The sequence below is a fragment of the Burkholderia sp. AU30280 genome, assembly GCF_020420125.1.
Classification (GTDB): Bacteria; Pseudomonadota; Gammaproteobacteria; order Burkholderiales; family Burkholderiaceae; genus Burkholderia.
Genome location: NZ_JAIZRY010000002.1, coordinates 512,014 through 723,509 on the forward strand (window position 1 = coordinate 512,014; position 211,496 = coordinate 723,509).

General features: G+C 66.1%; 203 protein-coding genes, 11 tRNA genes, 1 other RNA gene, 2 pseudogenes and 1 riboswitch. Of the genes and pseudogenes, 126 read left to right on the top strand and 91 right to left on the bottom strand.

Translation table 11 applies throughout. The annotated features are described in order from the left end of the window. Nucleotides 1-67: 67 nt before the first annotated feature. Nucleotides 68-1,603, top strand: coding sequence for a methyl-accepting chemotaxis protein (locus tag LGN17_RS06405; RefSeq protein ID WP_226195590.1), 1,536 nt, complete (start codon nucleotides 68-70; stop codon nucleotides 1,601-1,603). 102 nt (nucleotides 1,604-1,705) lie between these two features. Here LGN17_RS06405 and LGN17_RS06410 read toward each other — a convergent pair whose 3' ends face one another. Then, nucleotides 1,706-2,866: an alkane 1-monooxygenase gene (locus tag LGN17_RS06410; RefSeq protein ID WP_226195591.1), complete on the bottom strand. Its 1,161-nt coding sequence runs from the start codon at nucleotides 2,864-2,866 to the stop codon at nucleotides 1,706-1,708. Nucleotides 2,867-3,339: 473 nt separating this feature from the next. Here LGN17_RS06410 and LGN17_RS06415 point away from each other — a divergent pair, with 473 nt between their 5' ends. The 5 genes from LGN17_RS06415 (at nucleotide 3,340) to LGN17_RS06435 (ending at nucleotide 6,692) form a co-directional block, all read left to right on the top strand. Further along, nucleotides 3,340-4,047 carry a GNAT family N-acetyltransferase gene (locus LGN17_RS06415; RefSeq protein WP_226195592.1) on the top strand — a complete coding sequence of 236 codons (708 nt, stop codon included), beginning with the start codon at nucleotides 3,340-3,342 and terminating at the stop codon, nucleotides 4,045-4,047. A gap of 167 nt (nucleotides 4,048-4,214) precedes the next feature. After that, nucleotides 4,215-4,988 carry a septum site-determining protein MinC gene (minC, locus tag LGN17_RS06420; protein WP_226195593.1) on the top strand — a complete coding sequence of 258 codons (774 nt, stop codon included), beginning with the start codon at nucleotides 4,215-4,217 and terminating at the stop codon, nucleotides 4,986-4,988. A 59-nt stretch (nucleotides 4,989-5,047) separates the two neighbouring features. After that, entirely contained in the window at nucleotides 5,048-5,863 is an 816-nt protein-coding gene (gene minD / locus LGN17_RS06425; RefSeq protein ID WP_042978309.1) for a septum site-determining protein MinD, read from the top strand. A 12-nt stretch (nucleotides 5,864-5,875) separates the two neighbouring features. Continuing rightward, nucleotides 5,876-6,130 (top strand): cell division topological specificity factor MinE, encoded by a 255-nt coding sequence (minE, locus tag LGN17_RS06430; RefSeq protein WP_006400798.1) that lies wholly within the window; start codon nucleotides 5,876-5,878, stop codon nucleotides 6,128-6,130. Between the two features lie 160 nt (nucleotides 6,131-6,290). After that, the gene (locus LGN17_RS06435) at nucleotides 6,291-6,692 is read left to right on the top strand and encodes a YXWGXW repeat-containing protein (RefSeq protein ID WP_226195594.1); all 402 of its coding nucleotides are present in this window, start codon (nucleotides 6,291-6,293) and stop codon (nucleotides 6,690-6,692) included. 116 nt (nucleotides 6,693-6,808) lie between these two features. On the opposite strand, the gene LGN17_RS06440 is transcribed toward LGN17_RS06435, so the two are convergent. Continuing rightward, a complete protein-coding gene (locus LGN17_RS06440; RefSeq protein WP_226195595.1) occupies nucleotides 6,809-8,359 on the bottom strand; it encodes a chloride channel protein in 1,551 nt (516 codons plus the stop codon). Nucleotides 8,360-8,529: 170 nt separating this feature from the next. On the opposite strand from LGN17_RS06440, the gene waaC reads away from it, so the two are divergent. Continuing rightward, entirely contained in the window at nucleotides 8,530-9,528 is a 999-nt protein-coding gene (gene waaC, locus LGN17_RS06445; protein WP_226195596.1) for a lipopolysaccharide heptosyltransferase I, read from the top strand. A 19-nt stretch (nucleotides 9,529-9,547) separates the two neighbouring features. Here waaC and LGN17_RS06450 read toward each other — a convergent pair whose 3' ends face one another. From LGN17_RS06450 to rph, 9 genes are all read right to left on the bottom strand, one after another. After that, the gene (locus LGN17_RS06450; protein ID WP_226195597.1) at nucleotides 9,548-9,727 is read right to left on the bottom strand and encodes a hypothetical protein; all 180 of its coding nucleotides are present in this window, start codon (nucleotides 9,725-9,727) and stop codon (nucleotides 9,548-9,550) included. Nucleotides 9,728-9,831: 104 nt separating this feature from the next. After that, nucleotides 9,832-11,142, bottom strand: coding sequence for an MFS transporter (locus LGN17_RS06455; RefSeq protein WP_226195598.1), 1,311 nt, complete (start codon nucleotides 11,140-11,142; stop codon nucleotides 9,832-9,834). Nucleotides 11,143-11,435: 293 nt separating this feature from the next. Further along, nucleotides 11,436-11,927 (bottom strand): energy transducer TonB, encoded by a 492-nt coding sequence (locus tag LGN17_RS06460; protein WP_226195599.1) that lies wholly within the window; start codon nucleotides 11,925-11,927, stop codon nucleotides 11,436-11,438. 297 nt (nucleotides 11,928-12,224) lie between these two features. Further along, nucleotides 12,225-12,518: a hypothetical protein gene (locus LGN17_RS06465; protein WP_175967038.1), complete on the bottom strand. Its 294-nt coding sequence runs from the start codon at nucleotides 12,516-12,518 to the stop codon at nucleotides 12,225-12,227. Nucleotides 12,519-12,751: 233 nt separating this feature from the next. Next, nucleotides 12,752-13,147: a hypothetical protein gene (locus LGN17_RS06470; RefSeq protein WP_226195600.1), complete on the bottom strand. Its 396-nt coding sequence runs from the start codon at nucleotides 13,145-13,147 to the stop codon at nucleotides 12,752-12,754. Nucleotides 13,148-13,287: 140 nt separating this feature from the next. After that, nucleotides 13,288-13,375 (bottom strand) — tRNA-Ser (locus LGN17_RS06475). A 44-nt stretch (nucleotides 13,376-13,419) separates the two neighbouring features. Then, nucleotides 13,420-14,634 (bottom strand): radical SAM family heme chaperone HemW, encoded by a 1,215-nt coding sequence (gene hemW, locus LGN17_RS06480; RefSeq protein ID WP_226195601.1) that lies wholly within the window; start codon nucleotides 14,632-14,634, stop codon nucleotides 13,420-13,422. A gap of 34 nt (nucleotides 14,635-14,668) precedes the next feature. After that, entirely contained in the window at nucleotides 14,669-15,295 is a 627-nt protein-coding gene (rdgB, locus tag LGN17_RS06485; protein ID WP_226195602.1) for an RdgB/HAM1 family non-canonical purine NTP pyrophosphatase, read from the bottom strand. A 1-nt stretch (nucleotide 15,296) separates the two neighbouring features. Next, complete coding sequence (gene rph, locus LGN17_RS06490; protein ID WP_226195603.1) at nucleotides 15,297-16,028, bottom strand: ribonuclease PH; 732 nt, start codon at nucleotides 16,026-16,028, stop codon at nucleotides 15,297-15,299. A gap of 172 nt (nucleotides 16,029-16,200) precedes the next feature. Between rph and LGN17_RS06495 the strand changes: the two genes are divergently transcribed. The 4 genes from LGN17_RS06495 (at nucleotide 16,201) to LGN17_RS06510 (ending at nucleotide 20,506) form a co-directional block, all read left to right on the top strand. Further along, a complete protein-coding gene (locus LGN17_RS06495) occupies nucleotides 16,201-17,124 on the top strand; it encodes a YicC/YloC family endoribonuclease (RefSeq protein WP_175951626.1) in 924 nt (307 codons plus the stop codon). A gap of 6 nt (nucleotides 17,125-17,130) precedes the next feature. Further along, nucleotides 17,131-17,814, top strand: coding sequence for a guanylate kinase (gene gmk, locus LGN17_RS06500; protein ID WP_089439459.1), 684 nt, complete (start codon nucleotides 17,131-17,133; stop codon nucleotides 17,812-17,814). Between the two features lie 58 nt (nucleotides 17,815-17,872). Then, the gene (rpoZ, locus tag LGN17_RS06505) at nucleotides 17,873-18,076 is read left to right on the top strand and encodes a DNA-directed RNA polymerase subunit omega (RefSeq protein WP_006025620.1); all 204 of its coding nucleotides are present in this window, start codon (nucleotides 17,873-17,875) and stop codon (nucleotides 18,074-18,076) included. A 63-nt stretch (nucleotides 18,077-18,139) separates the two neighbouring features. Then, on the top strand, nucleotides 18,140-20,506 hold the full coding sequence (locus tag LGN17_RS06510) for a RelA/SpoT family protein (protein ID WP_175951627.1): 2,367 nt from the start codon (nucleotides 18,140-18,142) through the stop codon (nucleotides 20,504-20,506). 199 nt (nucleotides 20,507-20,705) lie between these two features. Here the strand turns inward: LGN17_RS06510 and LGN17_RS06515 are convergent. The 3 genes from LGN17_RS06515 to LGN17_RS06525 all read right to left on the bottom strand — a co-directional run bounded on the left by LGN17_RS06515 (nucleotide 20,706) and on the right by LGN17_RS06525 (nucleotide 21,062). Continuing rightward, nucleotides 20,706-20,782: transfer RNA gene (locus tag LGN17_RS06515), tRNA-Arg, on the bottom strand. Between the two features lie 60 nt (nucleotides 20,783-20,842). Continuing rightward, nucleotides 20,843-20,919, bottom strand: a tRNA-Arg gene (locus tag LGN17_RS06520). 66 nt (nucleotides 20,920-20,985) lie between these two features. Beyond that, nucleotides 20,986-21,062, bottom strand: a tRNA-Arg gene (locus LGN17_RS06525). A gap of 129 nt (nucleotides 21,063-21,191) precedes the next feature. Between LGN17_RS06525 and greB the strand changes: the two genes are divergently transcribed. Further along, nucleotides 21,192-21,755 (top strand): transcription elongation factor GreB, encoded by a 564-nt coding sequence (gene greB, locus LGN17_RS06530; protein WP_226195604.1) that lies wholly within the window; start codon nucleotides 21,192-21,194, stop codon nucleotides 21,753-21,755. A gap of 83 nt (nucleotides 21,756-21,838) precedes the next feature. Here the strand turns inward: greB and LGN17_RS06535 are convergent, their stop codons facing one another. Both LGN17_RS06535 and LGN17_RS06540 read right to left on the bottom strand, forming a co-directional pair. Next, complete coding sequence (locus tag LGN17_RS06535) at nucleotides 21,839-22,984, bottom strand: porin (protein WP_226195605.1); 1,146 nt, start codon at nucleotides 22,982-22,984, stop codon at nucleotides 21,839-21,841. A 500-nt stretch (nucleotides 22,985-23,484) separates the two neighbouring features. Then, nucleotides 23,485-23,757, bottom strand: a complete 273-nt coding sequence (locus LGN17_RS06540) for a hypothetical protein (protein ID WP_226195606.1) — start codon at nucleotides 23,755-23,757, stop codon at nucleotides 23,485-23,487. Between the two features lie 392 nt (nucleotides 23,758-24,149). Between LGN17_RS06540 and LGN17_RS06545 the strand changes: the two genes are divergently transcribed. Both LGN17_RS06545 and LGN17_RS06550 read left to right on the top strand, forming a co-directional pair. Then, complete coding sequence (locus LGN17_RS06545; RefSeq protein WP_011351289.1) at nucleotides 24,150-24,353, top strand: cold-shock protein; 204 nt, start codon at nucleotides 24,150-24,152, stop codon at nucleotides 24,351-24,353. Nucleotides 24,354-24,494: 141 nt separating this feature from the next. Next, nucleotides 24,495-25,631, top strand: a complete 1,137-nt coding sequence (locus LGN17_RS06550; RefSeq protein ID WP_226195607.1) for an exonuclease domain-containing protein — start codon at nucleotides 24,495-24,497, stop codon at nucleotides 25,629-25,631. A 34-nt stretch (nucleotides 25,632-25,665) separates the two neighbouring features. Here the strand turns inward: LGN17_RS06550 and LGN17_RS06555 are convergent, their stop codons facing one another. Then, the gene (locus tag LGN17_RS06555) at nucleotides 25,666-26,259 is read right to left on the bottom strand and encodes a chorismate mutase (RefSeq protein ID WP_226195608.1); all 594 of its coding nucleotides are present in this window, start codon (nucleotides 26,257-26,259) and stop codon (nucleotides 25,666-25,668) included. A gap of 223 nt (nucleotides 26,260-26,482) precedes the next feature. After that, nucleotides 26,483-26,629: a hypothetical protein gene (locus LGN17_RS06560; protein WP_165765576.1), complete on the bottom strand. Its 147-nt coding sequence runs from the start codon at nucleotides 26,627-26,629 to the stop codon at nucleotides 26,483-26,485. Nucleotides 26,630-26,826: 197 nt separating this feature from the next. Here LGN17_RS06560 and LGN17_RS06565 point away from each other — a divergent pair, with 197 nt between their 5' ends. The 3 genes and pseudogenes from LGN17_RS06565 to LGN17_RS06575 form a co-directional block, all read left to right on the top strand. After that, nucleotides 26,827-27,216, top strand: a complete 390-nt coding sequence (locus LGN17_RS06565; RefSeq protein ID WP_226195609.1) for a DUF2946 domain-containing protein — start codon at nucleotides 26,827-26,829, stop codon at nucleotides 27,214-27,216. A gap of 124 nt (nucleotides 27,217-27,340) precedes the next feature. Next, nucleotides 27,341-29,692 (top strand): TonB-dependent receptor, encoded by a 2,352-nt coding sequence (locus tag LGN17_RS06570; protein WP_226195610.1) that lies wholly within the window; start codon nucleotides 27,341-27,343, stop codon nucleotides 29,690-29,692. Between the two features lie 99 nt (nucleotides 29,693-29,791). After that, nucleotides 29,792-30,143 (top strand): annotated as a pseudogene (locus LGN17_RS06575) (TlpA family protein disulfide reductase); the annotation flags it as partial. A 79-nt stretch (nucleotides 30,144-30,222) separates the two neighbouring features. Here LGN17_RS06575 and LGN17_RS06580 read toward each other — a convergent pair. The 5 genes from LGN17_RS06580 to pepN all read right to left on the bottom strand — a co-directional run bounded on the left by LGN17_RS06580 (nucleotide 30,223) and on the right by pepN (nucleotide 35,599). Beyond that, complete coding sequence (locus LGN17_RS06580) at nucleotides 30,223-30,477, bottom strand: GlsB/YeaQ/YmgE family stress response membrane protein (protein WP_114176412.1); 255 nt, start codon at nucleotides 30,475-30,477, stop codon at nucleotides 30,223-30,225. 262 nt (nucleotides 30,478-30,739) lie between these two features. Beyond that, the gene (locus LGN17_RS06585) at nucleotides 30,740-30,952 is read right to left on the bottom strand and encodes a hypothetical protein (protein ID WP_226195723.1); all 213 of its coding nucleotides are present in this window, start codon (nucleotides 30,950-30,952) and stop codon (nucleotides 30,740-30,742) included. Between the two features lie 377 nt (nucleotides 30,953-31,329). Further along, nucleotides 31,330-31,405 (bottom strand) — tRNA-Thr (locus LGN17_RS06590). A 207-nt stretch (nucleotides 31,406-31,612) separates the two neighbouring features. Continuing rightward, complete coding sequence (locus LGN17_RS06595) at nucleotides 31,613-32,626, bottom strand: class 1 fructose-bisphosphatase (RefSeq protein WP_089439471.1); 1,014 nt, start codon at nucleotides 32,624-32,626, stop codon at nucleotides 31,613-31,615. Between the two features lie 279 nt (nucleotides 32,627-32,905). Then, nucleotides 32,906-35,599 (bottom strand): aminopeptidase N, encoded by a 2,694-nt coding sequence (gene pepN, locus LGN17_RS06600; RefSeq protein WP_226195611.1) that lies wholly within the window; start codon nucleotides 35,597-35,599, stop codon nucleotides 32,906-32,908. A gap of 187 nt (nucleotides 35,600-35,786) precedes the next feature. Between pepN and LGN17_RS06605 the strand changes: the two genes are divergently transcribed. After that, the gene (locus LGN17_RS06605) at nucleotides 35,787-36,485 is read left to right on the top strand and encodes a DUF4136 domain-containing protein (RefSeq protein WP_226195612.1); all 699 of its coding nucleotides are present in this window, start codon (nucleotides 35,787-35,789) and stop codon (nucleotides 36,483-36,485) included. 54 nt (nucleotides 36,486-36,539) lie between these two features. Here LGN17_RS06605 and LGN17_RS06610 read toward each other — a convergent pair whose 3' ends face one another. The 8 genes from LGN17_RS06610 to LGN17_RS06645 all read right to left on the bottom strand — a co-directional run bounded on the left by LGN17_RS06610 (nucleotide 36,540) and on the right by LGN17_RS06645 (nucleotide 44,519). Next, on the bottom strand, nucleotides 36,540-37,112 hold the full coding sequence (locus LGN17_RS06610; protein WP_226195613.1) for a TMEM165/GDT1 family protein: 573 nt from the start codon (nucleotides 37,110-37,112) through the stop codon (nucleotides 36,540-36,542). A gap of 78 nt (nucleotides 37,113-37,190) precedes the next feature. Next, nucleotides 37,191-37,328: riboswitch (yybP-ykoY riboswitch) on the bottom strand. A 156-nt stretch (nucleotides 37,329-37,484) separates the two neighbouring features. Then, nucleotides 37,485-38,801: a guanine deaminase gene (gene guaD / locus LGN17_RS06615; RefSeq protein WP_226195614.1), complete on the bottom strand. Its 1,317-nt coding sequence runs from the start codon at nucleotides 38,799-38,801 to the stop codon at nucleotides 37,485-37,487. Then, nucleotides 38,798-39,145 carry a hypothetical protein gene (locus LGN17_RS06620; protein ID WP_226195615.1) on the bottom strand — a complete coding sequence of 116 codons (348 nt, stop codon included), beginning with the start codon at nucleotides 39,143-39,145 and terminating at the stop codon, nucleotides 38,798-38,800. The genes guaD and LGN17_RS06620 overlap by 4 nt, the downstream gene beginning before the upstream one ends. 27 nt (nucleotides 39,146-39,172) lie before the next feature. Then, a complete protein-coding gene (locus LGN17_RS06625) occupies nucleotides 39,173-40,198 on the bottom strand; it encodes an adenosine deaminase (RefSeq protein WP_226195616.1) in 1,026 nt (341 codons plus the stop codon). 18 nt (nucleotides 40,199-40,216) lie between these two features. Continuing rightward, nucleotides 40,217-41,227, bottom strand: a complete 1,011-nt coding sequence (xdhC, locus tag LGN17_RS06630) for a xanthine dehydrogenase accessory protein XdhC (protein WP_226195617.1) — start codon at nucleotides 41,225-41,227, stop codon at nucleotides 40,217-40,219. Nucleotides 41,228-41,802: 575 nt separating this feature from the next. Continuing rightward, the gene (locus LGN17_RS06635) at nucleotides 41,803-42,315 is read right to left on the bottom strand and encodes a disulfide bond formation protein B (protein ID WP_226195618.1); all 513 of its coding nucleotides are present in this window, start codon (nucleotides 42,313-42,315) and stop codon (nucleotides 41,803-41,805) included. Between the two features lie 139 nt (nucleotides 42,316-42,454). Then, nucleotides 42,455-43,831 (bottom strand): amidase, encoded by a 1,377-nt coding sequence (locus LGN17_RS06640; RefSeq protein WP_226195619.1) that lies wholly within the window; start codon nucleotides 43,829-43,831, stop codon nucleotides 42,455-42,457. A 7-nt stretch (nucleotides 43,832-43,838) separates the two neighbouring features. Then, on the bottom strand, nucleotides 43,839-44,519 hold the full coding sequence (locus LGN17_RS06645) for a GntR family transcriptional regulator (protein ID WP_226195620.1): 681 nt from the start codon (nucleotides 44,517-44,519) through the stop codon (nucleotides 43,839-43,841). Nucleotides 44,520-44,799: 280 nt separating this feature from the next. On the opposite strand from LGN17_RS06645, the gene LGN17_RS06650 reads away from it, so the two are divergent. Together LGN17_RS06650 and LGN17_RS06655 are read left to right on the top strand one after the other, a co-directional pair. Further along, nucleotides 44,800-45,990: a gamma-glutamyl-gamma-aminobutyrate hydrolase family protein gene (locus tag LGN17_RS06650; RefSeq protein WP_226195621.1), complete on the top strand. Its 1,191-nt coding sequence runs from the start codon at nucleotides 44,800-44,802 to the stop codon at nucleotides 45,988-45,990. Between the two features lie 115 nt (nucleotides 45,991-46,105). Next, entirely contained in the window at nucleotides 46,106-46,798 is a 693-nt protein-coding gene (locus LGN17_RS06655) for a DUF2968 domain-containing protein (protein ID WP_226195622.1), read from the top strand. A 74-nt stretch (nucleotides 46,799-46,872) separates the two neighbouring features. Here the strand turns inward: LGN17_RS06655 and LGN17_RS06660 are convergent, their stop codons facing one another. After that, a complete protein-coding gene (locus LGN17_RS06660) occupies nucleotides 46,873-47,160 on the bottom strand; it encodes a hypothetical protein (RefSeq protein ID WP_226195623.1) in 288 nt (95 codons plus the stop codon). 1,008 nt (nucleotides 47,161-48,168) lie between these two features. Between LGN17_RS06660 and LGN17_RS06665 the strand changes: the two genes are divergently transcribed. Beyond that, nucleotides 48,169-49,464, top strand: coding sequence for an MFS transporter (locus LGN17_RS06665; RefSeq protein WP_226195624.1), 1,296 nt, complete (start codon nucleotides 48,169-48,171; stop codon nucleotides 49,462-49,464). An 85-nt stretch (nucleotides 49,465-49,549) separates the two neighbouring features. Here LGN17_RS06665 and LGN17_RS06670 read toward each other — a convergent pair whose 3' ends face one another. Then, complete coding sequence (locus tag LGN17_RS06670; RefSeq protein WP_413227008.1) at nucleotides 49,550-51,391, bottom strand: tetratricopeptide repeat protein; 1,842 nt, start codon at nucleotides 51,389-51,391, stop codon at nucleotides 49,550-49,552. Between the two features lie 130 nt (nucleotides 51,392-51,521). On the opposite strand from LGN17_RS06670, the gene LGN17_RS06675 reads away from it, so the two are divergent. Further along, a complete protein-coding gene (locus LGN17_RS06675; RefSeq protein WP_226195626.1) occupies nucleotides 51,522-53,165 on the top strand; it encodes an FAD-dependent monooxygenase in 1,644 nt (547 codons plus the stop codon). An 8-nt stretch (nucleotides 53,166-53,173) separates the two neighbouring features. On the opposite strand, the gene LGN17_RS06680 is transcribed toward LGN17_RS06675, so the two are convergent. From LGN17_RS06680 to LGN17_RS06695, 4 genes are read right to left on the bottom strand one after another with little or no spacing between them, the layout of a single operon-like run. Continuing rightward, nucleotides 53,174-53,425 carry a formate dehydrogenase subunit delta gene (locus LGN17_RS06680; RefSeq protein WP_175967101.1) on the bottom strand — a complete coding sequence of 84 codons (252 nt, stop codon included), beginning with the start codon at nucleotides 53,423-53,425 and terminating at the stop codon, nucleotides 53,174-53,176. Nucleotides 53,426-53,432: 7 nt separating this feature from the next. After that, nucleotides 53,433-56,384: a formate dehydrogenase subunit alpha gene (gene fdhF / locus LGN17_RS06685; RefSeq protein WP_226195627.1), complete on the bottom strand. Its 2,952-nt coding sequence runs from the start codon at nucleotides 56,382-56,384 to the stop codon at nucleotides 53,433-53,435. 17 nt (nucleotides 56,385-56,401) lie between these two features. Further along, nucleotides 56,402-57,979, bottom strand: a complete 1,578-nt coding sequence (locus LGN17_RS06690; RefSeq protein ID WP_226195628.1) for a formate dehydrogenase beta subunit — start codon at nucleotides 57,977-57,979, stop codon at nucleotides 56,402-56,404. Beyond that, on the bottom strand, nucleotides 57,976-58,476 hold the full coding sequence (locus tag LGN17_RS06695; protein WP_226195629.1) for an NAD(P)H-dependent oxidoreductase subunit E: 501 nt from the start codon (nucleotides 58,474-58,476) through the stop codon (nucleotides 57,976-57,978). The genes LGN17_RS06690 and LGN17_RS06695 overlap by 4 nt, the downstream gene beginning before the upstream one ends. A gap of 131 nt (nucleotides 58,477-58,607) precedes the next feature. On the opposite strand from LGN17_RS06695, the gene LGN17_RS06700 reads away from it, so the two are divergent. From LGN17_RS06700 to LGN17_RS06710, 3 genes are all read left to right on the top strand, one after another. After that, a complete protein-coding gene (locus LGN17_RS06700; RefSeq protein ID WP_226195630.1) occupies nucleotides 58,608-59,714 on the top strand; it encodes a substrate-binding domain-containing protein in 1,107 nt (368 codons plus the stop codon). A 101-nt stretch (nucleotides 59,715-59,815) separates the two neighbouring features. Continuing rightward, the gene (locus LGN17_RS06705) at nucleotides 59,816-60,085 is read left to right on the top strand and encodes a hypothetical protein (protein ID WP_226195724.1); all 270 of its coding nucleotides are present in this window, start codon (nucleotides 59,816-59,818) and stop codon (nucleotides 60,083-60,085) included. A 376-nt stretch (nucleotides 60,086-60,461) separates the two neighbouring features. Further along, nucleotides 60,462-60,815: a DUF4148 domain-containing protein gene (locus LGN17_RS06710; protein WP_226195631.1), complete on the top strand. Its 354-nt coding sequence runs from the start codon at nucleotides 60,462-60,464 to the stop codon at nucleotides 60,813-60,815. 274 nt (nucleotides 60,816-61,089) lie between these two features. Here the strand turns inward: LGN17_RS06710 and ssrA are convergent. The 4 genes from ssrA to ompA all read right to left on the bottom strand — a co-directional run bounded on the left by ssrA (nucleotide 61,090) and on the right by ompA (nucleotide 63,728). After that, nucleotides 61,090-61,459: a transfer-messenger RNA gene (gene ssrA / locus LGN17_RS06715) on the bottom strand. Between the two features lie 17 nt (nucleotides 61,460-61,476). Then, nucleotides 61,477-62,193: a phosphoglycolate phosphatase gene (gph, locus tag LGN17_RS06720; protein ID WP_226195632.1), complete on the bottom strand. Its 717-nt coding sequence runs from the start codon at nucleotides 62,191-62,193 to the stop codon at nucleotides 61,477-61,479. Nucleotides 62,194-62,206: 13 nt separating this feature from the next. Next, nucleotides 62,207-62,905, bottom strand: coding sequence for a bifunctional 2-polyprenyl-6-hydroxyphenol methylase/3-demethylubiquinol 3-O-methyltransferase UbiG (ubiG, locus tag LGN17_RS06725; protein ID WP_226195633.1), 699 nt, complete (start codon nucleotides 62,903-62,905; stop codon nucleotides 62,207-62,209). A gap of 154 nt (nucleotides 62,906-63,059) precedes the next feature. After that, entirely contained in the window at nucleotides 63,060-63,728 is a 669-nt protein-coding gene (gene ompA / locus LGN17_RS06730) for an outer membrane protein OmpA (RefSeq protein ID WP_175951661.1), read from the bottom strand. 541 nt (nucleotides 63,729-64,269) lie between these two features. On the opposite strand from ompA, the gene gyrA reads away from it, so the two are divergent. The 16 genes from gyrA (at nucleotide 64,270) to cysM (ending at nucleotide 81,997) form a co-directional block, all read left to right on the top strand. After that, nucleotides 64,270-66,873 (top strand): DNA gyrase subunit A, encoded by a 2,604-nt coding sequence (gyrA, locus tag LGN17_RS06735; RefSeq protein WP_226195634.1) that lies wholly within the window; start codon nucleotides 64,270-64,272, stop codon nucleotides 66,871-66,873. An 83-nt stretch (nucleotides 66,874-66,956) separates the two neighbouring features. Continuing rightward, nucleotides 66,957-67,556 (top strand): DUF2059 domain-containing protein, encoded by a 600-nt coding sequence (locus tag LGN17_RS06740; protein ID WP_021157463.1) that lies wholly within the window; start codon nucleotides 66,957-66,959, stop codon nucleotides 67,554-67,556. A gap of 156 nt (nucleotides 67,557-67,712) precedes the next feature. Beyond that, a complete protein-coding gene (serC, locus tag LGN17_RS06745; protein WP_089460586.1) occupies nucleotides 67,713-68,795 on the top strand; it encodes a 3-phosphoserine/phosphohydroxythreonine transaminase in 1,083 nt (360 codons plus the stop codon). Nucleotides 68,796-68,828: 33 nt separating this feature from the next. Next, a complete protein-coding gene (pheA, locus tag LGN17_RS06750) occupies nucleotides 68,829-69,911 on the top strand; it encodes a prephenate dehydratase (protein WP_124669188.1) in 1,083 nt (360 codons plus the stop codon). Nucleotides 69,912-70,097: 186 nt separating this feature from the next. Next, nucleotides 70,098-71,024, top strand: a complete 927-nt coding sequence (locus LGN17_RS06755; RefSeq protein ID WP_226195635.1) for a prephenate dehydrogenase/arogenate dehydrogenase family protein — start codon at nucleotides 70,098-70,100, stop codon at nucleotides 71,022-71,024. A gap of 13 nt (nucleotides 71,025-71,037) precedes the next feature. Continuing rightward, nucleotides 71,038-72,342 (top strand): 3-phosphoshikimate 1-carboxyvinyltransferase, encoded by a 1,305-nt coding sequence (gene aroA, locus LGN17_RS06760; protein WP_226195636.1) that lies wholly within the window; start codon nucleotides 71,038-71,040, stop codon nucleotides 72,340-72,342. A 13-nt stretch (nucleotides 72,343-72,355) separates the two neighbouring features. After that, on the top strand, nucleotides 72,356-73,042 hold the full coding sequence (cmk, locus tag LGN17_RS06765; RefSeq protein WP_226195637.1) for a (d)CMP kinase: 687 nt from the start codon (nucleotides 72,356-72,358) through the stop codon (nucleotides 73,040-73,042). Nucleotides 73,043-73,184: 142 nt separating this feature from the next. After that, nucleotides 73,185-74,897, top strand: coding sequence for a 30S ribosomal protein S1 (gene rpsA / locus LGN17_RS06770; RefSeq protein ID WP_069257957.1), 1,713 nt, complete (start codon nucleotides 73,185-73,187; stop codon nucleotides 74,895-74,897). A gap of 22 nt (nucleotides 74,898-74,919) precedes the next feature. Beyond that, the gene (locus LGN17_RS06775; protein ID WP_006486894.1) at nucleotides 74,920-75,243 is read left to right on the top strand and encodes an integration host factor subunit beta; all 324 of its coding nucleotides are present in this window, start codon (nucleotides 74,920-74,922) and stop codon (nucleotides 75,241-75,243) included. 210 nt (nucleotides 75,244-75,453) lie between these two features. Then, nucleotides 75,454-75,747, top strand: a complete 294-nt coding sequence (locus LGN17_RS06780) for a lipopolysaccharide assembly protein LapA domain-containing protein (protein ID WP_021157458.1) — start codon at nucleotides 75,454-75,456, stop codon at nucleotides 75,745-75,747. Nucleotides 75,748-75,800: 53 nt separating this feature from the next. Beyond that, nucleotides 75,801-76,973 (top strand): lipopolysaccharide assembly protein LapB, encoded by a 1,173-nt coding sequence (lapB, locus tag LGN17_RS06785; protein WP_226195638.1) that lies wholly within the window; start codon nucleotides 75,801-75,803, stop codon nucleotides 76,971-76,973. 90 nt (nucleotides 76,974-77,063) lie between these two features. Further along, a complete protein-coding gene (locus LGN17_RS06790) occupies nucleotides 77,064-78,464 on the top strand; it encodes a UDP-glucose dehydrogenase family protein (RefSeq protein WP_226195639.1) in 1,401 nt (466 codons plus the stop codon). A 7-nt stretch (nucleotides 78,465-78,471) separates the two neighbouring features. Beyond that, nucleotides 78,472-79,422: a D-glycero-beta-D-manno-heptose-7-phosphate kinase gene (gene rfaE1 / locus LGN17_RS06795; RefSeq protein ID WP_226195640.1), complete on the top strand. Its 951-nt coding sequence runs from the start codon at nucleotides 78,472-78,474 to the stop codon at nucleotides 79,420-79,422. A 63-nt stretch (nucleotides 79,423-79,485) separates the two neighbouring features. Continuing rightward, nucleotides 79,486-80,478: an ADP-glyceromanno-heptose 6-epimerase gene (rfaD, locus tag LGN17_RS06800; RefSeq protein WP_011351340.1), complete on the top strand. Its 993-nt coding sequence runs from the start codon at nucleotides 79,486-79,488 to the stop codon at nucleotides 80,476-80,478. Between the two features lie 73 nt (nucleotides 80,479-80,551). Then, on the top strand, nucleotides 80,552-80,896 hold the full coding sequence (locus LGN17_RS06805) for a ComEA family DNA-binding protein (protein ID WP_226195641.1): 345 nt from the start codon (nucleotides 80,552-80,554) through the stop codon (nucleotides 80,894-80,896). A gap of 198 nt (nucleotides 80,897-81,094) precedes the next feature. After that, the gene (gene cysM / locus LGN17_RS06810) at nucleotides 81,095-81,997 is read left to right on the top strand and encodes a cysteine synthase CysM (RefSeq protein ID WP_175967143.1); all 903 of its coding nucleotides are present in this window, start codon (nucleotides 81,095-81,097) and stop codon (nucleotides 81,995-81,997) included. Between the two features lie 78 nt (nucleotides 81,998-82,075). On the opposite strand, the gene mltB is transcribed toward cysM, so the two are convergent. Further along, nucleotides 82,076-83,419: a lytic murein transglycosylase B gene (gene mltB / locus LGN17_RS06815; protein ID WP_226195642.1), complete on the bottom strand. Its 1,344-nt coding sequence runs from the start codon at nucleotides 83,417-83,419 to the stop codon at nucleotides 82,076-82,078. A 43-nt stretch (nucleotides 83,420-83,462) separates the two neighbouring features. Here mltB and LGN17_RS06820 point away from each other — a divergent pair, with 43 nt between their 5' ends. Further along, entirely contained in the window at nucleotides 83,463-84,386 is a 924-nt protein-coding gene (locus LGN17_RS06820; RefSeq protein ID WP_011351344.1) for a histone deacetylase family protein, read from the top strand. 30 nt (nucleotides 84,387-84,416) lie between these two features. Here the strand turns inward: LGN17_RS06820 and LGN17_RS06825 are convergent, their stop codons facing one another. Next, nucleotides 84,417-85,337, bottom strand: a complete 921-nt coding sequence (locus tag LGN17_RS06825) for an alpha/beta hydrolase (protein ID WP_226195643.1) — start codon at nucleotides 85,335-85,337, stop codon at nucleotides 84,417-84,419. A gap of 216 nt (nucleotides 85,338-85,553) precedes the next feature. Here LGN17_RS06825 and LGN17_RS06830 point away from each other — a divergent pair, with 216 nt between their 5' ends. The 6 genes from LGN17_RS06830 to LGN17_RS06855 all read left to right on the top strand — a co-directional run bounded on the left by LGN17_RS06830 (nucleotide 85,554) and on the right by LGN17_RS06855 (nucleotide 91,874). Next, the gene (locus LGN17_RS06830) at nucleotides 85,554-86,588 is read left to right on the top strand and encodes a methionine ABC transporter ATP-binding protein (protein ID WP_175951676.1); all 1,035 of its coding nucleotides are present in this window, start codon (nucleotides 85,554-85,556) and stop codon (nucleotides 86,586-86,588) included. Continuing rightward, a complete protein-coding gene (locus LGN17_RS06835) occupies nucleotides 86,578-87,231 on the top strand; it encodes a methionine ABC transporter permease (protein ID WP_006486982.1) in 654 nt (217 codons plus the stop codon). Before LGN17_RS06830 ends, LGN17_RS06835 begins: the two co-directional genes overlap by 11 nt. 29 nt (nucleotides 87,232-87,260) lie before the next feature. Next, nucleotides 87,261-88,055 carry a MetQ/NlpA family ABC transporter substrate-binding protein gene (locus tag LGN17_RS06840; RefSeq protein WP_175967147.1) on the top strand — a complete coding sequence of 265 codons (795 nt, stop codon included), beginning with the start codon at nucleotides 87,261-87,263 and terminating at the stop codon, nucleotides 88,053-88,055. A gap of 228 nt (nucleotides 88,056-88,283) precedes the next feature. Then, the gene (locus tag LGN17_RS06845; protein WP_175951678.1) at nucleotides 88,284-89,033 is read left to right on the top strand and encodes an electron transfer flavoprotein subunit beta/FixA family protein; all 750 of its coding nucleotides are present in this window, start codon (nucleotides 88,284-88,286) and stop codon (nucleotides 89,031-89,033) included. A 16-nt stretch (nucleotides 89,034-89,049) separates the two neighbouring features. Further along, complete coding sequence (locus tag LGN17_RS06850; protein WP_226195644.1) at nucleotides 89,050-89,985, top strand: electron transfer flavoprotein subunit alpha/FixB family protein; 936 nt, start codon at nucleotides 89,050-89,052, stop codon at nucleotides 89,983-89,985. 98 nt (nucleotides 89,986-90,083) lie between these two features. Then, nucleotides 90,084-91,874: an acyl-CoA dehydrogenase gene (locus tag LGN17_RS06855; RefSeq protein ID WP_226195645.1), complete on the top strand. Its 1,791-nt coding sequence runs from the start codon at nucleotides 90,084-90,086 to the stop codon at nucleotides 91,872-91,874. A gap of 92 nt (nucleotides 91,875-91,966) precedes the next feature. Here the strand turns inward: LGN17_RS06855 and LGN17_RS06860 are convergent, their stop codons facing one another. Then, entirely contained in the window at nucleotides 91,967-93,253 is a 1,287-nt protein-coding gene (locus LGN17_RS06860) for a D-amino acid dehydrogenase (protein ID WP_226195646.1), read from the bottom strand. 145 nt (nucleotides 93,254-93,398) lie between these two features. Here LGN17_RS06860 and LGN17_RS06865 point away from each other — a divergent pair, with 145 nt between their 5' ends. Beyond that, complete coding sequence (locus LGN17_RS06865; RefSeq protein ID WP_175951682.1) at nucleotides 93,399-93,887, top strand: Lrp/AsnC ligand binding domain-containing protein; 489 nt, start codon at nucleotides 93,399-93,401, stop codon at nucleotides 93,885-93,887. A gap of 90 nt (nucleotides 93,888-93,977) precedes the next feature. After that, the gene (locus LGN17_RS06870; RefSeq protein ID WP_226195647.1) at nucleotides 93,978-95,165 is read left to right on the top strand and encodes a PA0069 family radical SAM protein; all 1,188 of its coding nucleotides are present in this window, start codon (nucleotides 93,978-93,980) and stop codon (nucleotides 95,163-95,165) included. 49 nt (nucleotides 95,166-95,214) lie between these two features. Here LGN17_RS06870 and LGN17_RS06875 read toward each other — a convergent pair whose 3' ends face one another. After that, nucleotides 95,215-95,682, bottom strand: coding sequence for an NINE protein (locus tag LGN17_RS06875; RefSeq protein WP_069249241.1), 468 nt, complete (start codon nucleotides 95,680-95,682; stop codon nucleotides 95,215-95,217). Between the two features lie 109 nt (nucleotides 95,683-95,791). Further along, nucleotides 95,792-96,931 (bottom strand): PQQ-dependent sugar dehydrogenase, encoded by a 1,140-nt coding sequence (locus tag LGN17_RS06880; RefSeq protein WP_226195648.1) that lies wholly within the window; start codon nucleotides 96,929-96,931, stop codon nucleotides 95,792-95,794. A gap of 153 nt (nucleotides 96,932-97,084) precedes the next feature. On the opposite strand from LGN17_RS06880, the gene rpsP reads away from it, so the two are divergent. From rpsP to LGN17_RS06910, 6 genes are all read left to right on the top strand, one after another. Next, entirely contained in the window at nucleotides 97,085-97,339 is a 255-nt protein-coding gene (gene rpsP / locus LGN17_RS06885; RefSeq protein ID WP_006476550.1) for a 30S ribosomal protein S16, read from the top strand. A gap of 42 nt (nucleotides 97,340-97,381) precedes the next feature. Next, nucleotides 97,382-98,059 carry a ribosome maturation factor RimM gene (rimM, locus tag LGN17_RS06890; RefSeq protein WP_226195649.1) on the top strand — a complete coding sequence of 226 codons (678 nt, stop codon included), beginning with the start codon at nucleotides 97,382-97,384 and terminating at the stop codon, nucleotides 98,057-98,059. A 1-nt stretch (nucleotide 98,060) separates the two neighbouring features. Beyond that, nucleotides 98,061-98,855 carry a tRNA (guanosine(37)-N1)-methyltransferase TrmD gene (trmD, locus tag LGN17_RS06895; protein WP_175951686.1) on the top strand — a complete coding sequence of 265 codons (795 nt, stop codon included), beginning with the start codon at nucleotides 98,061-98,063 and terminating at the stop codon, nucleotides 98,853-98,855. A 133-nt stretch (nucleotides 98,856-98,988) separates the two neighbouring features. Continuing rightward, complete coding sequence (rplS, locus tag LGN17_RS06900) at nucleotides 98,989-99,381, top strand: 50S ribosomal protein L19 (RefSeq protein WP_006753174.1); 393 nt, start codon at nucleotides 98,989-98,991, stop codon at nucleotides 99,379-99,381. An 87-nt stretch (nucleotides 99,382-99,468) separates the two neighbouring features. Continuing rightward, nucleotides 99,469-100,155 (top strand): CoA pyrophosphatase, encoded by a 687-nt coding sequence (locus LGN17_RS06905; protein WP_226195650.1) that lies wholly within the window; start codon nucleotides 99,469-99,471, stop codon nucleotides 100,153-100,155. A 120-nt stretch (nucleotides 100,156-100,275) separates the two neighbouring features. After that, nucleotides 100,276-101,214 (top strand): CobD/CbiB family protein, encoded by a 939-nt coding sequence (locus tag LGN17_RS06910; protein ID WP_043181898.1) that lies wholly within the window; start codon nucleotides 100,276-100,278, stop codon nucleotides 101,212-101,214. Between the two features lie 64 nt (nucleotides 101,215-101,278). On the opposite strand, the gene LGN17_RS06915 is transcribed toward LGN17_RS06910, so the two are convergent. From LGN17_RS06915 to LGN17_RS06925, 3 genes are all read right to left on the bottom strand, one after another. Continuing rightward, nucleotides 101,279-101,596: a DUF2007 domain-containing protein gene (locus LGN17_RS06915; protein WP_226195651.1), complete on the bottom strand. Its 318-nt coding sequence runs from the start codon at nucleotides 101,594-101,596 to the stop codon at nucleotides 101,279-101,281. A gap of 64 nt (nucleotides 101,597-101,660) precedes the next feature. Further along, nucleotides 101,661-102,602 (bottom strand): ribosome small subunit-dependent GTPase A, encoded by a 942-nt coding sequence (rsgA, locus tag LGN17_RS06920; RefSeq protein WP_175951688.1) that lies wholly within the window; start codon nucleotides 102,600-102,602, stop codon nucleotides 101,661-101,663. Beyond that, complete coding sequence (locus tag LGN17_RS06925) at nucleotides 102,599-103,858, bottom strand: M48 family metallopeptidase (RefSeq protein WP_226195652.1); 1,260 nt, start codon at nucleotides 103,856-103,858, stop codon at nucleotides 102,599-102,601. The genes rsgA and LGN17_RS06925 overlap by 4 nt, the downstream gene beginning before the upstream one ends. A gap of 117 nt (nucleotides 103,859-103,975) precedes the next feature. On the opposite strand from LGN17_RS06925, the gene orn reads away from it, so the two are divergent. Then, entirely contained in the window at nucleotides 103,976-104,596 is a 621-nt protein-coding gene (gene orn, locus LGN17_RS06930; protein ID WP_226195653.1) for an oligoribonuclease, read from the top strand. A gap of 16 nt (nucleotides 104,597-104,612) precedes the next feature. Here orn and mog read toward each other — a convergent pair whose 3' ends face one another. Next, nucleotides 104,613-105,230: a molybdopterin adenylyltransferase gene (gene mog / locus LGN17_RS06935; protein WP_175951691.1), complete on the bottom strand. Its 618-nt coding sequence runs from the start codon at nucleotides 105,228-105,230 to the stop codon at nucleotides 104,613-104,615. After that, nucleotides 105,214-105,816, bottom strand: coding sequence for a ribosome biogenesis factor YjgA (gene yjgA, locus LGN17_RS06940; RefSeq protein WP_279613070.1), 603 nt, complete (start codon nucleotides 105,814-105,816; stop codon nucleotides 105,214-105,216). The genes mog and yjgA overlap by 17 nt, the downstream gene beginning before the upstream one ends. A gap of 127 nt (nucleotides 105,817-105,943) precedes the next feature. Between yjgA and pmbA the strand changes: the two genes are divergently transcribed. After that, the gene (gene pmbA / locus LGN17_RS06945; protein ID WP_011351368.1) at nucleotides 105,944-107,314 is read left to right on the top strand and encodes a metalloprotease PmbA; all 1,371 of its coding nucleotides are present in this window, start codon (nucleotides 105,944-105,946) and stop codon (nucleotides 107,312-107,314) included. An 83-nt stretch (nucleotides 107,315-107,397) separates the two neighbouring features. Here pmbA and LGN17_RS06950 read toward each other — a convergent pair whose 3' ends face one another. Both LGN17_RS06950 and LGN17_RS06955 read right to left on the bottom strand, forming a co-directional pair. Beyond that, nucleotides 107,398-107,898, bottom strand: coding sequence for a dihydrofolate reductase (locus LGN17_RS06950; protein WP_226195725.1), 501 nt, complete (start codon nucleotides 107,896-107,898; stop codon nucleotides 107,398-107,400). A gap of 272 nt (nucleotides 107,899-108,170) precedes the next feature. Next, nucleotides 108,171-108,392 carry a hypothetical protein gene (locus LGN17_RS06955; protein WP_413227009.1) on the bottom strand — a complete coding sequence of 74 codons (222 nt, stop codon included), beginning with the start codon at nucleotides 108,390-108,392 and terminating at the stop codon, nucleotides 108,171-108,173. A 610-nt stretch (nucleotides 108,393-109,002) separates the two neighbouring features. Here LGN17_RS06955 and LGN17_RS06960 point away from each other — a divergent pair. Further along, nucleotides 109,003-110,400: a sigma-54 dependent transcriptional regulator gene (locus LGN17_RS06960; RefSeq protein ID WP_226195654.1), complete on the top strand. Its 1,398-nt coding sequence runs from the start codon at nucleotides 109,003-109,005 to the stop codon at nucleotides 110,398-110,400. A 41-nt stretch (nucleotides 110,401-110,441) separates the two neighbouring features. Beyond that, complete coding sequence (locus LGN17_RS06965) at nucleotides 110,442-111,413, top strand: thymidylate synthase (RefSeq protein WP_226195655.1); 972 nt, start codon at nucleotides 110,442-110,444, stop codon at nucleotides 111,411-111,413. Between the two features lie 100 nt (nucleotides 111,414-111,513). Here the strand turns inward: LGN17_RS06965 and LGN17_RS06970 are convergent, their stop codons facing one another. Both LGN17_RS06970 and LGN17_RS06975 read right to left on the bottom strand, forming a co-directional pair. Further along, on the bottom strand, nucleotides 111,514-114,024 hold the full coding sequence (locus LGN17_RS06970) for a DUF6600 domain-containing protein (protein ID WP_226195726.1): 2,511 nt from the start codon (nucleotides 114,022-114,024) through the stop codon (nucleotides 111,514-111,516). A gap of 162 nt (nucleotides 114,025-114,186) precedes the next feature. Beyond that, nucleotides 114,187-114,894 carry an ArsR/SmtB family transcription factor gene (locus LGN17_RS06975; RefSeq protein ID WP_046545220.1) on the bottom strand — a complete coding sequence of 236 codons (708 nt, stop codon included), beginning with the start codon at nucleotides 114,892-114,894 and terminating at the stop codon, nucleotides 114,187-114,189. Nucleotides 114,895-115,086: 192 nt separating this feature from the next. On the opposite strand from LGN17_RS06975, the gene LGN17_RS06980 reads away from it, so the two are divergent. Continuing rightward, nucleotides 115,087-115,227 carry a hypothetical protein gene (locus tag LGN17_RS06980; protein ID WP_226195656.1) on the top strand — a complete coding sequence of 47 codons (141 nt, stop codon included), beginning with the start codon at nucleotides 115,087-115,089 and terminating at the stop codon, nucleotides 115,225-115,227. 130 nt (nucleotides 115,228-115,357) lie between these two features. Next, on the top strand, nucleotides 115,358-115,870 hold the full coding sequence (locus LGN17_RS06985; protein ID WP_039370920.1) for an acyl-CoA thioesterase: 513 nt from the start codon (nucleotides 115,358-115,360) through the stop codon (nucleotides 115,868-115,870). A 49-nt stretch (nucleotides 115,871-115,919) separates the two neighbouring features. On the opposite strand, the gene fumC is transcribed toward LGN17_RS06985, so the two are convergent. The 3 genes from fumC to LGN17_RS07000 all read right to left on the bottom strand — a co-directional run bounded on the left by fumC (nucleotide 115,920) and on the right by LGN17_RS07000 (nucleotide 119,212). Then, nucleotides 115,920-117,314, bottom strand: a complete 1,395-nt coding sequence (gene fumC, locus LGN17_RS06990) for a class II fumarate hydratase (protein WP_047850516.1) — start codon at nucleotides 117,312-117,314, stop codon at nucleotides 115,920-115,922. Between the two features lie 155 nt (nucleotides 117,315-117,469). Further along, a complete protein-coding gene (gene norM, locus LGN17_RS06995) occupies nucleotides 117,470-118,858 on the bottom strand; it encodes a multidrug efflux MATE transporter NorM (protein ID WP_226195657.1) in 1,389 nt (462 codons plus the stop codon). Nucleotides 118,859-118,993: 135 nt separating this feature from the next. Further along, complete coding sequence (locus LGN17_RS07000) at nucleotides 118,994-119,212, bottom strand: RNA-binding S4 domain-containing protein (RefSeq protein ID WP_006486208.1); 219 nt, start codon at nucleotides 119,210-119,212, stop codon at nucleotides 118,994-118,996. Nucleotides 119,213-119,482: 270 nt separating this feature from the next. On the opposite strand from LGN17_RS07000, the gene LGN17_RS07005 reads away from it, so the two are divergent. Further along, nucleotides 119,483-119,863 (top strand): hypothetical protein, encoded by a 381-nt coding sequence (locus tag LGN17_RS07005; protein ID WP_226195658.1) that lies wholly within the window; start codon nucleotides 119,483-119,485, stop codon nucleotides 119,861-119,863. 123 nt (nucleotides 119,864-119,986) lie between these two features. Here the strand turns inward: LGN17_RS07005 and LGN17_RS07010 are convergent, their stop codons facing one another. The 8 genes from LGN17_RS07010 to fdxA form a co-directional block, all read right to left on the bottom strand. Further along, nucleotides 119,987-120,769, bottom strand: coding sequence for a DUF4088 family protein (locus LGN17_RS07010; RefSeq protein ID WP_175951700.1), 783 nt, complete (start codon nucleotides 120,767-120,769; stop codon nucleotides 119,987-119,989). A 161-nt stretch (nucleotides 120,770-120,930) separates the two neighbouring features. Then, the gene (locus LGN17_RS07015; protein ID WP_104768634.1) at nucleotides 120,931-121,269 is read right to left on the bottom strand and encodes an AzlD domain-containing protein; all 339 of its coding nucleotides are present in this window, start codon (nucleotides 121,267-121,269) and stop codon (nucleotides 120,931-120,933) included. Further along, on the bottom strand, nucleotides 121,266-122,033 hold the full coding sequence (locus tag LGN17_RS07020; protein ID WP_226195659.1) for an AzlC family ABC transporter permease: 768 nt from the start codon (nucleotides 122,031-122,033) through the stop codon (nucleotides 121,266-121,268). Before LGN17_RS07020 ends, LGN17_RS07015 begins: the two co-directional genes overlap by 4 nt. Nucleotides 122,034-122,155: 122 nt before the next feature. Continuing rightward, complete coding sequence (locus LGN17_RS07025; RefSeq protein ID WP_226195660.1) at nucleotides 122,156-123,055, bottom strand: AraC family transcriptional regulator; 900 nt, start codon at nucleotides 123,053-123,055, stop codon at nucleotides 122,156-122,158. A gap of 62 nt (nucleotides 123,056-123,117) precedes the next feature. Further along, the gene (locus LGN17_RS07030) at nucleotides 123,118-123,603 is read right to left on the bottom strand and encodes a CreA family protein (protein WP_011351383.1); all 486 of its coding nucleotides are present in this window, start codon (nucleotides 123,601-123,603) and stop codon (nucleotides 123,118-123,120) included. A gap of 119 nt (nucleotides 123,604-123,722) precedes the next feature. After that, nucleotides 123,723-123,798, bottom strand: a tRNA-Asn gene (locus LGN17_RS07035). Between the two features lie 75 nt (nucleotides 123,799-123,873). After that, nucleotides 123,874-123,949: transfer RNA gene (locus LGN17_RS07040), tRNA-Asn, on the bottom strand. A gap of 102 nt (nucleotides 123,950-124,051) precedes the next feature. Continuing rightward, on the bottom strand, nucleotides 124,052-124,375 hold the full coding sequence (gene fdxA / locus LGN17_RS07045; protein WP_011351384.1) for a ferredoxin FdxA: 324 nt from the start codon (nucleotides 124,373-124,375) through the stop codon (nucleotides 124,052-124,054). 319 nt (nucleotides 124,376-124,694) lie between these two features. Here fdxA and pncB point away from each other — a divergent pair, with 319 nt between their 5' ends. From pncB to rmuC, 5 genes are all read left to right on the top strand, one after another. Beyond that, complete coding sequence (gene pncB, locus LGN17_RS07050) at nucleotides 124,695-125,894, top strand: nicotinate phosphoribosyltransferase (RefSeq protein ID WP_226195661.1); 1,200 nt, start codon at nucleotides 124,695-124,697, stop codon at nucleotides 125,892-125,894. Nucleotides 125,895-125,982: 88 nt separating this feature from the next. Next, a complete protein-coding gene (locus LGN17_RS07055; protein WP_226195662.1) occupies nucleotides 125,983-126,645 on the top strand; it encodes a LutC/YkgG family protein in 663 nt (220 codons plus the stop codon). 42 nt (nucleotides 126,646-126,687) lie between these two features. Beyond that, the gene (locus LGN17_RS07060; protein WP_226195663.1) at nucleotides 126,688-128,118 is read left to right on the top strand and encodes a sodium:proton antiporter; all 1,431 of its coding nucleotides are present in this window, start codon (nucleotides 126,688-126,690) and stop codon (nucleotides 128,116-128,118) included. An 81-nt stretch (nucleotides 128,119-128,199) separates the two neighbouring features. Further along, complete coding sequence (locus LGN17_RS07065) at nucleotides 128,200-129,189, top strand: 2-hydroxyacid dehydrogenase (RefSeq protein WP_226195664.1); 990 nt, start codon at nucleotides 128,200-128,202, stop codon at nucleotides 129,187-129,189. Then, complete coding sequence (rmuC, locus tag LGN17_RS07070; RefSeq protein WP_226195665.1) at nucleotides 129,186-130,664, top strand: DNA recombination protein RmuC; 1,479 nt, start codon at nucleotides 129,186-129,188, stop codon at nucleotides 130,662-130,664. The genes LGN17_RS07065 and rmuC overlap by 4 nt, the downstream gene beginning before the upstream one ends. 90 nt (nucleotides 130,665-130,754) lie before the next feature. On the opposite strand, the gene LGN17_RS07075 is transcribed toward rmuC, so the two are convergent. The 6 genes from LGN17_RS07075 to LGN17_RS07100 form a co-directional block, all read right to left on the bottom strand. Continuing rightward, entirely contained in the window at nucleotides 130,755-131,240 is a 486-nt protein-coding gene (locus tag LGN17_RS07075) for a GNAT family N-acetyltransferase (RefSeq protein WP_226195666.1), read from the bottom strand. Further along, on the bottom strand, nucleotides 131,237-131,512 hold the full coding sequence (locus LGN17_RS07080; RefSeq protein WP_006401288.1) for a hypothetical protein: 276 nt from the start codon (nucleotides 131,510-131,512) through the stop codon (nucleotides 131,237-131,239). Before LGN17_RS07080 ends, LGN17_RS07075 begins: the two co-directional genes overlap by 4 nt. Before the next feature lie 39 nt (nucleotides 131,513-131,551). Beyond that, nucleotides 131,552-132,850 carry a gephyrin-like molybdotransferase Glp gene (gene glp / locus LGN17_RS07085; RefSeq protein ID WP_226195667.1) on the bottom strand — a complete coding sequence of 433 codons (1,299 nt, stop codon included), beginning with the start codon at nucleotides 132,848-132,850 and terminating at the stop codon, nucleotides 131,552-131,554. Between the two features lie 112 nt (nucleotides 132,851-132,962). Beyond that, a complete protein-coding gene (gene mobA / locus LGN17_RS07090; RefSeq protein WP_226195668.1) occupies nucleotides 132,963-133,580 on the bottom strand; it encodes a molybdenum cofactor guanylyltransferase MobA in 618 nt (205 codons plus the stop codon). A gap of 28 nt (nucleotides 133,581-133,608) precedes the next feature. Next, nucleotides 133,609-134,721: a GTP 3',8-cyclase MoaA gene (gene moaA, locus LGN17_RS07095; RefSeq protein ID WP_226195669.1), complete on the bottom strand. Its 1,113-nt coding sequence runs from the start codon at nucleotides 134,719-134,721 to the stop codon at nucleotides 133,609-133,611. A gap of 131 nt (nucleotides 134,722-134,852) precedes the next feature. After that, on the bottom strand, nucleotides 134,853-137,990 hold the full coding sequence (locus LGN17_RS07100; protein ID WP_226195670.1) for an Rne/Rng family ribonuclease: 3,138 nt from the start codon (nucleotides 137,988-137,990) through the stop codon (nucleotides 134,853-134,855). 725 nt (nucleotides 137,991-138,715) lie between these two features. On the opposite strand from LGN17_RS07100, the gene LGN17_RS07105 reads away from it, so the two are divergent. From LGN17_RS07105 to LGN17_RS07120, 4 genes are read left to right on the top strand one after another with little or no spacing between them, the layout of a single operon-like run. Next, nucleotides 138,716-139,720 (top strand): RluA family pseudouridine synthase, encoded by a 1,005-nt coding sequence (locus LGN17_RS07105; RefSeq protein WP_175951832.1) that lies wholly within the window; start codon nucleotides 138,716-138,718, stop codon nucleotides 139,718-139,720. A 5-nt stretch (nucleotides 139,721-139,725) separates the two neighbouring features. Next, complete coding sequence (locus LGN17_RS07110) at nucleotides 139,726-140,385, top strand: HAD-IA family hydrolase (protein ID WP_069620561.1); 660 nt, start codon at nucleotides 139,726-139,728, stop codon at nucleotides 140,383-140,385. Then, nucleotides 140,382-140,783: a Rieske (2Fe-2S) protein gene (locus tag LGN17_RS07115; RefSeq protein ID WP_226195671.1), complete on the top strand. Its 402-nt coding sequence runs from the start codon at nucleotides 140,382-140,384 to the stop codon at nucleotides 140,781-140,783. The genes LGN17_RS07110 and LGN17_RS07115 overlap by 4 nt, the downstream gene beginning before the upstream one ends. A gap of 12 nt (nucleotides 140,784-140,795) precedes the next feature. Beyond that, nucleotides 140,796-141,788 (top strand): S49 family peptidase, encoded by a 993-nt coding sequence (locus tag LGN17_RS07120; RefSeq protein WP_226195672.1) that lies wholly within the window; start codon nucleotides 140,796-140,798, stop codon nucleotides 141,786-141,788. Nucleotides 141,789-141,845: 57 nt separating this feature from the next. Here the strand turns inward: LGN17_RS07120 and LGN17_RS07125 are convergent, their stop codons facing one another. Beyond that, on the bottom strand, nucleotides 141,846-142,568 hold the full coding sequence (locus tag LGN17_RS07125) for an SAM-dependent methyltransferase (RefSeq protein ID WP_175951714.1): 723 nt from the start codon (nucleotides 142,566-142,568) through the stop codon (nucleotides 141,846-141,848). Continuing rightward, on the bottom strand, nucleotides 142,565-143,197 hold the full coding sequence (locus LGN17_RS07130; RefSeq protein ID WP_226195673.1) for a Maf-like protein: 633 nt from the start codon (nucleotides 143,195-143,197) through the stop codon (nucleotides 142,565-142,567). Before LGN17_RS07130 ends, LGN17_RS07125 begins: the two co-directional genes overlap by 4 nt. Before the next feature lie 230 nt (nucleotides 143,198-143,427). Between LGN17_RS07130 and LGN17_RS07135 the strand changes: the two genes are divergently transcribed. The 22 genes from LGN17_RS07135 to nagZ all read left to right on the top strand — a co-directional run bounded on the left by LGN17_RS07135 (nucleotide 143,428) and on the right by nagZ (nucleotide 163,226). Beyond that, a complete protein-coding gene (locus tag LGN17_RS07135) occupies nucleotides 143,428-144,066 on the top strand; it encodes a YceD family protein (protein ID WP_226195674.1) in 639 nt (212 codons plus the stop codon). 98 nt (nucleotides 144,067-144,164) lie between these two features. Then, nucleotides 144,165-144,344, top strand: a complete 180-nt coding sequence (gene rpmF, locus LGN17_RS07140; protein WP_006051932.1) for a 50S ribosomal protein L32 — start codon at nucleotides 144,165-144,167, stop codon at nucleotides 144,342-144,344. A gap of 129 nt (nucleotides 144,345-144,473) precedes the next feature. Beyond that, nucleotides 144,474-145,580 carry a phosphate acyltransferase PlsX gene (plsX, locus tag LGN17_RS07145; protein WP_226195675.1) on the top strand — a complete coding sequence of 369 codons (1,107 nt, stop codon included), beginning with the start codon at nucleotides 144,474-144,476 and terminating at the stop codon, nucleotides 145,578-145,580. Further along, nucleotides 145,581-146,570, top strand: a complete 990-nt coding sequence (locus tag LGN17_RS07150; protein ID WP_226195676.1) for a beta-ketoacyl-ACP synthase III — start codon at nucleotides 145,581-145,583, stop codon at nucleotides 146,568-146,570. Between the two features lie 83 nt (nucleotides 146,571-146,653). After that, nucleotides 146,654-147,586, top strand: coding sequence for an ACP S-malonyltransferase (fabD, locus tag LGN17_RS07155; RefSeq protein ID WP_226195677.1), 933 nt, complete (start codon nucleotides 146,654-146,656; stop codon nucleotides 147,584-147,586). Between the two features lie 36 nt (nucleotides 147,587-147,622). Beyond that, entirely contained in the window at nucleotides 147,623-148,372 is a 750-nt protein-coding gene (gene fabG / locus LGN17_RS07160; RefSeq protein ID WP_006476504.1) for a 3-oxoacyl-ACP reductase FabG, read from the top strand. Nucleotides 148,373-148,516: 144 nt separating this feature from the next. Next, complete coding sequence (gene acpP / locus LGN17_RS07165) at nucleotides 148,517-148,756, top strand: acyl carrier protein (protein WP_004197638.1); 240 nt, start codon at nucleotides 148,517-148,519, stop codon at nucleotides 148,754-148,756. 167 nt (nucleotides 148,757-148,923) lie between these two features. After that, the gene (gene fabF / locus LGN17_RS07170; RefSeq protein WP_226195678.1) at nucleotides 148,924-150,156 is read left to right on the top strand and encodes a beta-ketoacyl-ACP synthase II; all 1,233 of its coding nucleotides are present in this window, start codon (nucleotides 148,924-148,926) and stop codon (nucleotides 150,154-150,156) included. A 12-nt stretch (nucleotides 150,157-150,168) separates the two neighbouring features. Beyond that, nucleotides 150,169-150,624 carry a hypothetical protein gene (locus LGN17_RS07175; RefSeq protein WP_226195679.1) on the top strand — a complete coding sequence of 152 codons (456 nt, stop codon included), beginning with the start codon at nucleotides 150,169-150,171 and terminating at the stop codon, nucleotides 150,622-150,624. A gap of 91 nt (nucleotides 150,625-150,715) precedes the next feature. Then, nucleotides 150,716-151,315 (top strand): RNA polymerase sigma factor RpoE, encoded by a 600-nt coding sequence (gene rpoE, locus LGN17_RS07180; protein ID WP_006490873.1) that lies wholly within the window; start codon nucleotides 150,716-150,718, stop codon nucleotides 151,313-151,315. Between the two features lie 86 nt (nucleotides 151,316-151,401). Next, complete coding sequence (locus LGN17_RS07185) at nucleotides 151,402-152,019, top strand: sigma-E factor negative regulatory protein (RefSeq protein ID WP_175951721.1); 618 nt, start codon at nucleotides 151,402-151,404, stop codon at nucleotides 152,017-152,019. A 5-nt stretch (nucleotides 152,020-152,024) separates the two neighbouring features. Next, nucleotides 152,025-153,077: a MucB/RseB C-terminal domain-containing protein gene (locus tag LGN17_RS07190; RefSeq protein ID WP_226195680.1), complete on the top strand. Its 1,053-nt coding sequence runs from the start codon at nucleotides 152,025-152,027 to the stop codon at nucleotides 153,075-153,077. A gap of 16 nt (nucleotides 153,078-153,093) precedes the next feature. After that, nucleotides 153,094-154,596 (top strand): DegQ family serine endoprotease, encoded by a 1,503-nt coding sequence (locus LGN17_RS07195; RefSeq protein WP_226195681.1) that lies wholly within the window; start codon nucleotides 153,094-153,096, stop codon nucleotides 154,594-154,596. A gap of 7 nt (nucleotides 154,597-154,603) precedes the next feature. Continuing rightward, nucleotides 154,604-154,846 (top strand): glutaredoxin family protein, encoded by a 243-nt coding sequence (locus LGN17_RS07200; RefSeq protein ID WP_226195682.1) that lies wholly within the window; start codon nucleotides 154,604-154,606, stop codon nucleotides 154,844-154,846. 194 nt (nucleotides 154,847-155,040) lie between these two features. Continuing rightward, entirely contained in the window at nucleotides 155,041-156,834 is a 1,794-nt protein-coding gene (gene lepA, locus LGN17_RS07205) for a translation elongation factor 4 (RefSeq protein ID WP_175967240.1), read from the top strand. Nucleotides 156,835-156,850: 16 nt separating this feature from the next. Then, entirely contained in the window at nucleotides 156,851-157,744 is an 894-nt protein-coding gene (gene lepB, locus LGN17_RS07210; protein ID WP_174392455.1) for a signal peptidase I, read from the top strand. A 153-nt stretch (nucleotides 157,745-157,897) separates the two neighbouring features. Next, nucleotides 157,898-159,124, top strand: a complete 1,227-nt coding sequence (gene rnc, locus LGN17_RS07215) for a ribonuclease III (RefSeq protein ID WP_226195683.1) — start codon at nucleotides 157,898-157,900, stop codon at nucleotides 159,122-159,124. 60 nt (nucleotides 159,125-159,184) lie between these two features. Continuing rightward, complete coding sequence (gene era, locus LGN17_RS07220) at nucleotides 159,185-160,084, top strand: GTPase Era (protein ID WP_069256156.1); 900 nt, start codon at nucleotides 159,185-159,187, stop codon at nucleotides 160,082-160,084. Further along, nucleotides 160,071-160,907, top strand: coding sequence for a DNA repair protein RecO (recO, locus tag LGN17_RS07225; RefSeq protein WP_011351416.1), 837 nt, complete (start codon nucleotides 160,071-160,073; stop codon nucleotides 160,905-160,907). The genes era and recO overlap by 14 nt, the downstream gene beginning before the upstream one ends. Continuing rightward, nucleotides 160,904-161,680 carry a pyridoxine 5'-phosphate synthase gene (pdxJ, locus tag LGN17_RS07230; protein WP_031400031.1) on the top strand — a complete coding sequence of 259 codons (777 nt, stop codon included), beginning with the start codon at nucleotides 160,904-160,906 and terminating at the stop codon, nucleotides 161,678-161,680. The genes recO and pdxJ overlap by 4 nt, the downstream gene beginning before the upstream one ends. Nucleotides 161,681-161,752: 72 nt before the next feature. Further along, a complete protein-coding gene (gene acpS / locus LGN17_RS07235; protein WP_175951728.1) occupies nucleotides 161,753-162,181 on the top strand; it encodes a holo-ACP synthase in 429 nt (142 codons plus the stop codon). 16 nt (nucleotides 162,182-162,197) lie between these two features. After that, a complete protein-coding gene (gene nagZ / locus LGN17_RS07240; protein ID WP_226195684.1) occupies nucleotides 162,198-163,226 on the top strand; it encodes a beta-N-acetylhexosaminidase in 1,029 nt (342 codons plus the stop codon). A gap of 189 nt (nucleotides 163,227-163,415) precedes the next feature. Here the strand turns inward: nagZ and LGN17_RS07245 are convergent, their stop codons facing one another. The 3 genes from LGN17_RS07245 to earP all read right to left on the bottom strand — a co-directional run bounded on the left by LGN17_RS07245 (nucleotide 163,416) and on the right by earP (nucleotide 166,946). Beyond that, complete coding sequence (locus LGN17_RS07245) at nucleotides 163,416-164,801, bottom strand: sigma-54-dependent transcriptional regulator (RefSeq protein WP_226195685.1); 1,386 nt, start codon at nucleotides 164,799-164,801, stop codon at nucleotides 163,416-163,418. Between the two features lie 268 nt (nucleotides 164,802-165,069). Beyond that, entirely contained in the window at nucleotides 165,070-165,627 is a 558-nt protein-coding gene (efp, locus tag LGN17_RS07250; RefSeq protein WP_011351421.1) for an elongation factor P, read from the bottom strand. Between the two features lie 128 nt (nucleotides 165,628-165,755). Then, nucleotides 165,756-166,946: an elongation factor P maturation arginine rhamnosyltransferase EarP gene (gene earP / locus LGN17_RS07255; RefSeq protein WP_226195686.1), complete on the bottom strand. Its 1,191-nt coding sequence runs from the start codon at nucleotides 166,944-166,946 to the stop codon at nucleotides 165,756-165,758. 76 nt (nucleotides 166,947-167,022) lie between these two features. On the opposite strand from earP, the gene uvrC reads away from it, so the two are divergent. The 12 genes and pseudogenes from uvrC (at nucleotide 167,023) to LGN17_RS07315 (ending at nucleotide 175,870) form a co-directional block, all read left to right on the top strand. Then, nucleotides 167,023-169,056, top strand: a complete 2,034-nt coding sequence (gene uvrC, locus LGN17_RS07260) for an excinuclease ABC subunit UvrC (RefSeq protein WP_226195687.1) — start codon at nucleotides 167,023-167,025, stop codon at nucleotides 169,054-169,056. 90 nt (nucleotides 169,057-169,146) lie between these two features. Next, entirely contained in the window at nucleotides 169,147-169,734 is a 588-nt protein-coding gene (gene pgsA, locus LGN17_RS07265) for a CDP-diacylglycerol--glycerol-3-phosphate 3-phosphatidyltransferase (RefSeq protein ID WP_034186518.1), read from the top strand. A gap of 135 nt (nucleotides 169,735-169,869) precedes the next feature. Further along, nucleotides 169,870-169,945 (top strand) — tRNA-Gly (locus LGN17_RS07270). A 53-nt stretch (nucleotides 169,946-169,998) separates the two neighbouring features. After that, nucleotides 169,999-170,074: transfer RNA gene (locus LGN17_RS07275), tRNA-Gly, on the top strand. Nucleotides 170,075-170,125: 51 nt separating this feature from the next. Beyond that, nucleotides 170,126-170,201, top strand: a tRNA-Gly gene (locus LGN17_RS07280). Nucleotides 170,202-170,301: 100 nt separating this feature from the next. Then, nucleotides 170,302-170,375 (top strand) — tRNA-Cys (locus LGN17_RS07285). A gap of 355 nt (nucleotides 170,376-170,730) precedes the next feature. Next, nucleotides 170,731-171,021: pseudogene (locus tag LGN17_RS07290) on the top strand (DNA adenine methylase); the annotation flags it as partial. 503 nt (nucleotides 171,022-171,524) lie between these two features. Next, the gene (locus LGN17_RS07295) at nucleotides 171,525-171,977 is read left to right on the top strand and encodes a TadE/TadG family type IV pilus assembly protein (protein ID WP_226195688.1); all 453 of its coding nucleotides are present in this window, start codon (nucleotides 171,525-171,527) and stop codon (nucleotides 171,975-171,977) included. A 21-nt stretch (nucleotides 171,978-171,998) separates the two neighbouring features. After that, nucleotides 171,999-172,448: a TadE/TadG family type IV pilus assembly protein gene (locus tag LGN17_RS07300; protein WP_226195689.1), complete on the top strand. Its 450-nt coding sequence runs from the start codon at nucleotides 171,999-172,001 to the stop codon at nucleotides 172,446-172,448. Between the two features lie 33 nt (nucleotides 172,449-172,481). After that, the gene (locus LGN17_RS07305) at nucleotides 172,482-173,789 is read left to right on the top strand and encodes a pilus assembly protein TadG-related protein (RefSeq protein WP_226195690.1); all 1,308 of its coding nucleotides are present in this window, start codon (nucleotides 172,482-172,484) and stop codon (nucleotides 173,787-173,789) included. Between the two features lie 630 nt (nucleotides 173,790-174,419). Beyond that, on the top strand, nucleotides 174,420-175,541 hold the full coding sequence (locus LGN17_RS07310) for a TadG family pilus assembly protein (RefSeq protein WP_226195691.1): 1,122 nt from the start codon (nucleotides 174,420-174,422) through the stop codon (nucleotides 175,539-175,541). A gap of 38 nt (nucleotides 175,542-175,579) precedes the next feature. Next, a complete protein-coding gene (locus LGN17_RS07315; protein ID WP_226195692.1) occupies nucleotides 175,580-175,870 on the top strand; it encodes a hypothetical protein in 291 nt (96 codons plus the stop codon). 42 nt (nucleotides 175,871-175,912) lie between these two features. Here the strand turns inward: LGN17_RS07315 and LGN17_RS07320 are convergent, their stop codons facing one another. The 3 genes from LGN17_RS07320 to LGN17_RS07330 all read right to left on the bottom strand — a co-directional run bounded on the left by LGN17_RS07320 (nucleotide 175,913) and on the right by LGN17_RS07330 (nucleotide 177,424). Beyond that, complete coding sequence (locus tag LGN17_RS07320; RefSeq protein WP_226195693.1) at nucleotides 175,913-176,095, bottom strand: undecaprenyl diphosphate synthase family protein; 183 nt, start codon at nucleotides 176,093-176,095, stop codon at nucleotides 175,913-175,915. 89 nt (nucleotides 176,096-176,184) lie between these two features. Next, complete coding sequence (locus tag LGN17_RS07325; protein WP_226195694.1) at nucleotides 176,185-176,733, bottom strand: GNAT family N-acetyltransferase; 549 nt, start codon at nucleotides 176,731-176,733, stop codon at nucleotides 176,185-176,187. Nucleotides 176,734-176,791: 58 nt separating this feature from the next. After that, nucleotides 176,792-177,424 (bottom strand): helix-turn-helix domain-containing protein, encoded by a 633-nt coding sequence (locus LGN17_RS07330; protein WP_226195695.1) that lies wholly within the window; start codon nucleotides 177,422-177,424, stop codon nucleotides 176,792-176,794. 148 nt (nucleotides 177,425-177,572) lie between these two features. On the opposite strand from LGN17_RS07330, the gene LGN17_RS07335 reads away from it, so the two are divergent. After that, a complete protein-coding gene (locus LGN17_RS07335; protein WP_175951834.1) occupies nucleotides 177,573-177,809 on the top strand; it encodes a ParD-like family protein in 237 nt (78 codons plus the stop codon). After that, a complete protein-coding gene (gene map, locus LGN17_RS07340) occupies nucleotides 177,809-178,615 on the top strand; it encodes a type I methionyl aminopeptidase (RefSeq protein ID WP_226195696.1) in 807 nt (268 codons plus the stop codon). The genes LGN17_RS07335 and map overlap by 1 nt, the downstream gene beginning before the upstream one ends. Before the next feature lie 154 nt (nucleotides 178,616-178,769). Here the strand turns inward: map and LGN17_RS07345 are convergent, their stop codons facing one another. Beyond that, nucleotides 178,770-179,273 (bottom strand): GAF domain-containing protein, encoded by a 504-nt coding sequence (locus LGN17_RS07345; protein WP_226195697.1) that lies wholly within the window; start codon nucleotides 179,271-179,273, stop codon nucleotides 178,770-178,772. 102 nt (nucleotides 179,274-179,375) lie between these two features. Continuing rightward, a complete protein-coding gene (locus tag LGN17_RS07350) occupies nucleotides 179,376-180,293 on the bottom strand; it encodes a LysR family transcriptional regulator (RefSeq protein ID WP_226195698.1) in 918 nt (305 codons plus the stop codon). Between the two features lie 109 nt (nucleotides 180,294-180,402). Here LGN17_RS07350 and LGN17_RS07355 point away from each other — a divergent pair, with 109 nt between their 5' ends. Further along, a complete protein-coding gene (locus LGN17_RS07355) occupies nucleotides 180,403-181,275 on the top strand; it encodes a pirin family protein (protein ID WP_226195699.1) in 873 nt (290 codons plus the stop codon). 125 nt (nucleotides 181,276-181,400) lie between these two features. Then, nucleotides 181,401-181,886 (top strand): GNAT family N-acetyltransferase, encoded by a 486-nt coding sequence (locus tag LGN17_RS07360; protein WP_226195700.1) that lies wholly within the window; start codon nucleotides 181,401-181,403, stop codon nucleotides 181,884-181,886. Between the two features lie 22 nt (nucleotides 181,887-181,908). On the opposite strand, the gene LGN17_RS07365 is transcribed toward LGN17_RS07360, so the two are convergent. Genes LGN17_RS07365 through LGN17_RS07375 form a run of 3 tightly spaced genes read right to left on the bottom strand, consistent with a single transcriptional unit; the run spans nucleotide 181,909 to nucleotide 183,883 of the window. Beyond that, nucleotides 181,909-182,778 carry a cytochrome c oxidase assembly protein gene (locus LGN17_RS07365; RefSeq protein WP_175951747.1) on the bottom strand — a complete coding sequence of 290 codons (870 nt, stop codon included), beginning with the start codon at nucleotides 182,776-182,778 and terminating at the stop codon, nucleotides 181,909-181,911. 10 nt (nucleotides 182,779-182,788) lie between these two features. Then, nucleotides 182,789-183,235 carry a copper chaperone PCu(A)C gene (locus LGN17_RS07370; protein ID WP_226195701.1) on the bottom strand — a complete coding sequence of 149 codons (447 nt, stop codon included), beginning with the start codon at nucleotides 183,233-183,235 and terminating at the stop codon, nucleotides 182,789-182,791. 12 nt (nucleotides 183,236-183,247) lie between these two features. After that, nucleotides 183,248-183,883, bottom strand: a complete 636-nt coding sequence (locus LGN17_RS07375) for an SCO family protein (RefSeq protein WP_226195702.1) — start codon at nucleotides 183,881-183,883, stop codon at nucleotides 183,248-183,250. A 281-nt stretch (nucleotides 183,884-184,164) separates the two neighbouring features. On the opposite strand from LGN17_RS07375, the gene otsB reads away from it, so the two are divergent. Then, nucleotides 184,165-184,917: a trehalose-phosphatase gene (gene otsB, locus LGN17_RS07380; protein ID WP_226195703.1), complete on the top strand. Its 753-nt coding sequence runs from the start codon at nucleotides 184,165-184,167 to the stop codon at nucleotides 184,915-184,917. Further along, nucleotides 184,914-186,293 (top strand): alpha,alpha-trehalose-phosphate synthase (UDP-forming), encoded by a 1,380-nt coding sequence (otsA, locus tag LGN17_RS07385; protein WP_226195704.1) that lies wholly within the window; start codon nucleotides 184,914-184,916, stop codon nucleotides 186,291-186,293. Before otsB ends, otsA begins: the two co-directional genes overlap by 4 nt. A 77-nt stretch (nucleotides 186,294-186,370) precedes the next feature. On the opposite strand, the gene LGN17_RS07390 is transcribed toward otsA, so the two are convergent. Then, nucleotides 186,371-188,203: an ABC transporter ATP-binding protein gene (locus LGN17_RS07390; protein ID WP_226195705.1), complete on the bottom strand. Its 1,833-nt coding sequence runs from the start codon at nucleotides 188,201-188,203 to the stop codon at nucleotides 186,371-186,373. Nucleotides 188,204-188,767: 564 nt separating this feature from the next. Here LGN17_RS07390 and LGN17_RS07395 point away from each other — a divergent pair. From LGN17_RS07395 to LGN17_RS07405, 3 genes are all read left to right on the top strand, one after another. After that, nucleotides 188,768-189,832 carry a glycosyltransferase family 4 protein gene (locus tag LGN17_RS07395; RefSeq protein ID WP_175951753.1) on the top strand — a complete coding sequence of 355 codons (1,065 nt, stop codon included), beginning with the start codon at nucleotides 188,768-188,770 and terminating at the stop codon, nucleotides 189,830-189,832. Between the two features lie 235 nt (nucleotides 189,833-190,067). After that, entirely contained in the window at nucleotides 190,068-190,874 is an 807-nt protein-coding gene (locus LGN17_RS07400; protein ID WP_226195706.1) for a hypothetical protein, read from the top strand. A 39-nt stretch (nucleotides 190,875-190,913) separates the two neighbouring features. Beyond that, nucleotides 190,914-191,378: a DUF2214 family protein gene (locus LGN17_RS07405; protein WP_226195707.1), complete on the top strand. Its 465-nt coding sequence runs from the start codon at nucleotides 190,914-190,916 to the stop codon at nucleotides 191,376-191,378. Nucleotides 191,379-191,550: 172 nt separating this feature from the next. Here the strand turns inward: LGN17_RS07405 and gudD are convergent, their stop codons facing one another. Then, complete coding sequence (gene gudD, locus LGN17_RS07410) at nucleotides 191,551-192,903, bottom strand: glucarate dehydratase (RefSeq protein WP_174989081.1); 1,353 nt, start codon at nucleotides 192,901-192,903, stop codon at nucleotides 191,551-191,553. Between the two features lie 358 nt (nucleotides 192,904-193,261). On the opposite strand from gudD, the gene LGN17_RS07415 reads away from it, so the two are divergent. Continuing rightward, nucleotides 193,262-194,023 carry a FadR/GntR family transcriptional regulator gene (locus LGN17_RS07415; RefSeq protein ID WP_031400057.1) on the top strand — a complete coding sequence of 254 codons (762 nt, stop codon included), beginning with the start codon at nucleotides 193,262-193,264 and terminating at the stop codon, nucleotides 194,021-194,023. Between the two features lie 137 nt (nucleotides 194,024-194,160). On the opposite strand, the gene LGN17_RS07420 is transcribed toward LGN17_RS07415, so the two are convergent. The 3 genes from LGN17_RS07420 to pdxY form a co-directional block, all read right to left on the bottom strand. Then, nucleotides 194,161-195,309 (bottom strand): branched-chain amino acid ABC transporter substrate-binding protein, encoded by a 1,149-nt coding sequence (locus tag LGN17_RS07420; RefSeq protein WP_226195708.1) that lies wholly within the window; start codon nucleotides 195,307-195,309, stop codon nucleotides 194,161-194,163. Between the two features lie 361 nt (nucleotides 195,310-195,670). After that, nucleotides 195,671-197,815: a phosphocholine-specific phospholipase C gene (locus LGN17_RS07425; RefSeq protein WP_226195709.1), complete on the bottom strand. Its 2,145-nt coding sequence runs from the start codon at nucleotides 197,813-197,815 to the stop codon at nucleotides 195,671-195,673. A 272-nt stretch (nucleotides 197,816-198,087) separates the two neighbouring features. After that, on the bottom strand, nucleotides 198,088-198,948 hold the full coding sequence (pdxY, locus tag LGN17_RS07430) for a pyridoxal kinase PdxY (protein ID WP_226195710.1): 861 nt from the start codon (nucleotides 198,946-198,948) through the stop codon (nucleotides 198,088-198,090). 173 nt (nucleotides 198,949-199,121) lie between these two features. Here pdxY and LGN17_RS07435 point away from each other — a divergent pair, with 173 nt between their 5' ends. Then, the gene (locus LGN17_RS07435; protein WP_226195711.1) at nucleotides 199,122-200,183 is read left to right on the top strand and encodes an alpha/beta fold hydrolase; all 1,062 of its coding nucleotides are present in this window, start codon (nucleotides 199,122-199,124) and stop codon (nucleotides 200,181-200,183) included. A 36-nt stretch (nucleotides 200,184-200,219) separates the two neighbouring features. On the opposite strand, the gene LGN17_RS07440 is transcribed toward LGN17_RS07435, so the two are convergent. Next, nucleotides 200,220-201,218 carry an LLM class flavin-dependent oxidoreductase gene (locus tag LGN17_RS07440; protein ID WP_069249246.1) on the bottom strand — a complete coding sequence of 333 codons (999 nt, stop codon included), beginning with the start codon at nucleotides 201,216-201,218 and terminating at the stop codon, nucleotides 200,220-200,222. Nucleotides 201,219-201,858: 640 nt separating this feature from the next. Between LGN17_RS07440 and hpnI the strand changes: the two genes are divergently transcribed. From hpnI to LGN17_RS07485, 9 genes are all read left to right on the top strand, one after another. Then, complete coding sequence (hpnI, locus tag LGN17_RS07445) at nucleotides 201,859-203,034, top strand: bacteriohopanetetrol glucosamine biosynthesis glycosyltransferase HpnI (RefSeq protein WP_226195712.1); 1,176 nt, start codon at nucleotides 201,859-201,861, stop codon at nucleotides 203,032-203,034. Nucleotides 203,035-203,170: 136 nt separating this feature from the next. Further along, nucleotides 203,171-204,613 (top strand): hopanoid biosynthesis associated radical SAM protein HpnJ, encoded by a 1,443-nt coding sequence (gene hpnJ / locus LGN17_RS07450; protein WP_306426965.1) that lies wholly within the window; start codon nucleotides 203,171-203,173, stop codon nucleotides 204,611-204,613. 3 nt (nucleotides 204,614-204,616) lie between these two features. Then, complete coding sequence (gene hpnK, locus LGN17_RS07455; protein WP_226195713.1) at nucleotides 204,617-205,501, top strand: hopanoid biosynthesis-associated protein HpnK; 885 nt, start codon at nucleotides 204,617-204,619, stop codon at nucleotides 205,499-205,501. Then, nucleotides 205,498-206,541, top strand: a complete 1,044-nt coding sequence (locus tag LGN17_RS07460) for a lysylphosphatidylglycerol synthase domain-containing protein (RefSeq protein ID WP_226195714.1) — start codon at nucleotides 205,498-205,500, stop codon at nucleotides 206,539-206,541. Before hpnK ends, LGN17_RS07460 begins: the two co-directional genes overlap by 4 nt. 87 nt (nucleotides 206,542-206,628) lie before the next feature. Then, complete coding sequence (locus LGN17_RS07465) at nucleotides 206,629-207,186, top strand: lipoprotein (RefSeq protein ID WP_043182057.1); 558 nt, start codon at nucleotides 206,629-206,631, stop codon at nucleotides 207,184-207,186. A gap of 276 nt (nucleotides 207,187-207,462) precedes the next feature. Next, nucleotides 207,463-208,152, top strand: a complete 690-nt coding sequence (locus LGN17_RS07470) for an ABC transporter permease (RefSeq protein ID WP_043182060.1) — start codon at nucleotides 207,463-207,465, stop codon at nucleotides 208,150-208,152. Continuing rightward, complete coding sequence (locus LGN17_RS07475; protein WP_043182061.1) at nucleotides 208,149-208,862, top strand: ABC transporter permease; 714 nt, start codon at nucleotides 208,149-208,151, stop codon at nucleotides 208,860-208,862. Before LGN17_RS07470 ends, LGN17_RS07475 begins: the two co-directional genes overlap by 4 nt. A 20-nt stretch (nucleotides 208,863-208,882) precedes the next feature. After that, nucleotides 208,883-209,683: an ABC transporter ATP-binding protein gene (locus LGN17_RS07480; protein ID WP_175951767.1), complete on the top strand. Its 801-nt coding sequence runs from the start codon at nucleotides 208,883-208,885 to the stop codon at nucleotides 209,681-209,683. Between the two features lie 22 nt (nucleotides 209,684-209,705). Continuing rightward, nucleotides 209,706-210,743 (top strand): GlxA family transcriptional regulator, encoded by a 1,038-nt coding sequence (locus tag LGN17_RS07485; RefSeq protein ID WP_175951768.1) that lies wholly within the window; start codon nucleotides 209,706-209,708, stop codon nucleotides 210,741-210,743. Nucleotides 210,744-211,496 lie beyond the last annotated feature (753 nt).

Genomic DNA, 211,496 nt, shown 5'->3' on the forward strand with positions numbered 1-211,496 from the left:
CCGTTAACACGGTGCGGCGGCCGGCGCTCGTGCCGAGCCGCATCGCTCCCCGTCGATTCAAGGTCCCATGAAGCTGAGCTACAAGATTCCCCTTGCATTCGCCGTCGCGCTGCTGCTGATGTTCTGTGGCGCGCTGTACGGTATCCATATTCTCAATCGGTCGATCGATACGTTCGCCGAAGACGTGCAGACGAACGTCGGCGACGAACGGCTCGTGTCGGCCACGCTCGTGCAGTTCAAGCTGCAAGTGCAGGAGTGGAAGGACACGTTGTTGCGCGGCAAGCAGCCCGACAAGCTCGACCAGTATTGGCAGGCGTTCCAGACGCGCGAGCGGACGGTCGATACGCTCGCCGCGCAACTCGTTCACCAGTTGCCTCCCGGCGAGAGCCGCTCGCTCGTCGAGCAGTTCATGCGCGCGCACACGGCGATGGGTGAAGGTTACCGGCGCGGCTTCGACGCGTTCAAGGCCGCAGGCTTCGAGCCGTCGGCCGGCGATGCCGCGGTGGCGGGCGTGGACCGCGAACCGGCGGCGCTGCTGGAGCGGGCCGCGAAGTCGATCGCCGACGAGAGCGCCGCTGTGTCGGCGCAGGCGAGCCGCGACGCGCAGCACGCCACCACCGCGAGCCTCGTGCTGATGCTGGTCGTGCTCGGCGTCGCGATGGTCGGCGCATTCCTGTTCAGCCGCGCGATCCTGCGTCCGCTCGACCGTGCGGTGGCGTGCGCGCAGGCCGTCGCCGAAGGCGACCTGACCCGTGACGTCGAAGCGGCCGGCCGCGATGAGATCGCCGATCTGCTACGCGCGTTGCAGACGATGCAGGCGAGCCTGTCGGGCGTCGTACTCGAAGTGCGTACGCACGCCGAAGCCGTCGCGACGGCGAGCGCACAGATCGCATCGGGCAATCATGACCTGTCGGCGCGTACCGAGGCACAGGCTGCGTCGCTCGAGGAGACAGCCGCCAGCATGACCGAACTCACGGGCATCGTCCGCCAGTCGGCCGAGCACGCGCAGCACGCGGCGCAGCTTGCGCGCGACGCGTCGAATATCGCGTCCGCGGGCGGCGGCGTGATGACGGATGCCGTCCACACGATGAACGGCATCGCCGACAGCGCGGCAAAGGTCGGCGAAATCATCGCGGTGATCGACGGCATCGCGTTCCAGACCAACATCCTCGCGCTGAACGCGGCGGTCGAGGCGGCGCGCGCGGGCGAACAGGGGCGTGGTTTCGCGGTCGTCGCGGCGGAAGTGCGTACGCTCGCGCAGCGGAGCGCCGCCGCCGCCAAGGAGATCAAGGGGCTCATCGAGCAGTCGACGAAGCGGGTCGACGAGGGCGCCGTGCTGATCGGCCGCGCGGGCGAATCGATTCACGAGATCGTTGGCGCGGTACAGCGCGTCACGACGATTGTCGGTGAGATCTCGTCGGCGTCGCAGGAGCAGAGCGGCGGCATCCAGCAGGTGAACGTCGCAGTCACGCAGATGGACGAAGCGACGCAGCGCAACGCGGCACTCGTCGAGCAGGCCACGGCCGCGACGCAGGCGCTGGCCGAGCAGGCGAGCGCGCTGCGGCATGCGGTGGCAGTGTTCAGGCTGCCGGAAATGGCGTGACGGCTGCGCCGCCGCGCCGGACTTCGACGGAGCCGGGGTGCGCCGCGCCGCCGGCTTTCAGCGGCGCGTCGGCGCCAGTCTCCACCGGCCCGTCCGCCGCGATCAGGCCGCGGCCGGATATTGCGCGAGCACCCGCGCGCGGATCGACGGCTTGATGTTCGATTGCGCCATGTTGCCGCCGTAGTGCGCGACGACGCGCGGATTCATCACGCGATACCAGAGCGGCGGCACATAGGCGAACAGGATCATCGTCGCGTAGCCGGCCGGCAGTTGCGGCGCATCGTCGAAGTGGCGCAGCGCCTGATACGAGCGCGTCGGATTCGCGTGATGGTCGGCGTGCCGCTGCAACTGGTACAGGAACAGGTTGGTGACGACGTGATTGCTGTTCCACGAATGCTGCGGCGTGCAGCGTTCGTAGCGGCCGCTCGGCAGCTTGCGGCGGCCGAGCCCGTAATGTTCGACGTAGTTCACGACTTCGAGCAGCGACGCGCCGTAGACGGCCTGGATCACGAGGAACGGAATCACGACCTTGCCGGCCATCGCGATCGCGATGGCCCACACGACGACGGTCATCGCCCAGGCGTGCAGCACCTCGTTGCGCCAGGTCCACGGCGAATGCCCGAGCCGTTCGAGGCGGGCTTTCTCCAGCCGCCACGCCGAGCGGATGCTGCCGGTCACGGTGCGCGGCAGGAATGCCCAGAACGATTCGCCGTAGCGCGCGCTTGCCGGATCCTCGGCCGTCGCGACGCGCACGTGGTGCCCGCGGTTGTGCTCGACGTAGAAGTGGCCGTATGCGACCGGCGCGAGCGTGATCTTCGCGAGCCAGCGCTCGAAGCGGTTGGTCTTGTGCCCGAGTTCGTGCGCGGTATTGATCGAGATGCCCGTCGCGGCGCCGAGCGACAGCGCGAAGCCGACGTAGTCGTACCATGCGAGCGCGTGCGTGCCGACGATCCACACGCACATGAAGAACGCGACGTACTCGACGAGGGTCGCGAGATAGACGATCAACCGGTAGTAGCGCTCCCGTTCGAGGTGCGGCACGACGTCCTCGGGCGGGTTGTCGCGATCGTCGCCGATCAGCGTGTCGAGGACCGGGATCACGCCGAACGCGAACAGCGGGCCGAACCACCAGAACACGTGCAGGCCCGTCGACAGCGCGAGCTGGGCGGCGAGGATCGGCAGCGTGATCGTCAGCGCGCCAAGCAGCCACAGGTAACGCTTGCCATCCGACCAGCCCGAAGCCGATCCGTCGGTGATTGCCATTGTCTCCCTCCTGTCGGCCGGCCCGCGGGCGGCCGCCTGTATGGTTGTTCGAATTCTCGTCGGTCCGCGACGCACGCGCGGTAGTGCCGGATCGTTGCCCGCTTCTGCCTGTTATACGACCCATGTGCACGCTTGCCAAACTCCGGCACTAGGCGCGCGGCTCCAAACGGAGGGGCGCGTGCGGCGCAGGCAGGGAAGGGCCCGCGCAAGCTGATTGAAACATGCCGGAATCGCCGGATCGACCCGCAGGGGCGGCCGGTTCGTCAGACGGATGGCGCGCCGTGACGCGTGCGGGTGTCGATGCCGCCGGTTCGCAACGAATGGTGCGACGCAATATGAGGAAGGCGGCAGGTTCCCGCGAGACATGTTTTCGGGTTGCCAATCTTACGGATCGTGACGACTTCCACGCTGAATTCCGGAGCGCCCGACGGGCAACTGCCTCATGTCGCAAGGCGACAGGCGCCACGCGTCGAATGAAGCCGCCGCAACCGCCTTTCGGCGGCAGGCATCGACATGGCGATGCTGCACCTGCACACCAGCTGGGCGCATGGCCGCGGGCGGTGCATGCTGCCTTTCGATTCGCGCCGCCATTTGAAAATAACGATTTGACTCATGCCCCGCTTTCGGTTGAAGCTAGTAGCTTGCTGTCCGAAGGGGGCTGTGCCTGCATGAGTTCGACCTTGACCGTTCGTCGTATCGTTGCCGACCAGGGCGGCGTGTATCGCGAACTCCGCGCCGCATCGCTGCGCGAGCCCTACGCGCCCGGCGAAGCGCCGGAAGCCGAATTGCTGAACGTCGAAACGGACGCAGCGTCGGCGATTGCCGCGCAGCGCGCCGTATCCGACGAGTCGACGACTTTCCTGCTGTATACCGAAGGCCATCCGGCCGGCATGATCGGCGCGTATTTCGACAATACGCCCGATCGGCGCGCGTTCGTCAGCGAGCTGTGGGTGGCGCACGCGGTGCGTCATCTGCGCGGCGGCGTGCTGCTGCTGGAGACGGCCACTGCGTGGCTCGCCGAGCGCGGCGCCCAGGACGTCTACGCCTGGATTGCCGATGCGAACCGCAACGCGATCCGCTTCTACGAGCGTGCGGGTTTCGGCAACACTGGCGAACACGCACCGATCGCGCGGATGCCCGGCGCGATGAAATCGCTGTACGTGTCGCAGATGAAGCGCTAACGTGACGTCGGAGCGCGGGTTGCGTGGCGCGTAAGGATCCGGTCGCCGCTTGTCTGCCCCCCTGCCGGTTGCGCGCCCGCCCGGGCCGCCGCTACCCGGTTTCCCAAAAATAATGGCCGCGCGCGTGGACGCCTGTAAAATACGCAAAAAATTTTTGCAGAGTGTCCATGTCGCTTAAAAAATCGCCATTCTTCGAGCTGCGCAGCGGATCGGTCGATACGTTGCTGTTCACCGTGAAGACGACCGATCTCGATGCGTTGCGTACCGAACTGGTCAAGCGCTTCGAAGCGACTCCCGAGTTTTTCGCCGACGATGTCGTCGTGATCGACGTCCGCCGCCTGGCTGACGGCGAACGCGTCGCGCTGGCGGACATCCGCCAGATGCTGAACGACGTGCGGATGCGCCCGGTGGGCGTGGTCGCGCTGGCAACGCAGGGCTGGGCTGGGGAAGCCGGCCTGCCGCTGCTCGAGGCGCGCGATCGCCGCGCGCCGGCCGCGAAGCATGCCGACGAAGCGGAACCGGCGCCGGCGCCCGTCGCCGAAGCTGCCGCCGCTCCGGCAGCCGAAGCGGCGCAGGAGCCCGCACCGACGCTGTTGCACTCGGGTGGCCAGACGCTCGTGATCGACCGGCCGTTGCGCTCGGGGCAGCAGATTTACGCGAAAGGAGACCTCGTGGTGCTCGCGCCGGTCAGTCACGGCGCGGAGATCATCGCGGAAGGCAATATCCACATCTACGCGCCGTTGCGCGGCCGCGCACTCGCGGGCGTGCACGGCAATCACGACGCGCGCATTTTCTGCACGTGTCTCGAGCCGGAACTGATTTCGATCGCGGGTATCTATCGAACAACCGAGAACCCGTTGCCCGCCGAAGTACTGGGCAAATCGGTGCAGATCCGGCTCGAAGAGGAAAAACTGATGATCGAACCGCTGCGGCTGACGTAATACACGTGGTGCGCTCCGGATCGATCGGCTCTCATTGACGAACACAGGGTATTGGGTAAATGGCAAAAATCATCGTGGTGACCTCGGGCAAGGGCGGCGTGGGCAAGACGACGACGAGCGCGAGCTTTGCGTCCGGTCTCGCGCTGCGCGGCCACAAGACGGCCGTCATCGACTTCGACGTCGGCCTGCGCAACCTCGATCTCATCATGGGCTGCGAGCGCCGCGTGGTGTACGACCTCGTGAACGTGATCCAGGGCGAAGCGAACCTGAACCAGGCGCTGATCAAGGACAAGAAGTGCGAGAACTTGTTCATCCTGCCGGCATCGCAGACGCGCGACAAGGATGCGCTGACCCGCGAAGGTGTCGAGAAGGTGCTGAACGACCTCGCCGCGATGGATTTCGAATACATCGTCTGCGATTCGCCGGCCGGTATCGAGGCAGGTGCGCTGCACGCGATGTACTTCGCGGATGAAGCGCTGATCGTCACGAACCCGGAAGTGTCGTCGGTGCGTGACTCGGATCGCATTCTCGGCATCCTGTCGTCGAAGACGAAGCGCGCGACCGAAGGCAAGGATCCGATCAAGGAGCACCTGCTGATCACGCGCTACAGCCCGAAGCGCGTCAGCGAAGGCGAGATGCTGTCGCTCGAGGACATCAGCGAGATCCTGCGCATCAAGCTGATCGGCGTGGTGCCCGAGTCGGAAGCCGTGCTGCATGCATCGAACCAGGGTCTGCCGGCCGTGCATATCGACGGCACCGACGTTGCGGAAGCGTACAAGGACGTCGTCGCGCGTTTCCTCGGCGAAGACAAGCCGCTGCGCTTCACCGATTACCAGAAGCCGGGCCTGCTGCAGCGCCTCTTCGGCAGCAAGTAACGGAGGCCGCCCATGTCCATCCTTTCGTTTCTCCTCGGCGAGAAGAAGAAGTCCGCATCGGTCGCGAAGGAGCGCCTGCAGCTCATCATCGCGCACGAGCGCGTCGGCGGCCGGCCGCCGGCCGATTACCTGCCGGCGCTGCAGAAGGAGCTGGTCGCGGTCATCTCGAAGTACGTTCAAATTTCGAACGATGACATCCGCGTGAGCCTCGAGCGCCAGGACGATCTCGAAGTCCTCGAAGTGAAGATCGAGATCCCGCAAGCCTGACCATTGCCCGTATCCCACCGCACGGCGGCACGCGCCGCCGTGCGCGTCTTACGCCCTGTTGCACTTTCGGGCATGCCGTAACACGGTGTCTGTCGGCCGTTACCGCGTCTCCCGCATTGAACGAATACGCTCGCGTAACTTGTTCAACCAGGAGGTTGTGATGGCTGTCTCTACTGCTCAACGTCGTATCGTTTCGCTCGCACTGATTGCTGCGAGCCTGTCAGCCGTCGTCGCGCCGCTTGCCGCGCATGCAGACGAGATCCTCGTCGGCGCGCCCATGATCGTGCCGCAGGGCCGCGTGGTCGTCGCCGAGCCGGTCGCCGTGCGCACCGAGGAAGTTGTCGTCGTCGCGCCGAATGCGCCGCCGCCGGTGCGCTACGAGGTCGTGCCGGCCTCGCGCGTGGGCTACGTGTGGGATCGTGGGCACTGGCACTGGGATCATGGCCGCTACGTGTGGATCGGCGGCCACTGGGAAGCCGAGCGCGTCGGCATGCAATGGGTGCCGGGCCATTGGGACCAGCGCGGTCCGAACTGGTTCTGGACCCGTGGCCACTGGGCCTGATGGAGGCGGGCGATGAAAAGAACCGCAATCGCCATCGCGCTTGTCGCGATCACGCTGGCCGGGTGCATCGTCGTGCCGGCGCGGCCCGTGTACTACCGGCCGGCACCCGTCGTGATCTACTGAGCGTCGCGCGGGCCGGGCTGTGCCGGGCCGTTCGTCCCGGCTGCGGCCGGCTCGTCGTCGTGCGGTGCCGGTGCATGCGCTGCGCCTTCGACCGGCGCGGCGGCGACCGGCGCTTCGCTGCCTTCGTCGCGCAGCGTGTCGAGCGGATCGGCGGGCGCTGCGGCCGCATCCTGCGGCTCGGTGACGCCGGTTGCCACCGTCGCGCTCGCCGCGGTTGCAGCGGCCGGTTCCGCGGCCGCGACGGGCGGCGCGAGATAGCGCAGGGCGAGTGTTTCGTAGAGCGGCGGCGCGAAGAAGCGCGAGACGCGGCTCGACACCAACGCGGTGGCCATCAGCGAAATCACGAGCGCGTGACCATTGATCATTTCCATCACGATCACGAACGACGTGATCGGCGACTGCGTGACGGCCGCCATGTAGCCGACCATCGCGAGCGCGATCAGCATCGGCAGGCTCATGTTGCTGAACACGACGTGCAACAGGTTGCCGAACCCGGCGCCGATCGACAGCGACGGCGCGAAGATCCCGCCCGGGATGCCCGGCAGGTACGACGCGACCATCGAGATCATCTTCAGGAACGGATAGAACACCGACAGATGCTGGCTGCCGTCGAGCAGGCCGCGGGCCTCGGCATAGCCGCTGCCGAAGGTCGTGCCGCCCGACACGAGGCCGACGACGGCGATCGCGAAGCCGCACAGCGCGGCGAACGTGATCGGCCGCTCGCGGTACAGGCCGAGCAGTTGCGCGGGCAGCCAGCGTCCCGTGTTGAGCAGCAGCCAGCAGAACAGACCACCTGCGATCCCCGTCACGATCGCGGTGACCAGCACGGCGAGCGCGAGCAGTTTCGGGAAATGGGGGCCGGCATCGATCGTGCCGAAATACGTGTAGTTGCCGTTCAGGCCGAGTGCGACGACGCCGGCGAGGATGATCGCGGTGATCAGCACGCCGCTGGCGCGCGCGGAGAAGCTGCGCGTCAGCTCCTCGATCGCGAACACGATCCCGGCGAGCGGCGTATTGAACGCGGCCGACAGCCCGGCCGCCGCGCCGGCGAGCACCAGTTGGCGTTCGATCTGCGCGTTCGAGCGCGGGTAGAAGCGTCGCAGGTTGAACATCAGCGCCGCGCCGACCTGCACGGTCGGCCCTTCTCGGCCGATCGTGAAGCCGCCCAGGATACCGAGGAACGAAACCAGCACCTTGCCGAACAGGATGCGCAGCGTCAGCAGCCGGGAGCCGAATGCGCTCGGGCGCGCATGCAGTGTCGCGATGACCTGCGGGATGCCGCTACCCTCGGCGCCGCGGAAGAAGCGGCGCGTGATCCATACCGATACCGCGGCGATGGCCGGCGTCAGCAGCAGCGGCAGCCACGCGGCGTGATCGCGCATCGTGCGGAAGGTTTCGTAGCCCCAGTCGATCAGTCGCGCATAGAGTACGGCCGTGAGGCCGACGACGATCGCGCCGAGCCAGAAAACGCCGTACTGGCGCCAGATCCTCATCGAACGACGGGTGAGGGCGGGAAACAGGGCGGGAAGGGCGGGGCGTGGCATCGACGCGGGCCGGTAGGCAAAGACCGGATTATAAAAAGAACCGGATGCGGACGGGGTGCGAGAATGTTCCCGAAAGGAGATGCATTTTGTTGCAAAAGTAATCTTCACGTAATGTTTGCGCATGTAACCATCGTTAGCATGCCAAATTGGCCGGTCTATCCCCACACATCGTGAAACGTATCCTCATCGTGAAAGTGACGTCGCTCGGCGACGTCGTCCAGACGCTGCCCGTCGTCGCGGATCTGCATCGCGCCTTCCCCGGCGTAACGGTCGACTGGGCGGTGGACGAATCGTGCGCGGAGGTCGTGCGCTGGCATCCGGGCGTCAGCCGCGTCCTTTGCGCGCCGCTGCGCCGCTTCAAGAAACTGCGCAATCGCGGCGACCTGAAGGCGATCACGGCGTCGATCAGCGCGCTGCGGGCGCACCGCTACGATGCGGTGATCGACCTGCACGGCGTCTACAAGAGCGCGATCATTTCGGCGCTCGCACGCGGCGCGCGCCGCGTCGGCTACCAGACGCAGGATCTCGGCGAAACGGGGGCACGCTTCGCGTATTCGCATCGCTTCGGCCCGCGGCCGGACTGCGACGCCTGGCACGGGATGCGCGTGAGCGCCGGCGAGGCGCTCGGCTATGTGCCCGAGGGCATCGCCACGTACGGCATCGTCCCGCCGCAGGACGTGAACCTGCCGGCGGCCGTGATCGAAGGCGCACCGTTCATGCTGCTGTTCCATGCAACGTCCAACCCCGACAAGAAATGGCCGGCCGACCGCTGGGCCGCGCTCGCTACCCAGATGATGACGCGCGGCGTACGCGTGCTGTTGCCGTGGGGATCGCCAGCCGAGCACGACGATGCGCAGGACATCGCCGCGCGCGCGCCGGGGGCGGTCGTGCTGCCCGCGATGACGGTGCGCGAGCTTGGCGCGGCGCTCGGCCGGGCTGCGCTCGTGGTGGGGGTCGATACGGGGTTCGTGCACATGGCGCACGCGCTGCAGCGGCCGACCGTGATGATTTTCGTCGCGACGTCGCGGCACCATTGCGGCATCGGTGGCGCGCCGAATGCACTGTCGATCGGCGAGCCGGGCGCGATGCCGTCCGTCGACGAAGCGCTGGATGCGATCGATGCGGTCGGTCCGGCCTACGGCGCGCTGCGCGCGCGGCTGACCGCCTGACGAGGCGAGGCGCGCCGGTTCAGGCGAGCAACGCCTCGATCGTGACGACGGCGGCAATCGCCGCCAGGTTCGCCAGTAGCGCCTCGAACACGAGGCCGCGCCACGTCTTCGGCCGGAAGCGCAGTGCGAGCAGTAGCGCACCACCCAGCGCGAGCGCGAGGATCAGGACGAGATCGGCATTGCCGAGGCGGATGTTCATGGCGGCGGCTCCTTCGGGGCGGAATCCCGGGGGCGCGCCGCGGCGCGCCCAGGATCGAGTATAGGCAGCGCCGGCCATCGCACAACCCGGGGCGCCCCGGAGTCTCAGACGAGCGATGCGTCGCGCGTTTCACGCATCAGCAGCACACCGATCAGGCTGATTGCCGCCGCAACCGATACATAACCGCCGACCCACGACAGCCCGCCGCGCGCTGCCAGCAGCTGCGCGATATACGGCGCGATCGAGGCACCCAGGATCCCGCCGAGGTTGTATGCGACGCCCGCGCCCGTATAGCGGACGTTGGTCGGGAACAGTTCCGGCAGCAGCGCGCCCATCGGCGCGAACGTCACGCCCATCAGGAACAGCTCGATCGTCAGGAACAGCGCGACGAGCGGCATCGAGCCGCTACCGAGCAGCGGCTCCATCGCAAAACCCGACAGCAGCGCGGCGATCGCGCCCACGACGAGCACCGGTTTGCGGCCGAAGCGGTCGGATGCCCACGCGGACAGCGGCGTCGCGAGTCCCATGAACACGACCGCGAAACACAGCAGGCCGAGGAAACTCTGGCGCGGAATATGCAGCGCCGACACGCCATACGACAGCGAGAACACCGTCGAGATGTAGAACAGTGTGTAGCAGACGACCATTGCAAGCGCACCGAGCAGCGTCGGCTGCCAGTGTTGCGTGATCAGTGTCGCGACCGGCACGCGCACGCGCTCGTTGCGATCGAGTGCGGCCTGGAACGCGGGCGTTTCGGTGATCTTGAGCCGCACGTACAGGCCGAGCGCGACGAGCACCGCACTGACCAGGAACGGGATGCGCCAGCCCCAACTGCGGAACTGCTCGTCCGACAGCGACAGCGCGAGCGCGAAGAACAGGCCGTTCGACATCAGGAAGCCGACCGACGGCCCGAGCTGCGGAAACATCCCGAACCAGCCGCGCTTGCCCTGTGGCGCGTGCTCGGTCGCGAGCAGCGCGGCGCCGCCCCATTCACCGCCGAGGCCGATCCCCTGGCCGAAGCGCAACACGCACAGCAGCACCGGCGCGAGCGTGCCGATCGTGTCGTAGCCGGGCACGAAGCCGATCGCGGTGGTGGACACGCCCATCACGAGCAGCGATGCGACGAGCGTCGATTTGCGGCCGATGCGGTCGCCGAAGTGCCCGAACAGGAACGACCCGATCGGGCGTGCGATGAACGCGATACCGAACGTCACGAACGCTGACAGCGCCTGTGCGGTCGCGGAGCCGTGCGGGAAGAACACGGGACCGATGACGAGCGCGGCGGCCGTTGCGTACACGTAGAAATCGTAGAACTCGATCGCGGTGCCGATGAAGCTCGCGAACACGATGCGCCGGTGGCTGACGGCGCCGGCCGAACCGGTTGCGTGTGCAACGGCCGGGGGGGATGCGGACATGGATGTCTCCGTTTTGTCGTTGGGGCGGTCGGCTGGGCGTGCGGTCGGGCAGGCGGACGCCTGCCGGGGGCAGCCGAGCGGATGATGCGGTGGCGGCGTGGACGCGCGCCGTGGCGCGGACGTCACCCGCCGGTCGACGATGGAGACGGGTACGTCGCCGCCGCCCGGTGCCGGCGTGGTCGGCTCGCATGCCGGGTGGGGCGCGCGAACGCGCGCGCGGCGTGGTGGTCGCGCGATTGCGGAAAATTATAGCCAGCGCCGCCGCGCACCGGCAATCGCGGTGCGGCGACCGGTCAGTCGATCGATTGCGCCTGCGCCGACGCGGTGCTTTGCAACTGGAAGTGACCGTCGTCGTTGAAGAGCCAGCCTTCCATCAATTCGAGCCGGCCGTTGCCGTCGAGCAGTCGCGACGGTGGTGGCGGCAGCGGCGCCGAGCGGCGCAGCGACGCGAGCGCGAGTGCTTCCGCTTCGCTGTCGCCATTGCTGCGATAGACGGACGCGTTGACGAGCCGGCCGCTGCCATCGACGGTGAAGGCCACGACGACGAGCGAGCGGAGCATGGCTTGCGGTGTGCCGTGCAGCATGCCGGCGGGATTGCGTTCGGCGACACGCTGCGCGACTTCGACGCGGTACTGATCGAGGCTGCCGCTGCGGGTGATCGACGGAATCGTCAGGACCGAGCGCAGCGACGGAGGCGGCGTGATCGTACACGCCGCGAGCATGGCGACGACGGCCAGCGCAACTGCTCGCAGCCGGTCGACGCACGGACGGGGAAGGGGGCGCATGGGAGGCTAGCCAGAAGTGACTATAAAAAAATGATAGGCGCACGGACGCGAGCCGATATCGGGAGAAACGCATAATGCGCGATGTCGGACGATGCGATCGCTGATGACGCGAAGGCGTGCGCTCGCGCATCGCGATGTGACGCGACATGCGACAGCGCGCTCGCGTGGCTGCCGTACGCGTGCGGCCCCGCGTGCGTGTTGCAAGGTTGAAAGAAAGGCGAGGAACGCGAGTGGCACGCAGGCACGTGACGACCGTCCGGCCACCCGCGCATGCTTCAGCGATGCGTGCCGCCCGGTTCAGAAGCCGTGCGTGACGAGCGACAGGATCGACAGGTCGGGATGCGTGCCGTCGATGATGCTCTTGCCGATGTGCACGGCTTCGTGGACGGCTTCATCGAGGCTCGCGAAGCTTTCCTCGCCGTCCGCGTGGAACGGCACCGCGTGACCGGGCAATGCGGGATTCGCGCCCGGATGGCACACGTAGCCGGTGTAGGTGTAGCGCGTGTCGCTACCGGGCACGACGGCCGGCATGACATGGACCTCGAAGCCTTCGTAATCGACGTGTTCCGCCGGTGTCGACAGTTCGGTCATGGCGATCTCCGTGTGCCGCACGCAGGGGTGGCGCGCGCGGCATCGAGTACGCGGCGGCGGTCGTGTCGCCGTGTTGATCGAATTCTAGGTGATCGAACGGCCGGCCGGGAGGCCTCCGGCGCGATGCGGCGCGACGACGGGCCCGCTGCCCGTGCCCGTGGCTCAGGTGCCGCTCGGGACCCGGCACGAACGCACGTGCCGTTTCGACGGACGGGTTCGCGCGCGGCGCTGCATCATTGCTTGCAGCGCGCGTCCTTGCGTTGCACGACGATGATCACCGGGTATTTCTGGCCGTGGTCGAGCTCCACACGCGCGACGACGGTCAGCATCGCCGGATCGGAATCGTCGTACACGCTGACCTGTTCGTTCCGGAGGTAGGTCACACCCGTGCAGTTCGACGTGCGTCCGTCGTCTCCGACCTTGCACTGGAGGTCGTTGTCCTTCAGGTAGTTGTAGGGCGACGGACTTGCAAGGTATTCGCTCAGGCCGCGCGGCGAGCCGCCGACGCCGGTCACGTATGCGATCGCGCACGACGCTTGCGTATCGCTGCCGGAGGCGGTGTCGGCTATCGCCTGCGTGCTGACGGCAACCAGCAGCGCGGCGAGCGACGAGACGATGAAGGGCTTCATGACGTGGTTTTCCCGTTTCGCGAATCGGAGCGCCGGATTGTAACGGCATCCGGCGCGACGCGTCGGAACGTTAGGGAAGGATGCGCGGGCCAACAAAAAACCCCGTCATTCGGTGAATGGACGGGGTTTGGCGAATTTCCTGGCGGAAGCGGTGAGATTCGAACTCACGGACAGTTTCCCGTCGCCGGTTTTCAAGACCGGTGCCTTAAACCGCTCGGCCACGCTTCCACACGAGGCGGCATTGTAACCGAAATGCCGCGAGGTTCATTCCTTCAATCGTCGCGCAGGAACAATTCCTGCAGGTCGTTGAGGAAACGCTGGCCGAGCGGTGTCGGTGCGATCTGCGCGAAATCGCGCGCGATCAGGCCGCGTCGTTCCGCTTCCTGCAGCGCCGGTTCGATCGTGCTCATCGGCAGGCCCGTGCGTTCGGCGAAGCTGTGCACGGGGAAGCCCTCGACGAGCCGCAGCGTGTTCAGCATGAACTCGAACGGCAGGTCGCGCGCGCCGACTTCACGTTCTTCCTGTACGGCCGTGCCGGCCATCGCCTGCTCGATGAAGGTTGCCGGGTGCTTGTAGCGTGCCTGCCGCAGGATCCGGTTCGGGAACGACAGCTTCGTGTGGGCGCCCGCACCGATCCCGAGATAGTCGCCGAAGCGCCAGTAGTTCAGGTTGTGCTTGCACTGATGATTCGGCCTGGCATACGCGGAAACTTCGTAGCGTCCGTAACCGGCCTCGGCCGTGCGCGCGTGAATCCATTCCTGCATGTCGGCCGACGCGTCGTCGTCGGGCACGACCGGCGGGAACTTCGCGAACAGCGTATTCGGCTCGAGCGTCAGGTGATACAGCGACAGATGCGGCGGCGCGTACGACAGTGCGGTCTCGACGTCGGTACGACATTCGTCGAGCGTCTGGTTCGGCAGCGCGAACATCAGGTCGAGGTTGAAGTTGTCGAAGTTCTTCGCGGTGATCTCGACGGCCGCGCGAGCCTGCGCGGTGTCGTGAATCCGGCCGAGCGCCTTCAGGTGCGTTTCGTTGAAGCTCTGGATGCCGACCGACAGGCGATTCACGCCGCTCGCGCGGAACTGCGCGAACTTCGCGGCCTCGAACGTGCCCGGATTCGCCTCGAGCGTGATCTCGGCATCGGCGTCGAGCGGCAGCAGCGCCCGCACGTCGGACAGCATCCGGTCGAGGCCGGCCGCCGACAGCAGGCTCGGCGTGCCGCCGCCGATGAATACCGTATGCACCTGCCGGCCCCACACGAGCGGCAGCGCCTGCTCGAGATCGGCGCGCAGCGCGTCGAGATATTCGGTTTCCGGAAACCGCTCACCCTTCCACTCGTGCGAATTGAAATCGCAGTACGGGCACTTGCGCACGCACCACGGGAAATGCACATACAGCGCGAGCGGCGGCAGCGACGTCAGCCGCACCTGGCCGGGCGACGTGAAGGTCGCGACGACGCGCGCGCCGGTTTCCGCGGCCTGGCTCATGCAACCTCCGTTGGCGAACGGGTATCGAGCGCGCTCATGCTTCCTCCGCGAGCCGCGCCAGCAGCGCCTTCAGCGCCAGCGCGCGATGGCTGTGCGTGTTCTTCACGGCCGGCTCGAGTTCGGCGGCCGTCGCGCCGAGCGACGGCAGGTAGAAATACGGGTCGTAGCCGAATCCGTGCTCGCCGCGCGGCGTATCGACGATCTTGCCCGCCCAGCGCCCTTCGGCGAACAGCGGTTCGGGGTCGTCCGCGTGGCGTACGAGCGCGAGCACGCAGCAATAGTATGCGCGTCGGTCGTCGACGCCGCGCAGCTGCTCGACGAGATACGCGTTGTTCGCCGCGTCGCCCTTGTCGCGGCCCGCGCGCTGCGCGTAGCGCGCCGAATAGACGCCCGGTGCGCCGCGCAGCACGCGCACGCACAGCCCCGAATCGTCGGCGATGGCCGGCATCCCGGTGAGCCGCGACGCGTGGCGCGCCTTCGTCAGCGCGTTCTCGATGAAGGTGCCGAACGGCTCTTCCGCTTCCGGCACGGCAAGGTCGCCCTGCGGGACGATCTCGATGCCGACCGTCGAGAACAGCGCGGTGAATTCGCGCAGCTTGCCGGCGTTGTTCGACGCGAGAACGATGCGCGACAGCGGCGCGATGGTGTGGTCGTCCGGCATGTCAGGCGCCCAGCACGTCTTTCTGCAGCTGCACGAGCTCGGCGATCCCGCCTTGCGCGAGGTCGAGCAGCGCGTTCATCTCGGCGCGCGAGAACGGCACGCCTTCGGCCGTGCCCTGAACTTCGACGAAACCGCCGGCGCCCGTCATCACGACGTTCATGTCGGTGTCGCACTGCGAATCTTCCGCGTAATCGAGGTCGAGCACGGGTGCGCCTTGGTACACGCCGACCGAGATCGCGGCGACGTGGTCGGTGATCGGCGAGCGCGTGAGCTTGCCGGCCGCGATCAGCGTCGACACGGCGTCGTGTGCGGCGACGAACGCGCCGGTGATGCTCGCCGTGCGCGTGCCGCCGTCGGCCTGGATCACGTCGCAGTCGATGTGGATCGTACGCGGGCCGAGCGCCTCGAGATCGAACACCGCGCGCAGCGCGCGGCCGATCAGGCGCTGAATTTCCTGCGTGCGGCCGGTCTGCTTGCCGCGGGCGGCTTCGCGGTCGCTGCGCGTGTGCGTCGCGCGCGGCAGCATCCCGTATTCGGCGGTCAGCCAGCCTTGCCCGCGGTCGCGCAGGAAGTCGGGGACGCGTTCGGAGACGCTCGCGGTGCAGAGCACCTTGGTGTCGCCGAATTCGACCAGCACCGAGCCTTCGGCATGTTTCGTGTAGTGGCGCGTAAGGGCGACCTTGCGCAGTGCGTCGGCGCGGCGGCCGCTCGGGCGGGAAACGGAGGACGTCATGTGGGAATCGCGGAACGAGAGGAAACCCCGATTTTAGCGCCGAACGGCGGGCGTGCCCGGCGGGGTGGTCCGCAAAAATGGGATAATGCGCGCTTCCCGCCCCGCGCTTTCCGATGCGCCGGGCGCCTCGACATATCCCGCCCGCGAGGGCACCCAGACGGCGAGAAGAACCATGATCTACAGCATGACGGGCTACGCGAGCGCGACGCGCGAACTCGCGACGGCCACCGGCAACGGCGGCACCAGCGTGTCGGTCGAACTGCGCACCGTGAACTCGCGCTTCCTCGACCTGAATTTCCGGATGCCGGACGACGTGCGCGCGTGCGAACCCGCGCTGCGCGAAATGCTGATGAACAAGCTGTCGCGCGGCAAGGTCGACATCCGCATCAACCTGCAGCGTGGTGAGCAGAGCATCGGCGCAGGCGCGCTGAACCAGTCCGCGCTCGGCCAGCTCGCCGAGCTCGAGCGCTCGGTGCTCGACACGTTCCCGGGCGTCGGCCGCCTGCGCGCGGGCGAGATCCTGCGCTGGCCCGGCGTGATCGCCGAGAGCGGCGTGTCGGCGGAAGCGATCCGCGACGCGGTGCTCGCGTGCGGCAAGGAAGCGATCGGCGAGCTCGTCGTCGTGCGCTCGCGCGAAGGCGCACAGCTGGCGACGATGCTGCTGACGAACGTCACCGAGATGGAAGCGATCGTCGCACGCATCACGCCGCTCGTGCCGGAGCTGATCGCGAAGCACCAGCAGAAGATCGTCGAACGACTGCAGGAGGCGCTCGGCATCGCGGCGCCCGAAGGCAGCTCGACGATCGTCACGCGCGAGGAAGCCGCGGAGCGCATTCGTCAGGAAGTGACGATGTACGGGATCCGGATCGACATCGCGGAAGAGCTGTCGCGGCTCACCGCGCACCTGAACGAAACGCGCCATGTGATCGAGAAGGGCGGCCGCGTCGGCAAGCGTCTCGACTTCATGATGCAGGAACTGAATCGCGAGGCGAACACGCTCGGCTCGAAGGCGGCGGCGAAGGAACTCGCCGACGCGTCGATGGCGCTCAAGCTGTTGATCGAGCAGATGCGCGAGCAAGTGCAAAACCTGGAGTAAAGCAACATGACGGAATCTACTCGCGACGCGCACGCGTCGCATTCGCTGCACGGCGGCGTCTATCCCGGCAACCTGTTCATGGTCGTCGCGCCGTCGGGTGCCGGCAAGTCGACGCTCGTGAATGCGCTGCTGTCGAAGGACAGCGACATCTGCCTGTCGATCTCGTACACGACGCGCAAGCCGCGCCCGGGCGAGCAGGACGGCCAGCATTATCACTTCACGACGGTCGAGGATTTCCGCGCGCGTCACGCGGCGCACGAATTCCTCGAGAGCGCGGAAGTGCACGGCAACTACTACGGCACGTCGCGCGTCTGGATCGAAGAGCAGATGAAGAACGGCCACGACGTGCTGCTCGAGATCGACTGGCAGGGCGCGCTGCAGGTGAAGAAGCAGTTCCGCAACGCGGTCGGCATCTTCATCCTGCCGCCGTCGCTCGACGCGCTCGAGGAGCGCCTGAAGAAGCGCGGCCAGGACGAACCGAACGTGATCACGCGCCGCCTGCTTGCCGCCGGCAGCGAGATCGCACACGCGTCCGAAGCGGAATACGTGGTGATCAACGAGAATTTCGAGCGTGCGCTCGCGGAACTCGAATGCATCGTCGCGGCCACGCGCCTGCGCTTTGCTTCGCAGTACGCGCGACACACGGAGCTGTTCATCGAGCTCGGCATCCATCTGCCCCACGCGGAATGACGCGGGGGACGAGGGACATAAGGTAGAATAAGCACTATATTCAGAAGGAATTACCAACATGGCTCGCATTACCGTCGAAGACTGCCTGAAGCAAATCCCGAACCGCTTCGAACTGGCGCTCGCCGCCACCTATCGCGCGCGGCAGCTCGCGCAAGGCCATACGCCGAAGATCGAAAGCCGCGACAAGCCGACCGTCGTCGCGCTGCGCGAAATCGCTGCCGGCCAGGTCGGTGTCGAGATGCTGAAGAAGGTGCCGGTGTAACGCGCATCCGGCCCGTTCCAGCCATGTAATCCACGCGCGCAACGACTCGACCTGGAGGCGAATATGAGCACCACCCCATCGTCCGCCTCCGCGGATTCGACCACCGAAGCCACGGCCCAGTCGCCTGCGCGCCAGTACATCGACGCGGTCCTCGAACAGTCCTTCCGGCATCTGTTCGGGCCGACCGCCACACCGGAGCAGCCTCGCAAGCACGGCGTCGTTTCGATCGCGAAACTGACCGCCGCGCTTGCCGAGTATCTTCCTCCGGAGGAAATCAAAGAGGTCAAGGCGGCGTTCCACTTCAGTGACGAAGCCCACCTCGGTCAATATCGCCAGAGCGGCGAACCCTATATCACCCATCCCGTCGCCGTCGCGGAAATCTGCGCCGGCTGGAAGCTCGACGCACAGGCCGTCATGGCAGCGCTCCTGCACGACGTGATGGAAGACCAGGGCGTGACCAAGAACGAGCTGGCCGAACGGTTCGGTCCGAAGGTCGCAGAGCTGGTCGACGGCCTGTCGAAGCTCGACAAGATGGAGTTCCGCAGCCGCGAGGAAGCGCAGGCGGAAAACTTCCGCAAGATGCTGCTCGCGATGGCGCGCGACGTGCGCGTCATTCTCGTCAAGCTGGCCGACCGGCTGCACAACATGCGCACGCTCGGCGCGGTGCCGATGGAAAAGCGCCGCCGCGTCGCGCGGGAAACGCTCGACATCTACGCGCCGATCGCGCACCGCCTCGGGTTGAACAACACGTATCGCGAACTGCAGGACATGAGCTTCGCGAACTTCAACCCGCATCGCTACGCGACGCTCGAGAAGGCCGTGAAGGCCGCGCGCGGCAACCGCCGCGAAGTGATCAGCAAGATCCTCGAGGCCGCGCAGCGTGCGATGGCCGATGCGAAGATCGACGCCGAGATCACCGGCCGTGAAAAGACCATCTACAGCGTCTACCGCAAGATGCGCGACAAGCAGCTGTCGTTCTCGCAGGTGCTCGACGTGTACGGCTTTCGCGTCGTCGTCGACAGCCCACTCGACTGCTACACGTGCATCGGTGCGCTGCACGCGCTGTACAAGCCCGTGCCCGGCAAGTTCAAGGACTACATCGCGATCCCGAAGATCAACGGCTATCAGTCGCTGCACACGACGCTCGTCGGCCCGTTCGGCGCGCCGATCGAGTTCCAGGTGCGCACGCGCAAGATGCACGAGATCGCCGAGGCGGGGGTCGCTGCGCACTGGCTGTACAAGAACGGCAGCGCGGATCTCAGCGACGTGCAGAAGCGCGCGCACCAGTGGCTGAAGTCGCTGCTCGACATCCAGAGCGAAGCCGGCGATTCGAGCGAATTCCTCGAGCACGTGAAGATCGACCTGTTCCCCGACGCGGTCTACGTGTTCACGCCGAAGTCGAAGATCATGGCGCTGCCGCGCGGCGCGACGGCGCTCGATTTCGCGTATTCGATCCACAGCGATCTCGGCAACCAGTGCGTTGCCGTGAAGATCAACAACGAACTGCTGCCGTTGCGCACCGAGCTGAAGAGCGGCGACATCGTCGAGGTGATCACGGCGCCGTATTCGAAGCCGAACCCCGCATGGCTTGGCTTCGTGCGTACCGGCAAGGCGCGCTCGGCGATCCGTCACTACCTGAAGACGATGCGCCTGAACGAATCGGTGCAGCTTGGCGAGCGGCTGGTCGACCAGAGCCTGAAGGGCTACGGTCTCGCGCTGGCCGATGTCGAGCCGGAAGTGTGGGAGAAGCTCGTGCAGTGGACGGGTAACAAGAGCCGTCAGGAAATCTTCGCGGACATCGGCCTCGGCCGCCGCGTGGCTGCGGTGATGGCCAAGCGCATCGAGGTGCTGATGAGCGGCCGCGACGCGGACGACGATCTGCCGAAGTCCGAGCGGCATCCGGCGCACCATGCACCGCCGGTCGTGATTACCGGCACCGAAGGGATGTCCGTGCAACTGTCGGCATGCTGCCGGCCGATTCCGGGCGACGCGATCATGGGTTACATCGGCATCGGCTTGGGGATGGCGATTCATACGACCGATTGCCGCGTGGCGCAGCGTATCCATCGCCGCGATCCGGGCCGCTGGATCGACGTCGAATGGGCGCCGCAGCCGGGCCGCCTGTTCGATGTCGCGGTGAAGGCGCTCGTGAAGAACACGAAGGGCATCTTTGCGCGCGTGGCGGCGGACATCACGTCGGCCGATGCGAATATCGTGCATATCGCGATGGACGAGGACCTGACGCACGAATCGACGGTGCTGCGCTTCGTGATCCAGGTCAGCGACCGCGTGCATCTCGCGAACGTGATGCGGCGCGTGCGAACCAATCCGGACGTGATGCGGATCATGCGCGAGCGCTCGACCGACGACGGCGCGCATGCGCGGCACGACGGCGGGATGCGCATCGAGCGCGAGCGGCAGGATTATTGACGCTTGGCCCGCGTGGGCGATCGATCGACGGCGGCCAATGGCCGCCGTATTCATTTGGGCTGCCGGAGAGGCGAACGCGTGGTGTGGTCGACGTTCTTCCGAAAAGGGGCGCCACGCAACCGTACGTTGCCGGGCCGTGAGCAAGGGAAGGGCAGGCGGAAAAGAAAAAGGGCTTTCCCGGAGGAAAGCCCTTTTAAGGTGGCGCGGCTGGCAGGATTCGAACCCACGACCCCTTGGTTCGTAGCCAAGTACTCTATCCAACTGAGCTACAGCCGCACGCAAAACGGTACTGCTTGACTGTCGGAACCTTCTGCGATGGGAAGGCCCCCAAAAAAGTGGCGCGGCTGGCAGGATTCGAACCCACGACCCCTTGGTTCGTAGCCAAGTACTCTATCCAACTGAGCTACAGCCGCACGCAAAACAAAACTTCTACTGCTTCGAACTGAAAGGGCCTTCGGTTCCGAAGGCCCTCGAAAAAGTGGCGCGGCTGGCAGGATTCGAACCCACGACCCCTTGGTTCGTAGCCAAGTACTCTATCCAACTGAGCTACAGCCGCACGCAGAAGCGAAATTATAGCAGGGTTGTATAAAAAGGGAAGCCTTATTCGCGAATTGTTCAGCACGGCCTTGCCGGGGCGCCCTTCGTGTACCCTTGGAGCATCAGTCATCCATGTTGAATCCGCATCATGAACAAGGCGTTTGTCAAAGAGTCGGACGGCGACGACGACGATCTCGACCAGGCCCAGCCAGCGATCCCGGCGGGTGCGAAGAACTACATCACGCCGGCTGGCCACAAGCGGCTGCGGGACGAGCTGCTGAACCTGATCGACGTCGAGCGTCCCGAGGTCGTGCGGCTCGTGTCCTGGGCTGCGTCGAACGGCGATCGGTCGGAGAACGGCGACTATATCTACGGCAAGCGGCGGCTTCGCGAGATCGATCGCCGCATCCGCTTCCTGACGAAGCGGCTCGATCTGGCCGAAGTGGTTGATGCAAGCCGGCAGGAGAACGTCGACCAGGTGTTTTTCGGCGCAACGGTCGATTACGAGACGCCGGACGGCGAGGATCACACGATCACGATCGTCGGGATCGACGAGGTCGATCTCGATCGCGGCTGCGTCAGCTGGATTTCGCCGGTCGCGCGCGCACTGATCAAGGCGAAGATCGGCGATACCGTCATGCTGATGACGCCGGCCGGCCCGCAACCGATCGAAGTGCTCGACGTCCGTTACCCGGCGCCGGGTAACGCCTGAGCGGCGCACGGCGCAGCCCGACAAAGAAAAAGCGCCCCGATGGGGCGCTTCGTCATCCGGCGTGTGGCCGATGTGCCGGTCGCTTAGAAGCGGTGGCGCATGCCGGCCGTGACCGCGATCTGCTTGTTGGTCGATGACGCGGCGCCCAGCCCGTTGATATTGGCGCCGAGGTCGAGGCCGTCGTTGTTGACCTTCTGGAACTCGCCCTGCAGGTAGACATCGGTGCGCTTCGACAGTGCATAGTCGGCTTGCAGGTTGAACTGGTGCCAGGTCGGCTTGTCGCCGGCCAGGCGGCCCTGCGTATACGTGTAGGAGCCGGCGAGCGACAGCGCCGGTGTCAGCGCGTAGCGTCCATTGAGTTCGTAGTTGCTGAAGCGCGCGGTTCCGCCGAGGCCCGTGATGCCGCCGGACACGCCGGACTGCCCCGCGCTGATTGCCCGGATGCCGGTCAGGCGCGTTTGCGTGAACACGAAGCCGACCGTGGCCGGGCCGAAACCGTAATTCAGGCCGGCGCCCCAGGTGCGCTGCACGCGCGATGCGAAGGTCCAGTCGCCGGTCACTGCGCCCGGATCGGTCGCAGCCTGCGCGAGCGCGTTCACGTCGCTGTTCAGCTGCAAGTAGGCCGCGGCGAAGTTGAAGCCCAGGTAGCTGTACGACACGCCGCCGCTATAGGCACGGTTGTTCGCGAAAGCGGTCGAGTTCGAGAAACCGTACAACGCACCGAACTTGAGGCCGCCGTAGTTCGCGCTCTGATACTTGACCGAGTTGTTGATCCGGAACGAGTTGTTCAGGTTGTCGTTGTCGAACGGGTGGGCGAACTGCGTGCCGCCGTACTGGGTGCCGGTCAGCGATAGCGGCCCGAGATAGTCGACGACGCTGTCGTACTGCCGGCCCAGCGTCAGCGACCCGTAGCTGTCGTTGGCGAGGCCGACAAATGCTTGCCGGCCGAATTCCCGGCCGTTCTGCTTCAGCGCGCCGTTATTGATGCCGAAACCATTTTCCAGTGTGAAGATCGCTTTCAGGCCGCCGCCGAGATCTTCGGTGCCGCGCAAGCCCCAGCGGCTGCCGTTGACCGAACCGCTTGTTTCCTGCCAGGCGCTATGGCCGCCCTGATTGTTCGTGTAGGTGATGCCTGCGTCGATCAAGCCATAGAGCGTCACGCTGCTTTGGGCGTGAGCTGCCGTAACGAATACCCCCGACAACGCGGTGACGATCAGCGTTTTTTTCATGGATCTGTCTCCAAACAGGATGATGTCGATCGAACCTGCTACGGACTGGCATGTTTTGCTTGATGTTGCGGCCGGTCCGGCAGAGCGGCGGTGCGCTTATCAAAAAGCCATCTGCAGTGTACGGAGTGCGTGGAGTCGGGGAGGGATGCGCTTTAAGCAATAATATATTTTGTAATCCGCAAAGATCGATAAGGCAGCGCAAACGATTGTCCATCAAGGGTTTGCGGCGGCGCAGCAAAGAAAAATGGCACTCAGGAGTGCGTAATGAGCGTTGCGCGATCGCGACAGGCAGTCAGCAGCAGACGGGGACGGTCGTAGTCCGATTATTGACACATCGGCAATAGAGGTTTGTGTGGAGCATGACTAATGAAAGGTTGTTCTCTCGCTATACTGCGATCTCTGCTTTCCGAAGCAGACTTTTTCGTTGACGGAAAAGATCTCCAAACCTTTGTCGGCGCGACTTCCCAGTCGCGCTTTTTTTTGTCCCGCCTGCCCGCGCGCTATTGCGCGAACGAGCGCCGCTTGCGCTTGGCCGCAGGCGCGGCCTCCTTGGCTTCGTTGGGGGGCGGCGTGTATGTCCAGTCTTCCATCACGTAGTGACGGGCATCGAGCGGCGATGAGAGCAGGTTCTGCCAGTGATCGCCGTGCCAGGTCGTATCGAATTCGGTGTCGCACGGCGCTTCGTGCGAGGACGCGGACTCGACCTGGGCGCGGGACTTGCGGCGTACGCGCCCGAGCCGGCTCGCGAAGCGCTTGATTCCGTCCAGCCACATGACCTTCTCCTTCCTTCCGACGTTAAGTGAGCATCGCAAGGTCCCACGATTTCCGCAACCGGAAAAAACCCGAGGATTTTACCGATCGGATTTGTCCCCGGTAGGAATTTCACGGTTGAAAATATCGGAACTATGATCCCGGTAATATTGACAGGTTTTTGATGCGAATCAATTAATAAAAAGCGATGGTGTACCGATTCCAATGGCATTAGCGCTTTTTTGATAAAACGATCGTCAAAAATTTCCTTGACGCACCCGGATTGTCCAATTTATAAAGTCAGCACACCGTCCTCGGGCGGCGTGCTGGTGCGGGTGCTGGCGCAATGTTTCGGGATTTCGGGAAACGGCTATAAAAATAGCTTTTTTGATCTAATCGAGTGGGGAACGAAGACATGGATACCGGTATCGTGAAATGGTTTAACGATGCTAAAGGTTTCGGCTTTATTACGTCGGACAATGGTGGTGAAGATTTGTTTGCACACTTTTCCGAAATCAAGATGGACGGCTTCAAGACGCTGAAGGAAAACCAGCGTGTTTCGTTCGACGTGAAAGTCGGGCCGAAAGGCAAGCAGGCAGCGAATATCCAGGCGGTCTGACGCGCCACGCATTGCCGATCACGTCCGGCCCCCGCATTGCGGGGGCTTTTTGTTTTCCGGGGACGGAACATTCCGGTTCGGGCTGGCCGCGAATGGGGATGCCGGTGCATACTCACGGAAGCATCGTTTCCCCGTCTTTTCATGTCTGATTCTCCCCGTCCGTCCGATCCCGCCAGCGAACAGCCGCTCGTTTTCGTCGACCTTGAAACCACTGGCGGCTCGCCCGCCGAACACCGCATCACCGAAGTCGGCGTGGTCGAAATCGGCCCGTTCGGCGTGTCGACATGGACGACGCTCGTCAATCCGGGGCAGCCGATTCCGCCGTTCATCCAGCAACTGACGGGTATTTCGGACGAGATGGTGCGCGGCGCACCGTCATTTGCGTCGCTGGCGCCGGCGTTGTTCGAGCGGCTCGACGGCAAGCTTTTCGTCGCGCACAACGCGAGCTTTGATCGTGGCTTCCTGCGGGCCGAATTCGAGCGCGCCGGCTTCGCGTTCAATCCCGATGTGCTGTGTACGGTGCGGCTGTCTCGAGCGCTGTTCCCGCGTGAATCGCGGCACGGGCTCGACGCGTTGATCGAACGTCACGGCCTCGTGCCGGCTGCCCGTCACCGGGCGCTGGCGGATGCCGACCTGCTGTGGCAGTTCTGGCGCCTGTTGCACGACATCGTGCCGCTCGAGCGGCTGCGCGACCAGATCACGCGCACGACGCGCCACTTCCGCCTGGGCGGCGACCTGACCGAAGCCTGGCTCGATACCGCGCCGGCCGGATGCGGTGCGTACGCACTGTTCGGGGCGGAGGACGTGCCGCTGTATGTTGGCCGCAGCGTGCGTGTGCGGCAACGGCTGCGTGCGTTGCTGACCGGTGAGCGCCGTTCGTCGAAGGAAATGCGGCTTGCGCAGCAGGTGCGGCGCGTCGAATGGCGCGAGACCGGCAACGAACTGGGGGCGATGCTCGCCGAAGCGCAATGGATCGCCCGGCTGCGGCCGTCGTACAACCGGCGCCCCGCGGCCGACGCCCGTGCCGGCGTTGCGCCCTGGCCGTTCGAAGGCGCCGTCGCGTTCGAGGCGAGCGGCGAGCGCCGCCTGTTTCATGTGATCGATGGCTGGCGCTATCTCGGCGCCGCGGAATCGCTCGACGCGGCCGCGCAGCTCGCAGCCGACGGGACGGACGGTGCGTTCGAACCCTTCACCCACCGCCTGCTGCAGACGCATCTCGCGCGCGGCCTGCAACTGATTCCGCTCGCCGCGCTTACGCCTGCGGGGCAGGCGGGTTGATCAGGCGCGGTCGTGTGACCCGCGCCCGCTGTCGTCAGCCGATCGCGCTTGCGCCGCCGGCCGCGCAGACGTGTGACAGCGCGGTGTCGAGTGCCTGCGTTTGCGTGGAGTCGTAGCGCGTGAGCGTCTTCCAGTTGGCGATACTGCGCGCGAGCCGCGCCTGGCAATCAGGCGCATCGCGCAGCGGTGCAACCTGCGCGAGCCCCGCGAGCATTTTCTGCGTCAGCCGGTCGAGCGCCGGGCGCGTGCTGGTCGCGAGATCGGGCGGCGTGCCTTCCGGCGGTCGCGTCGCGCGCCAGGTCGCGAACAGTGCGTTCTGCACGTCCTTGCTCGCGGCGATCTGATCCTCGAAGAACGTCCGTGCGAACGTGGGATCGACGCCGGCCTGTGCCGCGCGCCTCTCGACCGAGACGAGCAGTTCCGCTTCGCGCGGCCGGTCCTCGATTGCCTTGTGATTTGCCCATTTCCATCGAGCGACCGGTTCGGCGAGCGCGAGGCGTTGCGACGCGAGCGCGACGATGTTGGTGAGGGCGGTGTCGTCACCGTCTGCATTGGCGATGCGCGGGGACGAAAAGAGGGCGACGCCGAGCGCGGCGACAGCGAGGCTGGCACGAATGGCTTGCTTCATCGGAACGATCGGGAAACCCGGGCGGGCTGGAGGTGGAAAACCAGAAGAATAGACGAAGACAGTCGCGCGGCGTAGCGCAGCGACCGGAGAATCAGCAGGCGAGCTGATCCGGCACCGTCAGGCTGTTGCGGCCCGGGTGCGAGGCGAATTGCGCGCGATGCGCAGCGATGAACCGCACGATAGCGATGATCGACACGTAGCGGTTACAGAACCGAACAGGCGTTCACTTCGGCGAGTACAGCCTGTGCTGCTCGTCGAAGAATGCCCGCACGTGGTCAGGCAATTCGGCGAGGAATTCCACGCCGACGGGTTCCGGATCCGGGCTCATCACTTGCTCCGGCGGTGGCATGCGGGTTGGTCTTTCGTCCATGGTCATTTCTCCAGCAGGTTCGATGATTATCAACCTCGCGCTTGAATTTATGCCAGTGGCGAATCGTTAGATTTTGTCTCTGTTGTATTAACGGCACATGCGCTCCGACGCGCGCTGTGATGCCGACTATTGCATCGTGCGGAATCGGCAACAATCGGCCCGCTTGTTATACTTGCGCGCACTTTTTCTGGACCGCGATGAAACGAACGACGCGATGGATCGGCCTCGTATGGCTGGCGCTGGTACTGAACGTACTGTCGCCCGTCATCGGCTATGCGCGTCTTGCATCGAGCGGCGCCGGCGAGCTCACGCTCGAGTTGTGCAGTGCAGCGGGCGCCCGCCAGGTCGTGCTCGCACAGGCGGGCGGCGATCACGATGCGTCGTCGTTCGACCATGCCGGCGTGCCGCACTGCGTGTACTGTCCGGGCTTCGCGGCGAACGTGGCGCTCGGGTCGAGCCTGCCCGTGTTGCCGGGCTTCGTGCGGACGTTCGCCTATCGCGCGGCCGCGCCGGCCATTCCCGAATTTCCCCGCAAGGGCATCCGTTTCGCGCAGCCTCGCGCCCCGCCTGAAAACGCTCCGATCTGATTGATGTCGTCCGCGCGCCCCGGTGGCGCGCGTGCCGTCCGCGGCCGGGCCGCGTGCCGCGCCGTCCGTGCGCGGTGCGCGCTCGCGTCCGGCGGCGTCCGATCACGTTTTCAGGAATTCATTCATGTCCTCTCCCTTCGCCGCGCGGCCGTCGCGCGGCCGGCTCGCGCTCGCATGCGCGGCCGCATTCGCATGGTCTGCCGCTCATGCGGCCGCAACCGACGATGTGCACGGTGGCGCCGAGCGTGCCGCCGATGCCGCCGCTCCCGCTTCGGCTGTCGCACCCGTGCCGCCGGCGCCGGCGGCCGGCGATACGCTGACTGCCGTCAGCGTGACTGCGCAGCGGCAACCGGTCGATCCGGATACGCCGGCCGTCGTCACGTCGATCACGCGCGAGCAGATCGAATCGCACACCAACGTCACCACCGAGGACGCGCTGAAGTACGCGCCGAACCTGATGGTCCGCAAGCGCTATATCGGCGACCGCAACAGCGTGTTCGCGGGCCGCGACTTCAACGAACTGCAGAGCGCGCGCGGACTCGTCTATGCCGACGGCGTGCTGCTGTCGAACCTGCTCGGCTCGAGCTACGCGTACCCGCCGCGCTGGTCGCTGATTCCGCCCGACGATATCGCGCGTGTCGACGTGCTCTATGGCCCGTTTTCCGCGCTGTATCCGGGCAACTCGATCGGCTCGACCGTGCTGCTCACGACGCGTCGCCCGGAAAAGCTCGAGGTGTCGCTGTCGACGCAGTTCTTCACGCAGCGCTACCACGACGGCTACGGATTCGCGGACAGCTTCGGCGGCAATCACCAGACCGCGCGGATCGCGAACCGCGTTGGCCGGTTCTGGTTCGCGCTGTCGCTCGACCGGCTCGAAAACAACAGTCAGCCGATGCAGTATGCGAGCCCCAATTCGGCATACAACCCGAAGCTCGGCGTTGCCGTGCCCGTGACGGGCGCCGCGACCGACATCGGACCCAACGGCCAGCCGCGGACCATCGTCGGCGCGCAGACGATCGAGCGGACCGAGCAGCTCAACGAGACGGTCCGGATGGGCTATGCGTTTACCGACCACGTCGATGCGACGCTCACGCTCGGGCATTGGGAGAACCATTACCGACAGCACGGCGAAACCTTTCTGCGCGATGCGGCCGGCAATCCGGTCTACGGCGGCAACGTGTCGATCGGCGGCCAGAACATGACCGTCGCGCCGAACGCATTCGCGCCGCAGCGTGGCGACCAGGAGAACTGGCTGTACGCGCTCGGCCTGAACGGCCGGCTCGATTCCGGCTGGCGCCTGTCGGGCGTCGTGTCCGCGTACGACGTGTCGCGCGACGTGCAGCGTTCGGCGTCGACCGTGCAGGGCGGCGCAGGCACGTTGTTCCAGGGTGACGGCACCGGCTGGCGCACGCTTGACCTGAAGGCCGAGGCACCGGAAGTGAAGGGCCATACGTTCACGTTCGGCTATCACTACGACAACTACTTCCTGCGCAACATCACTTACAACACGGCCGACTGGCTGGCCGGGCCGACCACGTCGCTGTCGAGCGTCTATCGTGGCGACACGCGCACGCAGGCGCTGTTCGGACAGGACGCGTGGCGCTTCGCGCCGGGCTGGCTCGCGACGCTGGGGCTGCGCTACGAGCGCTGGGATGCGTACGGGGGCGCGCTCGGCAATGCAACGGGCACGCTCGGCTACGCGGACCGGAGCGCGAACGCGCTGTCGCCGAAAGTCGCGCTGCAATGGGATGCGACCGACGTCTGGCGCTTCCGGCTGTCGTTCGCGACCGGCACGCGTTTCCCGACGGTCGGCGAACTGTTCCAGGGCACGATCTCGAACAACGCGATCGTCAACAACAACCCGAACCTGCGGCCGGAAAAGGCGATCGACTGGGACTTCACGGCCGAACGCGACGTGGGCGTCGGCGTCGTGCGTGCCAGCGTGTTCCAGAGCGACCTGCGCGATTCGATCTACAGCCAGACGACGGTCTCGGGCGCGACGACGGTGACCAACATCTCGAACGTCGATCGTGTGCGTGTGCGCGGCGTCGAACTCGCGTTCAGCGGCGAGAACGTCGGGCTGCGCGGGCTCAATCTCGACGCGAACGTGTCGGCGAGCAACGCGCAGATTCTTGCCGACGCCGCGAATCCCGCGTATGTCGGCTCGCGCTTTCCGCGAATTCCGCGCATGCGTGCGAACCTGCTCGCGTCGTATCGCTTCGACGAACACTGGCTTGCGAGCGTTGGCGTGCGCTACTCGGGCCGCCAGTTCAACACGCTCGACAACAGCGACGTGAACCCGGATGTCTACGGTGGCACGAGTTCGTTCACGGTCGTCGACTTGAAGGCGCGCTACCGTTTCGACCGTCACTGGACCGCGTCGCTCGGCGTCGACAACCTGACGGATCGACGCTACTACGTGTTCCATCCGTATCCGGGTCGTACTTTCTATGGAGAACTGAAATGGTCGCTGTGAGATCGCTCGCGGCAGGCGGCGCGCTGTGGTTCGCGTTGCCGGGCATCGTGCTCGCGAGCGTGTCCGCGTAGGCCGGCGGCGGACTGTGGCCGCTGCGGGCGGCCGCTGGCGATCGGGATCTGGTCGCTCGATTGCGGATACTGTCGCGAGAACGCCGCATCCGGTTGCGTGGCAGTGTCGTCATCCGGACGTGCAACTCGCGACGGACGCGTACGACGACAACGGCGCGGCCCTCTCGCAGGCGCTCGCGCAGATGAAATCGCCGCCGCAGGTCGCGTAGTACGCGAACGCGGAGCCGATGCCCGAGCGTCTGCGCGCGGCGCTCGATGCAGGATGGAGAGGGGCAATGCCACGCACCGTGTGGATCGGGCGCGATGGCGCACGCGAAGCGCGCAGCGGATTGCTGACGGCAGACGTGCTCGACGGCTGGTTGCGGCGCGCGGAGCGCTGAACGAGCCGGCGGCGTGCGGCGAACGGGCCGCGCGCCGGCCTGATGCGAAAACGCGCCCGAAGGCGCGTGGAGAGAAGCGTCAGGCCGCTCGCTTGAATAGCCGGATCACGAACAGCAGGATCACCGCGCCGACGACCGCGACGATCACCGAACCGATGAAGCCGCTGCCGATGCTGATGCCGAGCAGCCCGGCGAGCCAGCCGCCAATCACCGCGCCAACGATCCCGACGATGATGTCGACGATCAGCCCGAAGCCGCCGCCCTTGACGAGCAAGCCGGCAAGCCAGCCGGCGATCGCGCCGATGATGAGCCACATAATCAAGCCATGAGCCATGGTTGTCCTCTCCTTGAGTTGTATCGAATGACCGGACGTCGGCTGTGTCGCCGCAAGCTGAATGAATGCGGCATCGCGACCCGCCGTGCCGCCCACGCAATGTACCGCGATAGACGGGTCGGAATCGTTAAGTAATGTTATGCACCCTTAACGGGATTTTCCAGAGAATTCGTCTGCGTACGGCGACGCTCGCGCACGGGCAATGCGTGACGAAATGAATCTGTAAGAACGGGGCGCCGGTGAAGGCGGTCGGCCATGCGCGTCATCGTTCGCGCGTCGATGACTGCATGCCCGCGTCGGGCAATCCGTCGCTTGCGTCTGCGATCGGCCGCGCGACGGTCGTGGCATCGCCGATCGCCTCGATCGACAGCAGGGCGAAGCGGGCGAGAAAGAGCGATGCATCGGCTTCACCGATTCGCGTCATCGTGCGGCCGGGGTCGGTGTCGAGCGTGTCGCGTTCGGTATCCGTCATCATGCGGTTTCTTGAGGGGCGGTTGATGCGTCCGAACTCGTACACGAAGATCGTGCATTGCACGACCGACAGCGCGTCGTCGCACATCTACAGCGCTCCGGCTGCGAATGCGTTCAATTCGCTGTCGCCGATCACGGCGACGAAGCGCGCCGCGCGCGATACGTCCAGTTGCCCGCTGAGTTCGGTCGCTCGAGACGCCAGGTGCGCATGATGTTCGGAGGGGGCTGATCGGTCTGTCTATTGTGAGCGGCGTGGTGCGGCGCGGGAGTCGGGGGATGCCCGCAAGCGGAGCGGACGCGGGCAGAAGGAGGGTGGCGCACGATTTGGCGCCCGGAATGAGAAAAGGGCTGACAAGCATTGCTTGTCAGCCCTTTATAACTTGGTGCCGGAGATAGGAGTCGAACCTACGACCTTCGCATTACGAATGCGCTGCTCTACCAACTGAGCTACACCGGCATCAGAGAAACGAAATTATAAGGTGAAATTTGAAATCTTGGCAATAGGTTTTGCGAATTTTTTTCAGCTTGCTGCTGCTGTTTCGCGAAACTCATCGACTCGGCAAACTTCCCGCTTCGTTTCACTGCGATGCGACCCGTTGGGGTCACATCGAGAGGCGCGATTGTACGTACGTCGCGCGACCCTGTCTAGTGCTGCAGTGCAAATTTATTGCTTTTCCTGATGGTAACCCGTCACACGCTCGACTTCGTTCTTCGAACCGAGGAACACGGGCACGCGCTGGTGCAGGCCCGTCGGCTGCACTTCCATGATGCGCTGCGTGCCGGTCGTCGCGGCACCGCCTGCCTGTTCGACGATGAACGACATCGGGTTCGCTTCGTACATCAGGCGCAGCTTGCCCGGACGATCGGGCGTGCGCTTGTCGGCCGGGTACATGAAGATGCCGCCGCGGTTCAGGATCCGGTGCACGTCGGCAACCATCGATGCGATCCAGCGCATGTTGAAGTTGTCGCCGCGCGGGCCGTCCTTGCCGGCGTTCAGTTCGTCGACGTAGCGCTTGACCGGGTCGTACCAGTGGCGCGCGTTCGATGCGTTGATCGCGTATTCACGCGTGTCGGCCGGAATCTGCATGTTGCTCTGCGTGAGCACCCACGAGCCGACTTCGCGGTCGAGCGTGAAGCAGTTCACGCCGTTGCCGGTCGTCAGCACGAACACCGTTTGCGGGCCGTACACGGCGTAGCCGGCCGCGACCTGCTGCGTGCCGGGCTGCAGGAACGATTCCTCGGTTGCCTGCTTGCCGTCCGGGCAGCGCAGCACCGAGAAGATCGTGCCGATCGACACGTTCACGTCGATGTTCGACGAGCCGTCGAGCGGATCGAACACGAGCAGGTATTCGCCGCGCGGGTAGTTCGCGGGGATCGGGAAGAACGTTTCCATTTCTTCCGATGCCATCGCGGCGAGGTTGCCGCCCCATTCGTTCGCGTCGAGCAGGATCTCGTTCGACAGGATGTCGAGCTTCTTCTGCACTTCGCCCTGGACGTTCTCGCTGCCGGCGGTGCCGAGCGCTTCGCCGAGCGCGCCCTTCGACACGTTGTAGCTGATCGCCTTGCACGCGCGTGCGACGACTTCGATCAGCAGGCGCAGGTCGGCGGGGAGGTTGTTGGTCTCACGTTGCTGTTCGATCAGGAACTTCGACAGCGTGGTGCGGCGGGCAATGGACATGACAGACTCCAGAAGGCCAAAGAATCCTTGAATGGCCGCAATTTTACCCGTCGCGCCTCGCGTACCGCCGGGTTTTTTCGTCCGGTTACACGGCCGGGCGGCCGGCCCGGCCCGGTTTCCGGAGGGGGAGACAGGCGGGACGCGCGTTGTCGCGGCGGCAGGCGGCGCGGTCAGACCCCGCGATTGCGAACGGGTCCGGCAGTAGTCACACGTAAAAAAAGCCGGTGCCGCGACGGGCGGCACCGGCTGTATCGCGCACGCGCGATGCGGGCGAGGGCGTTACGCGAGCGCCTTCTCGACGATCTCGCGCACGTCGCGCGATTTCGCACCGGCGGCGACCTGCTCGAGCGCTTCGCGCATCCGGTCGCGCAGTGCCGGCGTGAAGCGGCGCCACAGTTCGAGCGAGCGGGCGAGGCGCGCCGCGACCTGCGGGTTGATCGCGTCGAGCGCGAGCACCTGTTCGGCCCAGAACGCGTAACCCGAGCCGTCCGCCGCGTGGAATTGCGCGGGGTTGGCCGCGCAGAAGCTGAAGATCAGCGAGCGTGCGCGGTTCGGATTCTTCAGGTTGAACGCGGGGTGCGCGAGCAGCTTGCGGACCTTCGCGAGCGTCGGCTGCGCGGGCGTACCGCGTTGCGCGGCCTGCATCGCGAACCACTTGTCGATCACGAGCGCTTCCTTCTCGAAGCGGCGATAGAAATCGTCGAGCGCGTGCTCGGCCGGTTCGTTCGCGCCGGCGGCCGCGGCGGACAGCAGCGCGCCGAGCGCTGCCGCGCGATCGGTCATGTTGTTCGCCGCATCGTATTGCGCAGTCGCGAGGCGCACGGCATCGGCCGGATCCTCGAGTTCGGCGAGATACGCGAGCGCGAGGTTCTTCAGCGCGCGGCGGCCGGAGGCCTCCGGCGTCGGTTCGTAGGCGCCGGGCGTCTGGTGCTGCTCGATTGCGGCGAGCCAGTCGGCGCGCAGCGCGTTGGCGAGCTGGCGGCGCACGAACTGGCGCGCTCGATGCACGGCGGCCGGATCGGCCTCCGCCATCTGGTCGGCGAGGTAGGTTTCCGACGGCAGCGTCAGCGCGAGTTCGCGGAACGCCGGCGACAGCGTCGCGTCGGTCAGCACGCGGCGGAATGCGGCGACGAAGTTCTCGCCGAGCGTGAGCGGCTCGTTCGCGGCCGCACGCGCGGCGAGCGTCAGCAGCGCGCGCGTCGCGAGGCGCTGGCCGGCTTCCCAGCGGTTGAACGGATCGCTGTCGTGCGCGAGCAGGAAGGCGAGGTCGTCGTCGCTGTAGTCGTACTCGACGATCACCGGCGACGAGAAATTGCGCAGCAGCGACGGCAGCGGTTGCTCCGGTACGTCGACGAACGTGAAGGTCTGCTCGGTGTCGGTGAAGTCGAGCACGCGCGTCGTGCCTGCAGCGGCGGCTTCGCCGTCGAGACGCAGCGGCAGGTCGCGGCCGTCGCGACCGATCAGGCCGATCGCGAACGGAATCAAGAGCGGCCCTTGCTGCGTTTCGCGCGCGGCCGGCGAAGCGTCGCCGTAACCCTGCGCGAGCGTGACCGTATAGCGGCGCGCGGCCGCGTCGTACGCGGTGCGCACCGACACGCGCGGCGTGCCGGCCTGGCTGTACCAGCGCTCGAACTGCGCGAGATCGCGCCCGTTCGCGTCGGCCATCGCGTGACGGAAGTCGTCGCAGGTCACTGCGTGGCCGTCGTGGCGCTTGAAGTACAGGTCCATCCCCTTGCGGAAGCCGTCGCGGCCGAACAGCGTCTGGTACATCCGCACGACTTCCGAGCCTTTCTCGTAGACGGTCATCGTGTAGAAGTTGTTGATCTCGACGTAGCTCTCCGGGCGCACCGGGTGGGCCATCGGGCCCGCATCCTCGGCGAACTGCAACTGGCGCAGCACGCGCACGTCCTCGATGCGCTTGACCGCGCGGGCCGCCGACTCGATGTCGTCGCCCGCGGCCATGTCGGCCGAGAATTCCTGGTCGCGGAACACCGTCAGGCCTTCCTTCAGGCTCAGCTGGAACCAGTCGCGGCAGGTCACGCGGTTGCCGGTCCAGTTGTGGAAGTACTCGTGGCCGACCACCGATTCGATGTTCGCGAAGTCGGTGTCGGTTGCGGTCTCGGGGTTCGCCAGCACGTACTTCGTGTTGAAGATGTTGAGCCCCTTGTTCTCCATCGCGCCCATGTTGAAATCGCCGACCGCGACGATCATGAAGCGGTCGAGATCGAGCTCGAGGCCGAAGCGCTTCTCGTCCCAGCGGATCGAGTGGATCAGCGAGTCCATCGCATGACGTGTCTTGTCGAGGTCGGCCGGTTCGACCCACACCTGCAGCAGCTTTTCCTTGCCCGAGCCGGTCGTGATTTTCTCCTCGATCGCGACGAGCTTGCCCGCGACCAGCGCGAACAGGTAGCTCGGCTTGCGGAACGGGTCTTCCCACTTCGCGAAGTGGCGGCCGTCGGGCAGGTCGCCCGAATCGACGAGGTTGCCGTTCGACAGCAGCACCGGGTACGCGGCCCTGTCGGCGCGCAGCGTGACCGTGTACGACGCCATCACGTCCGGGCGGTCGAGGAAGTAGGTGATGCGGCGGAAACCCTCGGCTTCGCACTGCGTGAAGAAGTTGCCGCTCGACACATAGAGGCCGGACAGCGTCGTATTCTGGTCGGGCGCGCATGCGCTTTCGAGCGTCAGCTCGAAAGATTCGGGGACGTTCTCGACGGTCAGCCCGTGTTCGTGCGCGCGCACGGCGCCATGCGGCGCGCCGTCCACGTGTGCGCCGAGGAATTCAAGCGCTTCGCCCATCAGCTCCAGGTGCGGCGCGGGCGCGGCGTCCGGATTGCGGCGCACGCGCATCGTATTCCTGACGATCGTACGGGCCGGCGCGAGATCGAATTCGAGTGCGACGGAATCGATGAGGAAGGCCGGCGGCGTGTAGTCGGCGCGGCGGATCACGGTGGAAGAGGCGTTGTCGGACATGGTCGTCGAGATCGGTGGAGTGGGGGACGGGCCCGTGGCACGGGCCGGGCGAACCGGGCCATTGTACAAAGGCTGGCGGCCGCGTGCCGGGCGAACTTTTTACCGGTTCCGGGAGTCCGCGTATTATCGGCATCCCGTTACGGTTCGCGCGGTGCGACGAACGGGTGACGGATCGAAGAGGATCAACATGAAACGCCAATGGATTCAACGCGGTGCGGGCTGGACGGCGGTGCTGTGCATGGCGCTGCTGACCGGCTGCACCAGCTACGTGACGACCCAGGTCACGGCCTTCTCCGACTGGAGCGGCAGCGACGCGACACGCACCTATGCATTCACGCGCACCGATGCGCAGAAGAACAGCATCGAGCAGTCGACCTACGAGCCGATCGTCGCGAACGAACTGTCCACGTATGCGTTCCGGCAGGTGCCGCAGGCGCAGGCGCGGTACCTCGTCGGGCTGACCTATGCGGTCGGCAGCGATCTCGTGACGGTCCCGCAGCCGGTCTATTACGATCCGTGGTTTGCGCCCGGGCCGTACTGGCGGCGCGGGCCGTGGGGCCCGTGGGGGCCCTGGGGGCCGATGCCGGCCGGCTACGTCGCGCAGACGTACCAGGTGTTCGACTACACGCTCGGAATCCGCATCACCGAGCGCGCGACGGGCAAGGAGGTATACAACGTGTCCGCGCGTACGACCGGCGACAACGGCACGCTGCTGTACGCGATGCCGTTCCTTGCACGCAGCGCGCTCGCCGATTTCCCGCTGTCGAACGGCGCGGTCCGTTCGGTCCGGCTGCCGGTCGACAAGCGCGGCGGGCCGGCGGCGCCGGCCGCCAACGAGCGCGCGGTGCCGGTGGCGCCTGCTTCGGGCGCAGCCGCCGCGAAGTAACGCGGCTCCAGTCTCGGCGCGGCCGACCGGCCGCGCCTGCCATCGTCCGCCCCGTCAGACCCCGATGCCCAGCAGCGCCAGCGCGCCGAGCACGACGAACAGCACGGCCGCGATCCCGTGGACGAGCTTCGTCGGCAGACGGTGCGCGAAGCGGTCGCCCAGCAGGATCGCGGGCACGTTCGCGAGCATCATCCCGAACGTCGTGCCGGCCACGACACCGATGTAGTCCTGGAAGCGCGCGGCCAGCGCGACGGTCGCGATCTGCGTCTTGTCGCCCATTTCCGCGAGGAAGAATGCGACGAGGGTCGCACCGAATACGCCGAGCCGCGACCGGTTGGCATTGGCTTCGTCGGCATCGAGCTTGTCCGGCACGAGGATCCACAACCCCATCGCGATGAACGAGAATGCGAGCGCCCAGCGCATGATCGACGGTGTGACGAGCACGCCGAGCCATTCGCCGAGCGCGCCGGCGAAACCGTGGTTCACGAGCGTCGCGACGAGCACGCCAAGAATGATGGGGATCGGCTTGCGATAGCGCGCGGCCAGCACGAGGGAAAGCAGTTGGGTCTTGTCGCCGATTTCAGCGAGCGCGACGGCACCGGTGGAGATCAGGAAGGCTTGGGACACGTATGGGGTTCCACGGGCCGATGTTGTGCGTGCGAGCGACGATCCACGGCGCGCCGGGCCCTGATGCGGCGCACTGTGAACCATCGGTCTCGCCAGGCCTAGGTGGCTGCGCCCGCCATGGCCATACGGCCAAGTCTGTTGACGGACGCCTCCGTCACGATGCGCGCCGGGGGCGCGGGACATCGAGCGGAGCGGCTACTCCCCAATGAGGGGCGAATTCTAGCATGGCGCGTTGCGCGCGGGAAAGCGGTTGGCGGGCGCTGCGCCCGGGGTCGGGGCGGGATCGGCGTACGGCGATCCCCAGCGGTACGGCAGGCCCGGCGGGCGCGGTGGCGGATGCCCGCGCGTGCCGGGGCGAACCCCGGCAGGTCGTTACGCGGCGGGGCGGCGTGCCGCGCCGCGCTCGTGGACGAGCTTGCCGGCCGCATAGGTGCGGTACACCGCGCGGTCGTCGCCAAGCAGCGCAAAGGCGAACAGCAGCTCCTCGAGCGAATCCGCGCGTTTCGTACGGCGCGCGAGCAGCGGCGTGGCCTGCGGATCGAGCACGACGAAGTCGGCCTCGGTGCGCGGTGCGAGCGTGCCTACCGTCTCGGTGAGGTCGAGCGCCTGCGCGGCGCCGGCCGTCGCGAGCCAGAACATCCGCGTCGCGGTCAGGTGGTGGCCCGACAGCCGCGCGACCTTGTGCGCTTCGTTCATCGTCTGCAGCATCGAGAACGACGTGCCGCCGCCGACGTCGGTCGCGAGCGTGACGGGCACGTCGTATTCACCGGCCTTGTCGAAATCGAACAGCCCGCTGCCGAGGAAGAAATTCGACGTCGGGCAGTGTGCGACGACGGTGCGCGTCTCGGCCATCCGGCGGCGGTCCTTGTCGTCGAGGTGGATGCAGTGGCCGTACACCGCGCGCGGGCGCAGCAGCCCGTAGCGGTCGTAGATGTCGAGATAGCTGCGATGGCCGGGGAACAGCTCGGCCACCCATTTCACCTCGTCGACGTTCTCCGCGACATGGCTCTGCACGAACACGTCCGGATGGCGGCGCGCGAGTTCGCTGCACGCCTCGAGCTGCGCCTCGGTCGACGTCGGCGCGAAGCGCGGCGTGAGCGCGTACATCTGGCGACCCTTGCCGTGCCAGCGGCCGATCAGCTCGGCGCTGTCGTCATAACCCGATTGCGCGGTATCGCGCAGGAATTCGGGGCAGTTGCGGTCCATCAGCACCTTGCCCGCGATCATCCGCAGGTCGCGCGCGTCGCTGGCCGCGAACAGCGCATCGGCCGACTGCTTGTGCACCGTGCAGTAGACGAGTGCGCTCGTGGTGCCGCAGGCGAGCAGTTCGTCGACGAAGAAGTCGGCGACTTCGCGCGCATGCTCGGGATCGCCGAACTGGCGCTCGGTCGGGAACGTGTACTTGTCCAGCCACGGCAGCAGGCCCGGCGCCGGCGACGCGATCATGTCCGTCTGCGGATAGTGGATGTGCGTGTCGATGAAGCCGGGGACGATCAGCTTGTCGCGCAGGTCATGGACGATCGCGTCGCGCGCGAGCGTCGCCGCGAGCTGCGCGTACGGGCCGGCCGCGACGACCTTGCCGTCGTCGACGACCAGGAGGCCGTCGGTCTCGTAGTTCGCGGCCTGGCTCGATTGCGCCGGGTCGCCGTTGAAGGTCAGCAGCTGGGAACGAAAAGCGGTTTGCGTCATGACGAATGGTCCTGCATCAAGGTAAGGCGAACAGAAGAACACGAGCGACGTCGCACGAGGGCAACGCGGCGCACGGCGAGCGGGCGCGGCACGTTGCGTGCGGCACGACCGGATGCGAAAGCGCGGGCGAACGTGGCGGCCGAAGCCGCCAGCGAGTGGTCGCCGGCGGGCCTCGCAGTCGTTGCGCTCGCGACCGATGCGGTGGCGAGCGCAACGGCAAATCGCGACGGCAGGCACGCGCGCGCGACGACGAACGGCGCCGTCGCCGCCCGGGCATGCACGCGATCGTCCCGACACAAGGCCGGGGCGGTGGTCGCGAAGCGGATGCCGTTGCCGTGTTTCATCTGTCTAGCGTTCCTCGATGCCGGCCGTCACGCGGCCTGCCAGTACGCGTCGAGGCGCGCGAACAGCGCGTCGCGCTGCGCCGGTTCAATGAACGAGGCCTCGAAGCCGTTGCGGATCACCGCATGGACTTCGGCATCCGTGAGTTGCAGCCCTTCGGCCGTCGCGAAGTAGTTTTCGTTGACGTAGCCGCCGAAATAGGCCGGATCGTCGGAGTTGATCGTCACCGCGACGCCGCGATCGAGCAGCGCCTTCAGCGTGTGCTTCGCCATGTCGTCGAACACGCAAAGCTTCAGGTTCGACAGCGGGCACACGGTGAGCGCCGTGCGCGTCCTGGCGAGGCGCTCGACGAGTGCCGCGTCCTCGATGCTGCGCACGCCGTGGTCGATCCGGTCGACCTTCAGCACGTCGAGCGCTTCGTAGATGTACGCGGGCGGGCCTTCCTCGCCCGCGTGTGCGACGAGTTTCAGCCCGAGCGCGCGCGCTTTCTCGAACACGCGTGCGAACTTCGTCGGCGGATGGCCGAGCTCGGACGAATCGAGGCCCACGCCGATCAGGCGATGGCGATAGCGCTCGAACAGCGGCAGCGCGGATTCGAACGTCGCGAGCGCGTCCTCTTCGGACAGGTGGCGCAGGAAGCACAGAATCAGCTTGCTCGACAGCCCGCGTCGTTCGGCATCGGCGAGTGCGCGCTCGATGCCCGCGACCACCGTCTCGATCGGCACGCCACGCTCGGTGTGCGTCTGCGGATCGAAGAACAGCTCGGTGTGGACGACGTTGTCGGCGAGCGCGCGTTCGCAGTACGCGGCCGTCATGTCGTAGAAATCCTGCTCGGTCAGCAGCACGCTCGCGCCTGCGTAATAGATGTCGAGGAACGACTGCAGGTCGGTGAACGCGTACGCGGCGCGCAGCGCGTCGATCGAGTCGTACGCGAGCTTCACGCCGTTGCGCTGCGCGAGCGCAAAAATCAGTTCGGGCTCGAGCGAGCCTTCGATGTGGATGTGCAGCTCCGCTTTCGGTGCGCGGGCAATCTTGTCCTTGAATGTCGGGGTCATGGCGTCGTTCTTGGTCGGTCAATAGGTAGGGGAAGCCTGCGCGGACGCGTTCGCGTTTGCCTCGACGGCCTGCAGCAATTGCGCCGCCACCGAGATCGCGATCACTTCGGGCGCCTTGTCGATGATGCCTTCGACACCGATCGGGCAGCGCATCCGGGCGACCTGGGCCGGGTCGATGCCGATGGCTGCGAGGCGATGATCGAACTGCGCGCGTTTCGTGTGCGAGCCGGTCATCCCGAAGTACGCATAGTCGCCACGCCGCAGGATGCGCTCGGCCAGCACGAAATCGAGCGCGTGGTCGTGCGTCATCACGACGAAGTAGGACTGCGGCGGGGCCGCGTCGACCGCGTCGGCCGGGGCAGCGGCCGCTTCGATCGCGAGGTTGCCGATGCCGGCGAGCGCGTCGGCCGGCGGGAACACCGCATCGGGCCCGTCGATCCAGCGCACGTGGCACGGCAGCGTCGCCAGTACCTTCACGAGCGCGGTGCCGATGTGCCCGGCGCCGAACAGGACGACGGGGAACGCATACGGTGCGATCGTTTCGGTCATCAGCGACACGCCGCCGGTTTCCCACAGCAGGCAGTTGGCACGCGCGGCTTCCGATTCGGGCTCGCTCAACAGCGGCGCGCCCGGCGAGGGGCCGAATGATACGCTACGCACGGTCGCGGCGCCGGCCGCGACACGCTTCGCGAGCGACATGATCCAGCCGAGATCGCCCACATCGAGCCGCTCGAACGCGAGCACCACCGCGCCGCCGCAGCACTGGCCGAGGCTCGGGCCGAGTGCGAGCCGCTCGAGCCGGCGCGCGTGCGGCACGTGCGCGCCATCCTTCAGCAGATGCCGCGCGATCTCGATCGCCTTCCATTCCAGATGACCGCCGCCGATCGTATGGCGGGCCGTGTCGCGCGTGACGAGCATCTTGGTGCCGGCTTCGCGCGGTGCGGAGCCGTCGGTGTGCGCGACCGTCACGAGCACGGCCGCTTCGCCATGCGCGAGCAGTTGCTGCAGATCGCCGAGCCAGGCTTCCATCAGCACGCTCCGTTCGGGGCGACGCGGCAGGACACGCGGCGCGGGCTGGCGAGCGTGGCGGCAACGATGACGGACGGGAGCGAGGCGGGCCGGCCGCACGGCCGATGCGGTGCGGCGGCAGCGCGCCGACGGCGTTCGCGGATGGCACCGCCGGATGCGCGGACGCCATGAGGGTGACGGATGCGGATGGTTTGCGTTGTCATGATGAATCCAGTCGACATTGCGGATCGGGCGCGCGTTACGCAGGGAGAGTGAGACCGCCTGGCCTCGCGCACGTAGATCGCCATCCAGTCATGAAGATAGCACCGCAGGGCGACGGGAACATCGCGGGGCGGTGATCCGGGCTATCAGGAGGCGATCATGTCGATCATAGGCCCGCCGCGCGGGATCGGGGCGCCGATGCGTGCACATCGGGCTGAAACGCAGGCGTGGCGGGGCGGGGCGCGGAAGTCGCACGATGCGCGTTCGCCCGGAGATCCGGGCGGTGGCGGAGTAGGTGTTTACGCGTGACGGCCCGGATGTGGCCCGGGCGAGCAGGCGAGCGGGCCGCGTGCAGGCCGGTCGAAACCGGCCGGTCAGCCCACGAGCTTGCGGCGATGGCGCCAGAGGCTTGCGACGACCGCGATCAGGATCACGGCGAAGCCGATCAGCGACCAGCCGGGCAGCAGGATGCCGAAGATCGGCGGGTAGACGGTTTCGCACAGCCCGGCGACCTTGAACATGCCGGGGAACCAATGCGCGGGCGGCAGGCTGTCGACGATCGGCTGCAGCGTGTCGAAGCCGCAGCTGAAGCCCGGGTTCATCTGGATCGACAGGTGCCGGGCGGCCGTGCCGACGCCGCCGGCCGCCGCGATCGCGATCAGCAGCTCGAGCACCCAGACGCCGCGCCAGTTGCGGATCCCGGCGGCCAGGAACGCGAAGATCCCGATCGCGCAGAAGAAGTAGCGCTGGATGATGCACAGCGGGCACGGATCTTCGTTCTTCACGTACTGCAGGTAGAGCGCACCGGCCAGCAGGGCGATGCACACCCATCCGAGCAGCATCAGCAGGCGGCGTTCGCGGCGGAGTGCGAGCGTGTAGTCGTTCATGTCGGCGGGGTTCCTCGTGGGTCGGTCCGGAAAACAATCGCGAGATTTTAGCGCGAACGGTCTGGCACGAAACTGACAGTGCGCGTGCGGCAACCTGCTGCACCGCACTTCCTGTCCGCCGCCGGTCGGTTGGTTGCGGTCAGCGGATCGTGTTCAGCACGGCCTCGACCGCCTGACCGATCGAGAGCAGCGCGTCGTCGCGATGCGGTGCGGCCGCGAGCATCAGCCCGACCGGCGCCGCGTCGCGCGGATGGCAGGGCAGCGACAGCGCGCATGCATCGAGGAAGTTGAACGCGCTCGGGTTGCGCAGGATCAGTGCGTTGGTGCGCGTGAACGCGGCGTCGTCCGCTTCGAGTTCGGCGATGCGCGGCGGCACGACCGGCACCGTCGGCGCGACGAGTGCGTCGAAGCGCGACCAGACCGTGTGGGCGGCTTCGTCGAGCATCGCCGCGCGCGCGGCGAGCAGGTCGAGATAGTCGGCCGCGGTCGCGGGTTCGCCCTTCAGGATCCGCGTGAGCACGCGCGGGTCGTACTGGTCGCGGTGCTTGGCGAGCAGCGGGCGATGCCACGCGTAGGCCTCGATCGGTGAGAAGCCGAAGCGGTTGATGTCCGGCAGCCGGTCGAGCGCGGGAAAGCGTACTTCCGTGACGATCGCGCCGGCGGCTTCGAGATGCTTGAGCGCGGCGTCGAGTGCAGCCACGACGTCGGCATCGACGCCGTCTGTCACGTAGTTCGTCAGCACGCCGAGCCGCACGCCTTCGAGCGGCCGGGCGGCCGGAACGTGCGGTTCGAGGCCCGCGAGTATCCGGTCGACGAGCGCACAGCAGGCGACCGTCAGGCCGATCGGGCCGAACGAGTCGAGCGTCGTCGACAGCGGCACGCCGCCTTGCGTCGGGATCCGGCTCGCGGTCGGCTTGAAGCCCGTCAGCCCGCATAGCGCGGCCGGAATGCGAATCGAGCCGCCGGTGTCGGTGCCGAGCGCGATGGCGGCCATCCCGTCGGCGACGGACGCGGCCGCGCCGGACGACGAGCCGCCGGAAATCCGCGCGTCGCCCGGCACGTCGCGGTGGTACGGCGAGCGTGGATGGCCGAAGTGCGGATTCAGCCCGAGCCCGGAGAATGCGAATTCGCTCATGTTGGTGCGGCCGATCAGCACCGCGCCCGCGCGCTTGAGTCGCGCGACGGCGACTGCGTCTGTGCGGGCGGCCGGCGCGCCGTCGAGCACGCGCGAACCCGCGCGCGTCACCTGGCCCGCGACGTCGAACAGGTCCTTGACCGACACGGGAATGCCCGCGAGCGGCGACAGCACGGTGCCCGCGGCGCGCAGCCGGTCGTGCGCGTCGGCGGCCGCGCGCGCGTTATCGGCATCGACTTCGGTGAAGACGACCGCGCCCTGGCCCCACGGATCGGCGATCCGGTCGAGCGCGGTATCGACGAGCGCGCGGCTCGTGGTCCGGCCGGCGGCGAGGTCGGCGGCGAGCTGGGCGAGCGGGGGGAAGGGCGTGAACGTGGTCATGGGCGGCTCAGGGGCGAAGATGTTGAAGAAGCGTGGAGCGGAACGAATCGATATGGCTTTCGACGGCCGCGCGCGCGCCGGGAGCGTCACGTGCGGATAGCCGATCGAACAGTTCGCGATGTTCGTGCTGGACATCGGCGAGATGGTGAGGTTCGGACAGCGTGACGAACCAGAAGCGCAGCGAGCGCTCGTGCAGTGCGCGCAGGATGTCGGCGAGGACCGAATTGCGCGCGGCCGTGGCGATCGCCTGGTGGAACGCGCGGTCGAGTTCCATCATGCCTTCGACGTGGTGGGTGTCGACGCACGCCTGCCCAGCGTCGAGCAGCGCGGCCAGGTGCGCGAGATCGTCCGGGGTCGCATGGCGCACGGCGAGTTCCGCGCAGTGTGCTTCGTTGATGCGCCTCACGTCGATCACCGCGATGATGTCGTCGAGCGACAGCGGCTGCACCATCAGTCCCTTGCGGGGCATCACGGACAGCAGCCCTTCAAGCACGAGCCGGTGCACGGCCTGATGTACCGGCGTGCGGCCGATGCCGGTGCGGGCGACGAGGTCGGCTTCGTTGAGGGCGGCGCCGGGCTTCAGGCGCATCGTGATGATGTCGCGCTGGATCAGCGCGTACGCCCGGTCGGCGAGGCTGCCCGACGGTGCGGCTGGGCGCTTGCGGGTGACGTCGGTCAGGGCATTCATGCGGGGTGCGGCGCGGTGGCCGGACGGGGCACGATCATGGCGCAGGCAATCGGGAAGCGTGGACGATGTCTGGATATTATTGTGATATATCACTGGTGTCCAGTACCGGCCGTGATGCACTCGCGTTGCCGGCGCCCGGGCGGGGACGCTCAGTGACGCAGTTTGTCGCCGACTTGCAACAATATCGACAGGATGTTGCCGGTTTGCCGCTCGATCGTGCGCTGAAGCATAATGAATCCTCGTCTATCCATACGCGTGAGCGACGTACCAGACCATCGTCATGAGCGAAAACACGCCTTCCCCGGCCGGTCTGCCCGGCACCTCCTCCGTTTCTTCCGATTCTCCCCGTACCGATCCGGCGAAAGCGCCCGATGCGCCCGCAGCCCAGGCCGCCGCGCAGAACGTCGCTGCTGACGGCGCGTCATCGGTTACGGCTGCGTCCGGGCCGGGTGCGTCCGGTGCGACTGGCGCCGCCGTCGATGGCGCTGCTGCGGTCGCGCCGCCGAAGGCTGGAACGCCGCCACCCGGATTCGGCGCACAGCCCGATTTCGACACGCCGCGCCCACCGCCCGCGAACGCGCAGCATGCACCGCCGGCCTACCTGAAGCAGAGCGACACGCCGTGGTCGGTGTTCGGCCGGATCGTGGCCGCGCGCGCCCGTCGGCTGTTCGACCGCGCCGGCCAGCGCATCACGCAGCGCACGCTGCGCATCGGCGTGTCGGCGCGGATCTTCCATCCGGAACCGGGGGCGAAGGGGCTGCGGGGCAAGACGCTGCAGTATCTCGAGGAATCGATCGCGCACTGGGTGATGTCGCGAGACGTGCTCGTGTTCATGATTCCGACCGTCGGCCACCAGGGCATGATTCACCCGAGCAACATCCGTTTGCGCGACTACGCGAAGCATCTCGACGGCCTGTTGCTGCAGGGTGGCGCCGACGTATCGCCGCAAACCTACGCCGCGTCCGACGCGCGCCCGGAATGGCCGGGCGATCGCGTGCGCGACATGTACGAGCTCGAGCTGCTGCACGAGTTCGTCGAATCCGGCAAACCCGTCCTCGGCGTGTGCCGTGGCTGCCAGCTGATCAACGTCGCGTTCGGCGGCTCGCTGTACCAGGACATCGCCACCGATGTGCCGACCGCGAATGCGCACGTGAGCGAGCATTACGACCAGCATCGTCACGCGATCCGCTTCCCGGATTCGTCGACGCTCGCGAGCATGTTCCCAGGGCGCAGCGAAGCGATCGTCAACTCGATTCACCATCAGGCGATCCGCGATCTCGGCCGCGACCTGAACATCGAGGCCGTGTCGGCGGGCGACGGCATCATCGAAGGCATTCGTCATCGGCGTTCGCCGTTCGTCGTCGGCGTGCAGTGGCACCCCGAGTTCCATCGGGCCGGCGGTTCGGAACTGCTCGACTGCACCCCGTTACTCGATGCGTTCCTGCGCGCGGCGCGCGAAACCCGCCTGTAGCTAGCCGCATGCTTCGCGTCGTACGAGGGGCGGCCGCATTCCGATAAATTCGAGATGCGGCCGTTTCGTTTTGAACGATAATCGCGAGTTCCGATTCGTTCGCCGGAGTCTGACGTTGGCTTTCCGAAATTTTTCCCCTGCACGATGCGCCACGTGGATCGTTGCGCTGGTTGCCTGCACGCAAGCAGGCGCGGCCTGGTCCGCCGACGTGACCGCACCCGCCGCCGGCACGCGTCCGGCGGTCACGAGCCTGCGCGGCGATGCGGCGGCATCCAATGCGACTGGGACGGATGCGTCCGCGCAAGGCAACGTCGCCGAGCTGACGCAGATGCTGCACGACGGACGGATCGTCGAGATGCGCACGACGTACAACGGCAGCTACGGTGCGAGCCTGATGTTCGATCCGCGCGAGATGACGTACTACGTCGCGCTGTTCCAGGACAAGCACCTGTGGCGCGTGATCCGGTCGCAGGAAAAGAATCGCGCGGAGATGGTGTACGCGAACTTCGTTCAGCAGACCGTACGACTTGCCGATATCGAGATCCGCCGTACCGAGCTGGAGGCACAGAAGGCGTTTCTCGAGCGCGTGATTGCGCTGCAGGCGAATCGTGCGCAGCAGTTGCAGGCCGACCTGAGCGTTGCGCGCAGCCAGCAGGCTGAAGTCGCGCAGCGGCAGCGGTCGGCGCAGGAGCAGGCGCAGGCGCTGCAGGTCGAGAAACGGGCCGCGCAGATGCAACTGCGCGATCTCCAGGAGCAGGTGCGACAGCTCGAGAAGCAGACCGAGACGGGGCTGCCCGCGCAGAAGTAGCGATTCGTCGGACGGAGAGAGACGAGCAAAACCCGGCGAAGCGAGCTTCGCCGGGTTTTTTTATGGTGCGGCCGTCAGCGCGCGAACGCGCCCGGGGTATCGGTCAGGCGGCGGTGGGACAGTTGCGCCGTCCAGTCGAAACCGGTGGCGGGCGCGTGCGTTGCGCGGGCAGGCTGGGCGCGCAAGGCGCTTGCCATTGCGATCAGTGTGAGCGGATCGTCGAGCGTGTCGAGCGTTTCGCCAGTTGCACGCGGCGATGCGGCGAGCCGATCGCGTGTGCGGACGTCGACCGTGCTGCTCCGGATCGGCTGACGCGTGGCCAGCCGCGACACGGTTGGTGTTCGGACCGGCGCCGCCGCCATGCGCTTGCCGCTCGAACGAGGCGACGCGGAAGTGGCCGTCGGCGGCACGCGGGATGTTGCCTTCGGACGAGGCGATGCGGGACGACGCGTAACGTGGTGCGTGGCCGGCGGTGATTCGGCCGTTGTCGCGACAGGCGCGGCCATCTTGCGCTGCGGTGGCGCGCTCGGCGACGTATGCGGCTGAACCGCAGCGACCCGCACGGTACCCGACGATATCGCGTGATCCGGTACAGCACCGGCCGTGTGAATCGCGTATGCCGGCCCGGATCCCGCAATGGGTTCATGCGCGGCAATCAGCCAGCCGATGATGCCGAGCGCGCCGATACTCCAGCAGAATGCGTACTTCGCGCGCCGGTCGCGAAAGCCGCCGGCGATACGGCGGGAACACGGGGCCGCAGCGGCAGGCAGTGCAACCGGCGCCCCCGCATGAGTTGGTGCCGGCGCCACGATGGGCAGCGGCTGCCAGCGGCATGCGCGGTGCGGCCGGTTCACGTCGATGCAGGACGTCGACAGTGTCGCGAGGCAGTGCCTGCCGGGCCGCGCACCGGGTGCGCCGCGAAAGGTCCAGTCGTGGGCGAACGACGGTACGTTCTCGAGCGGAGCGACGCGAGGGCGGGCGAGCGCGCCTGTCACGGGGACGAGGGACGATGGGGTCATGAGGGCGGTGCGCTATGTGACACGGGCAACCGTGCCGATGCGGCGCGGAACCGTCGTTGCAAATCAAGACATTGTGGTCAGCCGGCGAAGGCCAGTCGATCGGATCAATCTGATTTTTGCATCCGTTTCGGGACGACTCGTACGAGGAGAGCGCCGCGACGGCAACGGCAGGGGAGACACAAGGCAAATGTCGGGTTGGCGTGGCATGATGCACGAACCATACCGGTGCGTGCGTCGTTGCGCGGTGCACCGCCGGTGGGCAGCGATGCCCGTGCGCGCCGGCCCGGCGCCGCGTGCGTCGTCGGATCCATACGGCGCGGATTCGCGCCATCCGAGCTGAGCGAGAAAAACATGACCACAGCTTCACACGCCGTCGCGCAGGAATCGAAATTTCGCACCGTATTCCGGGTCGTCAGCGGCAACTTCCTGGAAATGTACGATTTCATGGTCTACGGGTATTACGCGTCGGCCATCGCGAAAACCTACTTCCCGAGCGGCAACGCGTTCGCGTCGTTGATGCTGTCGCTGTCGGTGTTCGGCGCGGGCTTCCTGATGCGGCCGGTCGGCGCGATCGTGCTCGGCGCGTACATCGACCATCACGGCCGTCGCAAGGGGCTGATCCTGACGCTCGGGCTGATGGCGCTCGGCACGCTCACGGTGGCCGCGATACCCGGCTATGCGACGATCGGCGTGCTCGCGCCGGCACTCGTGCTGCTCGGCCGGCTGCTGCAGGGCTTCTCGGCGGGCGTCGAACTCGGCGGCGTGTCGGTCTATCTGTCGGAGATCGCGACGAAGGGCCACAAGGGGTTCTATACGTCGTGGCAGTCGGGCAGCCAGCAGGTGGCCGTCGTGTTCGCCGCGTTCGTCGGCGTGCTGCTGAACCGCGTGCTGCCGGCCGAAGAGATGACCGCGTGGGGCTGGCGCATCCCGTTCCTGATCGGCTGCCTGATCGTGCCGTTCCTGTTCCTGATCCGTCGTTCGCTGAAGGAGACCGACGAGTTCCTCGCGAAGCGTCATCGTCCGACGATGGGCGAGATCATGCGCTCGATGCTCGACAACTGGGGCGTCGTGGTGGCGGGCATGGGGATGGTGATCATGACGACGGTGTCGTTCTACATGATCACCGCCTATACACCGACGTTCGGCAAGGAAGTGCTGCACCTGTCGTCGCTCGACGCGCTCGTCGTGACCGTCTGCGTCGGGATTTCCAATCTCGTGTGGCTGCCGCTGTCCGGTGCGTTGTCCGACCGCATCGGTCGCCGTCCGGTGCTGATCGCGTTCACGGTACTGACGCTGTTGACGGCTTACCCGGCCGTGCTGTGGCTCGTCGGCGATCCGTCGTTCCTGCGGTTGCTCGCGGTCGAGCTGTGGCTGTCATTCCTTTATGCGTCGTATAACGGGGCGATGGTCGTCGCGCTGACCGAGGTCATGCCGGTCGACGTGCGCACGGCCGGTTTCTCGCTCGCATACAGCCTGGCGACGACGATCGGCGGCTTCACGCCCGCGATCTCGACGCTGCTGATTCATCAGACCGGGAACAAGGCGGCGCCGGGGCTGTGGCTGAGCGTTGCCGCGATTTGCGGCCTGATTGCGACACTCGTGCTGTATCGCACGTCCGAGGCGCGCAACCAGTACAAGGCGGCCTGACTGGCACCGGGCTAACGCGCGGCGCCGGCCGCACGCATTGCAATGAGAAAGGGAGCGCGGCGCGCTCCCTTTTTTTCGTCTGCGCTCAGGCTTCGCGCAGCATGCCGGCGATGGCCGCCGTGACGTCGAGCCATTGCCCCGGCGCGGGTTGGCGGGCGAGCCTGGCCTGCGGATACCACGGGCAGTCGTCGCCGGTAAACCAGCGCCAGTCGGGCGCGAACGGCAGCATCACCCACAGCGGCTTGCCGAGCGCGCCGGCGAGGTGCGCGACCGCCGTATCGATCGTGACGACGCCATCGAGCCGCTCGATCAGCGCGGCCGTGTCGGCAAAGTCGTTCAGCCGGCCGTCGAGCCGATGCACGCGCGGATGCGCGTCGACGCGCGCGCGTTCGTCATCGTCGAGTGCGGGCTGCAGCACGATCCAGTCGATGTCGGGCAGCGCGAGCAGCGGTGCGAGCGCGTCGAACGGCATCGAGCGGTTTTCCTGCGTCTGCCGGCGCCCCGACCACGCGAGGCCGAACTTGCGCTTCGACTGGCCGCCGAGCGAGCCACGAAAGCGCCGGCCGGCGCCGTCGGGCGCATCGAGGTAGCGCGAGCCTGCGACGATGTCCTCCTTCGTCTGAAGCCCGAGCAGGAACGGCAGGCTCATCAGCGTGCACGCGACATCCGCGGCAGGCGGTTTCGCGGCGCCCTGTGCGACGAGCGTCACGCGCCAGCGCGACGCGGCCGGCGCCAGCAGCGTAACGAGTTCCGGCTGGACTTCGAGCACGACGCGCGCGCAGCGTGCACGGGCAAGCGGCACGAAGCGGACGAACTGCAGCGTATCGCCGAAGCCCTGTTCCGCGCGGATCAGCAGCGTGCGCGATGCAATCGGCTCGCCTTGCCAGCGCGGCAGTGTGCCCAGCGGCGTCGCGCCCGGCGTGTCGTGGCGCGCTTCATAGGCGGGCAGGCCGCGCGCGAAGTCGCCGAGCGTCAGCAGCGTGACCGCGCGGTGCAGCCGTGCCAGCGTGAGATCGGGCGCGACGCGCAGCGCCTGGTCGAATGCGCGGAGCGCCATCTCGTGCGCACCGAGCGCGTGGTGTGCGTTGCCGAGGTTCAGCCACGCCAGGCTGAATGACGGATCGAGCCCGACGGCGCGCTCGTAGTAGGGCAGCGCATCGCGGTGGCGTGCCTGCGCGCTCAGTGCGTTCGCGAGCCCGAACAGCGCGAGCGGAAACGGCGGATGCAGCGCGAGCGCGGCTTCGAACGCGGTCGCCGCCTCGGCATGCCGGCCGACCGCATCGAACGTGTTGCCGAGATTGAAATGGGCGGCGACGAAACGCGGCTGCGCGGCAATCGCTGCCTGGAAGTGCGCGATCGCGTCGTCGGCGCGGCCCATCGCGTTCAGCGCCATCGCGAGGTTGTTGTGCGCTCCCGCATGCCCGGGCCGCAGCTCGAGCGCACGACGGAACGCGGCGAGCGCGTCGTCGTGGCGGCCGAGCGCGTTCAGCGCGTTGCCGAGATTGTTATGGATCGATGCATCGTCGGGCGTGAGCCGGAGCGCGCGGCCAAATGCATCGATCGCATCGTCGTGGCGCTGCAGCGCCGCATACGCGTTGCCGAGGTTGTAGTGCGCAAGCGGAAATTCGGGCGCGAGCGTCAGCGCGTTGCGAAAGCGGTCGACCGCTTCGTCGAGCCGGCCGAGTGCCTTCAGCGTGTTGCCGAGATTGAGCTGCAGCGCGGCATCGTTCGGCCGCAGCGCGACGGCGCGGCCGACGAGATCGGCCGCCTCGGCGTGCTGGCCCTGCTGGTGCCGCAGCACGCCGAACAGGTGCAGCGCGTCGGCGTCGGCGGGGTTGGAGGCGAGCGCGTTGCGATAGCCGTGCTCGGCCTCGGCGAGGCGGCCCGCGCGGTGTGCGGCATACGCCCGGTCGAATGCGGAATCCATAACGCGATAACTGACGGAAAGCGCGTATTTTCCCACACCGCGCGGCGCCGCCGCGCATCGGCCGTTCGGCATATGGCCCCGTCACGCGGAGCGGCGTAGACTTGCAGGGTCGCGTGTCATCGAGGTTCTCATGGCTGACACACTGCCCGATATCCCGCCCGTGCTGATCGTCGGCGCGGGGCCGACCGGCCTTGCCGCGGCGATGAGCCTCGCGCGGGCCCGCGTGCCGGTGCGCGTCATCGATCGGCTCGCTGCACCCGCGCCGCACTCGCGTGCGATCGGCATCCAGCCGCGCACACTCGAACTGCTGGAGCAGCATCGCGCGGTCGAACCGTTTCTCGCGCTCGGCCATCGTGCGCATGCGGCCGCGCTGCATGCCAACGGCCGCGTGATCGCGCGGCTCGATTTCGATCCGCTGCAAACGCGCTATCCGTACCTGCTGTTTCTCGACCAGACCGTCACCGAGCGCCTGCTCGCCGAGCACCTGGCCCGGCTCGGCGTGACGGTCGAGCGCGGCGCGACGCTGACCGCGTGCGAAGCGGGCGGCGCGTCGCTCGACGTGTCGATCCGCTGCGCCGACGGTCGCGACGAATCGTTCGCCCCGTCGTACCTGATTGCGGCCGACGGCGCACACAGCACGGTCAGGCATCTGCTCGGCCTGGGCTTCACCGGGCAAGCGTTCGAGCAGACCTTTTTGCTTGCCGATTTCGCGGCGATACCTGACTGGCCCGACGAAGAGATCCACCTGTTCACGACGCCCGAAGGCATCGCCGGCCTGTTTCCCATGGGAGGCGGCCGTTACCGGCTCGTGGCCGACCGGCCGCCCGGCAGCGACGCGTCGCCCGATGGGCCGACGCCGTCGCTGGCGGAATGCGACGCGATCGTGCGTGCTCGTGCCGGTGCATCGATCGCGCCGAGCGATCTCGCGTGGTCGTCCTATTTTCACCTGCATAGCCGGATGATCGACCGGCTGCGCGACGGCCGCGTTTTCTTCGCGGGCGACGCCGCGCACGTCCACAGCCCGGCGGGCGCGCAGGGCATGAACACCGGCATCCAGGAAGCATTCAATCTCGGCTGGAAGCTCGCGCGCGTGCTCGGCGCGGGCACGCCGGAGCGGCTGCTCGACACATATCACGCAGAGCGTCATCCGATCGAGCGCGACGTGTTGCGGCAGACCGGTTTCGTCACGCAGATCGTCGAAGCCGAGCGCGGCGCGATGAAATTGCTGCGCGATCATGTCGTGCCACTGCTGGCGTCGTTCGGGCCGATGCGTGACGTGGTGCGGCGCACGGTCAGCGAGCTCGGCGTGCAGTACCGGAAGAGTCCGCTCACGCTGGAGCGTGTGCTCGACGGCGGGCCGCGAGCAGGCGAGCGGGCACCCGACGCGCACGTGCGGGTGCTCGACGGGCCGCTCGGTCAGGCGCCCGGAACGGCGCGGCTATACGACCTGCACGATCCGGCGAGCTTCACGTTGCTGCTGCTGGAAGAGCCGGTCGATGCCGACACCGGCGCGGTGCCGCCGATGCCGGCCGATGCGCAGGCACTCGTGCAGGGGCTTGAACGCATCATGCCGGATGCGGTGCGCGTCTGGCGCGTCACCGATGCCGAAGGCGGCGATGCCGGGCTTGCGCAGGAATACGGCCGCTCGCGGCCGTCGTTTTACCTGCTGCGGCCGGATGGTTACGTCGCCGCGCGCGGGCGCACGGCGACCGACGCGAACGCACTGCTGCGCCACTGCGAAAGCTGGTTCGCGGGCATGTCGCGGTCCGCGTAGCGGTGCGGTCAGGCGCTCGCCGCGGCGGGTACGAGTGACGCGCGGTGCACGGCGATCGCGTCGCGCACGATCGGTGCCGCGCGCTGAGCGGCTTCGCATGACGGATCGTCGAGCGCCGCGAGAAGCGCGCGGCGCATCCGCGGCTCCCAGAAGCGCCGGATATGGTCGGCGATGCCGGCCAGCGCTTCGTCGCGGTCGGGCATCGATTCGAAGAATGCGCCGATCTGGTTGGCCATGTCGATCAGGTGTCCGATGTCCATCGCTTCCTCACTTGCCTGCCGTCACGCTGGCGGTCGCGGCTGCGCGGCGCTCGAGCAGGTCGAGCTGCTCAGCGTTGAAGCGCGCATACGCTTGCTGCCAGTCGGACGGCTGCGCGACGGGCAGCACCTGCACGGCCGTCACCTTGTACTCGGGGCAGTTCGTCGCCCAGTCCGAGCTGTCCGTCGTGATCACGTTCGCGCCCGATTCGGGGAAGTGGAACGTCGTGTACACGACACCCGGCTGCATGCGTTCGGTCACGAGCGCGCGCAGCACCGTCTGCCCCGCCCGCGATTCGATGCCCACCCAGTCGCCGCTGCGGATGCCGCGATCCTGGGCGTCGTGCGGATGAATCTCGAGGCGATCCTCTTCGTGCCACTGCACGTTCTCGGTGCGGCGGGTCTGCGCGCCGACGTTGTACTGCGACAGGATGCGGCCCGTCGTCAGGATCAGCGGATAGCGTTGCGTGACCTTCTCCGGCGACGCTATGAACTGCGTGATCACGAACTTGCCCTTGCCGCGCACGAATGCGTCGATATGCATCGTCGGCGTGCCTTCCGGCGCGTGCTCGTTGCACGGCCACTGAATACTGCCGAGCGTGTCGAGCTTCGCATACGACACACCCGAGAAGGTCGGCGTGAGCCGTGCGATCTCGTCCATGATTTCCGACGGATGCGCATAGTCCATCTCGTAGCCGAGCGCGCGCGACAGCATCAGCGTGACTTCCCAGTCCGCGTAGCCCGCGAGCGGCGGCATCACCTTGCGCACGCGCGAGATGCGGCGCTCCGCGTTCGTGAACGTACCGTCCTTTTCGAGGAACGACGAGCCGGGCAGCAGCACGTGCGCGTATTTCGCGGTCTCGTTCAGGAAGATGTCCTGCACGACGATGCATTCCATTGCCGACAGCGCGGCCGCGACGTGCTGCGTATTCGGGTCCGACTGGACGATGTCCTCGCCCTGGCAGTAAAGCCCCTTGAAGCTGCCGTCGAGGGCTGCATCGAACATGTTCGGAATGCGCAGCCCCGGTTCCGGTTGCAGCTTCGCCGACCACGCCGCTTCGAACTGCGTGCGCACGACCTCGTCGCTGATGTGCCGGTAGCCGGGCAACTCGTGCGGGAACGAGCCCATGTCGCACGAGCCCTGCACGTTGTTCTGGCCGCGCAGCGGATTGACGCCGACGCCTTCGCGGCCGATGTTGCCGGTCGCCATCGCGAGGTTGGCAATGCCCATCACCGTCGTCGAGCCCTGTGCGTGCTCGGTCACGCCCAGCCCGTAGTAGATCGCGGCATTACCGCCCGTCGCATAGAGGCGCGCGGCTTCGCGTACCAACTCGGCGGGCACGCCCGTCACGTCGGCGGTCGCCTCGGGCGAGTTGTCGGCACGCGAGACGAAGTCGCGCCATTGCTCGAACGCGCGCGTCTCGCAGCGCTCGGCGACGAACGCGTCGGCGACGAGCCCTTCGGTGACGATCACGTGCGCGAGCGCATTGACGATCGCGACGTTGGTGCCGGGGCGCAGCTGCAGGTGGTAGGTGGCCTTCACGTGCGGGCCGTCGACGACGTCGATGCGGCGCGGGTCGATCACGATCAGCTTTGCGCCTTCACGCACGCGCCGCTTCAGCCGCGAGCCGAACACCGGGTGGCCGTCGGTCGGGTTCGCGCCCATCACGACGATCACGTCGGCCTGGCCGACCGATGCGAACGTCTGCGTGCCGGCCGATTCCCCGAGCGTCGTCTTGAGGCCATAGCCCGTCGGCGAGTGGCACACGCGTGCGCAGGTGTCGACGTTGTTGTTGCCGAACGCGGCGCGCACCAGCTTCTGCACGAGGTAGGTTTCCTCGTTCGTGCAGCGCGACGACGTGATGCCGCCGATCGAGTCGCGGCCGTACTTCTGCTGCAGCTTGCGGAATTGCGTCGCCGCGTAGGCGAGGGCTTCGTCCCAGCTGACTTCGCGCCACGGGTCGGTGATCTTCTCGCGGATCATCGGCTTCGTGATGCGGTCCTTGTGCGTGGCATAGCCCCACGCGAAGCGTCCCTTCACGCACGCGTGGCCCTCGTTCGCGAGGCCGTTCTTGTGCGGCGTCATGCGCACGACCTGCGTGCCCTTCATCTCGGCCTTGAACGAGCAGCCGACGCCGCAGTATGCGCAGGTCGTGACGACCGAGTGTTCGGCCTGCCCGAGCTGCACGACGGATTTTTCCTGCAGCGTGGCGGTCGGGCAGGCGGCGACGCACGCGCCGCACGACACGCATTCCGACGCCATGAACGATTCGCTTTCGCCCGCGGCGACGCGCGATTCGAAGCCGCGTGCGGCGATCGTCAGCGCGAACGTGCCCTGCGTTTCCTCGCAGGCGCGTACACAGCGGTTGCAGACGATGCACTTCGACGGGTCGTACGTGAAGTACGGATTCGATTCGTCCTTTTTGTCGCGCAGGTGATTCGCGCCGTCGAAGCCGTAACGCACTTCGCGCAGCCCGACGACACCTGCCATGTCCTGCAGCTCGCAGTCACCGTTGGCGGGGCAGGTGAGGCAGTCAAGCGGATGGTCGGAGATGTACAGCTCCATCACGTTTCGACGCAGCGACTGCAGCCGGTCCGACTGCGTGCGCACCTTCATGCCCGCTTCGGCAGGTGTCGTGCACGACGCCGGATAACCGCGCCGGCCTTCGATCTCGACGAGGCACAGCCGGCACGAGCCGAACGGTTCGAGCGAATCGGTCGCGCAGAGCTTCGGGACGTTGACACCGGCTTCGATCGCAGCACGCATCACCGACGTGCCGGCCGGCACCGTGACCGGCTGGCCGTCGATTTCGAGCGTGACGTCGGTATCGGCATGCCGCTGGGGTGTGCCGTAGTCGGTATCGTCGAACGGGTCGCGGGTGCGCGCCTGTGCGGCGCTCTTGCACGCGCATTGGCCCGAGCCGCAGCCGCCTTGGCGGACGTTGTTCGTGTCGAGGGACATGCAGGGCTCCTTCTGGGTCAGGCCGCAGCCTTGACCGGACCCGGCGCGGCATTGTTGCCGGCAGCGAGCCCGAAATCTTCGGGGAAATGGTCGAGCGCGGACAGCACCGGGTAAGGTGTCATGCCGCCCATTGCGCACAGCGAACCGGCCAGCATCGTGTCGCACAGGTCGCGCAGCAGCGTGACCTGCCGCTCCGACGTGTCGCCGTGGCGGATGCGCGCGATCGTCTCGACGCCGCGCGTCGAACCGATTCGACACGGCGTGCACTTGCCGCACGATTCGATCGCGCAGAACTTCATCGCGTATTCGGCCAGCTCGGCGAGGTTCGATGTGTCGTCATGGAGCACGATGCCGCCGTGGCCGACCACCGCGCCGATCGCCGCATACGCTTCGTAGTCGAGCGGCACGTCCCACTGGTGGTCGGGCAGGTAGGTGCCGAGCGGGCCGCCCACCTGCGCGGCACGTGCGGGCCGGCCGCTGGCCGTGCCGCCGCCGAAGTCGAACAGCAGCTCGCGCAGCGTGACGCCGAACGCGAGCTCGACGAGGCCGCCGTAGCGGATGTTGCCTGCGAGCTGGAACGGCAGCGTGCCGCGCGAGCGGCCCATCCCGTAGTCGCGATAGAACGCCGCGCCGCGCGCGAAGATCACGGGCGCCGTTGCGAGCGTGATCACGTTGTTGATGACGGTCGGCTGCCCGTACAGGCCGGCGAGCGCGGGCAGCGGCGGTTTCGCACGCACGACGCCGCGCTTGCCTTCGAGCGATTCGAGCAGCGCCGTTTCCTCGCCGCATACGTACGAGCCCGCGCCTTTCGCGACGTGCAGCTCGAACGCATGCGCGGAGCCGAGCACGTGCTCGCCGAGCCAGCCGGCTTCGCGTGCGCGGACGATCGCGGCTTCGAGCGTGGCGATCGCGTGCGGATATTCGCTGCGCACGTAGATGTAGCCGACCGTCGCGCCGGTCGCGATACCCGCGATGATCATTCCTTCGATCAGGCAATACGGATCGCATTCCATGATCAGGCGGTCGGAGAAGGTGCCCGAATCGCCTTCGTCTGCATTGCAGACGATGTATTTCTGCGTGGCGCTTGCTTGCCGGACCGTGCGCCACTTGATACCGGCCGGGAACGCTGCACCACCGCGGCCGCGCAACCCTGATTCGATCAGCGTTTCGCACGCTGCGCCGCCGTCGAGCGCGAGCGCGTTTTTCAGGCCGGCGAGGCCTTCGTATTGCAGGTAGTCGTCGATCGACAGCGGGTCGGTCAGGCCGATGCGCGCGAACGTGAGGCGTTGCTGGCGCGCGAGATAGGGCAGTGCGTCGACGAGGCCGACGCCGCTCGGATGCGTGCCGCCTTCGAGCCAGTTTGCGTCGAACAGGGCCGGCACGTCGGGGGCCGACAGGTTCGCATAGCCGACGCGGCCGGCGGCCGTGCCGACCTCGACGAGCGGCTCGAGCCACAGCAGCCCGCGTGAACCGTTGCGGACCAGTTCGACGGCGACGCCGCGACGTTCGGCCTCCGCTGCAATGGCGGCGGCGAGCGCGTCGGCGCCGAGTGCCAGCGCGGACGAATCGCGCGGGACATAGATGCGGGTCGTCATGCGGCCTCCGGGGTGTGGGCGACCGCGTCGGCAAGCAGCGCGTCGAATTTCTCCGGCGTGACCTTGGCATGCAGCACGCCGTTGACCGTCAGCGACGGCGACTGCGCACACAGTCCGAGGCAATAAACCGATTCGAGCGCGACGTCACCCGGTGCATGCACATCGGCGGCATTGCCGTGCGCCGCGTCGAACCGGCAACCCGTGCGGACTTCCGCATGCGCGGCCAGCGCTTCGCAGCCCATGCTGCGGCACGCTTCGGCGCGGCACATCTGGATCGTCACGCGCGCGGGCGGCGCGGTGCGGAAGTGATGGTAGTAAGTCAGGACGCCGTGCACTTCCGCACGCGACAGGTTGAGTGCTCGGGCGAGCGGCGCGACGCAGCCTGGCGGCACGTAACCCGCGTCGTCCTGGATCGCGTGCAGGATCGCCACGAGCGACCGGCCGGCGCGTGCATGGCGCTCGACGAGCGCGTCGGGCGCTTGGGAATTCGGGGACATCAGTTGTGCTCCTCCAAAGTCTCATATGCGCTCGAGATTCATATAGTGCGCATCGCGACTTCGTTCTGATTGATTTTAAACAACGATAAGCGGAAGATTTGGCGGTCGCAATAGGAAATCGGAGTGCATAAATGATTCGAATCGAATGCGACGCGTATCTGACCGTACGCGACACGGAAGGCCGTGCGGCCGGCCTGTCGGATGTCGCGCCGTTGCTCGAACTCGTGGCCGACACGGGCAGCATTGCGAAGGCCGCGCAAGCGAAAGGCCTGTCCTACCGGCACGCGTGGGGCATGCTGCGCGCGCTGGAAGCGTGCATCGGCGGGGAACTGATCGAAACCGCGCGCGGCAAGGGTTCGACGCTGTCGGCGCTCGGGCAGGCGGTGGTAGATGCGCAGCGCCTCGCGCGCAGCCGGCTCGACGGGAACCTGCGCACGCTGGCGGCCGAAGTGGCGAGCGACCTGAACCGGCGGCTCGCGCAGCGCGACGGCGCCGTGCGTATCCACGCGTCGCACGGCTACGCGGTCGCGACGCTCGTATCCGCGCTCGTCGATGCGCAGGCGGCCGTCGACATCAAGTATCGCGAGAGCGTCGAGGCCGTGCAGGCGCTGGCCCGCGGCGAGTGCGACCTGGCCGGCTTCCATCTGCCGCGCGGCGCGTTTCGCGCGCAGTGCGCACAGATCTACCGGCCGTGGCTCGACGATACGCGTCATGTGCTGATCCACCTGACACGGCGTCAGCAGGGGCTGTTCGTTGCGCGCGGCAACCCGAAGCAGGTGCGCGGGCTCGCGGATCTCGCGCGCAGTGACATCCGCTTCGTCAACCGCCAGCCGGGGTCGGGTACGCGCATGCTGCTGGATCTTGCGCTGCGCGCGATCGGCATCGATCCCGAGCGCATCGACGGCTACGCGTCGGCCGAACTCACGCATTCAGCGATCGCGGCGTTCGTCGCCAGCGGGATGGCCGATCTCGGCTTCGGCGTCGAGCCGGCTGCACACCACTTCGGGCTCGATTTCATCCCGGTCGTCGACGAAGATTATTACTTCGCATGCGAACGCGCGCGGCTCGACGCGCGGCCGCTTGCCGGCGTACTGGCGCTGCTGCGCGATGCACGCTTCGTCGAGCGCGTCGCGCATCTCGACGGCTACGATCCGGCCGCGTGCGGAACGCTGACGAGCATTGCGACGGGTTTGGCCGGCGGCGACGGCGCGAGCGCGCCGGCGGGCAATTCCCGGTAACGCGGGCGCGATCGCGCCTCGGTGCAGCAGCGAGGGATTTGCGCTACGCTTGCCGCTTGACCAACGTTCCAACAAGCACGCCGTTCAAGCGTCATCCCGCCATGAAATTTTCCGTTCCCCTCGCCGCGGCAGCGTTGACCGCGGGGCTGCTGATCGCTGTTTCGCCGTTTGCGCTCGCGCAGAATTCCCCCGGTGTGCCCGGCGGCATCCTGAGCGAACAGTTTCGCCTGAACGAGCATCCGCAGATGCCGTTCGCGGCGTCAGCGCCGTCGCAGAAATACCAGAGCGGCAAGAAGTCGGCCTTGCGCCGCAAGGGCGACATGGGCGATCCGAACGGCTGCAACCTGAAGTGTCCGATGGATACTCAGTAACCCGGCTGGCGGGCGCGTCCGCACGATAGTCGTGCGGCACCGGTCCGACTGGCGTGCATTGGGCCCGCCCGCGCATCGGCCTGGCTCACCGGCTACTGCCGGAATCCCATGCGATCCCGATTCTGTCCGAGCCCCGCGAAGCGTTGCCGCTTCGCGGGGCTTTTGCTTTCCGTCGAATCTTCATGCGATTTGACGCCGGGCGATGCCCGCGCGCACATCGCCGACCTGACAGATGACTAGGGTTAACCCGTAAATCAGGAAGGATGTCTTCCAGAAACCTGCCTTATTCTTAAGCATCTGCCTACATAAACTTCGGGTTGTCAGCGATGAACAAGGTGTTCACCGCGAACACAGACAAATCTGGAGGTAGGTCATCATGAAGTCGCTCGTTCAAGCTGTTGTCGTTGCTGCCGCTCTCGTTGCCCCGGTCGTGTCGTTTGCACAGTCGGGCTCGACGATCACCCGCGCACAGGTTCGTGCCGAACTGGTCCAACTGCAGCAGGCGGGTTACAACTCCGCTCGCGGTGAAGATCCGCATTATCCGGAAGCGATCCAGGCTGCAACGGCGCGTGTTGCAGAGCAACAGCGCAGTGCGCTGGCGCAAGCGCAAGGCGCCGACGCCAGCGGGTACGGTGCACAGGCGCAGGGCGTATCGGCATCGGGTTCGCGCGCAATGGGCGTGCGTCCGGCCACCGCTGAGGAAATGAAGTCGTTGTATCGCGGCAGCTAAACCGCGCATCGCCCGGTGTGCGTGAATGCCGGGTGCGACGACGCGTCGCGCCCGGCACTGCAGCGCCCGGGCTGGCCGCTGCCTGGCGCGATCGACGATTGCGCGGGCGCGGCAGGACATCCGTCACCTCCTGTCGCCGGAAGCCCGGCGGCATTCCGCCCGGCCCACCCGTGGCTGGGCGCTTTTTCGGAAGGAGGAGGCGCATGCGTTTCGCCGGCCACAAAAAACCCCGCAGACTTGCGTCATGCGGGGTTCGTGCGGCGAGCGCGGAATATGGTGGAGGCGGCGGGAATCGAACCCGCGTCCAGAAGCGCTCCACGACTAGTTCTACATGTTTAGTTCAGTCATTTGATTTAACCGCAGCGACGCGGACGAACACGCTGCACTACGGCGATTCGCTAGGTTTTCGACCCTGGCGTCGCGACGCCGACAGGGCTTAACTGACGTAAATGACCTCTGGCGGTATTGCTACCGGTCTTGCGACACTAGCCCGTCAGTGAACTAGGCAGAGGACGGCGGCCCTTAGGCTGCCAGTGCGAACGTATCGTCGTTTGCAGTTACGATTTTCCCATTGATTAACGAGGTGACGGGTCCTCGACATGCCCTAGCCGCTTCACAACCCCTGTCGAAACCAGGTCGCCCCCGCGGATAAGATCGATCATTATAGCCCAACATCGCGCAGCAGTTCGCGCAGTTGCTGCGTTGTGTCGACGAGATGCTGCGCTTGCCAGTCGGCCGGCGCGGCGCCGTCGCCGCAATAGCCGTACGCAGCCGCGACCGTCGCCATGCCGGCGGCGCTGCCGGCTTGAATGTCGCGCAGATCGTCGCCGACGTAGACGATGCGCGCAGGCGCGAGCGTCAACTGGTCGGCCGCATGCAGCAGCGGGGCCGGGTGCGGCTTCGAATGCGGCGTTGTGTCGCCCCCGACGACGCAGGCGGCGCGCGGCGCGAGGCCCAGCAGCTCGACGAGCGGCGCCGTGAGCCGCATTGCCTTGTTCGTGACGATGCCCCAGCGCACGCCGCGCATGTCGAGTTCGTCGAGCACGTCGCCAATGCCGGGGAACAGCGTCGTATGCACGCACAGATCCGTCGCGTAGTTGGCCAGGAACTCGTCGCGCATCGCTTCATAACCGGGCGTGTGCGGATCGATACCGAACGCGCCGCCTAGCAGGCCACGCGCACCGGCCGAGGCCAGCGGCCGCAGCACGTCGAGCGGTGTTTCGGGCAGGTCGCGCACGCGTTGCATCTTGTTGACGGCAGCCGCGAGATCGGGGGCCGTGTCGGCGAGCGTGCCGTCCAGATCGAACAGCACGGCATCGCAGTGCAGCAGGCGCGGTTCGTCGAGTGCAGCCCGAGCGGTCGAGAGGGGAGTCGTCATGCCGGTTGGAAGGTCACGCGCCACGACGGCACGCGACGAGGTAGTTGATGTCGGTGTCGTTCGACAGCGCGAAGCGCTTGCCGATCGGGTGATACGTGATGCCCTTGATCTCCACGATGTGCAGATCCGTTGCCCGCACGAAGCCGGCCAGTTCCGACGGGCGGATGAAGCGCGCGTAGTCGTGCGTGCCCTTCGGCAGCATTTGCGCGATGTACTCCGCGCCGATCACGGCGAACAGGTAAGCCTTCAGGTTGCGATTCAGCGTCGAGAAGAACACCCAGCCGCCCGGCTTCACGAGCGTCGCACACGCGGCGACGACATCGCCGGGCGACGGCACGTGCTCGAGCATTTCCATGCACGTGACGACATCGTAGGTGCCCGGCTCTCGCGCGGCGATCGCCTCGGCGGCGATCGCCTCGTAATCGACCGAGATGCCGCTTTCGAGGCTGTGCAGGTCAGCGACGCCGAGTGCTTCGGTCGACAGGTCGATGCCTTTCACCTGTGCGCCGATTCCGGCCATCGATTCGGACAGGATGCCGCCGCCACAGCCGACGTCGAGCGCGCGCTTGCCGGCGAGGTGCGCATGCGCATCGATCCAGCCGAGCCGGACCGGGTTCAGGTCGTGCAGCGGCTTGAATTCGGCATTCGGATCCCACCACCGATGGGCGAGGTCGCTGAATTTCTGGAGTTCGTGCGGATCGGCGTTGGTCATGTCGGCAAACGGGCTACAGGAGGAGGGCGGTGCTGCGGTTCGTCAGCCCCGAGTATATAAGAAGCGGACGAGCGGCGAAGCGGCGAGCGCCTGGACGGGCATCAAAGAAAAAGCCCCGCCGGAGCGGGGCTTTGAAGCAGTCGAAAACCGCGGCTTAGTTTGCCGGAACGGTCGTCTTCTGGACTTCTTGCGTACCAACCACTTCGACTTCCACGCGGCGATCCGGTGCGAGGCAGGCGATGAGTTGCTTGCGGTTCTTCTGGTTGCAGCCAGTCGTAACCGGGTTGCGCTTGCCCTTGCCTTCCGTGTAGATCTTGTTGGCCGGCACACCCTTGCTGACCAGGTACGACTTCACGGCTTGCGCACGGCGCAGCGACAGACGGTCGTTGTACTTGTCCGAACCGATGCGGTCCGTGTAGCCCGTTGCGACGACCACTTCCGTGTTCATGCCTTCGATCTTCGCAGCCAGTTCGTCCAGCTTTTGCTTGCCCAGCGGCTTGAGCGTTGCCTTGTCGAAGTCGAACAGAGCGTCAGCTTGATACGTGATCTTCTGGCTCGAGATGACCGGAGCGACCGGAGCGACCGGCGGTTGCGGTGCTGTAGCGACCAGTGCGCCATCGCACTTCGCATTGGCGGTGGCCGGCGTCCAGAACGCATCGCGCCAGCAGAGCTCGTTCGTACCGTTCATCCACACCCATTCGCCCGTGCCGTTCACCCAGTTGTCATTGACGGCTTGACGCGACGCCGGCACCGACTGTGCCGAAGCGGATGCAGCCATAACTGCGGTAGCTGCAATGAACGCGAGCTTTGAAAGTTTATTCATATTTCTCCTCTCGAAATTGAGATTACCGCAGGTTTACTGCGAGCCTGTTGACGGTGACAAGTCATACATTGCTCGAAGTATAACATTGGTGCGGCACAAAAACGCGGCACCGCTCTGTGTAGACTTCGAGCAGCGTCTAACTTTCAGTGCGTTGGCATTTTGCCATATCGTTCCCTTCCTACGAAAAAAAATCCTCCCCACCCTAAGATCGCCCCAACGTTTGTGGTGCATGCGCAACACCGGCCTGCCGTAACTTTCAGAGATTGTCAAGAGTGTGGGGGCGGAATTGCGCCAGTGAATGCATTTGTTTACTCGTGTGCGAGAAACAAGTGCGAGGCGATCGTCGGTGGCGCCGAGTCGGGCGCAATTGAGGTGGGCAATTTCCGGCCGGTTCGCCGCGGCTGCGATTTTCGCTATTTATATATAGAGGGGGAGGCGAATTGGCGGCTGATGGGCGCATGTTAGAATCTCGCGTTGCGTTGCGCATGCAGCGCCCACGCGAAAGGCGTTCGCCGTCTTCGCTCCGAAACGATACGGATACATGGATCAATTCGCCAAAGAGACCCTGCCCACCTCCCTAGAGGAGGAAATGCGCCGTTCGTATCTCGATTACGCGATGAGCGTGATCGTCGGACGTGCCCTCCCGGATGTCCGCGATGGCCTGAAGCCCGTGCATCGGCGCGTGTTGTTCGCGATGCACGAACTGAACAACGACTGGAACCGCGCGTACAAGAAGTCGGCGCGTATCGTCGGTGACGTGATCGGTAAGTACCACCCTCACGGCGACACCGCGGTCTACGACACGATCGTACGGATGGCGCAGGACTTCTCGCTGCGCTACATGCTGATCGACGGGCAGGGCAACTTCGGCTCGATCGACGGCGACAATGCCGCGGCGATGCGTTACACCGAAATTCGCATGGCGAAGATCGGTCACGAGCTGCTCGCCGACATCGACAAGGAAACGGTCGATTTCGAGCCGAACTACGACGGCAACGAAACGCAGCCGTCGGTCCTGCCGTCGCGCATCCCGAACCTGCTGATCAACGGCTCGTCGGGTATTGCGGTCGGCATGGCGACCAACATCCCGCCGCACAACCTGAACGAAGTCGTCGACGCGTGCCAGCACCTGCTGGCCAACCCGGAAGCGACGATCGACGAGCTGATCGAGATCATCCCGGCGCCGGATTTCCCGACGGCCGGCATCATTTACGGCGTCGCCGGCGTGCGCGACGGCTACCGCACCGGGCGTGGCCGCGTCGTGATGCGTGCGGCCACGCACTTCGAGGAGATCGACCGCGGCCAGCGGATGGCGATCATCGTCGACGAGCTGCCGTACCAGGTGAACAAGCGTTCGCTGCTCGAGCGGATCGCCGAGCTTGTCAACGAGAAGAAGCTCGAAGGCATCTCCGACATCCGCGACGAGTCCGACAAGAGCGGCATGCGCGTCGTGATCGAGCTCAAGCGCGGTGAAGTGCCGGAAGTGGTGCTGAACAACCTGTACAAGGCGACGCAGCTCCAGGATACGTTCGGCATGAACATGGTCGCGCTCGTCGACGGTCAGCCGAAGCTGCTGAACCTGAAGGAAATCCTGCAGTGCTTCCTGTCGCATCGGCGCGAAGTGCTGACGCGCCGCACGATCTACGAACTGCGCAAGGCCCGCGAACGCGGCCACGTGCTCGAAGGTCTCGCGGTCGCGCTTGCGAACATCGACGAGTTCATCGCGATCATCAAGGCCGCGCCGACGCCGCCGATCGCGAAGGCGGAGTTGATGGCGAAGCCGTGGGATTCGTCGCTCGTGCGCGAGATGCTCACGCGCGCAGAGAGCGAGAACGCGGCGGCCGGCGGCCGCTCCGCGTACCGCCCGGAAGGTCTGAACCCGGCGTTCGGCATGCAGAGCGACGGCCTGTACCGCCTGTCCGACACGCAGGCCCAGGAAATCCTGCAGATGCGTCTGCAGCGCCTGACCGGCCTCGAGCAGGACAAGATCATCGGCGAGTACCGCGAAGTGATGGCACAGATCGCCGACCTGCTGGACATCCTCGCGCGCCCCGAGCGGATCACGACGATGATCGGCGAGGAGCTGACCACGGTGAAAGCCGAGTTCGGCGACGCGCGCCGCTCGAAGATCGAACTGAACGCGACCGAGCTGAACACCGAAGATCTGATCACGCCGCAGGACATGGTCGTCACGATGTCGCATGCGGGCTACGTGAAGTCGCAGCCGCTGTCCGAGTACCGCGCGCAGAAGCGCGGCGGTCGCGGCAAGCAGGCGACGCAGATGAAGGAAGACGACTGGATCGAGACGCTGTTCATCGCGAACACCCACGATTACATCCTGTGCTTCTCGAACCGCGGCCGCGTGTACTGGGTCAAGGTCTATGAAGTGCCGCAGGGCTCGCGCAACTCGCGCGGCCGCCCGATCGTCAACATGTTCCCGCTGCAGGATGGCGAGAAGATCAACGTCGTGCTGCCGGTCAAGGAGTTCTCGGCCGACAAGTTCATCTTCATGGCGACGTCGCTCGGCACCGTGAAGAAGACGCCGCTCGAAGCATTCAGCCGTCCGATGAAGAAGGGCATCATCGCGGTCGGCCTCGACGACGGCGACTTCCTGATCGGTGCGTCGATCACCGACGGCGCGCACGACGTGATGCTGTTCTCCGACGCCGGCAAGGCCGTGCGCTTCGACGAGAACGACGTGCGTCCGATGGGGCGCGAGGCGCGCGGTGTGCGCGGCATGCAGCTCGAGGACGGGCAGCAGGTCATCGCGATGCTGGTCGCGGGCAGCGAGGAGCAGACCGTGCTCACCGCGACCGAGAACGGCTACGGCAAGCGCACGCCGATCACCGAGTACACGCGCCACGGCCGTGGTACGAAGGGTATGATCGCGATCCAGACGTCCGAGCGCAACGGCAAGGTCGTGGCCGCGACGCTCGTCGACGCCGAGGATCAGATCATGCTGATTACGACGGCCGGCGTGTTGATTCGCACCCGCGTATCCGAGATTCGCGAGATGGGGCGTGCCACGCAAGGTGTTACACTCATCAGTCTCGATGAGGGTACCAAGCTCTCTGGCCTGCAGCAGATCGCGGAGGCCGAAGAGGGCGATGGCGAGGCCGACGAGGCGTCGGACGGCGAAGCCTGAAGAACGGATAAGACTCTGGCCGCCGCGGGCGTGAAGCGCCGCGGCCGGCGAGCAACCATTCATATTTCCAAAAGGGAGTGATGATGCAAAAGCAATTCAAGCAACTGGTCCTGCTGGCTGCACTGGTGCCGACGTTCGCGATGGCGCAAGCGCTGTCGAATTCCGCACCGGCACCCGCTGCGGCAGCTGCGCCGATCGACGCCGACAAGAAGGCAGCGATCAAGGATCTGCTCGACGCGATCGACGCGCCGAAGCTCGTGTCGGCAATCGGCAACAGCGCCGAAATGCAGGCCAAGCAACTCGTGCCGGCGATCCTGTCGGACGCGCTGTCGGAAAACAAGACGCTGAACGACAAGCAGAAGCAGGCTGCCGTTCCGACGCTGCAGAAGAACGCAGTGCCGAAGCTGGTTGACGGCGCAGGCAAGGTGTTCGGCACGCAGCAGTTCCAGAACGACGCGATGTCGGCTCAGTACGACGCATACGCGAAGTACTACAGCACGTCGGAGATCAAGGATCTGACGACGTTCTACAAGAGCCCGACGGGCCGCAAGTTCATCCAGGTTCAGGATCAGGTCGGTCGCGACGTGGTCAACGGCCTGATGCAGAAGTACATGCCGCAAGCTATCCAGGCAACGCGCACGCAGGCTGACAAGGAAGTCGCAGCAGTCAAGCCGGGCAAGTAAAGCCGTCCAGGCACGCCCCCCGGCCGTTCGGCCGGGTTTGGCGGGAGCCTGGCGACAGTGCGATAATGGCCGTTTGCGCGCGAGCGCAAGCGGCCATTTCTTTTCTGGCGCGTTCTGCCGGCGGCGAGCCGGTCGCGTCCCTCCGAGGTTTTCACGATGCGCGTCTTTAATTTCTCCGCCGGCCCCGCGGCGATGCCCGAGGAAGTGCTGCGGCAAGCTGCCGACGAAATGCTCGACTGGCACGGCAGCGGCATGAGCGTGATGGAGATGAGCCATCGCGGCAAGGAATTCATGTCGATCCACGAGGCCGCGCTGACCGACCTGCGCGACCTGCTCGGCGTGCCGGCCAGTCACCGGATCCTGTTCCTGCAGGGGGGCGGTATCGCGGAAAACGCGATCGTGCCGATGAACCTGCTCGGGTCGCGCAAGACGGCCGACTTCGTCGTCACGGGCTCGTGGTCGCAGAAGTCGTTCAGCGAAGCGAAGAAATACGGCACGCCGCATCTCGCCGCGACCGGCAAGACCGAAGACGGCTTCACGCGTGCGCCCGCGCGCGCCGAATGGCAGCTGTCGGACGATCCGGCGTACGTGCATCTGTGCACCAACGAGACGATCGACGGCGTCGAGACGTTCGAGATTCCCGATCTCGGTGACGTGCCGCTGGTCGCGGACGTCTCGTCGCACATCCTGTCGCGTCCGATGGACGTCGCGAAGTACGGCGTGCTGTTCGGCGGCGCGCAGAAGAACATCGGGATGGCCGGCGTGACGCTCGTGATCGTGCGCGAGGATCTGCTCGACCGCGCGCTGTCGATCTGCCCGTCCGCGTTCGAATGGAAGACCATCGCCGCGAACAACTCGCTGTACAACACGCCGCCCACCTACGCGATCTACATCGCGGGCCTGGTATTCCAGTGGCTGAAGCGGCAGGGTGGCCTCGAAGCGATCGAGGCCCGCAATATCGAAAAAGCGAAGCTGCTCTACGACACGATCGATGCGAGCAGCTTCTATCTGAACAAGGTCGAGCCGGCAGCGCGTTCGCGGATGAACGTGCCGTTTTTCCTGGCCGACGAAACGCGCAACGAAGACTTCCTTGCCGGCGCAAAGGCGCGCGGGCTGCTGCAGCTGAAGGGCCACAAGTCCGTCGGCGGCATGCGGGCGTCGATCTACAACGCGGTGCCGCTCGAGGGCGTGAAAGCGCTCGTCGAGTACATGAAGGACTTCGAGCAGCGCGGCGCCTGACGGCGGCGCTGTTCAAACAGCACGGCAAAACGCATGGACGACGAACTGAATTCCCGCCTGAAACCGCTGCGTGATCGCATCGATGCGATCGACGCGCAGCTGATCGCGCTCCTGAACCAGCGCGCCGCGGTGGCGCTGGAGGTGGGCGAGGTCAAGAAGCATTTCAACGCGCCGGTGTTTCGGCCGGAGCGCGAGCTGCAAGTGATCGCGCGGCTGCAGGACATGAGCGCGGGGCCGCTCGCGAGCGAGCACATCAGCGCCATCTGGCGCGAGATCATGGCCGCGAGCCGTGCACTCGAGCAGACGATCCACGTCGCGTTCCTCGGGCCGGTCGGCACGTACAGCGAGCAGGCGATGCTCGAGTACTTTGGCCAGTCGATCGAAGGGCTGCCGTGCCCGTCGATCGACGAGGTGTTCCGCTCGGTCGAGGCCGGCGCGTCCGCATTCGGCATTGCGCCGGTCGAGAACTCGACCGAAGGCGCCGTGTCTCGAACGCTCGACCTGCTGCTGCAGACACAACTGCTGATCAGCGGCGAGCTCGCGCTCCCGATCCATCACAACCTGCTGACGCAGAGCGGCACGCTCGACGGCGTGAAACGCGTCTGTGCGCATGCGCAGGCGCTCGCGCAATGCCAGCAGTGGCTCGCAGCGAATGCACCGCAGCTCGAGCGGCAGGCGGTAGCGAGCAACGCGGAGGCCGCGCGTCTCGCGGCGGCTGATCCAACCGTCGCGGCGATCGCGGGCGACCGCGCGGCCGCGCACTACGGCTTGCAGATCGCGTTCTCGCTGATCCAGGACGATCCGCACAACCGCACGCGCTTCGTGATCATCGGCAAGCAGCCGGCGGGGCAAAGCGGTCACGACCAGACGTCGCTGATCGTGTCGGTGAAGAACGAGCCGGGCGCCGTTTTCAAGCTGCTCGAGCCGCTCGCACGGCACGGCGTGTCGATGACGCGCTTCGAGTCGCGCCCGGCGCGCGTCGGCACATGGGAGTACTACTTCTACATCGACATCGAGGGGCATCGGGACGATGCGGCAGTTGCGGCCGCGCTCGCGGAACTCGGCCAGAAGGCCGCGTTCCTGAAGATACTCGGTTCGTATCCGCGCGCACGCTGATGCGCGGCGGCCCGTCGCTTGTTCACGCAGGCGTTGGGGCCCGGCGGGCAGGGCAGGCCGGTCGGCGCTGCCGAAGGCGGGTTCGGGCGGCATCCGGCGCAGGTTGTGCCGGATGCGGGCCTGTTGCCCGGAATCTGGAATTCCGCGTGGCGGGCGTCGTCCCGCGCGCGTAACTTGGCTCTTGTCGTGTCAGGCTTTGCATTCAACAAACTGGTCATCTTCGGCGTCGGCCTGATCGGCGGATCGCTGGCCCGCGCACTGCGCGAGCGCGCGCCGGGCGGCGCGGGCGAGGTTGTCGGCGTGGGTCGTTCACGTTCTTCGGTCGAGCGTGCGCTTGCGCTCGGCGTGATCGACCGAGCGGCGGCGCTCGACGACGACGTGCAATTACGTGACGCGCTCGCAGGCGCCGATCTCGTGCTGCTGGCGGCGCCCGTCGCGCAGACGGGGCCGTTGCTCGCGCGCATCGCGCCGTGGCTTGAAGCGGCGACGATCGTCACCGATGCGGGCAGCACCAAGTCCGATGTCGTCGCGGCCGCGCGCGAAGCGCTCGGTGCTCGGGTCGCGCAGTTCGTGCCGGGGCATCCGATCGCCGGTCGCGAGTCGAGCGGCGTCGAGGCCGCGTTGCCGGATCTGTACGTCGGCCGCAACGTCGTGCTGTGCCCGCTGCCGGAGAATGCAATCGAATCGGTCGCGCGGATCGACGCGATGTGGCGTGCGACCGGCGCTGACGTGCGCACGATGAGCACGGAGCAGCACGATCGTGTGTTTGCGTCGATCAGCCATCTGCCGCACGTGTTGTCGTTCGCGCTCGTCGAACAGATCCTCGGCGAGGCCGATGCGGAACTGAAGTTCTCGTACGCGGCGGGCGGCTTCCGCGATTTCACGCGCATCGCGGCGTCGAGCCCGGAGATGTGGCGCGACGTATGCGTCGCGAACCGCGCGGCGCTGCTCGACGAACTCGATGGCTATACGCGCGTGCTCGCGCGGCTGCGCGCGGCGATCGACGCCGGCGACGGCGCGGCGCTCGAAGCGGTGTTCACGCGCTCGCGCGCGGCGCGCAAGGCATGGCAGGAGCGCGGTGGTGCGCCCGCTGCCGAACCGGTCAAGAAATAACAGGACGATTCCCATGGACTATCTCGATCTCGGCCCGTACTCCAGCGCATCGGGCACCGTGCGCCTGCCCGGCTCGAAGAGCATTTCGAACCGCGTGCTGCTGCTCGCGGCGCTTGCCGAAGGCGAAACGACGATCACCAACCTGCTCGACTCCGACGACACGCGCGTGATGCTCGACGCACTCGGCAAGCTGGGGGTGAAGCTCGCGCGCGATGGCGACACCTGCGTCGTCACGGGCACGCGCGGCGCATTCACCGCGAAGACGGCCGACCTGTTCCTCGGCAACGCGGGTACGGCCGTGCGGCCGCTGACCGCCGCGCTCGCGGTGAACGGCGGCGACTATCGCGTGCACGGCGTGCCGCGCATGCACGAGCGGCCGATCGGCGATCTCGTCGACGGCCTGCGGCAGATCGGCGCGCAGATCGACTACGAGCTGAGCGAAGGCTACCCGCCGCTGCGGATCAAGCCCGCGAACATTTCCGTCGACGCGCCGATCCGCGTGCGCGGCGACGTGTCGAGCCAGTTCCTCACGGCGCTGCTGATGACGCTGCCGCTCGTGAAGGCGAAGGACGGCAGGATCGTCGTCGAGGTCGACGGCGAGCTGATCTCGAAGCCGTACATCGACATCACGATCCGGCTGATGGAGCGCTTCGGCGTGACCGTCGAGCGCGACGGCTGGCAGCGCTTCGTCGTGCCGGCCGGCGTCCGCTACCGCTCGCCGGGGCGGATCATGGTCGAGGGCGATGCGTCGTCCGCATCGTATTTCCTCGCGGCCGGCGCACTTGGCGGCGGCCCGCTGCGCGTCGAAGGCGTGGGGCGGGCGAGCATCCAGGGTGACGTCGGTTTCGCGAATGCGCTGATGCAGATGGGCGCGAACGTGACGATGGGCGACGACTGGATCGACGTGCGCGGTATCGGCCACGACCACGGCAAGCTCGAGCCGATCGACATGGACTTCAACCTGATCCCCGATGCGGCGATGACCATTGCGGTCGCGGCGTTGTTCGCGAACGGCACGAGCACGCTGCGCAACATCGCGAGCTGGCGCGTGAAGGAAACCGACCGCATCGCCGCGATGGCGACCGAGCTGCGCAAGGTCGGCGCGATCGTCGAGGAAGGCCCTGACTACCTCGTCGTCACGCCGCCGGAAAAGCTCACGCCGAACGCGGCGATCGACACGTACGACGATCACCGGATGGCGATGTGCTTCTCGCTCGTCAGCCTGGGCGGCGTGCCCGTGCGGATCAACGATCCGAAGTGCGTCGGCAAGACGTTCCCCGACTATTTCGACCGCTTCGCCGCGCTCGCCAAAGCCTGACCCATTTGTTCCGATGAAATCGACCCGACCCTTTCACCCGACTCCCGTCATCACGATCGACGGCCCGACTGCTTCCGGCAAGGGCACCGTCGCCGCGCTCGTCGCCGCGCACCTTGGCTTCCACCTGCTCGACAGCGGCGCGCTGTACCGGCTCGCCGCGCTCGCGAGCGTGCGCTACGGCATTGACGCGGAGGACATCGACGCGCTGGTGAAACTGATCGACGATCTCCACATCACGTTCCGCGAAGGCTGCGCGCAGCTCGACGGCGTCGATGTGTCGAACGACATCCGTGCTGAGGCGGTCGGCAACCGCGCATCGGCGATTGCCGTGCACGGGCCCGTGCGCACCGCGCTCGTCGCGCGCCAGCGCGCGTTCCGCAAGACGCCAGGCCTCGTCGCGGACGGGCGCGACATGGGCACCGTGATCTTCCCGGACGCCGTGCTGAAGGTGTTCCTGACGGCCAGCGCCGAGGCGCGCGCGACCAGGCGGCATAAGCAATTGATGCAAAAAGGTTTTTCTGCTAATATAGATGACTTGCTCCGGGATCTTCGTGACCGTGACGCGCGCGACAGCAATCGCGCGGCCGCACCGCTGAAGCCCGCGGCAGATGCCAAGCTGCTCGATACGTCGGCACTTTCGGTCGACGAAGCAGTCGACCAGGTGCTGCAGTGGTATCGGGCGCTCGGTCAGCCCGCCTGAGAAGGCGGGCAGCGGTAGGTGCCCCGCGTCGCAAGCGCGGAGCGTGTTTCGAACCCTTAACCCCGTGTGGTCTTCGATCTGGCCCTTTCAGCCTGCCATTCCGGCCGGCGTGGCACAGCGAGCCATGCACAATCAGATTTTTATGTCCGACCTGCAAACCTCCAACCCGAATACTGAATCTTTCGCGGCTCTGTTCGAAGAGTCGCTGACCCGCCAAGACATGCGCGCCGGCGAAGTGATTTCCGCCGAAGTCGTGCGCGTCGACCACAACTTCGTGGTCGTCAATGCAGGCCTGAAGTCCGAGGCTTACATTCCGATCGAGGAATTCCTGAACGATCAGGGCGAGGTTGAGGTGCAGTCGGGCGATTTCGTGTCCGTCGCGATCGACGCACTCGAAAACGGCTACGGCGACACGATCCTGTCGCGCGACAAGGCGAAGCGCCTTGCATCGTGGCTGTCGCTGGAAAAGGCTCTCGACAACAACGAACTCGTCACCGGCACGATCACCGGCAAGGTGAAGGGCGGCATGACCGTGATGGTCAACGGCATCCGCGCGTTCCTGCCGGGTTCGCTGGTCGACACGCGTCCGGTCAAGGACACGACCCCGTACGAAGGCAAGACGCTCGAGTTCCGCGTGATCAAGCTCGATCGCAAGCGTAACAACGTCGTGCTGTCGCGTCGTGCAGTGATCGAGGCCACGCAAGGCGAAGAGCGCGCGAAGCTGCTCGAGACGCTGAAGGAAGGCGCGATCGTCAACGGCGTGGTCAAGAACATCACCGACTACGGCGCGTTCGTCGACCTCGGCGGCATCGACGGCCTGCTGCACATCACCGACATCGCATGGCGTCGTGTGCGTCACCCGAGCGAAGTCCTGTCGGTTGGCCAGGAAGTCACCGCGAAGATCCTCAAGTTCGACCAAGAGAAGAACCGCGTCTCGCTGGGCATCAAGCAACTGGGCGACGATCCGTGGGAAGGCATCTCGCGCCGTTACCCGTCGGGCACGCGCCTGTTCGGCAAGGTCACGAACATCACCGACTACGGCGCATTCGTCGAAGTGGAATCGGGCATCGAAGGCCTCGTCCACGTGTCGGAAATGGACTGGACCAACAAGAACGTTGCGCCGTCGAAGGTTGTCCAGCTGGGCGACGAAGTCGAAGTCATGGTCCTCGAGATCGACGAAGACCGTCGTCGTATCAGCCTCGGCATGAAGCAGTGCAAGCCGAATCCGTGGGATGACTTCAGCCGCAACTTCAAGAAGGGCGACAAGATCACGGGCGCAATCAAGTCGATCACCGACTTCGGCGTGTTCATCGGTCTGCCGGGCGGCATCGACGGCCTGGTTCACCTGTCGGACCTGTCGTGGAGCGAAGCTGGCGAAGAAGCTGTTCGCAAGTACAAGAAGGGCGACGAAGTCGAAGCCATCGTGCTCGGTATCGACGTCGAGAAGGAACGTATTTCGCTCGGCATCAAGCAGCTCGAAGGCGACCCGTTCAGCAACTACGTTGCAATGAACGACAAGGGCTCGATCGTCGACGGCGTCGTGAAGACGGTCGATGCGAAGGGTGCGGTCGTTACGCTGACGGGCGACATCGAAGGCTACCTGCGCGCATCGGAAATCTCGCAGGATCGCGTCGAAGACGCACGCAACGTGCTGAAGGAAGGCGACAAGGTCAACGCGATGGTGATCAACATCGATCGCAAGTCGCGCGGCATCAACCTGTCGATCAAGGCGAAGGACTCGGCTGAACAACAGGAAGCGATCCGCGGCCTGCAGTCGGACTCGAGCGCTGCTGCGACCGGTACGACCAACCTCGGCGCGCTGCTGAAGGCGAAGCTCGACGGCCAGAACCAGTAAGCCTCACGAGGTCTGCTGAAGTATGACCAAATCCGAGTTGGTCGCGCAGCTGGCATCGCGATTTCCGCAACTTGTCCTCAAGGATGCGGATTTCGCGGTGAAAACGATGCTCGATGCAATGTCTGACGCCCTGGCGAAAGGGCATCGCATCGAAATTCGGGGTTTCGGCAGCTTTGGCCTCAACCGTCGCCCGGCGCGCGTCGGACGCAACCCGAAGTCAGGGGAGAAAGTGCAGGTGCCCGAGAAGTTCGTGCCGCACTTCAAGCCTGGCAAGGAATTGCGGGAACGCGTCGACGGCCGCGCCGGTGAACCGCTGAAGGCTGACGATCCGGACGACGAGCGTTGAGCGTCATCCGGTTTGCCCGGAACCCATCCGGCGAAGGCTGAAAAGAAAAGCGCCCCTTGCGGGCGCTTTTTTCATTTTCGGCGATCGCCGCGCAACGGGTGCGCGCAGGATCTGCGCAGGCGCGGAAACGCATCCTTTACAATACGGGTCGATTCGGTGCGGCGAAGGGGAGTCGCGCGCCGCGGCAAACCTCAACAAAGAGAGGGCTTCATGAAGTTTATCGTCTGGCTGATCCGGGTATTGGTGTTCGTACTGTTGCTGGTGCTTGCGCTGGCCAATACGCAAACCGCGACGCTGAATTTCGTTGCCGGCTATTCATGGCAAGCGCCGCTGATCCTGATCGGCCTCGCGTTCTTCGCCGTGGGGCTGCTGGCCGGCCTGCTGTCCGCGCTGCCTTCGATCTTCCGTCTGCGTCTCGAGAATGGGCGCCTGAAGCGCGATCTGCGTGCGGCACGCGAAACGCCGGCCGTCATCGACCAGCCGCCGATGCCGCCCGTCATTTAACACGGACGCCGCGCGATAATCGCGCGGTTTTCGTCTCTGCTTCGATATTTCGCATGGATCTGGATTTCTGGTGGTTGCTCGCGATTCCGGTGGCATTCGCGCTTGGTTGGGCGGCGTCACGCTATGACCTGAAGAATCTCCTGTCGGAGAGCGCCAACCTGCCGCGATCGTATTTTCGCGGCCTGAATTTTCTGTTGAACGAACAACCCGACAAGGCGATCGACGCGTTCATCGAGGTCGCCAAGCTCGATCCCGAGACGGTCGAACTGCACTTCGCGCTCGGTAACCTGTTCCGCCGCCGCGGCGAGACCGACCGCGCGATCCGGGTGCACCAGAACCTGCTGAGCCGCACGGACCTGCCGGTCAACGAGCGCGACCACGCGCTGTACGAGCTCGGCCAGGATTTCCTGAAAGCCGGCCTGCTCGATCGTGCGGAGGAGGCGTTTCACAAGCTCGCCGACGGTGATTACGCGCTCGGCGCGCAGCGGGCGCTGCTGACGATCTACGAGATCGAAAAGGACTGGAACAAGTCGATCGATACGGCGAAGCGCATCGAGTCGATGAGCGACAAGCCGCTCGGCGTCGAAATTGCACAGTTCCACTGCGAACTCGCGCAGGACGCGCTGCAGCGCAAGAACGCGGCAGCGGCAGCCGAACAGCTGCGCCTGGCGCTGACCGTGAACCCGCAGAACGTTCGCGCGACGGTCCTGTCCGGCGACGCGGCGCAAGCGGAGGGCAACCATGCGGCCGCGATCGAGCACTGGAAGCGCGTCGAAGCGCAGAATCCGGCCTATCTGCCGCTCGTCGCCGACAAGCTGATGAAGGCGTATGTCGCGCTCGGCAAGAACGCCGAAGGCGCCGAGCTGCTGATGGGGTATGTCGACCGCTATCCGTCGAACGACCTGCTCGACATCGCGTACCAGCACCTCGCGGGGTTGCGTGGCCAGGATGTGGCGCACGCGCTCGCGCGTACGCAGATGGAGAAGTCGCCGAACCTGTCGGGGATGCTGCATCTGCTCGATGCGCAAATCGCCGCAGCCGACGAGCCGCGTCGTAAGGAGCTTGAAATGATGCGTGCGCTGATCAAGCAGCGCACGAAGAATCTGCCACGGTATACGTGCCAGAATTGCGGTTTCCGGGCACGGCTTTTCTATTGGCAGTGCCCCGGATGCAGCGGTTGGGAAACCTATGCGCCGCGCCGCGTCGAACCTGCGATGCCGGGCTGATCCCGGCACGCGGAGCCAACACGCTGCGGTTGCCGCCGGGCTTGTCCCGGCGGCCAAGTTAGTCAATTACCGGGAAGTACCGGAACATCTATGAAAATCACCATCATCGGCACCGGCTACGTCGGTCTCGTCACGGGCGCCTGCCTCGCGGAGATCGGTCACGACGTATTCTGCCTCGACGTCGATCTGCGCAAGATCGACACCCTGAACAACGGCGGGATGCCGATTCACGAACCGGGGCTGCTGGACATTATCGCGCGCAACCGCGCGGCCGGGCGCCTGCGCTTCTCGACCGACATCGAGGCGAGCGTCGCGCACGGCGAGATCCAGTTCATCGCCGTCGGCACGCCGCCCGACGAGGACGGCTCGGCCGACCTGCAGTACGTGCTCGAAGCCGCGCGCAACATCGGCCGCCACATGACGGGCTTCAAGGTGATCGTCGACAAGTCGACGGTGCCGGTCGGCACCGCGCAGCGCGTGCGCGGCGTGGTCGACGAGGCGCTTGCCGCCCGCGGTCTGGCAGGCAGCGTCGCGCATCGCTTCTCGGTCGTGTCGAACCCGGAGTTCCTGAAGGAAGGCGCCGCGGTCGAAGACTTCATGCGTCCGGACCGGATCATCATCGGCGTCGACGACGACGAGACGGGCATGATCGCGCGCGAGAAGATGAAGAAGCTTTACGCGCCGTTCAACCGCAACCATGAGCGCACGATCTACATGGACGTGCGCTCGGCCGAATTCGCGAAATACGCGGCGAACGCGATGCTTGCCACGCGTATCTCGTTCATGAACGAGATGTCGAATCTCGCCGACAAGGTCGGCGCGGACATCGAGGCCGTGCGCCGCGGGATCGGCTCCGATCCGCGCATCGGCTATCACTTCCTGTACGCTGGCGTCGGCTACGGCGGCTCGTGCTTCCCGAAGGACGTCCAGGCGCTGATTCGCACCGCAGGCGAGAACGGCCAGCCGCTGCGCATCCTGGAAGCCGTCGAGGCGGCCAACCATGCGCAGAAGGACGTGCTGATCGGCAAGATCGAGCAGCGCTTCGGCGTTGACCTGACCGGCCGCGAGTTCGCAGTCTGGGGCCTGGCGTTCAAGCCGAACACCGACGACATGCGCGAGGCGCCGAGCCGCCGCCTGATCGCCGCGCTGCTCGAACGCGGCGCGACCGTGCGTGCGTACGATCCGGTCGCGGTCGACGAGGCACGGCGCGTGTTTGCACTCGATTTCGGCACCAACCCGGACGCGCTGGCGCGGCTGCATCTCGTCGAGACGCAGGACATCGCCGTGACGGGCGCGGACGCACTCGTGATCGTGACCGAGTGGAAGGAATTCCGGAGCCCCGACTTCACGCGTCTGAAGGCCGAATTGAAGGCGCCCGTGATCTTCGACGGGCGCAACCTTTATGAGCCGGATGCGATGGCCGAACTGGGCATCGACTACTACGCGATCGGCCGGCCGTATGTCGATCCCCAGTCGTCCACCCGTGGCTGACCCTACGATGAATACTCTCCGCGAAGTCGTTCCGGTGCCGCGCGAGCAGCTCGCGCGCTCGCGCGTGCTGGTCGTCGGCGACGTGATGCTCGACCGTTACTGGTTCGGCAACGTCGATCGCATTTCGCCTGAAGCACCGGTGCCGGTCGTGCATGTGCAGCGTCAGGAAGAGCGCCTTGGCGGTGCAGCGAACGTTGCGCGCAACGCCGTGACGCTCGGCGGACAGGCCGGGTTGCTGTGCGTCGTCGGTTGCGACGAACCCGGCGAGCGGATCGTCGAGCTGCTCGGCAGTAGCGGCGTGACGCCGCATCTCGAGCGCGACCCGGCGCTGCCGACCACGATCAAGCTGCGCGTGCTCGCGCGCCAGCAGCAACTGCTGCGCGTCGACTTCGAGGCCATGCCGACGCATGAGGTGTTGCTCGCGGGGCTCGCACGCTTCGATGCGCTGCTGCCGCAGCACGACGTCGTGCTGATGTCGGATTACGCGAAAGGCGGCCTGACGCACGTCACGACGATGATCGAGAAAGCGCGTGCGGCCGGCAAGTCCGTCCTCGTCGATCCGAAGGGCGACGACTGGGCACGCTATCGTGGTGCGTCGCTGATCACGCCGAATCGCGCGGAACTGCGTGAAGTGGTCGGGCAGTGGAAGTCGGAAGACGATCTGCGCGCGCGCGTTGCGAAGCTGCGCGCGGAGCTCGACATCGACGCGCTGCTGCTCACGCGCTCGGAAGAGGGCATGACGCTCTTTTCCTCCAACGGCGAACTGAACGCACCAGCGCTCGCGCGCGAGGTGTTCGACGTGTCGGGCGCGGGCGATACCGTGATCGCGACGGTTGCGACGATGCTCGGCGCAGGTGTGCCGCTGGTCGATGCCGTCGTGCTCGCGAATCGCGCGGCAGGCATCGTGGTCGGCAAGCTCGGCACGGCCACGGTGGACTACGACGAACTGTTTCACTGAGCGCATGCGGTGGCGCGACGAGCGCGCCGCACGCATGGCTCGCACTTTTCAGGCAGGACGATCATGACCCTCATCGTCACCGGCGCAGCCGGTTTTATCGGCGCGAACATCGTCAAGGCGCTCAACGAGCGCGGCGAGACGCGCATCATCGCGGTCGACAACCTGACGCGCGCGGACAAGTTCCGGAATCTCGTCGATTGCGAGATCGACGACTATCTGGACAAAACGGAATTCGTCGAACGCTTCGCACGCGGCGATTTCGGCAAGGTACGCGCGGTGTTCCACGAAGGCGCCTGTTCGGACACGATGGAAACCGACGGCCGCTACATGATGGACAACAACTTCCGCTACAGCCGCGCGGTGCTCGACACCTGCCTCGCGCAGGGCACGCAGTTCCTGTACGCGTCGTCGGCGGCGATCTACGGCGGCTCGACGCGGTTCGTCGAGGAGCGCGACGTCGAGGCGCCGCTGAATGTCTACGGCTATTCGAAGTTCCTGTTCGACCAGGTGATCCGTCGCGTGCTGCCGACCGCGAAGAGCCAGATCGCCGGCTTCCGCTATTTCAATGTGTACGGCCCGCGCGAAACGCACAAGGGGCGCATGGCGTCGGTCGCGTTCCACAACTTCAACCAGTTCCGTGCGGAAGGCAAGGTGAAGCTGTTCGGCGAGTACAACGGCTATGCACCGGGCGAGCAGACGCGCGACTTCGTGTCGGTCGAGGACGTGACGAAGGTGAATTTGTTCTTCTTCGATCATCCGGAGAAGTCGGGCATCTTCAACCTCGGCACGGGCCGTGCGCAGCCGTTCAACGATATCGCGTCGACGGTCGTGAATACGCTGCGCGCGCTCGACAACCAGCCGCCGCTGACGCTCGCACAGCAGGTCGAGCAAGGGCTGATCGAATACGTGCCGTTTCCCGATGCATTGCGCGGCAAGTACCAGTGCTTCACGCAGGCCGACCAGACGAAGCTGCGCGCGGCCGGTTACGACGCGCCGTTCCTGACCGTGCAGGAAGGCGTCGACCGCTACGTCCGTTGGCTATCCGGCCAGGTTTAAGCGGAAGCGTTGAATCGATAGACTGGGTCTCACGGTCGGCAGCCGCCGGCCGAATTCATCGGAGATCCAGCACATGATCAGGAAATGGTTGGCCGCAGCGGCAATGCTCGGCACGATCGCGTCGGCCTGGGCGGCCGTCGACGTCAACACCGCGAACGAGGATGCGCTCGTCGGCATCAAGGGCATCGGCCCGGCGCGGGCGAAAGCGATTCTCGACGAACGCGGCGCACGCGGTCCGTTCAGGAATGCCGAAGATCTCGCATCACGCGTGAAAGGCATGGGTGGCCATACCGTCGAGCGGCTTCAGCAGGAAGGGCTGACGATAGGCGCGGCCGGCACGAGTGCCGCGCAGCCGGCTGCGGGTAAGCCGCCTGCCGGCAAGCCTGCGGCTGCACCCGCCCGCACCGCACAGAAGTAACGCGCTACGCGCGATCGACAACGAGCTCCTTCAGCCGCCGTCGTTGCGACGGCTTCCCGCGGCATGCCGCGGGTTTTTTGCGTGGGCACGGCGTAGGGCGGCCACGCGTATTCCATCGTCGCAATGGGGTTGCCGGCGCGAGCAGCGGTGCTGGTTTACAATCGATCGATTGATCGGCCTCGTACTCACGGTATATCCATGGCTTACAAAACTATCGAAGACACGATCGGCAATACGCCGCTCGTCCAACTCGTCCGCTTGCCGGACGAGGAGATTCGCGCGCGCAACAACGTGGTGCTCGCGAAGCTCGAAGGCAACAATCCGGCCGGTTCCGTGAAAGATCGTCCGGCACTGTCGATGATCAGCAAGGCCGAGGCGCGCGGGCGCATCAAGCCGGGCGATACGCTGATCGAAGCGACGAGCGGCAATACGGGTATCGCACTCGCGATGGCCGCGGCGATCCGCGGCTACAAGATGGTGCTGATCATGCCGGAAGATCTGTCGGTCGAGCGCCGCCAGAGCATGGCCGCCTACGGTGCCGAAATCATTCTGACGCCGGTGAAGGGCGGGATGGAGCTGGCACGTGATCTCGCGGACCAGATGCAGCGCGAAGGCAAGGGCGTGATCCTCGACCAGTTCGCGAACCCCGACAATCCGATTGCGCACTACGAAGCGACGGGCCCGGAAATCTGGCGCGATACCGAAGGCCGCATCACGCATTTCGTGTCGGCCATGGGCACGACGGGCACGATCATGGGCACGTCGCACTATCTGAAGGAACAGAATCCGGCGATCGAGATCGTCGGTGCGCAGCCGGAAGACGGTTCGCGCATTCCGGGCATCCGCAAGTGGCCGGAGGCATACATGCCGACCATCTTCGATCGCAGCCGAGTCGACCGCGTCGAGAGCGTGAGCCAGGCCGCAGCGGAAACGATGGCGCGCCGGCTCGCGGCTGTTGAAGGCATCTTCGCGGGCATTTCGTCGGGCGGCGCATGTGAAGTCGCGATGCGCATCGCGCGTCAGGTCGAGAATGCGACGATCGTGTTCATCGTCTGCGATCGCGGCGACCGCTACCTGTCCACGGGCGTGTTTCCCGCCTGAACGCGGGCAGGCGCGCGTCGAGCGCGTGCGATAAAAAAGCGCCGCTTGTGCGGCGCTTTTTCGTTGGGCGGGCGATGCTTACTGCGATTGCGTTTCGGTGGCGCTCGGCTGAAGTGCGCCGCTTGCTTCCATCTGTGCCTTCACGGCCTCGCCAAGCTGGTACACGGTGAGCGCGTAGAAGAAGCTGCGGTTGTAGCGCGTCAGCACATAGAAATTCTTGAGACCGAGCATGTACTCGGTCGCGCGCCCCGGTGACGGCAGGTCGACCACCGTCACGGGCGTACCGGCTTCGGTGGTGATGTTGACCGCCGGCTCGTTCAGCGTCATGCCCGCGCGCAGCAGTTGCGACAGCGCCCAGTGCGGTTCAGGCTGGCCGTCGGCGGCGGCCTGGGCGATCCCCAGGCTGCCCGTATCGGGCGTGATCTGCCAGACCACCGGACGGTCGGTTTCCCAGCCGTGCTGCTTCAGGTAGTTCGCGACGCTGCCGATCGCATCGGCAGGGCTGCTTCGCAGGTCGACATGGCCCGTGCCGTCGAAGTCGACCGCATATTCGCGGATACTGCTCGGCAGGAACTGCGGGATCCCGATCGCGCCCGTATACGAGCCGAGCACGGTGGTCGGATCGAGTTGGTTATCGCGGGTCCAGACCAGGAAATCCTCGAGGTTCTTGCGGAACGTCGCCTGGCGGCTGTCGCGATTCGGCGTGTCCGGATAGTCGAACGTCAGCGTCGTCAGCGCGTCGAGCACGCGGAAATTGCCCATGTAGCGGCCGTAGATCGTCTCGACGCCGATGATGCCGACGATCACCTCGGGCGGCACGCCGAATTGCTCGGACGCGCGCTGCAGCGTTGCCTGGTTCGCCTTCCAGAATTTCACGCCCGCGTTGATGCGGATCGGCTCGATGAAGCGCGAGCGATAGACGCGCCAGTTCTTGACTGTCGGCGACGGGGCCGGCTTCACCAGCTTGACGGCCGTTGCCGAATAGCTGATGCGCGAGAACAGCGCATGCAGGCTCGCGGAGTCGAAGCCGTTGCGGCTCACCATCTCGTCGATGAACGCGTCGACCTTCGCGTTGTTCGCGTAGCGCTGCGGAACGATTTCCTCTTCGAAGGTCTGGCCTTGCGGCGTCGGCTGCTGCGGCTGGGCCTGTGCGACGAGCTTGCCCGCGGACTTCGCGGGCTGCGTCTGCGCGCTGGCAGGCGCGGTGCCGAGGGCCGCCACTACAGCGACCGCAACGAGCGGGACGCGAGCGCGGAACAGCGCGGAGAGAAGGGCGGCAGGCTTGCTGGAATTCATGTCGAAGCGGGCGGACAGGGCGATTGGGTTCGGCGCAGTATACCCGACGGATCCGGCGCGCCGGGGCGTGGGGGGCCCCCGTTGTGGTAAGTTAGCGGCGAATTCGCGGCAGACGATGGACATCATTGATGGAGACCTGCGGCGCACCGTGCGCCGTGGATGACAGCTTATGGCAACCGCTTTCTATACGCACCCCGACTGTATGCTGCACGAGATGGGGGAATGGCATCCGGAATGCCCGGCCCGCCTCTCGGCGATCCAGGATCAATTGATCGCGAGCCGCATCGACGACCTGATCGTGCACGAAACCGCACCGTTCGCGAGCGAGGTGGCGCTGGGCCGGGTGCATACGCAGGCGCACATCGACTACATCCGGAGCATGACGCCGGTGGACGGCTACGTCGAGATCGATCCCGATACGCTGATGAACCGCGATACGTGGCGCGCGGCGCTGCGCGCGGCTGGCGCCGCGATCGCGGCGACCGACGCGGTGATCGAAGGCCGCTATGCGAATGCGTTCTGCGGCGTGCGCCCACCCGGCCACCATGCGGAGCCCGCGCGCGCGATGGGTTTCTGCTTCTTCAACAACGTCGCGATTGCCGCGCGGCATGCGCTCGATGTACACGGTCTCGAGCGTGTGGCGATCATCGATTTCGACGTGCACCATGGCAACGGCACCGAAGCCGCGTTCGCGAACGACGAGCGCGTGCTGATGTGCAGCTTCTTCCAGCATCCGCTGTATCCGTTCTCGGGCGTCGATCACCAGGCCCCGAACATGGTCAACCTGCCGATGCCCGCGCGCAGCAACGGGATGGCGATCCGCGAAGCCGTCGACATGTTCTGGCTGCCGCGCCTCGATGCGTTCAAGCCGCAGATGCTGTTCGTGTCGGCGGGTTTCGACGCGCATCGCGAGGACGACATCGGCAACCTCGGCCTCGTCGAAGCCGACTTCGAATGGCTGACCGCGCAGATCGTCGACGTGGCGCGGCGGCATGCGCAGGGCCGCATCGTGAGCTGCCTCGAAGGCGGCTACAACCTGTCCGCGCTCGGGCGCAGCGTGGTCGCACACCTGCGCGTGCTGGCCGGCATCTGATGACCGACTGACCGGCCGGGCCGGGCGCGCTCAGCGCGCCGGCACGCGTGCGTGAATCCACGCGATCAACGCGTCGATCACGCGATCGCGTTCGAGATCGTTCATCGTTTCGTGAAAGCCGCCTTCATGTAGCGTCAGCGTGCGATCGGGCGAGCCGACGTGCGCGCCGAACGCCCGGCTGCCGTCGGGCTCGGTCAGCTTGTCCTCGGTACCGTGATAGACGAGCACCGGAACGCGGAGCCCAGCGCGGCCGCTTTCGATGCGTGCCATCGCGTCGAGAATCTCCGCACCGGTGCGCGCGGGTACCGCGCCGTGATGCACGAGCGGATCGGCGCGATTGGCCGCGACGACGGCCGGATCGCGCGACAGCAGCGCTGCATCGATCTTGATTGCGGGGAAGGTCGGCCATACGCGGCTGATGACGCGGCTCACCGCGAGCATCCAGCGCGGCACGTCGCGCCCCGGCGCTAGCGCCGGGCTCGACAGCACGAGGCCCGTCAGCGCGTGGTCACGTGCCGGCGCACGTTCGATTGCGTAAAGCGCCGCGATCGCGCCACCCATGCTGTGCCCCATCAGGAACAGCGGCGAATTGCCGCGCGCGGCTTCGGCGACCAGCGCGTCCGCGTCGTTCAGGTAGCCGTCGAAGCGCTCGACCCAGGCGCGCTTGCCGGGTGACTGGCCATGCCCGCGCAGGTCGATCGCGAGCACGTCGATGCCGGCTGCATTCAACCGGCCGGCGAGTGCGGCGTAGCGGCCCGCGTGTTCGGCAAGACCGTGCACGAGCGCGATCGTCGCGCGCGGCGGCGTGGTGCCGTCGCCGGCCGGCCAGCGGTACGACGCCAGTTCGAGCCCGTCCGCAGTACGCAGCCGGCCCATGGTCGGCGCGGGCGACGACGAAGGTGCCGGTCCGGCGGTGGCGGGTGCGGCAGCCGGCGAAGTGGTGGCGGTCATCTGGCGTGTCCCCTGTCGGTTGGTCGGTGTTCCGGATCATAGTCGCGGCACCGTCGCGGCGCGCCAACGGCGCTCCTCTAATTTCGTGTGGTTATGAAAAGATCGAAATCGATTATTAAGGGGAATGAGGGGTTTGCGGTAAAATCGCCGGCTATTCCAGATGCATCGGTGGCCGACTGGCGGGCCTGCTCGCCAGCCGGCCATCGTTTTGTTTACATGATCGAATTACGCAATCTTTCGCAGCGATTTCCCGGGCCGAGCGGCTGGGTCGAGGCGCTGCACAACGTCAACCTGACGATCCCGCAGGGCGAGGTGTTCGGCATCATCGGCCGAAGCGGCGCCGGCAAGAGCACGCTCGTGCGCACCATCAACCTGCTCACGCGGCCGACCGAAGGCAATGTCGTCGTCGGCGGGCGCGATCTCACGCTGCTGCCGGCTGGCGCGCTGCGCGAGGCGCGCCGCGAGATCGGCATGATCTTCCAGCACTTCAACCTGCTGTCGTCGCGCACGGTGTTCGACAACGTCGCACTGCCGCTGGAACTGGCCGGCGCAAGCCGTGCCGAGATCGAGGCCGCCGTGCTCCCGCTGCTCGACCTCGTCGGGCTGTCCGCGCAAAAGGATCGCTATCCGTCGCAGATCAGCGGCGGGCAGAAGCAGCGCGTCGGCATCGCACGCGCGCTCGCGAGCCAGCCCAAGGTGCTGCTGTCGGACGAAGCGACGTCCGCGCTCGATCCCGAGACCACGCGTTCGATCCTCGACCTGCTGAAGCGCATCAACCGCGAACTCGGCCTGACGATCGTGCTGATCACGCACCAGATGGAAGTGATCAAGCAGGTGTGCGATCGCGTCGCGGTGCTCGATGCGGGGCGTGTGGTCGAGGAAGGCCGCGTGATCGACGTGTTCCTGCAGCCGCATCACGAAGTGACGCGCGCGCTGATCGGCGACGTGATTGCTCAGGAACTGCCGCCCGCGCTGAAGGCGCGCGTGGCCGAGCGGCTGAAGACCGGCAGCGGGCATCTGCTGCGGCTTGCGTTCACCGGCTCGGGTGTCGACCAGCCGATCCTGTCGGAGACGATCCGCCGGTACGAACTCGATTTCAACATCCTGCACGGCCAGATCGACGAGATCCAGGGGCAGGCATTCGGTTCGCTCGCGGTGCTCGCGGGCGGCGAGCCGGGCAAGGTCGGGCAGGCGCTCGCGTTCCTGCGCGAGCAAGGTGTGGTGGTAGAGGAGCTTTCGTATGTTGAGTGAGATGTTCGATATGTTCGTGCAGTCGTTCTGGGAGACGCTGATCATGGTCGGCATCTCCGGGGCGGTCGGCGCGCTCGTCGGCCTGCCGCTCGGCGTGCTGCTTTACCTGACCGACCGCCAGGGCGTGCTGCAGAACCTCGCGGTGAATCGTGTGCTCGGCGGCATCGTGAATGCCGTCCGCTCGACGCCGTTCATCATCCTGCTGGTCGCGGTGATTCCGTTTACGCGGCTCGTCACGGGTTCGTCGATCGGCACGGCCGCGGCGGTCGTGCCGCTGACGCTCGCTGCCGCGCCGTTCATCGCGCGTCTCGTCGAGACGGCGTTGCGCGAAGTCGACCGCGGGCTGATCGAGGCTGCGCAGTCGATGGGCGCGACCACGTCGCAGATCGTCTTCAAGGTGCTGCTGCCCGAATCGCTGCCGGGCGTCGTCGCGGGCCTGACGATCACGTTCGTGTCGCTGGTCGGCTATTCGGCAATGGCGGGCGCGATCGGCGGCGGCGGCCTCGGCGATCTCGGGATCCGCTACGGCTACCAGCGCTATCTGCCCGAAGTGATGTGGACGGTGGTTGCGATCCTGATCGTGTTCGTGCAGATCGTGCAGTCGTTCGGCGACTGGCTCGTCCGTCGGCTGAGCCACAAGTAAAACAAGGTTGATTCGCTAGGGGACACTCGATGCAACGACGCTTCATGCTGAAATTCGCGGCGGCACTGGGCGCGGCCGCGCTGTTCGCGGGCGCGCACGCGCAGGCCGAAACCATCAAGGTGGGCGTGACGGGCGGGCCGCACGCGCAGATCATGGAGGCGGTGAAGAAGGTCGCGGCGAAGAGCGGCCTCGACATCCGCATCGTCGAATTCTCCGATTACGTGCAGCCGAACGCCGCGCTCGCGTCGGGCGACCTCGACGCGAACAGCTACCAGCACGATCCCTATCTGCAGGCGCAGGTGAAGGATCGCGGCTACAAGCTGATCAAGGTCGCGGATACCGTCACGTTTCCGATGGGCATCTATTCGAAGCGCGTGAAGTCGCTGGCCGAACTGAAGCCCGGCGCGCGCATCGCGATTCCGAACGATCCGACCAACGGCGGTCGTGCGCTCCTGTTGCTGCAAAAGCAGGGCCTGCTGAAGCTGCGCGCGGATGCGGGGCTGAAGGCGACGCCGCTCGATATCGTCGACAATCCGCGCAAGCTGAAGATCGTCGAACTTGATGCGGCGCAGATTCCGCGCTCGCTCGGTGACGTCGACGCAGCCGCGATCAATACCAACTACGCGATGGAAGCGGGGTTGAAACCGAAACAGGACGCGATCGCGATCGAGGGTCCGAACGGCCCGTACGCGAACATCCTCGCGATCCGCGAGGCGGACCGGAACAAGCCGTGGGTCGCGAAACTGGTCGCGGCCTATCATTCGGCCGATGTGAAGCAGTTCATCGAAGGCAAGTTCGGCGGTGCGGTTATTGCCGCCTGGTAACAGGCGAGGCACGGGGCGCCCGGCGAGATTAGAGTTGATGATCGAAAACCCGGGCTTTGCGTCCGGGTTTTTTCTCTTTTAAAATAGAACGACCGTTCGCTATCATTGGCGCGTCGCCAAGAAGCGGTATCCTCGACAGCCACGAAGGTTGGGTCCGCTTGGCCGCGCAGTCATGAGGCCTCGCTATAGAATGGCCTCTGGTCGTATTCGTAACTTTGGAGCGTGTGCATGAAAATCCTGGTGCCAGTGAAAAGAGTGGTCGATTACAACGTGAAGGTCCGCGTGAAGTCGGACAACACGGGCGTCGACATCGCGAACGTGAAGATGTCGATGAACCCGTTCGACGAAATCGCGGTTGAAGAAGCCGTGCGCCTGAAGGAAGCGGGCGTGGCGACCGAAGTGATCGCCGTGTCGGTGGGTGTCGCGCAAGCGCAGGAGACGTTGCGTACGGCGCTGGCGATCGGCGCGGATCGCGCGATCCTCGTCGAATCGACCGACAGCGTCGAGCCGCTGGGCGTCGCGAAGATCCTGAAAGCGCTGGTCGACAAGGAACAGCCGCAACTGGTGATCCTCGGCAAGCAGGCAATCGACGACGATTCGAACCAGACGGGCCAGATGCTGGCGGCGCTGGCAGGCCTCCCGCAAGCGACGTTCGCATCGAAGGTCACGGTGGCCGACGGCAAGGCAACGGTCGCACGCGAAGTCGACGGCGGCGCGGAAACGCTGTCGCTGACGCTGCCGGCGGTGATCACGACCGACCTGCGCCTGAACGAGCCGCGTTATGTGACGCTGCCGAACATCATGAAGGCGAAGAAGAAGCCGCTGGAAACCGTGAAGCCGGAAGACCTGGGCGTGGATGTGGCGCCGCGTCTGAAGACGCTGAAGGTGGTCGAGCCGCCGAAGCGCGCGGCCGGCGTGAAGGTGCCGGACGTGAAGACGCTGGTCGAGAAGCTGAAGACCGAAGCCAAGGTGCTGTAAGAGGGAGCGGAAAGAAATGACGATTCTGGTGATTGCAGAACACGACAACGCGTCGATCAAGGCCGCGACGCTGAACACGGTGGCGGCGGCAGCGAAGATTGGCGGCGACATTCACGTGCTGGTCGCGGGCCACAACGCGCAGGGTGCAGCCGACGCGGCAGCGAAGATCGCAGGCGTGTCGAAGGTACTCCTGGCCGACGCGCCGCAACTCGAAGCGGGCCTAGCGGAAAACGTCGAAGCGACCGCGCTGAACATCGCGAAGGATTACTCGCACATCCTCGCGCCGGCGACGGCCTACGGCAAGAACATCGCGCCGCGTATCGCCGCGAAGCTGGACGTCGCGCAGATCTCCGATATCACGGCTGTTGACAGTGCCGACACGTTCGAGCGCCCGATCTACGCGGGCAACGCGATCGCGACGGTGCAGTCGAGCGACCCGATCAAGGTCATCACGGTGCGTGCGACGGGTTTCGATCCGGTTGCTGCGGAAGGCGGCAGCGCGTCGGTCGAGAAGATCGAAGCGGCGGCAGATGCAGGCAAGTCGCAGTTCGTGAGCCGTGAGGTGACGAAGCTGGACCGTCCGGAACTCACGAGCGCAAGCATCATCGTGTCGGGCGGCCGCGGCCTGGGCAGCGGCGAGAACTACACGAAGGTGCTGGAGCCGCTGGCGGACAAGCTGAGCGCGGCACTGGGCGCTTCGCGCGCGGCAGTCGACGCCGGCTACGTGCCGAACGACTACCAGGTCGGCCAGACCGGCAAGATCGTCGCACCGCAGCTGTACATCGCGGTCGGCATCTCGGGTGCGATCCAGCATCTGGCCGGCATGAAGGATTCGAAGGTGATCGTGGCGATCAACAAGGATCCGGAAGCACCGATCTTCAGCGTGGCCGACTACGGCCTCGTCGGCGATCTGTTCACGCTCGTGCCGGAACTCGTGGCCGAGCTCGGCTAACGCAGTGTGACGCTTCGGCGGTAAGCACACGAGAAGAGGGGGCGCGACGAGCGCCCCTTTTTTTCGCCATCGACAGAAGAGAGAAGAGGGAGACACACATGAGCTATCACGCCCCCGTCAAGGACATGCTGTTCGTGCTGAAGGAACTGGCCGGCATCGACGCCGTTGCGCAGTTGCCTGGCTTCGAGGATGCCGGCTACGACACGGCGCAGGCCGTGCTCGACGAATCCGCGAAATTCTGCGGCGAGGTGCTGGCCCCGCTGAACGTCGAAGGCGACCGCAACCCGAGCAGCTGGAAGGACGGCGTCGTGACCGCGACGCCGGGCTTCGGCGACGCGTTCCGCCAGTTCGTCGAAGGCGGCTGGCAGGGGCTGCAGCATCCGGCCGAATACGACGGCCAGGGGCTGCCGAAGCTGATCGCGACGCCGTGCATCGAGATGCTGAACGCGTCGAACCTGTCGTTCGCGCTGTGCCCGCTGCTCACCGACGGCGCGATCGAGGCGCTGCTGACGGCCGGCACCGACGAGCAGAAGCAGCGCTACGTGCCGAAGCTGATCTCGGGCGAATGGACCGGCACGATGAACCTGACCGAGCCGCAGGCGGGCTCCGATCTGGCGCTGGTGCGCTCGCGCGCGGAGCCGCAGGGCGACGGCACGTACAAGGTGTTCGGCACGAAGATCTTCATCACGTGGGGCGAGCACGACATGGCGGAGAACATCGTCCACCTGGTGCTGGCGCGCACGCCGAACGCACCGGAGGGCGTGAAGGGCATCTCGCTGTTCATCGTGCCGAAGTTCCTGGTCAACGACGACGGCTCGCTGGGCGCGCGCAACGACGTACACTGCGTGTCGATCGAGCACAAGCTCGGGATCAAGGCGAGCCCGACGGCGGTGCTGCAATATGGCGACCATGGCGGCGCGATCGGCTACCTGGTCGGCGAGGAAAACCGCGGCCTCGAATACATGTTCATCATGATGAACGCGGCGCGCTTCGGGGTCGGGATGCAGGGGATCGGCGTGGCCGACCGTGCGTACCAGAAGGCGGCGGAATTCGCGAAGGAGCGCGTGCAGAGCCGCCCGGTGGACGGTTCGGCCAGGCAGTCGGTGACGATCATCCATCACCCGGACGTGCGCCGCATGCTCGGCACGATGCGTGCGCTGACCGAAGGCGCGCGGGCGCTGGCCTACGTGGCCGCCGCGCACAGCGACATTGCCCACCGCCATTCGGACGAGGCGACGCGTGCGCGTCATCAGGCAATCTACGAGTATCTGGTGCCGGTGGTGAAGGGCTGGAGCACGGAGATGGTGAACGACGTGGCGAGCCTGGGCGTGCAGGTGCACGGCGGGATGGGCTTCATCGAGGAGACGGGCGCGGCGCAGTATTACCGCGATGCACGTATCCTGGCGATCTACGAGGGCACGACGGCGATCCAGGCGAACGACCTGGTGGGCCGCAAGACGATGCGCGACGGCGGCGCGGTGGCGAAGGCGCTGATCGCGGAGATCGGCGAGACGGTGGCGGCGCTGGGCAAGCTGGACGGCGCGGCGGCCGCGTCGGTGAAGGCGCAACTGGAGAAGGGCGCGAAGGCGCTGTCGTCGGTGGTGGATTACGTGGTGGCGAACGTGAAGCAGGACCCGAACGCGGTGTTCGCGGGCAGCGTGCCGTACCTGAAGCTGGCGGGCGTGGTGCTGTGCGGGTGGCAGATGGGCCGCGCGCTGGTGGCCGCGCAGGCGAAGCGCGCGAGCGACCCGGCGTTCTTCGATGCGAAGATCGCGATCGCGCAGTGCTACGCGGAGCACGTGCTGGTGCAGGCCGGCGCGCTCGAAGCGTCGATCGTCGGCACGAAAGGCAACGAGGGCGTGCTCGCGTTGACGGAAGACCAGTTCTGATCGGCTGGCGATTCGATGAAATGAGAAAGGCGCCCCCGAGGCGCCTTTCTATTTGATGCCTGCCGGCCTGTATGGCCGCGGGCGTCGTCGGCTTATGCGTATGCCGGGCGCGTCGGGCCGGCCACGTCCTTCAGGTAACGATGCACCGACAGGTCGTCGGCCTGGATCGCGGGCATCTTGCCCGAGATCAGGTCCGCGAGCAGCTGGCCTGAGCCGCACGACATCGTCCAGCCGAGCGTGCCGTGGCCGGTGTTCAGGAACAGGTTCGACACCGGCGTGCGGCCGACGATCGGCGTGCCGTCCGGCGTCATCGGGCGCAGGCCCGTCCAGAACGTCGCCTTTGACGTGTCGCCGCCACCCGGGAACAGGTCGTTCACGCACATTTCGAGCGTTTCGCGGCGCGCGGCGCGCAGCTTCTTGTCGAAGCCGACGATTTCCGCCATGCCGCCGACGCGGATGCGCTGGTCGAAACGCGTGATTGCGATCTTGTAGGTCTCGTCGAGCACGGTCGACACGGGCGCGGCCGCTTCGTTGACGATCGGCGCGGTGATCGAATAGCCCTTCAGCGGATAGACGGGAATCTTCATCAGGTTCGAGATGAAGCGGGTCGAGTACGAGCCGAGCGCGACGACGTACGCGTCCGCGCGCACCGTCTCGCTGCCGCACTGCACGCCGGCGATCTTGCCGCCCGCGATCGCGAGCGCATCGATCGGCGTGTTGTAGCGGAATTTCACGCCGAGCGATTCCGCAAGCGCGGCAAGGCGCGTCGTGAACAGCTGGCAGTCGCCCGTTTCGTCACCCGGCAAGCGCAGGCCGCCCGTCAGCTTGTGCGAGACGGCGGCGAGTGCCGGTTCGGCTTTCTTCAGGTCGGCCGGCGACAGCAGTTCGAACGGCACGTTCGCTTCCTGCAGGACGGCGATGTCCTTCGCCGCGCCGTCGAGTTGCTGCTGCGTGCGGAACAACTGCAGCGTGCCGCCCGTGCGCCCTTCGTACCGGATGCCGGTATCGGCGCGCAGCGCCTGCAGGCAGTCGCGGCTGTATTCGGCGAGGCGGACCATGCGGCCCTTGTTGACTGCATAGCGCTCGGCCGTGCAGTTGCGCAGCATCTGGTACATCCACTGGAGCTGGAAGCGCGTGCCGTCGAGGCGGATTGCGAGCGGCGCATGCTTTTCGAACATCCACTTGACGGCCTTCAGCGGAACGCCGGGTGCGGCCCACGGCGCGGCATAGCCGGGGGAGATCTGGCCTGCGTTCGCGAAGCTCGTCTCGAGCGCCGGGCCTGCCTCCCGGTCGATCACCGTGACTTCATGACCGGCGCGCGCGAGGTAATACGCGCTTGCCACGCCCACCACACCGCTGCCCAGAATGACGACTCGCATAGCTGCTCCAGATGGAAGGGACCAGATCGAGGCCGGGCGCACAGGCGGCTCCGTGTAACCTCTAGCTGATCTAGTTTTTTGCGCTATGGTATTGTCGAATGTGTAGGTTTTGTTATCGTATTTTTCAGGTTTTCAGCAGAAACAAATGAGAACGCAACGTCAGCCCGTACGCTCGCTCGACAAGCTCGACCGGCGCATCCTGAAACTGCTCCAGAACGACGGCCGGATGGCGATGAAAGACCTCGCGGAACAGGTCGGACTGACCGTCACACCGTGTATCGAGCGCGTGCGGCGCATGGAGCGGGATGGCGTGATCACCGGCTATCACGCGCGCGTCGATCCTCACCAGCTCGATGCCGCGCTGCTGGTGTTCGTCGAGATCACGCTCGGCCACAAGGGCGGCAACATGTTCGAACAATTCCGCCGGGAAGTGATGAAGATCGACGAGGTGCTCGAATGCCACCTTGTGTCCGGCGATTTCGACTACCTGATCAAGGCGCGGATCGGCGAGATGGCCGACTACCGGAAGCTGCTCGGCGACATCCTGCTGCAGTTGCCCGGCGCCGTGCAGTCGAAAAGCTATGTCGTGATGGAAGAAATCAAGGAGACGCTGACGATCGCGGTGGGCGACTGACGCGCCTGCGGCAGGCCGTCGGGCCCTTTATCCCGCCCTTGGCATGCTGCGCCCAATACTGTATAAATGTACAGTATTGGGCGCAGGCGAATGGACGGGCACATGGACGATCGATCCGACAACGAATTTCCGGTAGCGCCGCCCGTGCCCCGCAAGGGGCGCGGTGCGGTCGACAACCTGCAGGGGCGATATGAAATCGCGCAGCGTGAAGCGGTCGACGACGGCTGGACACACGAGTCGGACGATGCCGATTTCCCCGCGCCTTTGCGCACGCAGGTCTTCGAGGAGCGTGCGAAGAGCATCCTGACGCACAACCAGTCGCCCGACATTCCGTTCAGCGTATCGCTCAATCCGTATCGCGGCTGCGAGCACGGTTGCATCTATTGCTTCGCGCGGCCGACGCACAGTTATCTCGGCCTGTCGCCGGGGCTCGATTTCGAAAGCCGCATCTATGCGAAGGTCAATGCGGCCGAACTGCTCGAGCGCGAGATTTCACGCAAGCGCTACGTGCCGGAACCGATCGCGCTCGGCGTCAATACCGATGCCTACCAGCCGGTCGAGCGCGACCTGCGCATCACGCGCAGCGTGATCCAGGTGATGCACGATCGCGGGTTGCCGTTCGCCGCGATCACGAAGTCGTCGCTGATCGAGCGCGATCTCGACCTGCTTGCGCCGATGGCCGAACGCGGGCAGGTGATGGCGGCGGTGACGATCACGACGCTCGACGCCGATCTCGCGCGCACGCTCGAGCCGCGCGCGGCAACACCGGCGCGACGGTTGCGTACGATTCGCGCACTGAGCGAAGCGGGCGTGCCGGTCGGCGTGAGCATTGCACCGATGATTCCGTTCGTCACCGAGCCCGATCTGGAGCGTGTGCTCGAGGCGTGCGCGGAAGCGGGCGCGACGCATGCGAGCTACATCATCCTGAGGCTGCCGTGGGAAGTCGCGCCGCTGTTCAAGAACTGGCTGGCCGCGCATTTTCCCGATCGCGCGGAGCGCGTGATGAACCGCGTGCGCGACATGCGCGGCGGGAAAGACTACGACTCGGATTTCTCGAAACGGATGAAGGGCGAGGGGATCTGGGCCGACCTGCTGCGGCAGCGCTTCCGCCAGGCCGTTAAGCGGCTCGGGCTGAACGAGTGCACGAACGGCATTCTCGATCTGTCGCAGTTTCGCGGTGCGCCGTCCGCCGCGGAGCCGGCGCCGCGCGTTGCTGTTCGTTCAGCCGCCAAGTGGTCGACGCAGTCGCGTGACGACACGCAATTGAACCTGTTCTGACCAGCGCGCTGAACCGGCGTGGGGCGCCGGTGCGTAGCGGCCGTTGCGCTTACTGCGAAATTTGCTTGGCCGCTTCGACCTGCGACTCGAAATACGTCTGGAACGACAGTGCGAGTGCGGTCATCAGCAGGAATGCACCGATCAGCAGCGAGAAGATCACCACGAAGATCACGGTCCAGCCCGACTTGCTGTGCTTGCCCGTCTCGGCGTTGAATTGCGCGTCCCATTTTTCGTCGGGACGCAGCCCGTAGACGAGCGCGGCGAGGAATGCTGCCAGCAACGAGATTGCGCCGGGTACCGCGAGCCACCAGCCGAGGCTGGCGCTGCGCTGGGTTGCGGCGAGCAGGAGGAAGCCCGGGATGCCGACGATCGTCGCGAGCAGGTGCGCCCAGCCGAACACGTCGCGGAAGCCATATAGATAGAAGCGGTGCGCGCCGAGCGATCCGAACAGGAACGCGAGGGCGGCGGTGAGCGTCTTGGAACGAAAGCGGCGGGACGGTGCGGTGCTGCTGGACATGGATGGCGGCGTATTGGCGTTGGCATGGGCGGCCGGCGGGCCGGCGCGGGCGCGCGGCCCGGCTCGCATTCTACGATGCCCGATCGGGCCCGGTCACCCCTGTCCTGCGTCAAGGTGCCGCATAGGTCACACGGTAGATCGCGCCTGCGTAGTCGTCGCTGACGAGCAGCGAGCCGTCCGGCAGCGGCAGCACGTCGGCCGGGCGTCCCCATACCGTGCCGTCGGGCCGCAGCCAGCCCGTGACGAACGGGGTCTGGCGCGCCTGGCTGCCATCCGCCGAGACGACGACGCGCATCACGCGATACCCGACCTTCGTGCTGCGATTCCACGAGCCGTGTTCGGCGATGAAGATGTTATTGCGATACGACGCCGGAAACATCGGCCCTGTATAAAAGCGCATGCCGAGTGCTGCGACGTGTGCGCCGAGTTTCAATACGGGCGGAACATAGCGGCGGCATACGTCGGCGCTGCCGAATTCGGGGTCGGGAGTATCGCCGCCGTGGCAGTACGGAAAGCCGAAGTCGAGGCCGGCGCGCGGCGCGCGGTTCAGCTTGTCGTCGGGCACGTCGTCACCCATCATGTCGCGCCCGTTGTCGGTAAACCAAAGCTCGCCCGAATCGGGGTGCCACGCAAAGCCGACCGTATTGCGTACGCCGCGGGCAACAACCTCGCTCCCGCTGCCGTCCGCCTTCATGCGCGCGATGATTGCATAGCGGCTGCGATCGGCAAGACACACGTTGCACGGTGCGCCGGTCGGCACATACAGTTTGCCGTCGGGGCCGAACGCGATGAATTTCCAGCCGTGATGGTGTTCCGTCGGCAGCGTGTCGGTGACGACGGCGGGTGCGGGCGGTGTGGCGAGCCGGTCGTCGATATGATCGAGACGCAGGATGCGCGATACGGCGGATATATAGAGTGCGCCGCCACGGTAGGCGACGCCGACGGGCATGTCGAGCCCGGACGCGATCACGTAGTGCGCGCTGATCTGTCCCTCGTGCAACACGAACGCATGCACGCGGCCTTCCCGTGTGCCGACATACAGGATGCCGCGCGGCGACCACGCCATTTCGCGGGCGGTCGGTACCGCGTCGGTCAGGACTTCGACGTGGAAGCCGGATGGCACGACGAGTTCGCCCACCGGCAACGGCGAGGCAAGCGTCGGTGCGGACGCGAGGCAGGCAAGACCGGCAAGCAGCGCCGCGAAACGGTGCTGCGCACGGCGCATCGAGGCGGCGCGTAGGGGCGGCATGACGGTGTGAAACGTCCCGGACACGACGATTGTATGCCCGGCGGGCAGGCCGCCTCCGGATTTTTTGCGCGTAAGTGTTTGTTGTACCTCCGGTTTCCGGCTATAATCGCATGTTTCAGTAGTTTCGAACCCGGTTTTCCCGAAGGACATCATATGGTTATCATCCGTCTGGCTCGTGGCGGCTCGAAGAAGCGCCCGTTCTACAACATCGTTGCTACCGATTCGCGCAACCGTCGTGACGGCCGCTTCATCGAGCGCGTCGGCTTCTACAACCCGGTCGCTACGAAGGGCGAATCGCTGCGTATCGCTCAGGATCGCCTGACGTACTGGCAAGGCGTTGGCGCGCAACTGTCGCCGACCGTCCAGCGTCTCGTGAAGGAAGCGCAAAAGGCGCAACCGGCTGCCTAACATGGCACGGTGTGCCGGTCGTGCCGGCTTTGAGGTGCATTAATGGCGGGTCACGATTCCGGTAATGCAAGGCGCGGGCGTGCGTCGTTTGGCGCATTCGTCCGCAAGCCGGTCGAGCGCGACGTTGTCGCGAACGCCGGTCAGGCCGCCGAACAGGGCGGTCTCGAAGTGGTGCAAGCCTGGCCCGACGATGCCGTCGAGGTCGGGGCGGTGGTCGACGCCTATGGCCTGAAGGGCTGGGTCAAGGTGGCGACGCACGCCGACGCCGGTCGCGGTGGCGATGCGCTGCTCAAGGCACGCCACTGGTGGCTGGAGCGTGGTGCAGAGCGGCTTTCCGTGCGCATCATGCAATCGAAGACGCACAGCGACACAGTCGTTGCGCAACTCGCGGGCGTCAGCGACCGCGATGCCGCGCTGGCTATGCGCGGCTTTCGCGTGTTCGTGCGCCGGGAAGATTTCCCGGCATTGGCCGCGGACGAATTCTATTGGGTCGACCTGATCGGTCTCGACGTCGTCAACGAGCAATCGGTGGCACTCGGGAAGGTGAGCGGGATGATCGATAATGGCGTGCATTCGATCATGCGTGTCGAGTATCCGGCGACCGGCAAAGACGGTCAGCCGACCACCGACGAGCGGTTGATTCCGTTCGTCGGCGTATACGTCAAAACGGTGGATCAGGCGGCGCGTCGCATCGTCGTCGACTGGGAAGCCGATTACTGAAATGAACCAGGTTACCGAGAGCGCGGTGCAGTTCGACGTCGTCACGCTCTTTCCCGAGATGTTCCGTGCACTGACCGACTGGGGGATCACCAGCCGGGCCGTCAAGCAAGGGCGCTTCGGGTTGCGCACCTGGAACCCGCGTGATTTCACGACGGACAACTACCGCACGGTCGACGATCGTCCGTACGGCGGCGGTCCGGGCATGGTGATGCTGGCCAGGCCGCTCGAAGCCGCAATCGGTGCCGCGAAAGCGGCGCAGGCTGAGCAGGGTATCGCGAGCACGCGAGTCGTGATGATGTCGCCGCAGGGCGCGCCGCTCACGCATGAGCGTGCGGTGCGGATGGCGCAGGAACCGGGTGTCGTCGTGCTGTGCGGCCGCTATGAAGCGATCGACCAGCGCCTGCTCGATCGTTGCGTCGACGAAGAAATCAGCCTCGGCGATTTCGTCCTGTCCGGCGGGGAATTACCGGCGATGGCGATGATGGATGCCGTCGTGCGGTTGCTGCCCGGTGTGCTGAACGACTCGCTGTCGGCCGTGCAGGATAGTTTCGCTGACGGCCTGCTCGATTGTCCGCACTACACGCGCCCCGAGGAATACGACGGCGTGCGCGTGCCGGACGTGCTGCTCGGCGGGCATCATGCCGAGATCGAGCGGTGGCGGCGCCAGGAAGCATTGAGGAATACGTTGCGGAAGCGGCCGGACCTGATCGTCCGGGCGCGCCGCGAAAAGTTGTTGAGCCGTGCCGACGAGGCGTGGCTTGCGAACCTCGCACGCGAAGCGAAGGACGCCTCCTGAGGCGGTGTCGCGAGCGGGAATTGGCGGTGCCGTGCATGCGTGCGCGGCGCCTGATGTGAATCCATCCTCTATCGGGGCCATGCCTGGAAGCAGGCAGGCGCAAACGCCGACACGATGGCAATAGGAGTCAGTGATGAACCTCATCGCAAAACTTGAGCAGGAAGAAATCGAGCGCGCGCTCGCCGGCAAGACGATCCCCGAATTCGCCCCGGGCGACACGGTGATCGTGAACGTGAACGTGGTTGAAGGTAACCGCAAGCGCGTTCAGGCTTACGAAGGCGTCGTGATCGCGATTCGCAACCGTGGCCTGAACTCGAACTTCATCGTCCGCAAGATCTCGTCGGGCGAAGGCGTCGAGCGTACGTTCCAGACGTACTCGCCGCTGCTGGCAAGCATCGTCGTGAAGCGCCGTGGTGATGTGCGTCGTGCGAAGCTGTACTACCTGCGCGAGCGTTCGGGCAAGTCGGCTCGTATCAAGGAAAAGCTGGTGTCGAAGGATCGCGCCGCAGCAGCTTCCCAAGAGTAAGAGCTGTAAGGAAAAAGCACCCAACCGGGTGCTTTTTTCATTCTGGCGCGAGAATATGCTCGATACGACACGAACCCGAGAGCCCCATTGAATCGCCGCCCCATCATCGATCCCGAAGTCCTGCCGGTCGAAGGCACCGGCGCCGGCCTGCCGGCCATCGATTCCCGCCTGATGACGCCGTCCGGCCTGCGCGACCGTTTCGCGCGCACGCTCGAATGGAGCGTCGAGCCCGGCGAAGCGAGGCTGCAGGAGGGCGTCGATCCACGCAGCGCGGCCGTCCTCGTGCCGCTCGTCGTCCGCGAGTCTGGCCTCACCATGCTGCTGACCCAGCGCGCGGACCACCTGAACGACCACGCCGGACAGATCAGCTTCCCCGGCGGTCGTCGCGAACCGTTCGATCACGATGCAACCGCAACCGCGTTGCGCGAGGCGAAGGAAGAGATCGGGCTGGCAGCCGAGCGGGTCGAGATCCTCGGCGCGCTGCCCGACTACCTGACCGGCACGGGTTTTTGCGTGACGCCGGTGGTGGGCCTCGTGCATCCGCCGTTCACCGTGCAGGCCGACACGTTCGAAGTCGCCGAGATTTTCGAGGTGCCGCTCGCGTTCCTGATGAATCCCGCGAACCATCAGATCCGTGTGTTCCGCTGGGAAGGCGGCGAGCGTCGTTTTTTTGCGATGCCCTATCCGAATGGCGAACCCGGCGGGCATTACTTCATCTGGGGCGCAACTGCCGGCATGTTGCGCAATCTGTACCGCTTCTTGGCCGCCGGCTAGGCGCATGCGGCGGCGGGCGCTCGCGGCTGGCGGCCGTGCGACCGCACCGGCAGCCATCCGGCGCTTACGCTGTGCTATCGTTATGCAAAAAATGACATAACTCCGAAGACGGCGCCACGCATGACTTTCTTTTCGGTTCTCCTCGCCCTCATCATCGAACAGGTCCGCGCGTTGTCGCCGAACAATCCGGTGTTCGCGCTGTTCCAGTTTCATGCGGAAACCGTCGCGCATGGTCTCGACGCTGGCAAGCAGAAGCACGGCATCCTCGCCTGGCTCGCGGTCGTGCTGCCGTGGGTGCTGATCGTCGCGCTGATCTATTTCCTGCTGTACAAGGTGAGCTTCGTGCTCGCATTCATCTGGAACGTCGTTGTCGTGTATTTCACGCTCGGCTTCCGTCAGTTCAGCCATTACTTCACCGATATCCACCTCGCGCTCAATAACGACGACGTGCCGCGTGCGCGAGAAATCCTGCACGAGTGGACAGGCATCGACACGGTCGACATGCCGGTCGGCGAAATCGTCCGCCATACGCTGATTCATGCCGTTGTCGCATCGCATCGCCACGTGTTCGGCGTGTTCTTCTGGTACGTGCTGCCGATCGGCCCGGCCGGTGCCGTGCTGTACCGGATTTCCGAATACCTCGCGCGCAGCTGGTCGACGCCGGGCGACGACCGCACGGCGGCCTTCTCGACGTTCGCGCAGCGCGCGTTCTTCGTGATCGACTGGATTCCCGCGCGATTGACCGCGCTCGGCTTCGCGATCGTCGGCAATTTCGAGGATGCGATCTATGCGTGGCGCAACCATACGCGCCAGTGGCCCGATCCGAACGATGGCGTCCTGCTGGCAGCCGGCAGCGGAGCGCTCGGCGCCCGCCTCGCGGGGCCGCTCGCGGAACCGTCGAGCCTCGATGCGCTGGCAGTCGGCGACAGCGGTCCGTTGACGGTCGGTGACGATTGCACGCCGCGGACGCTGCAATCCGCGGTTGGCCTCGTCTGGCGTGCGGTGATCCTGTGGATGATTCTGCTGCTGATGCTGACGCTTGCCGTCTGGGTGTCGTGACGGGGCAGTGCGATACTCGATGAAAGGCAAAAGGCCGGCTGGATGCCGGCCTTTTTGCTGTGGGTCAGTCGTCTAGCGGGTCGCGCACGGCGCCGCATTGCCAGCACGCGGTGAACTGGGCTTCGAGCGTCTCGCCGCACAGCCGGCAGCGCCACGGCGCGGCGCCGGCCGACGGGCCGTGCGATGCGGCATCGAGGAGCCGGCGCGCGAGTGCGTCGTCGCGTTCGTCGTCGAGCCACAGTTCGGGCGTGCAGGCGTCGGCGGGCAGGCCGCCGAGCGCGCCTGTCGCGTAGCAGTTATGCAGTTCGCAACCGATGCCGGCCACCCGAAGTACGTTGGCCCAATGCTGCGCCGTCGCGAGATCGGGTGCCTTGAAACGCATCGCGGCTCCTGTCGGTGAAAGCCGGCGCATGGCGCCGGCTGGCCGCCGCGCGCGTGCCGCGCGATCAGCGGACGATCTGGCTCGCCTCGTGCACGAGCTGCGCGTACAGCGCATGCCGCGACGTCGCGATACGGCCGTCTGCGACAGCTTCCAGAATCGCGCAGCCGGGTTCGTGCAGATGATGGCAATTATAGAAACGGCAGTCGGCGAGCAGCGGCCGGAACTCCGGGAAGGCGCGCTCGAGACGGCCTTCCGTCAGGTGGTAGAGGCCGAATTCCTGGAAGCCAGGCGAATCGATCAACGCGCCGCCGCCGTCCAATGGATAGAGGCGCGTGAACGTCGTCGTATGACGGCCGCTGTTGAGCGCGGCCGAAATCTCGCGCGTGGCGGCTTCGGCATCGGGAACGAGCAGGTTCACGAGCGTCGACTTGCCCATCCCGGACTGGCCGAGCAGGATCGTCGAATGCCCGGCAAGGTGCGGCATCAGTTGCGCGCGCGCGTCGTCGGGCGAGCCCTTCACCGACAACTCGAGCACGTCGTAGCCAAGGGCGCGATAGGGCGCGAGGCGCTCGCGCGCGACCGGCAGCGCGGCTTCGACGTCGATCTTGTTCAGCACGACGAGCGGCTTCAGCTCGTTCGCCTCGGCGGCGATCAGCGCTCGGCCGAGCAAGTCCTCGCTGAAGTAGGGCTCGGTCGCGAGCACGATCAGCAACTGGTCGAGGTTGGCCGCGAACAGCTTCGACTTGAACTGGTCGGAACGGTACAGCAGGTTGCGCCGCTCGCCGATCTCCACGATGACGCCCTGGTCGGCGGACGCGAGTTCGTACGCGACTCGGTCGCCAACCGCGATATCGCTCTTCTTCCCGCGCGGGAAGCATTGCAGCATCGGGCCGCCATCGTCGGGCGCGACGATGTAGTGGCGCCCGTGCGCCGCGATCACGCGGCCTTCGGCACGTTGCGCGCCCGACGCGCGCGGGGCCGGCTTGCGGGAGGTCGGCCGGCTCATGCGTGCTGCATCAGGCGGTCGATCCGCTGCGACGCAGGCGGATGCGAGTAGTAGAAGGCCGTGTAGACGGGGTCGGGTGTCAGCGTCGACGCGTTGTCCTCATAGAGCTTCACGAGTGCGCTGACGAGATCCTGCGCGTCGGTCTGGCTGGCCGCGAATGCGTCGGCCTCGAATTCGTGCTTGCGCGACGTGAGGCTGCCGAACGGCGTCGCGAAGAACAGGAACACGGGAATCGCGAGGAAGAACAGCACGAGTGCGGCACCCGCGTTGCTCGTGTCGAGCGACGGCGTGACGCCGAGCCCCGTGTAGAACCACGTGCGTTGCGCGAGCCAGCCGAGCAGCGCGAGCAGCACGAGGCTCAGCACGAACGAGACGAGCATCCGCTTCATCACGTGGCGGCGCTTGAAGTGGCCGAGTTCGTGCGCGAGCACGGCCTCGATTTCCTGGCCGGACAGGCGCGCGAGCAGCGTGTCGAAGAACACGATCCGCTTCGACGCGCCGAAGCCCGTGAAGTACGCGTTGCCGTGCGCGGAGCGGCGGCTGCCGTCCATCACGAACAGCCCCTTCGCCGCAAAGCCGCAGCGCTTCATCAGCGACTCGATGCGCGCGCGCAGCGCGTCGTCCTTCAGCGGCTCGAACTTGTTGAAGATCGGTGCGATGAAGGTCGGGTAGATCAGCAGAACGAGCATCTGGAACGCGACCCAGACGATCCAGGTCCACAGCCACCACAGGCTGCCGGCCTGGTTCATCAGCCACAGCACGACGAACAGCAGCGGCAGGCCGAGCGCGGCGCCGAGCAGCGAGTTTTTCAGCATGTCGGTGAAAAACAGCCGCTTCGTCATCCGGTTGAAGCCGAAACGCTGTTCGATCCCGAACTGGCGGTAATACTCGAACGGGACGTCGATGACGCTCGTGATCACGAGCACCGCCGCGACGAGCGCGACCTGCTGCCCGTAGCCGCGGCCGAGCCAGCCGGTGAGCAGCGTGTCGAGCGCGCCGACGCCGCCGAGCAGCGTGAGGCCGACCAGCACGGCCGCGCTGACGACGATCTCGAGCATCGTCAGCCGAGTGCGCTCAACCGTATAGTCGGCCGCGCGCTGGTGGGCGGTCAGCGGAATGGTTGCGCTGAATTGCGCGGGGACGACGTTGCGGTGCGCCGCGACGAAGCGGATCTGCCGCGATGCGAGCCACAGCTTGGTGACGACCATCGCGAGCACGGCGAGCGCGAACAGCAGGGTGAACGAAAAGGGTGACATCGAAGGCGCCAAAGGGTTCTATGCGAGAATTATATGTTCTTGCGGACCGGCCCCGCTGATGCGATGCCGTCCGCCCGGCCGGCGCCGCGCGCCGCCCGCCATTTTCCAGGATGACTCATGACCGATACCGCCGCTTCCACCAGCCAGCCCGCGCTCGTGCGCAACGAGTTGAACCTCGTCTGGCTCGACATGGAGATGACGGGCCTCGACCCGGATAACGACCGCATCATCGAGATCGCGGTCGTCGTGACCAATTCCACGCTCGACATCGCCGTCGAAGGCCCCGTGTTCGCGATCCACCAGAGCGACGAAACGCTCGCAAAGATGGACGACTGGAACAAGTCGACGCACGGCCGTTCGGGCCTGATCGACCGTGTGCGCGCGTCGACCGTGACCGAAGCGGAAGCCGCCGAGCAGCTGCAGGCGTTCCTCGCGCAGTACGTGTCGCCCGGCAAGTCGCCGATGTGCGGCAACTCGATCTGCCAGGACCGCCGCTTCATGGCGCGCTGGATGCCCGAATTCGAGCGGTTCTTCCACTACCGCAACCTCGATGTCAGCACGCTCAAGGAGCTGTGCCGACGCTGGCAACCCGCGATCTACAAGGGTTTCCAGAAGCGGGCGATGCATACGGCGCTCGCGGACATCCACGAGTCGATCGACGAGCTGAAGTACTACCGCGAGCATTTCCTGATTCCGGCCACGTCTGCTTCGGCAGGCGAGTCCGCGCCGACCGCCTGAGCGGGCCGGCACACGCTTAGCGCGGGGCGCGCTGAGCGCTTTTCGGGCGGAACGCCGCGACCACCGCGGCGTCGGTCTCGATGTACGGACCGCCGATCAGGTCGATGCAGTAGGGCACCGCGGCGAAGATGCCCGGCACGGTCGACTTGCCGTCGGCATCGCGCAGCCCTTCGAGCGTTTCCCGTATCGACTTCGGCTGGCCTGGCAGGTTGATGATCAGCGCCGCATGGTCGGCCGTCTCGCGGATCACCGCGACCTGCCGCGACAGGATCGCGGTCGGCACGAAATTCAGGCTGATCTGCCGCATCTGTTCGCCGAATCCCGGCATCTCCTTCGTTGCGACGGCCAGCGTGGCCTCGGGCGTCACGTCGCGGCGCGCGGGGCCCGTGCCACCCGTCGTCAGCACGAGGTCACACCCCGCGACGTCGACGAGCTCGGCGAGCGTGGCGGAGATCGTGGGCGCATCGTCCTGGATCAGGCGCGTTTCGGCGCGCCACGGCGACACCAGCACGCCGGCGAGCCACTCCTGCAGCGCCGGAATGCCCTTGTCTTCGTAGACGCCCGTGCTCGCGCGGTCGCTGATCGACACGAGGCCGACGACGAGTTCGTCCGGATGGTTAGGCTTCGTCGTCATGGTCGTCTCCGGCGTCGTCCGCCGCCTCGTCGTCCGCATTGGACGTGCCGCCAGCAGTCTTGATCCACTGGAACAGCTCGCGGAAATAGCGCGGCGGCTTGCCTTGCTGCGCTTCCTTGCGTGCGTTGCGGATCAGCGTGCGGCCTTCCTGGATATCGGCTTCCGGATGCTGGCGCAGGAATTCGGTCAGCGCGTCGTCGCTGGCGAGCAACTGTTCGCGCGTGCGTTCGATCCAGTGCAGGCGGGCCGTTGCGGCCTTGTTCACGCCGCGCTGCGCGTCGAGTGCGGTGCGCAGCGCGGCCGTTTCGTCGTCGGTCAGCGAGCGCATCACGCGGCCGACGTACTGGAGCTGGCGGCGCTTGCCTTCGTGATCGGTGATCCGGCGTGCCTCGCGAACGGCGTCCGCGAGACTTTCGGGCATCGGCATGCGCTTGAGGGCGTCTTTCGGCAGATCGACGAGCGCCTGGCCGAGCACCTGCAACTCGTGCATCTCGCGCTTCAACTGGGATTTGCTGGGGCGATCGTAGCCATTGTCGTCGTCTTCGACGGCATGCTCGATCGGCTGGATTCGGGTTTTGCGTGTCATGGGCGGCATTGTATCGCGCCGCGGACACCCCAAGCTTGTCGGTGTCCGGCCCCGGACCTTGCTATGATCGCGGGATACGCAATATTTTGAACATGCGGGCGCCCGCCCGCCACCGGATATCAAGACGATGGCAGCCAATCTCGACGTACAAGCGCGCTATTTCCCGCACACGCAGGACCAGCTCAAAGAAATCGCCTCGGACATCCTTCGCCATGCGAAGGCGCTCGGCGCGACGGACGCCGCGACCGAAATCTCCGAGGGCGACGGCCTGTCGGTGTCGGTGCGCCGCGGCGAAGTCGAAACGATCGAACACAACCGCGACAAGATGGTCGGCGTGACCGTGTTCATCGGCAAGAAGCGCGGCAACGCGAGCACGTCGGATTTCTCGCCGGGCGCGATCAAGGATACCGTCGCCGCCGCGTACAACATCGCGCGCTTCACGGCCGAGGACGAGGCGGCCGGCCTGGCCGAGGCCGAACTGCTCGAAACCGACCCGCGTGACCTCGATCTGTACCATCCGTGGGCGCTGACGGCCGACGAGGCCGTCGAACTCGCCCGCCGCGCGGAAGACGCCGCATTCGCGGTCAGCCCGCAGATCCGCAATTCGGAAGGCGCGAGCGTGTCGGCCCAGCATTCGCAGTTCGTGCTGGCCACTTCGCGCGGCTTCCTGTCCGGCTACCCGTACTCGCGCCACTACATCGCATGCGCGCCGATCGCGGGCAGCGGCCGTCACATGCAGCGTGACGACTGGTATTCGTCGAAGCGCAGCGCGATCGATCTCGCGGCACCCGAAGCGGTGGGCCGTTACGCGGCCGAGCGTGCACTTGCACGGATGGGCGCGCGCCGCCTCGACACCCGCAAGGTGCCCGTGCTGTTCGAGGCGCCGCTCGCGGCCGGCCTGCTCGGCGCATTCGTGCAGGCGGTAAGCGGCGGCGCGCTGTACCGCAAGACGTCGTTCCTCGTCGACAGCCTCGGCAAGCCGGTGTTCGCACCGCACATCCAGGTCGTCGAGGATCCGCACGTGCCGCGGGCGATGGGTAGCGCGCCGTTCGACGAGGAAGGCGTGCGCACGCGTGCGCGCAGCGTCGTCAAGGATGGTGTGGTCGAAGGCTACTTCCTGTCGACCTATTCGGCACGCAAGCTCGGCACCCAGACCACCGGCAACGCGGGCGGCTCGCACAACCTCGCGCTGCGCAGTTCGAACACGCAGGCGGGCGACGATTTCGACGCGATGCTGAAGAAGCTCGGCACGGGCCTGTTGCTGACTGAGCTGATGGGGCAGGGCGTGAACTACGTGACGGGTGACTATTCGCGCGGTGCGGCGGGCTTCTGGGTCGAGAACGGCGTGATCCAATATCCGGTCGAGGAAATCACCGTCGCGAGCACGCTGCAGGAAATGTTCCGGCATATCGTCGCGATCGGCGCCGATTCGATCGTGCGCGGCACGAAGGAAACGGGCTCGGTGCTGATCGAGCAGATGACGATCGCCGGGCAGTAAGCGGCGCGCGGCTTCGGCCGCCATCAAACGAAAAAGCCCGACCGGTATGAGCCGGTCGGGCTTTTTTCATTATGCGTGACGCGTCAGCCGCGCTTGCGCTCGTAGACGACGAACGCATAGCCGAACGTATTCGGCGCGGCCGCCTGATGCGCATCGCGCGACACTTCCTGCCACTGCGCGGCGTCGGGCGCCGGGAACGAGGCGTCACCGTCGAAGTCGGCATCGATCTCGGTGACGACCAGCTTGTCGGCGAGTGCGAGACCTTCCGTGTAGAGCTGCGCGCCGCCAATCAGGAACACCTCGGGCACGCCGTCGCGCGCGGCAAGCGCCAGCGCATCGACGAGCGACGTGACCGTGTCGCAGCCGTCGAAGCGACGCGTCGCGTCGCGCGTGACGACGATATTGCGGCGGCCCGGCAGCGGCCGGCCGATCGACTCGTGGGTCTTGCGGCCCATCACGATCGGTGCGCCCATCGTCGTGCGCTTGAAGAAGGCGAGATCCTCGGGAAGTTTCCAGGGCAACTGGTTGTCGCGGCCGATGATGCCATTGCGGGCACGCGCGACGATCAGGGTCAACGTCGTCATGAAGGTCGGGGAAAGGAAAACCGGAATGGCGCCGATTTTACCGGAACGGCGACGCGCGCCGGTTCCGGGTGCGCGCATCCATTTTCTGCGCTGCGCGCCGCGACGCTCGAGGCAATGCGTCGCGGCGACGGAATGAATAAAAAGCGTGCCCGCCGGGGGACGGAGCACAAAACCGTTCCGTGTTGCGAGATCGTCGATGCCGGCCTCCGATCGATGCTGTCCGGCCCGCTCAAATCTATACGTGATCCTTATCAAATGAATCGACTCGTGCATCACTGATGCGTACTGCCTTGCGCGGCGCCTTCCATCGCGTGCTGCGCGTCGCCCGGCTGCGGTACCGGTACTGGAAGCGGCATCGGCAATTGAGGCGGCGGAATCTCGTCCCACAGCGTCACCGAAGTCCTGCCGGCCGGCAGCAGTTGCGGTGACGACACGGTCACGATACCGAACCCGTTGCCGTGCTGCATGCTCGGCGCGTTTGCTGCAAGCAGCATGGCGCGATCCGGATTCGCGCTTTCGTCTGCGCGTACGAGCGTGGGCGGGCCGACTGCGACGGCCGCAATGGCCATCGACACGAAAGAAAGTAAAAGATGTTTTCGCATGGTCGCTGTCTCCGACGGTTTCCATATTCAGCGAAATGCATGCCATCGCGCCGCGACCGTTGTCGAGGCTGCGATTCGTGCTCGAGCGTTGCGAATTGTGTTGGAAAACGGCCGAAAATGTTTCAGGCCTGAAACGAGGGGGCTTGGGAATTCTGCGGATTCAATCCATACGCAGCAAGGATGAAAATCGTCGCAAGTGTTGATGACAGAGCGTATCGCTGCGCACGTGCTATGTGCAGACGATTGACGCGCATCGACCTCCTGAGCGATACGGCCGCGTCGCTCGCCGCGCTGAAATCGGATTGTCGTATTCAGTGCCTATAACTAAGCTGTCTTGATCAAAATAACTGGACGCAAGATAAGCGCCATCATGCGAGGCGATGTGATCGCCTCGTATCGGCATGGCGAATCGAGCCGCCTTCGGCTGACCCGATTCGATCCTTTTCGCCCGTGACCTGGCGGGCACGGCAATCGTTAGACGGTTGATGAACGGGGTGAGCATATGGGAGCCGATCAGCGGCACGTGATCTACTATTCGCGCGAACCGAACGACGCGTTGCGTGGCCATTTCGACGAATGCGGTTGGCGTGTCGATCTCGCGGAGACCGTGCGAGACGTACGACGTGTCGTGCAGCATGGCGTCGCAACGGCCGGGCTGCTCGATTTTTCGCCGGGCTTCAAGCCCTCCGACCTGCGCGAACTCGAATCCTGCCTGAGCATTCAGCACATCGGCTGGATCGCGGCGACGCGCCGCGGCCAGTTGCAGGACGCTACGCTGCGCCATCTCATTCGCGACTACTGTTTCGACTACGTGACGATGCCGTACGAGACGTCGCGGATCGTCGAGACCGTCGGTCATGCGCACGGGATGATCGCGCTGACCGAACCCGTTGCGCCGCCCGTCGGCGCCGGACGCAGCGAAGGCGAAATGGTCGGGACCTGCGATGCGATGCTGGGGCTCTTCAGGACGATACGCCGCGTCGCGGCAACCGACGCGCCGGTGTTCATCTCCGGCGAATCGGGTACGGGCAAGGAACTGACGGCGGTCGCGATTCACGAACGTTCGTCGCGCGCGCAGGCGCCGTTCATCGCGATCAATTGCGGCGCGATCCCGTCGACATTGCTGCAGGCCGAACTGTTCGGCTATGAGCGCGGTGCGTTCACCGGCGCGAACCAGCGCAAGATCGGCCGCGTCGAGGCCGCCAACGGCGGCACGCTGTTTCTCGACGAGATCGGCGACTTGCCGCTCGAAAGCCAGGCAAGCCTGCTGCGCTTCCTGCAGGAAGGCAAGATCGAGCGGCTGGGTGCCCATGTGTCGGTGCCGGTCGACGTCCGCGTGATCTGCGCGACTCACGTCGACATGGAAGCGGCGCTGCGCGAAGGGCGGTTCCGCGAGGACCTGTTCCATCGCCTGTGCGTGCTGAAGATCGAGGAGCCGCCGCTGCGCGCGCGCGGCAAGGACATCGAGGTGCTCGCGCGCCACATGCTCGAGCGTTTCAAGGGCGATGCGCATCGTCGCCTGCGCGGCTTTTCCCCCGATGCGGTCGCGTCGCTGTACGGCTATTCGTGGCCGGGCAACGTGCGCGAGCTGATCAATCGCGTGCGCCGCGCAATCGTCATGTCGGAGGGCCGGATGATTACCGCGGCCGATCTCGAGCTGAACGACTTCGCGACGCTCGCACCCGTGTCGCTGCTGGAGGCGCGCGAGGCGGCCGAACGGCAGGCGATCGAGCAGGCGCTGTTGCGCCATCGCGGCCGATTCGCGGATGCCGCGCGCGAACTCGGCGTGTCGCGCGTCACGCTCTACCGGCTGATGTGCGCACACGGCATGCGCGATCGCGGCGACACGCTGGCAGGGTTTTCGGCGCCGTTGCCGGAGCTTCCGCATCACGCTTGCTAAAATTGGCGGGTACGGCCGCCCTCGCGGCCGAAGGAACCCGCATGAAACAGTACCTCGATCTCGTTCGTACCATTCTCGATACCGGCACCTGGCAGGAGAACCGCACGGGGATCCGCACCATCAGCATGCCCGGCGCGATGCTGCGCTTCGACCTGCAGCAAGGCTTCCCGGCCGTGACGACCAAGAAGCTCGCGTTCAAGTCCGCGATCGGCGAACTGGTCGGCTTCCTGCGCGCGTCGCGCAGCGCGGCCGATTTCCGCGCGCTCGGCTGCAAGGTGTGGGACGCGAATGCGAACGAGAACGCGCAATGGCTCGCGAACCCGTATCGCCAGGGCGTCGACGATCTCGGCGACGTGTACGGCGTGCAATGGCGCCAGTGGCCGGGCTACAAGGTGCTCGACGGGGGGGCCGACGCGCAGATCGCCGACGCGACTCGCCGCGGCTTCCGGATCGTCACGCGTTTCGACGAGGACGGTGCGCCGAAGGTGCTGCTGTACAAGGCGATCGACCAGTTGCGCCAGTGCCTGGACACGATCATGGAGAACCCGGCCGACCGTCGCATCCTGTTTCACGCGTGGAATCCGGCCGTGCTCGACCAGATCGCACTGCCCGCGTGCCATCTGCTGTACCAGTTCCTGCCGAATGCGACGAAGCGCGAAATCTCGCTGTGCCTGTACATCCGCAGCAACGACGTCGGCCTCGGCACGCCGTTCAACCTGACGGAAGGGGCTGCGCTGCTGTCGCTCGTCGGCCGGCTGACGGGCTACACGCCCCGTTGGTTCACGTACTTCATCGGCGACGCGCACATCTACGAGAATCAGCTCGACATGCTGCAGCGCCAGCTCACGCGCGAGCCGTATGACAGCCCGCGGCTCGAGATTGCCGAGCGGGTGCCGGAATACGCGAAGACGGGCGTCTACGCGCCCGAGTGGCTGGAGCAGATCGAGCCGTCCGATTTCTCGCTCGTCGGTTATCGCCACCATGAACCACTGACCGCGCCGATGGCGGTCTGATCGCGCGACCCGGGCCGCGCGGATGCATCGATCCGCGCCCCGCGGAAAAAGGCCCGACCGGTATCAGCCGGTCGGGCCTTTTGTTTCACGTTTGCGGCACTTACTGGTGATGCCGCTCTTCGTGACCGCCTTGCGGCGGGCTGCTCGGGTGGGGTGCCTCGACGTGCGGCGCCGGTTGCGGCCGCGGTTCCACGTGCGGTGCGGGCATCGACGGGCGCGGTTCCATGCGTGGTGCCGGTTGTGGCCGCGGATCCATGCGCGGCATGTCATGCATGGCGGGCGCCGGCGGGCGGTATTCGTTCACACGTGGCGGCGCGACTTCGCGATGCGGCGCCGGTTGCGCGAATTCGGGGCGAGGTTGCGGCGCAGGTGCCGTCCGTTCCTGTTGCGGTTGCCCATGCTGGGCCGGCGTCGGGAAATCGGGGCGCGGATGCGGCTGCGGAATCTGCGCGGTATTGTCCAGCCGCGGTTGCGGCAGCGCGCGCGGTGCTGCGTTCCGGTCACCGGGCTGCGCGCCCAGCGGAGTCGGCACGCCTTCCGGATGCGGCACCGCTGCGCTGCGCACGGGCGGTAGCGCATTCTGTCCCGCCGCGTGGAGTGCGGTCGGCGGAGCAGGGCGCTGACGTTCGATCGGCGTGTGCGGCTGCATCCACGCGGGCGACGGTGCCTCGGCTGCGTGTGCGTTGCCGATGCCCGCCGGACCGTTGTTCGCTACCGGCGGATGCGGGACGCCGTTGCCGGGCCCGACTGCCTGATGCGGCATCGGGTTGCCGGGGGCCTGCGGCATGCCGCCGGTGACGAAACGCGGTGCGTTGGGGGTTTCGCCGTTCGCCGGCCGCGTGACATTCGGCATGCCCGGCATCGGTGCTCCCGGCCGCCCGGCCTGCACGGCGGCCGGCTGGCCTTCGCGAGGCGCGCGAGCCGGTTGCACGACGGGGCCGTGCGGATTCACGAGCTGCACGTTGTGCATCGCCCATGCGCCGCCGCCCGGCTTGCCCGGAACGCGGATCGGGCGAGCCGTATAGTCGGCCGGCACGTTCGTCTTCACGACGGGGGCGCCGGCACCCGGTACGCGCCCGCCTTGCTGCGCGAGGTGGGCTGCGGCCTGGTCGCGATACGCGGCCGGGACGGCGGGATTGCGCGTCGCGACGTACGGGTGCTGGGCAATCGCCGCAGGCGGACGGTAGCTCGCATTGCGCAGCCCGCCAGTGAAGCTCTGGCGCACCGGCGCGATGCCCGGCGTCCCCGGCGTGACGTGCGCGTTGCGCCATTGCTGCGGATCGACGTGCTGCGAGAAGTGCGCGACCGGCTGACCGTGCACGAACGCGGAGGCCGGTACGGCCGTGATCGCGTGCGGTGCGCGGAAGTTCACATATGTCTTGTTGATGTTGGTGATGTTCGTCACGTTCACGGTCTTGTTCACGTTGACGTTGTTCACCACGATGTTGCGGTTCACGCGGTCGTAGTAGTGCGGGCTCCAGCCGCCCCAGCCCGGATGCCACGGTTCGCCCGGGCCGAGCGCGAACCACGCGCAGCCGGCCGCGGCGACGCCGCCCACCGTGAGCGCGACGCTCCAGTCGGGGCCGCCGCCACCGCCCACGAACGCGACGAGCGCCGGCGCATAGACCGGCGGCTGGTTGACGACCAGCGGGCCCGGTACCCATGCCCAGCTGTCGTCCACGTATGCCCAGCGGCCGTAGTGATACGGCGCGAAACCCCAGGGCGCGTCGTCGACCCACGTCCAGCCCCACGGCGCCTGCCAGATCCAGTGGCCGTCGTGGTATGGCGCCCAGTCTGCCGGCGTGTCGTTCGGCACCCATACCTGGCCGTAATTCGGGGTTTCGCGCCACGTGCCGTTCGCGTCGAGATCCTGGTAGCCGGGAATGTCGCGGGACACATAGCGGGCCGACACCGAACGCTCTTCGGCTGCGTCCCGGCTGGCGGCCCACTGGTCGAGCGGATCGGGGCCCGGGGCGGCGGATTGCTGCGCGACCTGCAGGTCGGTGCCCGTGAACGTGACCTGCTGCCCGGGCGACAGCGGGTACTGGCCATTGCTGCCGTAGACGGTTGCACTGCCGCTGCGCACCGTAACCGTCGTGCTCGCACCGTTTGGCGCGACGTCGACGCGATAGTCGCCGGGGCCCGTGATGCCGAGCGCGAGATTGGGCGTGTCGATTTCGTACGATCCGCCGGCCGGCAGATCGCGCACGTGCGTCGACACGGTGCCGAGCCCCACTTTCAGCTGGGTCGTCGTGTCGTCGAGGTTCAGCACGGACAAACTCGTCGACTCGCCGAGCCGTACCGCGGTCGAGCCGATGTGCAGTTCCGAGCGCGCCCCGGCATCGTTCCAGAGCTGGTCGCCGGTCGTCAGCGGCCGGTTCACGGCGGCATACGACCACGTATCGGTGCCGGCCGGCTCGGTCGTCACGGCGCCCGACAGGTAATTGAGCCGCGCGACACGGCTGGGCGGATCGCCGCCCGGTTGCCGTGCGGCGGCCGCATAGGGCGGGGCGCCGGCCGATTGCGCGAATGCGGGGGGCAGCGCCGCAAGCGCGACGAACGCGAGCAGCGTGCAGCGGGCGGTTCGCTTGAGCGTGAACAGGGTGGCCATGGTGAGCGTCTTCGTCATTATCGCGGCGCGTCGATTCGTGCCGCTGGGTTCACAATATCCGCTCGGCCTGTTTCAATGCTCGGTGTTTTGTAAGGCGAATGGCACACGATGTAACAAAACCTGTCGATCGTGCGCCGTTGTCGCGCAGATGCAATGCTGGCGTCAAGCGGACGTAAGCCATCCGTCGAAAACCTGCTGTCCGGGCACGGTGACGCGCAGCACGCGAGGCCGTGCCGCGCGTTCGATCCAGCCGTGCGCGCAGAAGCTCTCGAGCAGCGCTGCGCCGAGTGCGCCGCCGAGATGCGAGCGCCGCTCGCTCCAGTCGAGACAGCCGCACGCGAAGCGGCGCCGGCGCGTGCGCTGCTGCGCGACGTCGATGCCCCATTGCGCGAGCGCCTGGGTGCCGAGTTCGGTGGTCTCGATCGCATCACCGTCGGCCAGCAGCCAGCCGCGCGCGGTGAGCCCGTCGAAGATGCGCACCGCGAGTTCGCCGGCCATGTGGTCGTAGCAGGTGCGCGCATAGCGCAGTTCGGCCGGGACCGTGCGGGACGGCGCCGGAACCGGGCGATGCGGTGCAGCCGCGCGGGCGACGTTCGCGAGCGCCTCGAGCGACGCCGCGATGTCGGCCGATGCGATCCGGTAGTAGCGATGCCGGCCGCGCACGTCGAGCGCGAGCAGGCCGCCTTCGGTCAAGCGCGCGAGGTGGGCGCTTGCAGCGGACGGCGACAGCCCCGCGATCATCGTCAGTTCGCCTGCCGGTCGCGCGCTGCCGTCCATCAGCACCCACAGCATCGCGGCGCGCCCGGGGTCGGCGATCAGTGAGCCAATGCGGCTCAGGCCCGGAAAGTGGTGGTCGTCTTGGTCGGTCATCGTCGTGTCTCGTCAGGCGGGATGATCTTCAGTGTAGTGGGCGCGCGCATTCGATGTTTCGCTTCTGGCTGAAATGTCGAATGCCGTGGCGCGGGCGCCGTCGATGCGAACCGGGCTGCGGCCGCTCGCGGCGCGCGCGTAGAATGGCCGAAAGCGGCAGCAGCGGGCTGCCGCACGTGACACGATGCAACGATGAAGACGATTTTCTGTTTGCTGGCGGTCGCACTCGTCTGCGCGGCCTGTGCGCAGGGCGGTGCGGGTGCGGTCGGCGAGCGCGGCGGCAGCATCGAGATGTACGGAACGATCGACCAGGGCATCACGGTGCGCCGCTGACCGGTGCCGGCCGTGCGCGCGCCGGGCACCGCCCCGGCAGCCGCGCCGCACGGGGCGCCCCGCGACGCGTTACCGCAGTGCAACGTATAATGGCCCGATTACAGCGCCCCTGCCGCCTGGAGCCAACAAGATGTCCCAACCGTCCCCCGTACCGGCCGCCCTCGACCGCACCGAAACCGTATTTCGCTTCCTCGCCGAGCCGTCGTCGGTGAACTTCGGCGGCAAGGTGCATGGCGGCGCGCTGATGAAGTGGATCGACGAGGTCGCCTATGCATGTGCGGCCGTCTGGTCGAGCCGCTATTGCGTGACGGTCAGCGTCGGCAACATCCGTTTCCAGCGGCCGATCATGGTCGGCAATCTGGTCGAGCTGAAGGCGCGCGTCGTGGCGACGGGCCGCACCAGCATGCACATCCACGTGTCCGTGCATGCCGGCGATCCGAAGGGCGGCATGCTGCGCCAGACAACCGATTGCCTCGTCGTGTTCGTCGCAGTCGACGAGAACGGCAACCCGGTGCCGGTGCCGCCGTTCGTGCCCGAGACCGACGAGCAGAAGGTGCTCGCGAAATATGCGGCCGACGTGCGGGCCGCGCTCGACAAGATCGTCGAGATGAAACCGGAAGAGGTCGCGAAAGGCGCGGTCTGATCGCCGCGGGCGCCGCGCATCGCAGCGCGCCGCGCCCGTCGTCCTGCCGTTACTGCGACCCGATCATCTGCTCGGGACGTACCCACGCATCGAATTCCGCCTCGGTCAGGTAGCCGAGCGCGAGCGCGGCCGCCTTCAGCGTCGTGCCTTCCTTGTGCGCCTTCTTCGCGATCTGCGCCGACTTGTCGTAGCCGATGTGCGGATTAAGCGCCGTCACGAGCATCAGCGATTCGTTCAGCAGCAGGTCGATCCGCGAACGGTTCGGCTCGATGCCCACCGCGCAGTGGTCGTTGAAGCTCTGTGCGCCGTCGGCGAGCAGCCGCACCGACTGCAGCACGTTGTGCGCGATCATCGGCCGGAACACGTTCAGCTCGAAATTGCCGCTCGCGCCGCCGACGTTGACCGCGACGTCGTTGCCGAACACCTGGCAGCACAGCATCGTCACGGCTTCGGACTGCGTCGGGTTCACCTTGCCCGGCATGATCGAGCTGCCCGGCTCGTTTTCAGGGATCGACAGCTCGCCGAGCCCGCAGCGCGGCCCGCTCGCGAGCCAGCGTACGTCGTTCGCGATCTTCATAAGGCCGGCCGCGACCGTCTTCAGCGCGCCGTGCGCGAACACCAGCGCGTCGGCGGCGGCCATCACCTCGAACTTGCTCGGCGCCGTCACGAACGGCAGCTTCGCGAGCCTGCCGATTTCATCGGCGACGCGCACGGCGAACTCCGGATGCGCGTTCAGTCCCGTGCCGACCGCGGTGCCGCCGAGCGCGAGTTCGTACAGGTGCGGCAGCGCCGATTCGACGTGACGGATGCCCTGGTCGAGCTGCGCAACGTAGCCGGAAAACTCCTGGCCGAGCGTGAGCGGCGTCGCGTCCTGCAGGTGCGTGCGGCCGATCTTCACGATGTCGGCGAACGCCTTCGACTTCGCGTCGAGCGTCGTGCGCAGCGTGCGCAGCGCCGGCAGCAGGTGGTTGACGATCGCGTACGCGGCCGCGACGTGCATGGCGGTCGGGAACACGTCGTTCGACGACTGGCCGCGGTTCACGTCGTCGTTCGGATGAACCTTGCGCGCTTCGCCGCGCTCGCCGCCCATCAGTTCGCTCGCGCGGTTCGCGATCACCTCGTTGAGGTTCATGTTGGTCTGCGTGCCGGAGCCCGTCTGCCAGACCGCGAGCGGGAATTCACGCGGATGCTTGCCGGCGATGATTTCGTCGGCCGCGTCGATGATCGCGCGCGCCTTGTCGTCGGCCAGCACGCCGAGCGACTGGTTCACGGCCGCTGCGGCGCGCTTGACGATCGCGAGCGCGTGGATCAGCTCGGGCGACTGCTTCTCGGTCGAGATCCGGAAATTCTGCAGCGAGCGCTCGGTTTGCGCGCCCCAGAGCCGGTCGGCCGGCACGGCGATCTCGCCAAACGTATCGCGTTCCATCCGAACTGCTTCGTTCATGATCCACTCCTCCAGGAAAGGGGAAAGGCCACGCGTCGTCGCGCGGCATCAGATGTAATCAGACGTATCGTGAGGCAGTCGCGCCGCTCGCGCGGCATCTTGGGGTCTTCAGCCGACTAGCATAGCGCCGGCCCGGATTTCGCGTCTTGTCGCGCTCAGCGCGATGACGTCACGAGTGACGCGCTCTTCAGATGGAAGCGCCATGCCATCAGCACGGCCACGCTTGCGAGGCCTGCCGCGAGGCCCCACCAGAGGCCGCGGGCGCCGAGGCCCGCGTGGAAAGCGAACCAGTAGCCGGTCGGAAAGCCGATGCCCCAGTAGCCGAGAGTCGCCGCGAGCATCGGGACGCGCGTGTCCTTCAGGCCGCGCAGCGCACCCGACCCGACAGTTTGCGCGCCGTCGACGATCTGGAACACCGCGGCGATGCCGAGCAGCGACGCGGCGAGCGACACGGTGGCCGCGTTGGCCGGATCGTCGAGGTTCAGGTACAGGCCGACGATCGCATGCGGCGCGACGACCAGCACGATGCCCGACAGCGTCATGAACGCGACACCGAGGCCGAGTGCGACGAAGCCCGCATGCCGCGCCGCGACGGGTGCCCCGGCGCCGACCCAGTAACCGACCCGCACGTTGGCGGCCTGGCCGATCGCGAGCGGCACCATGAACGCCACCGACGCGACGTTCAGCGCAATCTGGTGGGCGGCCAATGACGTCGCGCCGAGTACGCCGATCGTCAGGCCGGTCGCGAGGAACAGCGTCGACTCGACCCCGTACGTGATCGCGACGGGCCAGCCGATGCCGATCAGTTCGCCCATCATCGGCAGCTTCGGGCGCGCGGCGGTGACGAAATGACGGAAGCGTTGCCGGCCGTGCAGCAGCCAGATCAGTGCGAGCGCGGTGAGCCAGATCGTGATCGTCGTCGCGACCGCCGAGCCGAGGAAGCCGAGGCGCGGCAGCCCGAACGCGCCGTGGATCAGCCCGTAGTTCAGTACGCCGTTGACGCCAACGCCGCCGATCGACACCCACAGCAGCCGGCGCGCCGCGCCGATCGCCGGCAGGAAGGCGCGCATCAGCCCGACGCCGATCAGGCTGCCGAGCGCGGCGAAGCGCAGGATGCCCGTGTATTCGCCGACGTGATGGGCGAGCAAGGGCGGCTCGTGGAACATCAGCAGGATCGGTTCGGACAGCGACAGCGCGATGATGGCCGGAATCGCGAGCAGCACGGACAGCGCGAAGCCGGTCCAGTAGATGTGCGGTACGCGCTCGTCGGCCTTGGCGCCGCGCGCATGCGCGACGCTGACGCTGACCGACGACAGCACGCCTTGCAGCACGGTCACGATGACGAAGAAGAAGTTCGCGCCGAGCCCGCCCGCCGCGAGCGAATCGGGGCCGAGCGAGCCGAGCAGCACGGTGTCGGTGACGCTCATCGCCATCTGCGAGAGCTGCGCGATCGCGAGCGGCGCAGCGAGGCGCGCGGTATCGGCGGCGTGACTGGACAGGGAAGGCGGCGCGGCAGCCGTCCGCGTAAGACCGGAATGCGACATGGAATGGGCGCTCGCGCGGGTGCAGGCCCGCGCTATATGTATTTATTTTGAGAGAGAGCTAGCTTACGGCTTTATTCGAACCGTGTCGAACGCGCGCGCCGATGGCCATGTCGCAGGCAGGGGGAACCGTCGGCCCTAGGCTTCGCGCACGGCAATGCGCGTGTCGCCGAGCAGGACGACCTGGCCCGCGCGGATCTTGCAGGTCTTGCGCAGTTCGACCGCGCCGTCGACTTTCACCGCGCCGGACGCGACGATCAGCTTCGCGGTGCCGCCGCTGTCCGCGAGGCCGGTGATCTTGAGAAGGTTATGCAGCTCGACGTATTCGCCGGTCAGCGTGAAATCCAGGTTGGGCATGACGAAGAGGGGGCGCAATGCGCGGGAGGAGTCGCCCCGCATCATACGGCACCGCGGGCCGGTGCGCGAGCGCGGGCGGCTGCCGCGCGCAGTTGTCAGGGAGTGTGAGCCATTCGTCAGCAAATGAAACGGTGGGTAACAGTCTGAGAGATTCGAGAACCGGCCGCGCGGGCCGCGGGTCTTTTGTCGTACCTGCTGCGTATTGCGGCGGGGGATGCAACGGGTCGCATCGCTGCGGTCCGGGCTCACGACTTCCTGAGGAGAATTGCCATGTCCAAGATTCGTACGATGCTGATCGGTGCCGCGCTGACGGCGTTCGCCACTTCGGCCGCATTGGCCCAGACGGGCGCGGCGGTGCAGGGCGCAGCCGGTGCCGGCGTACAGGCGCAGACGCCGGCTGCGGGCGCCGGTGCCGGCATGCAGGGTAGTGCGGGCGCGAACGCACCGGGCAATGCGGTCGGCGCGGCGGCCGATGGCGCGAAGGATACGGCGTCGTCGGCCGTCCACTCGGCCAAGAAGCACACGAAGCACGCTGCGAAGTCGGCCAAGAGCCATGTCGGCTCGGCCAAGGCGAAGGCTGGTGAAGCGACCGAAGGCGGCGCATCGGTCGGCGCGGAGGGCGGTGCGTCGGCCCAGGGCGCCACGCAGTAAGCGGTGCCCGGCGCCGTGCGACGTTCGTCCTGGACGGTGCGTCGCGACGGCGGCCATCCGACGGCCCGGTTCGCGTTGCGCGAGTCGGGCCGCTTTCATGTGTTGATGCGATCGGGCGCGGCGTTACGGCCGCCGTTGGCTTTGTCCTTGTCCCTGACCCTGCGCCGGCCGCGCGGCGGCCGGGGTGAATACGCTGCGCAGCCACGCGGCGAGGCGGGCGAAGACGTCGTAAGGCTCCTCGACGAAGATCTCCGGTTTCAGCAGCCGCAGGTATTCCATGATCTGCTGCGCCTCCTGTTTCTGGAACGAGCCGTGCGCGAGCCCGAGCCGCAGCAGTCCGCGCAGCTCGCCGAGCTTGTCGCGCGCGGTGCTGCCGACGCTCATCTCGCACGCGAGCTTGGCCTCGTAGACCCGTTGTCGCAGCGATTCCGCGAGTCGCCATGCAGGCGTCTGCATCAGTTCCTCGAGCGCCTGGATGTCTTGCGCCGCACCCTTGATCTGCGATGCGAGCGGATCGATCAGCGACGGGTCGCCCTGCGCTTCGGCGACGATCGCCTTCGCCCAGTCGCGGCAAGCCTTCGCGAGTTCGTCGGGGGTCCATTCGGAGCGTGACGCGAAGCCGAATCCGAATTCGCCGGCCTGCCGCATCAGGATCGCGACGACGTCCGGAAATTCCTTGTCGAGCGTGCGTTTGGCCCACGCGTACTGACCGCCCTGCAGCATCCGCTGCACCGCGTGCTCGGTCAGCGGCACCATGTTGTCGAGCAGTTTGGCGCGCAGGAAATCCTCGAACGACGGCGTCGCGAACTGCGGGTCGAGTTTCAGCGACACGCGCACGAACGCGTCGTAGTCCTTGCGCAGGGACTCGAGCGTGTCGTCCTTGAGGGAAAGGGTGATCTGGCCCATGAATCGTCTCGATGGCGGCCCGCGCAAGCCGGCGGCCGGCGCGGCGCACCGGGACGGGCGCAGCGTCGACTGACCGGTGCGCGCCGAGGCCGGTGGCGGGTCTTCATCTCCTATATCGGCGTGCCGTACGGAAACTTGAGCGCGCGTGACCGAGCGTGTACTCAGGCGGGTAGCCAGTGGGGCAGCACGACCCCTTGCCAGAAAAAGAACACCGCGAGCCCTGCCGCGATCGTCACGAGCGGGCGGCGGGTGGCTGCCGACACGAGCACGGCAGCGAGCGCGCCGACGAGCTGTGGATTGCGCCAGGTCAGCTCGGCCGTGCCGCCGTGCGGCGAGACGGTCATCGGCACGATGATCGCGGTCAGCACGGTGACGGGCACGAAGCCGAGCGCGGTCCGCACGAGCGGCGGGAAGGTCAGCCGCTCGCCGAACAGAAACAGCGTCGAGCGGATCGCGTAGGTGATGACGGCCATCCCGAGAATCAGCAGCGCGTAGCTCACGATGCAGCCTCCGTGCGCGAGCCGGCGCGCGTGCGTTCGTGCAGCAGCGTGAGTGCGACGCCGATCGCGACGCCGGCGGCGACCGCACCGAGCAGCCCGAGCTTGTACGGCCAGCCCTGCCAGAAGTACGCGAGCGTGCCGGCCGTCACGGCCGCCGCAAAATAGCGCAGCGTGCCGAGTTGCGGGACGACGATCGCGATGAAGGTCGCCGCCATCGCGAAATCGAGACCGAGCGACTGCAGACCTGGAAATGCCGCGCCGAAGCCGATCCCCGCGAGTGTCCAGACCTGCCAGTTCAGGTACATCGCGAGCCCCGAGCCGAAGAAGTAGTGGGGGCCGATCGCGCCCGGCGGGAAATGCCGGTAGTGCGCATAGGCGACCGCGAACACCTCGTCGGTCATCAGTGCGCCGAGCGTCGCACGCCAGCGCAGCGGCAGGTGTGCGACATAGGGCGCGAGCGTCGCGCTGTACAGCAGGTGACGCAGGTTCACGATCAGCGTGGTCGCGAGCACGACGGCGAAGCTCGCGCTGCCCGCGATCAGGCCGAGCGCGATGAACTGCGCGGAGCCCGCGAATACGGCGAGCGACATCAGCGCGCCATGCCATGCGGCGAGCGGGCCGCCGCCAACGAGCGTGCCGAAAATCACGCCGAACGGGGCGGCGCCGATCATCATCGGGATCGTGTCGCGCGCGCCGTCGAGCCATTCGTTCAATGGGCGGCGGGCAGGTGATACGGGTGTCGGGTTCAAAGGGGGCTCCTCCATCAACGGGAGGATAGCGGCCAGGGGGTGTGCTGGCTTGTATGTTCTTGCGCTCGGGGGATCGGGGCGGTGCTTGGCCGCCTGCCGGCGCCGACGGTATCGCGGGGCCGACCGGACGCTGCGCGTCAGCTCGCCTGCCAGCGCCCGGGCGGCACGCCGAACATGCGTTTGAAATGCCGCGTGAAGTGGCTTTGGTCGACGAAGCCGCTGGCCGCCGCGACGTCGGCGACGGGCACGCCCGCGCGCAGCGGCGCCAGCGCGCGCTGCAAGCGCAACTGGTTGCGCCAGGCATGCGGCGGCATGCCGGTCGTGCGGGTGAACAGGCGCGCCGCGTGGAACGGTGACAGGCCCGCAGCCTGTGCGACTTCGTCGAGCGTCACCGTGCACATGAGATCGGCGGCGAGCCGCTCGCGCATCGCGTCGACGCGCGGTTCGTCTGCCGCCAACGGCGCTGGTCGCGGCAGTGCGTCGGCATGGCGCACGATCAGCGTCGACAACGCGTCGAGCATCGCCGTTTCGGCGGCGAGCGGATCGTAGATGCGCGGTGCGCCGCCCGCCGGATCGTCAGCCGGCTGCCCGTGCGCCTGCGAGGGCAGTGCGCGCTCGCTGCCGGCCTCCATCATCCGGTGCGCCAGCGTGAGCCTGGTCGCAAGATCGGCGTCGCGAATCACGCCGGGCGCAAACCACGGCGCGTCCTGCGGGCGGCCGGCGATCGCACTGGTGAGTTCGCGGATGAATTCGACCGGCATGTAGCTGACGCGATAGCACCAGCCCTCGTCGGCCGCGCGCGAACCCGTATGCACTTCGCCGGGATTGATCACGGGTACGGAGCCGGTTTCGGCGACATAGCCGCTGCCGCGATAGGTAAAGCGTTCCGCGCCTTCGAGGATCACGGGGATCGTGTACGCGTCGTGCCAGTGGGGGGCGAACGTGTGTTCGCGATAGGTGGCCGTGAGGAGATCCGCATCCGGCAGCAGCGGCGTGCGCCAGTAGTGTGCGGAGTCGGGAAGGCGGGTGGCGGACATGATCGGGCGCGGAAGCGGTCGAATCGACAGTGTATCGTTCGCGCGCCCGGCAGGCGCGGGCTTTACTTGACCGGAATCGTCGTGCCGGCCGGCATCGGTACCGCGGTGACGGCGTTCTTCGGGCTGCCACTGACGATGCGGTCGCTGTAGGTCAGGTAGACGATCGTGTTGCGCTTGGCGTCGACCACGCGCACGACGTGCAGGGTCTTGAAGATGAACGACATGCGCTCGCTGAACACGTCGGTCTGCTGCTTGAGCGGTTCCTTGAAGCTGATCGGGCCGACCTGGCGGCATGCGATCGACGCTTCGCTCGGATCCTCGGCGACGCCGAGCGTGCCCTTGATCCCGCCGGTGCGGGCGCGCGACACGTAGCAGGTCACGCCGTTCACGACCGGATCGTCATACGCTTCGACGACCACGCGATCGGAGCCCGTGACGCGAAAATGGGTGTTGACGCTGCCGACCTCCTCTGCGTGCGCGAGCGGCGCCGCGGCGAACGCGGAAAGCAGGAGGGCGAAGGGGGCCGAGCGGAGGAGGCGGTGCTTCATCGATGGAACCGGATGCGAATGCGGGACAGAGACTCTAGCATGCGCGCGACCGGGCGACGAAAGTCGAAAGGCGGGCCGGAAAAACAAAAGGCCCGTCGATTGACGGGCCTTTCGCTATTTGGCTCCCCGACCTGGGCTCGAACCAGGGACCTACGGATTAACAGTCCGGCGCTCTACCGACTGAGCTATCGGGGAATAAATCGGTACATCTGCATGCTTGTTTGTCTACCAGCAAAAAGCCCGTCCACTTTCAACGGGCCTATGCGTTTTTGGCTCCCCGACCTGGGCTCGAACCAGGGACCTACGGATTAACAGTCCGGCGCTCTACCGACTGAGCTATCGGGGAACAAACAACAACAGCAGAGAAACGAGATTATATGGAGCGTTGATCAGGTCGTCAATACTTTTGAGCCACGGCGCACAAATTTTTTTTGCGGCCGCTGCGCGATCAGCGCTCGAGCAGGTGCAGCTTGTCCTGCACGTCCTTCCACTCGTCTGCGTCGGCCGGTGCCGGCTTGGTCTTCGTGATCGACGGCCAGTCCTTCGCCAGCTCGGCGTTCAGCGCGGTGAACTGCTGCTGGTCGCCCGGAACGTCTTCTTCGGCATAGATCGCATTGGTCGGGCACTCGGCGACGCACACGGCGCAGTCGATGCACTCGTCCGGATCGATGGCGAGAAAGTTGGGACCTTCACGGAAGCAATCCACCGGGCACACATCCACGCAATCCGTGTATTTGCACTTGATGCAGCCTTCGGTCACAACGTGAGTCATTAAAACGCTCCTGCTTGGCGGTATATATGGGGTGGCGTATGCGCCAAAACCGGCATTGTAACTGAAGCGCAAAACCCGCATGGCGTGGTCGGCTATCCGGCTTATATCGTTTCGTGATTAGTTTATAGAGGCGTCCGGTGGCTCGCCGAAGGGGCGCACCAACGGGGCGCCTGTCCCGTACGCCGGTAGGGCGGGGTGACCGGCGCCGGGCGGCAGGCGGTTTCACGATGGTCGGGCCCGCATTCGGGTAACATGGCCGACAGACCGGGCGGCGCGGGGTGCGCCGAGGCCCTGTCACGATATTGGCGGTGCCGTAACCATGATCATCACTTCGCTGCTCGACACGGATCTCTACAAGTTCACGATGATGCAGGTCGTCCTGCATCACTTTCCCGCTGCAAGCGTCGAATACCGTTTCCGGTGCCGCACGCCCGGCGTCGATCTCGTGCCGTACATCGACGAGATCCGCGACGAGGTGCGCGGCCTGTGCGCGCTGCGTTTTTCCGACGTCGAACTCGACTACCTGCGGCGGATGCGCTTCATCAAGAGCGATTTCGTCGATTTCCTCGCGCTGTTCCACCTGAACGAGAAGTACATCTCGATCACGCCGTCGCCGAAGGGCAACGGTGAAATCGACATCGAGATCACGGGGCCGTGGCTGCACACGATCCTGTTCGAGATCCCGGTGCTTGCGATCGTCAACGAAGTGTATTTCCGCAACACGCAACGCGAGCCCGACTATCGAGAAGGCCGCGAGCGGCTGCGCGAGAAAATCAAGCTGCTCGGCGCGAAGCCCGAATTCGCCGACTGCAAGATCGCCGACTACGGCACGCGTCGGCGCTTCTCGAAGGTCTGGCACGAGGAAGTCGCGCTCACGCTGCGCGACGGCCTCGGCCCGCAGTTCGCGGGCACGAGCAACGTGCTTTATGCGATGAAGCACGGCATCACACCGCTCGGCACGATGGCGCACGAGTATCTGCAGGCCTGCCAGGCGCTCGGCCCGCGGCTGCGCGATTCGCAGATCTACGGCTTCGAGATGTGGGCGAAGGAATATCGCGGCGACCTCGGGATCGCGCTGTCGGACGTCTACGGGATGGATGCATTCCTGAACGACTTCGACATGTACTTCTGCAAGCTGTTCGACGGCGCGCGCCACGATTCGGGCGATCCGTTCGAATGGGGCGAGCGGATGCTGCGCCATTACGAGTCGAACCGCTGCGACCCGCGTACCAAGGTGCTCGTGTTCTCGGATGCGCTCGACATCCCGAAGGTCATGCAGCTGTACGAACGGTTCCGTGGCCGCTGCAAGCTCGCGTTCGGCGTGGGCACGAACCTCACCAACGATCTCGGCTACGTGCCGCTGCAGATCGTGATCAAGATGGTCCGCTGCAACGGCCAGCCGGTCGCGAAGCTGTCGGATTCGCCGGGCAAGAGCATGTGCGACGACAAGGCGTATCTCGCGTACCTGCGCCAGGTGTTCGGCATCGCGCAGCCGCTCGAGGAAGACGCGTCGAAGTAGGCGTCGGCCGAACGGCCAAAACCGCGTTGCGGCGAGGTCGGCCGGTATAATCCGACGGTATCGCCCGCCAACGTCACGAGGACCGTTCATGGACACTTCCGCTGCCCGTCGTCAGATCCTCGCGCGCATTCGCGCGGCACAGGGGCGTGCGGCCGAACCCGATTCGGCCGAGCGCGACGGCGTTGCCGACTATCTCGCCCGTCATCCGGAGGGCCCGCGCCCGCCGGCGCCGGCCGATCTCGTCGCTGCATTCGTCGACGAAGCGGCACGCCTGTCGACGACGGTCGACGAAGTCGCGACGCTTGCCGAGGTACCGGCCGCCGCGGCTCGCTACCTTTCCATTCACGGCCTGCCGACGCAGGCCGTCGCGTGGCGCACGCTGGCCGATTTCGACTGGGCGGGCGCAGGCCTGTCGGTCGAATGCCGCAAGCCGCGCGACGGCGATCTGGTCGGCGTCACCGGCTGCTTTTGCGCGACCGCCGAAACGGGCTCGCTGGTGCTGCTGTCCGGCCCCGACACCTATGCGTCGGCCGGCCTGCTGCCGGAAACGCATATCGCAATCGTTCCCGCGTCGCGGATCGTCGCCGGTCATGAAGACGCATTTGCGCTGATCCGCTCGGAGCGTGGCGAATTGCCGCGCGCGGTCAATTTCGTGTCGGGCCCGTCGCGCACGGGCGATATCGAGCAGACCATCGTACTGGGCGCGCACGGCCCGTACCGCGTTCACGTGATCGTTGTACGGGGCGCGTGACGCGCCGCTGCATTCACTACCACTCGAACAAGGAAGTTCCGCATGAAACGACATGCCGCCTGGGCGGGCATGGCGTCGGGGATCGCGCTTGGCGCCGTTCCCGCGCTTGCATCGGCCGCAACGCTCGACGGTGCCACGCTGTCTGCACTCTGGGGTATCCCGTTCGCCGGGATCCTGCTGTCCATCGCACTGTTCCCGCTCGTCGCCCCCGTGTTCTGGCATCACCACTTCGGCAAGATTGCGGCCGGATGGGCGGTCGTGTTCCTGATCCCGTTCGCGTTCGCGTTCGGCGCGGGCACCGCGTTCGGCACGCTCGTGCATGCGCTGCTCGAGGAATACATCCCGTTCATCGTGCTGCTCACCGCGCTCTATACGGTCGCGGGCGGCATCTGCGTGAACGGCAACCTGCACGGCACGCCGAAGCTGAATACCGCGATCCTCGCGCTCGGCACGCTGCTCGCGAGCGTGATGGGTACGACGGGCGCCGCGATGCTGCTGATCCGGCCACTGCTGCGCGCCAACGACAACCGCAAGCATGTCGTGCATGTCGTGATCTTCTTCATCTTCCTCGTCGCGAACGCGGGCGGCTCGCTGTCGCCGCTCGGCGATCCGCCGCTGTTCCTCGGTTTCCTGAATGGCGTGAGCTTCTTCTGGACGACCACGCATCTCGCACTGCCGATGCTGTTCATCTGCGTTGTGCTGCTGGCGCTGTTCTTCGCGCTCGATACGTACTTCTACCGCAAGGGCGGCGAGGAGCGGCCGGCCGTGCTCGATCCGACGCCGGATAGCGACAGGCTGTCGATCGACGGCAAGATCAATTTCGTGCTGCTCGCAGCCGTGATCGGCCTGGTGCTGATGAGCGGCGTGTGGAAGCCGGGCATCACGTTCGACGTGTGGGGCACGCATGTCGCGCTGCAGAATCTCGTGCGCGATGTCGCGCTCGTGGTCGTAACGCTCGCGTCGCTCGCGCTGACGCCGCGCTCCGCGCGCGAGGGCAACGCGTTCAACTGGGCGCCGATCGAGGAAGTCGCGAAGCTGTTCGCGGGGATCTTCGTGACGATCGCGCCAGTGATTGTGATCCTGCGCGCCGGGGCCGACGGCGCATTCGCGCAGATCGTCCATCTCGTCACGGGGCCGGACGGCAAGCCGATCGACGCGATGTACTTCTGGGCGACCGGCATCCTGTCGTCGTTCCTCGACAACGCGCCGACCTATCTCGTGTTCTTCAACCTCGCGGGTGGCGATGCGCAGTCGCTGATGACGACCGGCGCGTCGACGCTCGCCGCGATTTCCGCGGGCGCGGTGTTCATGGGCGCGAACAGCTATATCGGCAACGCGCCGAACTTCATGGTGAAGGCGATCGCCGAATCGCGCGGCGTGAAGATGCCGAGCTTCTTTGCGTATCTCGGCTGGGCGCTGGTCGTGCTGATACCGGTATTCCTGCTGACGTCGTGGATCTTCTTCACGGCGTAAGCTGACGATTTTCAACCTAGGGCGGGCGGTCCCGGCGGCGCACGGCGCGCTGCGATCCGTCCGCAGCATGCGGAGATGGCGATGCAGAAGATCCTGGTCGCGCGTCCGATCTTTCCGGACGTGATCGAGCGCCTCAAGCAGTATTTCGACGTCGACTGGAACAACGGCGACGCACTCGCACCCGATGCGCTCGCCGCGCGTCTGGCCGACAAGGACGGTGCGCTGACGGCTGGCGATCCGGTCGGCGCGGCCGAACTCGCGGCGGCGCCGCGCCTGCGCGTCGTGTCGAACATGGCGGTCGGCTACAACAATTTCGACATGGCCGCGTTCAACGCGGCGAACGTGCTCGGCACCAACACCCCCGACGTGCTGAACGAGTCGACTGCCGATTTCGGTTGGGCGCTGATGATGGCCGCAGCACGCCGGATTGCCGAATCCGAGCACTGGCTGCGGGCCGGCCATTGGCAGAAGTGGGCGTACGACGGTTTCCTCGGCACTGACATTTACGGCTCGACGCTCGGCGTCATCGGGATGGGGCGCATCGGCCAGGCGCTCGCGCGCCGTGCGCGCGGCTTCGGCATGCAGGTGACCTATCACAACCGGTCGCGGGTCGCGCCCGAGATCGAGGCCGAGCTGAATGCCGAATACGTGTCGAAGGATGCGCTGCTTGCCCGTGCCGATCACGTCGTGCTCGTGCTGCCGTATACGAAGGAGAACCACCACACGATCGGCGCGGCCGAGCTCGCGAAGATGAAGCCCACCGCGACGCTGACCAACATCGCGCGCGGCGGGATCGTCGACGACGCGGCGCTGGCCGTCGCGCTGCGCGACGGGACGATCGCCGCGGCCGGCCTCGATGTGTACGAAGGCGAGCCGACGGTCCATCCGGCGCTGCTCGAGGTGCCGAACGTCGTGCTGACGCCGCATATCGCGAGCGCGACCGAAAAAACGCGCCGCGCGATGGCGAACCTCGCCGCCGACAACCTGATCGCCGCGCTGGGCGAAGGGCCGCGCGCCGGGCAGCCGCTGAATCCGATCAACCCTGACGTGATCGGGAAGCCGCGCGTATGACGATGACGTTGTTGCTTGCGGCGGTCGTCGTGCTGGCCGTCGCGCTTGCGGTGGCGATCGTCGCGCTCGTGCGTGGTGGTGGCCGCCACGACGATGCGGCGGTACTGGGCGACCAGATCGAGGACGCCGCGCATGCGCAGGCGCGCGCGGTCGAGCGGCTCGAACGCGAACTGCGTGGCGAGATCGTCGAGAACGCGCGCGGCTCGCGCACCGAGCTGGCCGGCAGCTTCGCACAGCTTCAGCAGACGCTCGCCGCGCAACTGACGAGCGTGGCGACCGTGCAGAACAACCAGATCGAAGGTTTTGCGCAGCAGCTCGGCAAGCTTGTCGCCGGCAATGCGCAGCAATTCGACGCGATGCGCGAGAGCGTGCAGCGGCAGGCGCAGCAGGCGCGCGAGGAGCAGACGGGCGCACTCAGGCTGTTCGGCGACACGTTGAACCGGCAGCTCACGCAACTGACCGAAGCGAACGACCGCCGGATCGGCGAGGTGCGCGCGACGCTCGAACAGCGGCTGAAGGAAATCGAGACGAACAACGCGGCGAAGCTCGAGGAGATGCGCCGCACAGTCGACGAGAAGCTGCACGCGACACTCGAGCAGCGGCTCGGTGAGTCGTTCAAGCTCGTGTCGGACCGGCTCGAGCAGGTGCATCGCGGGCTCGGCGAGATGCAGACGCTCGCGGCGGGCGTTGGCGACCTGAAGAAGGTGCTGACCAACGTGAAGACGCGCGGCACCTGGGGGGAAGTGCAGCTCGAGGCGCTGCTCGAGCAGATGCTGACGCCCGAGCAGTACGCGAAGAACGTCGCGACGGTGCCGAAGAGCAGCGAGCGCGTCGAGTTCGCGATCCGGCTGCCGGGGCGCGATGCCGGCACGCGCGACGCGCCGCCCGTGTGGCTGCCGATCGACGCGAAATTCCCGCGCGAGGACTACGAGCGGTTGATCGACGCGCAGGAGCGCGCCGATGCGGTGGCGGTCGACGAGGCGGCCCGCGCGCTCGAAGCACGCGTGCGGCTGGAGGCGCGCACGATCGCCGAGAAGTACGTCTCGCCGCCGCACACGACCGATTTCGCGCTGCTGTTCCTGCCGACCGAAGGGCTCTATGCGGAGATCCTGCGTCGCCCGGGGCTGACCGACCTGCTGCAGCGCGACTATCGCGTGACGGTCGCCGGCCCGACGACGCTCACCGCATTGCTGAACAGCCTGCAGATGGGGTTCCGCACGCTCGCGATCGAGCAGCGCTCGAGCGAGGTGTGGCAGGTGCTCGGCGCTGTGAAGACGGAGTTCGGCAAGTTCGGCGACGTGCTCGCGCGCACGAAGGCGCAGCTCGAAACGGTCACGCGCTCGATCGAGTCCGCCGAGCAGCGTACGCGCGTGATGAGCCGCAAGCTGAAGCAGGTCGAGGCGCTGCCGGGCGACACGGCGGCCGGGCTGCTCGGCGCGGAAGGGGCCGACGGCGCCGATGCGGACGACGCGTGACGCACCTGGCCGACATTGGCCGGAAAGCAAAAACGGGCGCTGCGGCGCCCGTTTTCTTTTGAATCACGTGCCGGCGCGGCCGGCCCGCGATCAATGCCCGGCGAGCGTGCCCAGTGCGTCGCCCGTGACGCGAACGATGCGCCAGTCGGGCAGCACGGTTGCGCCCATCTTTTCGTAGAAATCGATCGCCGGTTGGTTCCAGTCGAGGACCGACCATTCGAAGCGCCCGCAACGTCGCTCGACGGCCAGTGCCGCGAGGTGACGCAGCATCGCGGTGCCGAGGCCCGTGCCGCGCTGCGACGGCTGTACGTACAGATCCTCGAGATAGAGGCCGCGACGGCCGAGGAATGTCGAATAATTGTGGAAGAACAGCGCATACGCGACGATCGCGCCGTCATGTTCGGCCACCCGTGCCTCGGCGGCAGGCTGCGTGCTGAACAGCGCGTCGGCGAGATCGGCTTCGGTCGCAACGAACAGGTGCGTGAGCTTCTCGAACTCCGCCAGTTCGCGCATCAGCGCGAGGATCGCGCCGACATCGCGTGCCTGCGCGGCGCGGATCAGCGGTGTGCCGCTCACGCTTCCTCCGGCGGATCGGACAGCACGATCTCGATGCCGCCGAAGCGCGATGCGACCCAGTTGTACGCGTGGCATGCGATCCACAGCAGCACGAAGCCGAGGATGGCGTTCAGCAGCAGCGCGCTCAGGATCGTGCTCAGTTCGACCATCCCGTAGCGGACGTACGCGACGAGGATGCCGAGCAGCACGATCGGCACGCTGAACGTCAGGTAGACGAGGATCAGCGCCTTGGCGGTCTGCCCCGCGGCGATCGACGAAATTTGTTTCTTCATGTGCGGATTGCCCCCGTAGAGATATACCGATAGTGGAATTCAGATCAGGCCGTCGAGCGGCAGGATGTCGACCGGGGTGCCCGCGTCGACTGCCGCGGTATCGTGGCCCAGGACGATGAAACAGTTGGCGGCCGAGAGGCCGCTCAGTGACGCGGAACTCTGCGAGCCGGCCGGTGCGACGTGCCAGCGGCCGTCGGCGGCGCGCGTGGCGATGCCGCGCAGGTAGTCGGTGCGGCCGGGGCGCGACTTCAGCGCATGCGTGCTGAGCGCCGTGTACATCGCCGGCGGCGGAGTCTGCGCACCGGCCAGCGTCAGCAGCGCGGGGCGCACGATCGCGTAGAACGTCACGGCAGACGCGACCGGGTTGCCGGGCAGCCCGAAAAACAGCGTATGACCGGCACCGTTGGCCGCGCGCGTGAGCGTGCCGCACGCGAGCGGCCGCCCGGGACGCAGCGCGAGACTCGCGAACGTCACGTCGCCGAGCCGGGCCATGACGTCGCGCGTGAAGTCGGCTTCGCCGACCGATACGCCACCGGACGTGATCACCGCGTCGGCCTGCGCGGCGACCGCGCCGCGCAACGCGGCTTCGAGCGCGGCCGGGTCGTCGCGGACGATCCCGAGATCGACCGCATCGACATGCAGCCTTTCGAGCATCGCGATCAGCATCCCGCGATTGCTGTCGTACAGTGCGCCGGGGCCGAGCGGCTCGCCGGGCTCGCGCAGTTCGTCGCCGGTGGAGAACACGGCGACGCGCACGCGCCGGCGCACCGAAACCTCGGTGATGCCGAACGACGCGAGCAGGCCGAGATCGGACGGCCGCAGGATGCGGCCCGCGGCAAGCGCGCACGCGCCGCGCGCGAGATCCTCGCCGGCCTTGCGGCAGTTCGCGCCGCGTGCGATGTCGTGCGCGGCGAAGCGAATCGTGTCGCCGTCGACGCGCACGCGTTCCTGCGGAATCACCGTATCGCAGCCGGCCGGCATCGGCGCGCCCGTCATGATGCGCACGCATGATCCGGCGGCGATGGCGCCGCCGAACGGATGGCCGGCGAGCGCGGTGCCGGCGACCGTCAGCGTGAGCTCCGCCTGCTGCGATGCGTGCATCCCGGCGCTGCCGTCGAACGCATAGCCGTCCATCGCCGAGTTGTCGTACGCGGGAATGTCGAACGGCGCGTTCACGTCGGCCGCGAGCACGCGATCGAGTGCATCGCGCAGCGTCACCGTGTCACACGCGTCGACGGGCACCGCGAAGCGGCACGCGAGCGCCTGCGCGTCGGCGAGCGACAGCGGAGCATCGGAATCGGGTGCGGTTCGGGGGGCGGGCGAGGATTGCGTGATCATCAGTCGGACTGCGCCGCAAGGCGTATCGGGTTCGTGGCCGGTGGCGCGAGGAGGGTGCCTGGGCGCGGGTGTCGCGTGCGGCGGGCGCCGGGCGGGAACCGTACGAGCGCCGTCAGCGGCGGGCCAGCGCGGCGAGTTCCTGCCAGGAGTTGGCATTGTAAAACGCACGCTCGTCGTGGAACTCGACTTCGACCGTCTTGTGGCGTGCGTACCACGCACGCACCTTGCGGTCGCCGGCGGCGAGCCGGGCGGCGAGATCGTCGGCCAGCGACGTGCGCAGCAACGCGAACGTCGGCTGCGGCGAGCGTGCCTGTCGTGCGTCGACGGTCACCGCCATGGCGATGTCGGCCTGCTGCGCGTCGAGCGCTGCCTGCAACCGTGCGACGAGGTCGGCCGGCAGATAGGGTGTATCGCACGGCGAGCACGCGACGAGCGGCGCGCGTGCCGCCCGCATGCCGGCGAGCAGGCCCGCGAGCGGGCCGGGGAAGTCGGGCGTTTCGTCCGCGACGATGCGCGCGTCGAACGGCGCACCGAGTTCGGCATAGCGATCGGCATGGCGATTCGCGCTGATCAGCGTCTCGTCGACCTGCGGCGAGAGCCGGCGCAGCACGTGCAGCGCGAGCGGTGTGCCGTCGAGCAACTGCAGGCCCTTGTCGACGCCATCCATGCGTGTGGCGCGCCCGCCTGCGAGCAGCAGGCCGGCAATCGAGGGAGACGCGGAAGCAGGCATGGTAAGAGGGCGGGAAGGGCAGTGAGCATCAGCCGCCGATATACGACATCTCGACCCGCTTGCCGGCGCCGTCGGGCACGGCGTCGGCAGCCGCGCTACCGCGCAGTTGCGAATAACGGTCGGTGCGGGCCTGCCAGATGCGGGCGATCGCGGTCGCGATCTCGGCGTCGCTCGCGCCACCGCGCACGAGCGCGCGCAGGTCGTGGCCCGTCGACGCGAACAGGCACAGGTACAGCTTGCCTTCGGTGGACAGCCGCGCGCGCGTGCAGTCGCCACAGAAGGCCTGCGTGACGCTCGAAATCACGCCGATCTCGCCGCTGCCGTCCGCATAGCCCCAGCGCTGCGCGGTCTCTGCCGCCGTGTGCGGATCGAGCGGCACGAGCGGGAAGTGTTCGGCGATCCGTGCGATGACGTCCGCCGATGGCAGCACCTCGGTCATGTTCCAGCCGTTCGACGTGCCGACGTCCATGTATTCGATGAAGCGCAGGATCACGCCGGTCCCGCGGAAACGCTCGGCCATCGGCAGAATCTCGCTGTCGTTGGTGCCGCGCTTCACGACCATGTTGACCTTGACCGGCGCGAGGCCCACGGCCTGGGCCGCAAAGATGCCGTCGAGCACGTCGGCGCTCGCGAACTCGGCATCGTTCATGCGCTTGAACAACGTATCGTCGAGCGCGTCGAGGCTGACTGTCACGCGTGTGAGCCCGGCGTCCTTCAGCGCGCGCGCCTTGCGTGCGAGCAGCGAACCGTTGGTCGTGAGCGTCAGGTCGAGCGGGCGCCCGTCATGCGTGGTCAGGCGTGCGAGGCGCTCGATCAGGAATTCGAGATTCTTGCGCAGCAGCGGCTCGCCGCCCGTGATGCGGATCTTCTCGACGCCGTGTGCGACAAAGAGTCGCGCCACGCGTTCGATTTCCTCGAGCGTGAGCAGCGCGCTGTGCGGCAGGAACGGGTAGTCCTTGTCGAAGACGGCGCGCGGCATGCAGTACACGCAGCGGAAGTTGCAGCGATCCGTCACCGAAATGCGCAGGTCGCGCAGCGGCCTGGCGAACGTGTCGGCCAGCGTGCCGTCCGGGGCATGCGCGACACCGGAGACGTCCGGCATCCCGCTGACGTCGGCGAGAGGAATGATGCGTCGGGACATGTTGAAAGAAGTGCGGACCAGGCCTCTATTTTAGCCGCAAGCGGCCGCCGGGGCCGGTGGGCGGAAACCCGCAGCGCGGACGTGAAAAAGCCCGCCGGAGGCGGGCTTTTCCTGGTCGGACGATGCGTCGATCAGTGATGCGTCGTTTCGACCTGCTGCATCGGGGCCGGATCGACCGGCGGCAGCACCTTGCGTTCGCGCGGCACGCGAGCCGGACGCGGGAGGCGCGACGCGGCTTCCTGCGCAGCGGCGAACTTGTCGGCGTCCGTGTTCACCCAGACGAGACCGGCCTGCTCCAGCACGGTATCCAGGCTCGCCGAAGCGGGCGCGGCTGCCGGTTGGGCGGGAGCCGGTGCCGGTGCTGCGACGGCCTCGACCGGCGCTGCTTCGACATGGGCAGGCTCGGCAGCCGCCGGAGCGGCTTCGGTCGTCACGACCGGTGCAGCTTGCTCGACGGGTGCCGGCTGCGGCGCCTCGACGGCGACAGGCGCTGCCGGTACTTCGAACGCGTCGGTCGGCGAAACCGCGACCGGCGCCGGACCCGCTTCCGTCGCGACGGCCGGTGCGATCGGTGCCGGTTCTGCTGCCTGGGCGACTACCGGTGCTTCGGCCGGCGCTGCTTCGACGTGTACCGGTGCCGGCTGCGGCTCGACAGCGGCCGGTGTTGCCGGTTCGGCATGGTGCTCGACCACTGCCTCGGCGACGACGGCGCTTGCCGCGGCGGCTGCCACGGCGACTGCCGGTGCGGCCGTGTGGGCCGGTTCGGCAGCAGCCGTTGCTTCCGGCGTCACTGCGTGCACCGTCACTTCGCCTTCTGCGCCTTGCTCGGTGTGGTCGACGACTGCGCCGTCTTCCTCGCGCTCGCGACGACCGCCGCGGCGGCCGCGACGGCGACGGCGACGTTCCTCGCCATCACGCGCGCCGGCTTCCGCGTCAGCTGCCAGCTCGGCGCCGGGCAGGGCTTCTGCGAGAGCCTTGTCGGCTTCCGGTTCCGGATGGGTTTCGCCACGGGTGACGGTTTCCAGCGTTGCTGCATGCTGGGTCGGCTTGCGGCGCTCGCCGCGCTCGCGACGTTCGCCGCGTTCCTGGCGCTCACCACGACCGGCTGCTTCGACGCCTTCCGGCTGCTCGGCACGTTCGCGCGGTTCGCGGTTCTCACGCGGTTCGCGCGGCTCACGGCTTTCACGCGGCTCGCGGCCTTCGCGCGGACCACGGCCCTCGCGACCTTCACGCGGTTCACGACCCTCGCGCGGCTCGCGGCCCTCACGCGGCTCACGGCCTTCGCGCGGCTCACGTGCTTCACGCGGCTCGCGTGCTTCCTTGCCTTCGCGTTCCTGGCGTTGCGGCTGGCCACGCCCGGCTGCGGCCTGGTCGCGGCCGCCTTGCGCCTGCTGGGCGCCGCCACGACGATTGCGGTTGCGATCGCCGCCGCGTTCGCCGCGCTGCTCGGACTTCTCGGTGCGTTCGCCGCGAGCCGGACGGGCTGCCTGCTCCTTCGCCGGTGCCGGAGCAACCGGTGCGGGTGCGGGCGCCGGCGACACGCCGAACAGGCCTTTCAGCCAGCCGATGAAGCCGCCGCTTGCCGGCGCGACAGGTGCGGGCGCCGCAACGGGTTCGACCGGGCGCTGCGGTGCCGGGCTCGGGGCCGGACGCTCGGGCGTGATGCCCTTAACCGCGGCTTCCTGCTTCGGCTTCACTTCCGCCGCGCGCTTGCTGTAGCCGGTTTCCGACTCGAGTTCGCGGGCTGCTTCCTCGGCCATCTTCCAGGACGCGCGCGGATCGTCGAGACGTGCGTCGTCGTGGCGCAGGCGCTCGAGCTTGTAGTGCGGCGTATCGAGGTGCTTGTTCGGGATCAGCACGATACCGACCTTGAAGCGCGACTCGATCTTGTTGATTTCCTGACGCTTTTCGTTGAGCAGGAAGGCGGTCACCTCGACCGGCACCTGGCAGTGGATCGCCGCGGTGTTTTCCTTCATTGCCTCTTCCTGAATGATCCGCAGGACCTGCAGCGCGGACGATTCGGTATCGCGGATGTGGCCGGTGCCGTTACAACGCGGGCAGGTCACGTGGCTGCCTTCCGACAGGGCCGGACGCAGGCGCTGGCGCGACAGTTCCATCAGGCCGAAACGGGAGATCTTGCCCATCTGGACGCGCGCGCGGTCATGCTTGAGCGCGTCTTTCAGGCGCTGCTCGACTTCGCGCTGGCTCTTCGCCGATTCCATGTCGATGAAATCGATCACGATCAGGCCGCCGAGGTCGCGCAGGCGGAGCTGGCGGGCGACTTCGTCGGCCGCTTCGAGGTTCGTGCGGGTGGCCGTTTCCTCGATGTCCGCGCCCTTGGTCGCGCGTGCCGAGTTCACGTCGATCGCGACGAGTGCTTCGGTGTGGTCGATCACGATCGCGCCGCCGGACGGCAGCGGCACCGTGCGCGAGTACGCGGTCTCGATCTGGTGCTCGATCTGGAAGCGGGAGAACAGCGGCACGTCGTCGTGGTAGCGCTTCACCTTCGCGACGTTGTCCGGCATCACGATGTCCATGAATGCGCGGGCCTGATCGTGAATTTCGTTCGTGTCGATCAGGATTTCGCCGATATCGGGCTGGAAATAGTCCCGGATCGCGCGGATCACGAGGCTCGATTCCAGGTAGATCAGCATCGGCTGGCCGGCGTTGCCGCTTTGCGACGCCGCTTCGATCGCGCGCCACAGTTGCAGCAGGTAGTTCAGGTCCCACTGCAGTTCCTCGGCGCTGCGGCCGATGCCCGCGGTACGGGCGATCATGCTCATGCCGTCCGGGATCTGCAGTTGAGCCATCGTTTCGCGCAGTTCCTGACGCTCGTCACCTTCGATCCGGCGCGACACGCCGCCGCCGCGAGGGTTGTTCGGCATCAGCACCAGGTAGCGGCCGGCGAGCGAAATGAACGTGGTGAGGGCTGCGCCCTTGTTGCCGCGCTCTTCCTTCTCGACCTGGACGATCAGTTCCTGACCTTCGCGCAGGGCGTCCTGAATGCGCGCGGAGCGCATGTCGATGCCTTCCTTGAAGTACTGGCGGGCGACTTCCTTGAACGGCAGGAAGCCGTGGCGGTCTTCGCCGTAGTTGACGAAGCACGCTTCGAGCGACGGCTCGATACGGGTGATGACACCTTTGTAGATATTGCCTTTGCGCTGTTCGCGCCCGGCTGTCTCGATGTCGATGTCGATGAGCTTCTGCCCATCTACGATGGCGACGCGCAGCTCCTCTTGCTGCGTCGCATTGAACAGCATGCGTTTCATGAACGACTCCAGGCGGCTCTACTGGCGGCGCCTCGCGGTTGTCAGTCGCGAGGGCGGGAACGACGGCAGGCCGCGCCTTGTTGTGTTGTCACAAGCACGCTGGAGCGGGAACGATGGCGGGGAGAATTGCCTGAAGAGGCGCTTGGGCCCGAAAGACGGGGCCGGCGGCCATAGGGCACCTGCGAACACGGCTTCAAAGCACGGCGTCCACACACCGCACGCTGTCAAAGCGCGCTAAGCCTGAGGCCGGGCACTGCCGCGGGGCGCGTCGTCATGCGTCGCGCGTGCCAACGGGCGGCAGATGCTGCGGCTTGGGCCGCAGCGGGGAGTATCGAATCCAGCCCGACTTTCCCGCCTGGGGTGTACTTCCCTGGTTTGACGTCGCCAGGCCCCGCACGCTTCGCGGAGCCAAATCGGGCGCAACGCCGTAATTTTCGCAACCGGCAGCCTGCCCGGACGCACTTCGCGCCGTCGGGCTGCCAATCAAATTCTTTTCAACCAACTTTCCGTTACCGCGGCGCCTTGCCGACCGAATCCGCCTGTGGGCGCGATCCTTGCCGACGGGCGGCGCCGTGCGTGCAACTTGCTGCTTCTCTTTGATTAGGGGCGAGCAGCAGACCCCCGGCGCAAGTAAAATAGCGGTTTGCGCTTGCGCCTTGCCCGGTTGGTCCGGGCCGGCCGGTGAGGCCGCCCGCAACGTCTGGCTGGGCAAAATTATATTCAGTATGAACGAGTTAGGCAAAATATCCCAGAATTCGGTCGCAAGCGGCCAGGTATCGATGCTCGAGATCGACGAAAGCTCGGTCGGTCAGCGTATCGACAACTTCCTGTTGCGCGTCTGTAAAGGCGTGCCGAAAAGCCATATTTACAGGATCCTGCGCAGCGGCGAAGTGCGCGTGAATAAGGGCCGGGTCGATGCGCAGTACCGGCTCGCGTTCGGCGACATCGTCCGCGTGCCGCCCATACGCGTGGCCGCAGCCGATCTCGCGCGCGCCGAAGCCACCATCGTGCCGCCCGCGCACTTCGACGTGCTGTTCGAGGACGACGCGATGCTCGTCATCAACAAGCCGGCCGGGGTCGCCGTTCACGGCGGCAGCGGCGTCGCGTTCGGCGTGATCGAGCAGATGCGCCAGGCGCGCCCGCGCGCGAAATTCCTCGAACTCGTGCACCGGCTGGACCGCGAGACGTCCGGGATCCTGATGCTCGCGAAGAAGCGCACGGCGCTGGTGGGCCTGCACGAACAGATTCGCGAGAACAAGATGGACAAGCGCTACTTCGCATGCGTCCACGGTGAATGGCAGTCCGACTGGGGGCGTCGCCGCGCGGTGAAGGCGCCGCTGTTCAAGTATTCGACCCCGGAAGGAGAGCGGCGCGTGCGTGTGCAGGACGACGGGCTGCCGTCGCATACGGTGTTCAACCTCGTCGACCTTTGGCCCGAGTACGCCCTTCTCGAAGCGGAACTCAAAACGGGTCGGACCCATCAGATCCGTGTGCACCTCGCGCATCTCGGCCTGCCGATCGCCGGCGACGCCAAGTATGGCGATTTCGCACTGAACAAGGCGCTGGCGCGCGCGAATGCGCAGCCGTCGTTGAAACGGATGTTCCTGCATGCGTACCGGCTGCGGCTCGCTCACCCGCTGACCGGTGAGGCACTGCAGTTCGATGCGCCGCTGCCGGACGAATGCCGGCGCTTCCTCGATCAACTCAGCGCATTGCGCGATACCGCCTGAACCGCATGGCTCGACAGCAATTTGACCTGATCGTCTTCGACTGGGACGGCACGCTGATGGATTCGACTGCGCACATCGCGCACAGCATCCAGGCGGCATGCCGCGATCTCGGCCTGCCCACGCCGTCCGACGAGGCGTCGCGCTACGTGATCGGCCTCGGCCTGCGCGATGCGCTGCAGATTACGGCTCCGACCCTCGATCCGTCCGACTATGCGCGGCTCGCCGAGCGCTACCGCTACCACTATCTGCTCGACGACCAGCGCATCGAGTTGTTCGCCGGCGTGCGGGAACTGCTCGCCGAGCTGCGCGACACGGGCTACCTGCTTGCCGTTGCAACCGGCAAGGGGCGAGTCGGGCTGAACCGCGTACTCGACCAGTCGAAGCTGACGAGCCTGTTCGATGCGACGCGCTGCGCCGACGAGACCTTCTCGAAACCCCATCCGGCGATGTTGCATGAGCTGTCCCGGGAATTGGGGCAGGACCTGTCGCGCACCGTGATGATCGGCGACACGACGCACGACCTGCAGATGGCCGCGAGTGCCGGGGCGGCCGGCGTCGGCGTCGCGTACGGCGCGCACACGGCCGACGCACTGGCTGCGCTCGCGCCGCGCTTCGTCGCGCCGGACGTCGGCGCGTTGGCCGCATGGCTGCGGGAGCACGCATGAGCGCGGCGCCGGACGCCGTGCGCGTGTGCGCATCGGATGCCCTGGCCGACGGCGGCGCCGGCGTGCGCGTCGACGCGACGCTGCGCGGCGAGCAGGCCGTGGTGTTCTTCGTGCGCTACGAGGGCCAGGCATACGGTTACCTGAATCGCTGCGCGCATGTGCCGATGGAACTCGACTGGGAAGAAGGGCAGTTCTTCGAATCGTCGGGCCTCTATCTGATGTGCGCGACGCACGGCGCGATCTACGAGCCGAATACCGGCAAGTGCGTCGGCGGCCCGTGCCGTGGCGGCCGCCTGCGGCCGGTGGAGGTCAACGAGCGCGACACGTCCGACGGGCGTGCGGTATTCTGGGTGCCCGACGCTGACCTGCGTCCCGCCATTCCCGCCACGACCGACTAACGACAACACTGCATGGCCGACCAACCGAATTCCCCGGATTCCTCCTCCCGTCCCGACAGCCGTGAACCGAACTGGGAGCGTGCGGCGCTCGAGCGGATCGCGCTCGCGGCCGTCAAGGAGCAGCGCGCGGCGCGGCGCTGGAAGATCTTCTTCCGCTTCGCGTTCCTCGCCGTGTTCGTGCTGTTCGCGTTCGCGTTGATCGATTTCTCGAGCGATTCGAAGTTCTCGGCGAGCGGGCGGCATACGGCGCTCGTGACGATCGACGGCGAGATCGCGGCCGGCGTCAACGCAAACGCCGACGACATCAACACGGCGCTCGATGCGGCGTTCGACGACGACGGCACGGCCGGTGTCGTGCTGCGGATCAACAGCCCGGGCGGCAGCCCGGTGCAGGCCGGGATGGTCTACGACGAGATTCGCCGGCTGCGCGCGAAGTATCCGGACAAGCCACTGTACGTCGTCGTGACCGACATGTGCGCATCGGGGGGCTATTACATCGCGTCTGCGGCCGACAAGATCTTCGTCGACAAGGCGAGCATCGTCGGATCGATCGGCGTGCTGATGGACGGGTTTGGCTTTACTGGGCTGATGGGCAAGCTCGGCGTCGAGCGGCGTCTGCATACGTCGGGCGAAAACAAGGGCTTCTACGACCCGTTCTCGCCGGAAACGCCGAAGATGGACGCGCATGCGCAGGCATTGCTCGACCAGGTGCACGCGCAGTTCATCAAGGCCGTGAAGGATGGCCGCGGCAAGCGGCTGCACGAGACGCCCGACATGTTCTCGGGCCTGTTCTGGACCGGCGAGAAGAGCGTCGAGCTCGGGCTGGCAGACGGCTACGGCACGACCGACACGGTCGCGCGCGACGTGCTGAAGGCGCCTGATCTCGTCGACTATACGGTGAAGGAAAGCCTGACGAACCGCGTCGCGCGCAAGTTTGGCGCGGCCGTCGGCGGCGCCGCGATGAAGGCGCTGACGGCCGGCGGCGCAGCGGTCAGCTTGCGCTGACCAGAATCGGGCGGGCCGCGATGGCCCGCCGTTCACCCGGCGGATCGCCGGTTGCGTTCAGTTCGCCAACAGCAGGAAGATCGCAGGGCGCTTGTGCAGATTCGGCGCAGGCGCCTTTTTCCAGTCCGCTACGGTACGGCTCGCGATCGTCTCGGTCGCGAGGGTCAGGTCGGCCGCGACGCAGATCTGCGTCGACGGTGCGCAGGTCGCGACCAGCGTGTCGAGCATCGCGTGATTCCGGTATGGCGTTTCGATGAAGATCTGCGTCTGGCGCGCCTTGCGTGACAGTTGCTCGAGTTCGCGCAGGCGTTTGGCGCGCGCGGCCGCGTCGACCGGCAGGTAGCCGTTGAACGCGAAGCTCTGGCCGTTCAGGCCCGATGCCATCAGTGCAAGCAGGATCGAACTCGGCCCGACGAGCGGCACGACCTTCACGCCGCGCTCGTGCGCGCGGCGCACCAACAATGCACCGGGGTCGGCGACGGCCGGGCAGCCGGCTTCCGACACGAGGCCGGCGTCTGCGCCGGCGAGCACGGGCGCGAGAAGCCGGTCGATTTCGCCGGCCGGCGTATTGACGTTCAACTCGCGGATCTCGATTTCCTGGATCGGGCGCGTCGTGCCGATCTTCTTCAGAAACGCGCGCGTCGTCTTCGCGTTCTCGCCGATGTAATAGCCGAGCGTGCCGGCGCGCGCCTGTACGGCCGCGGGCAAGACCGCCGCGAGCATCGATTCGTCGCCCTCGCCGAGCGTGTTCGGGACGAGGTAAAGCGTGCCGGCGGTCATGCGCGGTCTCCACGGGCGGTTGCGAACAACGGATATTCGGCGGCGCGCAGCATGCGCGTGAGCGCGATCAGCGGCAGGCCGACGAGCGCGGTCGGGTCGTTCGAGTCGATCGCGTCGAGCAGTGCGATGCCGAGCCCTTCGGACTTTGCGCTGCCGGCGACGTCGTACGGCGTTTCCGCGCGCAGATACGCGTCGAGTTCGGCCTCGGGCAGCGAGCGAAAGCGCACGCGCGTGACGATGTCCTCGACCTGCGTTTCGCCCGTCCGGCTGTCGTACAGGCAGAGCGCGCTGTGGAATTCGACTTCGCGGCCCTGCATCGACACGAGTTGCGCAAGCGCGCGCTCATGGGTGCCGGGCTTGCCGATCTGGAGGCCGTCGAAGGTCGCGACCTGGTCCGACCCGATCACGAGCACGCCGTCCGGCGCGTCGATCGTCGCGGCGACGGCGCGCGCCTTTGCCCCGGCGAGCCGCAGGGCGGTCGCGGCCGGCGTTTCGCCGTCGCGCGGGGTTTCGTCGAGGTCGGGCGACACGACGTCGAAGGGGATGCCGAGGCGCTCGAGGAGCGCGCGGCGGTAGCGTGAACTGGAGGCAAGAATCAGCCGCGGTGGGCGGCAAACGGTATCCGGCATGGTCGGTTGGATCGGTGAGTCGTCGGGTGTTGCGCAGCGTTGTGCGGACGCAAGCTTAAGTGATTGACTGAAAAAGGTAAAACAGGTATGCTTTCCCGCTTTTCGTCGGCAGGCTTCCGTTGTGGTGGCGCCTGCCGGGTCTTCGGAAGTAAAGTACGTCATCCGCGGATGAGCCGTACGCGAGCGGTGCCAAGCCGGATCCGCAAGTCAGCCTGTAGGCAGGAGCGCACATGAACACTTCTTCTTCTGGCAAACCTGCCGCGGCGCTTGATCCGCATGCTGTCGACCTGTTCGAGTTCGCCCGCAGCGGGCGGCAGGCTGCAGGTGCGGTGCGCCTCTCGCAACTGCCGCGCATGTTAAACGAAGTGCCTGCGGACGCGCCAGATCGCGACACGGTCTTCACATGGCAGGCGGAGGGGTTCACCCAGAAGGAGTTGCAGGACGACGGCACCGACGGGCAGCAGCCGTATTTGCGCCTTGCGGTGCACGGCCATGCGTGGCTCACGTGCCAGCGCTGCATGACCCCGTACGACCAGACGTTCGACGTCGACATGACGTACCGGGTGGTCGCGACCGAAGAAGAGGCTGAAGAATTTCCGCTCGACGACGATGAAGCCGATGTGATCGTGGGCTCACGCCAGTTCGATCTCGTCGACTTGATCGAAGAGGAGTTGCTGCTTTCGTTGCCGCTCGTGCCCAAGCACGAGGTTTGCCCGGCAGTTCACGAAAGCCTCGTGTCGGGTGCGAGCGGTCCCGTGGAAGAGGCGGACGAAGAGTCCGGCGAAGCCGGGGACGAAGGCAAACGGCCGAATCCGTTCGCAGCGCTGGAAGCGCTGAAGAAGGACGGTGACGGCACCAAGAAACACTAAGCAGTTGTGGCGCGGGAAGGCGTAAAGGCTTTGGGCCAGGGTAGTTAAGCGCCGGATCGGGCTGTGTTAGAATCCGGAAAATTATTTAGGAGTTAGTCATGGCAGTCCAGCAAAACAAGAAGTCGCCGTCGAAGCGCGGCATGCATCGTTCGCACGATTTCCTGACGGCAGCGCCGCTGGCAGTCGAGCCGAGCACGGGTGAAGTGCACCTGCGTCACCACGTCAGCCCGAACGGCTACTACCGCGGCAAGAAAGTCGTCAAGACGAAGAACGACTAAGCGTCAAGTCACGCGTTGCGCGCTACGCTTGCCGTTCGCGTGACAACTGGTTCGCTTGACACTTTCCTGGCTCAACAAAAAGGCGGCATTCAACTGCCGCTTTTTTGTGCCTGAAATTCGTCGCATTCCATGACCGTAAAGCTCACAATCGATTGCATGGGAGGCGACCACGGCCCGTCCGTGACCGTTCCCGCGGCAGTCAAGTTCGTCCGCGCGCATCCCGATGCGCACCTGATGCTCGTCGGCATCGAAAGCGCGATCCGCGCTCAGCTGAAAAAGCTGAAAGCCCTCGACGATCCCGCGCTGACCATCGTTCCCGCCACCGAAGTCGTGGCGATGGACGACCCTGTCGAAGTGGCGCTGCGCAAGAAGAAGGATTCTTCGATGCGCGTCGCACTCAATCACGTCAAGGAAGGCGCCGCGCAGGCCTGCATCTCCGCCGGTAATACCGGCGCGCTGATGGCCGTTTCCCGTTACGTACTCAAGACGCTGCCCGGCATCGAGCGGCCCGCGATCGCGTTCGCGCTGCCGAACCCGACCGGCTACACGATGATGCTGGACCTCGGCGCGAACGTCGACTGCGAACCGCAGCACCTGCTGCAGTTCGCGGAAATGGGGCACGCGCTCGTGGCCGCGCTCGAAGGCAAGGAGCGTCCGACGATCGGCCTGCTGAACATCGGTGAAGAGGTGATCAAGGGCAACGAAACGATCAAGCGCGCGGGAGAACTGCTGCGCGCCAGCACGCTCAATTTCCGCGGCAACGTCGAAGGCAACGACATCTACAAGGGCACGGTCGACGTGATCGTGTGCGACGGCTTCGTCGGCAATGTCGCGCTGAAGACGTCCGAGGGGCTTGCGCAGATGCTGTCCGACATCATCCGCGAGGAGTTCGGCCGTTCGCTGATGTCGAAGCTGATGGCGCTGCTCGCGCTGCCTGTCCTGATGCGTTTCAAGAAGCGCGTCGACCACCGCCAGTACAACGGCGCGGCGCTGCTGGGGCTGAAAAGCCTCGTGATCAAGAGCCACGGTTCGGCCGATGCCTACGCGTTTGAGTGGGCGATCAAACGCGGGTATGATGCCGTCAAAAACGGCGTGCTGGAGCGCCTCGCGCGCGCGATGGCGGATAATTCAGTATCGCTCGGCGAAGGCGAACACGACACGGGCGGCGCGGGCCATGCAAACCCCGCCGCAGGCCATCACACCGAACCTTCCGCTGCGCAATCCTCTAAAGCATAAATGGCCCAATCGACTCTCTATTCCCGCGTGCTCGGCACGGGCAGCTACCTGCCGCCTGACCGCGTCACGAACCAGCAGTTGGCCGATCGCCTTGCGAAGGAAGGCATCGAGACGAGCGATGAATGGGTCGTTGCGCGCACGGGTATCCATGCGCGCCATTTCGCCGCACCGGACGTCACGACCAGCGACCTCGCGCTCGAGGCATCGCGTCGCGCGATCGAAGCCGCCGGCATCGATCCGCAGTCGATCGACCTGATCATCGTCGCGACTTCGACCCCCGATTTCGTGTTCCCGAGCACCGCGTGTCTGCTGCAGAACAAGCTCGGCATCAAGAACGGCGGCGCGGCATTCGACGTGCAGGCCGTGTGTTCGGGTTTCGCGTATGCGATGGCGACGGCTGACAGCTTCATCCGCAGCGGCCAGCACCGCACGGCGCTGGTCGTCGGTGCGGAGACGTTCTCGCGCATTCTCGACTTCAAGGACCGCACGACCTGCGTGCTGTTCGGCGACGGCGCGGGCGCGGTGATCCTGTCCGCGTCGGAGGAGCCGGGCGTGCTCGGCAGCGCGCTGCACGCGGACGGCAGCTATTCGCACATCCTCTGCACGCCGGGCAACGTCAACCGCGGCGTGATCGAAGGCAGCGCGTTCCTGTACATGGACGGGCAGGCCGTGTTCAAGCTCGCGGTCAACGTGCTCGAGAAGGTCGCGATCGAGGCGCTCGCGAAGGCGAATCTCGCGCCCGAGCAGATCGACTGGCTGATTCCGCACCAGGCCAACATCCGCATCATGACCAGCACCTGCCGCAAGCTCGGCCTGCCGCAGGAGCGCATGGTCGTGACGGTCGACCAGCACGGCAACACGTCGGCCGCATCGATCCCGCTGGCGCTCGACACCGCGGTGCGCGACGGTCGCATCCAGCGCGGCCAGCACGTGCTGATCGAAGGCGTCGGCGGCGGCTTCACCTGGGGCGCGTCGGTCTTCCGCTACTGATCCGCGGCGCGCGACTGCTGCGCGCGGATCCCATCGGCGCGCCATTCGTGCGCGCCGTCCGAATCGATTCAATTGGGGACGATATGAAATTTGCATTCGTATTTCCGGGGCAGGGCTCGCAGGCAGTCGGCATGCTCAACGCATTCGCCGATCTGGCCGTCGTGCGAGACACATTCCAGGAAGCGTCCGATGCACTCAATCAGGATCTCGGCAAGCTGATCGCCGAAGGCCCGGCCGAAGAACTGAACCTCACCACCAACACGCAGCCCGTGATGCTGACCGCGGCCTATGCGTGCTATCGCGCGTGGCAGCAGGCAGGCGGCCCGGCGCCGGCGATCGTCGCCGGCCACAGCCTCGGTGAATACACGGCGCTCGTCGCTGCGGGCGCGCTCGCGTTCAAGGACGCCGTGCCGCTCGTGCGCTTCCGCGCGCAGGCGATGCAGACGGCCGTGCCGGTCGGCCAGGGCGGCATGGCCGCGATTTTGGGCCTCGATGACGACACGGTGCGCGCGGTTTGCGCCGAAGCCGCGGAAGCGGGCGTCGTCGAAGCGGTGAACTTCAATGCACCCGCACAGGTCGTTATCGCAGGCAACAAGGCCGCGGTCGAAAAGGCCTGCGAGATCGCGAAGGCGAAGGGCGCGAAGCGCGCACTGCCGCTGCCGGTGTCGGCGCCGTTCCATTCGTCGCTGCTCAAGCCGGCGTCGGACCAGCTGCGCGACTATCTCGCGAACGTCGACGTCAAGGCGCCGCAGATTCCGGTCGTCAACAACATCGACGTCGCCGTGGTCAGCGATCCGGCTGCGATCAAGGATGCGCTGGTGCGCCAGGCCGCGGGCCCGGTGCGCTGGGTCGAGTGCGTGCGGCACATCGCCGGCACGGGTGTCACGCATGTGATCGAGTGCGGTCCGGGCAAGGTGCTCGCGGGCCTGACGAAGCGCATCGACGGCAACCTGACGGGCGCGTCGGTATTCGATCCGGCTTCGCTCGACGAAGCGCTCAAGCTGGTGACCGCCTGACGCGGCGCCATTTCTCAAGAGACGGATATTCGATTCATGGACAAGACTCTCGATAAACAGGTTGCGATCGTCACCGGCGCGTCGCGCGGCATCGGCCGTTCGATCGCGCTCGAACTCGCGCGCCTGGGCGCGACGGTGATCGGCACGGCGACGAGCGAGTCGGGCGCCGCTGCGATCACGGCCGCATTCGCGGAAGCGGGCGTCACGGGCCGCGGTGCGGTGCTGAACGTCAACGACGCGGCAGCCGCCGAGGCGCTGATCGACGCGACCGTGAAGGAATTCGGCGCGCTGAACGTGCTCGTCAACAACGCGGGCATCACGCAGGACCAGCTCGCGATGCGGATGAAGGACGAGGACTGGGACGCGGTGATCGACACCAACCTGAAGTCGGTGTTCCGCCTGTCGCGCGCGGTGCTGCGCCCGATGATGAAGGCACGTGGCGGCCGCATCATCAACATCACGTCGGTGGTCGGCTCGGCCGGCAACCCGGGTCAGGTCAACTACGCGGCTGCGAAGGCCGGCGTGGCGGGCATGACGCGTGCGCTCGCGCGTGAAATCGGCAGCCGCGGCATCACCGTGAACTGCGTGGCGCCGGGCTTCATCGACACCGACATGACGAAGACGCTGCCGGAAGAGCAGCAGGCCGCGCTCAAGACCCAGATTCCGCTCGGCCGCCTCGGCAGCCCGGAAGACATCGCCCATGCCGTCGCGTTCCTCGCATCGCCGCAAGCCGGTTACATTACCGGTACGACGCTGCACGTGAACGGCGGCATGTACATGTCGTAACGATTTTCGTTTACCATCCGCGCCGTATCCCGTTTTTCAGGCGGATCGGCGCTTGATCGACCATCAAGCCAACGCGCGTTTTCGCGTCAGCAAACCTGATAAAATGCGCGCACTTGTAAATCTGAACTTTCCCTCGGAGGGGTAATGGACAACATCGAACAACGTGTCAAGAAGATCGTCGCTGAACAACTGGGCGTCGCGGAAGCCGAGATCAAGAACGAAGCTTCGTTCGTGAACGATCTGGGTGCCGACTCGCTCGACACGGTCGAACTGGTGATGGCTCTGGAAGACGAGTTCGGCATGGAAATCCCGGACGAAGAAGCAGAGAAGATCACGACCGTTCAGCAAGCGATCGACTACGCTCGCGCAAACGTCAAGGCGTAACGAGCGCCTTTCGCGCTTGTCCGCCACGTCGCCGCGTTCTTCGCGATTGACGCGCCATCCTGCCGGCTTCGCGCCGGACGGACTAACAGCCACAGGGCTCGCAGGGCTGGTTCCTGTGGCCACTGTGGCTTTTGTTTTTGTCATCCAATAATGGAAAAGAGGTTACCGTGAGCCGCCGTCGTGTTGTTGTTACAGGCCTGGGGCTGATTTCGCCTGTTGGCAATAATGTTGCCGACGGCTGGGCCAATCTCGTCGCCGGCAAGTCCGGTATTGCCACCGTCACGAAGTTCGATCCGTCGAACCTTGCCGTCCACTTCGCTGGCGAAGTGAAGGGTTTCGTCGCCGAGGAGTACATCCCGGCGAAGGAAGCCCGGAACATGGATACGTTCATCCATTACGGTATCGCCGCCGGCATCCAGGCCGTCAAGGACAGCGGGCTGGAAGTGACCGAAGCCAATGCGGAACGCATCGGCGTGCTGGTCGGTTCTGGCATCGGCGGCCTGCCGATGATCGAAGATACGCACCAGACCTACGTCGATCGCGGCGCGCGCCGGATTTCGCCGTTCTTCGTGCCGGGCTCGATCATCAACATGATCTCGGGTCACCTGAGCATCATGTTCGGCCTGAAGGGACCGAACCTCGCGGCCGTGACGGCCTGTACGACCGGCCTGCACAGCATCGGCCTCGCCGCGCGCCTGATCCAGGCCGGCGACGCCGACGTGATGGTCGCGGGTGGCGCTGAATCGACGGTGTCGCCGCTCGGCATCGGCGGTTTCGCGGCAGCGCGTGCGCTGTCGACCCGCAACGACGATCCGGCCAGCGCATCCCGTCCGTGGGACAAGGACCGCGACGGCTTCGTGCTGGGCGAGGGTGCCGGCGTGATGGTGCTCGAGGAGTACGAAGCGGCGAAGGCACGCGGTGCGAAGATCTACGCGGAAGTCTCGGGCTTCGGCATGACGGGTGACGCGTACCACATGACCGCGCCGAACATGGACGGCCCGCGCCGCTGCATGGTCGCGGCACTGCGCGACGCCGGCGTGAACCCGGACGAGGTCCAGTACCTGAACGCGCACGGCACGTCGACGCCGCTGGGCGACAAGAACGAGTCCGACGCGGTGAAGGCGGCCTTCGGCGAGCATGCGTACAAGATCGTCGTGAACTCGACGAAGTCGATGACGGGCCACCTGCTGGGCGGCGCGGGCGGCCTCGAATCGGTGTTCACGGTGCTGGCGCTGCACAACAACGTGTCGCCGCCGACCATCAACATCTTCAACCAGGACCCGGAGTGCGATCTCGATTACTGCGCGAATACCGCGCGTGACATGAAGATCGACGTCGCCGTGAAGAACAACTTCGGCTTCGGCGGTACCAACGGCACGCTGGTGTTCAAGCGCGTCTGACGCCGCAATCGCTTGACGAGTCCATTCGATGCTCCGGCCGGGCGTCCGCAGCGCTTTGCGTTGCGGGCCTCGGCCGTGTTGTATCTCGTGCTGGCCGTGTTTGTCGCGTCAGCTACCGCGTCGGCCTACCTGTTCTGGGCGCCGCGCGCGGGCGCTGCCGCCGGCGCAGGCGTGTCGGCCATGACGGCCGCGCTGCTGGCCGTGTGCGCTGCGCGGGCTTGTGCCCGCCGGCTGCCGGCCGAGTTGCAGATCGACGCATTCGGGGAAGTCGCGGCGTTTGGCCGCACCGGGCGCCTGCTGGCCCGCGGCCGCGTGACGGGTCATGCGCACTGGAGCAGCCTGTTGCTGGTGCTGTCGGTCGGGCAGGGTGCCCGGCGGGCCCGGCCGCTGCTGATTCCGGCCGATGCGCTCGACGCCGCATCGTTCAGCGCGCTTTCCGTGCTGGCGAGAACGGCGGGGCGGGCGTGACGGCGGCGCGGTTACCGACCGTAACCAGCGGCCGGCGCGGGAACGCTACAATATCGCTCCGCGTTGCATCCCTAGTTAACGGATTTGTCAGGTGAGTGAAAAAGAAATCGATCAGGCTCTGGTCGAGCGCGTACAGAAGGGCGACAAGGCAGCGTTCGAACTCCTGGTCTCCAAATACCACCGCAAGATCATTCGGCTGATCTCGCGCCTCGTGCGGGATCCCGCCGAGGTCGAGGATGTGGCCCAGGACGCGTTCATCAAGGCGTATCGTGCGCTGCCGCAATTCCGCGGCGAATCGGCGTTCTATACGTGGTTGTACCGAATTGCCGTCAACACGGCGAAGAACTACCTTGCGACGCAAGGCCGCCGGGCGCCGACCTCGACCGAGGCCGACGCGGAGGAAGCGGAAACTTTCTCCGACGCAGACCAACTAAGGGATATCAACACGCCTGAGTCGATGTTGATGAGCAAGCAGATTGCCGAGACGGTCAACGCTGCAATGGCTCTGCTGCCCGAAGAACTGCGTCAGGCAATTACGCTGCGCGAGATCGAGGGCCTGAGCTACGAAGAGATCGCGGAAATGATGGGCTGTCCGATCGGGACGGTCCGGTCGCGGATCTTCCGTGCACGCGAGGCAATCGCTGCCAAATTGCGTCCGCTGCTCGATACGCCCGAAGGCAAGCGCTGGTAAGCGCGACAGGCGGAGCGACGCGGGTCGGGGTCTAGTTACGGATAGAGTCGTGAAGTCACGACGGGGTGTGCAAGATGGGGAGCATCATGGGGTCGGTCAATACGCAGTCGCAAGCGTGCTCGCGCGGCGAGCGCCTTTCCGCGCTGGTCGACGGCGAAATGTTCGATGGCCCGGACAACGGGCAGTTTCTGGCTGAGCTCAACCGCGCGGATCGCGCTGCGTGGGCCCATTACCACCTGATCGGCGATGCGCTGCGCTCGGACGAGCTCGCGCTGTCGCCTGCGCTGAGCGTCGCGTTCACCGCACGCATGTCGGCTGCGCTCGAAAGCGAGCCGCACCTGCTTGCGCCGGCGGCCGCACCCGTCGCACGCAAGCTGCTGTCGCTGCGCCGGCGTGTCGTGCCCGCGTTCGCGATCGCTGCTGCGGCGGCCACGCTGACGTGGATCGTCGTCCCCCAAATGCAGACGGCCGGTGCCCCGGGCGCCGTCCAGGTCGCGTCGGCCGGTGCGCCGCAAGGCGGCAACCTGCAGCGCGTGACGGTTGCGCAGGCATCGGCCCAGCCGGGCCTGCAGGACGTGAATATCATCCGCGATGCCAGCCTCGACCAATACCTCGAAGCGCACCAGCAATTCGCGCAGCAGCCCGTCGTCACGGGTTCGATGCCGCTGATCCGCGCTGCCGTGACCACCACGCCAGGCCAATAAACCCGATGCGGACATTGCAGTTGAATCACGCCATCTCCGGATGGAAGCGGCTGCCGGCCCTCCTGCTCTGTGCAGCCGCCCTGTTGTCCGTTCAATCCCTTCCTGCCAGCGCCCAGCAACCGGACGATCCCGTCGCGACCCGCAAGGGTGCCGCCGACTGGCTCGACCGCGTCCAGCAAGCGGCGCAGCAGCAGAGCTACGAAGGCACGTTCGTCTATCAGCGCGGTGGGTATGTGCAGTCATCGCGCATCGCGCACGTTGCGTCCCGCGACGGCGAGTTCGAGCGCATCGAGACGCTCGACGGCAAGCCGCGCAAGCTGCTGCGCCATAACGACGAGCTGTACACGTTCGTGCCCGAGCGCAAGCTGTGCGTCGTCGAGCGCCGTCAGACGCGCGACTCGTTCCCCGCGCTGCTCGGCGCGAGCGGTGAGCACGTGATGTCCGTCTACGACGCGAAGTCGCTCGGCAAGGATCGCGTGGCGGGGATCGACGCGCAGGTCGTCGAGCTCGTGCCGAAGGATGCGTACCGCTTCACGTACAAGCTGTGGGCCGACGCGCGCACGGGGCTGCTGCTGCGCTCGCAGACGCTCGATGCGAACGATCACGTGCTCGAGCAGATCGCGTTCTCGCAACTGCAGACGGGCGGCGCCAGCGGCGACAGGGCCGCGATCGCGGCCGGCATGCGCAACCTGAACGGCTGGACGATCGTACGCCCGCCGGTCGCGACGGTCGACATGGAAGCGCAGGGCTGGCAACTCGCACCGAGCGTGGCCGGTTTCCAGAAGATTCGTGAAGTGCGCCGGCCGATGGCTGCGCGTGACGCGGGTGAGCCGCCGATCCCGGTCGATCAGGCCGTCTTCACCGACGGTCTCGCGACGATCTCGGTTTTCATCGAGCCGGCCGAAAAGAATATGCGCAAGGAAGGCGCGGGCAGCACCGGTGCAACGAACGTTCTCGTGAAGCGCCGCGGCGACTACTGGATCACCGTGCTCGGCGAAGTGCCGCCGGCTACGTTGCAGCAGTTCGCGTCTGCCATAGAATACAAGGCTTCCAAGTAACGCTACGGCTTCCGACATGATTAAATTCACGCTGCGCAAATGGCTCGCGGCGGCGGCGCTGTCTGCCTGCCTGCCGCTCGTGCCGCATACCGCATTCGCGGTGACGGCTCCCGCTGCCAGCCTGCCCGACTTCGCCGATCTGGTCGAAAAAGTCGGGCCGGCTGTCGTGAACATCCGGACCACCGCCAACGTGCCGACGAGCAGCGGCCCGCGCGGGATGCTCCCGCCGGGCTTCGACAACGGCGACATGTCGGAATTCTTCCGGCGCTTCTTCGGCATTCCGCTGCCGCAGGCGCCCGGCAACGGTAGCGGCAATGGCGGCGGCAATCCGAAGAACGCGCCGACGCCGGACAATCCGCCCGATACCGAACAGAATCGCGGTGTCGGCTCGGGCTTCATTGTGTCTGCCGACGGTTACGTAATGACCAATGCGCACGTCGTCGACGATGCGGACACCATCTACGTGACGCTGACCGACAAGCGCGAATTCAAGGCGAAGCTGATCGGTGTCGACGATCGTACCGACGTCGCGGTCGTCAAGATCCAGGCGTCGAACCTGCCGGTCGTCGCGATCGGCGATTCGACCAAGGTGCGCGTCGGCGAGTGGGTCGTCGCGATCGGTTCGCCGTTCGGCCTCGACAACACGGTGACCGCCGGCATCGTCAGCTCGAAGAGCCGCAATACGGGCGACTACCTGCCTTTCATCCAGACGGACGTCGCCGTGAACCCAGGCAACTCGGGCGGCCCGCTGATCAACATGCAGGGCGAGGTGATCGGGATCAACTCGCAGATCTACAGCCGTACCGGCGGTTTCATGGGCATCTCGTTCGCGATTCCGATCGACGAGGCGATGCGCGTGGCCGACCAGCTGAAGGCGACGGGCAAGGTCACGCGCGGCCGGATCGCGGTGGCGATCGGCGAGGTGACGAAGGACGTCGCCGACTCGATCGGGTTGCCGAAGGCCGAGGGCGCGCTCGTCAGCAGCGTCGAGCCGGGCGGCCCGGCCGACAAGGCCGGCATCCAGCCGGGCGACATCATCCTGAAGTTCAATGGCCGTTCGGTCGATACGGCGTCGGACCTGCCGCGCATGGTCGGCGACACGAAGCCCGGCACGAAGGCGACCGTCAGCGTATGGCGCAAGGGTCAGGCACGCGATCTGCCGATCACGATCGCGGAGACGCCGGCTGAAACGACGGCAAAGGCCGAGCAGCGCAAGAACGCGCCGCAGAAGCCGCGCCAGGCCAATTCGCTCGGTCTGACGGTCAGTGACCTGACGGCGGAGCAGATGAAGACGCTGAAGCTGAAGAACGGCGTGCAGGTCGACGGCGTCGACGGCCCGGCCGCCCGGGCGGGCCTGCAGCGCGGTGACATCGTGCTGCGCGTCGGCGACACCGACATCACGAACGCGAAGCAGTTCGCCGACGTGACCGCGCAGCTCGATCCGCAGAAGGCGGTCGCGGTGCTCGTTCGACGCGGCGACAACACGCAATTCGTGCCCGTGCGGCCGCGCCAGAAGTAACGCGCCGATGCTCACGCTCTACGGTCGCGGCTGGTGCCACCTGTGCGACGACATGCGCGCCGCGCTGGCGCCGGTGGCGGCCGAATTCGGTGTCGAGGTCGATTACATCGACATCGATACCGATGCGACACTCGTCGCCCGCTACGACGAGGACGTGCCCGTGCTGCTGCTGGACGGGGCGGAGGTATGCCGCCACCGGTTCGACGACGCGCGGGTGCGCGACGTGCTGACGGCCCGGCGCCGAGCCTGACCTGCCGCTGGCGGGCATCGTTTCGTACGGGACTTGGCCCGGCGGGCGCCCCCGGCGGGACACCGCGCGGCGCGGCGTTGGAAATACCGCCCGGCTGAAGGCCTTTTCGGCTAAAATAAGCTGTTTTTTCACCGACTTACACAAGGCGTGCTCCGCAGTCGTCGAGCGCGCCTTTTTCGCTTGATCGGCACTGAATGGATCATATTCGCAATTTCTCGATCATCGCGCACATCGACCATGGCAAGTCGACGCTCGCGGATCGCATCATCCAGGTATGCGGCGGCCTCGCCGACCGTGAAATGGAAGCGCAGGTGCTCGATTCGATGGATATCGAGCGCGAGCGCGGCATCACGATCAAGGCGCAGACAGCCGCGCTGTCCTATCGCGCGCGCGACGGCAAGGTCTACAACCTGAACCTGATCGACACGCCGGGGCACGTCGACTTCTCGTACGAGGTCAGCCGTTCGCTGTCCGCGTGCGAAGGCGCGCTGCTGGTCGTCGATGCGAGCCAGGGCGTCGAGGCGCAGACGGTCGCAAACTGCTATACGGCGATCGAGCTCGGCGTCGAGGTCGTTCCCGTGCTGAACAAGATCGACCTGCCGGCCGCGAACCCCGAGAACGCGATCGAGGAGATCGAGGACGTGATCGGCATCGATGCGACCGACGCAACCCGTTGCAGCGCGAAGACGGGCCTCGGCGTCGAGGACGTGCTCGAAGCGCTGATCGCAAAGGTGCCGCCGCCGAAGGGCGACCCAGCCGCGCCGCTGCAGGCGCTCATCATCGATTCGTGGTTCGACAACTACGTCGGCGTCGTGATGCTGGTGCGCATCGTCAACGGCACGCTGCGCCCGAAGGACAAGATCAAGATGATGGCGACCGGCGCGCAGTATCCGGTCGAACACGTCGGCGTGTTCACGCCGAAGTCGCGCAATCTCGATTCGCTGTCGGCGGGGCAGGTGGGCTTCATCATCGCGGGCATCAAGGAACTGACGGCCGCGAAGGTCGGCGATACCGTCACGCACGTGACCAAGGCCGCCACCGAGCCGCTGCCGGGCTTCAAGGAAGTGAAGCCGCAGGTGTTCGCGGGGCTGTATCCGGTCGAGGCGAACCAGTACGACGCGCTGCGCGAATCGCTCGAGAAGCTGAAGCTGAACGACGCATCGCTGCAGTACGAGCCGGAAGTGTCGCAGGCGCTCGGGTTCGGTTTCCGCTGCGGCTTTCTCGGGCTGCTGCACATGGAAATCGTGCAGGAGCGGCTCGAACGCGAGTTCGACATGGATCTCATCACGACCGCACCGACGGTCGTCTACGAGGTCGTGCAGAGCGACGGATCGACGATCATGGTCGAGAACCCGGCGAAGATGCCGGAGCCGGGCCGCATCGCCGAAGTCCGCGAGCCGATCGTCACCGTGAACCTGTACATGCCGCAGGATTACGTGGGCTCGGTGATCACGCTGTGCGAGCAGAAGCGCGGCTCGCAGATCAACATGCAGTATCACGGCCGCCAGGTGCAGCTCACGTACGAGATCCCGATGGCCGAGATCGTGCTCGACTTCTTCGATCGCCTGAAGTCGGTGTCGCGCGGCTATGCGTCGATGGACTACGAGTTCAAGGAATACCGTTCGTCGGACGTCGTGAAGGTCGACATGCTGATCAACGGCGACAAGGTCGATGCGCTGTCGATCATCGTGCACCGTTCGCAGTCGCAATATCGCGGCCGCGAAGTTGCGGCGAAGATGCGCGAGATCATCCCGCGCCAGATGTACGACGTGGCGATCCAGGCCGCGATCGGCGCGCATATCGTTGCGCGTGAGAACATCAAGGCGCTGCGCAAGAACGTGCTCGCGAAGTGCTACGGCGGCGACATCACGCGAAAGAAGAAACTGCTCGAGAAGCAGAAGGAAGGCAAGAAGCGGATGAAGCAGGTGGGTTCGGTCGAGATCCCGCAGGAAGCGTTCCTTGCGATCTTGCGCGTCGAAGACAAATAACAGGACTGATCCTTTTATGAATTTTGCGCTGATTCTTTTTGTGCTCGTCATCTTGACGGGCGTAGCGTGGGTGCTGGACAAACTGGTGTTCCTGCCGCGGCGACGCAAGGCGGCCGACTCGGCGATCGAGGAGTTCGATCGCCAGCAGTCGCGCATCGACAAGCGTTTCGCGGACGAAAACGCGGTGCAGACGCGTTCGAAGCTGCGCGACGAGAAGCTGCGCCAGCCGTGGTGGCTCGAGTACACGGCGAGCTTCTTCCCGGTGATCCTGGCGGTGTTCGTCGTGCGTTCGTTCGTCGTCGAGCCGTTCAAGATTCCGTCCGGCTCGATGGTGCCGACGCTGCTCGTTGGCGATTTCATCCTCGTCAACAAGTTCGAGTACGGGCTGCGCCTGCCGGTCACGAACACGAAGATCACGCAGGGCAGCCCGCTGTCGCGCGGCGACGTCGTCGTGTTCCGCTATCCGAAGGACGAGTCGGTCGACTACATCAAGCGCGTGATCGGCCTGCCGGGCGATACCGTCGCGTACCAGGACAAGCAGCTCACGATCAACGGTCAGCCGGTGCCCGAAACGCCGCTGCCCGATTTCTTCGACGACGAGCGCCAGAATTACGCGAAGCAGTTCGAGGAAACGATCGGCAACAAGAAGAACGCGATCCTCAACAACCCGGCCGTGCCGCCGTTCGTGATGGGCGCATACGACTATCCGTTTCGCGACAACTGCACGTACAACAGCCGCGGCGTGATCTGCAAGGTGCCGCCCGGCCACTACTTCATGATGGGCGACAACCGCGACAACAGTGCGGACAGCCGCTACTGGGGTTTCGTGCCGGACCAGAACATCGTCGGCCGCGCGTTTTTCATCTGGATGAACTTCAGCGACCTGAAGCGCATCGGTTCCTTCAACTGATCGCATTCGAATCACTCGCAATACGCGACGCACGGGCCGCGTCGCGTATTGCCGAACTACTTTAAGAACCGGCGGTAACACCGCCTCGTCACGCCTTTTCGTGTCCGGCCGTGCCGTTTCGGCCCGACCGGCGCCCGCGTTATACTCCTGCACATGCCCTCATCCCAGTTGGAAAGCCGGCTGCGCTACGAATTTCGCAATGCGGAATTGTTGCGCCAGGCTTTGACCCATCGTAGTCACAGTGCCACGCACAACGAACGGCTCGAGTTTCTCGGCGATTCCGTTCTGAATTGCGCGGTGGCTGCCCTTTTGTTCCAGCGTTTCAGCAAGCTGGACGAAGGCGATCTGTCGCGCGTACGCGCCAACCTCGTCAAACAGCAGTCGCTGTACGAAATTGCTCAGGCCCTGAATATCTCGGACGGGCTGCGGCTTGGCGAGGGCGAGCTGCGCAGCGGCGGGTTCCGCCGCCCGTCGATCCTCGCGGACGCGTTCGAAGCCATCATCGGGGCCGTGTTCCTAGATGGCGGCTTCGAAGCCGCCCAAGGGGTCATCAAGCGCCTCTATATCCCGATTCTCGACCACATCGATCCGCGCACGCTCGGCAAGGACGCGAAGACGCTGCTGCAGGAGTACCTGCAGGGGCACAAGATCGCGCTGCCGACCTACACGGTGGTCGCGACGCATGGTGCGGCGCACAATCAGCAATTCGAAGTCGAATGCACGGTGCCGAAGCTCGACGTGAAGGTGTCGGGCTCCGGTGCGAGCCGGCGCGCGGCCGAGCAGGCCGCCGCGAAGAAGGCACTCGATGAGGTGATGGCGGCCGCACCGATGCTGGCCGCCAAGCCGAAGCGCTCGAAAAACGCGCGCGGGTCGAAGCATGTCGAACCGGAAATCGTGCCGGGCGTGAAGGGCGTGCAGGAGGCGCTCGACCTGCGCTCGCCGGAGCGGAAGGAACGTGCGGCAGCGCGCGAGGCGAGGGCGGCCGGTGCGGCGCCCGCGGCAAGCGCTGCGGCCGGTTCCGAGCCGGCTGCGGCGCCGATGGCCGCGATTCGCGCGGCGCATGTCGATGCGGCCGCGGAGAAGGGCGAACGGACGGCAAAGCCGGCGGCCGACAAGGTAGTCGACAAACCGGCCGAGCGAGCCGACAAGACCGCTGAGAAGCCCGCCGAAGCCGTGCCCGCTGCGCGCGCAGCCGACAAGCCGGCGGGGCAGGCAGCCGATCCGGCAGCGTCGTCCGCCGACAAGTCGTCCGCCGGTACCGACCCCGCTTCGCGTGCGGCCGCGCGCGCGCGCGACGCCGCGGCACCGGATTCCGAGACGCCGCCGGGCGGCGCGAGCCTTGCCGCCGCGCAGGCGCGCGTGGCCGATGCCGACCACTGAATTGCCCATCGATCGTGCCGCGCGCCGCGCGGCCGTTTCCGAACCTGTCTCCCAAACGATATGAACACTCCCGCTCCTACCGGTTTCCGTTGCGGCATGATCGCGATCGTGGGCCGCCCGAACGTCGGCAAGTCGACGTTGATGAACGCACTCGTCGGCCAGAAGATCAGCATCACGTCGCGCAAGGCGCAGACGACCCGCCACCGCATCACCGGCATCAATACGTTCGACGACGCGCAATTCGTGTTCGTCGACACGCCGGGATTCCAGACCCGTCACAGCACCGCGCTGAACCGCTCGCTGAACCGCGCGGTCACGTCGACGCTCACGTCGGTCGACGTGATCCTGTTCGTGATCGAGGCCGGCCGCTTCGGGCCCGACGACCAGAAGGTGCTCGACCTGATTCCGCCCGGCATGCCGACGCTGCTGATCGCGAACAAGATCGACCGCGTGACCGACAAGGCGACGCTGTTTCCGTTCATGCAGCAGATGAGCACGCTGCGCGAATTCACCGAGCTCGTGCCGCTGTCGGCACAGCGCCCGGAAGACATCAAGCGCCTGCTGGACACGATCAAGCCGTACCTGCCGGAAGGCGAGCCGATCTACGGCGAGGACGAGCTGACCGACCGCAGCTCGCGTTTCCTCGCAGCCGAAATCCTGCGCGAGAAAGTGTTCCGCTGGACCGGTGACGAACTGCCTTACACGAGCACCGTGCTGATCGACAAGTTCGAAGAGGAAGGGCGCCTGAAGCGTATCTTCGCGACGATCCTCGTCGAGCGCGATTCGCACAAGGCGATGGTGATCGGCAAGAAGGGCGAGAAGCTCAAGCAGATCAGCACCGAGGCGCGGATGGACATGGAGAAGCTGTTCGACGGCCCCGTGTACCTCGAGACCTTCGTGAAGGTGAAGAGCGGCTGGGCCGACAACGAGGCGGGGCTGCGCGCCTATGGGTACGAATGACGCGCTGACGTCGACTGAAGACGCGGTGACGGCCGGCGCGAACGACGCGCCGCTGCCGGCGCCGCCTGAACCGCCGCGCAAGGCGCGGCGCGCGACGTCTCGCACGTCCGATTTCCGTGTCGCCGAGCAGCCGGCGTACGTGCTGCACAGTTACCCGTATCGGGAAACGAGCCTGATCATCGACGTGCTGACGCGTGATCATGGCCGGCTCGCGCTCGTCGCGAAGGGCGCGAAGCGCCCGCACTCCGCGCTGCGCGGCGTACTGCAGACCTTCCAGCCGCTGCTGCTGTCCTGGTCCGGCAAATCCGAAGTGCGCACGCTGACGGGCGCCGAGTGGGTCGGCGGGATGCTGCCGCTCGGCGGCGACGGTTTGCTGTGCGGTTTCTACGCGAACGAACTGCTCGTGAAATTCTGCGCGCGCGAAGATCCTCAGCCGCCGCTCTTCAATCATTACGTGCTGACTCTCACGCGCCTCGCGCACGGCGAGCCCGCGGTGCAGGTGCTGCGCTCGTTCGAGCGCGTGCTGCTGCGCGAGACCGGTTACGCGATGGCGCTGAACCGCACGGTCGCGCGCCGCGCGGTCGAGCCCGACCGTCGTTACGTGTTCGATCCCGAGCGCGGCGTGCGCAATGCGGACGATGAAGTCCCATCGCACTGGCCGGTCATTTCCGGGCAGACGTTGCTCGATATGGAGCAGGACGATTACCATCGAGCCCAGACAGTTGCGCAAAGCAAGACGCTGATGCGCTTCCTGCTGAACACTTATCTCGGCGGTACGCCGCTTGCCACGCGTCAGATCCTGATCGACCTGCAGAACCTATGAGCTTCTTCCTGACAACGCCCACCGCCATCGACCTCGGCGTGAACATCGACCACGTCGCGACGCTGCGCAATGCGCGCGGCACGACCTATCCCGATCCGATCCGCGCGGCGCTCGCCGCAGAAGAAGCGGGTGCGGATGCGATCACGTTGCACCTGCGCGAGGATCGCCGCCACATCGTCGATGCGGATGTGCGCAAGCTGCGCCCGCTGCTGAAGACGCGCATGAACCTCGAATGCGCGGTGACGGCCGAGATGCTCGATATCGCATGCGAAGTGCGCCCGCACGACGCGTGCCTCGTACCCGAGAAGCGCGAGGAACTGACGACCGAAGGCGGTCTCGATGTCGCCGGCCACTTCGAGGCCGTACGTGCGGCATGCAAGCAGCTTGCCGACGTGGGGGTGCGTGTATCGCTGTTCATCGACCCGGACGAGACGCAGATCCGTGCCGCGCACGAAGCGGGCGCGCCGGTGATCGAGCTGCATACGGGACGTTACGCCGAAGCGCACGACGAAGCCGAACAGCAGCGCGAATACGAGCGCATCGTCGCGGGCGTTCAGGCCGGCGCGCAACTCGGTCTGAAGGTCAATGCCGGTCACGGGCTGCACTACACGAACGTGCAGCAGATTGCCGCGATCGACGGCATCGTCGAACTGAACATCGGCCACGCGATCGTCGCGCACGCGATTTTCGCGGGCTGGGACAACGCGGTGCGCGAAATGAAGGCGATCATGGTCGCCGCACGCGTTGCCGCGCTGCATGGCGGCGCGCGCTGAAGATGAAGTGCCGCCGCGCGTCGCGCGTCATGCCTGACCCGGCCCGGCCGGTTCGTACCGGCGCGTACTGACATGGCGATCTACGGCATCGGTACCGATATCGCCCAGGTGAGCCGCATCGCGGCCGTGCTCGAACGCACGGGCGGCCGGTTTGCCGAGAAGGTGCTGGGCCCCGACGAGCTGCGCGTGTTCCATGCGCGCCGTGCCCGCTCCGAGGCGCGCGGCATCGCGTTCCTCGCGACGCGCTTTTCCGCGAAGGAAGCGTTCTCGAAGGCGATTGGGCTCGGCATGCACTGGCCGATGACATGGCGTGCGCTGCAGACCCTGAACCACCCGAGCGGCGAGCCGTACGTGATCGCGTCGGGCGAGCTGGCCGACTGGCTTGCCGCCCGTGGCATCACGGCGCGCGTGACGGTCAGCGACGAACGCGACTACGCGGTGTCGTTCGTGGTCGCCGAGACGGACGCCGCGCCTGCACCTGTTTCCCGAACCTCCTCCTGACGGAATTCCCGATTCGATGAAAACGACTCCCGGCCCGGTCATGCTCGACGTCGTCGGCACGGCCCTGTCGCGCGACGATGCGCGGCGTCTCGCGCATCCGAATACCGGCGGCGTGATCCTGTTCGCGCGGCACTTCCAGAATCGTGCGCAACTGACCGCGCTGACCGATTCGATTCGCGCGGTGCGCGAAGACATCCTGATCGCCGTCGATCACGAAGGCGGCCGCGTGCAGCGTTTTCGCACCGACGGCTTCACGGTGCTGCCGGCGATGCGCCGCCTCGGCGAGCTGTGGGATCGCGACGTGCTGCTCGCGACGCAGGTCGCCACGGCCGTCGGCTACATCCTGGCCGCCGAGCTGCGTGCATGCGGAATCGACATGAGCTTCACGCCCGTGCTCGACCTCGACTACGGGCACTCGAAAGTGATCGGCGACCGCGCGTTCCATCGCGATCCGCGCGTCGTCACGCTGCTCGCGAAGAGCCTGAACCACGGGCTGTCGCTCGCCGGGATGGCGAACTGCGGCAAGCATTTCCCGGGGCACGGCTTCGCGGAGGCCGACTCGCACGTCGCGCTGCCGACCGACGACCGGACGCTCGACGCGATTCTCAAGGAGGACGTCGCACCGTACGACTGGCTCGGCCTGTCGCTGTCCGCGGTGATTCCCGCGCACGTGATCTACACGCAGGTCGACAAGCGGCCGGCCGGGTTCTCGCGCGTGTGGCTGCAGGACATCCTGCGCGGGCGGCTCGGCTTCACCGGTGCGATCTTCAGCGACGACCTGTCGATGGAAGCCGCGCGCGAAGGCGGCACGCTCACGCAGGCGGCCGACGCCGCGCTCGCGGCCGGTTGCGACATGGTGCTCGTCTGCAACCAGCCGGACGCGGCTGAGGTCGTGCTGAACGGGCTGAAAGCACGGGCAACGGACGCGTCGGTGCGACGCATCAAGCGGATGCGCGCGCGTGGCAAGGCGCTCAAGTGGGAGAAGCTGATCGCGCAGCCCGAGTATCTGCACGCGCAGGCGCTGTTGAGCAGCGCGCTGGCCTGAGCGGGGCGGAGGCGGTTCGGTCTGCGCCGTTCCGGTCACGGAAACAACGAGCCGCGCAATCGCGCGGCTTTTTTATGGATTGCTGCCGGTACGAACCGAGCAGCCTCAGGAATCAAGCAGGTTGGCGAAGCGAGTCTGGATGCAACTAACGGTCAACGCCTGCCAGTGCCTTCAAGCATCGCCGCCTGCTCAGTTCACCTTCATCCGCTGCAGCTTGTTGTACAGCGTCTTCGGGCTGATGCCGAGCAGCGTTGCTGCTCGGTGGCGCGTGCCGCCGACTGCGTCGAGCGTCGCGCGGATCAGCAGATCCTCGACGTCGGACAGCGGCGTGCCGACCTTGATCTGCACGCTGCTGCCGTTCAGTGCGGCGCCGGCCGAGAAGCTCGGCTCGCCTGCGCGCAGCGTCTCGATGAAATCGCCCGACGCGTCGTACGCAAAGCGCACGCGCTCCTGCAGTTCGCGCACGTTGCCCGGCCATTCGTAGGACAGGCACTCGCGCACGAAACCAGGCGCCGCGCGCTTGTCGGTCGTGCTGCGGCCGGTTGCGCGCGCGTCGCGGTTCAGTTCGTCGATCAGTGCATCCGCGATCGCGAGTGCGTCGCCGTCGCGCTCGCGCAGCGGCGGCATCGTGATCGACGCCGCATCGAGGCGCAACCAGAGATCCTCGCGCAGCGTGCCGTTCGCGACCGCTTCGCGCGCCGGGCGCCGCGTGGTCGCGATCAGCCGGAAATCGCTCGTGATCGAGCTCGTGCCGCCGATCCGCATGAAGTTCTGCGAATCAAGCGCATGCAGCAGCGCTTCCTGCAGCACGAGCGGCAGCGCGGTGATTTCGTCGAGGAACAGCGTGCCGCCGCCGGCCTGCTCGAACAGACCCGATTCGCGGCGCTCGGCACCGTCGAACGCGCCGCGCTCATGGCCGAACAGTATGCTGTCGAGCGATGCGCCATGCCGGCCGGCCTGTGCGATCGTCCGGCAGTCGAATGACACGAACGGCCCCTTGCGGCGCCGGCTCAGGTCGTGCAGCGTGCGCGCGGCCAGCTTCTTGCCGGTACCGGCTTCGCCCGCGAACAGGACGGCCGTTTCGGTGCGCGCGTTGTGTTCGATCATGTCGTACACGTGCTGCATCGCGTCGCTGCGGCCGACCAGCGCGCCGAAGCGGCCGAGATGGCGCAGCGAGGCGCGCAACGACTGCACTTCGTCGATCAGTTCGTACGGGCGCGGAATCCGCGCGAGCAGGCTGCGCAGGCGCGGAATGTTGATCGGCTTCAGCAGGTAGTCCCAGATACCGTGACGCAGGCCCTCGATGGCGCTTTCGACCGTCGCATTGCCGGTCAGCACGATGACGGGCAGCGAGCCGTTCGGCTGTTGCTGCGGCAGGTGCTGGAGCAGGTCGAACCCGCTGCCGTCCGGCAGGTTCAGGTCGACGAGAACGACATCGGGAATCGAGCGGCCGAGCGCCGTGCGCGCTTCGGCGAGCGACGTGGCCGTGTCGACCGAGAAGCCGTCCGCGGCGAGCAGCGCGGTGAGGCCGGACAGACTGTTGGGATCGTCTTCGACAATCAGGGCGTGTGGCATGGTGGACGCGAGTCGAGTCAAGAGAGGCGGGCTGTCGGCCAACGGGGCCGCAGCCGCATGTCAGATTAAAAACTGATTTTATGCCCCGCTGAACGCGTAACGAGCATTATTTCTCCGGCGCTATAAAACAGTTACCGATGATACAAATTGAATATCTTTACCGGTGGATTTTGTGCTTTACATCAGCCTGACTTCCGTCCGGTTGTTGGCGCCGGACAAACAAAAAGCGCCCCGAAGGGCGCTTTGTTCGATGCGGTATCGCTCGCGATTACGCGCGGCTGCGGTATTCGTTCGTACGCGTATCGATTTCGATCTTGTCGCCGGTGTTGCAGAACAGCGGCACTTGCAGTTCGAAGCCCGTTGCGAGCTTGGCGTTCTTCAGCACCTTGCCCGACGACGTGTCGCCCTTGACGGCCGGCTCCGTGTAGGTGATCTCGCGAACGAGGACCGTCGGCAGTTCGACCGAGATTGCCTTTTCGTTGTAGAACACGACTTCGCAAGCCATGCCGTCTTCGAGGTAGTTCAGCGCTTCGCCCATCATTTCCGCTTCGACTTCAAACTGGTTGTAGTCGGCGTCCATGAACACGTACATCGGATCGGCGAAGTACGAGTACGTCACTTCCTTGCGGTCGAGCACGACGACGTCGAACTTGTCATCAGCCTTGTAGACCGCTTCCTGGCCTGCGTTCGTCAGCAGGTTCTTCATCTTCATCTTGACGACGGCGGAGTTACGGCCCGACTTGTTGTATTCGGCCTTGGCGATGACCCATGCGTCGCTGCCGATCTGCACGACGTTGCCTACGCGGAGTTCCTGTGCGGTTTTCATAAAAAAACTGTCCTGATCAAATCAAATAAATAGGTGCCTGAGCGTTGCGCAACGGGTGAGGCGCCAAGCTTACTTTTCCGGTGGACGCCAAAAGCGAGCGCTTGCCTGGTCAGCCGTCGGATAACCGCTTATTTTAACTGAGATTTTGCGTATTCCGCCAGCTTTCCGGCGAGATCGCCGACGGCCGCGAGCGCATCGGCCCAGCGGGCCGCGTTGGCGTCCAGTGCGGCGCGGTGCTGCCAGAAATCGGCCCAGTCGGGCGTGCCGACGCCGTTCCATGCATGCCAGAATCGCTCGAGCGCCGCGCGCGGCGCGTCGGCGAGGCCGGCCGACAGGTGTGCGAGCGCGGCGTCGAGCTTCGGCAGGTGCACGTCGTCGGCCTGCGGGTAGATGTGCCACACGAACGGCTTGCGTGCCCACTGTGCGCGGACGAACGAATCCTCGCCGCGCACGAAATTGATGTCGGCCACCCACAGCAACGGATCGTAGTCGGCCTGGGGGACGAACGCGAGCCCGTGAGCCGCCAGGTTACCGCTGCGCGCATGCGCGCCCGCGCCGAATGACTCGACCCCGAAAAAACGGGCGACGGCCGGCGACACGCGGCCGGCCGGCACGAGTGCGACGACCGGCGACGGGCCGTCGCGCCACTGCGCGAGCAGTGCATCGACGGCCGGATTCTCGTACGCGAACAGGCTGACGACCGTCGTGCCGGCGGCCGGCGGCGCGCCGCCGGTCGCGCGTTGCCACCAGGCGTCGCGTGCCGCCGCGTCGGTTTCGAAGGCCGTGCGGCGCGCATCGAGGTCGTGCTCCTTCAGGACGCCGCCGGTGCCTGCCGACAGGCCGGGGAAGAAAAACGTCTTCAGCAGCGGATAGCGCGGATGCGGCGATGGCCGCAGATGGAAATCGGCGACCCAGTCCTCGGCGCTCAGGTATTCGAGGTTGATCCACACGGGGCGACGCGCCCGGCGCGCCATCGCCGCGAGATACGCGCCGGGCAGCTCGCACGCGAATGCTTCGATCACGACGTCGGCGATCTCCAGCGCGTCGCCGGCTTCCGCATGCCAGTGCTCGATCACGATCGCATCGACCGTCTGTCGCCCCGCGTCGGGATCGACCCCGGGCAGCAGGCGCGCGAAGGTGCGCAGGTCGTCGACGAACAGGCGAACCTGCCAGCCGTGCTCGTGCGCGAGCTGGCGCGCGACGCGCCAGCAGACGCCGATGTCGCCGAAATTGTCGATTACCGTACAGAAGAGGTCGCAGGCGATCGGTTCGCCCGGCGCGAGCGGCGCGGCGGGCAGGGGGGCGGTGGTGCGGGGCATCGAAGCGGGCCGGTGAATGCTCTAAACTGGCGATTCTAATAGACCCGTTCCGCGTTACAAGGCGCCCGGATCACGCATGACATCCCCTGAAGCTTCCGATACCCCGTTCGAACCGAAGAAGATCCTTGCGCAGTTGCCGCACATGCCAGGCGTCTATCGCTATTACGACACGGCGGGTGCCGTGCTCTATGTCGGTAAGGCGCGCGACCTGAAGAAGCGCGTATCGAGCTATTTCACGAAGACGCAGCTGTCGCCGCGCATCGCGATGATGGTCACGCGCATCGCGCGTATCGAGACGACCGTCACGCGCTCGGAAGCCGAGGCGCTGCTGCTCGAGAACAACCTGATCAAGGCGCTCGCGCCGCGCTACAACATCCTGTTTCGCGACGACAAGTCGTATCCGTACCTGAAGCTCACCGCACACCGCTTTCCGCGGATGGCCTACTATCGCGGCTCGGTCGACAAGCAGAACCAGTATTTCGGGCCGTTCCCGAGCGCCTGGGCCGTGCGCGAGAGCATCCAGATCCTGCAGCGCGTGTTCCAGTTGCGCACTTGCGAGGATTCGGTCTTCAACAACCGCACGCGGCCGTGCCTGCTGCACCAGATCGGGCGCTGCACGGCGCCGTGCGTCGGGGCGATCTCCGACGAAGATTACGCGATCGACGTATCGAACGCCGCGCGTTTCCTGCTCGGCCGGCAGTCCGAAGTGATGAAGGAGCTCGAGCAGAAGATGCACGCGTTCGCGGCCGAACTGAAATTCGAGCAGGCGGCGGCCGTGCGCAACCAGATGAGCTCGCTCGCGACGGTGCTGCACCAGCAGGCGATCGAGGTCGGCAGCGACAGCGACGTCGACATCCTGGCCGTCGTCGCACAGGGCGGGCGCGTGTGCGTGAACCTCGCGATGGTGCGCGGCGGCCGGCATCTCGGCGACAAGGCGTATTTCCCGACGCACGTCGAAAGCGCGCTGACGCTCGCCGAGGGCGGTCTCGGCGACGAGTCCGAGCTGGCGGAGGCGGCCGATGCGGCCGCCGACGCCATGCCCGACCTGCCCGCGGAAGAAACCGGCCGCGCGCGCAGCGATGTGGCGGCGTCGGTCGAGGCCGAGGTGCTCGACGCGTTCATCGCGCAGCACTACCTCGGCAATCGCGTGCCGCCGGTGCTGGTCGTGAGCCATGCGCCCGCGAGCCGCGACCTGCTCGAGCTGCTGTCCGAGCAGGCCGGCCACAAGGTGTCGCTGGTGCGGCAGCCGCAGGGGCAGCGGCGTGCGTGGTTGTCGATGGCGGAACAGAATGCGCAGATCGCGCTCATGCGGTTGCTGTCCGAGCAGGGCTCGCAGCAGGCGCGCACGCGTGCGCTCGCGGAGACGCTCAGCTACGAATGCGACGATCTCGCGACGCTGCGGATCGAATGCTTCGACATCAGCCATACGATGGGCGAGGCGACGCAGGCGTCGTGCGTGGTCTACCACCATCACAAGATGCAGTCGGGCGAATACCGCCGTTACAACATCACCGGGATCACGCCGGGCGACGACTACGCGGCGATGCGGCAGGTGCTCACGCGCCGCTACGAGAAGATGGTCGAGCAGGCCGCGCAGGCGGCTGCCGCCGACGATGCGGCCGGCATCGACGGCGAGTCGACGCGCCAGGCCGAGGCGTCGAGCCTGCTGCCGAACATCGTGCTGATCGACGGCGGCAAGGGTCAGGTCGAAATCGCGCGCCAGGTATTCACCGAACTCGGCCTCGACACGTCGATGCTGGTCGGCGTCGCGAAAGGCGAGGGGCGCAAGGTCGGCCTCGAGACGCTTGTGTTCGCGGACGGACGCACGCCGCTCGAGCTCGGCAAGGAGAGCGCCGCGCTGATGCTCGTCGCGCAGATCCGCGACGAGGCGCACCGCTTCGCGATCACCGGCATGCGTGCAAAGCGGGCGAAGGCGCGCCAGACGTCGCGGCTCGAGGAACTCGAGGGCGTCGGCGCGAAGCGCCGGCAGCGGCTGCTTGCGCGATTCGGCGGGTTGCGCGGCGTGGTTGCCGCGAGCGTCGAGGAACTCGCGAGCGTCGAGGGCATCTCGCACGCGCTCGCCGAGCAGATCTACAAGCAGCTTCACTGACGCGGCCGTGCGGCCGGCTGCCTTGCCAGCGTTCTTGTGGCAGGCCGGTCGACACGGCACAATTGCGAATCCTTTACTGTCCCGCATGCCATGCCGTTCAATTTCCCGATTTTCCTGACGTGGGTACGGATCGTGCTGATTCCGCTCGTCGTCGGCGTGTTCTATCTGCCGGACACGGTGATGGGCGGCGCGCACCGCAATCTCGCGGCGGCGGCGATCTTCATCCTCGCGGCGCTGACCGACTGGTTCGACGGCTATCTCGCCCGCAAGTGGAACCAGACGTCGTCGTTCGGCGCATTTCTCGACCCGGTGGCGGACAAGCTGATGGTGACGGCCGCGCTGCTGATCCTCGTGCAGATTTCGCGGGTCGACGCGGCGATCGCACTCGTGATCGTCGGCCGCGAGATCGCGATTTCGGCGCTGCGCGAGTGGATGGCGCAGATCGGCGCGTCGAAGAGCGTCGCGGTGAACCAGCTCGGCAAGTTCAAGACCGCATGCCAGATGGTGGCGATTCCGATGCTGCTGTTCTATGGGCCGCTGCCGCTCGGCGTCGTGACGATCGACACGCGCGTGTGGGGCGAATGGCTGATGTATCTCGCCGCGGTGCTGACGATCTGGTCGATGCTGTACTACATGAAGCTTGCGTGGCCGCAAATCCGGGAGCGCGGCGGCGCGTGATGCGTCCGGTCGAGCAGGTTTTTGTAAAAAGGGCTGGAAAAGCCCTTGACACACGAATGTGCCTTCGACATAATCTCGCTTCTCCGCTGCACGACGAAGTAAGTGTGTGACGGGGAAGCAGTAGCGTAGTGATACGCGGGAGTAGCTCAGTTGGTAGAGCGCAACCTTGCCAAGGTTGAGGTCGCGAGTTCGAGACTCGTCTCCCGCTCCAGATTTTTTCTGGCAGCGTGTTGTACGGCAAAGCGCTGCAGATGCAGGACACATGCGGGAGTAGCTCAGTTGGTAGAGCGCAACCTTGCCAAGGTTGAGGTCGCGAGTTCGAGACTCGTCTCCCGCTCCAGATTTTTCTGGCAGCGTGTTGTACGGCGAAGCGCTGCAGATGCAGGACAATGCGGGAGTAGCTCAGTTGGTAGAGCGCAACCTTGCCAAGGTTGAGGTCGCGAGTTCGAGACTCGTCTCCCGCTCCAAGTAATGGGGAAGCCACGCTTCCCTTTTTATTTGATGGACTTTCGGTCCTCGAATAAAAAATCTGTCGCTTGCCTCACGGCATCCGGACAGTCCGCTTTTGGCGCGATAGCAAAGCGGTTATGCAGCGGCCTGCAAAGCCGTTTAGGCCGGTTCGACTCCGGCTCGCGCCTCCAAGTAAGAAGAGAAAAAGCCCTGAGAAATCAGGGCTTTTTCTTTTTCCAGCTCCGCTTCATCCTTGTAAGAGAGCCGCCGAGCGTGGTACGAAGTCGCCTCTAACCGCTCAAGAAACACGCGTAACCACACCGAAGTCGGCGATTTGGCCGTATAGGCGGGTTCGCGTCAGTACACGGCGACCAAGCGATTACGCCCCGCTGGAACGTGGGAATACATCATCCGACGTTTGAAGCTCCCCCCAAGCCAGTTTCCCCGACGTTCCGATCCGAAGAAGAGGGCGACGCGTATGTCGCTCGTCTCGAGCAACTGCTCGATGCCTGCATCGTGCCGGCGGATGTAGTCGAACAGCGGGAGATGATTTCAACGACGCTGGATGCAATTCGTGAGTATCCGCGTCATGTCATCGCGCGTTTCCCGGCACGTGACCGCTACGTCGAGGTATTCGTGGGCGGGGCCCGGTTGTACTGCCTTCGACCGCCAGCAAAGGTCGAGGTGGTCAACGATGTCAGTGGCGAATTGATCAATCTGTATCGTCGTGTCGTGGAGCACCACCCGGAGGCGTTCGTGCGCCAGCTCAAATGGGCGCTGACGAGCCGGCAGGTGTTCGAGTGGCTAATGCAGGCGATCCCGGAAACACTCGCCGATCCAAATTGCGGGCTTGTTCTAAAGACGAAGGAGTCGGACGGTGATCGTTCCGATCATCCGATATTCATATGCTCGCCGCATCAAAGCGTGCTTGCGTGTAAGGGCACTAACGTTTCGGCGTTGAAACATCCCCCCGGCTGGATGCAGATTTTTCCCTGGCTGCGTCGCGATGCGTCCAGGGTGTTCGGTCAGCCGGCCGAGCGCGCGAATCCTGTCAAATAGCTTTCGCGTTATCTCGGCCCAGCCACTGGCTTGCTTGTGGAGATTCGCGGTCTCTTTCAGTCAGCGGTCTCCACGCATCAGCGCTTCCGGAAAATGCGTTTCAGACCTGAAACAAGGCGGCGCTGAGGACTGGTTCGCACGTCGCTTAGGCGTTGCGTTTCCTTAAGCGACGCGCATTGGCACGAATCTGGCATGGAACCGGTCGGCCTGGTTGTAGCTCGATAGCGTGAATGTGATCCAAGAATCCACGCATCACCTTCAAACGTCAAACGGGGACCGTCATGCGAAAAAGAATACAGCGGGGAGTTGTGACGGTTGAATTTTCTCTTTTGCTCCCGGTTCTGTTGCTGATCCTTCTTGGAATTGCACAGTTCTCGTGGATGATTTCAAATTTCATTATCGTAACGTACGCGACATCGGTCGGTGCGCATCAACTTGCCTCTGAACGCGGATTTTCGACGCCGTATTCCGATACGGTTTCCAGCATTACAAATGCGCTCGGCCCAATTCGTACCGGAATTAATATTTCAACTTCCGTGAACGGATCACCTTGTACATCGGATTCTACCTGCCAAGCTGCATTAGGGACAATGGCCAATGCGCTGGCGGCCGGCTCAACAGTGACAGTAACAATTGCCGAGACATTCAGTCCGTTGTATTCCGGATCCTGGGGTTCATTGGCTAATATCATGCCGAAAAACATTACGTCGACGATGATTGAGGTGATTCAGTAATTTCGCGAAGGGGCTAACACTATGAAATCTCAAGAGGGATCTGCGGCCATCGAAATGGCGGTGACGATGCCGGTCATCCTTTTGGTTCTATTGGGTATTGCACAATTCGGATGGCTCCTTGTCAATTATATAGCGGTTGGTAACGCTGCTTCATCCGCGGCGCGAACGTTCGCTTCGCAAAGAGGCACGACCACGCCGTACACCACAACATTGGCGCAAGCAAAGGCGGCGGCTTCATTCCTTAACCAGAACAGCATTACGATTTCCACATCCGTCAATAGCATTGCATGTACCGACGACGCGGGTTGTGCAGCTGATCTTGCCCCGGCCTCGAGCGCGGCAGTCAACGTGCCCGTCGCAGTCAGCGTGAATTATTCGGGTTTCAATCCTGTTGTCTCCGCAAATTATCTCAACTTGAAATCGATGATGCCGTCACTGTTAGCTGCGACTGTTACCGCGCGTGTGCAATGACGATAGATCAAAAAAGGAAAAAAGGGGAGCGGCATGAATACTTCAAAACCACGTGGCAGGACAATTCGTCATCAGCGCGGCGCAGTCGCCATCGTCGTTGCTGCATCTTTGATCGCTATTCTGGGCTTTGCCGCAATTTGCGTCGATGTCGGGTATTTGATCTACGCGCAACGGCGCTTGCAGGCGGCCACAGACGCGGCGGCACTCGCAGGTGCGACAGATCTCTGGAGTCAGTCGTGGAATACGGCGTATAGCGACGCAGTCGCTTATTCGGCAGGCCAGGCCAACCAACTTCCAGGGGGAGCGACCGTCAGCTCAACGTCCGTAACCGGGCTGACTTTGACAAGTATTCAGCTTCCCTACAAGCAGGCGGTATCCGGCTATAACGGCATTCAAGTGATGCAAAAGGCGAGCGTTCCAACGTTCTTTGCGCGCGTGTTCGGTATCAAGGCGACGACTGTCTCCGCGACGTCGACTGCAGCCGCCGGTGGTGCGGGTGGACCGGCTCAGTACAACGTGATGATCATCCTCGATACGACTGCGTCGATGAACACCAACGACGACAATTGCAAGAACTCGAAGGGCGTGGTGCAAACACGTCTCGCATGCGCGAAAGCCGCCGCGTTGCAGCTTCTTACGACGCTCACGAATGCTGGAGATAACGTGGGGTTGATGGCGTTTCCTCCCATGTCCTCCAACTACTCGTTCTCGTGCAGTAGTAGCGCGCCCAGCATCGCGGGAAGCTATTCTGCGGCAGCAAGTTCCGGTTACCAATACAGCAAACTGGGAACGGGATTCCTGGGTAGCAGTGGCAGTGCCAATACAAGCTCGGGATTGATCCAGGCACTCGGTGGTGGCTCATGCAGCGGACTCGTTGCCCAGGGCGGACTGGGGACTTACTATGCGCAGGCCATATCCGCGGCACAGCAGTCGTTGCAGTCTCTGTCCTCGACACAGCACCCGCCCGGTCAAAACGTCATCATTTTATTGAGCGACGGCGATGCGTCGTCAAGCCAAACACAACTTGGTACGACATATAAGTCGAGCTATGGATCGGAGTGCCAGGCGGCGATAAACACTGCAAGCACCGCGAAGGGAGCGGGAACGCTTATATACACCGTGGCATATATCGGCGGTGGCAGTGCATCGTCTACCTGTAGTGATGGAAGCGACCCCTTGTCGCCGTGCGCAACGATGCAATCAATCGCCACCGGCCCGGCTTACTTTTATTCCGATACCTGTACTAATTCAAATGGAGGCACCGCTAACCTCAGCTCAATTTTCGGGACTATTTCTTATAGTCTGACGAAGCCGCGTCTAATACCCGTGTCCGCCACGTGATTATTTTATTTGGGATTGTCGGAGGTGTGAGGTGGATGATGATCTATCTGAATCTCGCGGGCAGGTTGAACCTCTTGCGCTTACAAAATCTTGTGTTCATTGCGATAGCCTGTTGAGGGGCGGTTCAATTCGTTGTCGAATTTGTGGTTCCGAAGACCCTTTTGGCGACAAGATGGCGCGGAAGAGAGTGTCGCTGTTTCATGGCCTGGTAGCGGTGAGTATTTTCTCGATGCTTTTCTTGGTGGTTTATGAAATTCTACCCCTTGTTGATCTATATATTCATCTTCGCAACTGAGCTTGCGAGGTGTAAACCAACGGTGGTGCCTTGGGTTGTGGTGAAGATCTTGTCGGTTACGCGCTGGGAATATTTAAAACACTTAACTGCGGATTGAGTGTTTGGGGGAATTGCGCCATTCATATAAGAAACTAAAGAACCCTCGTTTGGGCCGTGTACTGTGAAGCCAGTGCGGCCTTCTTTTCCCCTTCGAGTTGACTTGGCTTGGGGCATTTCTTGAAAAAGGCCGAGATGTTGACTATACATCGATAATTTGGCGAATATTGGTTGCAACCGTGCTTCGTGGGTATAAGGTCTTTAATGTCATTTATTCGTTGGGTTGCCTGGATTGTTGAATGAATCGCTCGATACGTTGTCTCCGGCGCGATCGTGAACAATGGGAGCTGCAATTTATGCGACGTGTCCCATGCTGGGCCAGCAACACACTTGATCTCAACCAGAACCCGGTGTCGAGCGAGCGAGAGTGCGGATCGGTTGCGCTCTTCTTCGTGCTGTTCTTGATTCCGCTACTGATGTTCGGTGCGTTGGCCATCGACGTTGCGTGGGTTGCGGTTGTCAGCAATCAGTTGCAGAACGCGGCCGATGCGGCTGCGCTAGCGGGCGCCAGATCCTTGGCGTCCGGTGGGGCGTCACTGAACTGGTCGCAAGCGGCCACGGCGGCGAACCAGGCAGTGGCGCTCAACACGGCAGCAGGCGTTCAGCTATCGACCGGCACGGTTACGGCCGGCTATTGGAATCTGACGCGAACACCCTATGGAATGCAGGCCACCACGATTACACCTGGCACGTACGATGTGCCCGCTGTACAGGTCACGATATCGCGGAAGGCCAATGTGAACGGCGGCAATATTCCGCTCTTGCTGGGAGGCCTGCTGGGGATCTCGAGCACGCCAGGGAGTGCGACCGCGGTTGCTGTCGTAACTTCGCCAGGGACGATTGGTGCAGGAGGGGCGTTTCCGATCGCGCTGGATCAGTGCATCTTTGACCAATACTGGAATTCGGCGACCAACGAGCCGATCTATTACCCGCTGACGAACATTCCGTACGAACTCGTCATCACGAACGGGCAAGTGTACGGCTCGTCTTGCACTGCTGGTACGTGGACATCATTTCTCGTCAATGCGAGCGACGTGCCAACACTCGCGGGCCTGATGCAGACGGGTAATCCAACCCAGCTCAGCATCGGAAATAGCGTCTACCTTGCTCCTGGCGCGAAGACGGCTTTATACAGCTCGGTGCCGGTAGGTGCGACTGTGCTAATGCCTGTCGTCACAAACAGTTCGAGTTCGTCCTATGTACCGATCGTCGCGTTTGCTCCGTTTGCAATCGATGCGTCCGTCGGGGGAAGTGGCAAGTACATCATGGGGCATTTTGTGACCGGATACAGAATATCCGCGACGGTGAGCGGCGCTGGGCCGAATTACGGTGCTTATGGGGCCCCAAAGCTCGCGTTTTGAAAGCGGCGGCGCGGAAGTCTGACGTTTCGATTCAACGCTTGAACGATATCGACAATGTTGCAGCGGTGATCTTGCAAACTTCAAAGAAAACGGGAGTGGACATGTACCGCTACTGTGCGATTGAAAAAGAATTGGGGCATGTCCGAAGCGCGATTTCCACACTTGACAGCAAGCGAGGGGAGTTCCCGCGTGGGACGATCATCGGTGACCCCGTGTATTGGCTCGCGAGACTGCAATCGATACGTGGCATGGCCGAGCGCTACAACTTCCCGAGGCTCAGAGATCAAGCTGACGAACTGCTTGATCAGATCTTGACGCTGCAGCATTAAGCTTACTTGGCAGGGGATAAAAATAGCCCACTAAATGCGGGCTCAATCGAGGCGGCCGCTGTACGCGACCGCGATGTTGACGTCGAGCCCCTGGACCTGCGCTGCGCTTTGTACGGCATCGTCGAAGCGGGCCGCGACGGCCGAAGGGAGTTTCGTCGGGTCGCCGATCACGCGCAGCCGCCAGCGGCCGCTACGGGCCAGTTCATCGAACACCTCGACGATCACGGTCGACAGGCCGACCCGTTCCTCTGCGTTGCACGGAAATGACGATTGCTCGCGCTATCGGCGCCAGCGGTCGAACGCGGCGATGCCGCTCAACCATCCACCGGCTGCGCCGGCGTTTCGAGCGTCAACTGATAGAACGCCGCGTCGAGCCACCGGCCGAATTTGAATCCCGCCTGCGTGATCGTGCCCGAGTGCACGAATCCGAGCTTCGTATGCAGTGCGATGCTTCCTACATTGGTCGCATCGATGCAGCCGACCACCACGTGCACCTGCGCTTCGCGCGCGCGCCGGACCACTTCGCGCAGCAGCACCTCGCCAAGCCCGCGGCCGCGCTGGTCGCGATGCACGTACACGCTGTGTTCGACCGTGTACTTGAAGGCCGGAAACGCGCGGAACGTACCCCAGCTCGCAAAGCCGAGCAGCGTGCCGGACGCGTCGACCGCGCCGATGACCGGGAAGCCGCCCGAGCGCTTCGCCGCGAACCACGCGACCATCGCTTCCGGCGGACGCGGCTTGTAGTCGTACAGCGCGGTCGAGGTCGCGATCGCGTCGTTCAGGATCTCGAGGATGGCCGGCGCATGCTCGGCCTCGCTGCAATCGATCAGGCGCACGTCGTCGCGCTGTTTCGGGGAATTCATACGGGCTCCTGTAGGCGGTAAGTAGGGCGCGCGCACGGCGGCTGCGATGACGCGCTCGTCAGAGGTTCCGCACGCCGCCGGCGGCAGACGCATCGCAGATCGCGACGACATAGCGCGCGGCATGCGACGACGGATTGCTGAAAATCAGCGGCTGGTCGAGCCGCATGGCCAGGCAGTCGCCTTCGTGAAGTTCGTGAAGCGCGTCGCCGAACGTGACGTCGACGCGGCCGCTGATGATCCACACCTGCTGATGCAGCGCGCTTTCGCGTCCGCCGCTGTCGTACGCGACGCGTGCACCGGGCGGGAAATCCACTTCGACGAGCTGGATCGGCGACGGCCAGCCGGCCGGGGACAGGTTGCGGCGCACATAGCCGGACGCCGGATCTCGCCATTCGGCCTGCTGCGCGCGGCGTGCCAGCGGCTGCGCGGGCGTGTCGTGCTGGTCGCCGCTGAACAGCCCGGCCAGCGATACGCCGAGCCCGGCCGCGAGCTTGTCGAGCACGACAGCCGTCGGGCTGGCCGATGCGCGTTCGATGAGCGAAATCATCGAACGGCTGACGCCGGAGCGCGCGGCCAGCGCATCGAGCGTGTAGCCTCGTACGGTGCGCAGGTCGCGGACGCGCCGCCCGATGCGTTCGTTGATGCCGGTGTCGTCGGTAACGGCGGTGACGGCGGTGACGGCTTCTTTCATGGTGGATTCATTTTCCAGTAAATTGGAATTTGATGTCAACGACACTGACGGCGGCCGGCCAGCGGCTCGACGGGATCTGAATGGCTTGCCCGGCAGTCGCGCGCAGCTTAATATACGAACTGACTACGTTTCGTTTAATTGGGGATATATGGGCATCATCAAGATTTCCGAGCACATGCACGAGCGGCTGCGCTCGACCAGCACGGCGCTGAGCCGCTCGATCAATGCGCAGGCCGAACACTGGCTGCGCGTCGGGATGCTGGCGGAACTCAATCCGGCGCTGTCCTACGGGGACATCTGCCGGATGCTGATCGAGGCCGAAGCACGGGGCGGTGAGACGGGGCTGGCGGAACCGGTCGAGCACGGCATCGAGCAGGTGGCGTAATGGCGAAGCGAGAAATCCCGATCCGCGGCGCCGCGGAAATCGCCAAGTCGCGCGAGGCCGCGAAGCTCGCATCGCAGGTGCTGACGATGATTACCGAGCACGTGAAGCCGGGCGTCTCCACCGACGACCTCGATGCACGCTGCCGCGAATACATCGTCGACGTGCTCGGCGCGATTCCCGCGAACATCGGCTACCACGGTTATCCGAAGACGCTGTGCACGTCGGTCAACCACGTGGTGTGTCACGGCATTCCGACGTCGCGGCCGCTGCGCGACGGCGACATCGTGAACCTCGACATCGCGGTGATCAAGGACGGCTGGTTCGGCGATACGAGCCGCATGTATTTCGTCGGCGAACCGAACGAGCTCGCGCGGCGCCTCGTCGCGACGACCTATGAGGCGATGCACGCGGGCATTCGCGCGGTGCGTCCGGGCGCCACGCTCGGCGATGTCGGCTACGCGATCCAGCAGGTCGCGCATCGCGAAGGATTCAGCGTGGTTCGCGAGTATTGCGGGCACGGCATCGGCGATGTCTATCACGACGAGCCGCAGGTGCTTCACTACGGCCGCCCGGGCACCGGCGTGCCGCTGCGGCCGGGGATGATCTTCACGATTGAGCCGATGCTCAACGCGGGCAAGCGCGACACGCGCATGCTGGCGGACGGCTGGACGGTCGTCACGAAGGACCATTCGCTGTCGGCGCAATGGGAGCACATGGTCGTGGTGACCGAAACGGGCTTCGAGGTGCTGACCGAGGACGCGAAGCCGCAGGCGTTCCCGGCGCTGTCCGGCACGCACGCCGCCTGATATCGGCCGTGCACCGCGAAGGGTGGTGCGGCGGCACGGTGAAACGGGCCCGTTTTGCGGGGCCCGTTTCGTTTGCGTTCTCGGTCGTGAGACGCGATTCACATGCGAACGCGGCGACCGGTTGCTCGATGGATGAACCTGGCCTGGCTGCCGTTTAACCGCGCGCCTTCTGCCATGCGTGTTCGACGAACACGCGGCACAGCGCTTCCATCCCCTGGCGATCTTCTTCGTCGAAGCGCGCGGCGACCGGGCTGTCGACGTCCCACACGCCGATCAGCGTGCCGTCGGCGGCCACCAGCGGCACGACGATTTCCGATTCCGATGCCGCGTCGCACGCGATATGGCCGGGGAAGTCATGCACGTCGCGCACGACCTGCGTCTCCCGCGTCTGAGCGGCCGTGCCGCATACACCCTTGCCGAGCGCGATCCGCACGCAGGCGGGCTTGCCCTGGAACGGCCCGACCACGAGTTCCGTCCCGTCGAAGAAGTAGAAGCCGGCCCAGTTGAGACGGTCGAGCGAGTGGTAGACCAGCGCGGCGAAGTTGGCCGCGTTCGCGGTCAGGTCGCGTTCGGACTCGACGAGCGCGCGTGCCTGCTCGACGAGCGTCGCGTATTGATCGGCCTTGGAGGCGTGGGGGGCGTCGGACAGCGTGAACATGGCGGGAAAGCGATCAGGGTTGTGGAATGCGCGATGCGCGTACCGCAGTCTACGGCACGCGCGCGCGGTTTGCAGCGCAACGTCGCACGTGACGCTGTGTGTTCAATCGGGTTCGAGTTCGGCAAACCGTTCCGCCAGAAAATCCAGCAGTGCGCGCACCGCGGGCAGCAACCCCCGGCGCGACGCGAACACGGCATGCACGATCTCGCGGCGCGGCGCCCAGTCGGGCAGCACGGTCACCAGCTCGCCGCGTGCGACCGCCTCGCGCACCATCATCGTCGGCAACTGCACGATGCCGACGCCCGCGGCGGCGGCCGCGCGCAGCGCGAGCATGCCGCCCGTGACGAAGCGCGGCTGGTGATGAATTTCCGCGTAAGCGCCGTCGGGCCCGCGCAGCCGCCACACGTGCGTCGACTGCGGGGCGCCGTGATCGAGGCTGGGCAACTGCGCGAGATCGGCGGGAACGGCCGGTGCGCCATGCTCGCGCAGCAGCGCGGGGCTTGCGACGAGGCACTGGCCGCGCTCGGCCAGCACACGCAGCGCGAGATCGCTGTCTTCGAGCGGCGGCGGGCGTACGCGGATCGCGACGTCGATTCCTTCGCCGACCACGTCGACGCGACGGTTGGTCGCTTCCAGATGAATCTCGACGCGCGGGCACGCGACCATGAACGCGGCGATCATCGTGCCGACCAGCGAATCGAGCAGCACGATCGGGCAACTGACGCGCACGATGCCACGTGGCTCCTCGTGCAGCAGCGCGATCGCCTCGTCGGCAGCATCGGCCTCGACGAGCATCGCGCGGCAGTGCGCGTAATAGGTCTGGCCGACGTCGGTAACCGTGAAGCGGCGCGTCGAGCGCTGGATCAGCCGCATCCCGAGCCGCGCCTCGAGCAGCGCGATGCGGCGGCTCAGCTTCGATTTCGGCATGTCGAGCGCACGCCCGGCCGGTGCGAAGCCCCCGTGTTCGACGACCTGCACGAAGTAATAGAGATCGTTCAGATCCCGCGCTTTATCGTTCATGAAATGGAACGCTGAGTGCGATTTTGGCAGTCTACCGGATCGATCGTTCCACCACTATATTTCTACCCAGGATGCGAAACACGTGTTTCGCCGCAATTCGGAGAGGGCAATGAAGAAGATCCAGGGTGTGTACAGTGCGCCGCGCGGCCATTGGGTCGGCGACGGTTTCCCGGTGCGTTCGATGTTCAGCTACCAGTCTCACGGTGCGCACCTGAGCCCGTTCCTGCTGCTCGATTACGCCGGCCCGACCACGTTCGAGCCGGGTTCGGCCTCGGCGCCGCGCGGTGTCGGCCAGCATCCGCACCGCGGGTTCGAAACGGTGACGATCGTCTATGACGGCGAGGTCGCGCACCGCGACTCGACCGGCGCGGGCGGCGTGATCGGCCCGGGCGACGTGCAATGGATGACGGCCGCGAGCGGGATCCTGCATGAGGAATTCCACTCGGAAGGGTTCACGCAGCGGGGCGGCCCGCTCGAGATGGTGCAGCTGTGGGTGAACCTGCCCGCTGCGGACAAGATGGGTGCGCCCGGCTACCAGACGCTGCTGAACGCCGACATCCCCGTGGTCGAACTGCCGGACGGCGCGGGGCGGGCGCGGATCATCGCGGGTGAACTCGACGGGCGGCGCGGCCCGGCTCGCACGCATACGCCGATCGACGTGTGGGACGTGCGGCTCGTGGCCGGCGGCCATGCGCGGTTCCCGGTCGCCGAAGGGCGCACGCTCGCGGTGGTCGTGCTGGGCGGTACCGTGCAGGTGAACGGCGAGACGGTCGCCCGCGAAGCGCAGTTCGTGCAACTTGGCCGCGACGGCAGCGATGTCGAGATCGAAGCGAACGGCGACGCGAAGCTGCTGATCCTGAGCGGCGAACCGATCGACGAACCCGTCGTCGGTTACGGGCCGTTCGTGATGAACTCGCAAGCGGAGATCCGTACCGCGATCGAGGACTTCAACAGCGGCCGCTTCGGCCGGATGCCGGCATGACGGACAGGCCCCGCGCAATGCGGGGCTTTTTTTGCGAGCGGACAGCGGGTCGCGCAGCGCGTGCGCTTCGAGGCATAATCGGCGATTGCCGTGCGCCGGCCGGCGCGCCCGAATCAGGACCGACCATGAACGCATCCGCTGCATCCCCGAGCGCCGCCGATCTCGACTGGCGCTGGAAATCCTTCGACGCGCTGACGGCGCGCGAAGTCTATGCGATCCTCGAAGCACGCAGCGCGGTGTTCGTCGTCGAGCAGAACTGCGTGTATCGCGACATCGACGACGCGGACCAGGCCGCATGGCACCTGGCCGCCTTCGATCTGGCCGGTCGCCTGGCCGGCTATCTTCGTGTGCTGCTGCCCGATGCGCAGAATGCCGACGTCCGCATCGGCCGTGTGCTGACGACCGCCGCGTTCCGCGGCGCGGGCCTCGGCAACGGCCTGCTGTCGCGCGCGCTCGAGCATATCCGCGCGCAGTGGCCGGGTACGCCGGTGAGCCTGCATGCGCAGGCCCACTTGCAGCGTTTTTACGGGGCATTCGGCTTCGCGCCGAGTTCGGACGTGCACGACGAGGACGGCATCCCGCACGTGTGGATGAGCCGCGCACGCGCGTAATGCGCGCCGCGCAGCGCAGCGGTCAATGCGCTGCGTGCGCCGCCGACGGCCGGTCCGCGCGCTGCGCGGCCCGTTCTTCGACCAGGCGGCCGCGCGCGGACAGCCGCAGCCAGTGCCGCAGCGCGATCAACGCACCGATCACGCTCATCATCGAGCCGGGAATCCACAGCAGCAGGCCACCGATCTGCTGATCGCGCAGCGGGCTCAGCCACGTGAACGCACGGCCGCAGATCGAATAGATCGGATACAGCTCGTGCGGCGTGAAGAAGATCAGCGCGCCGAGCGCGATCTGCGGCGGGATCGCCGCGACGACGATCAGGATCCGGCGGCCCGGCGACAACCGCGCGGGCGGCGCGGGACGCGGATCGACGACGAGCCACCAGAACAGCAGCCCGTCGATCACCATGCTCCAGTTCATCACGCGATAGAGACGCCAGTCGAGCATCGCGATGAAGTGGATCGGCGACAGCAACCAGAAATAGATCAGCCCGACGAACAGCACGACCGCGACGACGGGATGGAATACCACGTCGAGCGTCGCGCGCACGGGCGCCCACGCAAGCGCGGGGCGCACGAAACGCTGCCGCCAGCGGAACGGGATGCCCGCTCGAATTGCCGCGCCCGGATAGGACAGCGCAATGAAGAACGGCCCGAGGTGGTGCAGTACCAGATGCTGCGCGCGATGCAGGAAGAACTCGTGCTCGAAGAAATAGTCGAGCCGCGTATGCAGCGCGACGTAGAGCGCCGTCAGCCCGAACCAGAACGAAAACTGCCGCAGCGGCGACACCTTCGCCTTCTTCACGCCGCGCGCGAACAGCACGGCGGCGGTCAGCACCGCGATCACCACGGTGGGCGACGGTTCCCACGGATCGAGCCAGTACAGGAGGTTCATCGCGCGGGCATCACTTCGCCTGGGCCGGTGACTTCACGGCGAACGGCGCATCGACCGTTTCGCCGTCGGAGAACTTCAGGCGCAGGTGCACGGTGTCGCCCGGCTTGATCGCGTGCTTCGGCTCCTCGAGCATCACGTGGTAGCCGCCCGGCGCGATGTCGACCTTGCCGCGCGCGGGGATCGTCAGCTTGTCGACCATTTCCATCTTCTGCGTCGAGCCGTTCGAGACGGTCTGGTGCAGCATCGCCATCCCGTAGTCGGGGCTGTCGACGTCGACGAGATCGACCGGTTTGTTGCTCGTGTTGACGAGCGTCACATAGCCGCCGGCGGGCAGCTTGTTCGGCAGCCAGCGCACCCATGCGTTCTGCGCGGTGATCGCGCCGGCGGCATACGCGTGGGCGCCCGCGCCCAGCGCGGCGAGGAGGGCGAGCGTCTTGAGGGTCGTTTTCGTTTTCATGTTTGGATGAATTCAGGTCGTGGAGGCGGTGTCGATGATCCGGCGCACATCGGCGGCGATGGCGTCGGGCGAGTCGTGGTCGGTCGCAAGCAGGCGGGCGCGGCCGCTCGCGTCGAAGATGTAGACGGCCGAGCTGTGCGTGACTTCGTAGCCGCCGTCCGGATCGCGCTTTTCCATCTGGTACGCGACGCGATAGCGCTTCGCGAGCGATTCGATCTGGCGGTCGGTGCCGGTCAGGCCGCGCGCGTGCGCGGGGTCGAATGCGGCGACATACGATTGCATGGCCTGCGGCGTGTCGCGCGCGGGGTCGACCGTGACGAACAGGATGCGCACGTTGTTTGCCTGCGGGCCGAGCTTCGCCAGCACTTCCATCAGCCGCGCCATCGTTTCGGGGCAGACATCGGGGCAGTGCGTGTAGCCGAAGTAGACAAGTGCGACCCGGCCGTGGAACGCATCGGCGTCAATGGGGTGACCGTCGCCGCCCGTCAGCGTGAACGACAGGTCGGGCAGGTGGCCGGTGACGTTGGTCAGGTTCCAGCGCGGCTCGTCGTGCGTGCACGCGGCGAGCGCCACGGCGGCGGCGAGGGCCGCGGCCGTGCGGATGAGGCGGGAGAAGCGCCGGTGCGGCGCAGTGCGGGCAGACGACATCCTGGGGCTCGATCGGACGGAATGGTGGCCGCCGGCGGCGCCATGCGTCGCGCGGCAGGCGGTTGCGACTGTAGCGCAATTCGCGCGCCCGCGTCCTTTCGAAACCCGTACGCGGCGACCGAGCGGGGCAATATGTCGCAGTTGACGCGGGCGGCGGCGCGATGCTCGCGATGTACCGGTTTCGCCCATCTCGATACGCAGGCGCGGTAAGATGCGCACAATTCCATTCGCGCAGCGGCCGCCCGGGGCGTTTGCCGGCCGACCCTCACACTATCGAATCGATGCAATCCGTTCCGGCTTCCCTGTCCCTCACCGATACCGCGTTCTTCTTCGACTTCGACGGCACGCTCGTCGAACTGGCGCCCACGCCCGACAGCATTCATGTTCCGCCGTCGCTGCCGACGCTGCTCGACGAACTGCAGCGCCGCTCGCACGGCGCGGTTGCGATCGTGTCCGGGCGCGGTATCGACAACATCGACACGTTCCTGAAGATGCCCGGCATGCCGATCGCCGGCCTGCACGGCGCGGAGCGCCGCGATGCGAACGGCGACACGCAGCGCATCGGCTTCAACGACGAACGTCTGCTGCGCATCGAGCGCGAGCTGGCGGCCGTCGTCGACCGTCATCCGGGCATGCTGCTCGAAATCAAGGGCGCGGCCGTCGCGCTGCACTACCGCAACGCGCCCGAGCGCGAGGCGGCTGCGCGCGCAGCCACCGAGCGCCTCGTCGCAGACTATGCCGACGCATATGTGCTGCAACCCGGCAAGATGGTGTTCGAGATCAAGCCGAAAGGCGTCGACAAGGGGCGCGCGCTCGCCGCGTTCCTCGACGAGCCGCCGTTTGCCGGCCGCGTGCCGGTGTTCGCGGGCGACGACCTGACCGACGAGAAGGGCTTCGCGGTGGTCAACGCGCGCGGCGGCCTGTCGATCAAGGTCGGTGCGGGTGAGACGTCCGCCCGCATGCGGCTCGATTCGGTCGACGCGCTGCATGACCAGATCGCGCGCTGGCTCGGTGCGGGGCAGCCGGACGCATGAGTCGCCTCATCATTGTTTCAAACCGCGTTGCGCCGATTTCGGAAGGCGAACCGGCGGCGGGCGGTCTCGCGATCGGCGTCTACGATGCGCTGAAGGAGACCGGCGGCATGTGGTTCGGATGGAGCGGCGAGGTCGTCGCGTCCGGCGCGCCGCAGATCCGCGTCGAGGAGCACGGGCCGGTCACGTTCGCGACCATCGGCCTGTCGCGGCGCGACTACGACCAGTATTACCGCGGCTTCTCGAACGCGACGCTGTGGCCCGCGTTTCACTACCGGGCCGACCTGATCCAGTACGACCGTCACGAGTTCGAAGGCTATGGCCGCGTGAACGTGTGGCTTGCCCAGCAGCTCGTGCCGCTGCTCCAGGACGACGATGTGATCTGGGTGCACGACTATCACCTGATCCCGTTCGCGCGCGCCCTGCGCGCGGCCGGCGTGAAGAACCGCATCGGCTTCTTCCTGCACATCCCGTTCCCGGCCGCGCAGGTGCTGGTCAACGTGCCGCCGCATCGCGATCTCGTCGAGTCGCTGTGCGCATTCGACCTGCTCGGTTTCCAGACCGAGCCCGACCTGCGCGCGTTCTGCGACTACGTTGAGTCGGAAGCAGACGGCGTGATCGAGCGCGATGGCCGCCTGGCGACGGTACGCGCATTCGGCAGGACGCTGCGCGCGGCCGCCTATCCGATCGGCGTGCATCCCGACGAGATCGCGTCGCTCGCGCAGGCCGGCGAGCACGGCAAAGCGGTGCGCACGCTCGCGACCTCGCTGCGTGGTCGCAAGCTGATCATGAGCGTCGACCGGCTCGATTACTCGAAAGGGCTCGTCGAGCGCTTCCGCGCGTTCGAGAAGCTGCTCGAACACGAGCCGTCGCATCGCAATCGCGTGTCGTTCCTGCAGATTGCGCCGTCGACCCGCGCGGAGCTGCGCGCGTACCAGGACATCCGCCTGCAGCTTGAGGGGGAGTCGGGGCGCATCAACGGACGCTTCGCCGAGCTCGACTGGGCGCCGATCCTCTATATCCATCGCCAGTACGACCGCCAGCTGCTCGCTGCGCTGTACCGGCTCGCGCGGGTCGGCTATGTGACGCCGCTGCGCGACGGGATGAACCTCGTCGCGAAGGAATACGTGTCCGCGCAGAATCCGGAGGATCCGGGCGTGCTCGTGCTGTCGCGCTTCGCGGGCGCCGCACGCGAGTTGACGGGGGCGCTGATCGTCAATCCGATCGATATCGACGGGATGGCCGATGCGTTGTCGCAGGCGTTGACGATGCCGCTCGCCGAGCGGCGCGCGCGTTATACGGACATGATCGCGCAGCTTCGCGAGAACAACGTGTCGGTGTGGCGCGACAACTTCCTGCGCGATCTGCAGCGCGCGTAACCGGCGATTCGTCGAGCAATGAAAAAGCCGCAGTGCGAGGCGCACTGCGGCTTTTTTGTCGGCTGCGGGCCGGTACGTCAGGCCACGCGTTCGCCGGTCGGCGTGCTGCCGTCGGGAGCCGGGTGATGACGGCCGTGCTGTTTCGCGAGCAGGTCGCGGTACAGGCCCGGGCGGTTGCGCAGCACGTCGGGTGTGCCGTCGTCGATCACCTTGCCGTTGTTCATCACGATGATCCGGTCGAAGTTGCGCAGCGTCGACAGGCGGTGCGCGATCGCGATCACCGTGCGGCCGACCATCAGGCGGTCGAGCGCGCTCTGGATCGCTTCCTCGGATGCGCTGTCGAGCGCGGACGTCGCTTCGTCGAGCAGCAGGATCGGCGCATCTTTCAGGATCGCACGCGCGATCGCGATGCGCTGGCGCTGACCGCCCGACAGCTTGACGCCGCGGTCGCCGACGATCGTGTCATAGCCTTCCGGCATCGCTTCGATGAACTCCGCGCAGCGCGCGTCGCGCGCGGCGGCGAGCACTTCGTCGCGGGTCGCTTCGGGGCGGCCGTACGCGATGTTGTCGTAGATCGTCCGGTGCAGCAGCGAGATGTCCTGCGGCACGAGCGCGATCGCGTGGCGCAGGCTGTCCTGCGTGATCGTCTTCACGTCCTGGCCGTCGACCAGCACGGCGCCGTCCTGCGTGTCGTAGAAGCGCTGCAGCAGCGCGAGCACGGTCGACTTGCCGGCGCCCGACTTGCCGATCAGGCCGACGCGCTGGCCCGGCTCGATATGGAGGTCAAAGTGGTCGAGGATCGCGCGGCGGTGCGGATACGCGAACGTCACGCGCTCGAAGTCGACGCGGCCACCCTTGGCCGACAGCGGCTGCGCGTCGGAGCGGTCCGGCATCCCGTGCGGCTCGAGCAGCGTCTTGACCGCTTCGGACAGGCGCGCGATGTGCTGCGTGACGTCGACGAGTGCGACCGCGAGATCGCGCGTGCCGTGCAGGATCGTGAAGCCGAGCGAGCTGACCAGCACGATGTCGCCCGACGTCGCGCGGCCCTGGTCCCACAGCCACAGCGCCCAGCCGAGCAGGCCGGCGGACAGCATCGCGGTGATCACGGCGTGCAGCAGGCGCAGCTTCTCGAGATAGAGCAGGCTCTGCTGGCGCGCATCCATCTCGGCCTTGACCGTCGCGCCGAAGCGTTTCTGTTCACGCAGCGTCATCCCGAACGCACGCACGAGCCCCATGTTGCCGATCACGTCGACGAGCTCGCCGTCGACCGCCGCCGCCTTCGCCGCGAACGCGTGGTGGCGCGCGGAGCCGCGACCGGCCAGCTTGAACAGCACGACGGAGAGCACCGCGGAGCAGCCGAGCAGGCCGGCCGCCATCATCGGATTGACGACGATGATCATCAGGATCGCGCCCATCACCGCGATGCACGGCGGCAGTACGTTCCACGCCATCGTGTTCTCCGACGTGTAGACGGCGTTCGACGTGGCCGTGATGCGGCTCGCGAGCGTGCCGGGCTGCTTTTCGGCGTAGTAGGTGGGCGAATGGCCGATCAGGTACTGGAACAGGTCGCGCCGCAGGTCGCCGGTGACCGCGACGAACGTGTGCGCGGCGAACCAGCCGCCGACGCGCCACAGCAGGTTGTCGGCGGCGATCAGCCCGACGAGCAGCGCGAAGGCGCTCCACAGCGGGCCGGGGTGATGTCGCCCGGTCGCCAGCACGTCGATCAGGTGCTTGATCGCGTATTGCGAGCCGAGCGCGCAGCCGACGGCGGCCAGCACGCTGCAGAGCACGACCAGGTGGGCGACGGGGTGAAGGCGAATGTAGCGGAACAGGAACGCGATCGGCCGGTGCGCGTAGCTCGACAGCTTCGCGTTGTGGGCGTTGCGCTGGGCAGGGGTGAGAGATTCCAAAATATGCGTGCGGTGATTCGGTGATTGAGCGTGGCGGCTGGATCGCAGGCCGGCGTTCGCCCGGACTGAATAATCCGGCATTGTAAACAAGGCCGCGTGTCGCGCTGCGCGAATCTTGCCTTGGCCGGGGGCTCGCGATCGATTTTGAGATAAAATCCGGCATCCCGTCCTGCCTCATGTGCCGGAATCACGCTGCCGGCAGTCACGGGGGCAAGGAATGCCAAAAGGGCCTTCCACTCTAGAACGGACACCCAAGTCCGCGGGTTGCAAAGTGTTGCACCTTTGTAACAAAGTAAAGTGTTTGAAATGTTGTGCGCCGTATCGGGATTAACCCTAGATAATCGGCTCCGGGTTCGATTCCAGGTTTTTTTACGAACCCCTGTCAACGGGTCTTCGTTTCAAACGTTCTATGCCTGTCGCGTCGCCGACGCTCCTTGAGCAGCGCGGGTTTGACGCCCCCGGCAGGCTGATTCGTCCGATCTTTGGACGACATGCATCCAGCCCGGACCGCCGGCAGGTTGCCGACCCATACCTGGTTTTTAGCCGATTTTTTAGGAGTTACGCATGCGAATCGCCCAAATCGCTCCGTTGCACGAAGCGGTGCCCCCGAAACTGTACGGTGGTACCGAGCGAGTGGTGTCCTACCTCACCGAAGCACTTGTCGAGATGGGGCATGACGTCACGCTCTTCGCGAGCGGCGATTCGCAAACCTCCGCGAAGCTCGAAGCCTGCTGGCCGCAGGCGCTGCGCCTCGACCCGACGATCCGCGACGTGATGGCTCCGCACATGCTGCTCCTCGAGCAGGTGCGCCGCCGCGCGGAAGAGTTCGATGTCCTGCACTGCCACATCGACTACTACCCGTTCTCGCTGTTCTCGCGCCAGCCGGTCCCGCACCTGACGACGATGCACGGCCGTCTCGACCTGCCGGAACTGCAGCCGATCTTCAACGCATTCAGCGACGTGCCGGTCGTGTCGATTTCCGACAACCAGCGCATCCCGCTGCCGCAGGCGAACTGGCTGTCGACCGTCTATCACGGCCTGCCGGAAAACCTGCTGACGCCGATCCCGAACGTGAAGCCGAGCTACCTCGCGTTCCTGGGCCGCATCTCGCCGGAGAAGCGCGTCGACACGGCGATCCGCATCGCCGAGCAGGCCGGCCTGCCGATCAAGATCGCCGCGAAGCTCGACAAGGCTGACCGCGCGTACTACGAAGAGAAGATCAAGCCGCTGTTCGCGCTGCCGCACGTCGAGTACATCGGCGAAATCAGCGAGTCCGAAAAGACTGAATTCCTCGGCAACGCGCACGCGCTGCTGTTCCCGATCGACTGGCCGGAGCCCTTCGGCCTCGTGATGATCGAGGCGATGGCTTGCGGTACGCCGGTGATCGCGTTCAAGCGCGGCTCGGTGCCGGAAGTGATCGACAACGGTGTGTCGGGCTTCGTCGTCGAAGACGAGCTGTCGGCTGTTGCCGCACTCAAGCGCCTCGATGCGCTGCCGCGCGAGCAGGTCCGCGCCGCGTTCGAAGCCCGCTTCTCGTCGAAGGTGATGGCGCAGAACTACGTGAAGGGCTACGAGGAACTGCTGCGCCAGAAGCGTCGCACGGTGCTTCGCGAAGTCAACGCAAGCTGATTGCGGGCTGCCGCCGCGCTGCGGCGCGGCTTGCCTTCGACGCCCCGCCCGGGTTCCCGGCGGGGCGTTGTCACATCCGCGGCGCGGATCTGTTGTATTCTCGCCGCGCCCGACGCCGCGAACGGCCCCCGAAGCGACTCGCCATGGCATCCGGCCGTCTGTCCAGACGGTAATGTCCCTATAATGGCCGTGCCGTGAAATCCGGCCCCGCACGAATATCCAGAGGAGAGCAGTCTTGGCGAGAACGAAATCCACGCGCGCAGCGCCGGCCCCCGGCGCCGGTGTGATCTTCGCGTTGCGTGCGATCGGTCTCGTGCTGCTCGCGCGCTGGCTGTTCTCGATGTCCCAGATGGGTTATCGCTCGTCGCTGTCGGCGATGGTGTCGTCGCCCTGGGCATTCGTCTATCTTCTGCTGATTTTCCTGCTGCTCGCGCTGCCGGGCGCCGTCGCGCGCGCCGAACGGCCGTTTCATCCGCTGCCGCAGTGGCTGCGCCAGGCGCTGCGCGTCTTCGCGCTGATCGGTTTCCTGTTCGCGATCTGGTCGATCGGCATGTTCGTCTGGGTGGACGGCTGGCGCCTCGCGCTGCATGCGGTGACGGCGACCAACGGCTGGCTCGTTGCCGCGCCGGCGCTTTATGCCGCGATCGTCTGGATCTGTCGCCCGCGGCCGCTGTGGCGGACCAACGTGGCCGCCCGCCGCTTCGCGGTCGGTCGTTATGCGATTTCGCTCGACGTGCTGACGCGCACCGCGATCGTGTGGATGGAAAGCCGCAAGGTTGGCCAGTACGATGCGCGCGAACTGTCGGTGCGCTGGCCCGGCCAGGCGGCCCCTGCGGCAGGCGAGGGGGCATCGGACGCGCAGCCGGCAGTCGTGCCGTCGCGCCGCGGCAGCCTCTTCAACCGACCGAAGGTCGAACTGCTGTGGGATTCGCCGGCGGCCGTCGGCCATAACCGGCAGATCGTCATGCGCGCGCCGCTCGCGACCGAAGGCGACCGCGTCGCGGTGCTCGCGCTCGACGCCGCGCTCAAACAGATCGTCTGACAAGTCCCGCGCATCGCATGCGGGCGACAAGGAGGCGCGATGATCGTCCGCTGGTTGCTGGCTGCCATTCACCTGAGCGCGTTCGGCGTCGCGTTTGCCGCGATCGCGGGGCGTAACCGCGCGTTGCGCCGGCTTATTGCATCGGCGCAGGCGGCCGACTTGCCCGGTGTATTCAAGGCCGATGCCGCGTGGGGGCTGTCAGCGCTCGTGCTGATCGTGACGGGCCTGGTGCGCGCGTTCGGCGGTTTCGAGAAAGGCTCCGCGTACTACCTGCACGAACCGTTTTTTCACCTGAAGATGACCGCGCTCGTGCTGATCCTGCTGCTCGAGGTCGTGCCGATGCTCGGGCTGATCCGGTGGCGCGTCGCCGCGCGGCGGCAGCAGATGCCCGATCTCGGCCGTGCGCGCACCTATGTGCGGATCGGCCATTGGCAGGCGGTGCTGGTGATGGTCATCGTGTTCGCCGCGTCGGGGATGTCGCGGGGGATTGGGTTGGCCGGGTAGGTGCGACCCAGGCGAGGCCGGGCAGGCCAGCCATCGCTGCCAGCACCTTCATCCCGATCCCGTTCGACCCACGCAGCGTTTTCCGACCGAGACCCGTCATCGGCCCGGCTTCGGGCCGCATCGCTCGGTTCCGGCTCGCCCGGGCGATCCTGCCGCCCGGTCCGTCCCGTGCTCAGCGCACGAGGCAGGGGCGCTTGTTGTTGAAGGTCCACCCCGGAATCAGGTACTGCATCGCCGCCGCGTCGTCGCGGGCACCGAGCCCGTGCTGCTTGTACAGTTCGTGCGCGACCGCGACGGCATCCATGTCGATATCGATGCCGAGCCCCGGCCGCTTCGGCACCTCGACCAGCCCGTTCTCGATCTTCAGCGGTTCGCGCGTCAGCCGCTCGCCGTCCTGCCAGATCCAGTGCGTGTCGATCGCGGTGACCTGACCCGGCGCGGCGGCCGCGACGTGCGTGAACATCGCGAGCGACACGTCGAAGTGGTTGTTCGAATGCGAGCCCCACGTGAGGCCCCAGTCGCGGCACATCTGCGCGACGCGCACCGAACCCTGCATCGTCCAGAAGTGCGGATCGGCGAGCGGGATGTCGACGGCCTGCAACTGCACCGCGTGACCCATTTGCCGCCAGTCGGTCGCAATCATGTTGGTGGCCGTCGGCAGCCCCGTCGCGCGGCGGAATTCGGCCATCACCTCGCGGCCCGAGTAGCCGTTCTCCGCGCCGCACGGATCTTCCGCGTAGGCGAGCACGTGATGCTGGTCGCGGCACAGCCGCACGGCCTCGTCGAGCGACCACGCGCCGTTCGGGTCGAGCGTCACGCGTGCGTCGGGGAAGCGCTCGGCGAGCGCCGTCACGGCCTCGATCTCGCTCGCGCCTTCGAATACGCCGCCCTTCAGCTTGAAGTCGTTGAAGCCGTAGCGCGCATGCGCGGCCTCGGCGAGCCGCACGACGGCCTCGGGCGTCAGCGCGGCTTCGTCGCGCACACGCGTCCAGTCGTCGGTCGCGCCGCTGCCGTCGCGGTAGGCGAGCGCGGTCTTCGTGCGGTCGCCGACATAGAACAGGTAGCCGAGCATTTCGACACGCTCGCGTTGCTGGCCTTCGCCGAGCAGCGCGGCGACCGGCACGCCGAGATGCTGGCCGAGCAGGTCGAGCAGCGCGGCTTCGAGCGCGGTGACCGCGTGGATCGTCGTGCGCAGGTCGAAGGTCTGCAGCCCGCGGCCGCTCGCATCGCGGTCGGCGAAGGTGCGCCGCACGTCGTTGAGCACGGCGTGGTAATTGCCGACCGGCTGGCCGACGACGAGCGCGCGCGCATCGTCGAGCGTGCGGCGGATGCTTTCGCCGCCCGGTACTTCACCGACGCCGGTCCGGCCCGCGCTGTCCTTCAGGATCACGAGGTTGCGGGTGAAGAACGGGCCGTGTGCGCCGCTCAGGTTGAGCAGCATGCTGTCGTGACCGGCGACCGGAATCGCTTGCAGGTCGACGATGCGCGGCGTGTCGTGGGAGGGCGAGGCAGTGACGGCGTTCATGGGCGGCGATGGCGAAAGGGTGGGCAATGCCGTGCGGCAAAAGCTTTGCCGCGCGCGGCGGGAGGTGCGATCATTCGACAACCGACATGCGCGGCGCGCAAGCCCCGCAGGTCGACGCAACCCGGAACGGGGTAGGAGCGGCAACCGATCCAGCGGAGCGCAGAACGCGAGCGCCGGCTGATCGTAAGGCATGGGACCAGGCGGCGCTGGAATGCACGCTTGAGTCGACAGGAGATCCGTGTTTCGATCATCAGTCGTCGGATGACTTGTGACGAAGTATAATGAATCATCGGCTTTCGCTCAAACCCCGCGTAAACCCTCGGCTCACATCAAGATCATTCAAAAAGGAACCGGCCTCATGTCCGTGCCTACGCTTCCCGCCGCGCCGCGCCGTCGCGCACGCAGCCTCGCACAAGATGTCGTCGACGCGCTGACCGCGCAGATCGAAAACGGCACGCTGCGTCCCGGCGACAAGCTGCCGACCGAAACCGAAGTCATGGCGGCGCAGGGCGTGAGCCGGACGGTCGTGCGCGAGGCGATCTCGCGGATGCAGGCGAGCGGCCTCGTCGAGACGCGCCACGGCATCGGCAGCTTCGTGCTGGAGCCGTCGCGCCGCCAGACGCTCGGCATCGACCCGGCGACGATCACGACGCTGCGCGACGTGCTCGCGGTGCTGGAACTGCGCATCAGCCTCGAGAGCGAATGTGCGAGCCTTGCCGCGCAGCGCGCGAACGATACCGACCTGGCCGCGCTGCGGCGCGCGCTCGACGCGATCGCAACGGGGGCGGGCGGCGGCCGCGACACCGCACAGCTCGACTTTCAGTTCCACCTGCAGATCGCGCAGTCCACCGGCAACCGCTATTTCGTCGACATCATGACGCAGCTCGGCACGTCGATCATCCCGCGCACGCGCGTGAATTCGGCCCGCTTTGCGGGCGACGATCTCGAGCGCTACGTCGGCCGGCTGAACCACGAGCACGAGGACATCTACGAGGCGATCGCGCGCCACGATCCGGAGGCCGCACGCGCCGCGATGCGCACCCACCTCACCAACAGCCGCGAACGGCTGCGCCGCGCGCACGAGGCGGCCGAGGCCGAGCGCGACACGCAGGCCGGCTGACGCGCCGGGCGGCGCGGCCGACGTGGCCGCTTGCCCGCTCGAATCGCCTCAACGTCAGTCGTCATACGAGATTGATGTCCCTTCCTCGATCGCCGGGGCCGGGCGGCGTTTCCGCCACCGGCCGCCGGCACCGCCGATCAGCCTCCCTTCGTCGTGATCGTCTTCCACGCGCCGCTCTTCACCTGGTACAGCGTCGACATCCCGCTCTTCAGCGAGCCGTCGTTCGCGAACGAGATGCGGCCGGTGACGCCTTCGAAGTCGATCTTCTTCAGCGCCGGACGATAGACCTTCGGGTCGGTCGAGCCGGCCGCCTGCATGGCCTTGATCGCTGCCCACGCCGCGTCGTAGCCGAACTGCGCGTATGACAGCACGTCGACGCCGAAGCGCTTCTTGAAGCGTTGTTCGAAATCCTTTCCTTGCGGCAGCTCGTCGAGGGGCCGGCCGTATTCCCACGCCATCGCGCCTTCGGCGGCCGGGCCCGCGATCTTGATGAACTCGTTGTCCTTCACGCCGCCGCCGCCGACGAACTGCGCGTTCAGCCCGAGCTGACGCATCTGCTTGATGAAGTTCGCGGCGAGTGAGTCGAGGCCGCCGAAGAAGATCAGGTCGGGGTTCTTGGCCTTCAGGCTCGTGATCTGCGCGCGGAAGTCGACCGCCTGGTTGCTGGTGAATTCGCGGCCGACGATGTTCCCGCCAGCGGCCTTCACGGCCTTCTCGAACTCGTCGGCCTCGCCCTGGCCGAACGCGGTGCGGTCGTCGATGATCGCGATGCGCTTCGCCTTCGTCACGTCGACCGCGTACTTGCCCGCGTTGCCGGCGTTCTGGCCGTCGGTCGCGATCACCATGAACATGTTCGCGAGCCCGCGCGCGGTGAGCGTCGGGTTGGTGGCGGCCGGATCGATCACCGGGATGCCGGCCTTGTCGTAGACGACCGACGCCGGAATCGTCGTCCCCGAGTTGAAGTGGCCGACCACGACCGACACGTTCTGGTCGACGAGCGCCTGCGCGGCCTGCACGCCGATGCGCGGGTCGGCCTGGTCGTCCTGCACGACGAGGTCGAAGTGTGCGGGCTTGCCGGCGATCTGCACCTTCTGCGCGGCGGCATCGTCGAGCGCAAGCTGCACGCCGTTTTGCAGGTCCTTGCCGTAACCGGCGTTCACGCCCGTGAGCGGCGCGGCGAACCCGACTTTCACGTCGGTCGTATCGGCGGCCTGGGCGGCCTGTTGCGAGAGGAGGGCAAGCGCGGATGCAATCGACACCGACAGCACGGAATGACGGAATTTCATGTTGTTCCTCTTGTTCGACACCTGCGAGTGAGTACCGCATGCGCTCGGGCGGGCCGGACGCGTGCGACGGGCGGGCGGTTCGACCGCTTCTCGGAATCGGGCGGGGAGGTCGGCATCGTGATCCTCGGAAGATTCTCCCGTCAGGCTTTGTGAGGCGCCCCGACTGCCTCGATATATAGGTCGCCGATATGCCCGGGTCTTGGCAATTTGCCGCGCATTCGGTGAGGATTTGCGCATAGCTTCCGCGCGTGCGGCGGCGGCCGGTATCGGGAGTTTCCCGTCGCGAACGGAGTGGGTGGAGAGGGGGGAGGAGCAGGGAGGCGGCGCGGCCCGCCGGGGCCGCGCCGCGCACCGGACGCCGTCAGTCGGACAGGGCGTCCGATGCGGCTTCGGCATCGTCGTGCGATGCGTGCGTGCGGATCAGCGGATCGCTGGTGCTCGGACGGCCCGTCTCGACGTGGCCCGCGAAGCGGCGCAGGAAGCCGAGCAGCCGGCCGTCGCTGACGGTCAGGTCGTACCAGCCGTGGCTGCCGCGCAGATCCCAGTAGTCGTCGATCTGCTGGCCCGGCGCGAGGTCGAACGTGCGCGCGCGGCCGTGGCCGTACGCGTTCGTGACCTTGAGCCGCACGGCCTGGTGGCCGCGGTTCATCAGGCGCAGCGTGATGTTGCCGTTCGCGACGTCGTAGCCGTAGATCACCTCGGGGTTCACGTTCGCGCTGCCGACACCGGTCGCGAACGGGCCGCGGAAATGGCAGTAGAAGCCGTTCGGGCCGTACACGTCGAGGTCGTACAGGCCCAGCGACGCGGCGGCGCTCCACGTGTCGTCGATCCGCTTGCCGGCTTCGACCGTATACGTCCACGGGCCGTCGAGGCGGTTGCGCGACTGCACCTGGAACGCGGCGCCTGCCCGGCCCGTGTTCGCGAAGGTCAGCCGGAACAGGCCGTTCACCGATTCGACGCGGCCGTGCGCGAACAACTCGTACGGCAGCGCGCGCGCCGGACGCAGCCCGGCCTCCTGTTTCGGCAGCTTCTGCAGCACCGGCGGCACCGGGATGTAGTCGGGGTGGCGCAGGCGGTCGGGCGGCGCGTAGCCGCTCGTGTCCGGCAGCGTCGGCCAGCCGGCGTCGGCGGTCGCGAAATCGAACGCGGCGGTCAGGTCGCCGCACACCGCGCGACGCCACGGCGAGATGTTGCCGGCCTTGACCGGATACTGCGCACCGAAGCGCGCTTCGATGAATTGCAGCAGCGACGTGTGATCGAAGGTCTGCGAGCAGACCCAGCCGCCCTTCGTCCATGGCGACACGACGAGCATCGGCACGCGTGGCCCGAGCCCGTACGGGCCGGCCATGTGCGATGCATCGCCGGGGAATACCTCGTTGGTCGTCGCGACCGTCGACAGTCCGTTGTCGCGCGACTGCGGCGCGAACGGCGGCTGCACGTGGTCGAAGAAGCCGTCGTTTTCGTCGTACGTGATGAAGAGCGCGGTCTTGCTCCATACCTCCGGATTCGACACGAGCGCCTTCAGCACCTGCTCGATGTACCACGCGCCGTAGTTCGCCGGCCAGTTCGGATGCTCGGAATATGCTTCCGGCGCGCAGATCCACGACACCTGCGGCAGCGTGCCGTTCTTCACGTCCTGCTGCAGCACGTCGAACAGCGTGCCGCCCGCACTGATGTTGGTGCCGGTGCGCGCCTTGTCGTACAGCGGCGTGCCGGGCAGCACGTTGCGATACTGGTTGAAGTAGAGCAGCGAGTTGTCGCCGTAGTTGCCGATGTACGGGTTCTGCGTCCAGCCCCACGACCCGGCGGCGTTCAGGCCGGTGCCGATGTCCTGGTAGATCTTCCACGAGACGCCGGCGTTCTCCAGCACTTCCGGATAGGTCGTCCAGCCGTAGCCCGCTTCCTCGTTGCCGAGCACCGGGCCGCCGCCCGTGCCGTCGTTGCCGACGTAGCCCGTCCACATGTAGTAGCGGTTCGGATCGGTCGAGCTCGGGATCGCGCAGTGGTACGCGTCGCAGATCGTGAACGCGTCGGCAAGCTGGTAGTGGAACGGGATGTCGTCGCGCTTCAGGTACGCCATCGTCGTGGTGCCCTTGTTCGGCACCCACTGGTCGTAGCGGCCCTTGTTCCAGGCGGCGTGCATGTCCTGCCAGCCGTGCGGCAGGTCCTGCAGGAACTGCAGGCCGAGCTTGTCCGCGCCCGGATGGAACGGCAGCAGCTCGGCCGGGCCGACCGGCTGGTGGAACACCGACTTGCCGTTCGCGAGGCGCAGCGGGCGCGGGTCACCAAAGCCGCGGACACCGCGCATCGTGCCGAAGTAGTGGTCGAACGAGCGGTTCTCCTGCATCAGGATCACGATGTGTTCGATATCGCGGATGGTGCCCGTGCGGCGGTTCGCGGGAATCGCAAGCGCATCGCGAATCACGGGCGGAAACAGGTTCAGCGCGGCGGCGCCGGCGGTGCCGGCAGCGACGCGCAGGAAGTCACGACGGTTCGATCGGGTCATGGTCGTTATCGTGCGTTAAAGGGGGAGCCGATTGGCGGGACCAGCTGGAAGGGCGCGCCTGGGTCGCAGGATGCGGCTGCGTCGGGTCGTGCCGCCGCGAGCATAGCGAGGAATCGGTGTCATTCATGTGAAGTCCGGAAACGTTTGCATCCGCATCGAAGCGATCTCGAGGCAGCGTCGGGACACCTGTCGCCGGCGGTCGTGGTGCGGCGGGGGACGCTGGAAAGCGGCGCGGGATGTGCGCCGATGAAGCGGAGGGCGACGCCCGCGTGTCAGGCGTCCGTGACCCACGCCCCGAACCATTCGCTCGGGCGCGCGATTTCGTCCTGCGCGGCGACCAGTTCGAGCTCGTAGCGGCGCGCATCGTAGGTGGCCTTCACGACCGCATGCACGGCCGCGAGCGTATGCTCGAACGCGGCGCGCACGGAGTCGCCGCGCAGCCGGCATGCGACGAAGATCGCGCTGGTCAGGTCGCCGACGCCGACCGGGTGGCGTGGAAACGCGTACAGCGGGCGCTGGCCGATCCATGCTTCCGTTTCGGTGACGGCGAGCATGTTGAAACGATCGGCCGGGCTGTTGCGGTCGTGCAGGTGCTTGACGAGGATGATCTGCGGGCCGCGGCGGATCAGCGCGCGGCAGGCGTCGACGGCTTCGGCGACGGTTTCGATGCGCCGCCCGGCGAGCTTCTGCAGTTCGCTGTGGTTCGGCGACATGCCGTCCGCGAGCGCCGGCATCTCCTGGACGATGAATTCCTCGACGCCGGGCTCGGGCCGGATGCCGCCCGTCTGGCCCATCGCCGGATCGCAGAAGTACCACGCGCTCGGGTTCATCGCCTTCACCGTGCGGACGATCTCGACGGCCGCACGCGCCTGCGGCGGCGAGCCGAGGAAGCCGGACAGCACGGCGTCGCAGCGCTTGAGTGCGCCAATGGCGGCGATGCCGTCGACGAGCTGCTCCATCTTCGCGGCATCGATCGCACTGCCGGCCCAGTGACCGTACTGCATGTGATTCGACAACTGGACGGTATTGAGCGGCCAGACGTTGACGCCGAGGCGCTGCATCGGGAACACGGCCGCACTGTTGCCGGCATGGCCGTAGATGACGTGCGACTGAATGCTGAGGACGTTTTTCATGGGAATCGCCTGCACGCGTTTCAGGGTCACGTCACACGATACCCGAGTTCGTCGCGCGCGCGGAAGTCGCGCGGCCCCGGAGTGTTGCGCGCCGTCGTCAGCGTGACCGCGTAGAATCGCTGGGCGCGAGGCGGCCTGGCTGCCCGCGAGCGTCTCCAATCACCGTGATCGCCATGCTTTCGATTCGCAAGATGTTGTTTGCCGCGCGCGCCGCCGTGCTCGGCATGGGTGTCGCCGCCGCGTGCGCCATGCCTGCCATGGCGGCCGCCGCATCGCCCGCCGGCAACGACGGGCCCGTGTATGGACCGCGCCTGGAAGGGTTCACCTATCCGGCGCCCGTGCATCTGTACACGTTCGTATCGCAGCGCGAAACCCTCGAGATGGCCTATCTCGACGTGCAGCCGGCACACCCGAACGGCCGCACCGTCGTGCTGCTGCACGGGAAGAACTTCTGCGCGGCGACCTGGGAGGACACGATCGGCGTGCTGAGCCGTGCCGGCTATCGCGTGATCGCGCCGGACCAGATCGGCTTCTGCAAGTCGTCGAAGCCCGATCGCTACCAGTACAGCTTCCAGCAACTGGCGCGCAACACGCACGCGCTGCTCGAATCGGTGGGGGTGAAGTCGGCGACGATCGTCGGCCACTCGACGGGCGGGATGCTCGCGATGCGCTACGCGCTGATGTATCCGAAGGCGACCGACCAGCTCGTGCTCGTGAACCCGATCGGCCTAGAGGACTGGAAGGCGCTCGGCGTGCCGCCGCTGCCGGTCGACTACTGGTATGCGCGCGAACTGAAGACCACGGCCGACGGCATCCGCCGCTACGAGCAGGGCACGTACTACGCGGGCAAGTGGTCGCCGTCGTACGAGCGCTGGGTGCAGATGCTGGCCGGGATGTACCGTGGCGCGGGTCGCGACGCGGTCGCGTGGAACTCCGCGCTGATCTACGACATGATCCTCACGCAGCCGGTGGTCTATGAGCTTGGCGCGATCCGCGTGCCGACGCTGCTGATGATCGGCGACAAGGACACGACCGCGATTGGCAAGGACGTCTCGCCGCCTGACGTGCATGCGAAGCTTGGCCACTACCCGGAACTGGCGAAGCGCACGCAGGCCGCGATCCCCGGCGCGCAGCTCGTCGAGTTTCCGGCGCTCGGGCACGCGCCGCAGATCCAGGACCCGGACGCGTTCCACAAGGCGCTGCTCGACGGGCTCGAGGCCGTGCACCCGCAGTGATGCGGGGCCGGCCGCAGGCGGCCCGGGCGCGCACCGTCAGCGCGTTTCGCTCGCGAGTTCGTCGCGGATCTGCGCGGTCAATTCGAACGAGCGCAGCCGCGCCGCGTGATCGTAGATCTGTGCGGTGACGATCAGTTCGTCGGCCCCCGTCTGCGCGATGCGGTCGCGCAGCTTGTCGCGCACCGTGTCGCGCGAGCCGACCGCCGCGAACGACAGCGAATGCGCGACGGTCGCGAGTTCCAGCTCGTTGGCCTCGAGCACGTCGACCGGCGGCGGCAGCTTGCCCGGTGTGCCGCGCCGCAGATTGATGAACTGCTGCTGCAGCGACGTGAACAGGCGCCGCGCCTCGTCGTCGGTATCGGCGACGAACACGTTGACGCCGACCATCGCATGCGGCTTCGGCCATGCGGCCGACGGCCGGTACTGCGCACGATAGATCTCGAGCGCGCGCATCAGGTAATCCGGCGCGAAGTGCGACGCGAACGCGAACGGCAGCCCGAGCATCGCGGCGAGCTGGGCGCTGAACAGGCTCGAGCCGAGCAGCCACACGGGCACGTCGAGCCCTGCGCCGGGCACTGCGCGCACGCGCTGGCCGGGCACGGGCTCCGCGAAGTAGCGCTGCAGCTCGGCGACATCATCCGGAAACGAGTCGGCGCTGCCGATCAGGTCGCGGCGCAGCGCGCGCGACGTGGTCTGGTCGGTGCCGGGCGCGCGGCCGAGGCCGAGATCGATGCGCCCCGGATACAGCGACGCGAGCGTGCCGAACTGCTCGGCAATCACGAGCGGCGCGTGATTCGGCAGCATGATGCCACCCGACCCGACCCGGATCGTCTGCGTGGCGCCCGCGACGTGGCCGATCACGACGGCCGTTGCCGCGCTCGCGATGCCGGGCATGTTGTGATGCTCGGCGAGCCAGTAGCGCCGGTAACCCCAACGTTCCGCATGCTGCGCGAGATCGACGGTGTTGCGGAATGCTTGGGAGGCGTCGGCGCCGGCCGGAATGGGGGCGAGGTCGAGTACGGAAAACGGAGTCATCGGTTGGCCTTCGGACGGAGGGAGCGGGGTGATGCACTTACGCAACAAATGCCGAGGATTTTGCCAAAGGGCACCGGAACGTGCTGGGGGCGGCCCGATACCCATGCGCCTTTCAGGGATGCAGGGTTGAATTCGGCGATCGTTGCAAAAATCAATCTAATTGCCGATTAATTACCATTCTTTACGGCGATTGGATGTGAATCCGCATCGACATACAAATTTGCACGAAACGTTTGATTTTCAAGACTGCAATACGCCTGCAAACCGCTTACGCTAACGTGAACGCGGGAGTGCCCAAATGGTTCGCCGACTGCGCAGCTTTGCCGGAATTGCACCAGTCCGTTGCTCGTAGTGCCGAGCGCGGGGTGCCGCAGGCTGCTAAAATCCGGCGCCTACCCATGTTGTGCCGAAGGTAGCCATACGAGTCTTCCCGTATCCCGTCCGGGTGTCGCGCGGAGATGCCCCACGCGAAGCCGGGCATGGCCACACCCGAACGATGGGTCGAGCCTCCCTCATACACAGACGCTGCTGGAACAAGGAGTCGGGTCGTGCCCGCGTTCGTCGTTGTCGGAATACCGAATCACGCTCAATCATGCTCAGGCGTGCTCCATGGCGTTCAGATCGCCGGGAGGCGTCGCGCATGACGGCAACCGCGACGATGCTCGACTGGCTCCTGATCGTCTTCACGCTGGCCGCGGCCGGCTATGCGCTCGTCGCGGCGTTCGCGCCGCGGCCGCGTACGCCGCGCACGGCCGTGCGCGACGGTTTCGAGCCGGTCAGCGTGCTCAAGCCGCTGTGCGGCGCGGAGCCGCACCTGTACGAAAACCTCGCGACGTTCTGCGAGCAGCGCCATCCGCGTTATGAAGTGCTGTTCGGCGTCGCGTCGGCGGCCGATCCGGCCATTGCCGTGGTCGAACGGCTGCGCGCCGATTATCCCGAGTGCGACATCACGCTCGTGGTCGACGCGCGCGTGCACGGCAAGAACCTGAAGGTCGCCAACCTGATCAACCTCGCCGAGCGCGCGAAGTACGGCCGCATCGTGATCGCGGACAGCGACATCGCGGTGAGGCCCGACTATCTCGAGCGCGTGACGGCGCCGCTCGCCGACGTGTCGGTGGGGGTCGTCACGTGCCTGTACCATGCGCGCAGCGTCGGCGGGTTCTGGACGCGGATCGGCGCGCAGTTCGTCGACGCCTGGTTCGCGCCGTCGGTCCGGATCACGCACCTCGGCCGCTCGAGCCGCTTCGGCTTCGGCGCGACGCTCGCGCTGACGCGCGACACGCTCGACCGGATCGGCGGCTTTCCCGTGCTGAAGGACGAACTGGCCGACGATTTTTGGCTGGCCGAGCTGCCGCGCCGCCTCGGGCGACGCACCGTGCTGTCGGAGGTCGAGGTCGCGACCGACGTGATCGAACCGTCGTTCGGGCCGCTGTGGCACCGCGAAACGCGCTGGCTGCGCACGATCCGTTCGCTGAACCCGGCCGGCTTCACGTTCCTGTTCATTACGTTTACCGTGCCGTGGCTCGCGATCGGCGCGGCGCTCGCGCTGCGCCTCGACGGAACCTTCGCCGGCTCGCTGGCGGGCTGGGCGGCCGTGGTGGGCGCGTTCGGGCGGCTCGTGCTGCACGCGCGCGGCGAGGACGGCTGGCTCGCGTTCTGGCGCGACCTGCCGCTCGTCGCGGTGCGCGACACGCTGCTCGCGCTCGAATGGCTCGCGGCCGCGTTCGGCACGCACGTGGTGTGGCGCGGCGCGCGGATGACGGTCGTCGGCGGCGAACGCGCGACGGCGGCAGTGGAAGCAGTGGACGGCCGCTAGGGCCGCTCCAACCGAACCCGGCCCGAGGGCCGAGACGCGCTGCGCGGCGAGGCCGCGCGGCGCGACATGACAGAGAGGCGGGCGCCGGTACGGCGGCCCGCGGTTTTTTGACTGAATCGTTGTGACGAATCGAACTATGCAGGCTACCGGAGCATTCATGAAAACGCTGTTCTTGCAGGCCCCTTCGTATGACGGCTTCGACGGCGGAGCCGGCTCGCGCTATCAGGCGAAGCGCGAAATCCGTTCCTTCTGGTACCCGACGTGGCTTGCCCAGCCGGCCGCGCTCGTGCCGGGCAGCCGCGTCGTCGACGCACCGGCCGACGGCCTGTCGGTCGAGGAAACGCTGAAGATCGCGAACGACTACGACCTCGTGATCATCCACACGAGCACGCCGTCGTTCCCGACCGACGCGATGTTCGCGCAGGATCTCAAGAAGATGAAGCCGTCGATGCTGGTCGGCATGGTGGGCGCGAAGGTGATGGTCGATCCGCACAACTCGCTCACGGCGAGCGAGGCAATCGACTTCGTGTGCCGCGAGGAATTCGACTACACCTGCAAGGAAATCGCCGAAGGCAAGCCGTTCCCCGAGATCAAGGGCTTGAGCTGGCGCGCGAAGGACGGCTCGATCGAGCACAACGAAGCGCGTCCGATCCTCGAGAACATGGACGAACTGCCGTTCGTCGCGCCCGTCTACAAGCGCGACCTGAAGATCGACAACTACTTCATCGGCTACCTCAACTATCCGTACGTATCGATCTACACGGGCCGCGGCTGCAAGTCGCGCTGCACGTTCTGCCTGTGGCCGCAGACGGTCAGCGGCCATCGCTATCGCACGCGTTCGGTCGAGAACGTGCTCGCGGAAGCGAAGTGGATCCGCGACAACATGCCGGAAGTGAAGGAACTGATGTTCGACGACGACACCTTCACCGACGACCTGCCGCGCGCTGAGGCCATCGCCATCGGCCTGGGCAAGCTCGGCATGACGTGGTCGTGCAACGCGAAGGCGAACGTGCCGTACAAGACGCTCAAGGTCATGAAGGAAAACGGCCTGCGCCTGCTGCTGGTCGGCTTCGAATCCGGCGACGACCAGATCCTCGTGAACATCAAGAAGGGCGTGCGCACCGATTTCGCGCGCCGCTTCAGCGCGGACTGCAAGAAGCTCGGCATCAAGATCCACGGCACCTTCATCCTCGGCCTGCCGGGCGAGACGCAGGAGACCATCAAGAAGACGATCGAGTACGCGAAGGAAATCAATCCGCACACGATCCAGGTGTCGCTCGCCGCGCCGTATCCGGGCACGACGCTCTACAAGCAGGCCGTGGAAAACGGCTGGATGGAAGAGAACAAGACCATCAATCTGGTGAGCAAGGAAGGCGTGCAGCTCGCGGCGATCGGCTATGCGCACCTGTCGCGCGACGAGATCTATCACCATCTCGAGCAGTTCTATCGCCAGTTCTACTTCCGTCCGTCGAAGATCTGGGAGATCGTCCGCGAGATGCTGACGAGCTGGGACATGATGAAGCGCCGCCTGCGCGAAGGCGTCGAGTTCTTCCGCTTCCTGCGCGCACACGAGGCCTGATTCGTGGCGACGCAGCGGGCGGCGCGGGCGCTGATCTTCACCGCGGACGACTTCGGGCTGCACCCGCGCGTCAACGCGGCGGTCGAGCGCGCGCACCGCGACGGCGTGCTGAACGCCGCGAGCCTGATGGTCGGCGCGCCCGCGGCGGTCGATGCAATCGAACGCGCGCGGCGGCTGCCGTCGCTCGCGGTCGGCCTGCATCTCGTCCTCGCGGACGGGCCGGCCACGCTGCCCGCGCATGAGATTCCCGCGCTCGTCGGCCCCGACGGGCGCTTCGGCGATGCGATGGCGAAGGACGGCTGCCGCTTTTTCTTCCTGCCGCACGTGCGGGCGCAGCTGCGCCGCGAGATTCGCGCGCAGTTCGACGCGTTCGCGGCGAGCGGCCTGCCGCTCGATCACGTGAACGCGCACAAGCATTTCCACCTGCATCCGACCGTGCTGTCGATGATCATCGAGATCGGCCGCGACTACGGGCTGCGCGCGGTGCGGCTGCCGTACGAGACGAGCGCACCCGCGCTGCTCAAGCCGTGGATCGCGCTCGTGCGCGCGCGGCTCGACCGCGCGGGGCTCGCGCACAACGACTACGTGGTCGGGATCGAGCATACGGGCGCGATGGACGAGGCCGTGCTGCTCGACGCGCTGGCCAAGCTGCCGCCGGGCGTCGGCGAGATCTACTGCCATCCGGCCGAAGCCGGCGACGGCCCGATCACGCCGACGATGGCCGGCTACCGTCCGGTGGACGAACTCGACGCGCTGCTGTCGCCGCGCGTCGCCGCCGCGCTGAAGGCCGCAGGCGTCGCGACCGGCGGCTTTGCCGACGTGTTCGGTCAGCCCGCGGCACGGCGCGGCGCACGAGCGTCGCGTGCACCGGGGGCGCAGCCGTCATGACCAAGTGGATCAAATGGCTCGGCTGGCCGCTCGGTATCGGCATCCTGCTCGCGCTGGGGCTGCACGAAGGTATCGGCGACGTGTCGCAGATGCTCGCGCGCGCCGGTTACGCGCTGCTGTGGCTCGTGCCGTTCCATGCGCTGCCGCTGCTGCTCGATGCATATGCGTGGCACTTGCTGCTCGACAGGCGCGCGTCGCTGCCGTTCCTGTGGTGGATCGCGACCGTGCGCGAAGCCGTGAACCGGCTGCTGCCGGTGGTCGGGATCGGCGGCGAACTGGTCGGCATCCGGCTTGCGCGCTGGCAGGTGCCCGATGCGAGCCGCGTGACGGCGTCGGTGATCGTCGAGGTGCTCGTGACGATCGTCGTCCAGTATGCGTTCGCGGCGCTCGGACTCGTGCTGCTTCTTGCGACAACGGACAACATGGGCGGCGGCACGATCGGCCTCGCGCTGCTGCTCACGCTGCCGCTGCCGGTGCTCGGCGTCGTGCTGATGCGTCGCGGCGGCATCTTCCATGCGATCGAGCGTTTCGCGGGCCGCCTGCTCGGCGATTCGCACCGGCTGCTGCAGGGTGTCGACGGCAAGCGGCTCGATGCCGACATCGATGGGCTGATGTCGCGCACGGGCCTGCTGTTCAGCGCATTCTTCTGGCAACTGGCCGGCTATGTGCTCGGCGCGCTCGAGATCTACTGGGCGCTCGCGCTGCTCGGCCATCCGGTGTCGATCGGCGGCGCGATCGCGATCGAGGCGATGACGCAGGCCGTGCGTCATGCGGCGTTCATGGTGCCGGGCGGCCTCGGCGTGCAGGAGGCGACCGTCGTGCTGCTCGCGCAGATGTTCGGCGTCGACCGCGAGACGGCGCTGTCGCTCGCGCTGGTCAAGCGCGGCCGCGAGGTGCTGTTCGGCTGCCTGGCGCTCGGTTCGTGGCAGCTTGCCGAACTCGTGCGCACGCGGCGTCGCATCGGTGCGCCGCCGGCCGTGCCGCGCGCGCCGCAAGCGACGAGCCGCGTGGCCGAGACCGAAACCGAAACGATGCATTGAACACGAGACGGGCCGCGCGCCCGTCTCGCGCTTTTGGCGTCGCGCGGGTATCCTTGGCGCGTGTTTTCTCGACGCGCATTTCTTCCGATGAATTTCCGTTTCCGGCTGCTTCCCGTCACGATGCTGGCCGCCGCGCTGGCGCTGACCGGCTGCGACGACAAGCAAGGCAACCTCGACGTGCAACGTATCAGGGACTTCTTCAACGCGATCAAGCCCGCGCCGCTGCTGCTGAAGGGGCTGAAGGTCGGCGAATCGACCGAGGCCGACGTGCGCGGCACGATGGGCAAGCCCGAGACCGAGCGTGACTTCACCGACGGCTCGAAGCGTCTCGAATACCCGCGCGGCCCGATGGGCAACCAGACATGGTTCGTCGATCTCGATGCGAACGGCCGCTATACGGGCGCGACACAGGTGCTGACCGCCGAGAATTTCGCGAAGGTGCGCCCGGGGATGAACGAGGACGAGGTGCGGCGCCTGCTCGGCAAGCCGGGCGACATCGCGCAGTATCCGCTCAAGCCCGAGACGGTCTGGAGCTGGCGCTGGCTCGAGGACGGCGTCAACACCGACGCATTCTTCAACGTCCATTTCGGCCCGGACGGGCTTGTCTATACGACTTCGCGCTCCGACATCCTGAAGGGGCGATAACCGCAGCCGCAGCCCGCTTCGGCGCTATATCGAAAAAGCGACCGGAAAATTGCAAAAAGTCCGCTTCCCTGCCCGTTATCCGGTTGTCAGGGAGCGGCTTTTTTCCTTTTGAAACAGGGTTGTAGGCCGCAGTTGTAAATGGTGGGGCGGATTGCTGCGACGCAGCAATCGCATGCAAGGTGATTTGAGACAATCAATTTCGCTTGCGACTATCCGCGTCAGCCCGGCGCGGGACAGGCATACGCGTCGGCATCCATTCCAACTCTGGAGACGCGCGTGTTCCTATACGGCTTTGGTCCCGTCCTCTGGGCCGGCACCGTGCAGACCATCGAGCTGTCGGTGCTGTCGCTCGCCACTGCGGTGGCGCTGGGGCTGATCGGCGCGGTGGCGAAGCTGTCGCACAACCGGGTGCTGCGAGCGATCGCGACCGGTTATACGACGCTGATCCGCTCGGTGCCCGATCTCGTCCTGATGCTGCTGTTGTTCTACAGCATCCAGATCTGGCTGAACCAGTTCACCGACTTCGTCGGCTGGGACCAGATCGACATCGACCCGTTCGTCGCCGGCGTGCTGACGCTCGGCTTCATCTACGGTGCGTACTTCACCGAGACGTTCCGCGGCGCATTCCTTTCGGTGCCGCGCGGCCAGCTCGAAGCCGGTGCGGCTTACGGGATGAGCGGCGCACGCGTGTTCGCGCGGATCATGTTTCCGCAGATGATGCGCTTTGCATTGCCCGGGATCGGGAACAACTGGCAGGTGCTCGTGAAGGCCACCGCGCTGGTGTCGATCATCGGCCTGGCGGACGTCGTGAAGGCCGCGCAGGACGCCGGCAAGAGTACGTTCAACATGTTCTTCTTCATCCTCGTCGCGGCGCTGATCTATCTCGCGATCACGACCGTTTCCAACCTCGTGCTGATCCAGCTCGAGAAGCGATATTCCATGGGCGTGCGGCACGCAGAACTATGATCGAGATTCTTCAGGAATTCGGCCAGGCGTTCCTTTACTGGGACGGCCAGCGCCTCTCCGGCCTCGCGGTGACGCTGTGGCTGCTCGTCGCGTCGATTTCGCTCGGCTTCGTGTGCGCGGTGCCGCTCGCGGTTGCGCGCGTGTCGAGGAACAAGTGGGTGTCGACGCCGGTGCGGTTCTACACGTACGTATTCCGCGGCACGCCGCTCTACGTGCAGTTGCTGCTGCTGTACACGGGCATGTACAGCCTCGAGTTCGTGCGTTCGCACTCGCTGCTCGACGCGTTCTTCCGCAGCGGCTTCAACTGCGCGATTCTCGCGTTCGCGCTGAACACCTGCGCGTACACGACGGAGATCTTCGCGGGGGCGATCCGCGCGATTCCGCACGGCGAGGTCGAGGCCGCGCGCGCATACGGGATGTCGCCGTTCACGATGTACCGCCGCGTGATCCTGCCGTCGGCGCTGCGCCGCGCGCTGCCGCTGTACAGCAACGAGGTGATCCTGATGCTGCACGCGACGACCGTCGCGTTCACGGCGACCGTACCGGACATCCTGAAGGTCGCGCGCGACGCGAATTCCGCGACCTACATGGCGTTCCAGTCGTTCGGAATCGCCGCGCTGATCTATCTTGCGGTATCTTTCGCACTCGTCGCGGCGTTTCGCCGCGCGGAGCGCCACTGGCTTGCGTATCTCGCGGCCGCCCGTCATTGAATCACTTCGAGGAGAGCCAGTTGGCCGAGATCACTCAAACGAGCGCTGCCGCTTCCGTCAAGCTTGCCGCGATCGACATTCACAAGCGCTATGGCGACAACGAGGTGCTCAAGGGCGTATCGCTGAACGCGAAGGCCGGTGACGTCATCAGCATCATCGGCGCGAGCGGCTCGGGCAAGAGCACGTTCCTGCGCTGCATCAATTTTCTCGAACGGCCGAATGCGGGGCAGATCGTCGTCGACGGCGAGACCGTCCGCACGAAGACCGACCGCGCCGGCGCGCTCGAAGTCGCCGATCACAAGCAACTGCAGCGCATCCGCACGAAGCTCGCGATGGTGTTCCAGCACTTCAATCTGTGGGCGCACATGAACGTGCTCGAGAACGTGATGGAAGCGCCGGTGCACGTGCTCGGCATTTCGAAGAAGGAAGCCGAGGAGCGTGCACGCGCGTATCTCGAGAAAGTCGGCCTCGCGCCGCGCGTCGAGAAGCAGTATCCGTCGCACCTGTCGGGCGGTCAGCAGCAGCGCGTCGCGATTGCGCGTGCGCTCGCGATGCATCCGGACGTGATGCTGTTCGACGAGCCGACGTCGGCGCTCGACCCCGAACTGGTGGGCGAAGTGCTGAAGGTGATGCAGAAGCTTGCCGAGGAAGGCCGCACGATGATCGTCGTCACGCACGAGATGGGCTTCGCGCGCAACGTGTCGAATCACGTGATGTTCCTGCATCAGGGGCGGACCGAGGAAGAGGGCGATCCGAAGGAGGTGCTGGTACGCCCGCAGAGCGAGCGGCTCAAGCAGTTCCTGTCGGGCAGTCTCAAGTAACGCGACAGGGCAGGTTTCAACCGTGGTACCGGTGTCTCGTCCCGCAGGCGCCACCCGCACGACGCAGGTGGCGATCGTTGCATTGCCGCCCGTGTCGATGTCGGGCGTGGGCCCGATCGTCGATGCGTTGAACCTCGCGAACGAGATCGACGGGCGGCTGCTGTATCGCTGGCAGGTGTGTTCGTGGGACGGGCGGCCCGTGACGCTCGCAGGCGGCGCGCAATGGCATGCCGATGCGGCGTTCAACGATGCGATCGCGTGCGACTGGCTGATCGTCGTGTCCGAGCGGTTCCAGCAGTTCGCCGATTACCGGCTGTTTCTCGCGAGTCTCGCGCGGGTCGGGCAGCGCACGCCGGTCGTGACCGGTATTCATCATGGCGTGTGGTGGCTGGCGATGGCCGGGCAGCTTTCCGGTTATCGCGTGAGCGTGAACTGGGAAACGTATCAGCAGTTCGCCGAGCAGTTCGAGCGCTCGATCGTCACGCAGCAGATCTTCGAGATCGATCGGGATCGCGCGACGTGCGCGGGTGGGCAGGCTACCGTGGATTTCATGCTGGCCATGATTGGCCGGGAGCATGGGCCCGATCTGGGTGAGCGGATTGCCGATGCGCTGGGCGCGGGGACTTTGCGGAGTGGCGAGGAACGTCAGCGGATTCCTTTCGTGACCGCGCCCGGCGAGCGGCATCCGCGGTTGAACGATGCGTTGCTGTTGATGGAAGCCAATATCGAGGATCCCCTGACTACCGATGAGATCGCCGAACTCGTCGGCGTGTCGAGGCGGCAGCTCGAAAGGCTCTTTCGACAGTATCTCGGGGCGATGCCCTCGAAGTATTACCTCAATCTCAGGTTGCTCAAGGCCAGGACGCAGTTGCAGCGCACGAGCAAATCGGTCGTGCAGGTTAGTCTTGCCTGTGGGTTTTCTTCTGCTGCGCATTTTTCCAATGCCTATCGGGAAAGGTTCGGCGTGACGCCTCGCGAGGACCGGCGAGCGTGGCTCGAAAAGCAGACCGGGGGGGAGCCTCGCGGGGGCGCGTTGGTTGAGCGGGAGGGGAAGGATTGATTCGTGGTTTCGTGGTTTGCTTATGGTTTTCGTGAAGCACCTGTGATCGTATCGGTCTATTAGCGTTGCCCCTGCGCGGGGCGGCGGTTACTTTTCTTTGTCTTGCCAAAGAAAAGTAACCAAAAGAAAGGCGCTGTGAAAACGCATGACTTCCCGGTGCCATGGTCACCAGAGTGGCCCTCGCCTAAGTGTCCGCGCCAGTCAGGAAGCCGGAGTGGTTCGAGCAATGGTTCTGACACCACTCACCACCCAACAGAGCGGTATACCGCCCGCAAGCTCCATCCTCGCTACGCTCGGCTGCAAGGTGCCTCAAATCGCGCGGCTGGCACTTATGTGCTTCCGCCCGCGCGGCGCGCCGGGTCCGATATTCTGACCCATCACGCCCCTCTGACGACCGGGCCGGTTGCCTGTTATCGCTGCTCAACTGCGCTATGAGGGCGAGTGTTTCCGTGTTGGTTGGGTGCGTCCCTCTTTTTCTGCTGCGAGAGGTGAGGACCGCGTACGTATCGGGTTTGGGGTGACTTTTCGATAGTGCTGCTTGAGGGGGTGTACCTGTCGGCCGAGCGAAGCGAGGGCGGAGCTTGCGGGCGGTATACCGCTCTGTTGGGTGGTGAGTGGTGTCAGAAGGGAGTGTCAGGATTTCCGTGTTCAAGGCGGGTGGAACAATTACACGGAAGGTCGGACGAACCGATCTGCATAAAGGATAGCGAATTGGTTCATGGCCGTCTTCCAGTCATGCGCGGCACTTCCCCA

Excerpts from the sequence above, each read along its gene's own strand:
- LGN17_RS06510 (WP_175951627.1), top strand. The coding sequence starts at position 18,140 with ATGAGCACCACCCCATCGTCCGCCTCCGCGGATTCGACCACCGAAGCC.
- rfaE1 (WP_226195640.1), top strand. The coding sequence starts at position 78,472 with ATGAATACTCTCCGCGAAGTCGTTCCGGTGCCGCGCGAGCAGCTCGCG.
- ompA (WP_175951661.1), bottom strand. The coding sequence starts at position 63,728 with ATGAATAAACTTTCAAAGCTCGCGTTCATTGCAGCTACCGCAGTTATG.
- rimM (WP_226195649.1), top strand. The coding sequence starts at position 97,382 with ATGGCGGGTCACGATTCCGGTAATGCAAGGCGCGGGCGTGCGTCGTTT.
- LGN17_RS06595 (WP_089439471.1), bottom strand. The coding sequence starts at position 32,626 with ATGTCCATTGCCCGCCGCACCACGCTGTCGAAGTTCCTGATCGAACAG.
- uvrC (WP_226195687.1), top strand. The coding sequence starts at position 167,023 with ATGACATCCCCTGAAGCTTCCGATACCCCGTTCGAACCGAAGAAGATC.
- LGN17_RS06455 (WP_226195598.1), bottom strand. The coding sequence starts at position 11,142 with ATGTCCGCATCCCCCCCGGCCGTTGCACACGCAACCGGTTCGGCCGGC.
- LGN17_RS07245 (WP_226195685.1), bottom strand. The coding sequence starts at position 164,801 with ATGCCACACGCCCTGATTGTCGAAGACGATCCCAACAGTCTGTCCGGC.
- LGN17_RS07100 (WP_226195670.1), bottom strand. The coding sequence starts at position 137,990 with ATGAAACGCATGCTGTTCAATGCGACGCAGCAAGAGGAGCTGCGCGTC.
- LGN17_RS06560 (WP_165765576.1), bottom strand. The coding sequence starts at position 26,629 with ATGGACGAAAGACCAACCCGCATGCCACCGCCGGAGCAAGTGATGAGC.
- LGN17_RS07395 (WP_175951753.1), top strand. The coding sequence starts at position 188,768 with ATGCGAATCGCCCAAATCGCTCCGTTGCACGAAGCGGTGCCCCCGAAA.
- hpnI (WP_226195712.1), top strand. The coding sequence starts at position 201,859 with ATGACGGCAACCGCGACGATGCTCGACTGGCTCCTGATCGTCTTCACG.
- aroA (WP_226195636.1), top strand. The coding sequence starts at position 71,038 with ATGGACTATCTCGATCTCGGCCCGTACTCCAGCGCATCGGGCACCGTG.
- LGN17_RS06680 (WP_175967101.1), bottom strand. The coding sequence starts at position 53,425 with ATGGACATCGGACACCTGATCGACATGGCCAACCAGATCGGCGCATTC.
- LGN17_RS07080 (WP_006401288.1), bottom strand. The coding sequence starts at position 131,512 with ATGAAGAAACAAATTTCGTCGATCGCCGCGGGGCAGACCGCCAAGGCG.
- LGN17_RS06620 (WP_226195615.1), bottom strand. The coding sequence starts at position 39,145 with ATGAAACACGGCAACGGCATCCGCTTCGCGACCACCGCCCCGGCCTTG.
- LGN17_RS06640 (WP_226195619.1), bottom strand. The coding sequence starts at position 43,831 with ATGACCACGTTCACGCCCTTCCCCCCGCTCGCCCAGCTCGCCGCCGAC.
- LGN17_RS07365 (WP_175951747.1), bottom strand. The coding sequence starts at position 182,778 with ATGAACCTCCTGTACTGGCTCGATCCGTGGGAACCGTCGCCCACCGTG.
- LGN17_RS07370 (WP_226195701.1), bottom strand. The coding sequence starts at position 183,235 with ATGAAAACGAAAACGACCCTCAAGACGCTCGCCCTCCTCGCCGCGCTG.
- fdhF (WP_226195627.1), bottom strand. The coding sequence starts at position 56,384 with ATGTCCCTCGACACGAACAACGTCCGCCAAGGCGGCTGCGGCTCGGGC.
- rsgA (WP_175951688.1), bottom strand. The coding sequence starts at position 102,602 with ATGAGCCGGCCGACCTCCCGCAAGCCGGCCCCGCGCGCGTCGGGCGCG.
- LGN17_RS06790 (WP_226195639.1), top strand. The coding sequence starts at position 77,064 with ATGAAAATCACCATCATCGGCACCGGCTACGTCGGTCTCGTCACGGGC.
- LGN17_RS07305 (WP_226195690.1), top strand. The coding sequence starts at position 172,482 with ATGAATACTTCAAAACCACGTGGCAGGACAATTCGTCATCAGCGCGGC.
- LGN17_RS06870 (WP_226195647.1), top strand. The coding sequence starts at position 93,978 with ATGGACGGGCACATGGACGATCGATCCGACAACGAATTTCCGGTAGCG.
- rplS (WP_006753174.1), top strand. The coding sequence starts at position 98,989 with ATGAACCTCATCGCAAAACTTGAGCAGGAAGAAATCGAGCGCGCGCTC.
- LGN17_RS06965 (WP_226195655.1), top strand. The coding sequence starts at position 110,442 with ATGAAACAGTACCTCGATCTCGTTCGTACCATTCTCGATACCGGCACC.
- gudD (WP_174989081.1), bottom strand. The coding sequence starts at position 192,903 with ATGAACGCCGTCACTGCCTCGCCCTCCCACGACACGCCGCGCATCGTC.
- LGN17_RS06840 (WP_175967147.1), top strand. The coding sequence starts at position 87,261 with ATGCAACGACGCTTCATGCTGAAATTCGCGGCGGCACTGGGCGCGGCC.
- LGN17_RS06880 (WP_226195648.1), bottom strand. The coding sequence starts at position 96,931 with ATGCCGCCCCTACGCGCCGCCTCGATGCGCCGTGCGCAGCACCGTTTC.
- LGN17_RS06970 (WP_226195726.1), bottom strand. The coding sequence starts at position 114,024 with ATGGCCACCCTGTTCACGCTCAAGCGAACCGCCCGCTGCACGCTGCTC.
- LGN17_RS06625 (WP_226195616.1), bottom strand. The coding sequence starts at position 40,198 with ATGACCCCGACATTCAAGGACAAGATTGCCCGCGCACCGAAAGCGGAG.
- LGN17_RS06775 (WP_006486894.1), top strand. The coding sequence starts at position 74,920 with ATGACCAAATCCGAGTTGGTCGCGCAGCTGGCATCGCGATTTCCGCAA.
- LGN17_RS06845 (WP_175951678.1), top strand. The coding sequence starts at position 88,284 with ATGAAAATCCTGGTGCCAGTGAAAAGAGTGGTCGATTACAACGTGAAG.
- LGN17_RS06440 (WP_226195595.1), bottom strand. The coding sequence starts at position 8,359 with ATGCCACGCCCCGCCCTTCCCGCCCTGTTTCCCGCCCTCACCCGTCGT.
- LGN17_RS06690 (WP_226195628.1), bottom strand. The coding sequence starts at position 57,979 with ATGACGACCCGCATCTATGTCCCGCGCGATTCGTCCGCGCTGGCACTC.
- LGN17_RS07330 (WP_226195695.1), bottom strand. The coding sequence starts at position 177,424 with ATGAAAGAAGCCGTCACCGCCGTCACCGCCGTTACCGACGACACCGGC.
- greB (WP_226195604.1), top strand. The coding sequence starts at position 21,192 with ATGAACAAGGCGTTTGTCAAAGAGTCGGACGGCGACGACGACGATCTC.
- rpsP (WP_006476550.1), top strand. The coding sequence starts at position 97,085 with ATGGTTATCATCCGTCTGGCTCGTGGCGGCTCGAAGAAGCGCCCGTTC.
- LGN17_RS06550 (WP_226195607.1), top strand. The coding sequence starts at position 24,495 with ATGTCTGATTCTCCCCGTCCGTCCGATCCCGCCAGCGAACAGCCGCTC.
- LGN17_RS07460 (WP_226195714.1), top strand. The coding sequence starts at position 205,498 with ATGACCAAGTGGATCAAATGGCTCGGCTGGCCGCTCGGTATCGGCATC.
- LGN17_RS07440 (WP_069249246.1), bottom strand. The coding sequence starts at position 201,218 with ATGACTCCGTTTTCCGTACTCGACCTCGCCCCCATTCCGGCCGGCGCC.
- rfaD (WP_011351340.1), top strand. The coding sequence starts at position 79,486 with ATGACCCTCATCGTCACCGGCGCAGCCGGTTTTATCGGCGCGAACATC.
- LGN17_RS06700 (WP_226195630.1), top strand. The coding sequence starts at position 58,608 with ATGATTCGAATCGAATGCGACGCGTATCTGACCGTACGCGACACGGAA.
- minE (WP_006400798.1), top strand. The coding sequence starts at position 5,876 with ATGTCCATCCTTTCGTTTCTCCTCGGCGAGAAGAAGAAGTCCGCATCG.
- LGN17_RS06605 (WP_226195612.1), top strand. The coding sequence starts at position 35,787 with ATGAAACGCCAATGGATTCAACGCGGTGCGGGCTGGACGGCGGTGCTG.
- LGN17_RS06915 (WP_226195651.1), bottom strand. The coding sequence starts at position 101,596 with ATGCGTTTCAAGGCACCCGATCTCGCGACGGCGCAGCATTGGGCCAAC.
- LGN17_RS06975 (WP_046545220.1), bottom strand. The coding sequence starts at position 114,894 with ATGACCGACCAAGACGACCACCACTTTCCGGGCCTGAGCCGCATTGGC.
- LGN17_RS07435 (WP_226195711.1), top strand. The coding sequence starts at position 199,122 with ATGCTTTCGATTCGCAAGATGTTGTTTGCCGCGCGCGCCGCCGTGCTC.
- LGN17_RS07020 (WP_226195659.1), bottom strand. The coding sequence starts at position 122,033 with ATGGAGGAGCCCCCTTTGAACCCGACACCCGTATCACCTGCCCGCCGC.
- LGN17_RS06555 (WP_226195608.1), bottom strand. The coding sequence starts at position 26,259 with ATGAAGCAAGCCATTCGTGCCAGCCTCGCTGTCGCCGCGCTCGGCGTC.
- LGN17_RS07195 (WP_226195681.1), top strand. The coding sequence starts at position 153,094 with ATGATTAAATTCACGCTGCGCAAATGGCTCGCGGCGGCGGCGCTGTCT.
- LGN17_RS06985 (WP_039370920.1), top strand. The coding sequence starts at position 115,358 with ATGTCCCAACCGTCCCCCGTACCGGCCGCCCTCGACCGCACCGAAACC.
- LGN17_RS07065 (WP_226195664.1), top strand. The coding sequence starts at position 128,200 with ATGCAGAAGATCCTGGTCGCGCGTCCGATCTTTCCGGACGTGATCGAG.
- LGN17_RS06540 (WP_226195606.1), bottom strand. The coding sequence starts at position 23,757 with ATGTGGCTGGACGGAATCAAGCGCTTCGCGAGCCGGCTCGGGCGCGTA.
- cysM (WP_175967143.1), top strand. The coding sequence starts at position 81,095 with ATGGCTTACAAAACTATCGAAGACACGATCGGCAATACGCCGCTCGTC.
- LGN17_RS06435 (WP_226195594.1), top strand. The coding sequence starts at position 6,291 with ATGGCTGTCTCTACTGCTCAACGTCGTATCGTTTCGCTCGCACTGATT.
- map (WP_226195696.1), top strand. The coding sequence starts at position 177,809 with ATGGCGAAGCGAGAAATCCCGATCCGCGGCGCCGCGGAAATCGCCAAG.
- LGN17_RS06980 (WP_226195656.1), top strand. The coding sequence starts at position 115,087 with ATGAAGACGATTTTCTGTTTGCTGGCGGTCGCACTCGTCTGCGCGGCC.
- LGN17_RS07300 (WP_226195689.1), top strand. The coding sequence starts at position 171,999 with ATGAAATCTCAAGAGGGATCTGCGGCCATCGAAATGGCGGTGACGATG.
- LGN17_RS07010 (WP_175951700.1), bottom strand. The coding sequence starts at position 120,769 with ATGGGCCAGATCACCCTTTCCCTCAAGGACGACACGCTCGAGTCCCTG.
- LGN17_RS06545 (WP_011351289.1), top strand. The coding sequence starts at position 24,150 with ATGGATACCGGTATCGTGAAATGGTTTAACGATGCTAAAGGTTTCGGC.
- LGN17_RS07060 (WP_226195663.1), top strand. The coding sequence starts at position 126,688 with ATGAAACGACATGCCGCCTGGGCGGGCATGGCGTCGGGGATCGCGCTT.
- LGN17_RS06660 (WP_226195623.1), bottom strand. The coding sequence starts at position 47,160 with ATGGCGGCGGCGCCGGTCCGAACACCAACCGTGTCGCGGCTGGCCACG.
- LGN17_RS06450 (WP_226195597.1), bottom strand. The coding sequence starts at position 9,727 with ATGAACATCCGCCTCGGCAATGCCGATCTCGTCCTGATCCTCGCGCTC.
- LGN17_RS06675 (WP_226195626.1), top strand. The coding sequence starts at position 51,522 with ATGGCTGACACACTGCCCGATATCCCGCCCGTGCTGATCGTCGGCGCG.
- LGN17_RS07125 (WP_175951714.1), bottom strand. The coding sequence starts at position 142,568 with ATGACCGCCGGCACGCTTTACCTCGTCCCGAACACGCTCGGCGAGGGC.
- LGN17_RS06495 (WP_175951626.1), top strand. The coding sequence starts at position 16,201 with ATGATCTACAGCATGACGGGCTACGCGAGCGCGACGCGCGAACTCGCG.
- LGN17_RS06825 (WP_226195643.1), bottom strand. The coding sequence starts at position 85,337 with ATGACCGCCACCACTTCGCCGGCTGCCGCACCCGCCACCGCCGGACCG.
- fabG (WP_006476504.1), top strand. The coding sequence starts at position 147,623 with ATGGACAAGACTCTCGATAAACAGGTTGCGATCGTCACCGGCGCGTCG.
- orn (WP_226195653.1), top strand. The coding sequence starts at position 103,976 with ATGACCGATACCGCCGCTTCCACCAGCCAGCCCGCGCTCGTGCGCAAC.
- rpoZ (WP_006025620.1), top strand. The coding sequence starts at position 17,873 with ATGGCTCGCATTACCGTCGAAGACTGCCTGAAGCAAATCCCGAACCGC.
- lepB (WP_174392455.1), top strand. The coding sequence starts at position 156,851 with ATGAATTTTGCGCTGATTCTTTTTGTGCTCGTCATCTTGACGGGCGTA.
- LGN17_RS07110 (WP_069620561.1), top strand. The coding sequence starts at position 139,726 with ATGGCTCGACAGCAATTTGACCTGATCGTCTTCGACTGGGACGGCACG.
- fumC (WP_047850516.1), bottom strand. The coding sequence starts at position 117,314 with ATGAACGAAGCAGTTCGGATGGAACGCGATACGTTTGGCGAGATCGCC.
- LGN17_RS06585 (WP_226195723.1), bottom strand. The coding sequence starts at position 30,952 with ATGATGACGGATACCGAACGCGACACGCTCGACACCGACCCCGGCCGC.
- fabD (WP_226195677.1), top strand. The coding sequence starts at position 146,654 with ATGAAATTTGCATTCGTATTTCCGGGGCAGGGCTCGCAGGCAGTCGGC.
- LGN17_RS06470 (WP_226195600.1), bottom strand. The coding sequence starts at position 13,147 with ATGAAGCCCTTCATCGTCTCGTCGCTCGCCGCGCTGCTGGTTGCCGTC.
- lapB (WP_226195638.1), top strand. The coding sequence starts at position 75,801 with ATGGATCTGGATTTCTGGTGGTTGCTCGCGATTCCGGTGGCATTCGCG.
- LGN17_RS06580 (WP_114176412.1), bottom strand. The coding sequence starts at position 30,477 with ATGGCTCATGGCTTGATTATGTGGCTCATCATCGGCGCGATCGCCGGC.
- LGN17_RS06695 (WP_226195629.1), bottom strand. The coding sequence starts at position 58,476 with ATGTCCCCGAATTCCCAAGCGCCCGACGCGCTCGTCGAGCGCCATGCA.
- hemW (WP_226195601.1), bottom strand. The coding sequence starts at position 14,634 with ATGAGCCAGGCCGCGGAAACCGGCGCGCGCGTCGTCGCGACCTTCACG.
- LGN17_RS06460 (WP_226195599.1), bottom strand. The coding sequence starts at position 11,927 with ATGCGCCCCCTTCCCCGTCCGTGCGTCGACCGGCTGCGAGCAGTTGCG.
- moaA (WP_226195669.1), bottom strand. The coding sequence starts at position 134,721 with ATGTCCCGACGCATCATTCCTCTCGCCGACGTCAGCGGGATGCCGGAC.
- LGN17_RS06670 (WP_413227008.1), bottom strand. The coding sequence starts at position 51,391 with ATGGATTCCGCATTCGACCGGGCGTATGCCGCACACCGCGCGGGCCGC.
- LGN17_RS06465 (WP_175967038.1), bottom strand. The coding sequence starts at position 12,518 with ATGACCGAACTGTCGACACCGGCGGAACACGTCGATTACGAAGGCTTC.
- acpS (WP_175951728.1), top strand. The coding sequence starts at position 161,753 with ATGGCGATCTACGGCATCGGTACCGATATCGCCCAGGTGAGCCGCATC.
- LGN17_RS07135 (WP_226195674.1), top strand. The coding sequence starts at position 143,428 with ATGAACACTTCTTCTTCTGGCAAACCTGCCGCGGCGCTTGATCCGCAT.
- pmbA (WP_011351368.1), top strand. The coding sequence starts at position 105,944 with ATGGCAGCCAATCTCGACGTACAAGCGCGCTATTTCCCGCACACGCAG.
- LGN17_RS07185 (WP_175951721.1), top strand. The coding sequence starts at position 151,402 with ATGGGGTCGGTCAATACGCAGTCGCAAGCGTGCTCGCGCGGCGAGCGC.
- ubiG (WP_226195633.1), bottom strand. The coding sequence starts at position 62,905 with ATGACCAACGCCGATCCGCACGAACTCCAGAAATTCAGCGACCTCGCC.
- LGN17_RS07475 (WP_043182061.1), top strand. The coding sequence starts at position 208,149 with ATGATCGAGATTCTTCAGGAATTCGGCCAGGCGTTCCTTTACTGGGAC.
- rpsA (WP_069257957.1), top strand. The coding sequence starts at position 73,185 with ATGTCCGACCTGCAAACCTCCAACCCGAATACTGAATCTTTCGCGGCT.
- minC (WP_226195593.1), top strand. The coding sequence starts at position 4,215 with ATGTCGCTTAAAAAATCGCCATTCTTCGAGCTGCGCAGCGGATCGGTC.
- LGN17_RS07105 (WP_175951832.1), top strand. The coding sequence starts at position 138,716 with ATGAACGAGTTAGGCAAAATATCCCAGAATTCGGTCGCAAGCGGCCAG.
- pdxY (WP_226195710.1), bottom strand. The coding sequence starts at position 198,948 with ATGAAAAACGTCCTCAGCATTCAGTCGCACGTCATCTACGGCCATGCC.
- LGN17_RS06875 (WP_069249241.1), bottom strand. The coding sequence starts at position 95,682 with ATGTCCAGCAGCACCGCACCGTCCCGCCGCTTTCGTTCCAAGACGCTC.
- gyrA (WP_226195634.1), top strand. The coding sequence starts at position 64,270 with ATGGATCAATTCGCCAAAGAGACCCTGCCCACCTCCCTAGAGGAGGAA.
- LGN17_RS06830 (WP_175951676.1), top strand. The coding sequence starts at position 85,554 with ATGATCGAATTACGCAATCTTTCGCAGCGATTTCCCGGGCCGAGCGGC.
- LGN17_RS07115 (WP_226195671.1), top strand. The coding sequence starts at position 140,382 with ATGAGCGCGGCGCCGGACGCCGTGCGCGTGTGCGCATCGGATGCCCTG.
- LGN17_RS07375 (WP_226195702.1), bottom strand. The coding sequence starts at position 183,883 with ATGTCGTCTGCCCGCACTGCGCCGCACCGGCGCTTCTCCCGCCTCATC.
- LGN17_RS07335 (WP_175951834.1), top strand. The coding sequence starts at position 177,573 with ATGGGCATCATCAAGATTTCCGAGCACATGCACGAGCGGCTGCGCTCG.
- recO (WP_011351416.1), top strand. The coding sequence starts at position 160,071 with ATGGGTACGAATGACGCGCTGACGTCGACTGAAGACGCGGTGACGGCC.
- LGN17_RS07405 (WP_226195707.1), top strand. The coding sequence starts at position 190,914 with ATGATCGTCCGCTGGTTGCTGGCTGCCATTCACCTGAGCGCGTTCGGC.
- LGN17_RS07360 (WP_226195700.1), top strand. The coding sequence starts at position 181,401 with ATGAACGCATCCGCTGCATCCCCGAGCGCCGCCGATCTCGACTGGCGC.
- cmk (WP_226195637.1), top strand. The coding sequence starts at position 72,356 with ATGAAATCGACCCGACCCTTTCACCCGACTCCCGTCATCACGATCGAC.
- acpP (WP_004197638.1), top strand. The coding sequence starts at position 148,517 with ATGGACAACATCGAACAACGTGTCAAGAAGATCGTCGCTGAACAACTG.
- pepN (WP_226195611.1), bottom strand. The coding sequence starts at position 35,599 with ATGTCCGACAACGCCTCTTCCACCGTGATCCGCCGCGCCGACTACACG.
- xdhC (WP_226195617.1), bottom strand. The coding sequence starts at position 41,227 with ATGGAAGCCTGGCTCGGCGATCTGCAGCAACTGCTCGCGCATGGCGAA.
- LGN17_RS07425 (WP_226195709.1), bottom strand. The coding sequence starts at position 197,815 with ATGACCCGATCGAACCGTCGTGACTTCCTGCGCGTCGCTGCCGGCACC.
- LGN17_RS06710 (WP_226195631.1), top strand. The coding sequence starts at position 60,462 with ATGAAGTCGCTCGTTCAAGCTGTTGTCGTTGCTGCCGCTCTCGTTGCC.
- LGN17_RS06860 (WP_226195646.1), bottom strand. The coding sequence starts at position 93,253 with ATGCGAGTCGTCATTCTGGGCAGCGGTGTGGTGGGCGTGGCAAGCGCG.
- guaD (WP_226195614.1), bottom strand. The coding sequence starts at position 38,801 with ATGACGCAAACCGCTTTTCGTTCCCAGCTGCTGACCTTCAACGGCGAC.
- earP (WP_226195686.1), bottom strand. The coding sequence starts at position 166,946 with ATGCCCCGCACCACCGCCCCCCTGCCCGCCGCGCCGCTCGCGCCGGGC.
- minD (WP_042978309.1), top strand. The coding sequence starts at position 5,048 with ATGGCAAAAATCATCGTGGTGACCTCGGGCAAGGGCGGCGTGGGCAAG.
- pncB (WP_226195661.1), top strand. The coding sequence starts at position 124,695 with ATGATCATCACTTCGCTGCTCGACACGGATCTCTACAAGTTCACGATG.
- otsB (WP_226195703.1), top strand. The coding sequence starts at position 184,165 with ATGCAATCCGTTCCGGCTTCCCTGTCCCTCACCGATACCGCGTTCTTC.
- mltB (WP_226195642.1), bottom strand. The coding sequence starts at position 83,419 with ATGATGTCCATCGTCTGCCGCGAATTCGCCGCTAACTTACCACAACGG.
- pgsA (WP_034186518.1), top strand. The coding sequence starts at position 169,147 with ATGCCGTTCAATTTCCCGATTTTCCTGACGTGGGTACGGATCGTGCTG.
- LGN17_RS06410 (WP_226195591.1), bottom strand. The coding sequence starts at position 2,866 with ATGGCAATCACCGACGGATCGGCTTCGGGCTGGTCGGATGGCAAGCGT.
- hpnJ (WP_306426965.1), top strand. The coding sequence starts at position 203,171 with ATGCAGGCTACCGGAGCATTCATGAAAACGCTGTTCTTGCAGGCCCCT.
- lepA (WP_175967240.1), top strand. The coding sequence starts at position 155,041 with ATGGATCATATTCGCAATTTCTCGATCATCGCGCACATCGACCATGGC.
- LGN17_RS06780 (WP_021157458.1), top strand. The coding sequence starts at position 75,454 with ATGAAGTTTATCGTCTGGCTGATCCGGGTATTGGTGTTCGTACTGTTG.
- LGN17_RS06535 (WP_226195605.1), bottom strand. The coding sequence starts at position 22,984 with ATGAAAAAAACGCTGATCGTCACCGCGTTGTCGGGGGTATTCGTTACG.
- LGN17_RS06645 (WP_226195620.1), bottom strand. The coding sequence starts at position 44,519 with ATGAATGCCCTGACCGACGTCACCCGCAAGCGCCCAGCCGCACCGTCG.
- LGN17_RS06415 (WP_226195592.1), top strand. The coding sequence starts at position 3,340 with ATGAAGCCGCCGCAACCGCCTTTCGGCGGCAGGCATCGACATGGCGAT.
- trmD (WP_175951686.1), top strand. The coding sequence starts at position 98,061 with ATGAACCAGGTTACCGAGAGCGCGGTGCAGTTCGACGTCGTCACGCTC.
- nagZ (WP_226195684.1), top strand. The coding sequence starts at position 162,198 with ATGAAAACGACTCCCGGCCCGGTCATGCTCGACGTCGTCGGCACGGCC.
- LGN17_RS06820 (WP_011351344.1), top strand. The coding sequence starts at position 83,463 with ATGGCAACCGCTTTCTATACGCACCCCGACTGTATGCTGCACGAGATG.
- LGN17_RS07420 (WP_226195708.1), bottom strand. The coding sequence starts at position 195,309 with ATGAAATTCCGTCATTCCGTGCTGTCGGTGTCGATTGCATCCGCGCTT.
- LGN17_RS06805 (WP_226195641.1), top strand. The coding sequence starts at position 80,552 with ATGATCAGGAAATGGTTGGCCGCAGCGGCAATGCTCGGCACGATCGCG.
- gmk (WP_089439459.1), top strand. The coding sequence starts at position 17,131 with ATGACGGAATCTACTCGCGACGCGCACGCGTCGCATTCGCTGCACGGC.
- LGN17_RS06650 (WP_226195621.1), top strand. The coding sequence starts at position 44,800 with ATGAGCGAAAACACGCCTTCCCCGGCCGGTCTGCCCGGCACCTCCTCC.
- rpmF (WP_006051932.1), top strand. The coding sequence starts at position 144,165 with ATGGCAGTCCAGCAAAACAAGAAGTCGCCGTCGAAGCGCGGCATGCAT.
- norM (WP_226195657.1), bottom strand. The coding sequence starts at position 118,858 with ATGTCGCATTCCGGTCTTACGCGGACGGCTGCCGCGCCGCCTTCCCTG.
- LGN17_RS06865 (WP_175951682.1), top strand. The coding sequence starts at position 93,399 with ATGAGAACGCAACGTCAGCCCGTACGCTCGCTCGACAAGCTCGACCGG.
- LGN17_RS06665 (WP_226195624.1), top strand. The coding sequence starts at position 48,169 with ATGACCACAGCTTCACACGCCGTCGCGCAGGAATCGAAATTTCGCACC.
- gph (WP_226195632.1), bottom strand. The coding sequence starts at position 62,193 with ATGACGACTCCCCTCTCGACCGCTCGGGCTGCACTCGACGAACCGCGC.
- LGN17_RS06570 (WP_226195610.1), top strand. The coding sequence starts at position 27,341 with ATGTCCTCTCCCTTCGCCGCGCGGCCGTCGCGCGGCCGGCTCGCGCTC.
- rnc (WP_226195683.1), top strand. The coding sequence starts at position 157,898 with ATGCCCTCATCCCAGTTGGAAAGCCGGCTGCGCTACGAATTTCGCAAT.
- mog (WP_175951691.1), bottom strand. The coding sequence starts at position 105,230 with ATGACGACGAAGCCTAACCATCCGGACGAACTCGTCGTCGGCCTCGTG.
- rdgB (WP_226195602.1), bottom strand. The coding sequence starts at position 15,295 with ATGCCGGACGACCACACCATCGCGCCGCTGTCGCGCATCGTTCTCGCG.
- LGN17_RS07025 (WP_226195660.1), bottom strand. The coding sequence starts at position 123,055 with ATGTCCGCCACCCGCCTTCCCGACTCCGCACACTACTGGCGCACGCCG.
- LGN17_RS07355 (WP_226195699.1), top strand. The coding sequence starts at position 180,403 with ATGAAGAAGATCCAGGGTGTGTACAGTGCGCCGCGCGGCCATTGGGTC.
- pdxJ (WP_031400031.1), top strand. The coding sequence starts at position 160,904 with ATGAGCTTCTTCCTGACAACGCCCACCGCCATCGACCTCGGCGTGAAC.
- LGN17_RS07350 (WP_226195698.1), bottom strand. The coding sequence starts at position 180,293 with ATGAACGATAAAGCGCGGGATCTGAACGATCTCTATTACTTCGTGCAG.
- LGN17_RS07030 (WP_011351383.1), bottom strand. The coding sequence starts at position 123,603 with ATGAAGCACCGCCTCCTCCGCTCGGCCCCCTTCGCCCTCCTGCTTTCC.
- LGN17_RS06850 (WP_226195644.1), top strand. The coding sequence starts at position 89,050 with ATGACGATTCTGGTGATTGCAGAACACGACAACGCGTCGATCAAGGCC.
- LGN17_RS07120 (WP_226195672.1), top strand. The coding sequence starts at position 140,796 with ATGGCCGACCAACCGAATTCCCCGGATTCCTCCTCCCGTCCCGACAGC.
- plsX (WP_226195675.1), top strand. The coding sequence starts at position 144,474 with ATGACCGTAAAGCTCACAATCGATTGCATGGGAGGCGACCACGGCCCG.
- LGN17_RS07325 (WP_226195694.1), bottom strand. The coding sequence starts at position 176,733 with ATGAATTCCCCGAAACAGCGCGACGACGTGCGCCTGATCGATTGCAGC.
- LGN17_RS07295 (WP_226195688.1), top strand. The coding sequence starts at position 171,525 with ATGCGAAAAAGAATACAGCGGGGAGTTGTGACGGTTGAATTTTCTCTT.
- rph (WP_226195603.1), bottom strand. The coding sequence starts at position 16,028 with ATGACGTCCTCCGTTTCCCGCCCGAGCGGCCGCCGCGCCGACGCACTG.
- LGN17_RS06960 (WP_226195654.1), top strand. The coding sequence starts at position 109,003 with ATGGGAGCCGATCAGCGGCACGTGATCTACTATTCGCGCGAACCGAAC.
- LGN17_RS07465 (WP_043182057.1), top strand. The coding sequence starts at position 206,629 with ATGAATTTCCGTTTCCGGCTGCTTCCCGTCACGATGCTGGCCGCCGCG.
- LGN17_RS06705 (WP_226195724.1), top strand. The coding sequence starts at position 59,816 with ATGAAATTTTCCGTTCCCCTCGCCGCGGCAGCGTTGACCGCGGGGCTG.
- fdxA (WP_011351384.1), bottom strand. The coding sequence starts at position 124,375 with ATGACTCACGTTGTGACCGAAGGCTGCATCAAGTGCAAATACACGGAT.
- LGN17_RS07150 (WP_226195676.1), top strand. The coding sequence starts at position 145,581 with ATGGCCCAATCGACTCTCTATTCCCGCGTGCTCGGCACGGGCAGCTAC.
- rmuC (WP_226195665.1), top strand. The coding sequence starts at position 129,186 with ATGACGATGACGTTGTTGCTTGCGGCGGTCGTCGTGCTGGCCGTCGCG.
- LGN17_RS07415 (WP_031400057.1), top strand. The coding sequence starts at position 193,262 with ATGTCCGTGCCTACGCTTCCCGCCGCGCCGCGCCGTCGCGCACGCAGC.
- LGN17_RS06925 (WP_226195652.1), bottom strand. The coding sequence starts at position 103,858 with ATGTCACCCTTTTCGTTCACCCTGCTGTTCGCGCTCGCCGTGCTCGCG.
- LGN17_RS07005 (WP_226195658.1), top strand. The coding sequence starts at position 119,483 with ATGTCCAAGATTCGTACGATGCTGATCGGTGCCGCGCTGACGGCGTTC.
- LGN17_RS07190 (WP_226195680.1), top strand. The coding sequence starts at position 152,025 with ATGCGGACATTGCAGTTGAATCACGCCATCTCCGGATGGAAGCGGCTG.
- LGN17_RS06635 (WP_226195618.1), bottom strand. The coding sequence starts at position 42,315 with ATGAACGACTACACGCTCGCACTCCGCCGCGAACGCCGCCTGCTGATG.
- LGN17_RS07310 (WP_226195691.1), top strand. The coding sequence starts at position 174,420 with ATGAATCGCTCGATACGTTGTCTCCGGCGCGATCGTGAACAATGGGAG.
- otsA (WP_226195704.1), top strand. The coding sequence starts at position 184,914 with ATGAGTCGCCTCATCATTGTTTCAAACCGCGTTGCGCCGATTTCGGAA.
- serC (WP_089460586.1), top strand. The coding sequence starts at position 67,713 with ATGCGCGTCTTTAATTTCTCCGCCGGCCCCGCGGCGATGCCCGAGGAA.
- LGN17_RS07055 (WP_226195662.1), top strand. The coding sequence starts at position 125,983 with ATGGACACTTCCGCTGCCCGTCGTCAGATCCTCGCGCGCATTCGCGCG.
- LGN17_RS06855 (WP_226195645.1), top strand. The coding sequence starts at position 90,084 with ATGAGCTATCACGCCCCCGTCAAGGACATGCTGTTCGTGCTGAAGGAA.
- mobA (WP_226195668.1), bottom strand. The coding sequence starts at position 133,580 with ATGCCTGCTTCCGCGTCTCCCTCGATTGCCGGCCTGCTGCTCGCAGGC.
- LGN17_RS06910 (WP_043181898.1), top strand. The coding sequence starts at position 100,276 with ATGACTTTCTTTTCGGTTCTCCTCGCCCTCATCATCGAACAGGTCCGC.
- efp (WP_011351421.1), bottom strand. The coding sequence starts at position 165,627 with ATGAAAACCGCACAGGAACTCCGCGTAGGCAACGTCGTGCAGATCGGC.
- LGN17_RS07000 (WP_006486208.1), bottom strand. The coding sequence starts at position 119,212 with ATGCCCAACCTGGATTTCACGCTGACCGGCGAATACGTCGAGCTGCAT.
- LGN17_RS06835 (WP_006486982.1), top strand. The coding sequence starts at position 86,578 with ATGTTGAGTGAGATGTTCGATATGTTCGTGCAGTCGTTCTGGGAGACG.
- LGN17_RS06405 (WP_226195590.1), top strand. The coding sequence starts at position 68 with ATGAAGCTGAGCTACAAGATTCCCCTTGCATTCGCCGTCGCGCTGCTG.
- LGN17_RS06740 (WP_021157463.1), top strand. The coding sequence starts at position 66,957 with ATGCAAAAGCAATTCAAGCAACTGGTCCTGCTGGCTGCACTGGTGCCG.
- LGN17_RS06565 (WP_226195609.1), top strand. The coding sequence starts at position 26,827 with ATGAAACGAACGACGCGATGGATCGGCCTCGTATGGCTGGCGCTGGTA.
- LGN17_RS07200 (WP_226195682.1), top strand. The coding sequence starts at position 154,604 with ATGCTCACGCTCTACGGTCGCGGCTGGTGCCACCTGTGCGACGACATG.
- pheA (WP_124669188.1), top strand. The coding sequence starts at position 68,829 with ATGGACGACGAACTGAATTCCCGCCTGAAACCGCTGCGTGATCGCATC.
- LGN17_RS06950 (WP_226195725.1), bottom strand. The coding sequence starts at position 107,898 with ATGACGACGTTGACCCTGATCGTCGCGCGTGCCCGCAATGGCATCATC.
- yjgA (WP_279613070.1), bottom strand. The coding sequence starts at position 105,816 with ATGACACGCAAAACCCGAATCCAGCCGATCGAGCATGCCGTCGAAGAC.
- LGN17_RS07345 (WP_226195697.1), bottom strand. The coding sequence starts at position 179,273 with ATGTTCACGCTGTCCGACGCCCCCCACGCCTCCAAGGCCGATCAATAC.
- LGN17_RS06955 (WP_413227009.1), bottom strand. The coding sequence starts at position 108,392 with ATGCTGCTTGCAGCAAACGCGCCGAGCATGCAGCACGGCAACGGGTTC.
- LGN17_RS07130 (WP_226195673.1), bottom strand. The coding sequence starts at position 143,197 with ATGCCGGATACCGTTTGCCGCCCACCGCGGCTGATTCTTGCCTCCAGT.
- glp (WP_226195667.1), bottom strand. The coding sequence starts at position 132,850 with ATGATCACGCAATCCTCGCCCGCCCCCCGAACCGCACCCGATTCCGAT.
- era (WP_069256156.1), top strand. The coding sequence starts at position 159,185 with ATGAACACTCCCGCTCCTACCGGTTTCCGTTGCGGCATGATCGCGATC.